Origin of the sequence: Butyricicoccus pullicaecorum DSM 23266, assembly GCF_900167005.1 — a bacterium.
GTDB lineage: Bacteria > Bacillota > Clostridia > Oscillospirales > Butyricicoccaceae > Butyricicoccus > Butyricicoccus pullicaecorum.
On record NZ_FUXW01000003.1, the window covers coordinates 252932 to 435266 of the forward strand.

The following is a 182335-nucleotide window of genomic DNA, read 5'->3' on the forward strand; positions in this document are numbered from 1 at the left end:
CACAATTCCTGCCCGATTGCAATTTCTGTCCCGAGGTGTTATACTAAAAAACAATCAAAAACCTCTGTCCGACACAAAGGATGGTGTATTATGAATTATCGAACCGCTTATTGGCTGTCTATTTTCCTGTGGCTTGCCGGATTCATTCTCCTGATTCTCGGAGGCATTTCCGCGCTTAGCGCACGCGTCCAATGGCCGATGTATCTGGGGTTTCTTGCAATCGTTGCAGGCATCGCAACCGACTTGCTGTTCTACCGCTGTCCGCACTGCGGTAAATCTCTAATCAGTGTCCGGGGTTCGATTCCTTCCTTCTGCCCATTTTGCGGTCGGCCGCTTGATTAGACTATGTTTCAAAAAGGATTCTGCCCATGTCTGAAAAAAACACGATGACGCGCAACGCCATGCTGTTTTTGCCCGCCAAGCTCGCCGAGGGCGTGCTGCTCATGGCGATGTCGTCGCTCTACTCGCACATCCTGACCAAATCGGCGGTTGGTCTGTTCAACGCGACCAACATGATGGTCAACTTCACCTTCCTGCTCATCGCGGCGTGGATGTCCAACTCCAACACCCGCTATGTGGCCGAAGAGTACAAGAAAGACCGGGCTGCCCGCCTGTTCTCGACCATCGCCCCCATCTATGTCCTGCTGTGTGCGGTGACCGGTGCGGTCTGTATCGGTATCTACCTGTTTACACGTGAGACCTATTATCTGCTCGGCGCGGTCATGTTCTGTACCTACTCGGCGTTTACGGTGCTCAACAACACGATGGTACAGCTGTCCATCATCCGTCCGGCCATCATCCTGAGTCTGACTTCGGCTTCACTCAAGCTGCTGCTCGCCATCCTGTTTGTCGGCGGCAAGTCGGGCTTTGACTCCCCGACACCGGCACTTCTGGCAAACATTCTGGCCGACGGCATTGGCTCCATCGGTGCGGTCATTGCGCTGGGTATGCCCCACGTTGTCCGTCTGCGCCGATTCTCGCAGGAAATGCTCAAAAAGCTGCTGGCGTTTGGTGTACCGCTCATGGGTGTTGCACTGTGCACCGCACTTCTGAACCTGATCGACCGTTTTCTGGTTCTTGGTATCTATGGCGACGAGGTATTCGCGGTCTACTCGAGCAACGTGTCCATTCCGTCGTCCATCTTCAACATGCTGTCGGTCGGCGTACTGCGCGGTGTCTATCCCGCTGTACTGCGCGCATGGCGCGAGTCCGGACGAGACGAAGCCCGCGGACTGCTCAACGCCGGTGTGCGTCTGTACATGCTGGTCGCCTTCCCGGCCGCCTTCGGTCTGACCGCGGTTGCGCTGCCGTTTACCCGTGTGTTCTTCGCCTCAGGCTATGATGCCGGTGCACCGGCCATCGGCCTGATGAGCTTTACTATGGTCTTTATGGGTCTGACCGAGTACGCAAACAAGGGCTTCGAGCTCGAGCAGAACACCCGACCGGTTATCTTAAACAGTGCGCTCGCCACCATCATCAAGATCGTGTCCAGCGTCGTCCTCATCCGTGCCATGGGCTTTATGGGCGGTGCGGTCGGTTCGGTCATCGCACTCGCGTCCTACTTCCTCATCACGTCCATCCGCGTGCGCCGCTACTTCATGTGGCATGTGTCCATAAAGTCCTTCCTGCGCATCTTTATTTCGGCTGCCCTGTGCGGTGTGGTTGCATTCGCCTGCACCCTGCTGCCGATGGGCAACCTGTTCCGTCTGATCATCGCCATTGCAGCCGGTGGTCTGACCTATCTCGTCTGCATCGTCCTGTCAGGCGAGGCACGCGAGGAAATGACAATGCTCGTCAAAAAGCTGCATCGTTCGTGAGATTTCGTCTTGAAAAGTTCGCACCGAAATGGTATGATAGGTATTAACCTAATTTCTTACTTTGACAAATTTCAAACACATACAATTTCCGGGGGTAATGATTGATGCAGTTATTGGAAAATGCCATTTTGGAACGCGGCCGCGTCAAGGACGGCGATGTGCTCAAGGTCGACGCTTTCCTCAATCATCAGATGGACGTTTCGCTGATCAATGAACTGGGCAAGGAGTTCTTCCGCCGCTTCGGTGACCGTGGCGTCACCAAAATCCTGACCATCGAGGCTTCCGGCATCGGAATCGCATGCATCACCGCGCAGCATTTTGGTGTTCCGGTGGTATTCGCCAAGAAAACACAGTCGCGCAACATCGACGGTGAAGTCCTGACCTCGCAGGTCACCTCCTTCACCCATCAGCGCAACTACGACATCATCGTTTCCGCCCGCTTCCTCAGCCCGGACGATCGCGTTCTGCTCATCGATGACTTCCTCGCCAAGGGCAGCGCGATGCTGGGTCTGATCTCGCTCGTGCGCCAGTCGGGTGCAACCATCGTCGGCGCTGGCATCTGCATCGAAAAGGGCTTCGATGTCGGCGGCAAGGCCATTCGCGATCTCGGCATCGACGTGCAGTCGCTCGCTGTCATCAAGGAAATGCGCGACGGCCACATCGTCTTCGATCACGATACCGCCGCAGACTGATCTTCTCAGATCTCCAAGGGGTTTCCGGTTTGGAAGCCCCTTTTTGTGCGTATTTTTTTGCCTTTGGGCTTGATAACACGGGCATTTGTCTATATAATAAGAAAGTAACATTTTTTGAAAATCATAAATCCAGATAGAGAGGCGTAAACACTATGGAGTTTATCAGCACCCCCAAGCAGTATATCGACGCGGTCGAGGATGCTGCCGCTTCGGTCGGCAAGTCTGTCTCCTTCCGCGGCACCGTGCACCGCGTGCGCGATATGTCCGATTTTGCCTTTGTCGTTGTCCGCGTCAACCGCGGCCTGATTCAGTGCATGTTCTCGGGCGAGATCGATGGCATGACCAAGGCCGACATCAAGGACGGCATGGTCGTCGAGGTTTCGGGCAACGTGCGCGAAGAGCCCCGTGCAGAGCACGGTTTTGAGGTCGTTCTGACTTCGGTTCGCATTCTGTCCCGTCCTGCTGAGCAGATCCCGGTTCCGCTGGGCAAGAAGTACCTGGGCATGACCCTGGACGCCGAGCTGCCGCTCCGTCCCATCACCCTGCGTCATCCCCGCAAGCAGGCAATCTTCCGCATTCAGGCTGCCATCGCAGACGGCTTTGCAGAATACATGATCAGCCAGGGCTTCACCCACATCCACACCCCCAAGATCGTTTCTGCCGGTGCTGAGGGCGGTGCGAACATCTTCAAGCTCGACTACTTCGGTCAGCAGGCTTACCTCGCACAGTCCCCGCAGTTCTACAAGCAGTACACCGCTGGTATCTTCGGCCGCGTCTTCGAGATCGGCAACGTATACCGCGCTGAGCGTCACAACACCTCCCGTCACTTAAACGAGTACATCGGTCTGGACTTCGAGATGGCTTACATCGATTCCATGTACGACGTTATGGAGATGGAGACCGGTATGCTCAAGTACGTCATCGAGTACGTACAGAAGCACTGCAAGGAAGAGCTCGAGATGCTGGGCTCCAAGCTGCCGGTCATCGACAAGATCCCGACCGTCACCTTCACCGAGGCTAAGGAGATCATGCTCGAAAAGTTCGGTCATAAGTCCAAGAACCGCTATGACCTCAACCCCGACGAGGAAGTTATGATGTGCCAGTGGGCAGAAGAGACCTACGGCTCTGAGTTCGTCTTCGTCACTCACTTCCCCTCTGCAAAGCGCCCGTTCTACGCAATGGACGATGCAGAGAATCCCAAGTTTGCTCTGTCGTTCGACCTGCTGTTCCGCGGTCTGGAAATCACTACCGGCGGTCAGCGTATCCACGACTACCACGAGCAGGTCAAGAAGCTCGAGGATCGCAAGATGGACGTCTCGCTCTTTGAATCCTTCCTGATCATGCACAAGTACGGCATGCCGCCGCACGGCGGTCTGGGTATCGGTCTCGAGCGTCTGACCATGCAGCTGCTCGGCCAGAAGAATATCCGCGAGGCTTCCATGTTCCCGCGCGATATGACCCGTCTGGAGCCGTAAAATTTCATACACCGATTCAAAAATCCGCTGGGCTTCCAGCGGATTTTTTTGTCACTTGTGACCACTTGTCTGCCCTTGCCCATGCACATGCGTGATACCCAAAGTTCACACAATCGACACATTTCCGGTTTCTGTAAACATCGGCCAAAATGTAGGAAAAGTCTTTTCAAATTGCATTGAAACTCCAATTTTCCGGTGCTATACTTGTCCTCGCTGGCGTGAAACACAGATTTTCACGCAATTTTAACGCAACCAAATCAGGAAAAGGGGTAATCCAAATGCATAAGCACAGCAGAGTTTTTGCCGGTGTACTCGGCGCCGCACTGGTCGCCGGTTCGATCTCTCCGGCATTCGCCGCAGACTACAACGACGGCAGCGTCATCGGCAATCAGGCCGACTGGAACGCCTGGGTCGAGGAGTGGAAGACGGTCGCAACCGACTACACCAAGGTCTCTCTGACCCCCGGTGCAGACGAAACCCAGCTGAACTTTGCCTGGTACAGCAAAGATGAGTCCGGCAAGCAGGCAACGCCTGTCGTGCACTTCGGCACCGACAAGAACGCACTGACCGCTTACACCGGCAAGGCTTCCGCAGTCGACACCAGCCTCACCGATGGCGTCGCTTACCACACCAATCAGGTGACCGTCACCGGCCTCAAGGAAAACACCACTTACTACTACACCGTCGAGAAAAACGGCGTACAGACCGAGCCTGTTGTCTACAAGACCGGCAGCTTCTCCAACGTCAAAATGCTGTATGTCGGTGACCCGCAGGTCGGCGCATCCAAGGGTCAGACTCAGGGCAGCGACGCACTGGTCGCAGATGCAGGCGCTGCAAACACCGCAGCCCGCAACGACAGCTTTGGCTGGAACCGCACGCTGGAAATCGCAACCGCACAGAACCCCGACCTGAACTTCATCATTTCGGCCGGTGACCAGGTCAACAAGACCGGTAAGGCGAAGGAAGAGGAATACGCTGGTTACCTCGATCCGGATGCACTGGCTTCCCTGCCGGTTGCAACCACCATCGGCAACCACGATTCGCTCAACGCCGACTATGACTACCACTTCAACAACCCGAACGAGACCGACAACGGTCAGACCGAGGCCGGCGGCGACTACTACTACTCTTACGGCCCGGGTCTGTTCATCGTGCTCAACACCAACAACTACAACGCTGCTGAGCATGCACAGACCATCGAGGAAGCAACCAAGGCTTACCCGGATGCTGCATGGCGCATCGTAACCATCCATCAGGATATTTACGGCTCCGGCTACGATCATTCGGACACCGACGGTATGATCCTGCGCACCCAGCTGACCCCCATCTTTGACCAGTACGACATCGACGTTGTTCTCCAGGGTCACGACCACACGTACAGCCGCACCAAGCTGCTCTACGGCGACGGTCAGGAGCATGACAGCTACTCCATGCCGCTCAACGAGGACGGTTCCGACTACGACTGGGATCACGCAAAGAACGTCGAGACCGGCGAACTGTACACCCTGTGGCCGGAAGACGGCGACGCAGAGGGTCAGGCTTCCAAGCAGGCATTCGTCGACGGCAACCAGTGCTACACGATCGAGGATACCACCGGCAACACGGTTGTCAATCCCGAGGGTACCCTGTACATGACCGCAAACTCGGCTTCGGGTTCCAAGTTCTACGAGCTCATCGCCACCCAGCAGGACTATGTCGCAGTCCGCAGCCAGAACTGGCTGCCCAGCTACTCGGTCATTAACCTGAGCGAGGACGCTTTCTCCATCGACACCTACCAGATCACCGAGTCCGGCAAGACCGAGAAGATCGACGAGACCTTCACCATCCGCAAGGATGACACCCAGCCCGAGACCCCGGTACAGACCAACATGACCCGCGCAGACGTTGTCACTGCACTCTACGAGGCAGCTGGCAAGCCGTCGGTTGATGCCGTCGCACACTTCTCCGATGTCGCATCCGACGCTTCCTACGCAACCTCTGTCGCATGGGCTGCACAGCAGGGCATCGTAATCGGCAACGGTGACGGTACCTTCAAGCCTGAGGCTTCCATCACCCGCGAAGAGCTGGCCGTTCTGTTCTACCAGTACGCACAGAAGACCGGCAAGGAAGTTTCGGCTGACGCTTCCAAGCTGAGTGCATGCGCAGACAGCGCAGCCGTTTCCACCTGGGCAAAGGACGGCGCAGCTTACGCACTGACCGCCGGTGTCCTGACCGCCAAGGACGGCGCGTTCCAGCCGACCGGTACGGTAACCGCTGACGATCTGGCCGCAGCGCTGGCAGCACTCTAATCCGGTTCAAATCCCTTTTTTATCATTCTCCTTTGGCCTCCGCCCCTCGGATGGCCAGCCGCCCCGCAAGGGTCTGATCCCTGCGGGGCGGTTTTTCCATAGTCACCACGAAAGCGAGGATCTTCCCGATGAAAACCGACTCTCTTGCAGCCCGCATCCTGCGCCGCTGGGCGCCTCCCCTGCTGCTGCTCATCCTGTTTTTGGGCTTTGTCGTCCACATCAATCAGGTGGACAAGGTCGAGCTGATTGCCCGAACCGGTCAGACCTTTGAAAAAGGTGTGGTCACCGAGATCTTACAGGACAACTTACAGCCGGACGGCAGCCGCGTGGGCGAACAGCGCGTCAAGGTGCGCATGACCACCGGTGTGCGCGAGGGTCAGGAGATCGAGACCACGAGCAGCTCGGGTTATCTGTTCGGTGCGGGCTGCACCGAGGGCATGAAAGTCATTGTGATGCAGAGCGTCGCGGGTGACACCACGATTTCCAGCGTCTACTCGCAGGATCGCGGCATGGTCATCGTGATTTTCGCCGCACTCTATCTGGTCGTCCTGTGTCTGGTCGGCGGCAAACAGGGCATCAAAGGTGCGCTGGGACTGATCTTCACCTTTCTGTGCATCCTGTACGTCTATCTGCCGCTCGTGTACAAGGGATGGTCCCCCTTCTGGGTGTCGGTTCTGGTCTGTGTCATCACCACCGCGGTGACGCTCTACCTCATCGGCGGCCCGACCAAAAAGACGCTCATCGCCACCGGCGGTACGGTGGCCGGTGTCATCATCGCCGGTATCTCGGCCTCGCTTTTCAGTCTGGCATCGGGTATCACGGGATGGAATGTCTCGGACATTGAAAGCCTGCTGACGCTGTCCAACACCAGCGGTGTGCAGGTCGGCGGTCTGCTGTTTTCCGGTCTGCTCATTTCCAGTCTGGGCGCGGTTATGGACGTCGCCATGTCCATTTGCAGCGCCATCGGTGAGCTGTACGCCCACGATCCCAGTCTGTCCCGCCGGGCACTCTTCCGCGCCGGTATGCACGTCGGACGCGACATGATGGGCACCGACAGCAACACCCTCATTCTGGCCTTTGCCGGCGGCAGCATCAGCATGCTGGTGCTCAATTACGCCTATGATCTGCCGCTCTTACAGGTACTCAACTCCAACAACATCGGCATTGCCGTCATGCAGGGTCTGTCCGGCAGCTTCGGCATCGTGCTCGCCGTACCGGTCACCGTCCTGCTCGCCGTCCTGCTCTACCCGCACGGCAAGCAGCCGGAGGCCTCCAAAGAAACATGAAAAAACGCCCGGAGGGATTTGATTCCTTCCGGGCGTCTTGTATATGCGGGAAAATTATTCCTCAATCTCGAGGTAGTCAGCCAGATCCTTGAACAGAGCGGTCGGGTCAACGTCGTCCTCGACAACGATCTGCAGGGGCTCGTTCAGAGACAGCAGGAACATACCAAGCAGGGACTTTGCATCTACCTGGCCGGACTTACCGAAAATCCAAATGTCGTAGCTGTATCGGGATACGATCTGGTTAATCTTCTGAATGTCTTCAGTATTTTTTACTTTAATCTTTCTGGTCATGGAATGTTAGCCTCCTTTAAAGCTTGTTCTGATGATCTCTGCTTCCATTATAGTATGAGTCCACCAAAAAAGGAAGTATTTTTTTGCGAAAAACCTATTTTTGTCAAAGGCTTGCCCGGAAGCAGATGAAACCCTTTTCTTTTGTACTTATTGCACAATATAATTGTAAACTTTTTGTGCATAACGCCATGTCAGAAAGTGACATCTTATGGGTCATGCCGTTTGAGCCATACCGATACGATACCACAGAGCAGTCCGCCCGTCGCATATACCGCCGCAGCGACCCGCCCGACATCGCTTCTGCCGTTGCCATTGCCAAGGAACAGGTACAGCAGGAAAATGATGGTTGCCGCCATCATAATGATGCCGCACAGTCTGCCCGCCAGAATGTCCCGCGGGTCGCTCTGCGCTTTCTCCTCCTCGATCACCGCCTGATTGTACGATTCCTCGACCTGATACTTGGCGTGATCGAGTGCGCCATAGACCAGAAGCCCCACGCCGACCGCTACCAGGACAAGCCCTGCACCGTCGGACAGCTCTCCGAACAGGTAATCAGCGGCAACCCAGACGAGCAGCGCGGACAACAGCAGACCGATGCCGCAGACGATGAAGATGGGAAACCGTCGGCGTGCAGCCGCCAACACCTCGGGTGTATAGAAGGGTTCAATGTGCGGATGTTCCTGCTGGTACTGACCGTGCCAGATGCCCGACAGAACCAAGATCAGCACGCCCGGAATGACCAGCGCAAACAGTGCCAGTCCGGCAAGGTCAAACCGCGTACTGATGAGTGCATCCAGCATAGCCGCACCGGCCACGCCCAGAATGCACAGTGTCACGCCCACCGAGATCATGCGCGTGCGTCGATTCATGTGCCGGTCATACCCTTCGGTGTCCGTGCGCTTTTTCTCGCACACGCTGCCCTGCAGCAGGGTGTCCAGATCACACCCGAACATGCGGCTGATCTGCAAAATTTTTTCAAGCTCGGGAAAGCCGTTATCTGACTCCCACTTGGACACCGACTGTCTGGTCACTTCCAATTTTTCTGCGAACTGCTCCTGTGTCATACCGCTCTCGGTGCGCAGAAACCTGAGATTTTCTCCAAAGCTCATGTGCTCGCCTCCTTGTGTTTTGTGCCTCTATCTTACCGTTTTTCACGCGCAACTTCCAGAAAATCCACGTTGCGTTTGCGTTTTTTGATGTAAACTTTGGGTTGCACCGCATTTTTTGCATGGTTTTCTCTCCTTATCATACCATAGATGCGCAGACTCAAAAAGAGGCAAAAAAAGACCGCCTTCCACGAAGGAAAGCGGTCTGATGCAATCAGCGGATAAAGTTGGTAAAGGTGCGCTTGTGGGTCTCAGGAGGATCGATCTTGCCCTTGGCAGCATCGATGACCTTGACCGTCCATGCGATATTGCGTGCCAGCTTGGCTACAACTTCCAGACCCTCAGTGTCCTGCTGTACCTCGCCCGGGTCTGCACCGTGTACAGCACCCCAGTAGTCCGAGGTCACAATCAGCATCTCCATAGCGTCCATGGTGCCCAGCAGCTGCTGGTAGGTCTCCATACCGCCCGAACGGCGCAGGGTGCACAGTGCAGCACCGACCTTGTGGTGCAGCTGGTTGTCGCCGCAGCCAGCCGCCAGCATCAGACGGTCGAGCACACACTTCATGCTGCCTGCGATACCGCCGTGATAAACCGGGGATGCCAGCACGATGCCGTCGGCCTCGATGCACTTGTCGATGATCTCGTTGACCATATCACTGGTCTGGACACAGTGCAGCGAGCCGGTGTTCAGGCAGTGATAGCACGCCATGCAGGGCTTGACATTTGCGCCCGGCTGGAGCACCTCGAACTCGATGCCCTCGCGCTCGAATTCCTTGGCCATGACCTCCAGGCACTGTGCGGTATTGCCGCCCTTGCGGGGCGATCCATTGATGGCTACAACTTTCATCTCTTTATCCTCCATCATTGAAAAAAATCATAAAGCGCGGCTGCCCGCGCAACCATATCAATCGGTCTTGTGCTGCCGTTCCTCGTCCAGCACATGATTGAGCACACCGCCCAGAATGAGCGTCGTGCTGGTCAGATACAACCAGAGCATGAGTACGATAATCGCACCGATCGAGCCGTACAGGATACTGTAACGACCCATATTGTCCACATAGTAGGCAAAGCAGCGCGTGAGCACAACCCAGCCGACAAGCGACACACCAGCGCCCGGCAGGGCATCCCGCCAGCGGATGTGCACCGGCGGTACCAGACTGTACAGCACGATCAAAAATCCCAGCGCAATGACGATTGCCACCGGATAGGACAGATAATGCAGCCGGGTTGCACCGGCTTCCAGCATGGGGAACCATCGGGTGATGATCTCCAAGAAGCGCTGTCCGACCACAATCAGCAGAATGCTCATACCCATCAGCAAAAGCAAACCAGCGGTCAGAATCAGCGAAATCATGACCGTACCAACCGGCCCGCGGTGCGGCTCGTTGCGATAAATCCGCTGCATCGAGTAAATGATCGAGCGCACCGCACGCGACAGAAAATACAGCGTCAGCGCACTGCCGACCATCAAAGGCTGTACCGCATCCTTGCTGCCCAGATAATTGAGGTAGCTCAGTACGATGTCCTGCACATCATCAGGCAGGAACCTAGTCGCATCCAGAATGGTGACCTCGGAAAAGTTTGCCATACCAAGCAAAGAGTTGAGCACCATGAGCAGCGGAAAGAGGGAAAAAAGCAGAAAAAATGCCAGTTCTGCCGCAGCATGCGACACGCCATCCTTAAAATATCGCTCAATCAGCTGCACCAAAACGCGCAGCGGTCCCCGGAATCTCCTGTGCATGGGTCACCGCCTTTCTTCCCATTATTTTACCAGCTTGCCGACCGTTTGACAAGGCATATCCTGTCGCCCGGTCTTTGTCTTGTAATTTGTCTCTATTTATGATAGGATGAAACCATCGAACATGATTTCGCACGATAAGGAGGCCGTCCCATGCTCGTCGATATCCCCTACGATCCCGCGCACACCTGCTGTTTTTCTGGAAGCCGACCGGAAAAGCTGGGCTTTGACTGGCAGCGCGAACCCTATTTTTTCGACGTTCTGCGCACCGATCTGCGCGCGGCCATCCGTCACGCGGTTGATCTGGAATATCGCCGGTTTATCACCGGCATGAGCCGTGGATTTGACCTTTGGGCGGCTGAAGAGGTCATAAATTTGCAGCGTGAATTCCCCCATCTTGAGCTTATCTGTGCTCTGCCCTTTCACGGTATGTCATCTCACTGGGAACCCTACTGGCGTGAAATGTTCACACGCGCACACGAGGGCGCAGACTACGAAGTGTACCTGTCCGACCGTTTCCTGCCCGGATGCTACCACGCACGCGACAACTATATGGTGCAGCAATCCAGCCGGGTCATCTGTTGGAACAACGGCACCTCGGGCGGCACGGCCTACACCTGTCAGTACGCCGAGCGGCGCGGTGTCACGCTCGACAACATCCATCGCCCCTATTACAGCCTTTCCTCCATGCCGTAAACACAGCACCGGATAGTCTGTGTATTTGTGTACAAATCATACATCAGGCAAAAAAAGATCCCAGACCATTGGTCTGGGATCTTCTTGTTTTCTTACTTGTTCAGAACGGTCTGGATGTAGTTCTTCGCAACATTCAGAACGTATTCCTGGCAAGCGGAACCGGTCTCCGGATTGAAGTCCTCACCGTAGATACCGGTGTTGGACAGAATGCGGATGCCCAGATACGGTACATCATAGGTCTTGCAGACCTGTGCAACCGAGTTGGACTCCATCTCCTCACAGGAAGAGCCGTTCAGCTCGTGCAGGAACAGCATGCGGTCGATCTGGTTGTTCCACTCGTCGCTCGAGGAAATAACGCCCTTGACAACCTTGCCCTTGTTGTAGGTGTCTGCAACTGCCTGTGCGCAGTTGAGCAGCGTCTCATCGCCCGGATACTTGACTTCCTTAACGAAGGTCTTCTGGTTCTTGTCGTATGCGTAAACACCGTTCATGGTCATCGCCTTGTAGTCTACGCCTGCGCCCTTGGCAGAAGCCTCGGTCATCCATGCAGCGGACGGAACGGTGGTCTCACCCAGAACGATGTCGAAGGTGTGCAGCTCGGGATCATGGCCGCCAGAAGTACCCTGGTTGATGACTGCTACGGGGTTAAAGTACTCCATTGCCAGAGCGGTCGAAGCGCCTGCATTGGCCAGACCCTGCTCGGTGCGGGATACGACAACCGGGTAGCCGTCCAGCTGACCTGCAACATAGTACCACTGGCCGATGGTGTACTCGGTGGTGTCGGTCAGAGCCTTGACCATATCCTGCATCTCGATGTCCATTGCACCCTGGAGCAGGATCGGGCGCTTGTCGGACTTGTAGTCGACAACGACTGCAGCGTCAGCCTTCTGCACGCCCTGCTTCTTGAGTACGTTGTCGATGTAGGTCTTTGCAACGGTCAGAACGTATTCCTGGCAAGCCGGGCCGCTCTCCGGGTTGAAGTCCTCGCCGTAGATACCGGTGTTGGACAGGATACGGATGCCCAGGAAGGGTACGTCATAGGTCTGGCAGATCTGTGCAACTGCGTTGGTCTCCATCTCCTCGGTGGAAGAGCCCCACAGCTCGTTGAGGTACAGCATGCGGTCGATCTGGTTGTTCCAGGAGTCAGCAGAAGAGATAACACCGGTCACAACCTTGCCCTTGGTGTAGGTATCAGCAACCGACTGTGCGGTCTCGAGCAGGGTCTTGTCTGCCTTGTACTCGAACTTCTTAACGAAGGTCTTCTGATCCTTGTCGTATGCGTAAACGCCAGCGGGCTCGATTGCCTTGTAGTCTACGCCTGCGCCCTCAGCCGATGCAACCGACTTGGTAGCCGATGCCGGAACGCTGGTCTCACCCAGAACGATGTCGAAGGTGTGCAGCGCGGGATCGTGGCCGCCAGAAGTACCCTGGTTGATGACTGCGATCGGGTCAAAGTGCTGCATTGCCAGTGCGGTGGTAACTGCTGCATTGGAAATACCCTGCTCGGTACGGGATACAACAACCGGATAGCCGCCCAGCATACCGCGTACGAAGTGATAATTGTCGATGTCAACGGTCTCGGCATCGGTCAGCGCCTTGACCATGTCCTGCATCTCGATGTCCATTGCGCCCTGGAGCAGCAGCGGACGTGCATTCTCATAGCCGGTAACAACGGTTTCACCCTTTGCTGCCAGCGTAACGGTCAGGCTTGCCTCGTCCCATGCAACGTCGTAGTCCATTGCCTCAGCCAAGAAACGAACCGGTGCGTAAGTGCGGTTGTCCTTCTGTACGGCAGCGGTGTCCATGGTCAGCTCCTCGGTCACCGGGTCCTTGCCCTCTTCGGCGACGACGTGCTGGTACTTGTTGGAATCGATGGTGAAGACGACCGATTCATTGCCGCGGGTAAAGGTCGCGGTCTTGGCTTCCTCGTTCCATGCGACTTCCAGATCCATCGCGTTTGCAATGGTGCGCAGCGGCGTCATGGTGCGGTCGTTCTCGTCCTGGTACGGCATACCGAGCTCGTCGTTGAATACAACGGCCTCATATTCCCCCGTGGTCTTGTCCTGTACACGGACCGAAATGCCTGCCTTCTGGGTATCGTCTGCCGCAAATGCAGACATCGTGCCCATGCCAGCCAGCATCGAGACCGACAGAACGCCGGATACGATCTTCTGGATCTTCATTCTTACATCCTCCTTATTGTCTGGACAAATTTGTCCACGTGGGGTACATTATAGGCGAAAAATATTGTTTCTGCAATGCGGTTTCTCAAATTTTGTCATTTTTACAACGATTTTGAATTGGTCAGACAATAAAAATTTGCATAAACTTGCTTTTTTCACAATTTTTTTGTGCAAGTCGTATGATCTTATCCCACGCTGTTTAAAAAGTCGGTCAGCTCTGCCGCCAGACGTGCGGGTGCCTGCTCGTTGACCTCATGCCCCACGCCTGCAACCCAGTGCAGCTCGGCTGTTTTCACACGGCTGGCCAGCTCCTGCGCCGCCTTTTGATTGGCACGATCTTTTTCACCGCACAAAATCCGAACCGGAATGTCAATCTGCTGCAATTTGCGGGTGAAATCCAGCTGCATCATCGAACGGGTCAGTCTGCGCATCTGCTGCCGATCCAGTCCGGTTTCCTCGAAGGCCGATGCGGGCAAAAGCCGAAAGATAAAGTCCTGCATGACCATGAGCCGTTTGGGCATGCGGTATTGCGGTGCAATCAGGCACAGCGCACCAACCTTTTGCGGATGCTCCAAAGTATAGTGCAGCGCGAGTACCGCACCGAGAGACAGTCCGCACAGCGCAAACGGTGCGTCAAACTGGGCACAATAGGACGCAAACTCTCGATACAGGTCATCATATGTTCCGTCCTGGAAAAAATCTGACAGATTGGGCTGTTCGGTGTGTATCTGTCCGGGCAAATGTTCGCGCACCTTGTCCCACGCGGATGCCTGTTGTCCAAGTCCATGCAGCAGCAAGCAGTTCATCGTTTTCCCTTCCTTTCCGATACAAAAAGCCCCGCAAAGCGTTTGCTCCGCAGGGCTTCATTCATGCTATTTGTTTGTATTCGCTCAGTCTACCTTGACCGTCCAGCCCATATCGTCCGGGATCTTGCCCCACTGGATGCCGGTCAGGGTATCATACAGCTTGTGGGTGATCTCACCGATCTTGCCGTCGTTGATGTAAGCGACATCGCCCTCGTAGCGCAGCTCACCAACCGGAGAGATGACAGCCGCAGTACCGGTGCCGAAGACTTCCTCGAGCTTGCCTTCCTTAGATGCCTTCATGACATCAGCGACGGGCAGACGCTCCTCGGAAACCGGGATGCCCCACTTCTTGAGCAGCTCGATGCACGACATACGGGTAACACCGGGCAGAACGGTGCCAACGCAGGGAGCAGTGTAAACGGTGCCGTCGATCTTAAAGAAGCAGTTCATGGAGCCGACTTCCTCGACGTACTTATGCTCAACGCCATCCAGCCACAGGGTCTGCTCGTAGCCCAGATCGTGCGCCTTGACCTGCGAAATCAGGGAAGCTGCGTAGTTACCGCCGCACTTGGTAAAGCCGGTACCGCCCGGGCATGCACGGGTGTACTCGTCCTCGACGAAGATCTTGACCGGGTTGATGCCGGTGGAGTAGTACGCACCAACCGGCGAGCAGATGATGATAAACTGATGAGTCGCCGACGGACGAACGCCCAGATGGGGCTCGGTCGCAATGACAAACGGACGGATGTACAGGCTGGTGCCCTCCTGATGGGGTACCCAATCCTCGTCGGTCTTGACCAGCGCCTTGACTGCCTGGATAAAGTCCTCGGTCGACAGCGACGGCAGGCACATACGATGGTTGGTGTTCTGCATACGCTCTGCGTTGCGGTCGGGACGGAACAGCTGTACCGAGCCGTCAGGCAGACGGTATGCCTTCATGCCCTCAAAGGACTCCATTGCATAGTGCAGAACCATGGCAGCCGGATCGAGTGCGAGCGGCTGATAGGGCACGATGCGTGCGTCATGCCATCCCTGACCCTCGGTGTGGTCAACGATGAACATGTGGTCGGTGTAGTATTTGCCAAAGCCCAGAGCCGATTCGTCGGGCTTTTCTTTCTTATTCTGGGTCAGTTCGTAGCGGATGTCGAGCATGATAATTTCACTCTTTTCTGTTAAACTATGGTAAAGGATTGTTTTTATTTTATCCCTTTTTCTTTGACTTTTCAAGTGCAATTTTCGTTTTTTTCATAGATGTTGTTCGGGTTCATCGGAAAGCTGTTCGTCTTTTCCAACCTCTCCCAAGCGTTCAATCCGCCATTCCTGCCACCAGTTTTCCAATATCAGACAGATGATACCAATATAAATCAGCATGCTGGAAACCGATTCCATCTGTTCTGCAACCGAGCTGATATCCAATAAAAGACCAGCGACAATCGGCAGTACACCGAGCAGCGGAATGATTGGCGCAAAGATTCCCCATCGTTTACGGTCAGCTTCTTTCAGCTGACACTTATGGCGCTCATAAATGGCATAATCAGCCTCGATCTGTGCTTCCTCCTCGTCGTCCATGCCATCCATCTGACGTTTTTGCCAGATAATATACAAGATGAGACTCAACAGCGCCGCACCAAGAATCAGAACTACGAACACGCCCGCGACAAATACAGCCGGTAGCACCAGTATCAACATACCATCTAAGAGCAACAGCAGCAAGCCCAGCCAGGGCATGACCGGTGCAAAGGCTCCGAACTGCCCACGACAATACCACTGCGCAGCATACGCCCGGAACGCATTTTCTTCATGCTTCTCCTCAGAAATCGCATCGGGCAGCGTACGTACCCACATGACAATCGCAACTAAAATGTAGGTGACCCCATCACGGTTATCTGCCAGCAGATTCTTAACCCCATAGGCAATCATTGCACCGCCAAACAACAGGTGCAAAATCAGCTCTTTCCAGCTTCTCACCTTCATATCATGCACCGCCCTTCTCTTGACCGGGACCAGCTATGATTTTCCCTCTTTCTTTGACCCTATTCTATCATCCCCCCTGCCCTGCTGCAAGGCTGGTCGTTGCGCCCCAATGACTGCCGTGTTATAATAATGATATCTATGAGCCAAAGGAGGAACCTACGCATGAAACGCCCGCTCAGCCGGCTCATCTGCCTGATTTTGTGTATTCTTTTGACCTGCGGCTGTCTGTTTACCACCAGCTTTGCCGCAAACGACGATATCACCCTGACCGCGGTCAACGATTCCTTTCTGCCCCTCTCGTCCTCGACGATGCCCGTCCGCCGCGGCGGCGCACAGTACGTGCCCTATTCGGTCTTTTCGGGTACGCTGGGCATCTCAGGGTCTTACAATTCGTCCGATCAAGTGCTCACCCTGTCCAACGGTGAGACTTCGCTGCGCTTTGACCTCAGCCGCGGTACGGTATACGATCAGAACATGAACAGCTACACCACCCCGGCCTACTGGATCAACAGTACCATCTATGTACCGGTCAAGCTGGTGTGCGGCAAGTTCAATCTGACCTACTCCAACATTCCGGCCGCCGCGCCCATCCTGCGCATTTGCAATAGTTCGGCTTCGCTGTCCGACTCGTCCTTTGTGTCCTCTTCGACCAACACCATCCGCAGTATGCTGGACGCGTACAATGGCCAGAGCAGCGGCTCGTCCGGTTCATCCCGTCCCTCGGGTTCGGACAGTGATTCCATTCCTACGCCCATCGACCCCACCACTGGTCAGCCCACCGATACCCCAGTTATGAAGCCCAGCGCGGTCTATCTGGCCTATGTCGGTGCACCGGGTAAGAATACCGAAGCCATTTTGGATGCGCTGGACGCCGCAGGCATGAAAGCTGCATTTTTCGTCCCCGCAGACGGCACGACACTGGATGAAGATTTGCTGCGCCAGATCGTCGGACGCGGTCACACGGTCGGCTTCACCCTGCTGTCCTCGGCACTGACCATGCCCGAAAAGCTGCGCGTCGCCAACGACACCCTGTTCCACGCGACCGGCACGGTCAGCCATCTGGTCTGCATCTCGGACGGCTCGGAACACCTGAGCGCGACTCAGCAGCAGGAACTTCTGGACAGCGGCTATCGTCTGTGGGATGCCTCGCTGGACAGCCGTGACCACTCGTATGGCCCGGCGGCTGCCGCACAGACAGTCACAACCGCACTCAGCCAGACCACGGCACCGGTTGTCATCCGCATGGGACAGTACACCGCGACCGCACGCACAACCGAACTGGTCTGCGCCTATCTGAGCACCTACTCCATCCCCGTTCAGACCATTACCTTTACCCGCTCCCCGGTCAACAACATCACCTAACCCGCGCTTCTAACACAATTCCACCGTCGAATCTGCGAAAATCCGGTCGTGCTGGAAAAAATATAGACCGTATATCCCTCCTGTGCTGTTGGGCAAACTTCCTGTAAGAAGACAAGCCAGGAGGGATTTGTCATGCAAAGCAAAGTGGAAATCTGCGGTGTCAATACCGCGTCCCTGACCGTCATCCCGGCAAACGAGATGACCGATCTGCTGCGACAGGCGCACGACGGCAACGCCGCAGCGCGGGAAAAACTCATCCGTGGAAATCTCCGTCTGGTGCTCTCGGTCATCCAGCGCTTCCACGGACGCAGCGAGTCGGTGGACGATCTGTTTCAGGTCGGCTGCATCGGTCTGATCAAATCCATCGACAATTTTAATTGTGATCTCAATGTGCGCTTTTCTACCTACGCTGTGCCCATGATTATCGGTGAAATTCGCCGGTATCTGCGCGATAACAGCGCAATCCGCGTCTCGCGCTCCATGCGGGACACCGCTTATCGTGCCCTGCAAGCCAAAGAAGCATTCATCCGCGAGCACCAGCGCGAACCTACTATTACAGAACTTGCCAAGGCACTCGATATGAAAAAAGAGGACGTTGTATTCGCACTCGATGCCATCTCCGACCCAGTCTCACTTTATGAACCGGTCTGGGGCGAGGAAGGCGACGCACTGTGCGTCATGGATCAGGTGGGCGATACCAAAAACACCGACGAACATTGGCTCAATCAGATTGCACTGAAAGAAGCCATCAGCAGCCTGTCCGAGCGCGAAAAGCGCATCGTCCACATGCGCTTTTTCGAGGGCAGAACCCAGATGGAAGTCGCGTCCGCTATTCATATTTCACAGGCACAGGTGTCTCGTCTGGAAAAAGGCGCACTCGCCAGAATCCGCAAACAAATTTAAAGCACCGTATTTTCCCTCTCGCAGGCGAAATAAAGCTTTCGCTCAAGCCTTTCTCGAACCTTGCGGGCTTTGAAAAGGCCCCTGTGGGGCGTTTTCCCGCAAGGCTGTGGCCGACTTGTTCGGCCAAGGCCCTAACACGCGGGCACCGTTGTGCTGAGTCGCGCTCCGGCCCGAATGAGTGCAACGGGCGAAACTCCCCTCTTGAAACCCGGTCTCCGCCCCGGGTTTCAACCCAAACAAACCAAAACAAAGACCGTCCGATTGGACGGTCTTTTATGTTTCTTCATCTTCAAAATAAAACAAGTCTTCGAACTTCTTGTCCAACGCAATGCATAAAACCAGCGCCAGTTTGGCAGTCGGGTTAAACTGTCCGGTCTCGATCGAGCTGATCGTCTGGCGAGATACACCCACCAATTCCGCAAGCGCACCCTGTGACAGGTTTTTTTCCGCCCGCGCCGCTTTGAGACGGTTTTTTAAAATCAGCTGATCGTCCATTTTCTCACGCTCCTATGAGATATTTTACCAGATTATAAATCAATAAAGCAAGAGACACCGCAAAAATCCAGACCTGCGACTTCTGCCCGCGAATGACCCACCGATACAGCGCACAGCCTGTGCTGGTGCACCAGAACATTGCCAGAATATCATGGTATTCCTCGCCGTGTACAAATTTCCATGCCAACAGAAAGATACCGACCAGCATCGTGATGAGCACGCTGAACGACTCGCCTTCTATGCGAATCTGACGCTCCATTTCGTCCTGATTTTTGTTCTCTTTCCGGCTCTTTTCCAAAATGCGTTCCTTGTCCATGATAATCCTCCTATCGCAGTTTATGCCAAGTTTTCTTGACACCATTAGGATAGCACTGACAAGTTTACTTGTCAATGGTTTTTTTGGCAAGTTTTCTTGACATTCGAAATCAGATACAAAATCGTAATTTATACATACAAATCTGTGTTATTTAACAGTTTTATAACACATTCTACGACATATCATGCTATATTGGTATTTATGCTAAAATACGATCATGTCAGGAGCTATGTTATGTCTGATTTCTTTATGCGCTGCGACACCCCACACCCACAGGCCTTTTCCATGCTGGATACCGGACATGTATTCCTTTTGCTGGTGTCCTTGCTGGTACTCTCTCTGCTGCTGTTCTGGACTGCACACGCACCCAAGCGCACACAGCGCCGCCTGCTGTATGCAGCCGGTGTGCTCGTTCCTCTCTTGGAGCTTTCTCACTCAGTCTGGATGTATCTGACCGGCACCACGCGCCTTGTCCAGCTGCTTCCCCTGCATCTGTGCGGTCTGCAAAGTCTGTTTATCCCGCTCTCGATCTTTACACGATTCTCTGTCTTCAAGGACTTTGTATTCGCAACTTCCCTACTGGGTGGTATCTTTGGTACCGTGCTCCCGGCAGGTGTAGCCGACTATTACCCGCTGTTCTCCTTCCAGACCATCCAGACAATCATGCTGCACGGCCTGCTGATCTACGTGCCGCTGGCACAGATTTTGTCCGGACGGCATCGTCCCGATCTGCGCCGGTTCCACCACGTCCTGTGCCTGTTCCTCGCGGTTGTGTTTGTAGTCGGCTTCATCGATTTCCACTTTGACCAAAACTATATGTTCCTCTTTGCACCCCCGGAAGGCACGCCGCTGGTCTGGGTATTTGACGCTTTCGGACGACAGATCTATCTGCTTATCACTTTCCTGCTTTTGAGCAGTGCAAGCGTCGCCGTCCATCTCCCCTTCTGCCGCCGGGCTGCGCTTCCCGTTCATTCTCATCAGCATAATTAAGTGCAAATAAAAAACCTGCCAAGCGGCAGGTTTTTTTTGATTTCTGCGCCGTCTGCGGACGGCGCTTTTGATTCTTTTTTTGGTTGATTTTCGCAAGGCAAAAATCAAAAAGGGAATTTCGCATCCTGCGGGATGCGACTCAGGGCGCTGCCCTGAGAACCTGCAGCCTTTTGAAAAAGGCTGGCGAAAACTTTATTTCGCCTGAGGGCGGGACTTTTCCTTACAGTGTGATCTGCGGATTGGGCAAATCCTCATCCTTCAAAATCGCACCGATCGACGGGATGGTACGGGACAAATACCGCTTGGGGTCGCTCAGACCGGCCTCTTCAGTGCGCACAGCGCGGGTGATCGTATGCTTTGCACGCAGCACCATGACCTGAACACCCTGTGTCGAGCGCGTGGCCTTGATATCCAGCATACCCGCTCGCATAGTCATCGCACGATTTGCCGTCGAGAACAGCGTCAGCTCGGTCTCCTCATCCACCGGATAGAAGAATGCAACCGCGGGCGACTTATCCGAATATGCACCGGTCAGGCGGCGGCGATTGGTCTTGGTCTCAAAGCTCTCGAGCGAGAATCTTGCCGCCTTACCGTTTTCAAACACAATCACCATGCTGCTCTTGTAGTCACCCGGCAGGAGTGCAAAGACCGGCGTCTCGCCCTCGTCCATGCCCAGCTTTGCGGGCAGGTAATCGCCGAGCACTGATGCCTTGCAGTCGTCGAAATCATGCAGCCGCGCCTTATACGCTTGCTGCTTGTTGGTCAGGAACATGATCTCAGTCTTGTTGGTGGTCTCGGTCTCCCAGATCACCGCGTCGCCGTCCTTGAGCTTGTGCTCGGCCGACATACGCCACGAAGCCGGAGTGATTTTCTTGAAGTAGCCGTCACGCGTCATAAAGACAAGTACCGGATAATCCTCGATGTGGTCGGTCTCGTCGAAGGACTTGACCGCACCCGCGCTGACGATCTCGGAATGACGCGGTGCGGGATACTTCTTGATGACCGCTTCCAGTTCCTTGACGATGATATTGCGAATCTTGGCCGGGCTGCCCACGATACTCTCGAGCTTCTGAATCTCAGCCGCCAGTGCCTCGGTCTCCTGGGTGCGCTTTAAGATATATTCCTTGTTGATGTGACGCAGCTTGATCTCGGCAATAAATTCGGCCTGCGCTTCATCAATGCCAAATCCGATCATCAGGTTGGGAATGACCTCTGCGTCCTCCTCGGTCTCGCGGATAATCTGAATTGCGCGGTCGATATCGAGCAGAATCTTTTTCAGACCTTCGAGCAGGTGCAGCTTATTCTTCTTGCGGTTCAGGTCAAAGTACACGCGGCGGCGAACACAGCCCGCACGCCATGCCGTCCACTCGTCGAGCAGTTCACGCACGCCCAGCACGCGGGGCATACCCTCGATGAGTACGTTAAAGTTGCACGAGCACGAGTCCATCAGCGGGGTCAGACGGAACAGTCGATCCATGAGCTTGTCCGGGTCGGTACCGCGCTTTAAGTCAATGGCAATCTTAAGACCGCTCAGGTCGGACTCGTCTCGAATATCGGAGATTTCTCGAATCTTACCCGCCTTGACCAGCTCGGCTACCTTATCAATGATGGCCTCGATGGTGGTCGTATACGGAATCTCGGTGATCTCGATGAGGTTCTCTTTCTTCAAGTACTGCCACTTGCCGCGCACCTTGAACGAACCGCGTCCGGTCTCGTAGATTTTGCGCATCTCGGCCTCGTCCAGAATGATCTCACCGCCGGTCGGGAAATCGGGCGCAGGCAAGGTGGTCATAATGTCATGCTCGGGGTCTTTGATGCAGGCAATCGCCGTGCGACACACCTCGTGCAGGTTAAAGCCGCAGAACGACGATGCCATACCGACTGCGATACCGGTATTGGCCGAGACCAGAATATTCGGGAAGGTGGTCGGCAGCAGGGTCGGTTCCTTCATGGTGCCGTCATAGTTGTCGATCATATCGACCGCGTCGCAGTCGATATCCCGGAACAGCTCGATACAGAACGCGTCCAGCTTGGCCTCGGTGTAACGCGGTGCAGCGTATGCCATATCACGCGAGTACACCTTGCCAAAGTTACCCTTGGAGTCGACAAACGGTGTCAGAAGCGACTCGTTGCCGCGGGTCAGACGTACCATCGTCTCATAGATGGCCGCGTCGCCGTGCGGGTTTAACTTCATGGTCTCACCGACGATGTTGGCCGACTTGGTACGGTTTCCGGTCAGCAGACCTTTTTTATACATGGTATAGAGCAGCTTGCGGTGGGAGGGCTTAAAGCCGTCGATCTCCGGGATGGCACGCGACACGATAACGCTCATAGCATAGGGCATGTAGTTTGTGCGCAGCGTCTCGGTGATGGGCTGCAGCGTCGGTTCGAGCGGCGGTTCCACCGGGCGTTTCTGGGTGATTTCTTTCTTTTTCGCCACGAAAAACGGGCCTCCTTGTTCTATCATAGCTGCCGCCTGCCGTTTCCGGCTGCGGCGCATGGTGCAAATTGGGGAAAAAACTGCCGCAAGCGCGGCAGTTCATACACAGGCATTAAGAGATATCCGCGAAATCCAGGTACTGTGCACCGTTCTCCGCGATGTACTCCTTACGTCCCGACAGGTTATCGCCCAACAGCAGTTCAAACATGTCTGCGGTTGCCTGCGCATCCTCGGGGGTAATGCGAATCAGTCTGCGGGATGCCGGGTTCATGGTGGTTTGCCACATCATGTCGGCCTCGTTCTCACCCAGACCCTTGGAGCGCTGGATGTTGACCTTCTTGCCTGCCAGCTTTTTGAGGATGACCGCCTTTTCGGCATCGTCAAAGGCAAAATAGGTCTTGTCCTTGCAGGTGATCTCATAGAGCGGAGACTCTGCGATGTAGACGAAGCCCTGCTCGATGAGCGTCGGCATGAGGCGATAGATCATGGTCAGAATGAGCGTGCGAATCTGGAAGCCGTCTACGTCGGCATCGGTACAGATGATGACCTTATTCCAGCGCAGGCCGGCCAGATCGAAGGCGGACAGGTCTTTGTTGGCCTTGGTGCGCACTTCGACACCGCAGCCCAGCACGCGGATGAGGTCGGTGATGATATCATTCTTAAAAATCTTATCAAAATCGGCCTTGAGGCAGTTCAAAATCTTACCGCGCACCGGCATGATTGCCTGGAATTCCGAGTCACGTCCCTGCTTACACGAGCCGAGTGCCGAATCACCCTCGACGATGTACAGCTCGCGGCGCGAAGTATCCTTGGTACGGCAGTCGACGAACTTCTGCACGCGGTTGGCCACGTCCAGACTGCCCGACAGCTTCTTCTTGATGTTCAGACGGGCACGCTCAGCCTGCTCACGGCTGCGCTTGTTGATGAGCACCTGCTCGGCAATCTTATCGGCCTCGTCCTTGTTCTCGATGAAGTAAATCTCCAGATTTTCCTTCAGGAACTCGGTCGTCGCCTCCTGCACAAAGCGGTTGGTGATGGCCTTCTTGGTCTGGTTCTCGTAGGACGTCTGGGTTGAGAAGCAGTTGGTAACCAGAATGAGTGCATCCGCGATGTCCTGGAAGGTCACACGGCTCTCATTCTTCTGGTATTTGTTGTTCTGCTTGAGGTAAGCGTCGATAGCCGAGACAAAGGCCGAGCGCACGGCCTTATCGGGTGCGCCGCCGTATTCCAGCCACGACGAGTTGTGATAATACTCAGTGCGCGCGCCTGCTCGCGAGAAGCAGAAGGCACACGACAGCTTGACGCGGTATTCTTCCTTGTCTGCGCGGTCACGTCCCTGACGCTCGGCCTGATAGAACTGTACCGAGGTCAGCGCCTGCTCACCTGCCAGCTCGGAGACATAGTCCACGATACCATTCTGATAGCAGAACTCGATCGTCTCGAACTTGCTGCCGCTCTGATCGCGCAGAACGAAAATCAGACCGGCATTGACCACAGCCTGACGCTTGAGCACGTCGGTATAGTAGTCGAGCGGAATGTTGATATCGGTAAAGACCTCAAGGTCGGGTCGCCAGTGGGTGCGCGTACCGGTCTTTTTGCTGCTGCAGGGAGTCTTAATGAAGCCCTCGGGCGTACCGGTCTTGTTCTCGCCCTTCTCAAAGTGCAGTTTGTACTCAAATCCGTCGCGCCACACGGTCACGTCCATATATTCGGACGAATACTGGGTCGCACAGGTGCCCAGACCGTTCAGGCCCAGCGAGAACTCATAGTTCTGTCCCTGATTGTTCTTGTACTTGCCGCCTGCGTACAGCTCGCAGAAGACCAGTTCCCAGTTATAGCGCTCCTCGTTGGGGTTCCACTCGATCGGGATACCGCGTCCCATGTCCTCGACCTCGATCGAGCCGTCGGCGTATCTTGTGACCGTGATCTTGTGACCATAGCCCTCACGCGCCTCGTCAATGGAGTTGGATAAAATTTCAAAGACAGAATGTTCACAGCCCTCCAGGCCATCCGAGCCGAAAATAACGCCCGGACGCTTGCGCACGCGGTCGGCGCCCTTGAGAGAGGAAATACTGTCGTTGCCGTATTGGTTTTTTGCTTTGGCCATAATATGACACTACTCCTGTTTTTGATTCACAATTGGTTCTATTATATGCCATCTCAGCCATTTTTGTCAAATGGGATGTACTTTTTTGCCCTTCCTTGCCGTATGTTCTATCAAATCCTGCACCTTTCTAATATTCCTTCCCTGCCCTGCCGCGCAGTATGCGAGGGCGTAAAAAAAGTTCAACGCCCGAACCTTGCGGCTCGGGCGCTGAACTCAAAAAGTAAGGATGAAAAAAGAAGGGGGATAGAAAGAAAAAGGTATCATGAAAGGAGTAGGTCACTCCTGGGGTTGGCATTGCCTTGCTCCGGCCGTACAGGGGGAATGCACGGCCGAAAGGCAATTTTGAAGGGGTAAGAAAAAAGTAGGGGGATTGGGGTAATCAGCCAGGAACGAAAAGATGGGGGAAATCTCTTGTTCTTGACTGTCTCTATTGTATCTTAACATTGTGTCGGAATCTTGTCGGAATTATGACAGATTTTTTAACGTTCTATGAAGATTTTATGAACGGAAAAAAGCAAAACACCGAAGTACGAAATGTACTTCGGTGTTGTCAAGAAAGCTTTCTTATCTGAACTTACGCTTCTTAGCGCGAGCAGCCTCAGACTTCTTACGGCGCTTTACGCTCGGGCTCTCATAATGCTCACGCTTGCGGAGCTCGGAAAGCACACCAGCCTTTGCACAGGAACGCTTGAATCTTCTCAGAGCGCTGTCCAGAGACTCGTTTTCCTTGATATGGACTTCCGACATCGTTTTCCCTCCCTCCGCGCGTTCGGCTATATCCAGAACGCTTGCGCTTCTATTAGGCGGTTCCGTTTGCTTTGAAACGGGCAAACCCATCCCAATAAAACCGTAAGATTATTATACTGAATCGCCGCTGTTCTGTCAAGAGTAAATTTCAAAGAAATCCGATCTTACAAAATTTTATTTTACGACCAGATTGATGATCTTATTCTTAACGACGATGGTCTTGACGATATTCTTGCCGGCAACGGCATTCTTGACCTTCTCGTCTGCCAGTGCGGTATCGATTGCCAGCTGCTGCTCGCAGTCCATGGGCAGCTTGACGGTCGACTTGAGCTTACCGTTGACCTGTACGCCGATTTCGATGGAGGACTCGACGGTCTTGGACTCGTCGAATACCGGCCAGCTCTCGAGCGACAGCACGGTGTCATGGCCCAGCATCTGCCACAGCTCTTCGGTGACGTGCGGTGCAAAGGGGTTTGCCAGCTTGAGCAGGGTCTCGTACTCTGCACGATTGACGCCCTTGTCGTAGAACTGGTTGACCAGGCTCATCAGCGCTGCGATCGCGGTGTTATTCTTGAGGTTCTCGATATCCTCGCCGACCTTCTTGATGGTCTTGTGGATAATGGTCTCGTTCTCCTCGGTGTAAGCGTCGCCGTCCTTGACCTGCTCGTACAGGTTCCAGATACGCTCGACGAAACGGCGGCAGCCCTTGATCGAGGTGGACGACCACGGTGCAGCCTTCTCAAAGTCACCGATGAACATCTCGTACAGACGCATGGTATCTGCGCCGTAGGTCTCGACGATCTCGTCGGGGTTTACGACGTTGCCGCGGGACTTGGACATCTTCTCGCCATTCTCGCCCAGAATCATGCCGTGCGAGGTACGCTTTGCGTAGGGCTCCTTGGTGGGCACAACGCCGATATCGTACAGGAACTTATGCCAGAAACGGCTGTACAGCAGGTGCAGTGTGGTGTGCTCCATACCGCCGTTGTACCAGTCTACCGGGCTCCAGTACTCCAGTGCTTCCTTAGAGCACAGCTCCTTGTCGTTGTGCGGGTCCATGTAGCGCAGGAAGTACCAGGACGAACCAGCCCACTGGGGCATGGTGTCGGTCTCGCGCTTTGCCGGGCCGCCGCAGCACGGGCAGGTGGTGTTGACCCAGTCGGTCATCTTAGCCAGCGGAGACTCACCGTTCTCGGTCGGCTCGTAGGAATCAACCTCGGGCAGAGTCAGCGGCAGCTGATCTTCGGGCAACGGAACAAAGCCGCACTTTTCACAGTGTACGATCGGGATGGGTTCGCCCCAGTAACGCTGACGGGAGAATACCCAGTCACGCAGCTTGTAGTTGACCTTCTGGTGACCGATGCCCTTCTCTTCCAGCCATGCGATCATCGCCGGGATAGCATCCTTGACCGTCTTGCCGTCCAGGAAGCCGGAATGTACCAGAATACCGGTCTCGTCCTTTGCGGTGAATGCAGCCTTCTGCACGTCCTCGCCGCCTGCTACGACCTCGATGATCTCGCAGCCGAACTTCTTTGCAAACTCCCAGTCACGGTCGTCGTGTGCCGGTACTGCCATGATGGCACCGGTGCCGTAGCTCATCAGAACGTAGTCGGATACGAAAATCGGGATTTCCTTATCGTTGACCGGATTGATCGCACGCACGCCTTCCAGACGTACGCCGGTCTTGTCCTTGTTCAGCTCGGTACGCTCGAAGTCGGACTTGCGTGCTGCTTCTTCACGGTAAGCGCGAACATCCTCAATGTTAGACAGCTTGTCTGCCCACTTCTCGATTGCCGGATGCTCGGGCGAGATAACCATGTAAGTTGCGCCGAACAGGGTGTCCGGGCGGGTGGTGTAAACGGTCAGGGTGTCGCCCTCGGTGGTCTTGAAGTCGACCTCAGCACCAGTCGAACGGCCGATCCAGTTCTTCTGCTGGGTCTTGACGCGCTCGATGTAGTCTACGTCGTCCAGATCGTCGATCAGACGCTGTGCGTACTTGGTGATGGCCAGCATCCACTGGCTCTTGGTCTTGCGGACAACCTCGGAGCCGCAGCGCTCACATACGCCATTTACGACTTCCTCGTTTGCCAGAACACACTTACAGGAGGTGCACCAGTTGACTGCCATCTCCTTCTTGTATGCCAGACCCTTCTTGAACAGCTGGAGGAAAATCCACTGGGTCCACTTGTAGTAGTTCGGGTCGGTGGTGTTGATCTCACGCGACCAGTCGAAAGACAGACCGAGCGACTTGAGCTGGCTCTTAAAGCGTGCGACGTTGTTCTTGGTGACCTCTGCCGGATGGATGTGGTTCTTGATGGCAAAGTTCTCGGTGGGCAGGCCGAATGCGTCCCAACCCATCGGGTAGAGCACGTTATAGCCCTGCATGCGTTTCTTGCGCGCTGCGATATCGAGCGCAGTGTAGGAACGCGGATGGCCTACGTGCAGACCCATGCCGGACGGGTACGGGAACTCGACCAGCGCGTAGAACTTGGGCTTTGTGTAATCATTGGGCGCGACGAAGCATTCCTTCTCGTCCCAAATCTGCTGCCATTTTGCTTCGACAGCCTTGTGATCGTACTTATTCAACGGTATAACCCCCAATGCTTTCATCGGGCGGCACGGCTTCACCCGTACCGCCCGCTGCAAAATCTAAAATAAATTACTGAACTTCCTCGTCCTGCACGCCCAGCTCCTTGAGCGAAATCGGCGTGCCATCCTTCCACAGGTTCTCCAGATTGTAGAACTTGCGTGCCTCGGGTACGAATACGTGCACCAGAACGCTGCCGTAGTCGAGCAGAATCCAGGTCGAGGACTCAAAGCCCTCGATGTGGTGCGGGGTGATGTCGTGGTCGTACTTGAGGTGATATTCTACGCTGTCTGCCAGCGCCTTGACCTGGGTGGTCGAGGTCGCGGTGCAGATGACGAAATACTCGGTCAAAGAGGTCAGATGCTCGACGTGCAGAACGTCGATCTCCTTGCCCTTGCGCTCCAAAAGCGCCTCACAGATATATCTTGCTGTCTCCTGTGCGTTCATTTACGCTCTCCTTTTTATCAATCTTATGCTTCCGGGTCTCCTGCGACCGGAGCCTCGGGCTCCGGCTCGGACGGAGTGGACTGACTGCTGTCAGAGCCCGCGTCCGAAGAAGATCCGCTTGTATTGCTGTCCGAACCGGTGTCCGAGCTGCTGCTCGATCCATCGTTCGATTCATTATTCGAAGATTCCGAGGAACTATCCCCGCTGCTGCTCGAATCGGACGACGACTCCGAATCGCTGTTATCCGACGAGCTGCCGCCGCTCTCAGACGAGGACGTGTCTTCCGAATCCGAGGTATCCGTGCTGCCGCTGCTCTCGCTGTCCGGCTCTTCGGTCTCCTCGTCTGCCTCTTCCTGTCCGCTGTAATCGTAATAATCCGATTCATCGTCCTCACTCGAGGTATTCTCGCGGCGCTCGCCGTCCGGCGGGGACTCGATGACATCCAGCGACGTGATGGGCTTATCATACGGGTTAAAGTATGTGTTTACAAGTTCGAGTGTCTTTTCCTCGTTCGGGAAGAAGAAAGACAGATAAGCGTCGCTGCCTGCATACGAGCTTGCCGGATAGCCCGGCAGGGTAAACATCTGGATGTTTGCGGTATCTACCTGCATGGCCTGATTTGCCATCCAAACGATCTCACCCAAGGTCAGATCGGTCTTTACATTGTTGAACACCGCTTCGGCAATGGGCTTTGCCTTGAGAATGTTCTCGGGCTTGAGAATCTGCTCGGCCAGATACTTGAGGAACTCCTGCTGCTTCTGAATACGGCTCTCATCACCGCCGTCATAGCCCTCGGTCTGCAGATAAGTGTAACCGGGGTCGTTATGACGCCAGCGCAGGAACTCAACGACCTGCTCGCCGTTCATGTGCTGCATGCCGGGTTCAAAATAGATATACAGATCCTGTACCGGGTCGTTGTAAATCATCTTAAACGGTACGTTATAATCGATGCCGCCGATGGCGTCAACGATCTGCGCGATGCCGTCGAAGTTGACGACGATATACTTATCCGGCGTAAATCCGATGACTTTTTTAACTTCCTTTAAGGTATTGTCAATATCCTGATGCGAACCGTAAGCTGCGTTGATCTTGCGGCTTGCGCCCGTGCGGTTATTGCTGCACATGACGTCACGCGGGATATTGAGTACATTGACCTTATGATTCTTGGTATCAAAACCGACGACCATCATGTTGTCGGTACGGGTCTCATCGATATCGGTTGCGCACACAAGGAAGGTAAAGTAATCGCTGATGCGCTGTCCGGGATCGACGGTCACCGCGTCACCATTTTCGGTGTCGACGATGGTCTTATCGTTCTCGTGTACCTTGATCTCGGGCGGCTTGATAAAGTGCACGGCAGCAAAGGCTGCGCCCGCAAGCAGAAAAGCGATGATGGCAAAAATCAGCAAAGCGATGCTCTTTTTGCTGCTTTTCTTCCCTTTTCCCTTGGTTTTTTTACCGCCTCCTCCAGCGTCCTGAACATCGGTCAGATGATAGTCCGGATCGCCGTCATAAGGGGTATAAACGGACACATCTTTTTTCTTCTTGTCTTTTTTGCTCCGTTTGCTGGCTTTGCTGCCAAAGATCTTCATGCTTTTTACACTCCGCTTCCTTCCGCGCCAAACTTGCGCTGTACGCCTTGCCGAATGAGCGCATTGCGGGCAGCCATGGTGTCGGGATGGATGAGTTTCCCGCGGCTGAGCAGATCGTAGAGCGACTGATCGAAGCAGTACAGCAGCGCTTCATCGATATCGGTCTTGGCCAGTTCTCTGGCAGGCTCTACGCCGTCAAAATCCCGTGTTTCCTCGATGTAATCGGCAAGATAGATGATTTTGTCGAGCAGCGTCATGTCTGCTTTGCCGGTCGTATGGCAGGCGATGGCATCGACGATATCCTGCGGTGCGCCGTACTCATGCTGAGCGATGGCGGCGGCTGTTTTGCCGTGCAGCATTTTCCACTCGATTTTTTCGATATCACAGGGTATTATACCGTATTTATCGCATAAATACAACTGTTCTTCTTTAGAAAGTCGTTTTGTTATGTCATGCAGCAGCGCCGCGAAAGCGGCTTTTTCCACGTCCCCGCCGAACCGTTCGGCGAGCATTTTGGCCGCTCGCTCACAGCCGAGCGTATGGGTATAGCGATAGCCGGACAGACGAGATAAGATGGACTGTCGTTCGAGTTCTGTACATAACATAACAAAAACCGCCTTTCAAACTGTCATTTTATTCGGAAATTTTTCATATAACCGATTTTCCCGGATGTATGCCGCAACCGGCGGCGGGGTCATTTGTTCAAAGAAGCCGATGCGGCGCACGTCGGTCGACGAGAGCGGAAGCACCGGGGCATCGATGAGCGAAATTTTTGCGTTCATCGTGTGCCGCAGGAGCTCTGCCTTATCGCGCAGCGCCTGCTGATCGTTCACATCGCGTGCGACCACGGCCAGACGTGCCAGACGCGCGATCTCCTCAGGTGCACGCCAGCACACGTCGAAGGTCAACAGCATATCGGTGCCAACGATCAGGGTCAGGTCGTCATATCCCGCATCGTGCAGCGCGTGCAGGGTGTCGACCGTATAGCTCGCACCGCCGCGGCGCACTTCGATGTCGCACAGCTCGGCCCAGTCATACGGCTCGGCCATCAGGCGCACCATCTCACACCGCTGCTGCGCAGTCGCGCTGCCCTCAGGAATCTTCTTGTGCGGCGGCAGGTTGGTCGGGATGAAGAGCACCCGGTCCAGTCCGAGTGCCTCCCGCACATGCTTTGCCGCAGCCAGATGACCGTTGTGCGGCGGGTTGAACGTCCCGCCGAGCACTCCTGTCTTCATCGCTTACTTCTCCAGTACGATCTTGCGCTTGTCCGGGTCAGAGGACTGGCGGTACAGTACAAACTTGGTGCCGATGCACTGTACACCGTCGGCTCCGGTCGCCTCGCACAGCGCCTCGGATACGGTCTTGGGCGTGAGCATGGCGTTTTCGAGCACCTTGCCCTTGACCAGCTCATGGTTCTCCAGCAGAACCTCGAGCTGAGAGATGACACCGTCGGTCACGCCATCCTTGCCGATGTGCAGGGTGACGGCCAGGGGGTTGGATAACTTGCGCAGGTATGCGCGCTGTTTACTGGTCAGCATAAATTTTTCTCCTGTTTTCGTAAATTATTTGAGTCGTTTGCTCAGGGCGTTCGCCAGCTTTTGCAGCGCACGTCCCCGATGGGAAATCTGATTTTTGGTCTGCTGGGACAGCTCACCAAACGTACAGTCGTATTCGCGTACATAGAACAGCGGATCGTAGCCGAAGCCACCCGTGCCGTGCAGCTCGGTCAGGATCTCACCCTCGCACTCGCCGCGCACATTGATTTCCTGTCCGTCGGGCAGCACGCAGCAGATCGCGCACACAAAACGCGCCTGCCGCTCGCACTCGTCGATGTGCTCCATGTTCTTAAGCAGGAACAGGTTGCGGTCGTTGTCCGTGCCCGGGCAGTACCGCGCCGAGTAAACACCCGGTGCACCGCCCAGTGCGTCAACTTCCAGTCCAGAATCGTCCGCAATGGCGGGCAGTCCGGTGTGTGCATGTGCTGCAAGCGCCTTGATCCGCGCGTTCTCCTCGAACGTAGTGCCGTCCTCAGCCGGTTCCGGAGCATCGTCGGGCAGAGCCACAACTTCAATGCCCAGTCCGCCCAGAATGGCTGACAGCTCGTCCAGTTTCTTCTTGTTATGAGACGCCAATACAAACCGCATGATTTAGTCCTCCATTGCCGCACGCTGCGCCGCGCACAGCACTGCGTTGCCCGTGCTGCCCAGTGCCAAAAGCTGGGTCAGCTCGTCCTTGCTGAACGGTCTTCCCTCACCCGTGCCCTGAATCTCGACGAACTCGCCCGAGCCGGTCATAATGAGGTTACAGTCCACAATCGCGTGAGAGTCCTCGGCATAATTAAGGTCGAGGACGGCCTCATCCTCGAAAATACCGGCAGAAACCGCCGATACGGTGTCGGTCAGCGGCATTTTTTCAATCACACCGCTATCTACCAGCTTCTTGCAGGCAATCCACAGCGCGACATAGCCGCCAGTGATGGACGCGCAGCGCGTGCCGCCGTCAGCCTGAATAACATCGCAGTCTACCACGATCTGACGCTCGCCCAGTGCCTCACGATCGACGACCGCGCGCAGCGCACGTCCGATCAGGCGCTGAATCTCAGCCGAGCGGCCATTGAGCTTGAGCTTGGAAATGTCACGCGGCGAGCGCGTGTTGGTCGCGCGCGGCAGCATAGAATACTCGGCGGTGACCCAGCCAAGGCCGGTGTCCTTGAGGAAGGGTGGTACCTTCTCCTCGACCGTCGCGTTGCAAATAACCTTGGTGTTGCCGCAGGAAATCAGTACCGATCCCTCTGCATGCATGGTGAAATCCTTGATGATCTGAATGGGGCGCATCTCGTCTGTGCGTCTTCCGTCTGGTCTTGTCATGATTCCATATCCTCCACGGGAGGCAGCAGCGCCTCCAGAAATTCCGAACGATTAAAGTCCATCAGGTCGTCGATGCCCTCACCGACACCGACCAGCTTGACCGGGACACCCAAACCTGCCGAGATAGCAACCACGATACCGCCCTTAGCCGTGCCGTCGAGCTTGGTCAGGATGATACCGGTGAGCTTTGCCACCTTGTTGAACGACTCAGCCTGATAGACCGCGTTCTGACCGGTGGTGGCATCCAGCACCAGCAGGGTTTCACGTGCTGCGCCGGGCAGCTCACGGTCGATGATGCGGTCGATCTTGCCCAACTCGTTCATCAGGTTCTGCTTGTTGTGCAGACGGCCTGCGGTGTCGATGATGATAACATCCGAGCCGCGTGCCTTGGCTGCCGCGATCGAGTCAAAGACAACCGCTGCCGGGTCGGAGCCCTCGCCGTGGCGCACGATGTCAGCGCCTGCACGCTTGGCCCAGATCTCGAGCTGATCGGCTGCCGCTGCGCGGAAGGTATCGGCTGCCGACAGCATGACCTTCTTGCCCTCTGCCACATAGCGGGAAGCAATCTTGCCGATGGACGTGGTCTTGCCCACGCCGTTGACGCCGATCACCAGAATGACCGCCGGCTTGGTGTCCAGATGCAGCTCGGTGTCGTGGTCCATCATGTCGGACAGCACGTCCTTGAGCACACAGCGCAGCGCAAGCGGGGTGTCGATGCGCTGATGCTTTGCGATGTCCTCCACCTTCTCGGTGGCCTCGGCTGCAACCGTCGCGCCGATGTCGGACAGAATGAGCGCTTCTTCAAGCTGCTCGAGCGAGTCGGCATCGATCTTGACGAAGGTGCTCATGATGTCGCTGAACTGCTCGCTCACCGCGTCAGTGGTGCGCTTGAGTCCTTGCTTGATCTTATCAAAAAATCCCATATTTTTACTCCTTTACGGATATTTTTAAGCGATTGTGCCCTGGAATTTGCGCTCGGCCTCAGCCAGATTGAGCATCAGCATACGCGACACGCCCTGCTCCTGCATGGTCACGCCATAGAGCATGTCGGCCTCCTCCATCGTACCGCGTCGGTGCGTGATGGCGATGAACTGGGTTGCACCCGACAGGCGGCGCAGATACTGCGCGTATCTGGCGACGTTCACGTCGTCCAGTGCAGCCTCGATCTCGTCGAGCACACAGAACGGCGTCGGCCGCACCTTGAGGATGGCAAAGTAGAGCGCGATGGCGACAAATGCCTTTTCGCCGCCCGACAGCAAGGTGATGGTCTTAACCGCCTTGCCCGGCGGACTGACCTTGATGTCGATGCCGCAGTTTAGGATATCTGAGGTGTCGGCCAGCTGCAATTCGGCATGACCGCCGCCAAAGATCTCGGTGAAGGTCTCGCCGAAATAATGGTTGAGTTTGGCAAACTCCGAGGCAAAAATCTCCTTCATGCGCACGGTCAGCTCGTCGATGACCTTTTGCAGCTCGCGCTGCGCGGTCTCCAGATCGTCCTTCTGCGTGCGCAGGAATTCAAAGCGCTCGGTCAGTGCAGCGTAAGCCTGCGGCGCGTCCAAGTTGACGTTGCCCAGCGTGCGCATCTGCGTGCGCAGCGTGTCGGCCTGACTGCGTGCCGCTGCCGGGTCGGGCAGCTCGATCCGAATGGCTTCCGCCGGGGTCGGCGTCAACTCGTAAGTCTCCCACATCTTATCCAAGATCTGGGTCTCCTCGTTTTTGAGCTGCACGCCCAGTGCCGTCAAGCGACCATTTTCCCGCTCGAGCGACAAAATCTCATCGTTTCGGCTCTGCGCCTGCCGGTCGACCTTGGTGCGCTCGGCCTCGATGCGCATGCGCTGGTCGCTCTGCGCCCGCAACAGCTCGTGCAGACGGTCGAGATCCTGTCCGCCGTCCTGCTGCATCTGCCGTGCTTCGGCCAGCTGCTGCCGCATCTGCTCGGCTTCCTGCTCAAATCGCACGACTGCCTGTTCGCTTGCGTTCAGTCCGGCTGCCATTTCGCTGCGCAGACGTTCCAGATTTTCAGCCGCACGCTGTTCGGCGGCAAATTCGGTACGGTTTTCCGCCTGCGCGGTGCGCACCTGCTGCATCTGCATGATGCAGTCGTCGTGCGCAGCCTCCCAGGCATTCTGACGTTCGTCCAATGCCTGCCGTTCGGCGGCAATCTGCGCGAGCGCTGCCGCGCAGTCGGACAGCCGCTGTTCGGTGTCCGCGATGGCCTGCTCATATTGTGCCCGGGCTGCGTCCAAATTGTCGCGCTCGAGCCGGAAACCTTCCAGTCGGGTGCGCAGGCTGTCCACCTTGGCACCGCGCTGTGCGACCACCGTCTGCAAGCGCGTGTGCTCCTGCTGCTGGTTTGCGCGTTCGCCCTCGATGGCGCGACGGTCGTACTCAACCGCGGCCAGCTCACTCTTGGCAGTATGTACCGCCTGCTCGGCCTGCTGTCTGGTCTGCTCCAGCTCTTTGGCCTTGGCTTCCAGCGTGTGCAGCTGGGACTCACGCGCCAGCACGCCGGTCGATTTGGACATCGAACCGCCGGTCATCGCACCGCCTGCCTGGATGGTCTGACCGTCCAGCGTGACAATGCGGAAGCGGTTGTGGTATTTTTTCGCAATGGCAAGCGCCGCGTCCATGCCCTCGGCTACCACCGTACGCGCCAGCAGGTTCTGCACAATGGCACGATATGCGGCCGAACTTTCAACCAGCTGATCGGCCGTACCGCACACACCGGGACAGGTTTCCAGTCCGCTCTCCTTGAGACTCATAGGACGGATGGTATCGAGCGGCAAGAAGGTAGCGCGGCCACCGTCGGTGCGTTTGAGGTACTCAATCGCCCGCTTGCCGTCCTGCGGTGTGTCCACGACAATGTGGGACGCTGCCGCACCCAGTGCCGTTTCGATCGCTGTGATAAACTTAGGCTGTACGGTAATCAGCTCGGACACCGGACCGTGAATGCCGGTCATCCGGCCACTGTCGGCCTGCTGCATAATACGCTTGACCGCACGCGAAAAGCCCTCGTAATCGCGCTTCATCTCGCGCAGCATACGAATGCGGTTGCCGGTGTCGGTGACCTCTGCGGTCACAGCTACCAGCGTCTCAGTGCGCTCTTCGACCTTTTTCTGTCGAATTTCGGCCTTACGCGCCACGCCTGCCAGCTGATTTTCCGCCATTTCCAGCGCCTGACAGCAGGCATCCAGCGCATTTTGCTCGGCAAGCAGGGCTTGCTGCTCGGTTTCGAGCTGCTGCTCGGCCTGTTCGATGTCCTGTGCAATATTGCCCTTGCGACTGTCCATACCGGAAAGTCCGGTCTGCGCCGCGGTGCGGTCAAGTTCGGCGGCAAAGCGCGCCTTTTCCTGCGCATCCTGACGGATTTGCAGGGCTTCCCGCTCACGCCGCAGCGTGTTGGCCTGCTGCTGGGCATCTGCTTCCTGCGCCTCTAAATCGCGCAGTGTGTCGATATATCCCTCATACGCCGCTTGCAGAACGGCCTGCCGTGCGGCATGCTCGGCGGTCTGCGCGTCCAGCGTGCCCGCCTGTTCATTCTGTCTGGCGCACTCGCGGCGAGCGCGCTCGATGTTGTCTGCGTTATTTTTGAGGTTGGCCTCCAGCACCGCGCACCGGCTGGCCAGATCTGCGCGGCTCTGCTCGGCCGTGCGCATCTGCTGGCGCAGATCGTCGGCTGCGGCATCGGCACGGTGCAGGGCATTCGTCAGCTGCTCGGACTGCGCATACAGCTCGGCCTGTGCACTCTTGGCGGCATCCAGCTGCGCGCTGCACTGTGCGGCATCGGTCTGGTTCTTATCCATCTCGCCCCGCAGTCCGGTCAAGCGCTCGAGCCACAGCGACACCTCGAGTGCGCGCAGTTCATCGCGCAGACTCAGGTACTGCTGTGCCTTGTCGGCCTGCTCCTTGAGCGGCCCTGCCTGATTTTCCAGCTCGGTATACACGTCCCGGATGCGCACCAGATTGTCCTCGGTGGCTTCCAGCCGCCGGGTGGCCTCCTCCTTGCGATAGCGGAACTTGGTCACGCCCGCCGCTTCCTCAAAGATTTCGCGGCGATCCTCGCTCTTGAGCGACAGAATCTCGTCAATGCGTCCCTGTCCGATGATGGAGTAGCCGTCCCGTCCCAGACCGGTATCCATGAACAGTTCGTGGATGTCCTTGAGGCGGCAGGGCTTTTTATTCAGTGCATATTCACTCTCGCCCGAGCGGTAATACCGCCGGGTAACCATGATCTCGGTATAATCCGAGCGAAAAACATGCTCGGCATTGTCCAGAATCAGCGACACCTCGGCAAAGCCGACTGGTCGGCGCTTCTGGGTACCGCTGAAGATGACGTCTTCCATCTTGGCGCCGCGCAGGCTGCGGGTGGACTGTTCACCCAGCACCCAACGGATGGCGTCCGAGATGTTGGACTTGCCGCTGCCGTTGGGGCCAACGATGGCGGTCAGTCCACCGGCGAAGCGGATCTCGGTGCGGTCGGGAAAGGATTTGAATCCCTGAAGGATCAAACTTTTTAATATCATGCAATAACCCCATACAGGTATAGTTTCAGTTAGTATAATTTTATCACCAATCGACCGGTGAAGCAATGCGCAGACGGCATATTTTGCGGTTTGTTCAAAACCTTTGCCCGGACTTGGCGAACTTACATTTCACCATACAGAACGATACACGAAAAAAGACCAACCGTTTTGGCTGGTCTTTTGCAGCTTTTTTCCTGTTTACGCCTTGCGTACGCCCATCAGCTCGAGCGCCTGCTTGGCTGCCATCTGCTCGGCTTCCTTCTTACTCCGACCGGTGCCCTGTGCGAAAACGTTGCTGTTAAGCAGCAGTTCCATGGTGAACACCTTGGCGTGATCGGGGCCGCTCTCGCCTGCCAGACGGTACTCGAGGGTCTCCTGACGGTTTTTCTGCACGATCTCTTGCAGCTGGGTCTTGTAGTCGGTGAATGCACCGCCCTTGCGTGCTTCCTCTGCCTTGCGCGGGATGAAGCTGAGCACAAATGCACGGGCTGGCTCGATGCCGCCGTCGAGGTAGATTGCGCCGAGCAGTGCCTCGACCGCGTCTGCCAGGATGGACGGGCGCTGTCTGCCGCCTCCCTGCTCCTCGCCGTGACCCAGGCAGATCTCCTGGTCAATGCCAAGCTCCTGGGCGATTTCATACAGTGCATGTTCACATACCACCGCCGCGCGCAGCTTGGTCAGCTGACCTTCGGGCAGTTCGGGGAAGTGGTTGTAAAGATAGTCGGCTGTGACAAAGCCGAGTACGGAATCGCCGAGAAACTCGAGCCGTTCATTGTTCTGCAAATGCCGCATACGCTGCTCGTTGGCGTAAGACGAGTGGGTCATCGCCTTGCGAAACAGAGCCGGATTGCGGAATCGGTAGCCGATTCGATCCTGTAACATAACGTCTCCCTTTCTATTTTCCTCGTATTTTTTGGATTACAAGGCCGGAACCCGCAGGTCCCGGCCCGTTTTTTATTCGTCGTCCTGAGCGCCGATCAGATCGACCACATCGCCGACCGTTCGAATCGAGCGTGCGGCTTCCTCACCAATCTCGCCCACATCAAATTCTTCCTCCAGGGCCATCATCATCTCGACAAGATCGAGCGAATCTGCACCCAGATCTTCTTCAAAGGAAGTCTCCAGCGTGATCGTTTCCGGTTCTACACCGAACTGCTCGCTGAGCAGCTCACAAAGCCGTTCAAATACCATGGTTTCGCCTCCTCACCTGTCTCAAGATATTTTGATGATAGTGAGGATTTGAGCGCTTGTCAACCCCTTTTGAAAAAATTGCAAAGAGGAACTTTATTCAGCGGTCATGTGCTGGACGTTCTGCTCGATCGCCTCGATCATGCCGCTCTTTTTGTACTCGATTGCCTGACGGATGGCGTTCATAAACGCGGTGTCATTGGACGAGCCATGCGCCTTGATAACCGGACGGGAAATACCGATGAAGGGCGCACCGCCTACTGCATCCTGATCGAACAGCGAGCGGAAATCGTCCATGCCCTTCTTGCAGGCCAGATAGGCAAGCTTTGTGCCCAGGTTTGCGGTAAAGACATCCTTGATGGCTCCTGCCATGAACTTTGCAACACCCTCGATGGTCTTGAGCATGACATTGCCCGCAAAACCGTCGCAGACAGCGACATCGCACGCGCCCAGCGGTACATCACGACCCTCGACGTTGCCGACAAAGTTAATATGACCGGCCTCGCCTGCCGCCTTGAGCAGTGCATAGGCTTCCTTGCGCAGCGGGTCACCCTTGGAGTCCTCCGAACCGTTGTTGACCAGACCGACACGCGGGTTTGCGATGCCCTTGATCTTCTGCATGTAGAGCGAGCCCATCACGCCGAACTGCAAGAGATATTCGGGGGTGCACTCGGTGTTTGCACCTGCGTCGATGAGCAGTACCTGACCGCCCTTGCAGGGCATGACCGGCGCGACCGCACCGCGGCGCACGCCCTTGATGCGCTTGCAGAACAGAGTCGCGCCCGACAGCAGCGCACCGGTCGAACCGGCGCTGACGATCGCGTCCGCCTCGCCCTTTTTGACCAGATTCAGTGCCACTGCCATGGAAGACTGCGGCTTTGCACGCAGAACGGTGGCCGGGTCATCGTGCATGTCTACCAGATCGGGTGCATGCAGGATGGTGATACCCGGGGTGTTCTCAGCGTTATGCGCCTTGAGCACCGCGCGGATCTTATCCTCCTGTCCGACCAGAATGATTTCCTCGTGGTAGTTCTGTGCGGCACGCACCGCACCGCAGACAACGGCCTCGGGCGCGTTGTCGCCGCCCATCGCGTCTACTGCAATCTTCATCTCAGCTCAAACTCCTTTTTCATGGTGTCGATCACTTCGAGCGCACGCTCGGAGATTTTTGCATTTTTCTCGCGCTTGCCGCGAATCTTATAGCCCAGCGGGTCGATGATGCCAAAGTTGATATTCATGGGCTGGAACTTTGCCACGGTCTCGTTGGAAATGTAGCGGCCCAGCGCACCGATGGCGGTCGTCGACGGGAAGTCCGGCGCGTCCTTGCCCAGAATCTTGCAGGCGGTGGACAGACCAGCCAGGAAGCCCGAGGCGTTGGACTCCATGTATCCCTCAACACCGGTCATCTGTCCGGCAAAGCGGATACGCGGGTCAGCACGCAGGGCAAAGTTATGGTCGAGCAGACGCGGCGAGTCCAGGAAGGTATTGCGGTGCATGACACCGTAGCGCACGAACTCGGCGTTTCTCAGCGCCGGAATCATGGTAAAGATGCGCTTCTGCTCGCCCCACTTGAGGTGGGTCTGGCAGCCGACCAGATTGTACAGGCTGCCCTGCGCGTTATCACGGCGCAGCTGAAGTACAGCATAGGGGTCGCGTCCGGTCTTGGGATCGGGCAGACCGACCGGCTTCAGGATACCAAAGAGCAGGGTGTCGTGTCCGCGGCGTGCATTGACCTCGATGGGCATGCAGCCCTCAAAGACCAGCTTGTCCTCAAAGCCGTGCACCTCAGCCTCTTCGGCTGTGGTCAGCGCTTCCCAGAACGCGTCGAACTCCTCACGGGTAAACGGACAGTTGATGTAGTCCGGGGTACCCTTGTCGTAGCGCGATGCAAAATAAGCGTACTCCATGTCAATGGACTCAAAGGTCACGATGGGCGCTGCCGCGTCGAAAAAGTGCAGGAAATCACCGCCGACACGGGCATGGATGGCATCAAACAGCGCGTCCGAGGTCAACGGGCCGGTTGCCACGATGACTTCGCCCTCATCCGGCAGCTCGGTCACCTCACCGGGTACGACCGTGATATTGGGATGATTTCGGATGTGCTCGGTGACGCGGCGTGCAAAGGCTTCACGGTCAACCGCGAGCGCACCGCCTGCTTCGACCTGGGTCTCGTCCGCGCAGCGCACGACCAGACCGCCCAAACGGCGCAGCTCTTCCTTGAGCAGGCCGGATGCGTTGGTCAGCTCGTTCGAGCGCAGCGAATTGGAGCAGACCAGCTCGGCAAAGTCTGCCGAATGGTGCGCCGGGGTCATCTTGTCGGGCTTCATCTCGTGGAGCTCGACCGCGATGCCGCGCTCGGCCAGCTGCCAAGCCGCCTCACAGCCGGCCAGACCGGCTCCGATTACTGTCACTTTGTTCATACTTCCTCCGTCTCCGCCTTCTTCGTGGTCTTGCGGGTGGTTTTCTTCGGTTCCTCACCCTCAGCCGCTGCCTTCTTGGTCGTCCGACGGGTGGTCTTCTTGGGCTCTTCGCCCTCAGCAGCCTCGGCCTTCTTTGTAGTCTTACGGGTGGTCTTCTTCTTGGGCTCCTCACCCTCAGCAGCCTCGGCCTTTTTGGTCGTCTTGCGGGTAGTCTTCTTCTTAGGCTCCTCGTCCTCAGCTGCCTCGGCCTTCTTAGTCGTCTTGCGCGTGGTCTTCTTCTTGGGTTCCTCGCCCTCGGCTTCTTCAGCCTTCTTGGTCTTGCGCGTGGTCTTTTTGGTCTTCTTCTCGGCTTCTTCCGCTTCCTTGGCCGCTGCGCGCTCTGCCGCCTTGGCTGCACGCGCTTCACGACGCTGACGGTTCTTTTCGGCCTCCTCCGGCGATACGCCTTCCTTGACCAGCTCCTTATAGGTACAGCCCTCGCGCAGGCATACGTCGGTGACTTCCTTGGAGTCGCGGTCGGTGTGACGGAACAGCGACGAGTCGCAGACCGGGCACTTGGTCTTGAGCGGCTTATCCCATGTAATAAACTGGCAGGTCGGGTAGGTCTCGCACGAGTAGTAAACGTAGCCGCGTGCAGACTTTTTCTTGACGACCTTCGCGCCGCAGGTCGGACAGGATGCACCGGTATCCTCGCTCATGGGTTTGGTGTTGGTGCACTCCGGGAAGCCCGGGCAAGCCAGGAACTTGCCGAATCGGCCCGACTTAATGACCATCTTACGGCCACACTTCTCACAGACAACATCGGTCTCCTCGTCCGGGATCTTGATGCGGGTCTTGTCCAGATCCTTCTCGGCCTGCTCGAGTGCACCGGCGAAGCCATCATAGAAGGTGTGCAGCAGCTGCACATAAGCGACCTTACCAGCTTCGACCTCGTCGAGCTGGTTTTCCATGTTTGCGGTGAACTCGTAGTCGGCCACCGACTTGAATTTATCGACCAGCAGACCGGTGACGCCCTCGCCCAGCGGGGTCGGACGCAGGCTGCGGTTTTCCTTGCTGACATAATCGCGGTCAATGATCGTCGCGATGGTCGGTGCGTAGGTGGACGGACGGCCGATGCCCTTCTCCTCCATCGCACGAATGAGCGAAGCCTCGGTGTAGCGTGCAGGCGGCTGGGTGAAGTGCTGTGCCGGGTCGATCTTGTCCGCCGTCAGGCTGTCGCCCTCATCAAATGCGGGCAGCGGCTTGCCGGACTCGCTCTTTTCACCCTTCTCGCCCTGCTTATCATCATCGGTGCTCTCCTCGTAGACTGCGGTAAAGCCCGGGAAGGCAACGGTATGACCGGATGCACGGAAAATATGTCCTTCGCTCGTGATATCAGCCGAAATGGTATCCAGAATTGCGTCTGCCATCTGGCAGGCAACAAAGCGCGACCAGATGAGCTTATAGAGCTTGTACTGGTCAGGGGTCAGCTGATCGCGTACTGCATCAGGCTCGATCTCGACGTTGGACGGACGAATGGCTTCGTGCGCGTCCTGTGCGGCACCTTTGGTCTTGAACACACGCGGCTTACCCGGATAGAACTGCTCGCCATAACGCTTCTGAATGTACGCAGCAGCGGCAGCGGTTGCCTCGTCGGACAGACGGAGCGAGTCGGTACGCATGTAGGTGATCAGACCGGTCAGACCGTACTCGCCGCCCAGCTCAACGCCTTCATACAGCTCCTGCGCCACGCTCATGGTGCGTCTGGGCACCATATTGAGCTTGCGCGATGCTTCCTGCTGCAAAGTGGACGTCGTAAACGGAGGCGCAGCCGACTTTTTCTTCTTGCCCTTCTTGATGGTGGACACGAGAAACGGCTTGCCGGTGACCTCGTCCACAATCTTGCGGGTCTGTTCCTCATTTTTCAGCTCGACCTTGCCATCAGGCTCGCCGTAATAGCGCGCGGTGAAGGTACCGCCTGCCTGTGTGCGCAGAACGGCCTCGATCGACCAGTATTCCTCGGGCTGGAACGCACGGATTTCCTGCTCACGATCGACAACCAGACGGGTTGCGACCGACTGGACACGTCCAGCCGACAGGCCACGCTTGACCTTGCGCCACAGGAAGGGCGACAGACGATAGCCGACGATGCGGTCCAGAATACGGCGCGCCTGCTGCGCGTCGACCAGATCAACGTCGATATCACGCGGATGCTCGATACCGTAGTGCACGCCCTTCTTGGTGATCTCGTTGAAGGTCACGCGCTTGTATTCTCCGTCCTTGAGATTTAACAGGCTCTTGAGATGCCAGGAAATTGCCTCACCCTCACGGTCGGGGTCGGTCGCCAGATAAACAAAGTCTGCTTCCTTGGCAGCCTTGCGCAGTTCGGAGATGATTTTATCTTTTCCCTCAATGGGGCCGTATTCCGGTTCAAAATCATGCTCGAGATCGACACCCATGGTCTTTCTCGGCAGGTCACGCAGATGTCCCATCGAGGCTTTGACCACATAGTCGCTGCCCAGATACTTGCCAATGGTCTTTGCCTTGGCCGGGGACTCTACGATTACCAGTTTGGACATAGTATTCCTCCACTCATGTGTTTCTATCGGAAACGGGGCACAAATGCCCGCGAAAATGTTCAAAAGTTAAGGTTTCCGCACAGACTGCACCGTCCGCCCTTGTGCTGGGCGATGCCGTCCAGTTCGAGCAGCACCAATGCGGCCGCGACCTCGGAAGCCGGCAGGCCGGTGGCCTCGCTGACCGCGTCGACCGTGTCCGCGCCCGCTGCGATCGCCTCGGCAACCGCACGTTCGCAGCCGCTCAGTCCTTCGGGGATGCGCGGCTGAGCGGTTTTCGGCGGCTCGGGTTCCGGTACAATCGGTAAATCGGGAATTTTCAACGGTTCTAATGGCGCAGCTTCGGGCTGTTTGCGTCGCTGAATGACCTGATAAGGGCGCACCGGTGTATCATCCCACATACTATCCTTGCGGTCATCCCGCAAAAATGCCGTGCGCACAGCGCCTGCATTGGGCTTTTGGCGTAGCATGGGCGCAAGCGCGTCCACAATATCCATCGGGCCGGTCACCAGACGAGCGCACTCGTCGCGAATCAGGCGATTACAGCCCGCCGAGTTCGGTACATCGAGCGGTCCGGGCACAGCAAAGACCTCCCTGCCCTGCTCAAAAGCCTGTCGGGCAGAGATGAGCGCACCCGAATGCAGCGGTGCCTCGACGATCAGCGTCGCCGCTGCCAGTCCACTCATGATGCGGTTGCGGATGGGAAAGCGAAAGCCTTCATTCGGTGTACCGGGCGGGTTCTCACTGATGACCGCACCGGCCAGCATGATATCGCCCATCAGGTACTTATTTTCGGGTGGATAGCACAGGTCAACACCGCCCGCCAGCACGGCAACCGTCGTGCCGTCGGCTTTGAGACAGCCGCGATGGGCTGCGGTGTCGATACCGCGTGCCATGCCCGAAATCACGGTAAATCCGGCCTTGGCCAGCGCCGCGCCGAAGCGCTCTGCCATGCGCAGACCGTAAGCCGAACACGACCGCGTCCCGACGATGGTCACGCCCGGTGCGCGGTCAAAATCGGGCAGTGTTCCCCGGACGTACAGCACAGCCGGCGGATCGGCGATCTCGCGCAGGCGGTCGGGGTAAGCACTGTCCTCTATGGTGATGATTTGAATTTTCTTTTGCTCGCAGACGCGCAGAATGTCCTCTGCGCGGGAGAGATCCTTGTCACACAGCGCATTGATCTGACGGGGTTTGAGTCCGGTCTGCATGAGCTGCTCGCGTGTCGCACCGTACAAAAATTCCGGTGTGCCGAACGAGGTGGTCAGCTTGCGGATAGTCTCTGCGCCCAGGTCGTCCCGGGTGGTCAGCCACAGCCAGTATACGCGCTTTGACATGGTTTATCCTCCTTTTTTGGTCATCTCCCAGATCAGAATGGCCGCGGCAACGCCCGCATTGAGCGATTCGGCGCGTCCAGCCATGGGAATGATGAGCTTGTGATCACACAGGTCGAGTGCGGCCTGTGTCACGCCGTTGCCCTCGTTGCCGATGATGACCGCCGAGCGTTCGGGCAGTCCTTCGGGCGGCAGCGGGACGCTGTCGGGCTCGAGCGCTGCGGCATAGACCGGGACGCCATGCTGCTGCAAAGCATCAATGGCCTCGGCAAGCGGCATCTGACAGACCGGCTGCCGGAAAGCAGCGCCCATGGTCGCACGGACGACCTTGGGTGCGGTCGGGTCGGTGCAGCCCTCGCACAGGATGACCAGATCGAGCGCGAATGCGTCGGCGGTGCGCAGGATGGTGCCCAGATTGCCCGGGTCTTGCAGCCCGTCGAGCAGGACAGCGCGGCGCACAGACGAGAAATCGACCGTCTGACGCACCGGTCTCTCGCACGAGAACAGCACGCCCTGCGGGGTCTCGACATCGGTCGCCAGGTCAAACAGCGCTTTCTCTGCCGTCAGGAGCGATACGCCCTGCGCCGCTGCACGCGTAAGCAGTGCATCATCGCACGCGGTACCTGCACGCACGAGCACCGCACCCACCCGGATGTCCGAGTCCAGCGCTTCGCCCAGCATTTTTTCGCCCTCGCAGACCATCTCACCGGTCTTGAGGCGATATTTCTTTTCTCGCGCCAGCCGTGCGAGGTGTTTGAGCGTCGCATTCTGGCGGCTTGTGATCGCAGTAAACTCCATGTAACCTCTTGAATGAAAACAATATGCCGAAAGCCTGCGGGTTGATGCACAACACGCAGGCTTACTATCGGTTCTCAGTACTTGCCGCAGGGCGGTTAATACAGCTTAGCGCCTGCCGGAATGCGGTCGTCTACCATCAGCAGGTTGAGTCCCTCGTGTCCGTCCTCCTCGTGGACGGCCGAGATCAGCATACCGCACGAATCAATACCCATCATCTTGCGCGGCGGCAGGTTTACGATCGCGATGGCGGTCTTGCCGATCAGCGCTTCGGGTTCATAATACTCATGGATGCCGCTCAGGATCACGCGGTCGGTACCGGTACCGTCATCCAGAACGAACTTGAGCAGCTTCTTGCTCTTGGCCACGGCCTCACAGTGCTTGATCTTGACCGCACGGAAGTCCGACTTGGAGAAGGTGTCGAAGTCGACCTCGGTCTCAAACAGCGGCTCGATCTTGACCTTGGAGAAGTCGGGCTTAGCAGCTTCTGCCGGTGCCTCGGTGGCAGCAGCCGGTGCAGCCGGCTTTTCAGCCTCTGCCGAACGCTCGCCAGCCAGCGGCTTCATGGTCGGGAACAGCAGTACGTCACGAATGGAAGCCGAGTCGGTCAGGAACATAACCAGACGGTCGATGCCCATGCCCATACCACCCGTGGGCGGCATGCCGTACTCGAGTGCGGTGACAAAATCGGTATCCATCATATTTGCCTCATCGTCGCCAGCCTCACGCAGAGCAACCTGACGCTCAAAACGCTGACGCTGATCGATGGGGTCGTTCAGCTCAGAGAATGCGTTGCACAGCTCACGGCCATAAACAAAGCACTCAAAACGCTCGGTCAGGCGCGGGTCAGATGCCTTGCGCTTGGCCAGCGGCGAAATCTCAACCGGGTAATCGGTGATAAAGGTCGGCTGGATGAGGTTCTCCTCAACATACTCGTCGTAGCACTGTGCCAGCAGGTCGCCCCAGCTGTCCTTGTTCTTCTCGATCTCCAGACCGCGTGCCTTGACAGCTTCGAGTGCCTCTTCCGGGCTCATTGCCATGAAGTCCAGACCGGAATACTCCTTGACTGCGTCTGCCATGGTCATGCGCTTCCAGCCCTTGGAGAAGTCCAGCTCGGTGCCCTGGTAGGTGACCTTAGTGGTACCCAGGACCTTCTCGCAGACATGTACGACCATATCCTCGGTGATGTCCATCATGCCCTGATAGTCGGTGTATGCCTGATACAGCTCGATGGTGGTGAACTCCGGGTTGTGGCGGGTGTCCATGCCCTCGTTGCGGAAGATACGGCCGATCTCGTAGACCTGCTCGAGGCCGCCGACGATCAGACGCTTGAGGTGCAGCTCGGTTGCAATACGCATGTACATGTCGATGTCCAGCGCATTGTGATGGGTGATGAACGGACGTGCTGCCGCACCGCCCGGGATGGTGTTGAGGCAGGGAGTCTCAACTTCCATAAAGCCGCGGCCATCCATAAAGCGGCGGATCTCACGCACGATTGCAGAGCGCTTTTCGAAGGTGTCACGTACTTCAGGGTTGATGATGAGGTCAACGTAACGCTGACGGTAGCGCATATCGGTGTCCTTCAGACCGTGCCACTTCTCGGGCAGCGGAATGAGGTTCTTGGACAGCAGAGTCAGCTCGGTGACCTTGACCGAGATCTCACCCTTCTGGGTGCGGAATACCTCGCCGGCGATGCCGATGAGGTCGCCGATGTCCATCTTCTTGAAGCCCTTGTAAACGTCCTCGCCCAGTGCGTCACGGGTGACATACAGCTGGAGACGGCCATAGCGGTCGGACAGGTCTGCAAAGGATGCCTTGCCCATGATGCGCTTGGACATCATACGGCCAGCCAGACGGACGGTCTGACCCTCCATCTCTTCGAAGCGATCCTTGATATCGGTGGTGAAATTGGTGCGGTCAAAGCGTACCTGCTCAAAGGGGTCTGCACCAGCTTCCTGAAGCTCGCGCAGCTTATCGCGGCGGATGCGCAGCAGTTCGTTGAGCTCTGCCTGCGTCGGCTCGGCTGCCGGCGCGTTCTTCTGTTCGTTTGCCATGTTCGATCTTTCCCCTTTTCTGTCTTACTTGATGATTTCGATGACCTTATACTGGATGGTGCCGGCCGGTGCCTCGACCTCAACGATCTCGCCGACCTTCTTACCCAGTACAGCCTTGCCGAACGGAGACTCGTCCGAGATCTTGCCGTCCATCGGGTCAGCTTCCTGCGAGCCGACAAAGTGGTACTCCTCGACCTCGCCGAACTCTACGTCCTCTACCTTGAAACGGCAGCCGGGGGAAACCTCGTCCTGACCGTACATATCATCGGTGATGACAACAGCGTGAGCAATGATATTCTCGACCTCAGCGATACGGGAATAGAGCTTGCCCTGCTCGTTCTTTGCCTCATCGTACTCCGAGTTCTCGGACAGGTCACCAAACGAGCGTGCTTCCTTGATCTGCTCGGCGACCTCCTTCTCACGGACGGTTTTGAGATATTCCAGTTCTTCCTTGAGCTTATCCAAGCTTTCCTGCGTCAGTTTAAATTCCTTCGCCATGTGACAAATCCCTCTCTATGATAAATTTTTGGGTATTAAACCTATAGAAACCATTACACCTTATTATATGGACTCACAATCACGATGTCAAGCGAGCCGGGATGAAGTTTCCGAACTTTTTGCATTTTTACCAGTTTACACGCGACGTTTTTGCCCGTACTTTTACGCCTTTCGCTAAGATAGCGCATTTCGTGCGGCGATGAGCTGATCGTCGTCTTCCGGGGCGAGGAAGTAGAAATCCTGCGCCTTGTCCGCGGGCAGATCGACCGAAATATCAGGCGTGACACCGGTACCGATCAGGCTTTTGCCCTGCGGGGTAAAGTATTCGTTGTCCGACAGGCGCAGCGCCGAGCCGTCCGACAGCGGATAGGTGCGCTGGGAATAGCCCTTGCCGATGGTCTGCTCGCCGACCACGATGGCCTTGCCGTATTCCTGCAAGGCGGCAGCGAAGAACTCGGCTGCCGAGATCGAGTCGGCGTTGACCAGTACGGCCATGGGCAGATCGAGCGCTTCCGCGTCCGAGGAGTACACATTTTCCGTGCCGTCCTTGGCGCGCAGGGTCATAATCGTGCCCTCAGGCAGCAGCGGATCGAGCATGTTGGCCAGCACCTCGACCGATCCGCCCGGGTCGTTGCGCACGTCAAAGATCAGCTTCTGTGCACCCTGGTCAAGCAGCTCACCCAGCACCTTCTCAAACTGCTCATCGGCATGCTGGTGGAAGTTGTAAATGTAGATGTAGCCGGTCGTGTCATCGAGCATCTTTCCGGTCACCATGGTCGCAGTGACCTCGCGCCGCTCGATAGCTAGGGTTTCGGTCTCGCCGGTGTCCGCGTGCCGAATCATCACCTGTGCGTCGGTGCCCTCATCGCCCGCGATCGCGTCGATGACCGCCTGATAGCCATCCTTCTCCAGCATCTTGTCTCCCGCGCCGACGATCTCATCGCCGTGCTTGAGTCCGGCCTCTTCTGCACCCGAACCCTCGTACACCTCGATGATGCGCAGACGGTTTTCCTGCTGATCGTACGTCGTGTACACACCGATGCCGAATGCCTGTCCTTCGAGCGAGGTGGTATAACTCTCGTACTCCTCCTTGGACATGTAGCTGCTCCAGCGGTCGCCCACACCGGTGACAAAGCCCACACAGGCCATATCGACCGCGTCCTGCACGTCGTACTCGCCCACATACAGGTCATCTACCCGCTCGCGAATCTCTCCGAGTTTGCCATAAATGGCGTTATTGGCTTCATAGTCGGGCAATTTGTTCTGATAATAGCGATTCATCACCAGATAGGACGCATTGAACGCGGTCGCCGCGCTCAGCACACACAGCACGACCGCTGTGCCCTTGGAAATGCCTTTGCTCATACCTTTGCTGTTTCCTTTCGCTTTATTTTGTACAGACAGACAAAACCGGGGATAGAGGATAGCCCCCTTTCCCCGGTTTGTGTGATTGTGCTTAGATTACGGGCTGACGTAGTCGAGCGGATCGACGACAGAACCGTTGCGGTAAACCTCGAAGTGCAGGTGGTTGCCCGTCGAGTTACCGGTCGAGCCGACCGTACCGATCTGCTGACCGGCTGCAACCGTGTCACCAACCGATACCATGCGCCTGGTCATGTGCGCATACGCGGTCATCAGACCACCGCCGTGGCTGATGACAACATAGTTGCCGTAGGACGACGACAGGTAGCTCTTGACGACCGTACCCGATGCCGCCGCAATGACCGGATTACCCTTACCCGATGCGATGTCGATGCCCTTATGTCCGCTCTGCCATACACCGGTAATCGGGCTGACGCGTCCGCCGAAATACGAACTGATGTATGTATAGGTCGGACACGGCCAGATCATCGAACCCGAACCGCCGCTCGAGTAGCTTGCACTCGACGAAGAAGACGAGGACGAGCTCGAAGACGAAGACGACGAAGACTGCTTCTTCTTTGCCGCAGCCGCAGCAGCTGCCGCTGCTTCCTGACGGGACAGCTCTGCGATCTCATCACTGATCTGCTCCTGCTCGGCTGCCAGCTGATCGCTGACCTTCTGTGCATACGCACTGTCGTTTTCAACCTTGGCCAGCAGCTCGGTCAGTTCGGCCTTATCGTCCTCCAGACCCTGCTTTTCTTCCTCCAGGGACTGCTTGTACTCCTGCTGCTGCTTGCGGTCGGATTCCAGCGACTTCTCCATCTCCTGAATGCTGTCGCGGATGGCGGTATACTCACCGACAACACCCTTATCGTAGTCCATGATCTGGCTGACGATCTCGATGTTGTCCAGCATATCGCCGAAGCTCTCCGAGTTGAGCACGACTTCCATATAGGAAGTATCGCCGTTCTCATACATGACACGAATGCGCGTCTCAAACAGTTCCTGCTTTTCTTCAAGATCCTTTTCGGCCTGCTTGAGGTTTGCCTTGGTCTCCTCGATCGACTCGGTCAGCGCGTCAATCGCCTGTTCGGTCGCATCGATTTCCTGCTCGGTCAGGTTAATCTTGTTGTTGAGTGTTCCAATCTGCCCCGTATAATTATCCTTCTGCTCTTCATATTCGGCAAGCTTTGCCTCGACCTCTGCCTTCTGGCTCTTGATGTCGGCCAGCTTATTGTTCAGTTCGGTCTTGCTCGCAGCCATCGCCATACTCAGCGCGCCGAAGATGGTCGAACCGATCATCAGTACAGCCAATACCCCCGCAATGATGGCTGCAATGATGCGGTTTCGTTTTTTGTGGTACATGGGAACTCGCTCTCCTTGCTGAAAATTAGTTGAAGTAGTTCATCGGATTTACAGTCGAACCGCCGACGTACACCTCAAAATGCAGGTGCGGACCGGTTGAGTTGCCGGTCGATCCGACCGTACCGACCTGCTGGCCGGCTGCGACGCGCTCTCCGGCCGAAACCAGACGGCGTGTCATATGCGCATACGCTGTCATCACGCCACCCCCATGACTGATGACAACATAGTTGCCGTAGGAAGAAGAAAAATAGCTCTTGACAACCGTACCCGATGCCGCCGCAATGACCGGATTGCCGCTCGATGCCGAGATATCCAGTCCCTTATGCAGCTTGCGTGTGCCGCTGATGGGATGGGTACGATAGCCGTACGGCGAGCTGATGCGGTTGTAGGACGGGCAGGGCCAGGTCAGCGAGCCGCTGTATACCTTGCCGCCTCCGCCGCCGCTCGAAGAAGCCGCGGCAGCTTCCTTGCGGGACAGTTCAGCGATCTCGTCGTTGATCTGTTCCTGCTCACGCAGCATGCGCTCGGCCTCGGCCTTTTTCAGCTCGATGTTGCTGTCGACCTTGGCCTTGAGTGCCTTGTACTCCTTTTTCTGCGCTTCGATCTCCTCGTACGCGACCTTGAGATCGTCGGCATAGTCCTGCTGCTCCTTGCGGTCGGACTCCAGCGAAGCCTTCTGCTGCTCGATGCTGAGCTTTAATGCCTTGTACTCCTCAACGACCTTTTTGTCGTAGTCCATGATCTGACTGACGATTTCCATGTGGCTGAGCATATCGGAAAAATTCTCCGAACTGAGCAGCACTTCCATGTAAGTCGTGTCGCCATTCTCGTACATGACACGAATGCGCGTCTCGAACAGCTCCTGCTTGTCGTCCAGCTCCTTGACCGTCTCGTCCAGTTCGACCTGCTTTTCCTCGATGTCCTCGGTCAGCGTGTCGATGATCTTCTGGGTGGTGTTGAGCTGGGCACGGGTGGACTGAATCTGATAGTCCAGCGCCGCAATCTTTTCGCTGTACTTCTCGGCCTCGCCCTCGAGCGCCTTGACCGCCGCGTTCGCCTCGGCTCTCGCGCTTTTGAGCTCTGCCAGTCGGTTTTGCAGCTGGCTCTTGCTCGCAGCCTCCGCGGTCGGCATAGAACCCGTTCCGGGCAGCATGCCTGCCATCAGCGCCGCGATGATACCCGCTGCCGTGATTTTTCGGATGGTATTATTCACTGGCCAGTCCCCTTATACATCCATAAATCTGCGGATGGTCAGAGACGAACCGCCCACGCCGACGATCACGCCTGCACCGGCAAAGATACCCAATACGTAGAACATCAGACCCTGGAACTCTGCCATAGTAAACTGCGGCAGGTTGTCCAGAATGAAGCCGGACAGCTGCTCGTACAGCGCCCATTCCAGACCGAAGGCAATCGCACCGGCCAGCAGGCCAAGCACCAGACCCTCGATGACGAACGGCCAGCGAATGAACCAGTTGGTCGCGCCGACCATCTTCTGAATGGAAATCTCGCGGCGGCGTGCCAGCATGGCCAGCTTAACCGTATTTGCGATGATAAAGATCGAGATCAGACCCAGAGCGACAACCAGAGTAACCGAAATTGCCTGGAACATGCGCTGGAGCTGGATGAGGCGTGCGACAACTTCCTCGTTTGCCACGGCATTGCCGATGCCGTCCACGCTCTCGAGCGCTGCCTTGGTCGCTGCGACCTTGGACGGGTCCTTCATGGTGATGTGGAAGGCGTCGCGCAGCGGGTTGTTGGAGGAATCAAAGCCGTCGAGCAGGTCGGCGTTCTCGCCCAGCTCCTCGCGGTACGCTTCCAGAGCGGTGTCTTTGTCTTCAAACTCTGCCTTTGCGACGTTATCGACCTGTAATATGGTCTTTTCCATAGCACGCGCCTCTTCGGTCGTGTACGTATCTTCGATATAAACAACGATCTCGCTCTCGTTCTGGAGCTTGACGATGTTTAAGTTGATGTCATAGGAAATGAGTGCGGTCGTGCCGGTGATAATCAGACAGACCACGATCACACTGACTGCTGCAAAGCTCATAAAGCCATGCAGAAAAATATTCCGGAAACCTTCCTTGAGGAAGTATCCGATACTACTCTTCTTCATACGTGTAATACCCACCTGTCTGGTCGCTGGCGACTTCGCCCTTGTTAATCATAATAACGCGCTTGCCGAACTGGTCAACCAGCTCTTTTGCGTGGGTTACGATGAGGACGGTCGTGCCAAGTTCGTTGATCTTCTCGAAAAGGACCATCAGTTCGAGCGAACGCTCGGGGTCCAGGTTGCCCGTGGGCTCGTCCGCGATGATGACGCGGGGGTTATTGACCAGCGCACGCGCGATTGCGACACGCTGCTGCTCACCACCCGACAGCTCGACCGGACGGCAGTCTTCCTTGCCGATCAGTCCAACCAGCTCGAGCACATAGGGCACGCGGTTTTTGATGGCCTTGCCCGACGCACCGATGGCGCGCATGGCGAAAGCGACGTTTTCATAAACCGTCTTGTTTTCGATCAGACGGAAATCCTGATAGACAACGCCGAGCGTACGGCGCAGATAAGGAATCTCACGCTTTTTGATCTTGCCAATGTTAAAGTTGTTGACGAGGACGCGGCCTTCGACCGGACGTACCTCGGCAGTCAGCATTTTGATGATTGTGGATTTGCCCGAGCCCGACGCGCCGACCAGAAAGACGAACTCGCCTTCCTCGATGCGGAACGTGACTTTGTTGAGCGCGCGGCAGCCATTGTCATACACCATGCTGGCTTCTTTTACGCTAATCACGGTTCAGTTTCCCTCCCTTTCGGTGTGCGGTCTACCACTTCGGATAGACGTAATCCGCCCGGGATTTGTTCCCAACTCCCAGGCGAAAAACAGATTTTTGTTGAATTTTTAGAAGTTTCCTTCCTCACGGCTGGACAGGTACTTGCGTACCATGAGCGCAACCTTGAATACGATTGCATGGTCGAATTCACGCAGGTCGAGGCCGGTCAGCTTCTTGATCTTTTCCAGACGATAGACCAGCGTATTGCGGTGTACGAACAGCTTACGCGAGGTCTCGGATACGTTCAGGTTGTTCTCGAAGAACTTCTGGATGGTAAACAGCGTCTCCTGGTCGAGCGAGTCGATCGAACCGCGCTTGAAGACCTCGGTCAGGAACATTTCGCACAGGGTGGTCGGCAGCTGATAAATCAGACGGCCGATGCCCAGGTTTTCAAAGCTGACGATGGACTTCTCAGTGTCGAATACGCCGCCGACTTCAATGGCGATCTGTGCCTCCTTGAAGGACTTTGCGATGTCCTTCATCTGAGAGGAAATCGAACCGATACCGATGATGCACTTGACGAGCAGCTCGGACGACAGAGCCTCCTCAATCTGCTTTGCCAGCTTGATGAGGTCCTTGGGCTCGCTGCTTGCCTTGACTTCCTTGACGACAACGATGTCGGACTCGCTGATATGCAGAACGAAATCACGCTGCTTGTCCGGGAACAGACCGGAAATCACGTCGATCGCCGCAATGTCCACACGCTCGAGCTGGCGCACCAGGAAGACCACGCGCGGCACATCGTTTCCGAAGTGCAGCTCACGCGACTTGATGTAAATATCACCCGGCAGGATGTTGTCCAGAATGATATTCTTGACAAAGGTTGCCTTGTCGTGCTTTTCGTCGTACAGCGTCTTGATGTTGTTGATCGCGACCGAAGCCAGTGCGCATACCGAGCGCGCAAGCTCATCCTCGCCCTGTACGAATACTGCGTACTCGAAACGGGTCGAACGGTCAGCGACCGAGCGGTAGGTATATCCGCCGAAACGAATCATATCACCCGCGTAGCCCAGTTCGGTCACTGCGTCCTCACGCATCTCACCGATGCGGGGCAGATCGGTACAAGCGATAACCGCACCGGTTGCATCTACGATACCGATTGTGCGATCCACCGTATCCTTCATCTGCAGAATAATCGACTGGAACAATCTGGAAGCCATATCCATCACCTTTCCCTTTTTTGAAGATCAATCTTTTTCCGCCCGTAACCTGTGTGCTGTATCTGCCGCCGCTCTCTTCGGCAACCTATACAACAAAAGATTTCTCATTCTATCTTTTTTAAGAAATTATACCACAGGTTCGTCCATTTTTACACAAAAATTTTCATGAATCTTTGTATATTTTTCCAATCCGACGCAAAATCCCATATTTTTGCGTCAACTGCCACCCGAAACTGCCGCAAAAAGCGCCGCAATTTCTTCTTCGGTCAGCGGCCGATACTGCCCGCGCGCCAGTGCTTCATCCAGCACAAGCGGCCCCATGGACAGTCGCTCAAGTGCCTCGACATGCCCGCCGACAGCCGCGACCATGCGCTTGACCTGATGGTACTTACCCTCGCGCAGCACAACGAACACCTCGGTCAGACCGTCCGGCTGCACCGCTCCCACGGTCAGCTCGGCCGGACGGCATTTTGTCCCGTCCCCAAGCGTCAGACCGTTCGAGAACTGCTGTACCGCGTCATCTGCCAGTGTGCCCGACACCAGCGCCCGATACCGCTTGTCCACATGTCTGCGCGGCGAGGTCAGTGCGTGATTGAGTGCACCGTCATCGGTCAGGAGCAGCAGGCCCTCGGTGTCCTTGTCCAACCGTCCGACCGGTGCCAGACCGTCGCGCTCGCGCTCGGGCAGCAAACTCAAGACTGTTTGCTGAGACGCGTCCTCGGTTGCCGAGATCACGCCCATCGGTTTGTTGAGCATAAAATACCGCTCGCGGCGCGCACGCAGCGCCACACCGTCGACACAGATGGTGTCCACGTCGGCATCCACCTTGCAAGCCGGATCGCGGCAGGCTGCACCGTTGACCGTGACCCGTCCGGCACGAATGAGGCCGCCCACTTCCTTGCGGCTTCCCGCACCGCGGCTCGCCAGCATCTTATCCAGACGCTCCCGCGCCATGCACATCCCTTCCTTTCCTCAGATACACATAGCGTACCACTTTTTTGCACTTTGCACAATAGCTCCAGCAAAAAAACCGAATTTCTTCGCTCACTCTTGTTAGTTTTTTACAACGCCTCTGCTTACCTTCCACAAACATGCACAAAATCCTTCAGGTATTTTTTACGATTTGACCGGCTCGTTTGGTGTAACCATAGCGGAAATTTCCGGTAAAACAGCGAAAAGCCAGACCGATTTTTCCGGTCTGGCTCGCATTTTTTCGCGATTATTCGCCCTCGGACGGTGTCTGCGTCTGATCGCCCGCCGAACGATCTGTAACCGCTCGGACAAAACCATCTGCATCTTCTGAGCAGATATCCGCCGCGATTAAGTTGTCCCGGTAGAGTACCAGATTGGCCGTGACCCCGGTTTCTCCGCTCGGGTCGTTGCGCACCTGATAGACGTACAGCTGGCATTTCCTGCCCTGATAGCGGGTCAGATCCAGCCCCTGTGTCTTTTGCAGTTCATTGTAGCTCTGGTAGGCCGCGTCGAAGGTATCCGGGATGCGCACGTCCTGTTCGGACACCGGGTTTTCATCGACTTCCCAGCCATACCCCCGCAAAAATGCCACGCGGTCATCGTTCGTCTTGAGCTTACACGAGATACTGACCTCGGCCGCCGTGCTGGCGGTATCCGCTTCCCCGCCCAACAGCCAACAGCCCGCACCCACCACCATCGCACAGACCGCCAGCAGGCCGACTACCAGTTTTCTGCGGGTCAGTTTGGTCGCATACATTACCATAAATCCCAACGCCTCCCATCGCGTATCCTTACCACAAAGATATGGACGGGCAGGCCGATTTAGAACCACAAAAAAGAAGGACATCCACTGTTTTGGATGCCCTTCTTGCAAATCCCGTGCAGGCCGTGCGCTGCCCGCACGGAATCAGGGGGACTTTTTGTAATCAGACTCAGTCGCCCAGTGCCTCCAGGCGAGCCTTGTTGTCGGCGATGACCTTCTCCTGTACCGGAGCCGGTGCCTCGTCGTAGCGGATGAACTCGGACTCGAACGAGCCACGGCCCTGAGTCATCGAGCGCAGGGTGATGGCATAGTCAGACAGCTCTGCCATCGGTGCCTCGGCCAGAATCTCCTGCTTGCCGCCGTCAACCGGGTTCATACCCATGATGCGGCCGCGGCGCTTGTTCAGATCGCCGATGACATCGCCCATGTAAGCGTCCGGAATCAGAACCTTGAGCGAGCAGATGGGCTCAAGCAGAACCGGGGATGCCTGCGGGATACCAGCCTTGTATGCCAGACGAGCAGCCATCTTGAAGGACAGCTCGTTGGAGTCGACATCGTGGTAAGAACCGTCGGTCAGGGTAGCCTTCAGGCCGACCAGCGGATAGCCAGCCAGCACACCGTGCTCCATTGCCTCGCGGATGCCCTTTTCAACTGCCGGCCAGAAGTTCTTCGGAACCGAACCGCCGAAGATGCTCTCTGCAAAGACGAAATCCTGATCCATGCAGGGCTCGAAGTCCATCTTGACGTGACCATACTGGCCATGACCGCCCGACTGCTTCTTGTGCTTGCCTTCAACCGATACCTTTTTGCGGATCTTCTCGCGGTACGGCACGATGGGCTTGGACAGCTCGACCTCAACGCCGAACTTGTTCTTGAGCTTGGAGCAGATGACATCCAGATGGATATCGCCCATGCCCGAGATCAGCATCTGCTTGGTCTCGGTGTTGTACTCGGTGGAGAAGGACGGGTCTTCGTCACGCAGACGAGCCAGACCGGTTGCGAGCTTTTCTTCGTTGCCCTTGTTCTTGGGTGCGATACCCTGTGCATAGCACGGCTTGGGCGGCTGTACCGGATCGAGGTTGACCTTACGAACCGACATGGACAGCGTATCGCCGGTCTTGGTGGTTACGAGCTTTGCAACTGCGCCGATATCGCCGCAGCCGATCTCGGTGACCTCGGTGGTCTTCTTACCGCAGATCTCGTAGATATGTGCCATCTTCTCGTTGGCATCTGCACGGCGGTTTACCAGAGTCATATCCTGCTTAACCGAACCGGAGAATACCTTGAAGTAAGAGAATCTGCCGTACTGGTCGGCAACCGTCTTGAAGATCATAGCTACAGTCGAGCCGTTGGGCGTGCAGTTGATCTCGATCAGCTCGCCCTTCTCGTCCTCGCAGACCTCAACCGGTGCTTCGTCGGGAGACGGCATGTAATCGGCAATGCCCTTGAGCAGTGCGTAGGAACCGATACCGGTTGCAGCGGTGCCGCAGAATACCGGTGCGATAACCAGGTCCTTGACACCCTGACGGATGCCGGCGATCAGCTCTTCGTCCGAGAACTCTTCGCCTGCGAAGTAGCGCTCCATCAGCTCTTCGGACAGCTCTGCAACGTTCTCGCACAGTGCTGCGCGGTGCTGATCGATACGGTCTACCATGTTCTCCGGGATCGGGATCTCGACGCGCTTGGTGCCGTCCATGCGGTATGCCTTGCGGATAACACAGTCGACAACGCCTACGGTATCACGATTGCCCTCGAAGATGGGCACGACGATCGGACAAACCGAAACGCCGAACTGCTTCTGCAGCTTATGCAGCGAAGTATAGTAATCGGAGTTTTCCTCATCGATCTTGGAGATGTAGAACATGCGGGGCATCTTGCGCTCTTCCGCACGCGCCCATGCCTTCTCGGTGCCGACACCGGGGCCGGACTTACCGGTTGCAACGATCAGCGCGGACTCGGACACGCGCAGTGCCTGATTGACTTCGTTTTCGAAATCGAAGAAGCCTGGGGTATCGAGCAGGTTGATCTTGCAGTCGTTCCATACGACCGGTGCAACGGCGGTCGAGATGGAGAACTGGCGCTTGATCTCTTCGGGGTCGAAATCACATACGGTATTTCCATCGGGTACCTTACCGACGCGGTCGGTAACCCCGGCGGTGAATAACAGGCTCTCGACCAGCGAGGTCTTACCGTCGCCGCCGTGACCCATGATGCATACGTTTCGGATCTTGTTTACCGGAAATGTCGCCATAATTACACACTCTCCTGCCATTTTGTTCTTTCGCTTGCGCACATTGGAGTCGATTACTCCTTGTTCGTAATTATAACCCACTATCGCGAGAATTGCAACCGATTTTTTATGCAGTATGCACATTTTTATTGAGATATGAAAAACACCGCCCTTTCGGACGGTGTTTTTTTGCACAATTTTTACTTCTTAAAGTCCCTTTCTGGTATGGAAAGTGACAAAAAACGACGGAATGTACCAGAGAATGAGATAAAGCAGCACATTTCTCGGCGTGACCGCCTCGGGATGGCCGGTGAAGGCAAGATAGAACATCAGAAGCAGGCCGCAGATACCGCCGACCGCGCCCAAAATCAGGTTGGAGCGCATTGCGCCGGACAGCTTGTCTGCCGACTGGTGTACCTGTGCAAAGGGCACAATGCCGTCGCGCGACAGAATTGCGCAGACACGGTCGCCCATGGTGTAGGCAGACGAGGTCACGGCAGCGACACGGTCGGAAGCCACCTCGCCGATGCGTCCGCGGCGGGTCTCGAACATCTTCTGCACCATCTCGGGCGAGATGTTGAAGTCACGGGTTGCCAGCTCGGGCATCACCTTGAGGCGAATGAGTGCCTGCAAAGCGCTGAACGTCTGGGCGTTGGAGTGATAGGTCAGCTGGATGACACCGGCGGGCTGACCGTTGATGACCACATAGACACCGGTCTCGACGTCTCTGCCCTTCTTGGGCTCCTGTACCGGCATGCCCATGCGTGCCATGTACGCAGCCGTGCCGACCAGTACGGTATCCGCACCGATCTCACCCGACAGACCGCCCATATCGTAGACCTTGATATTGGTCGCACGTGCCGGACGGCCGTACTGCTCACGCAGCGCCTCGGCCAGCAGCTTGCCGATCTCCATGTCGTAGCCGTCGGTGACGGCAACTGCATAGGACAGCAGCTTTTCCGGGGTGTAGCCGCTGTGTGCGCGCACCTCGGTGATGGTGACCGTTCCGCCCGGGAACAAATCGGTGTCCTGAATGACCGCACGGCGTGCCTTGCGCACGCGGAATGCGGCCTGACCGCCTGCCAGAGCTGCGCCCTCGGACAGCAGACGGCGGGAAACATGGTAATAAGCACGGCCAAACGCGCACAGGATGGGCAGCGGGCTGACGATGGTCAGCATGGCCGACAGATTCCAGAAGAAGTAGCTGATATCCTGACGTACCAGCGAGACGACAACCGACAGCACGATGCAGGCTGCCAGCATGATGGGTGCATAGACCTTGGCAAAGCGCTCGGTTGCGTCCGGACGCTCGAGCTCGCGCTGGAACTCGGTGCGGTCGCCCAGACGCGACTTGACCGTGCGGCGGGCATGGTCGTTGCTGTCATGGTGATAGTAGACACCCATCGGGTTTTCGTGCAGGGTGAGTGCCTTGTACGCACGTGCACGGCCTGCGCAGCGGTTCTTCTCCTCGCGGATGGCTGCGTACAGCAGCAGGATGCAGATGGAGGAGTACGGCAGAACGCCAGCCCAACCGCCGATGATGAAGGACATACAGTGCAGAATGGTGGCCATATTGGCAATGGCGACGAGCGAAGCGCGGTCAGCCTTGCCGGTGACCAGGTTGTAGAAGCCCGAACCGACGACATCAATGCCGATCAGCATGGCAATAATCTCAAAACCGACCTGTACGAGCATGAACAGGCGCGGATTGGAAGCGAAGCTGATGAGGCTGGGCATGGGCAGAGCCAGACTCTCAGCCATGGTCAGATAAAGCGAAATCAGACCCAGGATCAGCACCGGAATGGCACGTCGTCCGAGGTTCTTGGAACGGCGATTATTGAGCACCATGGCCTTGCTCGGTTCAATCAGCTCTACATCGTCCTCGTCCTCATCGCGCATGCGTGCCGCCTGACGGGGCATCTGCTGCTGCGCTGCCGGACGCTGCTGAGCGCGGACAGGTTCTCCCTCCTGCTCTGCCTGCGCGGGCTGTGCTGCCTGCTGTGCGCTCTTGCGCTGCACGCGAATTTCCTGCTGCTGCATGCCGGACGCCGTGCGCGGTGCACCGCTCTGTGCAGCCGGGCGTGCCGCCTGCTGCTTGGGTGCAAACTGCGGGGGTGTGGTCGCGTGTGCCGCGTGCTCAGCGTTGGCCTCGTCGACCACACCGCTGACCTCGGCTAAAATATCGTCCAGATTAAACGTGCGCCCGCCGCTGGTGTTGCGGCTCTCCTGCGCCTGCGGCGCTGCCGCAGCCTCGGCCTTCACCTGGCTCTTGGGCTCGGGCACATCCTCGCCGAGCAGCTTACGAATGTCGTTGAGCTCGGCGGTATCGAATTTGTTGCTCATTTCTCTCCTCACTTCCCATAAGTCCGACGGCGAACGGCCTCAAACAGCAGTACTGCCGCCGCATTTGATGCGTTGAGCGAATTGACCTTGCCACGCATCGGAATGCTCACAATAAAATCACACTTCTGGCGCACCAGACGGCTGATACCCTCGCCCTCGGAACCGATTACGATGGCGGTCGGGCCGGCAAAATCGGCCTCATACAGGCCAACCGTGCCGTCAGCCTCGGCACCAAACACCCACACGCCGCGTTCCTTGAGCTCGTCAATGAGTCCGGCGAGGTTGACCGTCTTGTGCACGGGCATATAGGCCAGCGCACCGGCCGATGCGCGTGCCGCAACCGCGGTCAGACCAGCCGCGCGGCGCTTGGGGATAATCACGCCGTGTGCGCCTGCGGTCTCAGCCGATCGGATGATCGCGCCCAGATTGTGCGGGTCTGCGATGCCGTCGCAGATGACGAACATCGGCGCCTCTCCCTTATCCGCCGCGTTCTGAAACAGGTCGTCAAGGCTCGCATAAGCGTGCGCCGCTGCCTGTGCGATGACACCCTGGTGATTGCCGGTCGTGCTCATGCCGTCCAGCTTGCGTCGGTCGCACTCGACGACCGGTACCCCGCGCGACTTTGCCAGCGCGATGATATCGCCCATGCGTGCGCCCTGTGCCACGAATACTTTATCGCAATCCTGACCGGATCGCAAAAGCTCGGTCACCGCATTGCGGCCCTCGAGCAGATTATTATCTTCGTCCGCTTCCCGATTGGGACGGAATTTTTTTCCATTCGGATTGTGCATCTTAAATTCTCCCAAAAATAGAATTTCCAGTCTGGTTTTTATTATAGCACACCCGATTCGGCTGGTTCAATGTCCATTCGATGAATTCATCAAATTGTTACCTGTTTGCCTTCCGATACAGCAAAAATACCCCGATACGCACAAAAAGACGGCTCCCAAAACAGGAGCCGTCCCCGCTTGCCTTTCGGTTTCCCGGAAAGGGCAATCCGATGCCGCGCAGCCGGGGGTCGACTGCCGCTGCAAGGGTATATTTTCTTACATGTTGAAGAACTTCTGATGGATCGCGCGGACTGCCTTTTCGCTGTCCGCCTCGTTGATGAGAACCGAGATCTTGATCTCAGAAGTGGAGATCATACGAATGTTGATGCCGGCGCTTGCCAGAGCCTCGAACATCATCGCAGCAACACCCGGGTTGGAAGCCATGCCGGCGCCAACGATGGAAACCTTTGCGACGGTGGTATTGATGGAAACATCCTCGAAGTCCAGGCCTTCCTTGTTTGCGTTCAGGATCTTGCCGACTTCCTCAGCCTTATCCTCGGGGATGGTGAAGGTGATGGACTTGCGGCCCTTCTGACCAACCGACTGCAGGATGATATCGATATTGACCTTGTGCTTTGCCAGGAGCGAGAATACCTTAAACGCTACGCCCGGCTCGTCGGGCAGGTTGATAATCGCCACGCGGGCGCAGTTATTGTCACGGGCTACGCCGCTTACATTCATTTTCTCCATGTCAGAACCCTCCTTGACTTTGGTACCCGGATTGCGGGTAAAGCTGGACACGACTTCCAGATCGACGTTGTACTTCTTAGCCATTTCGACCGAGCGATTGTGCAGGACCTGCGCGCCCAGCGTTGCCAGTTCGAGCATCTCATCATAGGTGATCGCTTCGAGCTTGCGTGCGTCGGGAACGAGGCGCGGGTCAGCGGTGTAGACACCGTCTACGTCGGTGTAGATCTGGCACAGGTCTGCGCCGAGCGATGCTGCGATGGCAACCGCGGTCGTATCCGAACCACCGCGGCCGAGCGTCGTGATGTCGTCCTGCTTGTTGATGCCCTGGAAGCCGGCGACGATGACGATACGGTTGCGGTCCAGCTCAGAGCGGATGCGCTCTGCGGTAACCTTGCGGATGCGTGCCTCGGAGTAGTTGATATCAGTCTCGATACCTGCCTGCCAGCCGGTCAGCGAGATGACCGGGAAGCCCAGCTTCTGAATCGCCATCGCCAGAAGCGCCATAGAGATCTGCTCGCCTGCCGACAGCAGAACGTCCATCTCGCGCTTGGACGGGCGGTCGTTGAGCTCGGCCGCCTTGGCGATGAAGTCATCGGTCGTGTCACCCTGTGCAGACACGACGACAACCACCTGGTTGCCCGCCTTGTATGTAGAAGTAACGATGTCCGCAACGTTTTGCAAACGTCCGGTATTGGCGACCGATGTGCCGCCGAACTTCTGTACAATCAAACTCATTTTCTTTCGTATCCTCCTCCGGGACCTGTCTGCCAGTCAGACGGGCCCTTACGATGCAAAATTAGAACCGGGTTACGGTTGCGCCGACCTCATCACAGGTCAGGCGAATGGGCGTCCAGTGCGGGAAGTTCTGTTCGCAGTACATCTGCGCACGGGACAGGTAGGTCTTATCCGCAGAATCGACCACCGCAATGATGGACGGGCCCGCGCCCGAGATGAACGCACCGAGTGCGCCCATGCACTTGGCCGCGTGCACGACATCCCGGCCGCCCGGGATCAGATCAAAGCGGTACGGCTGGTGCAGGCAGTCGCCGACCGCCACGCCGACGTTTTCCAGCTTACCGGTCGTGAGAGAGCCGGCGAGCAGGGCTGCACGCGCCAGATTGAAGACCGCGTCATGATGCGCGACCTTCTGCGGCAGAGCTGCACGCGCCTTTTCGGTGGACAGCTCAAAATCCGGAATGAAGGTGATAAAGTCGACCGTACCGTTCATGGGTACGCGCACGCTCCACACCTTGCCATACTCGAGCAGCGCGACACAGAAGCCGCCCAGAATGGCCGGGGTCGAGTTATCCGGATGTCCCTCGATGGATGCCGCCAGGTCGATGATGTTCTCCTGGCTGAGCGGGTCGCCGAGCAGCGCATTTGCGCCCAGAATGCCGGCGACCGTGCAGGCCGACGAGGAACCCAGGCCGCGAGTCTGCGGGATTGCGCAGTCCTCGACGATCTTGAGGCCGGTCAGCGGCTTGCCACAGATATCATACACCTTTTTAGCGCATTGGTAAATCAAATTATTTTCATCTTTTGGAATATTGTCATCTCGCACATCACTGATGTCGATATGATCGGATTCTTCCATCGTAATGACGTTATAGAGGTCGAGTGCGATGCCGATGCTGTCGTAGCCCGAGCCCATATTCGCACTCGTCGCCGGTACCTTGACCGTTACTCCCATCTGTCTTTTCCTCCTTCTGCTCACAGTACACGCATCGCGCCTTCAGCCTGCGGCAGCTTCTCACGCAGCTCGGCTGCGGTCATGGGCACGGTCAGCGCCGCACCTGCGACCGTCTTGGCTGCAAGCTCTGCCGGAACTTCGCCGCGCACGTACCATGCGCTCTCCAGCTGATCGATGGGCAGCAGCAGCTTCTGCGAGCCGTCGCCCCACTCGACCGGACGGCGCTTCTCGCGGTGTGCGATGGCGTCCATCATGTCGGCAACGACAGCCGAAGCGGTTGCATGCTTGCCTGCGCCCTGACCGTAGAACATGACCTCACCAACCATGTTTCCGGTTACAAGGATGCCGTTGAATACGTCTTCGACGCAAGCCAGCGGGCTGGTCTTGGGTACCAGATGGGGTGCAACAAATGCAAAGATCTTGCCCGACTCGGTGCGCTTTGCGCGGCCGATGAGCTTGATGACATAGCCAAGTTCGCTTGCAGCGGCAACGTCACCCAGCGTAATGCCGCTGATGCCCTGGCAGGAAACTTCGTCCGGATCGATCTTGTCGCCGAACGCCAAGTCGGACAAAATGCAGATCTTACGGCAAGCGTCGTGGCCCTCGATGTCGGCGGTCGGATCGTTCTCCGCATAGCCCATCTTCTGTGCCTGACGCAGTGCGTCGTCAAACGCAACGCCGTTGTGAATCATCTGGCTGAGGATATAGTTCGTTGTTCCGTTGAGAATGCCGCAGATCTCCTCGATCTGGTTGGCTGCGAGGCACTGCATCATCGGGCGAATGAGCGGGATACCGCCGCCGACCGATGCCTCAAACAGGTAGTTTACGTTGTGCTCCTTGGCCAGTGCCAGCAGCTCTTCGCCGTGAACAGCGACCAGCTCCTTGTTGGAGGTGCACACGCTCTTGCCTGCCTTCAGGCAGCGCTTGGAAAACTCATAGGCTGCGCCGACGCCGCCCATGACCTCTGCAACGACACAGACTTCGGGGTCGTTCTCGATGACCGAGAAGTCGGTCACAAACTTATCTGCATAGGACAGCTTGGAGAAGTCGCGCAGATCGAGTACATACTTGACCTCGACTTCCTCGCCGACCGCCTTTGCGATCTGTGCAGCATTCTGTGCAAAAACATCATAAACGCCCGACCCGACCGTGCCGTGACCCATGATTGCAACTTTTAACATAACGAAATCCTCCCTTTATGATTATTCACTTGCCACCACTTCAATATGCAGGACGCCGTCAAGCGCCTCCGCGCGCTGCATGAGCGCGTCTACCGTGCACTTCATCTCTTCGGTGCGTGCGGCAATGGTAACGGCTGCCTGACCGCTCATGGGAATGCTCTGATTGATCGTCAGGAGGTTGGCGCCCACGCGGGCGAACAGCCCCAGGATGCTCGAGAGCACACCCGGCCGGTCGGAGAGCATGAGGTGGAAGGTGATAATACGGTCATGCGCCGCCTCGTAGAAGGGGCGAATGCCGTCTTTATACTTGTAGTATGCCGACCGCGACAGGCCTACACTCTGCGCGGCTTCACTTGCGGTGCGGACGCGGCCGGCCTTGAGCGCGGCGTTTGCCCGGACGACTTTCTGAAATACCTCGGGCAGCAGCGCACGCTCCACAAGGTAGTATTTGGGTTCATTTTCCATGTTGTCCTCCATGCAAATACATCTGTCTTTCTCGCGCTTCATAAGCATACCATAGAATGCCCGCGAATGCAAGTGCGTTTTCAAGTTTTTCCACATTTTTTCGCGGATTTTTTTGCGTATCACCGGATATTGCAGACATTTTCTTTCGTACGCTTACCTGTTTTAGTGAAATGAAGTGCAAAACCTGCCTGGCGGACGATTTTTTTGTGCAAAATGTCTACGGACATTTGTGCGCACCAAACGCACACAAAAAAAAGCACGCATCCAGTCCTATGACCGAATGCGTGCCTGTGTGATCTTGTGTTTTACAGACCGAGTTCCTGATCCTTGGATTCGGGAATGGATGCTTCTTCCTGCGGCTTTGCAGGTTCAGCGGTCTCGGGCTGCTTGTCGAGCTGCACCTTGTTTGCCGTGCCCTTGAGCTCAGCCTCGGACGGGGCAACCCGATCGGGTACGTCCTCGCCGTTGTACAGCTTGCGGAAGGTATCGCCGTCCAGGGTCTCGTTGCGCAGCAGATACTCGGCAACGCGCGTCATCTGCTCGAGATTGTCCTCCAGCAGCTTGCGGCAGCGGGTATTTGCCTCCTGAATCAGGCGATGGATTTCCTCGTCGATCTCAGCAGCCTTGGCATCCGAATAGCCCTTGCCTGCGGCAAAGTCACGGCCAAGGAAGATCTCGCCGCCCTGTACGTCGTAGTCGACCGGGCCGATCTTATCGCTGAAACCGTAGTTGATGACCATTGCACGCGCCATTGCGGTCGCCTGCTTGATGTCACCGTAAGCACCCGTGCTTACGTCGTCCATGGTCAGCTCCTCAGCTACACGGCCTGCCAGGCAGACAACCAGATAGTCTTCCATATAGCGGCGGGTGCGGTATGCCTTGTCCTCCTCGGGCAGCGGCATGGTGAAGCCGCCTGCACCGTTGGAGCGCGGAATAATGGTGACGTGGTGAACCGGGTCCTGCGTGGGCAGAACGTGGAAGGCAATGGCATGACCGGCCTCATGGTAAGCGGTCAGCTTCTTGTCCTCGTAGTTTACCACATGGGTCTTCTTCTCAACACCCATAACGACCTTGAGCAGCGACTGCTCAATCTCCTCGAGGGTGATGAACTTCTTGTTGCGGCGGGCAGCCAGCAGCGCTGCCTCGTTGAGCAGGTTTTCCAGATCGGCACCGGTAAAGCCGGCAGTCGTCTGGGCGATGGACTTGAAGTTTACGTCCGGGTCAAACTGCTTGCCGCGTGCGTGTACCTTGAGGATGGCCTCACGACCGATAACATCGGGTGCACCGACGTAGACCTGACGATCGAAACGGCCGGGACGCAGCAGCGCGTTATCCAGAATGTCCTTACGGTTGGTTGCCGCGATGACGATAACGCCCTCGTTTGCACCGAAGCCGTCCATCTCGACGAGCAGCTGGTTGAGCGTCTGCTCGCGCTCGTCGTGACCGCCGCCAAGACCTGCGCCGCGCTGACGGCCAACCGCGTCGATCTCATCGATGAACACGATTGCCGGTGCGTTCTTCTTGGCCTGCTCGAACAGGTCACGGACACGGGATGCGCCGACACCGACATACAGCTCGACGAAGTCCGAACCGGAAATGGACAGGAACGGCACGCCGGCCTCGCCTGCAACCGCCTTGGCGATCAGCGTTTTACCGGTACCCGGAGGGCCCACCAGCAGAACGCCCTTGGGGATGCGTGCGCCGATATCGATAAACTTCTTGGGGTCCTTGAGGAACTCGACGATCTCCTGGAGCTCTGCCTTTTCCTCGTCTGCACCGGCTACGTCGGCAAAGGTGACCTTTTTCTTGTCATCGCTCGCCATCTTAACACGGGCACGGCCAAACTGCATCGGATTGCCGCCGCCTCCGCCCTGCTTGTTCATCATAAAATACCACAGCAGGCCGAACAGGACGAGGACGATCAGATAGGGCACAAAGCTTGCCCACCAGGGCATCTCGACCGTCTTGTAGGTATACTCCTTGAGGATGCCGGCATCCTTCTGCTCGCGGATGGTCTGACCGAGGTCAGCGTAGAAGATGTCGCGATAGGGCACCTTCGCGGTGACACGGGTCTTGCTCTCATCGTTCAGCTCCAGCGTGAGCGTTGTGTCGTTGTAGGTGAATTTCTCAACCTTTTGTTCCTCGAACAGTGTCACAACCGTGGAGTACGGTACTTCCTGACTCTTGTTGCCCACGCTCAGCATATAGCTGACCGCGCTCAACAGCAGCAGGATAATGATCAGATAAAGGCCGAAGCCTTTCATTTTCCCTCTCAAATTGGTTTCCAACTCTCCTTTCATGTACGCGCCCGGGCGGGCGCACGGTCATTCGCCGCCGTAGACAGACGGCTTGAGAATGCCGATATACGGCAGGTTACGATATTTCTCCGCATAGTCCAGACCGTATCCGACAACAAATGCGTCGGGAATCTCAAAGCCCAGATAATCGACCGGAACGTCGACCTTGCGGCGCTCGGGCTTGGACAGAAGCGTACACAGGCGGATGGATGCCGCGCCGCGTGCCTTCAGAATCTTCATCAGGAAACTGAGCGTCACGCCGGAATCCAGAATATCCTCGACGATGATCAGATGACGACCGTCGATCTTGCTGCCGATGTCCTTGATGATCTGTACTTCGCCCGTGGTCTTGGTGCCCGCGCCGTAGCTCGAGACCGCCATAAAGTCCACGTTGCAGGGAATGGTGATCTTGCGGGTCAGGTCAGCCATGAAGACGTAGGAACCCTTGAGCACGCTGACAACCAGCGGGTTCTTGTCCTCGTAGTCCGCACTGATGCGTGCGCCCAGCTCTGCGACCTTATCGGCCAGCTGCTGCTCGGAAAATAATACTTCCTGAATGTCGTTTCTCATCATCTTTATAACCCCTCAAAACGGAATTCGAGTATCTTACCGCCGCGCGGAACGCGGCTTTGGTCTATGCCGACCCCCTGAGCCAGGATGACCCCGTTCTGGTCGGCGATCACAGCCAGACGGCTGCGCACTGACAGCGGTACGGACAAATCGGCAAAGAGCCGCTTAAGCTGCCGTGCACCGCGTGCCCCGGGGAGCGTCAGCCGGTCTCCGGGTGCCGCCGGACGGACAGCCAGCGTACCAAAATGTATTGTACCACAATCTGCCAGAAAAGTATCGCACGTTTTGTGAAAAACTTCGCCTGGTTTTTTTGTGTTTACAGTCAATATGGTGGATGAATCCCACAGTCGGCCGCGAAACCCGTCGAACAGAGGCACAGACACGCGTTCCGGTTCAAACAGAATGCGCAGTCTGCCCTGCTCGCGGTAAGCGCGAAAGCCTGCAGGTAAATTGCAGCACCGGTCACCACCCGGCGCAAGCAGTCCGGTCATCAGACCGATGTGCCGCTCGGACACCTGCTGCATGGGCACGCCTGCGCGGCACAGGAGTGCGGTAAGCATGCGGCTCTGGATGGCCGGAAGCTGATCGAAGGCGGCAAGTGCAATGCCTTCCGCTGGACTCCCCTGCCCCAGTGCACGCTCGGCCAGAACACATAGTGCGTCATCATCCCGGCGCAGCTGCTCGGCCAGCCGGGTGGCCGCACCAGTGCAGCCCGGGTTCACCGTGCGCAGTGCAGGCACGACCGTGTGTCGGATGCGGTTGCGGGTGTAGTCGAGTGACAAATTGCTGCTGTCCACGACGAAGTCCTGTCCGAGGCCGGACAGGTACGCCTCGACCTCGGCACGGGTCGCCGTCCACAGCGGGCGAACAATCTCACCGCGCACGGGCGGAATGCCCGCCATGCCGCGCGTTCCCGTCCCGCGTGCCAGATGGAAGAGCATGGTTTCCAGATTGTCGTCCGCTGTGTGCGCGGTTGCAATCCGGGTGATGCCCTGCCGTGCAGCGCAGCCCGACAGACGTGCATAGCGTAGTTTGCGCGCCGCGGTCTCCACACTCTCGCCGCTCTGGGCGGCATAGGCCGTCGCGTCCTCGCGCTCGAGTGTGAGCGGTACGTCCAGTTTTATGCACAGGCTGTGGACAAAATCCGCATCCCGCTCTGACTCCTCTCCGCGCAGACAGTGGTTTAAGTGGTATGCCCGGACGGGATAGCCCAGCGCACGCAGCACGCACACCAGTGCCACCGAATCCGCACCGCCCGACAGCGCAGCCAGAACCGGCTGTCCGGGACGTAACATATCATACCGCGCAATGGTACGCGCGGCTTGTTGTTCCAGGTTCATGAGTGAATCCGATCACGCGACGAGAACGTCGTATACTGGCCGATCCATTGCAGCTCGACCGTGCCGGTCGCACCGTGACGGTTCTTCGCCAGAATGATCTCAGCGACATTTTTGTCGTCGCTCTCGGCGTCGTAGTAGTCATCGCGATAGATAAACATAACGATGTCGGCATCCTGCTCGATCGCGCCCGATTCTCGCAGGTCGGACAGCATGGGACGCTTGTCGGCACGCTGCTCGGCTGCACGGGACAGCTGGGACAGGCAGACAACCGGGACGTTGAGCTCCTTTGCCATGATTTTCAGGCTTCGGGAGATCTCCGCGACTTCCTGTACGCGGTTCTCGCTGCGCTTGCCGCCCGACTGCATCAGCTGGATGTAGTCAATGACGATCAGACCGAGGTTTTCGCCCAGTCTGCGGCACTTCGCCTTGATCTCAGCGACGGTAATGGCCGGGTTGTCATCTACATACAGATGGGTTTTTGCCAGCACGCTGGTCGCACGGGCAATTTTGATCCAGTCATCCTGGTTGAGACTGCCCGTCTTGAGCTTGTGCGAGTCCAGCAGCGCTTCACTCGCCAGAAAACGGGAAGCCAGCTGGTCTTTGCTCATCTCAAGCTGGAAGACAACCACGTCCTTGCCCGAGGACTTGGCCGCATTGAGCGCGATGTTGAGCGCGAATGCAGTCTTGCCCATACCGGGACGGGCGGCGACCAGAATGAGGTCGGATTTGTTCAGGCCGGTCAGCGCAACGTCCAGATCGCGGAAACCGGTCGACAGACCGGGGATATCGCTGTCCGAGCGGCTGCGCTCATCGAGCTGTGCATACAGGTCCATAATGACCGACTTGAGCGGAGATAAGCCCTTGATCTCACGTCCCTGACGCACCGAGTAGATCTTCTGCTCGGCAAGCTCGGCCACCTCTGCCGCCGAACCGCCGCCGCTGAACGCCAGATTCTGAATCTCAGCACCGGCGTTTGCGATGGCGCGCAGCATGCTCTTGTCGCGCACGATGGATGCGTATTCCTTGACGTTTGCCGAGGTCGGGGTGACTTCCATCAGCTGCATGAGGTATGCGCGTCCGCCGGCCTCGTCGTAATAGCCCTGCGCCTTGAGTCGATCGAGCACGGTGACTGGGTCGATCTTGAGCGCAGTGTTAAACATGGAGTAAATGGTCTCGAAGATGCGCTGGTGCTCCTCGGCGTAAAAATCCTCGGGGCGCAGCAGTTCGATGACCTCGGCAATGCAGGCCGGGTCGATCAGCATGGAGCCGATGACCGCCTGCTCTGCCTCCAGACTTTGCGGCAGCTGCCGTGCGAGCAGTTCGTCTGCCACGATGTCTTACGCCTCCACGACGTCTACGGTGATCTCCGCGACGATTTCCGGATACAGCTTGGCCTTGACGATGGTGGTGCCGAAGGTCTTGATCTGCTCCATAACGATCTTATTCTTGGGAATGTCCATGCCGTGCTGGGTCTTGAGGCACTCGGATACTTCCTTTGCAGTAACTGCGCCGAACAGACGACCGCCTGCACCGCCCTTGGCCGAAACCTTGACGCGAACGGTCTTGAGCTTTGCAGCGTACTCCTGTGCAGCAGCCTTCTCGACCGCTGCGCGATGTGCAGCAGCCTCATCGGCCTGACGCTTGAGATTCAGGTTGTCAGCGGTTGCAGCGACAGCCAGACCGCGGGGCAGCAGGAAGTTTCTGCCATAGCCCTCGCTGACCTCGATCATGTCGCCCTTCTTGCCCTGACCCTTGACGTCCGCTTTCAGAATGACTTTCATTGTGTGTTCCTCCGTGGTATTGATAAGAATTTTAAGCTGTGTAAATGCCATCAAACGGATGGTCAGTCATTGTTCTGCTCATCCTGCTGATAGCGCTGGATGGCGCTCAGAGCATCGACTTCGACCTCGCGCACCGATCCGTGCATGATCTGCGCACCGGCAGACGAGTGATTGCCGCCGCCGCCCAGATACTCCATAATCAGCTGTACGTTGACCGTACCGTCCGAGCGTGCCGAGACCAGCACATCGTCGCCGCTTGGGAATACAACGATGGACGATCGCACGCCGTTGATGCCGAGCAGGCTGTCCGCCGCCTTGGCTGCGGTCACGCGGTCAACCTGATCCTTGGTGACTGCCAGAACGATACCGTCCCCGCAGTCTCGTGCGCCCGCGATGATACGCTGACGCGCGATATATTCGTCAAAGCTGCACTGGAACAGCTTCATGACCTCGCTCATGTCCGCGCCTACACGCTTTAAGTAGGCAGCGGCTTCAAAGGTGCGCACACCGGTCTTGACCGTAAAGCCCTTGGTATCCAGATAGATACCAGCGAGCATGCACTCGGCCTCGGCCTTCATGACCTCACTGGTGGGCACCATGTACTGTAGCATCTCACTGACCAGTTCACAGGTCGAAGATGCGTAAGGCTCATGCAGATTGAGCGCAAAATTCTCGATGTAGTTTGCCGCACGACGGTGGTGGTCGATGACGGCAACCTTGTTGATGGACTCCAGAAGCGGCTGGGATTCCACATAATCCGGCCGGTTGGTGTCGACGACGATGAGCAGCGTGTTAAAATCGCAGCGTACCATCGCGTCATCGGGCGAAATGAGGATATCCTGATATTCGGGCACGGCGGTGATCTTGTTGATCAGGTCGTGCGCCATGTTGCGCTCCTGATTGATGACGATATGCACGGGCTTGTCCCGATGGCGCACCGCGCAGGCCATACCGACGGCTGCGCCGAATGCGTCCATATCGCTCATCTTGTGACCCATAATCATAACACTCGACGAGTCGCGAATGAGCTGTACGAGTGCGTTTGCAACCACACGAGACTTGACCTTGGTGCGCTTTTCCAGCTCCTTGGACAGTCCGCCGAAGAAATCGAAGTTATAGCGGGTCTTGATGACCGCCTGGTCACCGCCGCGCGACAGCGCCATATCCAGCGCGACACCGGCGTTTCTCCAGTTCTCCTCGTAGCTCTCGCCATCCTTGCCAATGCCGATGGACAGGGTCGCCAGAACGCCCGCACGGCTCTGAATCTGGCGCACGCTCTCGAGCACGCTGAACTTCTTCTGCTGGAGCTTGGCAAAGTCGTTTTCTTCCAGCACAAAGACGTACTTATCACGGTCGTACTTGCGCAGAAGTGCGCGGCTCTCCTTGGTCCATTCGCTGATCTTCTTGTCGATGTCAGCCAGAATGCTGGACTTTTCCGAGTCGGTCGCGTCCTTCATCAGCTCCTCGTAGTTGTCAATGGAGATGATGGCGACCACCGGACGGCTGCGCATGTATGCGTCGCGCAGCTCGATGAGCTCGGTGCACGGCACCAGATAAATGAGCATAAGGGTTTCGCCCGCGTGGTCTTCTCCCGACGCGAGCAGGTTGCCGAACACCCAAAAGATATTCTTTCCGATTCGCACCTCACCCGGGTACTGTGCCTTGCCCTCGACCAGCCAATGCGTCTCGAATTCGGGTGCCAGATCGGTCAGCTTTTCGTTGAGTGCTGAATCGAAATGCCCGGTCGCTTCGCAGAATGCGTCGTTTGTCCAAACGATCTCACCGGTTGCCGCCTGTGCGATGGCGGTCGGCATTGGGAACCGGGTGATAGACGGATGGGTCGCGCTGTCGATCGAGAGTGTTACGGTCTGCATGTACCGAATGATATCACGCCGACGGGTGCGTTCCCGATACTGATAGAGCAGGAACAGCAATGCGTCCACCACAACGCCGGCGACTGCGAACGGAACCGAGATATAGGCGCAGGCGAGCGCAAACAGCAGAAAGACAATAAAATAAAACTGATGTCCGGGCTGTAAGAGCTTTTTTAATCGCTTATCCAAAGCAGATGCCCTCCGTTACACATAATTATACAGATACAGTATACCAAAACCCTTGCGTAAAGTAAATGAGAAGTTGTCTTCTCTTTTGGAATATGTTAAGGTAATATGGTAGTTTACTTCTCAGGAGGATTTTTTATCATGCAGTTTTCGTTTTATCATACCAATTATAATGTGCGTGACCTCGACCGCTCGATCGCGTTCTATCAGGAAGCGCTGGGCCTGACCGAGCAGCGCCGCATCAACGCCGAGGACGGTTCGTTCATCATCGTGTACTTGGGCGACGGTGTTTCTCCCTTCCAGCTCGAGCTGACCTGGCTGCGCGACTGGGATCGTGCGTACAATCTGGGCGACAACGAGTTCCATCTGGCCTTCCACGTGGACGACTACGAAGCAGCACACGCAAAGCATCAGGAGATGGGGTGCATCTGCTTTGAAAATCCGGCGATGGGCATCTATTTCATCAACGATCCCGACGGATACTGGCTGGAAATCGTTCCGCAGAACAAGTAACAGAAAAAGGTCATGTCGAAAAGACATGACCTTTTTCATTGCATCCATATCATTTTTACAGCTTGCGATAGCCGCGCGGGGTGACAATCGCGTCGAGCGGAATGCCTGCCGCGCAGGCTGGACAGTTCTTGCCGTGGGCGCAGGTCTGATAGTTGGGGAAATCCGCACCGGTAAACAGGCTGACCACCGGTTTGCCGTCCAGCTCGGAGATATTGGAGAACAGTGCAGCGTTGCCCACAACGTGACCTCCGTAGTATTCCACGCACTCGGCAATCTGGCTGAGTGTCTGACCAGTCGAGGCCGAGGCCACCATGACAAAGACCGCCTTGCCGTCGATCATCGGGCGCAGATTGTCCGCAAAGATAAACTGACCGTTGATGTTGGAATCGGGCTCGACCAAAAACAGATCGCGGCCGGTATTCATACTCGAGAGCGACTCGCGGGTCAGCTCCTGCGCCAGATATGCGCCAATGTACTCGGTGCCTTCTAAGCACAAAATGGTGTCCACCGGCATACCGGCCATGCGTGCGGCAAAGCTGCGCGCCGCCGTCATCGCCAGACTCTGTTTATGCTTTAAGTCGGACATATCAATATAATAATTGATATGAGAGTGGTTGGTCGCAAAATGTCCCGGAATCGCATCGGCATACAGTCGGGATTTGACTTTGGAAAGCACACAAATAGGCTGCTGCATGGAAAAACCACCTTTCACTGTCCGTCTCTGAATTGTCCATATTTCTCTCTTATTATACTGCGTCCCCTACTGCTTGACAACCGCTTATCCCTTGCGGTACAGATGAATCTGGAAGCTGATGGGCGTGGTCAGCGCGTCCCGGTGGAGCAGGCGGTCGGCCGCTTCCTTGGGTGTCTTCCACGCATACGGGGTCATTTGATAGAGTGCGGCAATGTCCTGCGGGTCGGTCAGCGTGATGGTATCTTCTACGCACACCTCCCGCTCGAAGGTCAGACCGGGAAGGTCACGAATTTCGGTGGGATTTTCGTAGGGCTTTTGGTACAGCACTTCTTTCATGCCCCACAGGTGACGCGCGCCCGGTGTGACCGTGAGCAGCGTCCCGCCCGGACGGAGCACGCGCGCAAACTCCTCGGCACACATGGGTGCGAACAGGTGCAGCACCAGATCGACCGACGCGTCGGCCAGCGGCAGCTCGAACAGGCTGGCGATAGCAAAATCACCGTGCGGACAGGTGCGTCCGGCATGGCGCAGGGCGTAACGTGACAGATCGATACCGGCCAGACGGGCATCCGGGCAGGCATCCAGCACCGCACGGGTGTACCATCCCTCACCGCAGCCCGCGTCCAGAATGTCTCTGGGTGCGCAATCGGCTGCCAGCTTGGCAACCGTATCGCGCAGCGGCCCGTACCAGTTGCCCTCCAAAAATCGCGTGCGTGCCTGACACATCGCCGCACTGTCGCCCGGGTCGCTGCTGCCCCGGCGATGCTGGCGCAGCAGGTGGACATAGCCCCCGCGTGCCGCACGATCAAAGCAATGTCCCTTGGGGCATCGGGCGTTCTTCTCGTCAAATGTCAACGGCTGTCCGCACACCGAACAGCACAGTAAACTCTCTTTCATGGATTCCGCTTCCTTTCCAGCAGCACATCCAGCATCTCTTCTCCCGGTGTCAGCGGCAGATTGCTGGTGTGCATCTCGTCAAATATCCCGCCTGCCGCAGATGTCCGGCTGTCATAGAGTAAAAACGGCACCGGGTCGGCGGTATGGGTGCGCAGCGAAATGGGCGTCGGGTGATCGGGCAGAACGAGCAGACGGTAGTCGACTGCGCTCTCGTCCAGCCAGCCGGTCAACGGGGTCAGCAGTCTGCGGTCGAAATACTCAATCGACGCGACCTTTTCGGGCAGACTGCCCGCGTGTCCGGCCTCGTCGGGCGCCTCGGTGTGTACAAATACAAAGTCCATCCCCTGCCGGGTCAGGGCATCGAAGGCGGCAAACGCTTTGCCCTCCCAATTGGTGTGCAGCGTGCCATCCGCACGGGGTACGTTCAGCCATTCCAGTCCCATACCGCGCGCAATGCCTCGCACAAGCGGTACGCCGCCGGTCGCGGCACCGCGCAGGCCGGTGCACGTCGTGAAATCGGGCAGCACTGGGGTCGGCCCTCCGCCCCAGAACCAGACCGCGTTTGCAGGCAGTTTGCCCTGCGCCTTGCGCTCAAGGTTGACCGGATGCGCGTCCAGTACCTCGCGTGCCGCGTAGTACAGGCGTTCGAGGTCGTCGTCCTCAGTCTGGCAGGTGCGCAGATCGCACCCCAGCAGTCCATCGGGCGAACATCCGCCCGGATGTTCCCGTCCGCGGCGCAGCAAAAATGCGCGATACCCTGAACCAGGCACAAAACGGTGCGCGTCATCTCCCAGCGCGTCCTCCAGCGCACCAATGAGCTGTGCAGCCTCCTCGTCGGTCAGTCCGCCGCCATCGTGCGCGACCAGCCGGTCGCCATCCAGCGAGACAAAATTGCAGCGCAGCGCGGTGCAGCCGTCCAGATCAATCCCGCACGCCATCGCCTCAATGGCAGCGCGCCCGCCGCTGCACGCCGAACGCGGTGCACCGAGCAGGGTCAGCAGCGCACTCTGACTGCCCGGAACGCAGCCGGACGGGATCAGGCACGTCCGTCCGATCACCGCACGGGCAGATAACCGCGCAAGGCACGGGGTATTAGCATAGCCGAGCGGCGTCATCCCGCATATCGCGGGCAGGTCGGCGCAGCCGTCGGCCAGTGCGATGATATATTTCAAATTTGACACCTGCTTTCTGTCTCCCAGGATGGTTGCTATCGTTATATTATATCGAATCTGGTTATTTTGTCCAGTATTTCCGTGCTTTCTGACACTTGACATTCATCGGGCGACAAGCTATGATAGACCCATCAACGCTTTTACACGATTTCGGCTGGTTCTCCGTGCTGCTTTTTCGCATGCTCGGGATTTTTATTTCGGCAATCGGCCAGAGATAGGAGATCTTATCTGCTATGAGCAAAACAAAACGCTTCCGCCTGTCCGCGCTGTCCTCCACGCAGATCATCCTGCTCGGATACGCGGCCATCATTCTGTTTGGTGCGATTTTGCTGTCCACGCCGCTCGCTTCCCAAGCGCGTGTCTGGACTTCTTTCCCGGATGCGCTGTTCACGGCGACTTCGGCCACCTGCGTGACCGGTCTGATCGTCGTACCGACCGCAACCTACTGGTCGCTGTTCGGTCAGCTCATCATCATCGGCCTCATCCAGATCGGCGGTATGGGCTTTCTGACCATGGCGGTCATGATTTTTGTGGTCAGCGGCAAGCGCATCGGCCTGCGCCAGCGATTCACCATGCAGGAATCTATCGGTGCACCCGCGCTGGGCGGCATTGTCCGACTGACCCGCTTCATCTTCAAGGGTGTTCTGCTGTTTGAAAGCATCGGTGCGATCATTCTCGCGACCCGCTTTGTCCCCATGCTCGGCCCGGTGCGCGGCATCTATTACTCCATCTTTCACTCGATCTCGGCATTCTGCAACGCGGGCTTCGACCTCATGGCAGGTGTTGCCGGCGAGGGCTCCATCACCTACTTCGTATCCGACCCGGTGGTCAACATTACCATTATGCTGCTCATCATCATCGGCGGTCTGGGCTTCTTCGTCTGGGAAGATCTTTACCTGCACCATTTCCGTCTGGGACGCTGCCGTCTGCACACCAAGATCGTGCTTTTGATCTCCATTCTGCTGCTGACCATTCCGTCGCTCATGATCTTCTTCTTTGACCGCAACGTCGAAGCATTTTCCTATCTGAGCACGCCCGAGCGTCTGATGGCCTCGTTCTTCCAGTCCACCTCGGCGCGTACGGCTGGTTTTAACACCATTGACCTGAACATGATGGCCCACCCGACCAAGATGGTTATGATTATGCTCATGCTCATCGGCGGTTCGTCAGGTTCGACCGCGGGCGGTATGAAGACCACCACCATCGCCACCCTTTTCCTGTGTATCCGCTCGTCCATGACTCGCGAAAACGAGCTGCGAGCCTTCGGCCGCCGTCTGGACGACAGCTGTCTGCGCAGTGCGGTCACCATCTTCTTCAGCTACATCTGTCTGTTTATGGGCGGCGCCATGCTGCTGACCCAGTTTGACGGGGTGCCCATGATTAGTGCGATGTTTGAGACTTCGTCTGCCGTCGCAACAGTCGGTCTGTCACTCGGCATCACGCCCGGCCTCAGTCTCCCCTCTCAGCTCGTCCTCATCTTCCTGATGTTCTTCGGACGCGTCGGCTGTCTGACTATGGTATACGCGTTTGCCGAGTCCCACCACACAAACGCCGGCGTCAGCCGTCTGCCGCTGGAAAAGATCGCGGTTGGCTGATCTTGCATACAAAACAAAAAGCGACTGCCTGTGCAGTCGCTTTTTTTCATACCATTTCGGGTGTAATGACCGTGGTGGACACATATTTGACCGAGGTACGCGGTTTGCGGTCGTGCATGAGCAGGTCGTAGAGCATCATAATCGCCTCGTAAACCTGGGCGGAAAATTCCTGTTCCAGCACGAAGTCCAGTCGTCCGCCGCGCAGCATTTTGCGGTTGGTCGGGGTCAGGTCGTTTGCAATGACGTGAATGTGACGGCGTACATGCGCCTGTGTGATGCCGTCGAGACAGCCCAGCACGTTCTCGGTACTCATATAAATACCGGTCACGGTCGGATGACTGCGCACATAGCGCATGACCGTGTCGTGCGTCAGGTCATATCGCTCGTAGCACTCGACGATCTCGAAGCGGTCGGATGTATAGCCCAGTTCGCCCAAGCGGCTGCAAAAACCGTCTACGCGGCGGCGGTGAAACTCCATGTTGCCCGTGACGATCAGGATGTTGCCCTGCCCTGCCATCGCCATGTGCATGAGTCCACCTGCGATGCGTCCGCACTGAATCTGGTTCTGTCCGACAAAGCACAGACGGGCAGACTGCGGGATGTCCGAGTTATAGGTCATAACCGGGATGCCGGCATCCTGAAAGCGAGCAAGCTCGGCCTGCATAACCACGTTATCAGGTGCATTGATGACCAGTCCGCGCACGCCCTGCTCGAGCAGCGCCTCGCAGCGCTTGATATATTCCTCGTTCGAGCGGCTGCGCAGCTCCTCGACCACCAGCCTGACCTCATGCGTGCCCAGCAGACGCGCAGCCTGGCTGATACCTCGTCGGGTCTGTTCGGTAAAGTAGGGCAATTCCCACTGGGGCACGATGACCCCGATACGCAGCGCCGGGCTGTCGCTCTCGCTGGGTGCAATCCGGTATCCCATCTCCCGTGCAATGCGCTGCACCCTTGCGCGGACTGCCGGATTGACATGCGCACGGTTATTGATAACGCGGTCGACCGTGCCACGCGACACGCCGGCAGCCGCCGCAATCGACCGGATGGTCGGTTTGTTGGATTTCATCTGTCCATCCCCTGTCTGTCTTGGTCGGTGGACGGCCGCGTTCCGACCGTCCCGAATGCTTCCAGTATAGCACAAACCTGATTTTGGCACAAGGCACGGAAAACATTTCATTCAGCCGCTGGTTCTCTTGTCGCGTTCGACAAAAGAAAAGGGGCGCATCGGGCAAGTTTCACGAACTTGCAAAGAGCCGTTGACATCCCTGTTTTGGTGCGATAAAATAAGAATAACGAAGGATTTACCCGAGTTTTTACCTATATTTTGTACACAATTTACCCCTGTATTTTTCACTGGAGGTCATGAAAATATGAAGAAGATCAAGGTTGGTATCGCAGGTCTTGGCCGTCTGGGCAAGGTACACGCAAACAATATCGCATACAAGATTCCGAACGCTGAGCTGACCGCAGCTTGCTCCATCGTTCCGGCTGAGCTGGAATACGCAAAGGAAAAGCTGGGTGTCACCGATGTTTACACCGATTTCCGTGAGATGCTGGAAAAGGCTGACATCGACGCAGTTGCAATCGTTACCACTTCGTCCGAGCACTGCTGGCAGATCGAGGCCGCTCTGGACGCTGGCAAGCATGTATTCTCCGACAAGCCGCTGGGCGTTGACGTTGCACAGTGCAAGCAGGCTGAGAAGGCTGTTGAGCGTCATCCCGACCTGACCTTTATGCTGGGCTTTATGCGCCGCTACGACAAGTCCTACGCTTACGCAAAGAAGAAGATCGAAGAGGGCGCAATCGGTACTCCCTACATGGTTAAGGCAACCGGCATCGACCCCGAGGCACACGTTGAGGGCGCAATCAAGTTTGCTGCAACCTCCGGTGGTATCTTCCTCGACATGGCAATCCATGACATCGACCTGATGCGCTGGTTCCTGGGCTGCGAGGCAACCGAGGTTTACGCACAGGGCTGCACCTTCAAGCATCCGGAATTCCAGCAGGTTGGCGACGACGAGACCGCTATGGCTTGCTACAAGTTCGAAAACGGTGCAATGGGCTTCGTTCATGTTGGCCGTACCGCTCCGCACGGCTACCATGTTGAGACCGAGATCATCGGTACCGAGGGCTCGATCCGCATTTCCGCAATCCCGGAGAAGAACCAGGCTATGATCTTTGATGTACACGGTGCTGTTACCGAGTGCGTTGGCTCCTTCCCGGAGCGCTTTGACGAGGCATATCTGCTCGAGATGCAGGAGTTCATCGACTGCGTATGCGAAGGCAAGCAGCCGGGCGTCAATGTATACGACGGTACCAAGTCCACGGCAATCGGCTATGCAACCACCGAAGCATGGAAGACCGGTAAGATCGTTAAAATCGGCTAAACGACCACACGGCCGCCTCATACTCGGGGTGGCCTGATTTTTTTCGCGATACTGTGCGTTCCGCGCATGTACATGCATATACTCTCTTTTTGTGAAACCGACTGTGCAGACAGTCGGTTTTGCATTTTTGTCCATCCTGTGATATGCTGAAGAAAAAGAAGGCGCTGCCCTTTGGGGCGGCAGACTGGAGGAAGCAAAAATGGAAACGATTGAACAACAGGTGCGGGAGTTGTTCTGTTGGCTGTGCCAGACGCCGCACCCGTCCGGCGAGGAAGCTGCGCTGCGCGAGCGCATTGCCGACCGTCTGCGCGGTCTGGGACTGCACCCGTGGGCAGATGCGCGCGGCAATCTAGTCTGTGACCTGCCCGGTCGGGAAGGCGCACCGCTGACCGCTGTACAGGCGCATATCGATATGGTTTGTGCGGTAGGAAGTCCCGATTACGTGCCCAGCCGTGACCCCATCCGTCCGATTGTACGCGATGGTTTTCTGTGTACTGCGGGTGAATCTTCATTGGGCGCTGACTGCGGCGCAGGCGCTGCGGTTATGCTGTGGTTAGCCGAGCATCCCGCTCCCCAACGTCCTCCGCTGCGCCTGCTGTTCACGGTTGACGAGGAAGTCGGTCTGGGCGGCGCACGCGATCTTGACCCGGCCTGTGTGGACGGCGTGCGCTATCTCATCAATACCGACGGCTTCCACTGGGGACGCATCGTCATCGGCTCGGCCGGCGGTGTGCGAGAGCACTTCACCCGCGCACTGACCCATTCCAACGCGCCCGAACTGCCCAACGGACGCGCTTATCGACTCAAAATCAGCGGCCTGCGCGGCGGTCATTCGGGCTTTGACATCGGCAAGACCCGCGCCAATGCATTGATTTTGCTCGGTGAGCTACTGCGCGAAATCCGTATGGAATCACCGTTTGCCCTGATCGACCTGTCGGGCGGCACCGCGTTCAACGCTATCCCCTACGAGGCAACCGCGGATATTCTGACCATCGCCCCGGCACAAGATGCCATCGAGCAGATTTGGGACAAAATCTATGCAAGAATCCAGAAAAACGACCCGGATGCACGACTGGAAATCCAAGATATCGCCATCCCCAACCGTGTCTGGAGCGGCGACACCGCAAGCGGTCTGCTGACCGTGCTCGGTGGTTTTGCTGATGGCGTATACGCAAGGCACCCGTCCGGTGTCGTGTCGGACTCGTCCAATCTGGGACATATCTACTATAAAGACGGTATGGTGTGCCTGGATGCCATGCTGCGCTGCATGGATGCACAGGCTGAACAAGCATTGCAGCTCAGTCATCGCACGGTGTGCGCGATGTGTGGATTTGCCGGTCAGATTGTCAGCCGCTACCCTGCTTGGCCTGCACAGGACAATGGCACTTTACAGACATTGGCCGCACAGTGCTACTTGGATGCCACCGGACAGGAGGCTGAAGTTACTGTGCAGCATGTCGGTCTGGAACCGTCTCATCTGCTGGCAAAGAATGCGCAAATGGAGTGTATTTGCGTGGGTATGGAACTGCTGGATTGTCATTCGCCGCAGGAACGGTGGAAATTGGACACGATTGAGCCGTTTGTTGAGATGATCCAGCGACTGCTGAGCCGTCTCAGCACTGCACCGCAGCCTTAATTGAAGTTTGGATCAAACCTTTTCAAAGGTTTGCGGAGTCTTGAGGCAGAGCCTCAAGTCGCCCGTCGCAACGGGCGAAACTCCCCTTTTGAAACCCGGTGTCCGACCCGGGTTTCAACCCAAACGTACCAAATAGAAAGACCGTCCTGTCGGACGGTCTTTCTTATGAGCGCACCTTGTGCGCGAAGTATTGCGCGTCTGTGGACGCGCTTTATTTTTTATTTTGGTTGATTTTCCCGATGGGAAAATCAAAGGGGGATTCCGTGTCCTGTGGGACACGGCTCAGGGCTCTGCCCTGAGAACCCGCAGCCTTTGAAAAGGCTGGCGAAACTTTCATTTCGCCCCGGGCGGGAATTCGTTACTCGCTTACAGCTGCGAGAAGATTTCTCCAATCGCGCCGTGAATCACCAGATTGGCCTTTGCATCCGCCGAGGTCGGAGTCTTATTGACCAATACCAACTTTTTACCCCGATAATAATGAATCAGGCTGGCAGCCGGGTAAACGGCAAGTGAAGTGCCGCCAATAATCAAAATATCTGCGTTCTGGATGTATGCAAGGCTCTTATCCAGTGTATACTCGTCAAGCGATTCCTCATAGAGCACAACATCGGGTTTGATGATACCGCCGCAGGTGCAACGCGGTACACCGGTACCCTGTGCGATCTCCTCCACGCCGTACGGCTTACGGCAGCGCATGCAATAATTGCGATGCACCGAGCCGTGCAGCTCCAGAACTTCCTTAGAACCTGCTTTCTGGTGCAGTCCGTCAATGTTCTGGGTGATGACCGCACGCAGTTTGCCCTGCTGTTCCCATTCCGCGAGTTTCCGGTGAGCGGCGTTAGGCTGTGCGTCCAGACACAGCATTTTATCGCGATAGAAGCGGTAAAACTCCTCGGTCTGCGCCATGAAAAATGTATGTGACAGAATGGTCTCGGGCGGATAGTCGTATTTCTGGTTGTACAGACCGTCTACCGAGCGGAAATCCGGGATGCCCGACTCGGTGCTCACGCCTGCCCCGCCAAAGAACACGATATTGTCCGACTGGTCAACCCAGCTTTTGAGTGTTGCAATCTGCTCGTTCATCGGACGCAGCCCTCCTTTTTGTGCGATGATGCGAATTATTCGGTGATGGTGATGAGGTTTTCCTTACGCGGTGCCGGAGCGGTCTCCTTGGCAGCGTAGCCTAGTGCGATCGAGCCGATGACGATGTAGTCCTCGGGCACACCGTAACGGGTCAGCAGCGGACGGATGGTCGGGTCATCGGTCAGCGGGCGCAGCTGGTTAATCCAGCAAGTTGCCAGACCAAGCGAGTGTGCTGCGAGCAGCATGGTCGGAATGGCAGCCGAGCCGTCCGGGAATGCGTGAATCTCGTCGCGCTTGTAGGACACGATAATATGGCAGGGTGCACCGTAGAAATTATACGCCGGGCCGCGGTTGTCAGCCTCTGCGACTGCACGCGCCAGTTCCAGGCACTTATCCGCGTTGCGGATGGCCGAAAAATGCCACAGCTGCTTGCCCATACCGGTCGGAGCCCACAGGCCGGCTTCCAGAATGGTCTCGAGGTCTTCACGGCTGACCTGCTGGGAAGTAAACGCACGGGTAGAACGGCGTGCGTGGATGGCGGAAAGAACTTCGTTCATCGGATAAACCTCCTAAATTCATGTGGTAATAAATACAGTATAGCCCGCCGGATATCGGATTTCAAGCCAAGGTGCACAAAATTACGGAAAGGGGCAAAATCTCTGGTGTTGCGCACGAAAACATGATATAATATACCTTGATTCGTAATAATGTGATTTGGAGGAACTATGATTACCGTATCCAACGTCAGCTTGAACTTCAGCGGCGAACCGCTGTTCAAAGAAGTCAACGTCAAATTCACCGAGGGCAACTGCTACGGCGTCATCGGCGCAAACGGCGCAGGCAAGTCCACCTTCCTGAAAATCCTGTCGGGCGAGCTGGACTCGACGACGGGCGATGTTTCCATCAAACCCGGTACGCGCATGTCCGTGCTCAAGCAGGACCACTTCGCGTACGACGATTTCACCGTTCTGGACACCATCATCCAGGGCAATCCGCGCCTGTATCAGATCATGCAGGAAAAGGACGAAATCTACTCCCACGACCCCTTCACCGAGGAGGACGGCAACCGTGCCGCTGAGCTCGAGGCCGAGTTTGCCGAGATGGACGGCTGGAACGCTGACACCGAGGCAAGCCAGCTGCTCGAGGGTCTGGGTCTGAACTCCGCAGAGGTGCTTTACCGTCCCCTGCGCACCCTGCAGGACTCGGAAAAGGTCAAGGTTCTGCTTGCACAGGCGCTGTTCGGTCATCCCGACATTCTGCTGCTCGACGAGCCCACCAACCATCTGGACGTCGATGCAATCCACTGGCTGGAAGACTTCCTGCTCGACTTTGAGGGCACGGTCATCGTCGTTTCGCATGACCGTCACTTCCTGAACAACGTTTGTACCCACATCGTTGATATCGACTACGGCAAGGTACAGATCTACGTCGGTAACTACGAGTTCTGGTATGAGTCCTCTCAGATGGTTCAGCGCATGATTCGCGATCAGAACCGCAAGAACGAGGAAAAGATCAAGGAACTGCAAAACTTCATCCAGCGCTTCTCGGCCAACAAGTCCAAGTCCCGTCAGGCGACCAGCCGTAAGAAGCTGATCGAAAAGCTGACCGTCGAGGAGCTGCCCGCTTCCTCCCGCCGCTATCCCTGGGTTGGTTTCACCATGGACCGCGAGGCCGGCAAGGACATTCTGGAGGTTAAGGGCATTTCCAAGACCATCGACGGCGTAAAGGTACTGAGCGACGTATCTTTCATCGTGCGCAAGGGCGATAAGATCGGCTTTATCTCGGAAAACGAGCTTGCCATGACCACCCTGTTCCAGATTCTCATGGGTGAAATGGAGCCCGACGAGGGTACGTTCAAGTGGGGCGTTTCCACCTCCCAGTCCTATTTCCCCAAGGACAACTCGGAGTTCTTCAACGGCCACACCGAGAACATGCTCGACTGGCTGGCTCCCTACTCCAAGGACACGCTGGAGTCCACCCTGCGCGGCTTCCTCGGCCGTATGCTGTTCTCGGGCAACGACGTGTACAAGCCGGTTAACGTCCTGTCCGGTGGTGAGAAGGTGCGCATGATGCTCTCGCGCATGATGCTCTTCGGCTCCAACGTTCTGGTCATCGACCAGCCCACCAACCACCTCGACCTGGAATCCATCACCGCGGTCAACAACGGTGTCGCAGACTTCAAGGGCAACGTCCTGCTCGCCACCCACGACCACGAGTTTATGAACACCATCGCCAACCGCATCATTGAACTGCGCGAGGACGGCGTACTGGATAAGGAATGCACCTACGACGAGTTCCTGGAGTTCCGTTCCCAGTACCAGAAGCGCGCATAAAAGGAGGCATCCTTATGGCAAAAGCGGTCATTGAATGTCCGCACTGCAAGCAGGAGTGCACCCGCACTCCGCTGACCCGCATCAGCCCCGACCGCGACCCGTCGGTGCGCAAAAAAGTACAGGACTTGTCTCTCTTCCGCTGGAAGTGCCCCAACTGCGGCACCACCATGCTGGTCGAAGACCCCTGCCTGTATCACGATATTTCCGGTCAGTTCATGGTTTGGCTTGCGCCCGACGGCAAAAAGCCCGAGACCGGCAAGTTCGACCCGCTCGCAGGCTATACCCTGCGCTACGTGGACGATCTCAACACCTTCCGCGAAAAGATCAACATTCTGGAGCGCGGTCTGGACGATCGTGCGGTCGAACTGATGAAATTCATCCTGTTCTTACAGCTCCAGCACGATCTGGACGTCGTTGAGCTGGTCTTCCACGACCTCGACGAGCGCACGGCAGAGTTCCGCTTTGCAGCGGTGCTGTCCGACGGCGCAGAACAGTACATCGCCATGCCCGGACTGACCTATCAGCGCATTTTGCAGGACGTGACCGAACGCCTGTATACTCCGCGCGACTTTGTCAAGATTGACACCGAATGGGCGGCAGAGGCTCTCGAGCTGCTGCACGCCGAATAAAGGCAAAAAAACAGGGACGGCGTAAGCCGTCCCACCCTTGCCGCACAGTCCTGCGCGGTATGTTTTTTTATAACGGGAAGATGAAATGTCCGATCAGTCCCCCTGCGATGGCAAGCACCAGCGTGGCGAAGATGATCTTGCGCGCGTGCTTGCGCCCATTCTCGTTGCCGAACAGAATCATATAGCCAAATCCTGCACCGGTCGACAGACCGGCAATCAGACTACCCATGCCAATGACACCGGTCGTGTACAGCTGGGTCAGCACAACCGACACCGCACAGCTCGGAATCAGGCCGATAATCGCGCAGATGATGGGCTGGAACACGCTGTCCTTGAGCATAAGCGTTGCCAGGCGGTCGGTTCCAATGCCATGAATGGCAAACTCAAGAACAAAGGTAATCACCAGAAGCAGAATGGTCGTCTCAAGCGTGCGTCCGAGGATGCCGCGAATGGGTCCATGGTCGCAGCCACAGCCGCAGCCGTCTCCCATATCGAGCTCGATCTCGTAATTCTGGTTCTTCTGCCGTCCCCACACAAAGCGCAGCACATAGCCGCCCACGACGGCAAGTACAAATTTCGAGCCAAACAGAATGGCAATCTCGGTGCCCGATGCACCCTCAGAGAGCAGGATGGGCAGTGCCTCATCCGACGTCGCCAGAAAGACCGCGACCAGGGTTGCCGGAGCCAGATAACCGTCGGAAAACAGCGCGGCAGCCGCTGCGGAAAATCCGCACTGCGGGACAAGTCCGGCCAAAGCGCCGACCACAGGGCCGAACTCGGCTGACTTTTCGAGCAGCGCCGGCGTCGAGCGCAGACGGTTTTCGATCCAGTAAAGCAGTGCGTAGACGACGATCAGGATCGGAATGGCCTGCACAACATCGGTTACAGTATGCTCAAAGGCATGTTCCAGAGCATGTAGCATGTGTTTTCATTCCACCTCACAATTATGTTCCATCAACTTTGTTTTTCTATACGGTCTTTCATTATATCACAGCCGACCTGTGCTTTACAAGTTAGCCAAGGGCAATTTGCTGTGAATATCCATAATTTTGTTAAAAACTGCTGGAAATCCGGCATTTATGATAGGAGTATCCATGAGATTTCAAGATTTAAAGATTGATGAAGCGATCTTGAAGGCCATCCGTGAGATCGGTTACGACCAGCCGACCCCGATCCAGGAAAAGGCCATCCCGATCGTTCTGGAAGGGCACGACCTTTTGGGCTGTGCGCAGACCGGAACGGGCAAGACCGCTGCGTTTTCCATCCCCATGCTGCAGCGCATGGGTCGCCCGCAGGAGGGCGAAGCGCGCCCGGTGCGCGGTCTGATCCTGACCCCGACCCGCGAGCTTGCGTTACAGATTTACGAGAATCTGTGCCAGTATGGCCGCTATCTCGGCCGTATTTCGGCGGTCATCTTTGGCGGTGTATCCCAGAATCCGCAGGTCGAAGCCATCCAGAACGGCGCCGACATTCTGGTCGCAACCCCTGGCCGTCTGTGGGATCTGATGGGTCAGAAGCTGGTCGACATCAGCACGGTCGAGTGCTTTGTCCTGGACGAGGCCGACCGCATGCTGGACATGGGCTTTATCAACGATGTCAAGCGCATTCTGAAGTTCCTGCCCAAGAAGCGTCAGACCCTGCTGTTCTCAGCCACCATGCCCGAGGAGATTGCCGAGCTGGCCAACAACATGCTGCACAAGCCGCGCCATGTGTCCATCGTTCCGGCTGCAACCCCGGTCGAGCTGATCGAGCAGGGCGTATACTTCACCGACAAAAAGGCCAAGCGTGACCTGCTGCGCGCTGTACTCGAAGAGCGCTCGCTGCCCCAGACGCTGGTCTTTACCCGCACCAAGCACGGTGCCGACCGCGTTGCGCGTGACCTGTCCCGTGCAGGCATCGCGGCCAAGTCCATCCACGGCGACAAGTCGCAGAACGCCCGTCAGAACGCGCTCAAGCAGTTCAAGGACTACAAGATCCCGGTTCTGGTTGCGACCGACATCGCCGCCCGCGGCATTGACATCAACGAACTGCCGCTGGTCATCAACTTCGACCTGCCCAACGTACCCGAGACCTACGTGCACCGCATTGGCCGTACCGGCCGTGCCGGTCAGGAGGGCACCGCGCTGTCGTTCTGTGACCCGTCCGAACTGCCCTACCTCAAGGACATCGAGGAGCTGACCCGCGTCGCCATTCCTGCACTCGAGCCGCCCGCAGGCATCGAGATTGCCGAGGCACAGACCGCTGCGCGCTATGTGCGTCACGATCCCACGCTGCCGCCCGAAAAGCCTGCAAAGCAGGACAAAAAGGCAAAGTCCAACAACCACCGCGGCAAGAAGAAGTCCGCCGAGCCGGCACCAGTCAAGGCAGAGCCGCGCCAGCAGGGACGCAAGAACGAGAGCGTAAAGGCCACCGCAAAGCCGGTACAGAAGGCCGAGCCTGCACCCAAAAAGCAGCCCGCAAACGCACGCGGCAAGAAGCGTACCAACAACCTGTCTGCCGCCAATACACGCAAGAAAGCCGCTCCGGCTGAGCTTCCCGCACGCGAGCCCACAAGCACCCGCGCTGCGGTCAAGACCGCTCCCCCGCGCCGCAAGAGCGCTGGACGCGGCGGCCGTCCGATCATCGAGCCCGCTTACGAGAACATCACCACCATGCACCAGTCGTCGCGCAAGGGCAGCAATCGCCGTGGCCGACGCGAGGACGTTGAGACCCGCGTGGACGTGATGACCCCGCCTTCCGGCCGTCCGCTGGCGCCGAGCACGGCGGCTCGTATCCGCGCTAAGGTCGAGGCCAAGCTGGCCGAGCGCCGCGCCGCCCAGTCTTCGGGCACTTCGGCACAGTCCCGCGCCAAAAAGCAGGGCAAAGTGCAGCGCAAGCCGCAGACCCGTTCCGGTCGCGGCCGCGCACGCGGTTAATTCCCATCCCCGCTAGAGAGAGAGGAGTAAGCACATGAGCGTGTCACGGCGGATCAAGCTGTTTTTCACCATTATCATCCTGTTGGGACTGACGGTGTTCTACCCGTTTGTCGTTTACACCAGCAATCCCTTTGTCAGCGAACTGCGCACCCTTTGGATCTCCACCGCCATGGAGACTATGACCCATCAGTGGTTAGCCACCGCGTTCTTCCCCGCTGATATGGTCAGCGAGGTCGTGGGCGCCCGTCAGGCACTCTTTGAGAGCCAGAAGGATATCCAGTCCATCTGGGGTCAGGATGGCCAGACTGCCACCGACAAGGTCGATACCAACCTCAGCCCGGAAGATCAGTTCTACGCCCTGTTCGAGGAAATCGACCGCGCAAGCTGTGAGGCATTCTTCGCGGAAAATCCGCGTTACATAGAGGACGGTTACGACAAGATCAACATGGACTGGTGTGAAAAGGGTGAAGACACCGGCATCGTCACCAAGCAGGGTGACAAGGTTGTTGCCATCAACACGGAAAAGAGCCTGATGATCGTGCGTCTGGAACGCGAGGGTCTGCTGGGTACCGAGTACAATGGTTATCTGGCGGTCGTCAAGGACCCGTCCCGCGTGGAACTCGGCCTGTGCCGCGGCATGGGCAAGCGCGAAGGTCAGCGTATTGCCGATCTGGCCGACTACAACGAGGCCATTCTGGGCATCAACGCCTCGGGCTTCATCGACAACGGTGAGGTTGCCGAAGGCGGTACGCCCTACGGTTACGTCAAACACGACGGTGAGCTCATCCAGGGCGCATTCGGTCACGGTTACAAGACCATCGGCTTCGACGACCAGCATCGCTTCCTGATTGGTGACACCACCACCGCAGACCAGATGGTCGATGCGGTCGAGTTCGGTCCGGCACTGATCGTCAACGGACAGAAGATCGAAGAGCTTGGTTCGGTCGAGAGCTTGCAGCCCCGTACCGCCATCGGTCAGACCGAAGATCTCACCGTGCTGATGCTGGTTATCAACGGACGCGGTCAGGGCAGCTCGATGGGCTGCCGCGGCGTCGATCTGCGCGACATTCTGTGGGATTACGGCGCTGTACAGGCCTGCAATCTGGACGGCGGCTCGTCCTCGGTTATGTACTATCAGGGACGTGTTATCAGCTCGCCCACCACGTCGACCAACAATCCCGAAGGCCGCCGACTGCCCAATGCCTTTATCGTCAAGTAAAGCGGTATGAAAAAAGAGGACTGTTTCCAGTCCTCTTTTTATTTGCTCTCTTTTGCGGTTACAAAACAAACCAGAATACCACCAGATAATGCGCGACGCTTCCGGCCAGCACAAACAGGTGGAACAGTTCATGGAATCCCAAAACCTGCGACAGATTGGGCTTTTTCAGAATATAGATCACACCGCCGATTGTGTACGACAGACCACCAATCGCCAAGAGCGTGATGGCGGGTGCAGGCATAGCCAGAACCACGTCAAAGCGGAAAATCACCGCCCAGCCCATCAGCAAATACAGGATGGTTCCCAGAAAGCGCGGTGCGTCAATCCAAATAAGCTTGACCGCGATGCCAAACAAGGCGATGCCCCAGATAACCGCGAGGAACAGATACGAACCCGGTGCCTGCATATACTTGAGCACGATGGGCGTGTAGCTGCCCGCAATGAGCACGTAGATCATGCTGTGATCGAGCTTTTTGAGCACGCGCAGTACCTGCTCACCTGCTCGGGCGTAGTGATAGACCGCGCTGGCGCTGTACAGCGCGATGAGCGACAGGCCAAACAGCAGTACGGACAGTGCGGTCAATGCGTCCACACCTTTTGTCACAGCGCGTATGAGCATGATTGCCAGACCGCACGCGGCTGCAATCGCTCCGACAAAGTGTGAATAACTGGAAAACGGCTCGCGCGCCTTGATCAATATTCTTGGCATACAGGTTCCCTCCCGGAATCTCAATTACATAGTTTTAAAAACCATATTCTATCTTTTATATTACCACATTTCATTAAGATTGCAACTACCCTCTTGCAGTTTTTTTCACCTTGCGCTACAATGATAATGAGCTACGAGAGGGGGATCTCTATGAAACAGCTATCCGAACTGCTCGAAACCGTCCTGCACGATCGGGATATTACGCCCGATGCTGTGCCTGCACTGGACTTATATATGGATCAGGTTTTGACCCTGTTCAACGAGGGTCTTCAGGAAAACAAGCGCCATCCGGGGGATAAACTGCTGACCAAAACCATGATCAACAACTATTCCAAGGAAAAAATCCTGCTGCCGGTCAAAGGCAAAAAATACACCCGCCAGCACATCATTCAGATGCTGTGCATCTATCAGCTCAAGCAGATGTTGTCTCTGGCCGACGTCAAGGCGCTGATCGGACGCAATGATGTGGACTTTGAAGCCTGCTTCAACCGTTTTTTGGCGCGCAAAGATCATCTGCGCGACTCCATTCCCGAGCGTCTGACCGCCGATCTGGACATTGACCTGTCCGACCCCAACGAAGTGCTGACCTTCTGCCTGACCCTGTCCGCAACCGCGACCTATATGCAACGGCTGTGCCAGCAGATCATCGACGCACGCGCCGAGGCGCAGGAATAGTACATAAACGCAGGAACGACTTTCCGTTCCTGCGTTTATTCGTTTACACTTTCTGAGTGTATTTAGAATCCCCTGTTTTATACAGCGTATCCAACTGGATGCTATAAAGGAGCGACCGTTTTATGCTGCCACGTCCCAGTTCTCCCTAACACAAACCACTATCTGTCGCGCAAAAAGCACGATATCATCGTCTATCGGTTCGCAGACACCGACTCCGTCCCCTACTCTATGGTGCGATTTGCATTGAACTCGGATTTCTTGGCCTAATGGCGGTATACCCACACCTGCTTCCCCTTCCGATCGCGATTGTTCTGGCCATAACTGGTGCAGTATTGGTGCTTATACTCGGTATTTTATATACCATTTGCTTCCGATGTCCTGTCTGCGGTTTGCTGCTTTACGGCAAACTCAACCCCTTCCAAGAACCATCCCAGTGTCCCTTCTGCGGAGCAGACCTTGACGATGATGTGCCCTAAGTACAAGCCATTTTTTGCAGGATTTCCTGTGTTTTTCGCTTGGCCAGCCGGTAAAAAATGAATTTTCTCCTGCACAAGAAAAGTTTTTTAGGCAATTTGCATGATTATCCTGCACTCTCCCCGGTCGATTTTATCATTTCTTTCACTGTTTATCACGCAAAAGAAATTGATTCTAACCGGTTTGCGTGATAAAATAAAGGCATTCAAGAGAACCTGTTCGGATGCAGGGTGCATCCCAAAGCCAATCTATGGAGGTCGAAAATTATGTTCAAGAGCGAATATCTCAATCGCGTTTACGAAGGTCTGGCTGCACGCAATGCACATGAGCCGGAGTTCCTGCAGGCTGTACGTGAGGTCTTCGAGTCCCTCGAGCCGGTCGTTGCTGCACGTCCCGAAATCGAGAAGAACGGCATCATCGAGCGCATCGTTGAGCCCGAGCGCATCGTAAACTTCCGTGTTTCGTGGGTAGACGACGCTGGTAAGGTACAGGTAAACCGCGGCTGGCGTATCCAGTTTAACTCCGCAATCGGTCCCTACAAGGGCGGTCTGCGTCTGCATCCCTCTGTTAACCAGTCCATCATCAAGTTCCTGGGCTTTGAGCAGATCTTCAAGAACAGCCTGACCGGCCTGCCCATGGGCGGCGGCAAGGGCGGTTCCGACTTCGACCCCAAGGGCAAGAGTGACAACGAGATCATGCGCTTCTGCCAGTCCTTTATGACCGAGCTCCAGCGCCACATCGGTCCTGACACCGACGTTCCGGCTGGCGATATCGGTACCGGCGCACGTGAGATCGGCTACATGTTCGGTCAGTACAAGCGCCTGCGCAACGAGTTCACCGGCGTTCTGACCGGTAAGGGCCTGTCCTACGGCGGCTCCCTGGCTCGTACTGAGGCTACCGGCTACGGCGTTTGCTACTACATGAAGGAAATGCTGGCTGATATGGGCGAGTCCTTCGAGGGCAAGAAGGTCGTCATCTCCGGTTCGGGTAACGTTGCAATCTACGCTTGCCAGAAGGCTACTCAGCTCGGCGGCAAGGTCATCGCAATGAGCGACTCCAACGGCTATATCGTTGACGAGAACGGCATCGACTACAAGGTTATGCAGGAGATCAAGGAAGTCAAGCGTGCTCGCATCAAGACCTACCTCGACTACGTTCCCACCGCAAAGTATGTCGAAGGCTGCCGCGGCATCTGGTCTGTTGCCTGCGATATCGCGCTCCCCTGCGCTACGCAGAACGAGCTCAACGGCGACGAGGCGAAGACCCTGATCGCAAACGGCGTTAAGGCTGTCGCTGAGGGTGCTAACATGCCCTCTACTCCTGAGGCTGTTGAGGCATTCCAGGCTGCCGGCGTAAAGTTCGGCCCGGCAAAGGCTGCAAACGCAGGCGGTGTTGCTACCTCCGGTCTGGAGATGAGCCAGAACAGCCAGCGTCTGTCCTGGACCTTCGACGAGGTCGATGCAAAGCTGCATGACATCATGGTCAACATCTACAAGTCCTGTAAGGATGCTGCTGCTCGTTACGGCATGGAAGGCAACCTGGTTGCTGGCGCAAATATCGCTGGTTTCGAGAAGGTTTGCGACGCTATGCTGTGGCAGGGTATTGCATACTAATCCAAAGCGAAACTGAACTCAAGTATCAAAAACGCTCTTTTTCTCGGATACGAAAATATTTTCCCGCAAAACTAAAGTGAAAAATATTTGATTGTCTCGATTTTTTACTACACGTTTTAGGTCAGTTTACAAGGAACTACACGCAGACCGTGAAACGGGCTGCTGACAACAAACGGCGCTATGCTCCCGGCTGGGTGCATAGCACCTGTTTGTTGCGGGGGTTTCCAAAGGGGGCAGCGCCCCATTTGGCACACGACTTTGCGGAGCAAAGTGTAGTGTGTTATACGCTCTGTCGGCGTTGCCCTGAAAATACCGTTGCCGCCGGGGAGGGCAAGGGCATTTGACGCGGCAGGAAAGCAGGGCTTTGTTTGGGGCTGGTAAGCCGGAAACAAAGGGCTGATTTCAGCAGCAGACAGGGCGTATTATGAAAGCCCCCGTCCCTCGTCCTCCGCCCCCGGCCTATGGGACAAAAAGTCCCAAAGCTCTGGACACCGTGACCAGATGTGTGGCCACACTCCGGGAAAAGTAGCAGGACGGCAGGAAACCGTCAAGGCTGAAATGAATGGGCTGACGCCCGGCCTTGACCGTTCCCCGCCGCCCCGCTGGATGGGTGGACAAGGTGGCCAATCCCTAAAAGTGTTTGGCCGCACTCGTTCATTTTGGGGCCTTTCTTCTCCCAAAATTGAAATGGGCGGGAAAGCCCTAAAATGGCTTTCCCGCCTTGATTACCCATTAGCAAAGACGGGCGAGACTGTCAACGGCGGCGCTGAAAGCGCCGTTCATCTTGACCGTTGACTGGCTCGCCTGGCTTTGCTAATGCCCGTAAGAGATGGAAAAACAAGATGGAAAACAAGGTTAAAAATGGTTGACAAGTCTATCGGATGTGTGTTATACTGTGCGACAGTTTGAGATTGGAAGGAGGCTTACGTGTGTTAATTTGTGTACGCTAATAAGCAATAAAAAGTAGAAGTACCTTTCCACATGATGGTGGGCTTTTTTTGCGTGCGTATGCAAAGGAACACGTAGGTTTGACACGAGCAGTCTTTGAACTGTATCGTGGTGTTTTTTCGTGCTTTGTTGTTATGCAGGCGTCTGCCCTCTCTGTGGGACAACGCCTGCTTTTTATTGCAGAAACAAAGGAACAATGCAATAAAAAAGGAGGTTCGCATTATGACCCAAAACAACAATTCATGGAGAAAAACTTATTTTACACTTCTTGCCGGACAAGCAATATCCTTTATTAGCAGCGGTATTTTGCAAATGGCCATTATCTTTTATTTGGTTGCGAAAACTAATTCTGCAATCATATTGACGGCGGCAACACTGATTGGATTTTTGCCGCAAGCCTGTTTAGGCCCGTTTGCAGGTGCTTTTGTTGACCGGCACAGCCGTAAAAGCGTAATGATTGGTGCGGATTTGATAATTGCCGCCGCTGGCGGTATTCTGGCGCTGGTGGCGTTTTACATGGAATTGCCCGTATGGTCTATTATGGTTGTCCTGTTAATCCGAAGTGCGGGAACTGCTTTTCATTCTCCAGCATTCAGCGCAGCAACACCTATGATTGTGCCAAAAGAGGAACTTACAAAATGCGCTGGTTACACGCAGACCATGCAAGCAGTAAGTGCGATTATCAGTCCAGCTGCCGCAGCGTTTTTATATGCTGTTTGGCCTCTTAATGCAATTATATTGTTAGATATTGTGGGTGCAATCCTTGCCTGTGTGACTGTTGCGATTTCGTCCATACCAACGCCTGAACTATGTCCAGAAACGAAAAGACAACAGTTTTTACAGGATATGAAAGAGGGGTATGTGGTATTAAAGCAAAACAGGGGCCTCTTTGCTCTGCTCTGGATTGGTGTAATTTATATGTTCTTTTATATGCCAATCAGTACGCTTTTTCCTCTCATCTGTATGTCATACTTCAAAGGAACACCGGCCCATGCCTCTGCCGCTGAAATTGCTTTTGCGGTTGGTATGCTGCTTGGCGGAGTCATTCTGAGCATTTGGGGCGGTTTTAAGAAACGGCGGTACACCATCGGTCTTTCCGTTCTCCTGATGGGCGTTAGCAATATGCTCTCCGGGCTTTTGCCGCCAGACGCATTTCTTGTCTTTGTTGTGTGCTGTACTGTTATGGGAATTTCCGCTCCATTTTACGGTGTGCAAAATGCGATTTTTCAAGAAACGGTCAAACCAGAATATCTGGGGAGAGTTTTTTCTCTACTGACAAGCGCCGCTTCCCTCGCCATGCCGTTTGGCCTTGTCATTTCCGGGCCTCTGGCGGAGCGGCTGGGAGTTGAGAAATGGTTTGTCATTTGCGGAATTGGCATTATCATCGTTGCGCTTGCCGTATTTTTACTACCCGGTTTGAGAGAGATTGACAATACGCAATAATCAACTGCACCTTTTTCTATTACTAAACAAAATGCCTGGATGGTGGTTCTGAAAAACCAGAACCGCCGTTCAGGCATTTTTTATCTTCGTCCTCTCTGCGGTTTTGGATTCTTCAGCAAGTCGGATTTTTCCGCAATCTTTTTCAGCCACTTCCGTTCTTCTACTGACAGCTTCCTAAAATTCAGCTTGAGCCGTTTGCAGATAAACGCCAAGTACGCTTGTTCCGTGTCGCTGTCCTGGCTGACGATTTCACCAGCAGTTTCCAGCATTTCTTTTAGCGGGTTATCCTCTGGGACGCTGAAAAAATCGTCCTTGTGTGTTTCCCGCAGAGCAAGGGCAATCCCGTTTATGTCCCGTTGTATCACATAGCGGCAAAACTCGTCCTCATCAATATGGGCGGTGATAAGCTGTCTTAACTGCGTATCACTCATGCCAGGATTATGCTTTTTTATAACAGTTGCGCTCATCGTGTCCACTATGGCGTTTGCACCCTGCGCCTGTTTCAGTGCCGTTCCGTTCACATAGATTTCAAGGTCAGCCATCAGCCGGGGGAAATCCGGGTGCGCCGCCAGCTCACACAGCAGGGTATTGTCTATCCTCCCGCTTTTCAGCAGGTCAATCATTTCATCACTCAAACGCAGGTCTGCAAGATCGGCGTTTGGGTGATTTTTCATTTCAGACAGCCCCAGCAGATAATCAGCGGTCACACCGTAAAACTTCGCCAGCCGGATAAGGGCATAGTGGCTGATGTCCTTGAAGTCTTCCGTTTCGTAACTGCCCAGCGCAGACTTGGAAAGCCCGGTCTGCTCCGCAAGCTGCCCCAGCGTCAAGCCACGCTCCACACGTAGGTCTTTTAATCGCTCTTGTATGGATAAAGACATATTCACCCTCCTTGCTAGCTCAACGAAAGAGAAGCCGTTATGCTATGTACTATGCTCATAGCATAACGGCATAGGCATTTACAGTTTTATTTTACCATTTGCTACATCTTCACGAAATTTATCAACAAGCTTCGCTGTCAGCTTGGATTTACCGTAGTGTTCAAGTACAAAAGTACGATAACTTTTTCCATCTACAAGCACATCACTTTTTCTGGTCAACAACCAATTTCCGTTACCTCCTCCCTGTTCTCTAATATTCCAGTCTTTCCCATATCTTTTATAGATTTCATCTTTTTTACCTTGAACAGACATTGATTCGCTTGGAATATAAACAATTTGCATAATAGCTCCTCCTTTATTTTGTGCAAGAAGACCAGAAACCTGAATTTGTCTTTTATCTTTTTTTGATTATATCACAAATCCGAGAGCGTGGAAATAGGGAGTTTTTCAGGCTGATTTCCTACCTCTTGGATATACGGCACAGGCGGTCAAAAAGGTGTAGACTTGGGATAGTTCATCGATGGACAAGCACCTTGGAAACAGAACACGCCAAAGAAAACGGAGGGACGCATGAGCAAAAGACCCTATCAACACCTGCCGCCGCTGGAACACAGGCCGGACGGCTCCCCCTACCGCATAACCCCGCCCCAGAAGAGACGAGCCAGCGGCCTGATACGCCGGGAGTGCTGCAACTGCGAGGACGGAAACTGCCTTGCGCTGGACGATGGCGACACCTGCGCCTGTCCGCAGATGATTTCGTTCTCCGTCTGCTGCAAGTGGTTCCGCTGGGCGGTCTTGCCGCTGGACAGGACGCTGGAAGCGGAGATTTACCGGGACAGGGACTTGAAACGCTGTGCGGAGTGCGGCGGTGTGTTCGTCCCGAAGTCCAACCGGGGCAAATACTGCCCGGACTGCGCCGCCAGAGTTCACAGGCGGCAGAAAACAGAAAGTGAACGGAAAAGGAGGTCTGCTGTGGACAGTTAAGAGCGGGAAAAGCCTTGATTTGCAAGGCTCCGCAAGCCCTCAACCGGGGCGGCTGGTATCATTTATCATTCGCCCCGGAAAACGGGCCTCTAACCGTCCACAAAACACGCTATGACAAACACGATTTATATTCACCAGCCGGAAAAGGCGTTCAGTTTCACCCGGCTCCCCAATTTCCTTTTTGAAGCACCCACATTCCAGCCCTTGAGCAACGAAGCGAAGGTGCTGTATGCCTTTGTCCTGCGCCGGGCGGAGTTGTCCCGGAAGAACGGCTGGGCGGACGAGTACGGGCGGGTCTACCTGTACTACCCCATCTGCGAGGTGGTCGCTTTGCTCCGCTGCGGGCGGCAGAAAGCGGTCAACACCCTGCGGGAGTTGCAGTATGCGGGGCTGGTGGAAATCCAGAAACAGGGCTGTGGAAAACCCAACCGCATTTACCCGAAATCCTATGAAGCGGTTCCAAACACCGACTTCAAGAAATCCGGTTATGGTACGCCGGAGGGCTGAAAACCGTACTTGGCGAGTACGAAAATCAATCCTCTTGAAGTACGGAAATCTGACGGTATATAGAAATACAGAGATTAAAACCATCTATTTACATTCATTCCATTCCAATCCTATCAGAGATATTTTCGGCGGGAAAACCCGCCGGAAAGGAATGGAATGGGGAAAGGAGTTCAATGGCACAACACGCAATTTTGCGATTTGAGAAGCACAAGGGCCACCCGGCGGGGCCGCTGGAAGCCCACCATGAACGGAAAAAGGAGCAGTACGCCAGCAACCCGGACATTGACACCAGCCGGAGCAAGTACAATTTCCACATCGTCAAGCCGGATGGCCGCTACTACCATTTCATTCAGAGCCGCATCGAGCAGGCCAGATGCCGCACCCGCAAGGACAGCACTCGGTTTGTGGACACGCTGATTACCGCCAGCCCGGAGTTTTTCAAGGGCAAGTCCCCAAAGGAGATAGCGGCCTACTTCCAGAGGGCGGCGGACTTCCTCATTGACCGGGTGGGCCGGGAGAACATCGTTTCGGCTATGGTACACATGGATGAAAAAACGCCCCATCTGCACTTGGTCTTTGTGCCGCTGACAAAGGACAACCGCCTGTGCGCCAAAGAAATTATCGGCAACCGGGCCAATCTGACGAAGTGGCAGGACGATTTTCACGCCTGTATGGTGGAGCAGTACCCCGACCTGGAGCGTGGGGAAAGCGCCAGCAAGACGGGCCGGAAGCATATCCCCACCCGGCTGTTCAAACAGGCGGTCAACCTCTCCAAACAGGCGAGGGCCATTGAAGCGGTTCTCTCCGGCATTACCCCGCTGAACGCCGGAAAGAAGAAAGAGGAAGCCCTCTCCATGCTGAAAAAGTGGTTTCCGCAGATGGAGAACTTCTCCGGGCAACTGAAAAAATACAAGGTCACAATCAATGACTTGTTAGCGGAAAATGAAAAGCTGGAAGTCAGGGCAAAGGCCAGCGAAAAAGGCAAGATGAATGACACGATGGAACGGGCGAAGTTAAAAAGCGAACTGGACGATATGCGGCGGCTGGTTGACCGTATCCCGCCGGAGATTTTAGCGGAACTGAAACGGCAACAGCGGCAGCATGGAAAGGAAAGGTGATCTTATAAGTAATATCAGATACAAAAAGGAAATCGAAATCGTGACTTTTCAGGGAAAGGAAATCACACTGGAAAATCTCTCCCCGGTGTTCACGCCGGAACAGGAAGCAGCCAAACGCCGGGAACTGGAACAGCAGCTTTATGAGGTGTTCCGCAAGTACGCCGACAAGCGGGAGAGTGAGGAAGCCGGGACATAAGGTTTTCCAAACCCATCATTGATTTGCGGGGCTGCTGGCGGTATAATAGAACTGTCAGCAGCTCCGTTTCTTTTTTAAGAAAAGGAGCGACAATATGAACAATCGGATAGACGCAATCTATGCAAGACAATCGGTAGACAAAAAGGACAGCATTTCCATTGAAAGCCAGATTGAATTTTGCAAATACGAGTTGAAAGGCGGTAACTGCAAGGAATACACAGACAAAGGGTACAGCGGCAAGAACACAGACCGTCCGAAGTTTCAAGAACTGGTGCGGGACATCAAGCGGGGCTTGATTGCAAAGGTCGTGGTTTACAAGCTCGACCGTATCAGCCGTTCCATTCTGGACTTTGCCAACATGATGGAGCTGTTCCAGCAGTACAATGTGGAGTTTGTGTCCTCTACGGAAAAGTTTGATACCTCCACGCCGATGGGACGGGCCATGCTGAATATCTGTATCGTGTTCGCCCAGCTTGAACGGGAAACGATACAGAAGCGGGTAACGGACGCTTACTACTCCCGCAGTCAGCGGGGCTTTAAGATGGGCGGGAAAGCCCCTTACGGCTTCCATACGGAGCCTATCAAGATGGACGGTATCAACACAAAGAAGCTGGTGGTAAACCCGGAGGAAGCGGCCAATATCCGGCTGATGTTTGAGATGTACGCCCAGCCCACAACTTCCTACGGGGACATTACCCGGTACTTTGCCGAACAGGGGATTTTGTTCCATGGCAAAGAGCTGATACGCCCCACGCTGGCGCAGATGTTACGCAATCCTGTCTATGTGCAGGCAGACCTTGATGTGTACGAATTTTTCAAAAGTCAAGGTACAGTCATTGTCAATGACGTTGCCGATTTTACGGGCATGAACGGCTGCTATCTGTATCAAGGGCGAGATGTAAAGGCCAGCAAGAAAAACGACTTAAAAGACCAAATGCTGGTACTGGCTCCCCATGAGGGTATCGTCCCCTCCGACACCTGGCTGACCTGCCGCAAGAAGCTGATGAACAACATGAAAATCCAGTCTGCCCGGAAAGCCACCCACACATGGCTGGCAGGAAAAATCAAGTGCGGGAATTGCGGGTATGCTCTTATGAGTATCTACAATCCCTCCGGCAAACAGTATCTCCGCTGCACGAAACGGCTGGACAATAAAAGCTGTCCTGGCTGTGGGAAAATCATCACTTCGGAACTGGAAGCGGTTGTTTATCAGCAGATGGTAAAGAAGCTGGCAAGCTACAAGACGCTGACAGGAAAAAAGAAAGCGGCAAAGGCAAACCCGAAAATCACCGCCCTGCAAGTGGAACTTGCCCATGTAGACAGCGAGATTGAAAAGCTGGTGGACAGTCTGACGGGGGCAAACAATGTCCTGTTCTCCTATGTGAATGTGAAGATAGCGGAACTGGACGGGCGCAAGCAGGAACTTCTGGCAAGGATAGCGGAGTTGACTGTGGAGGCCATCAGCCCGGAACAGGTCAGCCAGATTTCCGGCTACCTCGATACCTGGGAGAATGTATCTTTTGATGACAAGCGGCGTGTGGTGGATTTGATGATCACCACCATAGCCGCCACAAGCGACAGCTTGAACATCACATGGAAAATCTGACTGGCGGCACCCCTCCCGTCAGATACCTACCCTGTGTAGTCCCTTGTAAACTGTACTTTCCGAAGAACTAAAAAACGAAAATCGCTGATTTTCTCGCTTTTGAGCTTGTCGTTCTCTTATCATCATGTATATGCTTGCATAAAAATCAAGAGCATCTTCTTTTCCCCTGTTAGGATAGAAGATGCTCTTTTCTTTTTTAACAGTTCGAATCAATGTTGCTCCCTATCTTCGCAATAAAAGTTCTCTGTCATGATCTGAATTACTAACTTTCTCCTGCCATTCGTTCTCTTTTCTATCTTTCCACTAAATCTTCTTTATGAGATTGTATCGTCACCTCTCCTAAAATCAAGTCATCATTCTTCTCATAGTTTCATTACACAGCAATTCAATAAATTCTAATAATATGTTTCTTCTTTGGATATACTCTTCTTACCACAGTTTTGACTTGTCTGTGATATGCATGAATACATGCTCTAATACATCCATTCATATTGTTATCTTCTCTGCAAAGTAGTTATTTTACTCTACCTTTTCTTTTTCTAATTTTTAGGATATATTGTCATTTCCCAATTTTTTAATATAGTGTTGATTGCTACAACAAAAGGCTGACCCAAAGGTCAGCCTTTCATTCAAACAAGAAATCAGAAGTATTCGTCCACACTTCTAAATGCCAGTTAAATTTTACATGACTTCTCCGCCGGTACGATGTGCGTTAAGCCAATCCTTTTCCAAGGCAGCCCAATCACGGTTCTCCTGAAGCGCCGTCCAGGTCTCGTACTGCGCACCCTCGAACAGGTCGTAGTCGTGCGAGTTGGTCGCCTCCTGAATGGCCTCGTAGTACCAAGCAGAAGTATCCATGTTGTCCGGCCACTTGATCATGGTATCCAGCATGTGATCTGCGTCCGGCTTGCGCTGGAGCACGTTGTTGACCAGTGTAACCGCCTCCGCACGGGTGATCTCCTTGTCCGGCAGGAAGGTGCCGTCCGGATAGCCGTTAATCCACTTGGCCATCGCGGCATCGTTAATACTCTCGCGCGCCCAGTGATTTGCAATGTCAGTGAACAGGTCCTCCTCAACATCATAGCCCGCGGACATAAAGCGCGATGCAATCGCAGCAAACTCTGCGCGGGTGATATTGTTGTTCGGACGGAAGGTGCCATCCTCATAGCCCTGAATGATGCCAGCATTAACCATAGTCGACACGGCATTGTTGTACCAAGCATCCGATGCAACATCCGTGAAGTTGTTGGACGTCGACCAGAACTGGTCTCGAGCCTCATCGGTCAGCAGACGGAAGAAGATGGTTGCAACCTCCGCACGGGTGATGTTGGCGTTCGGGCGAACGGTTCCATCCTCGGAATAGCCGATAATGTACGCATAGTGGTCTTCCGTATTCAGCCAAGGAGTCTCGGCCAGCGGGACTTCTTCGTCGGTGAATTCTTCGGTGTCGTCCTCATCATCACGATCAGTGTTTTCGTCGTCGTCATCAGGCGTATACTCCGGATGACTTGCGCCACCATCCGAAATTTTCTTCCACTTAGCATAGACATATTTATCGGATGTCATCTCGACTTCAGTAACCGGAATCATCAATGCTTCGTCTGCATACCAACCTTCAAAGGTATATCCTTCGCGCTCAGGTTCTTCATCGACTTGTGCCGTCTCATTTTCCAAATACTGTTCCGATTCAACAGAGCTACCACCATTAGATATATACGTCAAAGTGTAATTTCTTTTCCATTGTGCGTACAAAGTGGTATTATCCTTAGGCACTGTAAACGATTCACCAAAATCATACGTTGTACCGCCGCCATTTGGGTCCGTATTCCAGTCAATCAGTGTATAATCTTCTCCTCTGGTAAACAGCTTTTCTCCTTGGATTGTCAATACCGTACCTGCTTCACATGCTGCATCTGGAGTCTTCTGACCTCCGCCTTCAAAGTTTGCATCATAAGTTAATGTATATACCGGATTCTTTGTCCAGAAGCCCTCGAGCACGACATTCGCAGCCGGCATAGTCACAGTTCCGTTTACGATTATGGTGCCCGTTGCAGGTTCCGCAACTGTCCAACCAGAAAACGTATATCCCTTCATGGGCGGCGCAGCGACTACCTCTACCGGATCTCCCTCTAACTTCTTACTTGCAGTATCCGGTAAAGCTGGCGCATTTTCCGGAACCTCTCCACTATACCGATAAGAAAGCGAATATGTCGGAGTAACACCTACAATCAAAGGCACATAACCTGTATCCAAGGTATTCGCATCATTGTAAATTACTTTGTAGCCATTTTGATATCGATCTACTTCTGTACTTTCCGAAGGTGCGCCGGAATCATTCTGCATATAGTCATAATACCAATCATCATCCAGAATCACTGCACGATCAGCATCCGTGACCTCTGTATGTGTGGGATCAGACAGATAAGTCTTCATATCCGCTACGGTAGGTATCTGGAATGATGCAGAATCAGCTGCATATAAATCAGCTCCGGAAGATGTTGTAGTACGATTACCCTCTGTTTCGTTTCCTGCTGTATTTCCAAACAGAGCAGCATTCTCCATAATCATTGTAATCTTCTGCTTGTCATTTTGAGGGATTACATAAATGCCACCGCCATTCTCTGCAACATTTCCAACCACCACCTCTCTGGATATATTCATGGTAAAAGATTGATATGCCGCACCACTCAGATAAATTCCGCCACCTAGTTGAGAAATATTCCCCTCAACACGTCCATTCTGTAAACTTACATTCGATTTGAAAGTATTACCCCCTTGAGGATATATACAAAGACCTCCGCCTTCTTGCTCTGCTCTATTTTTCACAAGATCCGTATCAGAGAGAGAAATTTCATCTCCATAGGATCCCATGATATAAATACCACCACCCTGAGTCGCCGAGTTCTCAAATATTTGATTTCGAACGATTGTACCATCCTGTCTAACATAAGCCTTTAAAGTCGCACCGACAAAATTTCCCAAGTAAAGGCCGCCACCACATTTCTTCGCTTCATTCTTAAACAATTTGCATCCAGCAATCATTCCACCTGCTCCGATGTAAACTCCACCACCATAATCAGCTACATTAGCATCAATTGTGCAATCGTTAATTTGGGTTGCATAAAAAGCATGGATTCCACCGCCATTTTCTGCATGATTTCTAGAAATCGTGCAATGCTCAATTTTAGTTCCTATTGAATCACGTTGCTGGCCCTGATCAATCGCAATTCCTCCGCCACTACCATTACTCGAATTCTCTATAATTTCGCAATTCGTGATATTGCGTCGATACTTTGTCCTCTCATCTAAATAGATTGCACCTCCTTGCAAAGCCGTATTTTTTTGAAATTTACACGCATTAATGATGGTATCCTTATCTTCGCGATCCGAACCGACCAAACCTGTAGCAGAAATATATACAGCTCCGCCGCTTTGTGCAGTATTTTCTATAAATGTACACCTCTCCAAAGTAACATCTCTTGCACAAATTGCTCCTCCGTGCATCGCGCTGCTTGCATCGTTTTTTTGAAATGTTGTATCTTCCACCTTACATGTGCCAGAACTATAGATTCCTCCTCCATAACCAAAATGTGAACTCGATCCAAACACCTTGTTCTCACTGATTACGCAATTTTTTAACTGTAAATTACCTTCGTTATATATACCACCACCCACTATCTGACTAGTCTTGTAGGGAGTGCCTGTCCAACCATTGCCAATTATACTTGCGCCAGTAATTGTGGCATTAGCTCCTTTATTAATACAAATGCCTACCCCCCGCGCATTCGCAGACTTAGAATCTCCAAAATCTATTTTATTATTAGAAATCTCTACTGATCCCTCAATATTCAACACACCTTTACCGACGAGAATGCCAATACCTCTTGCATTAGTTTGGGGTGCAAAATTTTCTTGGATCTTTGTTGAACCAAGAATTTTGAGAGAGCCCTCAGAATAAATGCCTGCACCAGCTTGACTCTGATTTTTTTCAATAATTCCCCCATCCGCTTGCAACATACATGTGCTTCCAACAAAAATACCACCGCCCATGGAACACACACTATTATCACAAATTTTACCACCATTCATGACGAACTGAGAATTCTCCTCAAGTGTCATGGCACCGCCGCGCCAAACCCACTTATTTCCAGAAATCTCTCCGCCATTCATGGTAATCTGACCACCCGCTTTTGCAAAAAGGGGACTATAATAATGATCATCAGAAGTTTTTTCTGTCCGATTTGGCTCTTGCGTAATGCATATGCCATCATCCAACAGCAATTCTCCGCCATCAATAACAGAAATGCCATAACGTTGATAGCCAGTTTCGCATTCTATCGTTAACGCTTGATCCGCTAGCCCTTTTTTACCTAACTGCACCTTGCCTCCGGCAGAAATCTTGAGATTTGCCAACTTTGTAATTCTTGCTGTACTGCTCTCAGCCGGAATTATTATAATCTCAGTATCAATATTCATACTCGAGTGCATAGATTGGCTATACTGAACTTCTCCACTAACATATAAAATTCCGCCGCCGGCTTTATTCAAATCCTTTAGCGCATCCATCACATATTGATACTGGCTTGAACTTATTGTACCGCCTTCTGCAACCCAAGTGATTACTCCAGTTGTTTCACCTAACTTCCCTACCATTACAGAATCCATTTGCTGTTGTACATTTTCCCAACAACTATACGCTGCCTGAACATCCTCGCGTTCCTGTTCGGCCTCAGTCAGTGCTTCCCAAGCCTGTGCACAATCATCCAGCAGATCCTGATATTCCTCTGCATTCTCTGCGGTGATTTCCTCCGGCAGCTGCGCAGCCAAACCCAGGAACTCCTTTACCGCCTGAGAATCCTGATTATCTTCCGGCTCTGTGCTGTTTTCAGGAGTCTCACCTTCCGACACATCATTCGGCTGATTTACAGGCGGCTGAGGACTCGTCTGAGTGTTCTCCGCATTATCCCCATCGTCTACAGACGGCTGACTGGGCAGTTCAGGCTCTTTCCGATCATCTTCGCCTGACTCTTGTACAGGGTCACCGATACAGCCAGTCAGGTCATTTGCGCAAACAGGACAACTTTCATCCACCTGCTCATCGGTGCACTTGGCCTCACAGATACAAGTCAGAACAGGCTGTTCTGGCATATCTTCGGTTTTAATTGCAAACGCATTCATAGGATAGACAGTCATTAACATTATTAGTGCTAAAATACTCGCCAACCAACGTTTTGCACATTGCTTCATTTCTATTCCTCCTTCAATAAACATTTATATAAAAACGCGAATCTATAATTTATTCGCGATTACCTTCCGATATTGTTCGTTTTATATCTTCAGCGCAGAATCGATATCAACACGTCTTTGCTCTAGTGCCACCATAAATGACTGCCTGCTAAACACAACTTTCCGAACCCTGTCACTGTACCTTGCGGTGTGATCCCCCCTCATCTCTTCAGACATTAACGTCCCATTCAGGAGTGAATGCCATCTACAAACTAAATCGGGATCACAACTTTATAAGTCGGTTCTTCTACCCACAGTAGCGTTCTAGTAAGTACATGACGTAAGCCTGCCAAATAGGCCTCGTTTTGCACCATCATCAGACTTTCTTCCCCTTACTATATGTTACAAAATTTAGTATCATTAGAAGTTTACACTACAATATTCCACTGCTTAATCAGTTAGTCTTACCGTTCTTTTAATAAAATCCTTTTAGCGTTTTTACCACTCACTTTGTCTTACATCATAAAATATATATTTTATCACAAACGCTACTTTCCATCCCGATATTTTGTTATATATCATCGGAAAAATTGTATCATATTTTCTCTCTCCCTGCAATATAACAATCCTCAAAAACATCATGGATAAGCTCATAAATACAAATTTTTATTATTTTAATTTTTTGCGTCCAAAACCAAAATAATCACAAAAAAATCAAGATATACCACAATATTATGTACCGATCTTTATTCCTTAAGACAGATAGACGCCAATAAAATGTATATTTTGTCTTATAGAACCATCCCTAGATTCTTCACTCGGCATACATATCCCTTAGTCCAGTTAATAAAATAAATGCAAATAGCTTTAACCCAAGAATAACCTCGTACGCCAACAATTTTTGCAACATTTTGTATATCTGATAAAATAACAATTGGCACAGATTATGCGCAAACACCTTACTTACTTCTACCCTGCAAGCTTACACAAATGTTTCATTTCAAATCTACTGTTTAAATAGATCTCTCCTATTCCTTGCAAAAAATTTCTACACTCTAGCAGACTTGAGATAGATGAATTCCAATTGCACGAGTTGCCAACAGAGCAAGCCGTGCCTGTCACTTTCATCTGACTACCTATACCACTTATTCGTATTCTTTACGGGCACTTTCCGTTTCTAACAATGGAACAATCCGCAAGATTTGTATTCAGTAGTTCTCCAATCAACAAAGCTTAAAAAATTTGCTCGTAATAATTATGGAATTAACCAACTCCTATGCATAACTATCATAGTACAGTTACGTTCCTTACACGAAAACCTAGACTTTCTCTAGTTTTTTTCTCTAACGTATAAAAAAACTTACACACATCGCTCAAGCATTTCCCGACGATGCCTTAACTGTGCCAATTCTCTCTAAGTTCCGTTGCAAGAGATATTGTGTTTGATGATTTCTCTGATTACAGGCGAAATGGACAGTCATTATCACTTCTAGCTCAATTTTGTTTTCTATACCATTCGATACTCTTGGTACTGACCCCATCGCTTCTAAGCTGCCGATTCCGTGTCAAATCAAATGTGACCGCATGCAGCCTGCCTGCAACATATTGACATTGAAAGCCACCGACAAACTCCTGCTGCACCTGACAGCACTCTCCCGGTCTGAGTCCGGCAAAAGCTCCCAACGCCATTGGCATCACAAGATACGGCATGTATCGAAAAGCCAGCTGAAACATCCGCTGTAAAACTTTGTTAGGGATATCACGGAAGATTGGCTGCTTCTCTTCCGAAAAACAAGTCACATGAAAGTTTGGTATGGTAGCTACCTTTTTCTGAAAGCTACGAATCTGCCCACCCTGCCGTTCCAGCTTTTCCTCCTTCTTCCACAGTTCTTTCTTCTTGACCGCAAGTTTAATTCCGTCTTTCAGCAGATTGTCCACAAATTGTGTACAAGTCAAGATACACTCACTGACTTGCAGTTGGGTTCGATAGCGTCCGGTGCGCTCGGATGGGATCTTTGCATAGTGCTCAAAATAATCGGTTATCTTTTCATAAGTGATCTGCGAAAATCGGTGAATGCGGTGTGGGGTATCGGGACCACAGAAAAAATAATTGAGCATCTGTGTCACATAACGCAGCTTCTTATAGTTGCTTCGGGTGATCGAGCTGACGACACCGGTTCTCGTGTCTGCATACTGCGCCAGTCTTGTCCACTTCCAGATCAGACCGTTTTCATCCTTGATGACGATGAAATAGCGCAGCACTTGTTCTCCATTATCCGCCAGACACCGCAACTCATAAATTCCAAAGCACAGCTGTTCACAAACCTGCTGCATATACTTCCATTCTTCTGTTGTATTGATCCTTGCATCTTCCATATTCATTTTTCTCCTTTTTTGTGGGTCTCTGTTTTATGCTATGCATTTGGAAAAATATGTATTATGTGATGAATATTCATCCACGGATTTTCAAGCATCCCCTGAATTTCTTGCGAGAAAATCATGCATTGCACAAGTTCTTTTACTACTTGCTGTAAGCGAGAAAACATTCTTTGGACATGGTAATATCATCATCTTCCGATATTTTCTTCATGGTATTTATTTTCTCGTTTCTCTTACAAAGGCGATAAAATGAAAAAAGGCACTTCATATAAGCCCATCTGCTATCAAATGAGCCTATATCAAGTACCTTGCAAACTTTTATGATGTTTGGAGCTTATCTCCGTTTTTTTCTCGCTGAAACTTATAATAACGAGACCCAAAATTCCCATTGGATATACCAAGAGGAGAAGATCGATATCGATCTTCTCCTCTTTTTTGTTACTTATCAGTGTTAGTTTTCCGGCTCTTACTGCTTCTTATATCCGCACTTCGGGCAGACACCGTGCTCATTGAGTGCAATACCGCACAGCGGGCAGCGGTCGATCTGGTTGTGGGTGCTGAAGTCTGCCGAAGCTGCGTTGACACCGCTGGTAAAGGTGATCTTTGCAATATTCAGCTTATCCTTGAGCAGATCATAGACAATCTTGATCATGCCCTCTACGGTCAGCGTCTCCTTGGTGACCACCAGACGGCATTCCGGGTAAGCGGTTGCCAGCTCGGTCTTGAATGCCGGACCCTTCATCTGGTTCTGCGGTGCGCCGTCGCGGATGCCCTGCTCCTCGTATACCTTGAGCACTGCCGGCAGCAGCGGATCGTCCTCGCGCAGGATCAGTGCATGGTCGAAATTCTTGAGCACTTCCCAAGCGGTCTTCTGAATCTCGTTGCACGGGAAAACCATATTTACGCCGGGCTCTACCGAATCTTCTACCTCAATGGTCAAAACGCCGGTATGTCCGTGGAGATACTGGGCTTCTCCCTTGAATCCGTAAAATCTGTGGGCGTACTGCAAATCCAAAGTTGTGATACTTCTCATGGTATAGTCCTCCTTATTGTTATTCTGAGCCGTAGCTCTTGCGGACGAAGTGAAGTGTTGGATTCACTTCGGGCTTTCTTTTTCAGCATTGATAATCAATATTATCTTTGACAATAATATACTCCATCTTTTCCAGTTTGTCAACCGCTTTTTGAGAATTTTTCTCATTTATCTTTTATGCACAAAAATCTCACATAGGATCTAGTAAACCTGCCCGTGCTGCATCTTGTGTGCAAGCAAGAAATCCCTGGACGAAAAATCGTCCGGGGATTTTATTTCCTTCGATCTTACAGCAGTTCCTTCTGATGGGTTGCGTACAGATACTCGTCGATGGTATTGATGATGCGATCTTCAACCAGCTCGACCGGATCGTTGACCAGCAGGCCCTCGCGTACCTTGGTGTACTGGATGGGCATGAACTGGCTGAGCAGGTTGAGCGGGATGCCCAGCGTGCGCAGGTTGGAGATCAAGCGTTCCTTGGCAGCCTCAACAGCCGGGGTCGGCATGTAGTAACGGCAGCGGTCGGAGAACGAATACTTGCGCTTCATGCGCAGCTCGAGCTCGGTGCCCTGGTAGTGCTTGCGCCAGTGCTTGCCTTCCTTGAGCATCTCAGCCTCAAGTGCATCCTGGAAGCCGCTGGGAGTGATGTCGGTGCCGTAAATCAGCTCCTTCTCGATGTTCTCGAGTGCAAACATACCCTCGCGCATTGCAAAGGTCAGAGCCGGGCCAACCTTCAGGATGCCGACGCCGTCCTCGACCAGCTCACGCAGCTTGATCTTGGTCTGGTAATCGGTGGAATGACCCTCGAATACCAGATTCGGGAATTCCTGGATGGAAGCCATCAGATCCTTTGCCTTCTCACGGTCGTACTCGGTGCAGCCGCTGTCCTTCTCCTCGACACCGGGCTGTACAACAACGCCGATGACGTTGTCCCAAGCCTCGTCCAGACCCTGCTCACGGAATGCCTTCTCAAAGGTTGCAACCGTGTTCTTGAAGTCCTCAACCTTGGTGACCTGTACGCCCTGATCGACTGCGCCAACAGCGCCGCCCGGGATCGGAACCTCACTGCCGACGATGTAGACCGGTGCGATTGCGTCCGGATCGCTCTCGAGCAGCTTGTGGTAGGTATCCTGTGCCACGCGTGCCAGACGTGCGCCGCGCTTTGCGATGGTCTCGTCGCTCAGGCGGGTGTTCGGGTCGTCAGAAGCGACCTTCATGCTGGTGTCAATGTGAATCTTGGTGAAGCCAGCGCCGACATAGTGACGGATGAGCTCCTCAGCGTTCTCCATTGCCTGTGCCTCGTCCATGCCGGCAAAGGTCAGCGGGCCCAGATGGTCGCCGCCCAGGAACAGACGCTTGGGATCAAAGCCGACCTTGTCTGCGATACCCAGTACGAAGTTCTTGAAGTCCAGCGGGGTCATACCGGTGTAGCCGCCGTTCTGGTCACACTGGTTTGCCGTGCTCTCGATCAGCACGCACGAGCCGTCGCTCTTGCCGCGCTTGAGTGCAGCCTCGATAACGTAGCCGTTTGCGCTGCATACCGAATAAATACCTACGTTCTTGCCCTGTTTCTGCAGTTCTACGATCTTCTTCAGCGGATTATGATTCATCATAATCACTCCTTCCCAATTTTTTGATGCGGTCACGGGGCGCATCTGCGTCCCTTTGATTTTTTCATCCCGGCACTTGCAAAAGCGCAGACAGTCCGGGTATTTTATGCTATACTATTGATGTTGAAAATCCACCTTGTGTCTTTTCAAATTCACAGAAAAGAGGTCATTTATTATGCCATTGGTTACAACCAAAGAAATGCTCCTGCGTGCGCAGGCCGGTCACTATGCGGTCGGTGCATTCAACGTAGAAAACATGGAGATGGTGATGGCAGTCGTGCAGGCGGCTGAGGAAAGCCGCGCACCGGTCATCATGCAGACCACGCCGTCCACCGTCAAGTACGCCGGTCTGGACTACTACCTCGCCATGGCCAAGGCTGCCGCAGAGCGTGCAACCGTTCCGGTTGCCATGCACCTCGATCACGGTGACAGCTTCGAGCTGGCTATGCAGGCACTGCGCACCGGCTACACCTCCATCATGATCGACGGCTCGCACGACTCCTTCGAAGACAACATCGCCCTCACCCGCCGTGTCACCGACGCCTGCGCACCCTCCGGTGTTCCGGTTGAGGCTGAGCTCGGCAAGGTCGGCGGCAAGGAAGACGACCTGGAAGGCGGCGACGGCAACCCGTTCACCGATCCCCAGCAGGCCAAGGAGTTCGTTGAGCGCACCGGTGTAGACTCGCTGGCCGTTGCAATCGGTACGGCACACGGTCTGTACAAGGGCGTGCCCAAGCTGGACTTTGACCGTCTGAGTGCCATCCGCGAGCTGGTTTCCATTCCGCTGGTACTGCACGGTGCATCCGGTGTACCGGACGAGGCCGTTCGCGAGTCCATCCGCCGCGGCATCTGCAAGGTAAACTTTGCCACCGAGCTGCGCATCGCGTTCAGCGACGGTGTTAAGAAGTACCTCGCAGAAGATCCCGACGCATTCGACCCCAAGAAGTACTGCAAGGTCGGACGTGCCAATGTTGTAGCACTGGTCAAGGAGAAAATCGCTCTGTGCGGCTCGAACGGCCAGGCTTAAGCAGATGTTTTACGAAAAAACCATCGTTTTTACGATGGTTTTTTCTTTTTTCATTTCATTTTGGAAAGTGCAACCATGTGCAGGATACTGCAATACAGACCAACAACGGCCAACAAACCGCTGAGCACGTTGAGTCCCATAGAGTACTGCTCCATGTACGCATTGAGCACGATCAGCACCGCAAACAGCAGATACAGCACCGCCAGCGCGATGACCTTGCTGCGGCTCTTATTATCGATGATGTACTGCAGCGATGAGACACGGCGCTCAAAGTCTACATCCTCCGCAACTTCCAGCTTTTTGAGGTAAGACATGCGGAAGTAGACCTCGACCAGAACGGCAGTGATCACACCGGCCAGAACGGCCTGTGTCCAGGACAGGAAGGTGCCTGCACACAGGATGGCCGCGAACAGAATGATGACAAAGCGGTTCTGGAAGAACAGCATGCGGTTCTCATTCTGCTTGTGAATCAGATAACCCTGTTTGGTCAGTCGATCATAGTAGATCGTGCGCTTACGCTTATCGGTATAGACATTGCGCCCAGACAGGCGAATGGTCTCATGCGGTGTCGATTTCTTTCTACCCTTACTCATTTATTCCCCATCCAACATGCTTTTTCCTGCGCAATAAGTCTGTACGACCTCGTAATCGCGATCCAGAACAACCAGATCGGCATCCAGACCAACCTTGATCGAGCCCTTGCGGTCAGCAACACGCAGGCACTCTGCCGGGTTCTTGGTGCAGGAATTGATTGCGGTCTCGATCGGAACCATAGCCTCCTCGATCAGCAGGCGCAGACCCTTGTTGATGCACAGGGTGGAACCTGCCAGACCCTTAGTAGAGGTCAGGTGTGCGCTGCCGTCGGGGTAAATCTCGATCTCGTTGCCGCCGAACAGGAACTTGGAGCCTGCCGGAGAACCCTTTGCCATGAGGGCATCGCTGACCATCATGCCGTAATGCGGTCCCTTGAGCTCAAAGAACTGCTTGAGGGCAGCCGGAGTCGAGTGGTTGCCGTCGCAGATGATCTCGCCGTACATGCTCTTAATGTTGTAAGCTGCGCCAACCAGACCATTCTGACGATGGTTGAAGGGCGACATGCCGTTGTAAACGTGGGTCATCGAGCGTGCACCGTGTGCGCATGCCATAACTGCCTGGTCAAAGGTTGCAGCCGAGTGACCGATGCTGACAACTACGCCGGTTTCCGTGCAGTAACGGGTCAGTGCGAAATCCTCGTCGTTCTCAGTTGCCATGGTGATATACTTAATCAGACCGTGTGCAGCCTCCTGATAACGCTTGAACTGTTCAACAGCCGGTCTCTTGATGTGCTGCTCGGGCTGCGCACCCTTGTACAGCATGTCCAAGAACGGGCCCTCGAAATGTACGCCCAGTACTTCCGCACCGGTGTAACCCTCTTCGACGACATTTGCCACATTTTCCAGTGCCTTGGTCAGGACTTCCTCGCTCTGGGTAATGGTGGTGGGCAGCAGGCTGGTGACACCTTCCTTGACAATACCGCGCAGCCACTTGCGCAGACCTTCGGGCTCTGCATCGTTGGTGTCAAAGCCAAACGCACCGTGACAGTGCACATCGATAAATCCGGGCAGTACCCACTGATCGCCGTAATCTACGTCGGCTTCCTTGGTGCCGTACGGGTAGATCTCTGCGATCTTTCCGTCCTCGACTACGATCTGTGCCGGTACAAACCGGTCAGCCATCCATACTTTTTTACTCTGAAGAATCATGTCGATCGACCTCCTAATTACTCTTGCCGCGTTGCCTGCTTTGCAGGCTGGTATGCGCGATCGCGGCACGATATCGCGGGTTTTGTACCCCATTTTTCCGTTTGGCTTGCATTTTTCCCGCAAATCCATTAAAATAGATTCACAAGTTTTATGCATTCCCCATAAATCAGCAGGTAGATGACACAGGGAGATTTTTCGATTATGATTCACAACGTATCCGGGAGCAATTTCCTTGCTTTCGGTTCTTTTTATGACGAACCGGTCAGTACAGATCCATTTCATCTGATCTCACGGCTACAGCTGGTGCATACCAAATCGGTCGACCAGCTCTATTCCTATCCGTGCGAGATTCATCTGGAACTGACGCAGGGTATTGCTTCGCTTCTGGTGGGCTCTTCTCCCCGACTCGAGGAGCTCAAGACCTTCCCCATTCACCATTATGTGAAGCTCAAACCAAATACGTATTTTAATCTCATCGTACACTCGGAGGAGATCGTTTGCAATCTCATTACGCCGAACGTGCATCCGACTGCCGTCAAACTTGCTGTTCCCTACCTATATCAGCCTTTTTTCTCTCCGTTTAATGTTCTGGAAATCTTCGACTCTTATGTCTCCCAGGTGACCGAATTCCATTTCCGCAGCACCGTTCACGATTACTATGAACTGTTCTACGTCATTGACGGTTCACTGACCCTGAACATGGCCGGGGACAGCCGCACGATTGAGGAAAACGACCTCATCATCTGTGGTCCGCACCAGCCCTATCCCCGTCAGATCAGCAGTGATACCTTCTGCAACTATCTGACCGTGGTCTTTGACATGGGAAACGCCGAGAGAATCCATTTTTTAGGACAAACCTTCTCCTGTTCGGAATCCATCCGCAGTGCGCTTGATAAACTCATCGCGCAGAGTCTGTCCCACTCCTACTATACCCAAACTCTTATGCTGTGCTACCTGCAGGAGGTCATCACCCAGCTCATGCAGCTGACCGACACCCTCTTGCAACCGCACAGTACGCCAACGTCACAGCAAAATTTTCAAAACGACTTGCTCCAGCAGATCTTAGCCTACATGAACAAGAAGGTTGCCGAGCCGATGACTGTGGAAGAGATCTGTCACAAATTCTTCATCTCACGTTCGTCCTTGCAGAGCCTGTTCAAGGCCCATCTGCATACCTCACCCAAAAACTACCTCATCAACATCAAGCTGCAAAAGAGCAAGGAGCTGATACAGGAAAACCGGCATACGATCAGCGAGATCGCTTATCTGCTCGGTTTCAGCTCCATTCACTACTTTTCCAGACTGTTCAAGAAGTACTATAACATGTCTCCGAGTGAGTACGCCAAGCAGGTCAGTGAGATGAACAAATCCGAGGCACTCAGTCCTCCACAGACTGAATGCTATAACGAGAGATCTGAATGACGTTGCCCTTGCCGACCTCTACGTCAATGACATCGTCGCGAATCTTGACGATCTTGCCGTAGATACCGCCGGCAAAGAGGATCTTTGCGCCAACCTTGATCCCTTGCTGAAGCTTGGCCATTGCTTCACGGCTGCGCTTCATATTGCGTGCGGACATGATCGAAATGACCAGTGCGCATACAATGAACAGTACGCCAACCGTACCGCAGGCCCACAGGATTACTTCCCAATTCATGCTGTTTTGCTCCTTCTGCTGTGATACGCAACACGGTGCAACCGCAGGAAAATCCCCGCTGGCTGCACCCGGTTACCAGGCATGGTTTGCCCTTTGCGGGCAAACCATGCTTTTTTCTTTCTCTGATTCTTATGCGCGGGTGTACGGATACAGGGTAACACCCTTAACAACGCGGTTTACCTCACCGGTCGGGCACGGATTGTCCGGGGTGATGCCCATAGCCAGGGACTTGAGCACTGCCAGAGTCTGTGCAAACAGGATGTAATCCAGACCGAGCAGAACGTTCTCGTGCTCACCTTCCAGACCGTAAACAACGGTGTAGTCAACCAGAGCTGCAACAGCGTCGTCAGCCTTGGACATAACAGCAACGATCTTGTTGCCCTTGCGCTGGCCGCTCATCTCCTTGATGAGGTCAACTTCGTACTGTCTGGTGTACGGGTCGTCGCTCAGGTAAACAACGGTGATGGTGTCGTCGTTGATGATGGACTTGGGACCATGACGGAAGCCCAGAGGAGTGTCATACATGGTAACAACGCCGCCGGCGGTCAGCTCCAGCATCTTCAGAGCGGACTCCTGAGAGGTGCCCTTCAGGGTGTTGCTGCCCAGGTAAACGATGCGATTGAAGTCGTACTCGTCGACGATCTTCTGTGCGATGCCGTACTGGTTATCCAGGAAGGACTGGCCAGCCTCGATCGTGGTGCGAACCTTTGCGATGGTCTCGTCCAGCTCGTCCAGATGGAAGCACAGGTAGGTTGCCAGATACATGTTCGAGAAGCTCGAAGTCATTGCAAAGCTCTGGTCATGGGTCTCGTCGGTCAGATTGATTGCGTAGCAGTTATCGGTCGTTGCTGCACGCTTGGACAGAGCGCCGTCCTTGTTGCAGGTAACGAACAGATGGTATACGTGATCGCATACAGCCTCTGCTGCATCGATTGCGCCGACAGACTCCGGAGAGTTGCCCGAACGGCCGAAGCTGATGAGCAGGGTGGGCTTGGTGCGGGACAGGTAGGCCTCGGGGGTTGCAACGATATCGGTGGTACCGTAGGACTTTACCTTATGGTTCATCAGGCGAGTCAGGTGCGGGAACAGTGCATTGCCAACGAACTCACTAGTGCCTGCGCCGGTCAAAACGATATCGAAATCCTCGCAGGTAACAACCTGATCGATGAACTTCTTGAGCTCGTCCTTATGCTCTGCGATCTGGCGGCAGGTCTTCTCCCAGGTTGCCGGCTGCTGATAAATCTCGGACAGGGTAAATACCGAGGAGGTTTCCTGCATCTTATCTTCGCCAATACCAAATACAGTCTTCATGATTATTACTCCTTTTCCTGTGCGGGTGGTCTCACCCGCAAGCTGTGATCATTGAAAAAATCTGTATGAATTTTCGTGTTTGAGTGAATCTTTTAGATTCCGTCTTCGCACTCTTCCTGCTGAACAGCCTGGAACTCATACTTGAGTACCTGCTCGCTGCCGGTCTGCAGTGCGGTCTTAACCAGCTCCTCGACGTCGTCTTCAAACTTACGAGTCATAGAGACTTCGAGCAGCATGGGCAGATTGGTGCCGCCGATAACCGTAACGTTGCCGCGCGGATAGCCGACCTCAACTGCGGTGCGGAACGGGGTACCGCCGACCAGATCGGCAAATACCAGGATGTGCTCGCAGTCCTTCAGATCGTCGAGCGCCTTGTTCAGCTCGCGGGACAGATCTTCCAGGCTGTAAGTGGGCAGGAAATCAACATAGCGGTAATCTTCCTGCTCGCCTGCGATGAGGTTGACCGAGCTGGTGATGCCCGAGCCAAAGTTTGCGTGTCCAGTTACTAATAATCCGATCATTGTTCTTCTTCTCCTATCTTCATTATCGAGATACCGTCATCAGGACAGTACCGTTTTCCCTGTCTGTGTCCGCTCCTCGAGCTGCTTCATCTGCTTTTCGAGCAGGGGCACATATACGGCCTGGGGATGGAAGCAAACCTTTGCGTTCTGATAATAAATCAGTGCATGTTCGTCATCGCCCAGTGCTTCATACTGCCTGGCCACCATAAACAGGATGACGCCAAGCGCAAAGCCATAATAATGTTTCCCATTGATCTCGTCGATCATTTCATCGATCAGGTCGGTTCTGTGGTCGATCATGACCGCATATGCCTGTTCGCTGAACTTTACATACGCCGCATCCCGCACAGCCCGGATCCCTTCCAGCAGCCATGCCGCGTAAGTACCCTTCCCCCGAATGAGGAAGGTGTGATAATACTGTTCGAGAAAGCTCTTTTTGTCTGCCGGGTTCTTGTACGTTGTCGCGATCATCTGCTTGAGTTTTTCCTCAAACGCCGCGGCATCCTCGCCCATGTACCGTGCACGCAGCTGGTACAGGTCGCAGGTGTACTCGCCCAGGATCCTGCGCGACGTGGCCATATTGGTCAGCCGCTCGACGGTCTCGCCGTCATTTTTGCGCAGACTCATATTCAGATTTCTCAGCTGAAAATTTTTGACCGCCTGTACGCCGACGTAGCCGACGAAGGCGAGAAAAATAATCATCGCCGTCACTGTGCTCACAAAATCACCTGTTTCTGTTTTCTAAAACATAGAGGGGAAATGCAAAGTTGTCATTTCCCCCCTTCATGTTTTCAATCGATTCTGCGGTCAAGTGACTGGCAGAACTTATGTTTTGAAATGGATTATTCCGGCATGGTTACGGTAACGCCAGACTCCTGGAGTTCAACAACAACCTGGTTCAGAGCGTCCCAAGCCTGCTGACCGGTCTTCTCCGGAGCAGCCGGTGCGGGATACTCATACCACTCAACCAGCGGATTGTAGCCGCCCAGAATGGTGTTGCCGTCAGCGTCCATAGCCTTGGAGTCGCCAGTCCAGATACCGAATGCGCAGCCTACGATACCAACAACCAGGATCATCAGGATGCACTTAACAGGCGTCCAGCCCTTCTTGATCAGAGCGTAGATACCCAGCGTGATCAGCAGGGGCAGCAGCTTGGGCAGGATGCCGTCGAGCAGGCCCTGCAGGTTGATCGCAGGATTGCCGATGAAGATACGCAGCGTGGTGTTACCATAGTTTGCGATCAGACCGCCGACTACGAATACACCCAGGATGCTAGCTGCACGGGTGAATTCCTTCGCGTTGGAGGTCAGCATGGTGACAGCCTTGGTGCCCAGGCCGTAAGACCAGTGCATCAGCCACCAGCGGATCACAAACTGGAAGATATTGAATATCGCGAGGAACATGATGGCGCCGATGATGCTGCCGTCCATCGCCATGTTAGCGGTCAGACCAGCGGTGATCGGAACCAGGGTCAGCCAGAACAGCGCATCGCCGATGCCGCCGAGCGGGCCAGCTGCCGAAATACGTACGGAACGGATGGTCTGCGTATCGGTCTTGTTCTGCTCGAGCGAGAGCACGATACCCATTACAAACGTTACCAGGAACGGGTGGGTGTTGAGGAAGTCCAGGTTATGTGCCATGGAAGCCTTCAGGTCTTCCTTGTTGGTGTGGATCTTCTTCAGACCGGGAAGCATTGCCCACAGCCAGCCGCAGGCCTGCATTCTCTCGTAGTTGAACGATGCCTGCAGGAAGCAAGACATCCATACCATCTTATTCAAGGTCTTGTTATCCAGCTGAGGCGCCGGGGTCAGATCTTGGTACTTTTCAGGAATATTATATGCCATCACAGTCACCTCCCATGTTGCTTGCGCTCATGCCTGCGTTCTCCTTGATCTTGCTGTGGATGGTGAAGTCATAGATTGCAATTGCAATACCTACGAATGCACACAGGATCAGGGTTGCGCCAGACGTGGAGGCATTGGCGCTGCACAGCAGAGCCATAACGAAGCCTGCCAGCAGGAAGCCCCACATCTCCTTGGACATCATGACCTTCATCAGGATTGCGAAGCCGACGAACTTCATAGCGCCGCCTGCTGCATCCAGACCAGCCATTACCCAAGAGTAAGTGTAGGACAGGTTCTTCAGCGTCTCGCCCAGTGCCGAGCCGCCGTACAGACCAGCGACTGCCAGCAGACCGAACAGGGTGCCGAGGATAGCCATTTCGGTGAAGTTGATGTTGCGGATGCCCTTGACATCTGCATTCTCAGCGCACTTGTCAGCCTTAGCCATCATACCGGACATGATGGTGAAGGTCAGGGTAACTGCGTACTGGCCGAATACTGCGAACGGGATCGCAAGACCCATCGCTGCACCGACACCGTCTGCAGTTGCCTCCATGTTCAGAGAGACTGCGAATACGGTTGCCATAATACCACCCAGGATTGCGTTGGGGGGCTGAGCGCCGCCGATCGGCATGCTGCCGATCTGAATCAGCTGGTATGCGCCGCCGACGACGATACCGAGTTCAAAGTTGCCGAGGATTGCACCGATAATCGGGCAGGTTACGATCGGCTGATAAAGAGACTCCAAGAAGCTGAACTGGTCAATACCCATGATAAACGCGACCACGAAGACCAGTACCGCCTGGATTATGGTAATGTGTTCCATTTGTACTCCTTTCCAGGTCATCCTGGTTCAAGCAAAAGGTTTACTTGAACAGCTTATCAATACTTTCTGCAGGGGTGTCCGGAACTCGCTTGATTTCGAGCTCTACACCCAGATCCTGCATTTTCTTAAATGCAGCAACGTCGGCATCATCTACCGCAACAGACGTTGCAACCTGGCGCTTCCCATCTGCCATGTGCATGTTGCCGATGTTGACTTTCTTGATCGGTACACCGCCCTCAACCAGCTTGAGGACATCCTGCGGGGTTTCGCAGATGATGGCGATGTGCTGATTGGGAGAAGCCTTGTGGATGATGTTGATGGTCTTTTCGATGGTGAAGAAGCGGGTCTGAGCATAAGCCGGAGCCGCCATGTTCATCAGGCCCTGACGGAACTCATCCGCAGCAACCTTATCGTTTGCAACGAGCAGCAGGTTTGCGCCAACGACGCCGCACCACTGGGTTGCAACCTGACCATGGATCAAACGGTTGTCAATTCTTGTCAATACAATATCTGGCATAAATATTTCCCCTTTCTTGCAGACTTGCGTGTGACTAAAAAATGTTTCCCCTCTCTTTCAAATTTTCTGAAGACGTTCATCCCGGGAAGCAGGGCCTGAACCGTTTTCCATTACACAAATTATTGTAGCAGAAGGTTTCTTTTATTTAGTTGCACTTTTCATCTGTTCTTTTGCACTTTTGATTTGTATAATTTTACAAATTTTTAAAAAATGAGACCGTAAAATTGTACCTAATTATCAAATTGTGATAATCTTTTGCGCAAAATTGTGATATTTTGGAGTTCTCTTTTCAATCTGTTTTTTGCTCTTTTATCGAACTTTTTACCGCATTTTTTGCAAGTTTTACCGAATTTTACTAGGGTTTTTATCTATTTGTCAGATTTTTATCAAACCTTTCTGTTTTCCATTTTCCAGCTATTTTTCTGAAATTTGGACACTGTCCATCTTGCACGGACAGCCCCTCAACTTGTTTATACCAGACGGTCTCGACCGCAAATTTAACCGGTTTGCCTTTTTGGCTTTTCTGTGCTCTTCAGTTTGTTTCTGCTCTGTTGCGTTATCACGCGAAAGTCCCCAGTTAACCGCCTGGATTCCAGCATTTTTTGCAGCGTTTTGCGGTGCGTCCAAGTGTCCAAACCCGACTGTTCCAGAAAGTCCAGCGTCTGCTTGGGAAAGCGAACGCCGCACATGGACAGTGCCCACGCCACGCCCATCCGCGCGTTATATCCCTGCGCCGGAACGCCCGCAAGCGCCTCGAGCGTGCGCTGTAAATCGTCCTGTCCTTCAAACAGCTCCAGCGCCATAACTGCACCAAATCGTGCGTGAAATTCCTCCATACTGTGCAAATAGGGCTGAATAAAGTCCCACCAAGCTGCACGATCGGTTAGGTCAAATGAGGCGCACACACCGTCACACACTGCCCAGTTGTCAATCCGCGGCACAAAGTCTGCCGTGCGTGCAAACCGCTCACACTGCTCCATGGGAGCGGTCGCGATCACAATACCCCGGATCATGGTTTCCTCGTACCACGCGTCCGGCGCAGGATCGTCCAGCCATGCCCGCCAGTCGCCGCACACAATCTCCTGTGCCAGCTTGCGCAGCACCGGCATACGCACGCCCAGAATGTTTTCCTTGCCCGGAATCAGTCGCTTCTGAAACGCCTGATATCCTGTGTCCTGCGCCTGCTGCAGCCGTTCCGCACTCACTTGTCTAATCATGTTACATCCTCCAGCAATCCAAGGTCGGATTTCCATTGCAGGACACGACGCACCGCGCTGTTGATCGTGTCCTCGTCGATCGTTCCCGCGTTCACCGCGTCCAGTACAGCCTGATACTGAGTCACAAAGGCACTCGAAAGCAGCAAATCATTGCCCGCCTGTACAGCTTGCACGGCTGCGTCACCACTGCCTGCCGTCTGCGTGATCGCTTCCATAGACAGGTCATCAGTTACGATGACGCCGTCAAAGCCCAACTCCTCGCGCAAAATCTGGTGCATAGTCAGACTGAGTGAGGCCGGATGGTGCGCATCAAAGGCTTCAATAATGTTATGGCTGACCAGAACAGCGTCGGCACCCTGCCGAATGCCTGCTTGGAAAGGCAGAAAATCGCTTTCCCGGAAGGTGGAAGCCGGTCGGGTGTCGGTCACGAGCGCCGTGTGCGTGTCACCGTTGGACCCGTACCCCGGGAAGTGCTTGAGCACGCTGCCCATGCCGTCCTGTTTCATCGTACGCACGACCACGCCCACATAGTCCGATGTATCCGCAGCATTTTTGCCGAATGTGCGCGCATACATAAAATCATTTGCATTGGTACTCACGTCGGCCACCGGTGCAAGGTTGACGTTGATGCCCATTTCCAGCAGAAAACGGTCTTTTTCAGCGGTATCTGCCTCAATGCCTTCCATTCCGCCTTGTGCATAAACCTCCTGCGGAGACTCAAACGGCCAGCTGCGCAGCGTCTTGAATCGGCTGGCACGTACCACCGTACCGCCTTCCTCATCGGTTCCGATGAGCAGCGGAATGTCTGCCGCATCCTGATAAGACTGCACAGTCTGGGCGACTGCGTCGCGCGTCTTGTCCTCAAAATCGCGTGCAAAGAGTACATATCCTGCCGGGTTGTACTGTTCGATCAACTCGACTGCACCGGTGTCCGGACAGCGCACCCAAAACATCTGTGCAGCCTTTTGCTCGAGCGTCATTTGCTCTATGATGCCATCCATCGGATGCGTGCCCAGCGGCGCAGTGTCGTCTGCGGACTCGATGTTCGGTTCGGTCTCCTGCTCGATCGATTCCGGCTGCTCGGCCGGCTGAGTCTGCGCGGTATCCTGCGCAGGCTGCTTTTCTGGCATGGTCGACTGTCCTGCCGGAAAGACAAACACAAACGCCCCGATGCTGACGATTGCCAGCAACAAAGCACACAACAGCGAAGTCTTGCGTTTCATTGCTTTTTCCTCCTTTTTATGGCTGTTTTTCGGATTCTATTATACCATAACCGGCTATGTTGTGTTATAATAATGAAAGATTTTCGCAAAGGAGCTTGACCATGAAACAACTCGTCGGGCGGTTCGCGCCCTCGCCCAGCGGTCGAATGCATCTGGGCAACGTGCTGTGTGCACTGCTGTCCTGGCTGTCCGCCCGCAGTCAAAATGGAGGGTATGTTCTGCGCATCGAGGACTTAGACCCCGATCGCTGCCCGCGTTCCTATGCCGATCTCATCGAAGACGACCTCACCTGGCTGGGTCTTGACTGGGATGCCGGCGGCTCCAAGGGCGGGCCGGACGGCTCCTACTACCAGAGCGAGCGCACCGAGATTTACCAGCACTATTTTGATCTGCTCGAGCAAAAGGGATTGATTTATCCCTGTTTTTGTTCGCGTGCTGCCCTGCACGCGGCCTCTGCCCCGCACCTGTCAGACGGTCGTGTCATCTATGCGGGCACCTGCCGGAATTTGACACCGGACGAGGTTGCACAAAAGCGCAAAACCCGCAAACCGGCGGCACGTCTGATCGTCCCCGACCGCACGATTACCTTTACCGATGGTTTGCAGGGCGAATGCACCGAGCACCTGCCTACCGAGTGCGGTGACTTCATCATTCGCCGCTCGGACGGCGTGTTTGCCTACCAGCTGGCCGTCGTAGTCGACGATGCCCTTGAAGGTGTCACCGAAGTCGTGCGCGGACGCGATTTGCTGGGCTCGACCGCGCGTCAGATCTGGCTGCATGAGCTGCTGGGCTTCACCCCGCCGCAGTTCATTCACATGCCGCTGCTGAACGACGTGGACGGACGACGGCTGTCCAAGCGCGACGCCGACCTTGACCTCGGCATCCTGCGCACACGCTTTACACCCGAACAGCTGACCGGTGCACTGGCCTGCGCGGCCGGTCTGATCGACCGTCCCGAAGCCATCTCTGCCCGTGAGCTCATCCCGCTCTTCTCCTGGGATCGCGTTCCGCACGGCGATTTATGCCTGCCCGAGGGCATTTTCTGATCGTTTGCATCATTGAACCCATCCCCTGCCTGTGCTATAATAGTTCTATAACATTTCTGTAAGGAAGCGAGACAACAGCCTATGATCGACCGCATCAATCTGGATATCCTGCGCTGCCTGCGTGAGAACGCGCGGTGCAAGGCGTCCGATATCAGCCACAAAGTGAATCTATCCGTTTCAGCGGTCATCGAACGCATCCGACGCATGGAGGCCGCTGGCATCATCCGACAGTACACCGTACTCATCGACCCCAAGCAGGTCGGAAACGACCTGACCGCGCTGATGGAAGTCAGTCTGGAACACCCCAAATACTATGATGATCTGGTCGATATGATTCGCCGTCATCCCAACGTTGCCGAGTGCCACTATCTGACCGGTGAGTTTGACTTCCTGCTCAAGATCATCACCGACTCGTCGGCCAGCCTCGAGCAGATTCACCGTACCATCAAGAGCATTCCGGGCGTGTCGGCTACCAAGACCCATTTTGTCCTCAAGACCATCAAGGACGAGGTCGCCATGCTGCCCGATCATCTGGACTAAAAAAGCAGACACCATTTGGTGTCTGCTTTTTCTTTTATAGATTGGGGTCGTATTCGCATTCGACCAGTACCTGCTGCTCTCCATTCTCCCACCACTGTGCAACACAAAAATAATTGGCTTCCTGACCCTCATAAGGCACAAAACCAGCGTCTGCATTGCTCAGATCGACAAAGAGCGTCGCGTCCTGCATCTTGTAAGGCTGACCGTTCCAGGTAATCTCAAAATCACCGAAAGCAATGACCGAGCCGATGCAGTCCTCAGCGGCTGCGTCCACCGGCGCGTCCACCAGGAACTTCGGGAACGACCACTCCATCGTCGTTTCCTTCATATCGCTCTGGAATACGCACTGTCCCTCCACCGTTGAACCCTGGAGGATGACACGGGTTCCCTCGCTTGCCGTATTGATGACATTGCCCTGAAATTCACAATTCACAAAGGTAATCTGTGCGTTTTCTCCGCTGACCGTGACATCCTGCTCAAAAATCAGGTCACTTACGTCCTTCTGCTCTCCGTCGGCCAGCGCAAAGGTGTACTCGGTCGCCGTCTGCTTGCCGCTCTCCTCGCCCTCAGCTGTCTGCGTTTGGGTCTGGGCCTCGGCCTGCTGGTCTGTGTCGGTCTGACCGCAGCCGCCCAGCGCGAGCAGCAAACACATGGTCAAAAACAGTACTGCCATCTTTTTCATCTTTTTGCCCTCCATTTCTTCTTGCATGTTGTGTACGCGTGCCAGGATGGATGGATATTTTTATCATTGTATCACTTTACCAGAGAGAAATCAATGCAATTTTCCAGCCTGTTATCCGGGATTTCCGACCGCGATTTTGCTTTACAGTCTCCCCCGGTCTGTCGTATAATGGACATAAGAAAAACGGCAGTCCGTGCTGCTTGTCTAATGGAAAGGATGCGATCCCATGGCAGAAAAAAAAGTGTTCCACATTGGCGACCGTGCCTCGTTCTCCAAGACCATTTCTGAGAGCGATGTCTACGCGTTCGCAGGCATTACAGGTGATTTTAACGGTCTGCACATGAATGCAGAGTTTGCACGGCACACGCGCTATGGCAAGCGCATCGTGCACGGCAATATTCCGGCCAGCTTTATCTCGACCGCAATGGGCATGTCTCTGCCCGGACCGGGTGCGATCTTTGTCGATCAGAGCACCAAGTTCTTAAAGCCGGTCTACTATAACGACACCATCACGGCAAACATCCAGCTCATTGAAGCGCGCACCAAGGGTGAATTTTACGTATGCACCATCAAGGGCGAATGCCGCAACCAGCACGGTGAAATTGTCATTGTCAGCGTCTGTCACGAAATGATCTCGATGGACGAGGTTGAGATCGTACAGGACGACGACGAGGACTGATTCCCTTTCCAGCCACTGTCCCCGACCCGGGTTTTGCCCGTGGTCGGGTCTTTTTTTTTGCAAAAAAAGACCGCTGAGGATGATTCTCTCAGCGGTCTGCCTGTTTTTTACTTGAGCAGCTCTGCCCACAGGGCGGTATAGAGCTTGTTGGTCTCATCGGACAGGTTTAAGAAGGTCTCGGAGTTTGCAACGGCCTCGGCGCTCGGATAGTGCACCGGATCGTTCTGGATCTCCTCGGGCTGCATCTCGTAGACCTCGCGCTGCGGGCTGGAATAGCCGATGTATTCGGCGTTTGCTGCTGCCGCTTCGGTCGAGCACATGAAGTCGATAAACGCCTCAGCGCCCTCGACGTTCTTGGCGTTGGTCGGGATGCACATCGCGTCGACAAAGAGGTTGGTGCCCTCCTTGGGGACATAGAACGCAAGGTCGGGGTTCTCGTCCATCATGGTCACCGCATCACCGTTGTAATACGGTGCGGCGTACAGCTCCTCGTTGGGCAGCTTTTCCAGAATCTGATCCATGAACAGTCCCTGGAAAGTCGTCTGCTTGCCCTTGGTGATAAGCGCTGCCGCCTCGCGCAGCTCGTCCGCGTTCTCGGTGTTCTGGCTGTATCCCAGATACTTCAGTGCAATGCCCAGTGCATCACGCGGGTTGTCAAACATGGCAACCTCTCCGGCGTACTTCTCATTCCACAGCAGATCCCACGAACCAATATCGGCCTCGTCGATGTACTTGGTATTGTAGATCATACCGACCACGCCCCAAGTGTAAGGCACCGAATACTGCTGTTCGGGGTCAAAGGCAAGGTGGGTGTATTTCTCGTCGATGAGCGAGAAATTCGGGATATTATCATAGTTGATCGGCTGCACCATGCCCTCGTTGATCAGGCGTGCGACCATGTAGTCGGACGGGATCACCACGTCATAGCTCTCGGTCTTGAGACGGGAGTACATGCTCTCGTTGGAGTCAAAGGTCGTATACACGACCTTGTATCCGGTCTCGGCCTCAAACTGTTCGAGCAGGGACTCGTCCATGTACTCGCCCCAGTTATAGACGTTGACGATCTGTCCCTCGGATGCGCTGCCGCCCATCAGGCCGGCCAGCGGTCCACCGATCAGGAAGATGCACACAACACCGGCCAGCACGCACTTGCCGATCGGATGGCTGCGCTTTTTGTACACGGTCAGCTTTTTCTTCTTGTTGAGTGCACGGGTCTGACGGATGTTAATGACAATGAGCAGGATGAGGATGAATACAAACAGGATGGTCGACACTGCGTTGATCTTGGGACTGATGCGGCGGCGCACCATGGAGTAGATGACGACCGACAGCGGCTGGCTGGTATTGCCCGCCGTAAAGTACGAAACCACGAAGTCGTCGATCGAGATGGTGAAAGCCATGATCGCACCGGTCACGATACCCGGCATGATCTCAGGGATAATGACCTTCCAGAACGCCTGACGCGGGGTTGCACCGAGGTCGAGCGCGGCTTCGTAGGCGTTTTTGTCCAGCTGTCTGAGCTTGGGCATGACGTTGAGCACGACATAGGGAATACAGAACGTGACATGCGCCAAAATCAGGGTCAGATACCCCTTTTCAAAGGCCAGAAAGCTGAACAGCAGCATAAACGATACACCCATGATGGTATCCGAGGACGACATGGGAATATTGTTGATGGTCAGATACACACCGCGTGTACGGCGGCCCATCTTCTGAATGCCGATGGCGGCCGCGGTACCCAGGATGGTAGCAAAGATGGCCGAGATGACCGCGACGAAGATGGTCACATAGAGCGAATGCAGGATGCGCTCATCTTGAAACATCTGTACATACCAATCGAGCGTAAAGCCATGCCAGGAGACGCGGCTCTTGCTGTCGTTAAACGAGAACAGCATGAGCACGAAGATCGGTGCGTACAGCAGGATGAACAGGATGGCCATGTAAAATTTCTCAATGAACTTTTTCATCACAGCATCAGCCCCCCTTCTTCAGAGGAACCGTCATCAAACTTGTTCATCACCCACATGCACAGGAAAATGAGTCCCATCATCACGAGCGCAATGGCCGAGCCAAGCTGGGGATTGTAGGCGTTGCCCATGAACTCGAGGTCGATGAGGTCACCGATCAGCATGTACTTACCGCCGCCGAGCAGCTTGGAGATGACGAAGGTGGACACCGAGGGCACAAAGACCATGGTGATGCCCGAAATGACACCGGGCAGCGACAGCGGGAAGATAACGCGCTGGAATACGATGCGCATGGGTGCGCCCAGATCCTGCGCGGCCTCGATGATCTTGGGATCGAGCTTGATGAGCACGGTGTAGATGGGCAGTACCATGAAGGGCAGGAAGTTATAAACCATACCCAAAACGACCGCACCCGAGGTGTTAATGAGCGGGATATAGTCCAGCGTGTAGCCGAAATGGTTCTGCAAGAACGAAATCAGGCCAATCTGGTTCAAAAACTGATTGATAAAGCCCTTGTTTTCCAGAATGGACATCCAGGCGTAGGTGCGCAGCAGGAAGTTCATCCACATGGGCAGCATGATGAGCGTCATGTAGAGCTGCTGACGCTGGGGTGGCTGGCGGGACATGATATAGGCCAGCGGATAGCCCAGAATCAGGCAGATGACCGTCGAGATGAGCGCCAGGACGAACGAGCGGACGAAAATCGGCCAATACTCGACGATTCCGGCGAAGTTTTCTACCGTAAAACCGCCTGCACTGTCCGAAAAGGCGTACAGGACGATCAGCAGGATGGGGCACACGATGAAAACAACCATCCACACCCCATAGGGATATGCCATGTTCTTTTTCAACGTTTTTCCTCCATCTGTCCGCCTTCCTGTTCGGACTTGTGCATGATGTGGATATCAAACGGATCGACCGACAGGCCGACGGCCTTGCCGACCGTCTCGCACTGGGTCGAATGTACAGTAAAGGTGAAGTGCTCGGTGCGCACCATCATTTCGTAGTGCACGCCCTTGAACACGATGGACTCTACAATACCAGTCAGCTGTGCCTGTTCGGTCGGGGTGATCTTGAGATCCTCCGGACGGATAACCACATCAACCGGCGTCATCTCGCCAAAGCCCTCGTCCACGCAGACAAAGTCATGGGTGCAGAAACGCACCAGACGATCTTTGAGCATGGTACCCGGCAGGATGTTGGACTCACCGATGAAGTCCGCGACAAAGGCGTTGACCGGCTCGTTGTAGATGTCGGTCGGGGTGCCAATCTGCTGGATGTGGCCGCGGTTCATGACCACGATGGTGTCCGACATGGTGAGCGCTTCTTCCTGATCGTGCGTAACATAGATAAAGGTAATACCGGTCGACTGCTGGATGCGCTTGAGCTCGAACTGCATTTCCTTGCGCAGCTTGAGGTCGAGTGCGCCGAGCGGCTCGTCGAGCAGCAGGACACGCGGCTCCATGACCAACGCGCGGGCAATCGCGACGCGCTGCTGCTGTCCGCCCGACAGCGAGGTCACGTCACGGTTCTCGAAGCCCTTGAGGCCGACCAGCTCCAGCATGCGCGAGACCTTGCGCGCGATCTCGTCTGCCGGCATCTTGCGGATGTGCAGACCGAATGCGATATTTTCCGCAACGTTCAGGTGCGGAAAGAGCGCATAGCGCTGGAAAACCGTATTGATCTCACGTTTATACGGCGGTACGTCGTTGAGGCGCTTGCCCTCAAAGAGCACATCGCCCGAAGTCGGGGTCTCAAAACCGCCGATGATGCGCAGCGTCGTTGTCTTGCCGCAGCCCGAAGGGCCGAGCAGCGTAATAAATTCCTTATCCCGAATATAGAGATTGATTCCGCGAAGAATGGGTTCGCCGTCAAATTCTTTTTTGATGTTTACGAGGTCGATCAAGTGTTTGCTCAACCACGATGCACCCCCTATCTGAAATTACAATTACTCGTACCTTTTATAGTATAATCATTTGCGTCAAAAGTCAATAAAAACCGCGAAAAAACAAGTTTTTTCGCGGTATCTTTGCTATTTTTATGATTTTCTGACGTTCTCTCTGTTTTTCTCGTCCATACACCTGTTTTTCTTTTTTTTCGCGTGTGCGCAGGTGCTTTTTTCGGCCTGCTTAGTCGGCGAACAGCTGCACCCAGTAGGTGCGTCCACCGATCGTCGCCTGACCGACACCCATTCGTCCAAACGAAGCCGACAGGATGTTCGCGCGGTGACCAGACGAGTTCATCCACGCCGATACGACCGCCTGCGCGGTCTGCTGACCGGATGCGATGTTCTCGCCCGCCGTGCGGTAGCTCACACCGGCCTCGTTCAGTGCCGTCAGACCGCGCGAACCGTTCGGTCGGGTGTGCGAGAAGCTCTGCGCCAGCTCGGCAGCACGCACAGCGGCAGCGCGGTTCATGTTCGCGTCCAGCGTGAGTGCAGACAGGCCGTTCTGCGCACGAGCAGCATTGACCTCGGCCAGCACAGCCTGTGCCGCAGACGAGGTACTGGTGCTTGTACCGCCGGTGCTGCCCGAACCATTTCCGATATTGTTCGAGCCATTTCCGCTGTTATCGGGCTGATTACCAGTGTTGTTTGAGCTGCTGCCCGGTTTTGTGATGCCGTACTGTGCGAGCAGCTGCTCCCAAGCGGTCTCAAAGTGCGAGGGTACGGTAGCCGTCTGGGGGACCGCTGCCGCCTGCGCGGCCGGAGCCGCAAACGCGCACAACAGTGCCGCTGCGGTCAAACACATCTTCTTTTTCATGGGGTATGTCCTCCGTATGTTGTGGTTTTGCCCTTCGGCTGCTCCATCATACGGGAAAATGACCTGCTTTTGCAATGGAAAAGTGCGGTGACACGGGTAAAATGATGCAAAAAAGCAGGGAAATCACCAAGGATTCCCCTGCTTTCCAGTCTTTTAAAGGGATTTTCGCGGAACTTTTGCCGCTTATACCGCGTCGTCAGACATGACCTTGACGTAATAGCGCCGCGTGCGCGGGCCGTCAAACTCGGCAAAATAAACTGCCTGCCAGGTACCCAGCACGGCCTTGCCGTCCTCGATGATGATGGTCTCGCTTGCGCCCACGGTCATGCACTTGAGGTGCGCGTCCGAGTTGCCCTCCGCGTGCTGGAAGCCGCTGCGGATGGGAAACGCGCCGTCCATGCCCATGACCAGATCGTGACGCACATCAGGGTCTGCGTTCTCGTTGATGGTGATGGCTGCGGTCGTGTGCGGGCAGAAGACCACGCACAGGCCCGAGCGCACCCCGGAATCACTGATACATTTCTTGACAGCGGCGGTGATGTTGTAATAGCCTTGCCGGTCGGTATGCAGGGTAAAGGTCTGGGTTTTCATGGAACGTACCTCCTTTTTATCATTCGCTGCGGTTTTCGTGCAGATAGGTCGCTTCCAGGTCGGACAGGTGCAGCTTGACGGCGAGCGGATAGCGCTCGTAGGCGTTCGCGATAGCGAAGGAACCGGCGCGTGCCGAATCGTCAAAGCCGCCCATGTGCCAGCGAATGGCGACTGCCTCCTCGTTTTTGAGCTTCATAAAGCGTTCGATCAAAAAGACCGACTTTTCGCCGTGACCATAGGGAAAACGGTCATTGACCACGTAGACCGGTACTTTTTCCCACACGCCCGCGTCATTCTTGCGGTTGCGGTACTCGACATCGTAGAACCCGGCCTTGCACAGGTCGTGCAGCAGCGTGCAGATCGTGCAGCTCTCCAGGTTGTCGGTCTCGGGGTCATAATGTTTATCCATCATGACATGGTATACATTCAGGCTATGTTCGAGCAGACCGCCCTCGTAGGCCGCGTGAAAGCGGGTGGATGCAGGTGCGGTGAAAAAATCGGTCGATTCCAGCCATTCCAGCAGCTTATCTGCACCCCGACGGGTCACGTTCTGCCGGAACAGCTCCAAAAATTCTTCTTTCTTGTCAGACATGCTCGTTCTCCTTCCAGCGTGCGGCCAGCGCGCACAGGGTGTCGGGTTGATTTGGGACGGTCTGATCGACGACCGCTGCAAGCAGGCGGCGTAGCACCCGTCCGATATCCGGGCCGGTAAAGCCCAGCGCACGGACGGTATGTCCGTCGATCGCCAGATCACGCAGGCTCAGGCACGCGCCCGCCGCGCACACGGCATTGACCAGCCGCTCGGTGGTCTGCAATTCGGCCAGATGGATGGAAAAGGTATCCTGTCCGGTGCAGTCGGCTTTCTTGATGGCGAGCAGGCGGCGCACATCCGCCTCGCCCAATCGTGCCAGACGGCGGCGGACGATCTTCTCTTCCTGCCCCAGCGGATAGTCGTGCAGTTCGACCAGCGCGCATACCTGCTCACGCAGAGCATTGGATGCCCGCAGGCGGGTCAGCGCCCGCTCGGCCAAGTCCCGGCTGATATGCGGGTGACCCTTGAAGTGTCCCACGCCGTCCGCATCAATGGTATAGGCGTGCGGCTTGCCGCTGTCGTGCAGCAGCATGACCCAGCGCAGAACCGGGTCAGCCGGGATGGCCTCGACTGCACGGACGGTATGTTCCCATACATCATATCGATGGTGCGGATTGTGCTGACACAGGCCAAACATGGGCGTAATCTCGGGCAGAACGGCAGCCACAATGTCCGCGCAGCTGCGCAGCGCGCGTCCGGCGTACGGTCCGGTCAGGATGCCGGTCAGCTCCTCCAGCACCCGCTCGTGTGCGATTGCTTCCAGTCGTGCAAGCTGACGGCGCATGGCGTAGCCGGTCTGTCGCTCGATGGCAAACCCGGTCTTGGATACAAAGCGCACGCCGCGCAAAATACGCAGCGCATCCTCGGTAAATCGCGCGTCCGGGTCACCGACTGCACGGATGAGACCGTTTTGAAGGTCGCTCTGTCCGCCGAAGGGGTCACACAGGCCGCGCTCCGGGTGGTACGCCATGGCATTAACCGTAAAGTCCCGCCGCAGAAGATCGTCCTCGATGTTTGCGACAAAATCGACCTTGTCTGGATGCCGTCCGTCGGTGTAACCCTTTTCGGTGCGGTAAGTGGTGATTTCGAGTGCCATACCGTCAATCTTGGCTGTTACCGTGCCGTGCCTCAGTCCGGTCGGATGCACCTCATAGGCGGCAAGCGCCGCGCTTGTCTCGTCGGGCAGGGCTGAAGTGGTGAGATCCCAGTCGTGCGGTGTGACACCGCGCAGGCTGTCGCGCACGCCGCCGCCGACCGCCCAGGCTGTATGTCCGTGGGCTTCCAGACAGGCAATGGCCTCGCGCACAGGTGCGGGCAAGTCGATCTTTCCGGAAAAACCGGTCAATTCCCTTTCTCCTTCTGCTTGAGGCGGTAGGAAGTGCCGTCGGGATTGAGTACAACCGTGTTGTCAAGCTGGGCTTTGAGGCTGCGGCGGAAGCCTTCAATGTACGCCTCACGCAGCTCCTTCTGTTCTTTCTGTTCCTCCGGGGTCAGTCCCTCGGCCTTGGATTTACGCGCCAGTTCATTGATGCGTTCGATCTGTTCGTTTGTCATGGGAGTATGCCTCCTTTGTTCTGTTTTGTTTTTTTCTATTATATCAGGCTGGTTTGCCCCTGTCTATCTCCTTGACCGTGGATTCGGTGCATGATACAATAAAACAAGATTCACGATTCTACGTTCTGGAGGGATTCACGCATGAAAATTGAAACCCAATGCCTGCATGAGGGCTACAAGCCGGAAAACGGCGGCCCCAGCGCTCTGCCCATCGTGCAGTCCACGACCTACCGCTTCGACTCGACCGCACACATTGCCGGTCTGTTCGATATGCCCACCGAGTTTATGTACTCTCGCTTTGCAAACCCGACCTGTGACGCGGTTGAAAAGAAGATCGCAGCACTCGAGGGCGGCGTCGGCGCGATGCTGACCTCGTCCGGTCAGGCCGCTTCCCTGCTGTCTATCTTAAACCTTTGCTCGGCTGGCGACAGCTTCATCGCAGCGTCCACCATCTACGGCGGCACCATCAACCTGTTCGGTGTTACGCTCAAGAAGCTGGGCATCGAGTGCATCTGGGCCGATGCTGAGGCAGACGAGGCCGAGGTACAGAAGCTGTTCAAGCCCAACACCAAGGCAGTATTCGGTGAGACGCTGGCAAACCCGGCACTGACCGTATTCGACATCGAGAAGTGGTCCAACATCGCACATAAGAACGGTGTACCGCTCATCATCGACAACACCTTTGCAACTCCCTATCTGTGCCGTCCGATCGAGTTCGGTGCGGATATCGTCATTCACTCGACCACCAAGTACATGGACGGTCATGCCGTACAGGGCGGCGGTGTCATCGTCGACGGCGGTAAGTTCGACTGGGCAGCCTCCGGCAAGTTCCCGGACTTCACCGAGCCCGACGAGAGCTACCACGGCGTTGTCTACACCCGCGAGTTCGGCAACATGGCATACATCATCAAGGCACGCATGCAGCTGATGCGTGACTTTGGCTGCTATCCGGCAGCACACTCTGCATTCCTGCTCAACCTGGGTCTGGAGACCCTGCCCGTTCGTATGCAGCGCTACTGCCAGAACGCCATCACGGTGGCCAAGCATCTGGAAGCTTCGGACAAGATTGCACACGTACGCTACCCCGGTCTGGAGAGCGACCCGCACCATGCTCGTGCACAGAAGTATCTGCCGCTCGGCACCTCGGGCGTTATGTCCATCGACATCAAGGGCGGCCGTGAAACCGCTATGAAGTTCATGGACAGCCTGAAGCTTGCTTCCAACGAGGTACACGTTGCCGACATCCGCACCTGCGTGCTGCACCCGGCATCCGAGACCCATCGCCAGCTCACCGACGAGCAGCTGGTTGCTGCCGGCATCGAGCCCGGTCTGGTACGTCTGTCTGTCGGTCTGGAGAACGTCGAGGACATCATTGCCGACCTCGATCAGGCACTCGCCCAGCTCTAAGCGATCACATCCGATCGCCTAACCGGAGGTGTTTTCTTGCAAATCCGTTCCATCCGCGCGGATGACCGCGACTTTTTCTGCTCGTCCATCCACGCGTTCTATCATTCCCCCGCCGTCTGTCACGAAATTCCCGCGCAAAATGCTGTGCGCACCTTTGAACTGCTCCTGCAGGGCTCGCCCTACGCCGACTGTCTGATCGCAGAGGACGATACCGGTCGGCCGGTGGCCTACTGCCTGCTCGCACTGACCTGGTCGAATGAGGCCGGTGGTCTGTGCGTCTGGCTGGACGAGCTGATGGTGGACGAGAGTCAGCGCTCCAAAGGCGTTGGCCGCGCCCTCATCGCTGCCGTGCAGGAAAAATACAAAGACGCCGCACGTCTGCGTCTGGAAGTGACCGATGAAAACCCGCGTGCCGCTGCGCTGTATCGCGCACTGGGCTTTGAAGATCTGCCGTATCGTCAGATGACGATGGATCGCAAGGTCTGAACGCACGCCCATGCAAGGAGGGACTGCGATGTTTTTACTCTACTGTCTGCTCACCTTCGCACTGGCCGCATCCGTCGGCGTAATTGTCCGCTGTCTGGTCTCGGTACGCCGCGAGCCTTCCTACTCCAAGCTGTCCGCGATCACTGCGGCCATCCTGCTGTGTCTGATGCTCATGCTCATCGCGCAGCAGACCGGCCCCTCGGCCTTCGGCTGGTTCCAGCCCATCTTCGGTCGTCTCTGACGTCCTGCAAAACAACAAAAGCCGCCCGTTCGGGCGGCTTTTTTCATACCAAAATGTGCGGTGATCGTTCAAACACCATCGGGCTGTGCGCGGCGCAGCGTGCGGGCAGCCGCACGGAATACGCACTGGGTCATCTCCCGTGCTGCGACCACCTTGTCAGCGGCGGTCACCACCCAGCCCTCCTTGGACTGCGGCATACGCGGCGTCAGCGGGAACATGTGGGTTGCAATGGCATCGCGCTGGCGATCGGTCAGGGCAAAATAGCGCGACGCACGCTTTGCGGCCAGCACACCGTGTACAAAACCGTGCATGTGGGTCAAGCGATGAATGCCGCGGTAATGGCTCAGAAAGCGCTTAAACCACTCGTCATGCCAGTCATAGCCAAAGAAATCATGCAGCAACGCCGCACGCGTGACCGAAATGATGTCTTCTTCGCTCCAGTCCATCGCACACGTCATGCGGAACGCCATACGCGCAACCGCAACTGAGTGCTCGTAAACCGAATTTTCTACACCGTGATGCACAAACTGCCGAGTTTCCTCAAATAAGGGGTGCGTCAGAATGTCCGCCGTCACGGCTTCAAATGAAAGACCCATTGGAAGCGCCTCCTCTCCGTTTCTTCTAGTTTCATTGTATGCGATTTTCCCAAAATTCGCAAGCGTTTCGGTCGGAATTTCACAAATTTTTTATTCTACTGCCCTGAGGGGTATGCTATAATAAGAAAAACCATTATCCGACCATTTTCGCCATGTATAAAGGAGTTCGGTTATGAAGAAAAGATTGCTGGCGCTCGCGCTGCTTCTACTGCTGACAGGCTGCGGCTCTGCGCCATCCACCCAAGCGGATGCGTCCGAACCACCCGAAGCAGCCGAGCCGGTCGTGCAGCCCAATATCGTCTCCACCTTGGCTGTGTGCGGCGACGCGATGAGCCACATGCCCCAGACAAGAGATGCCTATGACAGCCAGGCCGGTGCTTATGACTACAAGCCGATGATCCGTTTCGCCAAGCCCTGGATCGAACAGGCCGACTATGCGGTGGTCAATCTGGAGACTACCTTTGCCGGCGGCCCGGATTACTCGGGCTTCCCGGCGTTCAACACACCGGACGCGCTCGGAGACGCGCTCAAAGACGCGGGGTTCGATCTGGTCAGCACGGCAAACAATCACTGTCTGGATCGCGGATACGACGGCATGGTGCGCACGCTGGACGTGCTGGACAACCTTGGACTTGCGCACGTCGGCACCTATCGCTCTGCCGAGGAGCGTGCCGCGCAGAACGGTGTCCATGTTGCCGATGTGGGTGGTATCAAGGTCGCGTTCCTGTCGTATACTTACGGCACCAATGGCATTCCGGTGAGTAAGTCTCATCCGGATACGGTCAATATTCTGCACACCGACTACATGAGTGATGCACAGGTGCTGGATACCGCGCGCATTGCCGACGATCTGGCCACAGCCGAGGCACAGTCCCCTGACCTCATCGCAGTGATTGTACACTGGGGCGTGGAATATCAGACCACGCAGAATGAGCATCAGGAAGAGATTGCAGACTTTCTCTTTGACCACGGCGCCGACGTCATTTTGGGCAGTCACCCGCACGTCTTGCAGCCGATGGAGACCCGCACCCTGACCGACCGGGATGGCACGACACACACAGGGTTTGTTTGTTGGTCGCTGGGCAACTTTATTTCCTCGCAGAATGATGAGTACACCGACACGACCGTCGTGCTCAATCTGGAGCTGACCAAGAATCCCAATACTGGCGTGACCGATGTTACCAAGGTCGGATACGTCCCGCTGTACATGCTTGACCGTGAGCAGGAAGTCGGCGGTGAACGCTTTACCCTGCTCGATGCGCACCGCGGCATTGAAGAATACGCCTCGGGCGACAGCAGCTATATCTCGTCCTCGACTGAGAAAAAACTGCAAAAATGCGTGTCCGACTGCCACAAGATTCTGGGTGCAGAATACGATCAGGCAGCCTGAAGCCAAACAAAGGCTCATTTTGTCGGAAAAGTCTCCCGCGCCCGTGGCGCGTATGAAATCCAGTAAAAAGTCGCGACATGTGCGTGACTTTTTACACAGCAAAATGTCCAGAATCGCTCATTTATGCGCGGTTCTGGACATTCTTCGTCCAAAGCGCTTTGCGCGGCGGACGCCTGCTCGTCGAAAAACCGCAGTTTTTCGACGACATAAACAAAGCGCAGCTGTACAAGCTGCGCTTTTTATGTCCGGACATGCCAGCACCCCGAACGGGAGGGAGGCTCATTCGGGGCGCTGACAAAATCAAGGTATGAGAAGTAAAAAGAACATTGGGAATATGGGAACCATGAGTTACAAATCAAGGGGGATTTGCTTTCCTCGTCTTCCATTATAACGCCCCGGGCGTTCTTCCCGCAATAGTCAATTCTTACGACCTCATTCCCATATTTTTGTCTATTCTGCTTTTTTTCTGTGCATTCTCTGTGCACACTTCTCCCTTTTATGCAAAATAGTCGGTCTCGCGACGTTCCCGGGTGGTTAATCTTTTGCGCGGGATGCAAATACACGTCGATCGGGCAGCTGGGCCAAGATAATGGCGGCAAATGCCAGCACACAACCGGTCAGCTCACGCACCGACAAACGCTCACCGAGCAGTACCCAGCCAGCCAGTGCCGCAACCACCGACTCGAGCGACAGGATGAGCGAAGCGACGGTCGGCTCGGTGTATTTCTGGCCGATGACCTGCAAGGTGTAAGCAACCGCGCTGCTGAGCACGCCTGCGTACAGGATGGGCGCCCAAGCACCGAGCAGTGCATCAAAGGTCGGCTGCTCAATGAAGAGCATCGGAATCAGGCACAGTGCTCCAGCCGTGAAAAACTGGATGCACGACATGCGCACACAGTCCACACCGGGCGAAAAATAGTCGATGATGAGGATATGGGTGGAAAATCCAACCGCTGCCGCGAGCACAAGCAGGTCACCCAGTGCAATGCCCGACGATTCGGTCATGCACAGCAGGTACATGCCGCACAGTGCCAGGGCGACTGCGCCCCATACCTTTGCGCTCACGCGCTTACCGACCAGAAGGCCGAGCAGCGGAACGATCAGGATGTACATCGCGGTCAAAAATCCGGCTTTGCCGACCGAGGTACGCGCAATGCCAAACTGCTGCAAGACCTCGGACACCGCCAGCGATACGCCGCAGCACACGCCGCCCAAAATCGGCCATGCCTTGTTCTTAGGCGCAGACTCCTTGGTCTGGCTGCGGTTGTCCAGACGATCGAGCAGCGCGATACAGGGCAAAAGCACCACGCCGCCGATCAGGTTACGCACACTGCTGAACGTAAACGGCCCGACATAGTCCATGCCCACCGACTGCGCTACAAATGCCACGCCCCAGATGATCGCGGTCAGCAGGAGCACTGCATTTGCACGCATACGAATAGATTGTTTCATGTCTCTCTCCCCAAATTGATATTCTCGGCTGCCTTGACAGCGCTGTCTTATATTATGTCTTATTTTTTCCATTTTGGCAAGAATTCCTGACAGATTCCCCCGGCTTTCCATTGACATTTCCCCGCAGAATTGCTATACTGTTCACAACAAATGTAGTTTTTAACACTACATCAAAAAGAGATTGCCCATCCGCCGCGTGCGGATCGATGATATCGGTTATTTTAGGATGTGACATCTATGAACTTCAAAATCGCTGTTGATAGCTCTGGTGATCTGCACGGCGGCATGCACTGTGCCCCCGGCGTATCTCTCTCCATTGTTCCGCTCACGCTGCACGCCGGCGATCTGTCCTATGTGGACGACGCTGCGCTCGACGTGCACGCCGCGCTCGATGCCTTACAGGCATCCGGCGCCGCAGTCTCTACCTCCTGCCCGTCTCCCGAGGCTTGGGCAAGTGTATTCCGTGAGGCCGACTGCACCTTTGCAATCACCATCTCTTCCGAGCTGAGCGGTTCCTATCGCGCCGCAGTCATTGCGCGTGATCTGGTGATGGACGAATTCCCGGACAAGAAAATTGCAATCATTAACTCTCGTGCGACTTCCGGACAGATGATCCTGCTCGCGCACAAGGTAAACGAGCTCATCGCGCAGGGTCTGCCCTTCGAGCAGATCATTCATCAGGTCGAGGACTACAACCAGAGTCTGCATATTTACTTCACCCTGTGTTCGTTCGACAATCTGGTCAAGGGCGGCAGAATGCCCAAGCTGATGGGCACACTGGTCAAGAAGCTGGGCATGCGCATCATTGGCACGGCAGACCAGGGACGCATCAAGGTTGTGCACAAGTGTCGTGGTGAGCGCAGCACGCTGATGACGCTGCTCGATGATATGAAGCGCAGCTGTGATTTGAATGAGCGTCATGTTTACATTACCCATTGCCGCAATCCCAAGCTTGCCCTGACGCTGCAAAATCTGATTCTGGCCGAAGCGCCGGGTGCGCAGATCACCATTCTGCCGACGCATGGTATTACGAGCTACTATGCCGAGGAGCAGGGTATTATTATTTGTTATTGAGATATGAACTGTACAGGAAAGGCTGTGCCGACACGATCGGCACGGTCTTTTTTTGCGAAAGAAAAACCGTTCCCCAAGGGGAACGGTTTTGGTGTATTTGGTTGAATTGATTCCCGGGCTGGACACCGGGAATCAAGGGGGATTTCGCCGTCTGCGGACGGCGACGCAGGGCGCTGCCCTACGAACCCGCAAACCTTTGAAAAGGTTTGATCGAAACTTTATTGTTTACTGCTTGTCCATCATGCTGCGCACGATCTTTTCCGCCGTGATGGGCAGAGTACGGACACGTACACCGGTTGCGCGCGCGACAGCGTCTGCAATCGCGGGCGACGGGGTGTTAATAACGACCTCACCGATGGACTTTGCACCAAACGGGCCGGTCGGCTCGTAGCTGCTCTCGAACTCGACACGTACCGTGCCGATATCCAGACGGCTGGGGATCTTATACTGCATGAACGAGTTGGACAGGTTGGTACCATCGGCAGCGTATACGATATCCTCGTACAGCGCCATACCGATGCCCTGTACCAGACCGCCCTCGGTCTGAACGCGTGCCAGATTGGGGTTAATCGGCGTACCACAGTCAACTGCTGCGACATAGTCGATCAGCTCTACATGACCGGTCTCAGGATCGACCTCGACCTCGGCTGCGCCTGCCATAAACGGCGGGGGCGATACCGGCGAGGAATGGCTGACGGTTGCAGAGAGCACGTCACTGCATCCGCACTGACCGCTGTATGCAATCGAAGCCAGATCGGCCGAGCGGGTCTCGTCCTCGAGCGAGAAGACGCGCTTGCCGTCAAATGCAACCTCTTCCTCAGACAGGTTGAGCATCTTCGCACCCTGACGGATGATCTTGCCGCGCAGCTCCTCACAAGCACGCACGCAAGCCATACCGGTGACATAAGTCGTCGCGGATGCGTAAGAACCGGAATCATACGGTGCGGTGTCAGTATCGGATGCGTAAACTGCGATATCCTCCATGCGGCACTCCAGGCAGTCAGCTGCCATCTGCACCAGAATGGTGTCACAGCCGGTACCCATATCGGTACAGCCGAGCAGCATATTATAGGTGCCGTCATCGGACAGACGGATGATGACCGCGCCGACGTCTACATTGGAGATCGCCGAGCCCTGCATTGCCATTGCCATACCAACCGCACGGATGCGGCCATTCGGCATCACGCGGGGCTTGATCTTTTCATCCCAGCCGATCATCTCACGCACGCGCTGTACGCAGCGATCCAGTGCGCAGGCGTTGGTCTTTTCGCCGTAGTATGCCGGCATGACCATGCCCTCGCGTACCATATTCTGCATGCGCAGATCGATGGGGTCACGACCGATCTCATCCGCCAGCTCGTTGACGATAGACTCAACTGCAAAGATACCCTGGGTCGCGCCATAGCCACGGTATGCACCAGCGGACATGACGTTGGTATATACAACGTCGTAGCGGAAGCGGAAAGCTTCCTGCGTGCCCGAGTACAGCGGGATGGGCTTATGACCGGACAGACCGACGGTCGTGGGACCGTGCTCACCGAATGCACCGGTGTTGGACAGAGTGTACAGATCGATACCACGGATGGTGCCGTCCTTCATGGCACCGATGCGCACGGTGACTTCCATCTCGTGACGCGGGCTGGATGCGATCATGGACTCCTCACGGGTGTAGATGATCTTTGCCGGGCGGCCGGTCTTGATGGTTACAATTGCCGGATAAACCTCGGTAACGACCGTCTGCTTGGCACCGAAACCACCGCCGATGCGGGGTTTCATCACGCGTACCTTGGACTTCGGGATACCGAGTGCGATGGACAGGATACGACGGACGTGGAAGGGTACCTGAGTAGAAGAAATGATGTTCAGGCGACCGTATGCGTCCAGCTGGGTGAAGGTACGGAAGGTCTCCATCGGGGTCTGCTGGTTTGCCTTGGTGTGATAGGTGCGCTCGAGCACAACATCACAGCTTGCCAGCACGGCTTCGATATCGCCGTGGCCTTCCTGACCGGAAGCGCACAGGTTGCGCTTGTTATCCGCACCGACCGGGCAGTTTGCGACCCAGTTTTCCTCGGGATGAATCAGAACCGGGTTGTCCTTCGCCTTATGGAAGTCCAGAACCGGCTCGAGCACCTCGTACTTGACCTTAATCATGCGCAGCGCACGATCGACTGCCTCATCAGTCTCACCTGCGACAATCGCAACCGCGTCACCGACAAAGCGCACGCGGCGGTCAAGAATCAGGCGGTCATACGGAGAGGGTTCCGGGAAAGTCTGACCAGCCATGGTGAAACGGTTCTGGGGAACATCCTTATAAGTCAGCACGCAGGCGATGCCCGGTACCTTCTTGGCGATGTCCACGTTGATGTCCTCGATCAGCGCATGCGCATGAGGAGAACGCAGAACTTTGACGATCAGCGCGTTCTGGGGCGCGATATCGTCGGTATAGACCGGCTGACCGGTGGTCAGCGCACGGGCATCCGACTTGCGTACGCCCGTTCCTACATACTTCTGGTTCATGCTTCCTCCTTTTCCGCCAGGTACTTGCGGATGGCACGCAGCTGGCTGACGTAACCGGTGCAGCGGCACAGGTTGCCCGCAAGATAATTACGGATGTCGTCCTCGGTGGGGTTCTTGAGTTCACGGGTCATGCCGATGATGTTCATAATCAGGCCAGGGCTGCAGAAACCGCACTGCTCCGCGCCCTCGTCGGCCAGATAGGTGCCGATCTCGGCGGCCTCGCTCTGCAGGCCTTCCATGGTCTCGACCACCTTGCCGTCGATGCGAGCGGTCAGCGTCGAGCAGGACAGCACCGGACGGCCATCGACCAGCACGGTGCACAGGCCGCAGTTTGCGGTCTCACAGCCGCGCTTGACCGAGTAGCAGCCGCGGCTTCTGAGGTATTCGGTCAGCGGCTGCGCCGGATTGACCTCATCGGTCACCTTTTGTCCGTTGAGTGTATACGAAATCTTCATGCGTTAATCCTCCTCGATGGCAAGCGCCGCGCGGCGCACCAGAACACGGCACAGATGTGCGCGGTACTCGGCAGAGCCGCGCAGATTGCTGGAAAAGGTCAGGGTGTCTGCGCAGCGGTCGGCAAAGGCCTGCACCGCTTCGCCGTCCTCGCGTACCACCAGGGCTGCACGCTGCGGACGTGCACCGACTGCGCATACGGTCTGGTCTGCGGTACGGCAGACCGCAACAGCCAGCACCGGGAAATCGGTGGCAGATGCGCGATGGGTCACATAAGCCGCCTTCTGTCCGCGCTTGGGCAGGCGGACTTCGACCAGAATGTCACGGTCGTAAGGCATGTTCACAAAGTCTGCAAGGGCAACCACACCTGCCTTATGCAGTACAACCTCCGCGCCGAGCGAGAGGAACAGGGTGAGCGGATCGGAGAAACCAAAGCGTCCCCAGATGCTGCCGCCGATGGTGGCGCAGTTACGGAACTGCACGCCAACGATGTGACGGACACATTCGGCAATACAATCGCCAAAGTAAGCGGCGAGACCGGGATGGGTTTCAATCTGGCGCAGCGTGACCATGGCACCCAGCGCAAAGTATTCGTCCTGTTCGGTGATCTGATCGAGACCCAGTTTAGAAAGATCAATCGCGGTAGACATCATACGGCGACCCATCTTGAGCCAGCCGCAGCCGCCGAGCACAGTGCTCTTGGGTTTTTGGTTGAGTTCATATGCCTCGTCCAGGCTGGACGCGACCACATAATTTTGCGTCGTGAACATATCTGCTCCTTTCGGGATTGTTGCAATACAAACGGCTGAGCGGGCTGTCTGACTGCAAAAAAACCGCCGTTCGCGTCTTTTCTCTGTCAAAACCACGCGCACGGCCTATTCTCATCATATATATTAAATTGTACCATTCCCGCCGCTTGAATGCAATGCACATTTTCGACGGAAAACACCGCAAAACTCTGTCAATTCCCGTAAATTCTCGCTGTCCCGCCAAAAATACACCGCTCGCCCTCTGTACAATCTCTCCCCTGACCTGTATAATAAAACTGTACGACGAAAATTATACCACACGTAGGAGGACTGTCTTGAAATCTAACCTGCATTCCAAGCTCTACCGCCTGGTCGGCGGGCTTGAAGTGATCGTGGGCATCTGTATTCTGGTTGCAGTTGCGGCCGCAACTTTCGGCCTCATCGCTGACATCCACATCCCGACCATCGTCTCATCGCCCGAATCCCTCCAGGCCTACCTCACCACTGCCATGACCATCATCATCGGCGTCGAGTTCGTCAAGATGATCTTCAGCTACAACATCAACACGGTCATCGAAGTGCTGATGCTGGCTGTCGCACGCCAAATGGTGGTCACCCACACAAGCCCCGTCGAAAATCTCATCACAATCGTTTCGGTTTCCCTGCTTTTTGCAATCCGCAAATTCCTCTACGTCCCCCAGCTCGACCAGAACAAGCACGACACCCACGGCAGTCTGCTACCTCACTTTGTACGCCGTGCTCTGCACCTCGACGAGCAAAAGGAACCCGAAGCCGATCTCGGAAAGGAAGAATCATCTACGCATGTTACCCAATGACCCCATTATTCTGCTCAGCTACATTAACACCAAACTGCGCGACGACTACGCCGATCTCGACGATCTGTGCAGCTCGCTCGGCATCGATGCCGGTGACCTGTGCGGCCGTCTGGCTCCCCTCGGTTATACCTATAACCACAAGAACAATCGCTTTCAGTAAGAAAGGACGCGCATACCATGTTACATCCCATTCTGGATGCCGTCCGTGAGGCCGGACAGATCATTCTCAGCGCCCACGACGTACAGGTATCCTCCAAAGAGGGCATCGGCAACTTTGTCACCACTTACGATGTCAAAGTCCAATCCTTCTTACGTGAAAAACTGCTGTCCATCGTCCCCGACGCCCATTTCGTCGGTGAGGAGGACAAGGTACACGACGATGCACTGCACGGTCTGGCCTTCATCGTCGATCCCATCGACTGCACGGCAAACTTTGTACGCGGCATGAAGCACTCGGCTGTCTCGGTCGCACTGGCGCGCGACGGCGTGCTCATTCTCGGCGCTGTTTACAACCCCTATCGCGATGAAATGTTCTACGCCGAACTAGGCAAGGGCGCATTTCTCAACGGAACCCCCATCCACGTTTCCGACCGCACCCTGTCCGAAGGTGTGTTCTGTATCGGCACTTCGCCGTATCACCGTTCTCTGCGCGAACGCACTATGACCATTGCCGGTCGACTCATGGAGCGCATGCAGGATCTGCGGCGCTTCGGCTCGGCCGCACTCGACCTGACCGACATCGCCTGCGGACGTGTTGAACTCGGTTTCGAATGCATTTTACAGCCCTGGGACTTCGCTGGCGGTGCAATCATTCTGACCGAGGCCGGTGGACGGATTACCCAGCTCGACGGCTCTCCCATTACGCTCGACCGTCCCTGCTCCATCCTCAGCGGCAACCCGCTGGCGCACCGTGCATTCCTCGAGGAAAGCCTGGCAAAATGAATTTTCCCACTCCGCCTTCCTGCATGGAGGGCGGATTTTTTTACCCAAATTTAGGGAATCTCCACTACTTTTATTCCCGACTTTTAGCACTATACACAAAGCAGGATACTAAAATGCACAAAATCAGAATAATCCGTATAAGCATTTTTAAACAGTTTGCTTATAAATATTTGTGCAAAAATCTCAACCAAGAGAAATTTCATGCGCATATTTAACAAAATTGCGTGTTAAATGTTGCCTATTCTGCTGAATCAGCGTAAAATAGCATAACAAAATAAAAAAACCGGTCGCCGGCTCTCCCGATTTTTCGGGAATCGGCCTACTTCGTGAAAGGACTGAACATTCCATGAACCATAATTTTTCTCCCGCCATGCTCGGCGAGGGCTGGAATATGCTCAAGCATGCCGAGCGCGACCAATACTTCCTGGTTGCACCTGAGACGCAGCATCAGGATATGCGTCTTGTTTTGATTGAAATTATGACCCAGCTGCTCGCTGGCAAGCACATTGCCATGCTCGCACAGAGCCATACCGCTAACAGCCTGGGCGCTCTGCGCGCACTCTCTCCTGAGACCCGCATCCTCAAGCGCGGCAATGAGACCGCTCTGTTCGCCGAACTGGGCGACGTTCCCTCCGCTGAAATGCTGTGCGCACTGCCCCGTACCGGTGCATTCCGCCTGCGTTTCGCCGGTTTCGACGGCTCGGTTCCCGGTGAGCTCATCTTCTCCGGTCTGATCGAGAACGAATGCCCCGCAGATATCGTGCTCGACTGCACCTATCTGGCTGGTCGTCCGGCTCTCGGCATCACCCTCGCACCCGAACAGATGGAAGAGGACACCCTCGTAGACCTCGTCCGCCACGCTGTCGCAGATCACGGCGCTGCCCTGCGTATCGATTTCGCTTCATAAGGTCGCCGCACCCCTGCTGAAGCTTTCGCCAGCCTTTCTCGAAAGGCTGCGGGTTCTCAGGGCAGAGCCCTGAGCCGCGTCCCGCAGGACGCGGAATCCCCTCTTGATTCCCAGTGTCCGACCTGGGAATCAACCAAATAAAACCCACAAAAAACCGTTCCTTAATAAAAGGAACGGTTTTCTCTTTCTCCCCAACTTCTCTTACATATCTTAAAGTCCCACAACGCAAAAAAGCCTGTCCATTCGGACAGGCTTTATAGCTTGCTTTGTAAAAATTACTCCGCAGTGTAGGGCAGCAGGGCTACGTGACGTGCACGCTTGATCGCCTCGGTCAGCTGACGCTGATGCTTTGCACAGGTGCCAGTCATACGGCGGGGCAGGATCTTGCCGCGCTCAGACATGTAACGGCGCAGCTTAGCTACGTCCTTATAGTCGATGGCCTCTACCTTATCTACGCAGAAGGAGCAAACCTTTCTGCGGCGACGTCCACCGCGCTGTGCGCGCTCCGGACGGGGAGTAAATTCCTTCTTGGTCTCTTCCATTGTCAGGTACCTCCTTTTTTCAAAAATCAAAAGGGAACGTCGGAATCATCATCCAGCTCCGCAAAATCCGAATCACCGACCGAAAGGTCGAAGCTCGGCGCGGGAGCCATCTGAGAGCCCATATCGAATCCCTCGGGACGGATCTGCGAGCCAGAGTCATAGCCGCCGGCGTAACCGCCGTTCGTATCGCGAGACTTCTTGGTCTCACCAAACGAAATTTCATCAGCATTGATCTCGATGGAAACACGCTTATTTCCGTTCCTGTCTTCCCAGTTCCGCGACTGGATGCGGCCGACTACAATCGCGAGCATACCCTTGGTGAACCACTGCTTAACAAACTCGGCCTGACGACCCCATGCGACACAGTCGATGAAATCGGTCTGACGCTCGCCGTTCGGGCCCTTACGGTCGCGATCGATCGCGAGGGTAAAAGACGCAACAGCGGTGTTGGAAGCAGTATGGCGCAGTTCAGGATCTCGCACTAAGCGGCCCATGAGGATCGCTTTATTCAGCACGATTTCTCACCCGCCTTAGTCCAGGGCTACGATGATGGAACGCATCACGCCGTCCGTAATCTTGTAGATACGGTCGAGCTCAGCCGGGAAAGACGGAGCGGACGTAAACTGAATCAGGGTGTAGTAGCCCTCATGCAGGTCGTCGATTGCGTAAGCCATACGGCGCTTGCCCCAATCTTCAACCTTGTCTACGGTACCGTTCGCCTCTACGAGAGACTGGAACTTCTGCACCAGAGCAGAAATCTCCTCCTCACCGAGGGTGGGGTTGACAATGAAAAGAGTCTCGTACTTGCCAGTTACCTTTGCCATGTTTTTGCACCTCCTTTTGGACTTTGGCCCACGATCATACGTGTCGTGAGCAAGGATACTTCCTTATTATATCTGACTTTCTTAAATTGTCAAGCGATTCTTTGAAATTTTTTTGGTTTTTTTCGCAATATTGCTTGACGAACCTTTTCCCTTGTGCTAAAATATCATTGTTGTGCCGGACAGTCCACCGTCCTTGTGCAACTTCACAAAACAGCTGCTAGTATGGCTCAGTTGGTAGAGCAGCGCATTCGTAATGCGCAGGTCGTCGGTTCGAGTCCGACTACTAGCTCCAAAGTTTGACCGCTCTTTCTTCGGAAAGAGCGGTTTTTTTGTGTCCAAAAAACCGCATGGTAAAATTGCCCAAATTTTCTGCCTGATTTTTTCTCTTTTGTAAATGATATTTATTCTTGACTTTTGTTTCCTTCACTTGTATAATGACATCAGAAATCATTCCTAACACCACTTGACTTTCCGTTGTGTGTGCGGTCTGTACGATCGTTCCGTTCGGAAAAACCCTTTTCCGTGTATGGGTTTTTCCAGTATCGTACTTCCGCAAATAAGCCGAGAAGAGAGGAAAAATATGTCCAAACACCTGCCCTTATCCGTCCGCGTTCCCATCGAACCGGACAACCCCAGCATTCTCCGTGTGGAGGAGAAATGCATCCGATGCGGCATGTGCAAGCAAGTGTGCACCGAGCGCATGGGCGTCCACGGCACCTACACGCTGGCCGAAACCGGTGACCAGGCCATCTGTATTCACTGCGGCCAGTGTGCCAATGTCTGTCCGCCCGACAGCATCATAGAACGCGACGCGCACCACGCCGTACAGGAGGCCATCGCAGACCCGGACAAAATCGTGATCGTAAGCACTTCGCCTTCGGTGCGTGTGGCACTGGGCGAGGCCTTCGGTCTGGAACCGGGTACCTTCGTAGAAGGAAAAATGGTCGCGCTGCTGCGGGCACTGGGCGTCGACTATGTACTCGACACCAACTTCGCTGCCGATCTGACCATTGTCGAGGAGGCCAGCGAGCTGATCGAGCGCGTTACGTCCGGCAACGCTCCCCTGCCCCAGTTCACCAGCTGCTGCCCGGGCTGGGTCAAGTTCGCAGAGCTCTATTACCCCGAACTGCTGCCCAACCTGTCCACTGCAAAAAGCCCCATCGGTATGCAGGGCCCGACCATCAAAACCTATTTCGCAAAACAGAAAAACCTCGATCCCCGCAAGATCGTGAACGTCGCGCTGACACCGTGCACAGCCAAGAAGTTCGAGATCGAGCGCGAGGAAATGTGCGCATCGGTCGATTACCATGGCATTCCCGGTATGCGGGACATGGATTTGGTCATCACCACCCGCGAGCTGGCGCGCTGGGCCAAGGAAGCCGGCATTGATTTTCACAGTCTGCCCGATGCATCCTATGATGATATCATGGGACGTGCGTCCGGTGCAGGCGTGATCTTCGGCAACACCGGCGGCGTCATGGAAGCTGCGCTGCGTACCGCCTACGAGTACCTCACCGGCACCCCGGCACCCGAGGCACTCTACGACTTACAGCCCGTGCGCGGCTACGACGGCATCCGCGAAGCTACCCTGCACGTTGGCGAGCACGAACTCAACGTCGCAGTGGTCTACGGTACGGCCAACGCCCGCACGCTGATCGAGCGCGTGAAAAACGGCGGCAAGCAGTACCACTTCATCGAGGTCATGGCCTGCCCCGGCGGCTGCATCGGCGGCGGCGGTCAGCCCAAAGACCTGCTGAAGGATGCCGACCAGATTCGTCAGAGCCGTATCTCCGGCCTGTACGCACGCGACGCTTCGCTGACCGTGCGCAAGAGTCACGAAAACCCCGATATCAAACTGGTATACGAGCAGTTCTACGGTCAGCCGCTGAGCGAAATGGCCGAAAAGATGCTGCACACAATTTACACCGATAGAAGCAACACGTTACATGTGAGAGGAGAACATATTATGAAAAAGTGGAAGTGCAAAGTTTGCGGTTACATCTACGAGGGCGAGTCTCTGCCCGCTGATTTCACCTGCCCGCTCTGCAAGCAGCCGGCTTCGGCATTTGAGCCGATCGAGGAAGCGCCCAGCGCATCCAAGTACGCTGGCACCCAGACCGAGAAGAATCTGGAAGCTGCATTTGCCGGCGAGTCCCAGGCACGCAACAAGTACACCTACTTCGCTTCGATTGCCAAAAAGGAAGGCTACGAGCAGATCGCTGCCCTCTTCCTCAAGACCGCTGAGAACGAGAAGGAGCATGCAAAGCTGTGGTACAAGGAGCTGTACGGCCTGGGTGACACCGCAGAAAACCTGCTGCACGCTGCCGAGGGTGAGAACTACGAGTGGACCGACATGTACGACGGCTTTGCCAAGACCGCTGAGGAAGAAGGCTTCCACGATCTGGCTCGCAAGTTCCGTCTGGTTGCAGCCATTGAGAAGCACCACGAAGAGCGTTACCGTGCCCTGCTGCGCAATGTAGAGACCGCTCAGGTATTCAAGAAGAGCGAAGTTAAGGTATGGGAGTGCCGCAACTGCGGTCACATCGTAGTCGGCACCGAGGCACCTGAGGTTTGCCCGACCTGCGACCATCCGCAGAGCTTCTTCGAAGTACACGAAGAGAACTATTAAGCCCATTTTGAGACCAAACCGTCTTTCCTAACCGGGAGGCACAGTGGATTTTGTCCGCTGTGCCTCTCTTTTTTATGCCTGCCGACCGTTGACATTTCTGTCTACTACGTGTAGACTATAATTGTCTACAGGATATAGACAGAAAGGAAGGTGACCGTATGCAGGACTTCAAACTCGGCGCTGTCGAGTCGCGCTTTGCCGACCTCATCTGGCTGCACGCGCCCATCACGACGAGTGAACTGGTCAAACTGTGTGCGCAGGAGCTAAGTTGGAAGCGCACCACGACCTACACCGTGCTCAAGCGCCTGTGCGAGCGCGGGCTGTTCCAGACACAGGATAGCGTGGTCACGCCGCTGCTCTCGCGCACAGAGTTTTACGCACGGCAGAGCGAACAGTTCGTCGAGCAGAGCTTCGACGGCTCGCTCCCCGCATTTCTCGCCGCATTCACCACCCGCAAACGCCTGTCCCCGGAGGAAATCTCCGAGATTCGCCGCATGATCGATGCCTGTGAAAAGGAGTGAGTGACATGACCGAGCTGTTTTTGTCCTTTGTCAACCGCAGCATCACCGCCGGATGGATGATTCTTCCCGTCCTCTGTCTGCGCTGGTGCCTGCGCAACTTCCGCTCCAAAGACCTCATCTGCATCCTGTGGGGACTGGTCGGGCTACGCCTTGCCCTGCCCTTCTCCCTGCCCACGCCGTTCAGCTTGATTCCATCTGCTCAGACCATCCCCACCGATATCATGTATGCAGCCTCACCCGCCATTGATACCGGTCTGAGCACGCTCAACCAAACGGTCAATCCGATGCTCTCGGCCTCGTTCTCCCCTGACCCGTCCGCAAGCGCAAATCCACTGCAAATTTGGCTTGCCCTTGCGGTGCTCATCTGGGTGATCGGCATTGCGCTCTTCGCGCTCTATGCCCTCATCAGCTTGCTGCGTCTGCGTCACCGTCTGACCGAAGCTGTCCCGGTCGGGGAAAACGTGTGGGTCTGTGATCACATCGCCTCGCCTTTCCTGCTCGGTCTGATGCATCCGCGCATTTATCTCCCGTCCTCGCTCGATCCCCAGACCGCAGCTTCCGTCATCGCACATGAGCATGCTCACCTGGCGCGCCACGATCCCATCTGGAAAGCCGTCGGTTTTGTCCTGCTCGCGCTCTACTGGTTCCACCCGCTCGTCTGGGTGGCCTACATTCTGTTCTGTCGGGACATGGAACTTGCCTGTGACGCACGCGCAACCCGAGACTTCTCCCCTGCTGAGCGCAAAACCTACGCCGAAGCGTTGCTGGCATGCAGCCTGCCCCATGCCGTACGGTCATTCTGCCCGCTGGCGTTCGGGGAAATCGGGGTCAAATCCCGCATCCGTGCCCTGCTGCAAGGCAAAAAGCCCTCGCACTTCCTTGTAGTCGTGACCATCTTCATCATCGCGATTTTGGCCGTCTGCTTCCTGACCGATCCTGTTCCATCCGATCCATCCGAATCGTCTACATCTGCACTAGCACTGACGGATGACGTCATATCTGACGCGATTCTGACCCACTACAACGCCCACTCGACCGAAGATCTGCTATGCACCGAAAGTCACATCCCGTTGCTGACAACCTATCGCCAGAATGACGACGGATCGCTCAAGGTCACCGCGTATCTCATGGTACTATATCTGGAACTGGTACGCGACGGCGATTGGTTCCGCGAGCAGAGCGGCAGCCACATCCCGACCGCACTGACCTTCCACGTCCAGTCGGATGGCAGCTGCACACTGACCGAATACTGGGAACCGGGTGACGGCAGCCTGTACGCTCCAGACATCCGCGCCAAATTCCCGGCAGATATCGCAGAACGCGCACTGGATACCCAGCGATACATCGACGAACAGATGAAAGCCTGTTACGATCAGGCAATCGCCTACTGGGGTCTGGAAGAACCATGATAACATTCCACAAATGCAACAAGGTCATGCCGTTTGGCATGACCTTGTCGTCTTTTCGGGGGATTTTTATTTGATGGTTACGTTGCCTGTGCCCTCAGTGCCCATGGAAATGAGGTTTGCGTACAGCTTGTACGCGCCCGGATTGAGCGCCTGCAGCTGACGATCCCAAACAACTGCACTATAGGTATAGTGTCCGCCGTTCTCCATGTCCTTGTACAGGATAGCCGGTCTCATCTGACCTTCGGGGTCCTGACCTTCAAACAGTACGGTGTAGCCCAGTGCTTCCATCGCCTCAACCTGACCGGCTGCTGCGGTGCCCGGCGTCCACTCGCAGCGCTGCTGGGTCCAGCCATCCCAGATGGACGCCTTGGACAGTTCGCCCTCGCGCTGCAGGTCGATCTTGTTAATACCGGTGTAGAACGGGGTTGCTGCCGCGGCGTCGCTTACATAAACGTCGCAGTCTTCCTTGTTGATGTTGGAGTTGCCCAGGGTGAAGGGTACCGGTGCCAGCGGCATGGTGCCGTCCGACTGCTTCCAGTTCTGATAATGCAGTACCAGATTACCGCCCGCGTTTGCGTAATCGATCAGGTTCTGCATCGAGCTGCGCAGTGCGCTGCTGACCGGGCTCTGGTCGGCCAGTGCGGTCTTGCCGATGATGATGGTATCGAACTGCTTTGCAAGCTCTGCACCCGACTTTGCGATATCCGAGGTGCTCAGCTCCTTGAGGTTGGCTGCTGCCTTGTCCGCAGAGGAGTACATGCCCTTGATGTAATCATAGACGAAGTCGTCGCTGCCGCCCTTGAGGAAACCGATCTTGATGTCGTCGGTAGGCAGCTGATACTCGGCTACCGTCACGTTCTGTACAGCCTTCTTGTAGTAGTTCTGCGTATTGATATGGTCGTAATCGATGACTTCATAGCCCTCGGAGAAGAACTCGCCGTTCGGCAGCGTCGCGGTGACGACCAGTGCGGTGCTCTTGTCCTTATAGGTCTTGGGGATGGTCACATCGAGGGTCACCGTGATGGTCTGATCCTCTGCTGCGATGGATACCGTCTTGGTGGAAACCTGAATGCCCGAGGTGGTATCTTCGGGAACTGCGGTTACCTGAATATCACCGGTTGCGCCCTTGAGGTTGTTGCGGATGGTGACCTCAATCGTGCTGTGGATATCCTCGCCCACATATTTGAGCATGGACGACTCGTTCTCAACCAGCAGCGACAGCTTAGGTACGACGCGCATTTCGGGTTCGTTCTCGATGGTGTAGGTCACGCCGCCGGTCTTGACATCCATCTCGGCCTGAATGGGTGCATGCGAGTAGGGATCGGTCGGGTTGGTGGTGACGCCAAAGACCAGATCTTCATACGCGTTCTGATTTTCTACCATTGCAGCGGTCATCTGTGCCGGGTCCTGATGGCCTTCTACACCAGCTGCCTTGGGCGTATTCGGGGTTGCACCCTCCTTGACGCCGCCGTTCGGATACGCGTCGTTGGTGTACGGCTCATTGTACGGTGCATTGTACGGGCCGGTATAAGTCTTATAGCTCTCGGGAACCTTGACCTGACATACAAACTGCTTGCCAGCGTTGCGTCCGTTGGACTGAACGTTCTTAGCCGGCTGGCTGCTCACGATCTGCCAGCCGGAGGGCAGTACCAGGAATTCCGAAGCCGAGCCGGGCAGGGTGACCTCGCCGTCTGCGTCATTGCGTGCCCACGCGGTTGCGGTGACGGTCACGGTCTGACCCGGATGTACGTCGGTATCGTCTACGCTGATATCTACGTCAATCGCATAGATTTCCTGCAGAACCTTGGTGATATGGTCGCGGATGCGGCGGGCATATTCCAGATTGTCCGCATCATCGGCGGGAATCTTAGCCTCAATCTGATCGAGTGCCTTGAGCGCATCGGTCAGCAGCTTGGCATTCTCGGTCACGTCCTTCTGGCTGAAGCCGTCCTGGAACTGCTCCAGATTGGTGACCAGAGTTTCCAGGGCATCGCCGGTCACAGGCTTTGCATAGCTCTTGCCGCTCTCAGCCTCCTTGACCATGTCCGCACGGTTGTTCATCGAACCGGTGCCGATCGGGTTCCAGTCGCGCAGATCGACAACATCCAGTCCGCCAAAGACCGTGGTGCTGAAATCATTCTTGGTGACGTCCACACCAGGTGCAGCCTTTTTGAGGATGTATTCACGGTCGGACTCGCCCTTAACCGGGGTGCCGATCATCTTCTGGCACTTGTGCATATTGCGTCCCAGAATGCCCCACTCGTCATAGCTCATGCCCAGAACCGAGTCGTAGGTACCGAGATCGAGGACGAGGTCGGAGACGGTCGGGTCCTTGCTGGACTTTGCGCCGACAGCGGTGAATTCACCCTCATAGCTGTCGACAACGCTGTCGCTCGGCGTGGTCGAGAAGAACTTCTGTACCTGCCATGCAGACAGCGGCTTGCCGTCCTCGTCATAGACCGTGTAGCTCTCGTCGGCTGCCAGATCCATTGCATACTCGATCAGCCAGCCCACTGCACGGTGCTGACCGTGGTCGGTGTTGGGTGCCTTGTGGTTGGAGAAAATGACCTGGGGACGGGTGGTACGGATGATCTTAGCCAGGTTGTAGCCCAGCACATCGATGCTGTAAATACCGTCTGCGCCAGTTTCCGGGTCACCCAGCAGCGACTCCTTGAGCGAAACTGAGTAGCCGAAATCGACTGCGCCGCCGTACATCTGCTCGGCCAGATCGAACATACGCGCCGAGTTCAGTTCCTGCGAACGCAGAACACCGAGTGCGCCGTACAGCTCGTTGCCGATCGAGTTGTCGCCGCCCTCGCCCCAGTTGATGGTCGTGTAAATAGTGTCCGCACCTTCCTGACGGTTGAGGTAAACCAGCAGCGAGTTGGTCTCATCGTCCGGATGTGCGCCGATAAACAGGACGCGCTTTAAGCTGTCCAGCTGATCGACATAATTGATGGTGTCGGTAATGCCCTTGTCCGGTGCGTACTGCAGCTCATTCAGACGCGCAGCGCCGGCCATGGGAACGGCAGACAGGGTCATCACTGCGGCGACCGCGCCCGCAAGGACTCTCTTATGCTTGATGCTCATACAATCTCCTCCTTCAAATTGCGATGGCTTTTGTGCCGTCTCCTCCTTCTCTGCATTCGGTCTTCCGTCCTGCGTTGTCCCCCGGAATCGGCCGTCTGCTGGTTCTGGCATGATGTTGATTCTCAGTATATCGCACAGAAAATTCTTGTCAATGTCGCAAAAAATTGTATATTTTTGTCCTCGGAATTGTGCCCAATCTGTATCTCAAACTTTCGGACCCGCTTTGTGCACTGTTTTTCGGCTTTTATCCAAAATCTCAAAATGTTTGCAGATAGATGGCATCCTGCACAGAGTCGTTTTCCGATACAAAGTTTGTATATTGCACAAATTTCGCAAAATATCGTCTTATTTCCGATAATATTGTGCTTGAATCCTTAGAGTTTCACAAAACAGCATCCGCCGTTGTTTTTGCATCATTTGTGCGAATTTTTCCCCTTTTACCCCGCGCATTCTTTTTGCTATACTGTTCTTGGCTGTATCCCATTTTTTACTGATTGATTGAAAAAAGGAGTCTCGCTATGTCACGCCTTCCGCTTGTGGTTCGCCGTCTTCTCATGCTGCTTCTGGGCGTATGCGTCACCGAGTGCGGCAGTCAGCTGTTTGTCGCGCTGGGTGTCGGTGCCGACCCGTTCATGATTCTGGTGCAGGGTATTTCCCGGCAGTCCGGCCTGAGTTACGGTCAATTGAGCACACTCATTATGCTCATCTGTCTGGTTGCAATCTTCCTCTGTGCCCGCGAACACATCCACATTGGTACCATCTTCTGTATGTTTTGTCTGGGGCCGATCGTGGACTTTTACGCTTTCCTCTTTGGTCGGATTCTGCCCGTCCATCGCCCACTCGCGCTCACCGTTCTGCTCATTATTCTGGGCTGTCTGATCGTCTCGATCGGGGTCGGCATCTCGGTGCGCTCGGATGCCGGCGCGTGTGCAAACGACCTCATCCCGGTCATCCTGCACCAAAAAGTACATGGCTTGCAGCTGCGCTGGGCACGCATGCTGTGCGACGGTCTGTGCATTGTCGTCGGCTTTGTGCTGGGCGGTACGCTGGGCATCGGCACGGTCATCGCCCTGACTTTGTACGGTCCCGGCCTGCAATTTTTCCTGCCGGTCGCAGGTGCCATTGCGGGCCGTCTGCGCCTGCCTGTACACGCTGTTTAACAAATTTTCCGTATTTCGCACACAAAAAGCACGTCCGGATCACCCTCCGGGCGTGTTTTTTTATAAAACCCTCTTACAATTTTCACAAAATCTTCTGTTTTCACCTGTTTCCGCGACATTTTTTCTTGACGCGTTCGAAAACGGGGGTATAATGAAACAGAACAGAAATTGGTTAAACCAATCTGATCGATACAACCGCCGCGCATATTACAGACAAAGGAGGAACACTGCATGGAGGAAGACCGCTATCAGGACGTATGCACCTACGTCCGACGGCTGATCGAACAGGGACAGCTGCGTCCGGGCGATCGCCTGCCCACCGAGCGCGCACTGTCTCAGGATCTCGGCGTCAGCCGGGGCACGGTACGCGACGGTCTGCGTCTGCTCGAGAGCATGGGTGTGCTGGAGAGCAGACAGGGTTCGGGCAATTATCTGTCCAACCACATGGGACAATATTTGGCGCAATCGCTGCATTTTATGCTGCTTTTGGGGGAAATTGATTACCAGTCCATCAATCGCATGCGCCGCGCCATCGAGCTGCAATCCTACCGCATCGCCATCCAGACCAGCACCCCCGAACAGGTACAGGGTCTGTGGCGTATTCAGGAAGAGCTGGAGCGCACGCGCAGCGCAGAAAAAGACGAAGCCTTCCACGACGCGATCATCGATCTTGGCGGCGACCCGCTCATGCGCATTGTGTCCGACGCCCTGTCCGATGTCATTGGTCACCTGATTACACAATTTCTGACGCGCGGTGCGCAGGATCTTCTGCACCAGACGCTCGACACCCACCGCCGCATGATTGAATATCTGGAACAGCGGCGCGTGGACGCGGGCTGTGCAGCGATCACACGGCATTACGATATTATTGATACCGAAATCGCGCGCTGGCAGGCGGAAAGGAGAACGATATGAAACTGATCCGACAATTCGGCATCATTCTTGCCATCACCTTTGCCGGCGAGGTGCTCAAGGGACTGCTGCCCCTGCCCATCCCGGTCAGCATTTACGGACTTTTGCTCATGCTCGTGCTGCTCATCACCGGCATTCTGCCGCTCGAAGCCGTGCAGGACGCAGGAAAGTTCCTCATTGAGATCATGCCGGTGCTGTTCGTCCCGGCTGCGGTCGGTCTGCTTGACAGCTGGCCGTCCTTGCAGGCCGTTCTGCTGCCGGTTTCGGTCATCACGGTCGTCACGACCATCTTTGTTATGGCAGTCTCCGGTCTGGTGACCCAGACTGTCATCCGCCGCGAAAGGAAGCCTAAATAATGCACGATATCCTGTCAAATGCGACCTTTTTCGGGGTCATGGTCAGTATTTTAAGCTATGAACTGGGACTGTTCATCAAGAAAAAGACCCAGTCCCCCATCTGTAACCCCCTTCTGATTTCCATTATTGTGACCATCGGCGTTCTGCTCCTGCTGCACATCGATTACAAGAGCTATAACGCCGGTGCGCAGTACCTGAGTTATCTGCTCACACCTGCAACCGTCTGTCTGGCCATCCCGCTCTACGAGCAGCTTTCCCTGCTCGTGCGCAACGTCAAGGCCATCCTCATCGGCATCATCGCCGGTGTGCTGGCCAGCATCGGTTCGGTCTTTGGCCTGTGTCTGCTGTTCGGACTGGGACATGAATATTACGTCACCCTGCTGCCTAAGTCCATCACCACCGCCATCGGTATGGGTGTGTCGGAAGAGCTCGGCGGTATCGTGACCATTACCGTGTCGGTCATCATTATTACTGGTGTTATTGGTAATATCATCGCCGAGACCGTATGCAAACTGTTCCGCATCACCGACCCTGTAGCCAAGGGCATCGCGATTGGTTCTGCCTCGCATGCCATCGGCACAGCACGTGCGCTGGAGATGGGCGAAGTCGAGGGTGCGATGAGCAGTCTTGCCATCGCGGTTGCCGGACTGATTACGGTTGCGGCCTCGTCGATTTTCGCAAACCTGATCTGACGGATATGGGAGGTTGATTTTATGGTCATCACGATTGGACGCAGCTGCGGCAGCGGTGGTTTGGAGATTGCGCAGAAACTGGCAGATCGTCTGGGTGTGCGCTGCTATGATGCAGACGCGCTGCTCGAGGAAGCCACCCGTGCGGGCTGTGCCGAGGAAATGCGGGCATTTCTGGCCGAGAAGCCGGTCAACAGCCTGCTGTTCTCCATTGCGGTTGAGAACAATGCGCGCGGTATGGGACGGGTTCCCTTTACGCTCATGCATCAGATTGCCGAGCGCGAAGATTTTGTTCTGCTGGGCCATTGCGGCAACTACGCGCTGCGTGACCGCGACGATCTGACCACGCTGTTTATTCACGGTGAACTGGAACAACGTGTACAGCGCATCATGCGCACGCAGGATATGAGTGAGCGCGAAGCGCGGCGGTATATCCACAAGACCGACGAAGCACGTCGGCACTTCCACGAGTTCTACACCGGAGAAGTGTGGGGCGAGGCCGAAAAGTACGATCTGACGGTCAACAGCTTTGCGCTGGGCGTGGATGCGACGGTAGAGCTGCTGGACGGGTTCATTCAGGCGAAGAAGGCGAAACAATAAAAAGAACGATAATTGAGTTGATTCCCGGGGCGAACACCGGGAATCAAAGAGAATTCCGGACTCTGCGGAGTCCGGCCATCCTGCGCGGCTGGATCGCGCCGGGTCGCAGACCCGGACCCGCTCGTCGCCTGCGGGCGGGTTTTCTCCGTAAACGAAAAAAATCCCGACTGTCTGTTAGACAGTCGGGATTTTTCATTGCTTGCGTATCTCTTATACTTCCTCGATATGCCAGATATCCTTAGCATACTCACGGATGGTACGGTCGGACGAGAACTTGCCGCTGTTGCAAATGTTCATCCAACGCTTCTTTGCGAAGACCAGCTGATCCTTGTAGTCTCTTGCGACCTGCTTCTTGGCCTCGAGGTAACGCTCGAAGTCGAGCAGGAGGAAGTACTGGTCGGGACGATGCCAGCTTGCGCCGTATACGATCGAGTCATGCAGCTCGCGGAAGATACCCGAACCGCCGTCGTTGAGCGTACCGTTGACCAGAGCGTCCAGAACGCGCTTGATCTTGTAGTCGTTGTGGTACATGCCGTTGGGGTTGTAGTGCTCCTGTACCGAACGGATTTCGTCGACGGTTGCGCCGAAAATATACTCGTTGATGCTGCCGGCTTCCTCGACGATCTCGATGTTTGCGCCGTCCAGGGTACCCAGCGTAACCGCACCGTTTGCCATGAGCTTCATGTTACCGGTACCGGATGCCTCCTTACCAGCGGTCGAAATCTGCTCGGAGACGTCGGCAGCTGCGATGATCTTCTCAGCGTAGGAGACATTGTAGTTGGACAGGAATGCAACCTTGATCTTGCCGCGTACGCGATCGTCGCGGTCGATGAGCGCTGCAACCTCGTTGATGAGCTTGATGATGCCCTTTGCACGTGCGTAACCCGGAGCGGACTTTGCACCGAAGATGAAGGTAGTCGGGGTAAAGTCGGTCAGGCTGCCCTCAGCGATCTCGTAGTACAGCTCGAGGATGGCCAGAATGTTGAGGAACTGGCGCTTGTACTCGTGCAGACGCTTGATCTGTACGTCGAAGCAGGTATTCGGGTCGATGGTGATGCCGTCCTTCTTCTGTACGAACTCGGCCAGCTTCTGATGGCTATGCAGCTTGATCTCGCACAGCTCCTGCATGACCTTCTCGTCCTCGACGTACTTCTCCAGCTGCTTGAGCTGAGACAGGTCGGTCTTCCAGCTCTCGTTGCCCAGCAGACGGGTGAGCAGGTCGGACAGCTCGGGGTTGCACAGAGCCAGCCAGCGGCGCTGGGTGATGCCGTTGGTCTTGTTCTGGAATTTCTCGGGATAAATCTGGTACCAGTCACGCAGAACGTCGTTCTTCAGGATCTCGGTGTGCAGCTGCGCAACGCCGTTGATGTAGCGCGAGCAGTAGATAGCCATATAAGCCATGTGCACGGTGCCGTGCTGCAGGATGTGCATGGAGTATTCCTTGTCACCGGTGATGCCCTTCTGGTGCAGCTCGCCGCCCAGGTACTGATCGAGCATAACGATGATGTGGAAGACACGCGGAATGGTGCGCTCCATCAGGTGCTGGCTCCACTTCTCGAGTGCCTCTGCGAGAATGGTGTGGTTGGTGTAGGAGAATACCTGCTTGCAGATATCGAGTGCGTAGTCGAAGGACAGGCCCTCGCCGTCGGTCAGCAGGCGAATCAGCTCAGGAATCGAGATAACCGGGTGGGTATCGTTGAGCTGGATGGCATTCATCTCTGCGAAGTGCGAGAAGTCATTGCCATAGGTCTTCTTATACTTGCGGATGATGTCCTGCAGGGATGCGGAGCAGAAGAAGTACTGCTGCTTGAGGCGCAGGATCTTACCGTCATCGGTGGAGTCGTTGGGGTACAGAACGCGGGAAATGTCCTCTGCGCGGTTGCGCTCTGCAACTGCTGCGTCGTACTGCTGGGCGTTGAACAGGTTGAAGTCAAACGCCTGTACCGGCTCTGCCTGCCACAGGCGCAGGGTGCCGATGTTGGAAGTGTTATAGCCGATGATCGGCATATCATAGGGTACTGCGACGATGGTCTGGTCAGCGAACTCTACGCGGACAGCCTCGTCCTCACGGCGCAGGCTCCACGGGTCACCGTAGCGGGTCCAATCGTCAGCTTCTTCCTTCTGGAAGCCGCCTTCGATCTTCTGCTTGAACAGACCGTACTTATAGCGGATGCCGTAACCGTCGAGCGGAAGGTTTAAGGTTGCGGCAGAGTCCAGGAAGCAGGCAGCCAGGCGGCCAAGGCCACCGTTGCCCAGTGCACAGTCCTCGACCTCTTCAAAGGCGTCGAGAGACGCGCCATTCTTTTCGAGCAGCTGACCGATCTCCTCGGTCATGCCCAGGCAGAGCAGATTATTATAAATCATACGTCCCATCAGGAACTCCGCCGAGAAGTAGTATGCGTGGCGGGTGTTCTGATGCTTCTCCGCACTTGCATGCCAACGGTCGGCAATGCCCGCCATCAGGGAGCGGGAGACTGCGGTGTGGAGCTGGTCAGGCGTAGCCTCGGCCGGAGTCGTCTGAAATTCGCTCTTCAGATACAACTCAACGGCTTCCAGCATCTTTTTCTTAGGCATCTGGATATCCCCTTTACAAGAAATTGATTTGTGCTCAGTGAAATGCGCACGAGTAAAGTTTTACGCACCGTCGGCCAACGCCCCCTTCACCTCAGGCCAGACCGGACGGCATTTATAATATAGCACAAAAAGAGGAAAAAAATCAATGGTCATACCAGATATATCCATGAAAGATCAAAAAAAGTCCATAGAATCTCAAAAAAATGTCAACCATTCTGTATTTTTTGCAATAAAAAAGCACGTATAAACGTGCTCTTTTGGTTACAAGATAAATTTAGCTGAACGGATGGGCGGGATGGCTGTGCAGTTCGGTTTCCAGGTGCCATAACTGGATGCGGATACGTGCGATCGCATAGTGATCGGTCATTTGCGCAAGCAAGCCGGTCATAATGTCAATCTGTTCTCTGATGTAGCGTTCATTGGACGAAGTCGTGGTCGGAGTCATACGTTTTCCCCTCACTTTCAATAGTCCGGCGGGCAGGAAGTGCCCATATTGCTTGCTATGTACTTGTCTTTGCCCGAAACCATTCTGGTTTCCTAATATGGTTTTATCTTACGCTCTTTTCGGTCCATTGTCAAGGCATTTACCACAAGTTTCCAGAATTTTCACAATTACTTTACGCGCCAAAATGTGACCGTTTTGTGTATTTTTTGTCTTTTTGTGAGTGATTAGTTTTTCCTTTCGCACTTTGACGCACTAGCACAATATACAGCACAACTTCCCCTTTTCGGTTCATTTGTATCCACGTCTGTCAATGTGCACAAAAAAATTCCTTTTTATTTGACCAAACTAGGGGTTGACTTTTACGTTATACGAATGTATACTATTCTCGTAAACGATAAACAAACACCTCCCGCACGGCGGGATCTCATGTATAACAAACGATTCTTTTGAGTAAAGGAGTAATCATCATGGAACTGAATTTCTATCTGTGCAAGCACTGTGGTAATGTTGTAGAGAAGGTTGTCGATCATAAGGTACCGGTTATCTGCTGCGGCGAGAAGATGCAGCTGCTCGACCCCGCAATGAGCGAGGGCGCTGGCGAGAAGCATCTGCCCGTTCTGTCCATCGAGGGCAACCAGGTTAAGGTATCGGTCGGCTCTGTTGCGCATCCCATGGAGGAAAAGCACTTCATCGGCTTCATCGCTCTGCACACCGAGAACGGCGTTCAGCGCAAGAACCTCAACCCGGGCGACGCTCCCGAGGCTGTCTTTGCCTTGGCTGACGGCGACAAGGTCATCGCAGCTTACGCTTACTGCAACCTGCACGGTCTGTGGAAGGCAAACGCATAAGCACACACACCGAAAACATCATAAACTGATCACTTCTTCATGGGCACCGCGGTTTAAAGCCGCGGTGCTTTTTTTGCGCTGACACCAACCGTGCCCTGCGCGCATAGCATGACACAAAGTCAGGAAGTTTCCCCCTCTCCTGCCGGAAACGGGAGAAAAAAAGCGCCGGACAAATGCGTCCAGCGCTTATGTTTGTCTTGTTTGCTCCGATCACGCCGCAGGCGCCGCGTCGAAGATCCGGGTGAACGGCTCGTCGTAGAGTGCATGACCGGTTTCCAGCGTGCCGCCGTCTACCGTGATGAGCAGGCTTGCCGCACCGTAGTACGCGAGGAAGGTATCTGCGACCGATGCAATGACCATGGTCTCCCCTGCCGTACCGCTGCCCGACAGTGCCTCGGCAAATGCCGCGTTGACGTCAAGCGTCAGATTGTTGTTATCGTCCTTGGTCAGCGAGTTGACCGCAACCTCTGCGGGCAGTACGCCCTGCTCCACCAGTGCAGCCATGAGGTCAGCTGCCTCGTCCTCACCGCTGACCTTGATTTCGGTCTCGGTCGGTACAACCGACTCAGCCTGTTCGTCGGGCAGGTACAGCGTGACCGTCTTGGTCTCGGCCTGCTGCTCCTCCTGAGTGGTCTGGTCATTGGGGGTGTCGGTCTTGCCGCAGCCAACCATGGCCGCGCACAGCGCAACGGCGCACAGCGCCGCGAGTAATCTCTTGAACATGAATTTTCAACCTCCTTTGGTGCTTCATGTGTTCCTATTATATCAGACGTGCGCCCAAAGGTAAAGCGCACTCACCGCTGCTTGCCCAGGAAAAACAAGGCAACGGTACCAGGGCCTGAGTGGGCACCGATGGACGGGCCGACAAAGTTGATGAGACAATCGGGGATGCCGAACTTCTCCTTCACCTGATCGCGCACGTACTCGGCATCGGCCAGACAGTCGCCATGCGAGATGAAAAAGGTCTTGTTCTCGTAGTCACCGATTTGCTCGCCCATGCGCTTGACCAGATCGTCGAGCGCACGCTTTCTGCCGCGCATCTTGCCGACTGCAACCAGCTTGCCCTCGTCATCGACGTGCAGCACCGGCTTCATGTTGAGCATGGAACCGACGATCGCGGTCGCCTTGGACACACGTCCGCCGCGGTACAGGTGGAACAGGTCGTCGACCGTGAACAGGTGGACGATATGCGGACGGTTTTCCATGCACCAGTCGACGGTCTGCTGGAAGCTCTGTCCGGCATCCCGCATCTGCACGGCAAAATGCACGAGCAAGCCCTGTCCGAGCGACGCGGCGAGCGAGTCCACGACCGCGATCTGCTTGTCCGGGTACTGTTCCTGCAATTCCATCGCCGCAATGCGTGCGCTCTGATAGCTGCCGCTCAGGCCAGAGGAGAATGCAATGTGCAGCACGCAGTCGTGCGTCTCGAGCGCCTGCTCGAGCACTCGGCGTGCCTCCTCGGGGTTGACCTGCGCGGTCGTCGGCATCGCGCCCGCGCGCATGCGTGCGTAAAAGTCCGCGTCAGGCATGGGATGGTGGGCATCGTATGTCTGCCCGTCTACGGTATAACTCAAACTCATCAGACCTACGTCATGTTCCTTCAAATAGGTCATCGGCAGATCACTGTTATTATCGGTCGTAATCGCAAACATAAGGATTCTCCGTTTCCGGCTGGAACGCCTAGCATTTGTTTCATTATATCATAAGGGCGCGTCAAAAAGCACTCCTGTTTGTAAATTTTCCCTCTGACAGCCTGTGTCCGGGCGCGTCCGGTTAGGAGGCTCCCCCTTGGTCACGCTCACTTCCCTGCACATCGCCTATATCGTCATCACGGTCGCCGTGCTCGCCGCGCTCCTGCTCAAAAAAGAGATCGTCCTGCCCTGTGCGCTGGGCATCCTCATCATCGGCTATCTCTACAAAGGCAGTCTCATCGGCGCCGTTCAGACGCTCAATAATGCCATTATCCACTCGTGTGTCGAGCTGCTCAGCATCATCGTGGTCATCGCGCTGGTCGTTGCCATGAGTCATGCCATGATTGCCGTCGGCGCCGATCAAATGCTCATGCGTCCGGTTGGACGCATCATCCGCACGCGCAACACCGCCTTCTGGGCCATCGGTCTTGCCATGCTCATCGTATCCTGGCTCATCTGGCCCAGTCCCGCGGTCGCCCTCATCGGCGCTTTGCTGCTGCCCGTCGCCTCCCGTGTCGGTCTGCCTGCCATCTGGGCAGCGGTTGCCATGAACCTGTTCGGCCACGGTGCCGGCCTGTCGTCCGACTTCTTCATCCAAGGCGCGCCCGATATCACCGCCACGGCCGCCGGCGTGGACACGGTGACGGTCATGCGCGCCAGCCTGCCCCTGTGGACGGTTATGTGCATTACCACTTTTGCCGTTGCATTCTTCCTCATGCACCGCGATCTCAAGCAAAATCCCAGCCTTGCCACCGTCGAACTGCACGATTTCAGCCGTACCATCGAGCGCCCGCGTCTGGCAATCACCATCGCAGTCCTCATTCCGGCAGCGCTGCTGTTTGATGTCGGTTTGATGGTGCGTTTTGGCATCACGGGCGGCGACGCGACCGCGCTGGTCGCAGGTACTGCGCTTATTCTCATGTCGGTCACCACCATCGCCGACCACGGCGTCAGAAATGCACTCGAGATCGCCACCGATCACCTGCGCGACGGCTTCATCTTCGCCATCAAGATTTTCGCCCCGGTCATCGTCATCGCAGGCTTCTTCTTCCTGGGCAGCGAGAGCTTTGCCCAGACCGTTCTGGGACCTGACGCACGCGGTCTGCTCAGTGATATCGGCCTGTGGCTGGCCGAACACGTCCCGCTCTCTCACGCTTCCATCGCCGTTCTGGAAACCGCCGTCGGTGCAATCACCGGTCTGGACGGCTCGGGCTTCTCCGGCCTGCCGCTGTGCGGCGCACTCGCGCAGACCTTCGCCGCGACCGGCTCGGTCGATGTCGCAACCCTCGCCGCACTCGGTCAGATCTCGACCGTCTGGGTCGGCGGCGGCACCATCATCCCCTGGGGCTGTGTCCCGGTCGCTGCCATCTGCGGCATCAAAGCCGCCGATCTGGCCAAAAAGAACCTCATCCCGGTTGTCTGCGGTCTGGCCGCGACTACGATCGCCGCCATTATATTGATGTAACGACGCTTAGTCGGTCAGTGTGCGGTAATTTCGCATGACCGCACGCGCAAACTTCTGACACGCTTCGCCTGTGCGCTCGTCGAACGGCTCCCCGTGCACCGCGGTGTTGGAAAGGATGCGCACGGTCAGAAAGGGTACGCCGTAAGCCGCACAGATCTGCGCCGAAGCTGCCGCTTCCATCTCCTCGGTCATGGTACCCCAGTTTTCATGCAGCCACGCGATGCGGTCGAGCTCGTTGTTCCACACATCGCCCGAACCGATCGTGCCCTGTACGACCGTGCTTTCCGTCCAGCAAACCGCTGCCGCTGCGCGTACCAAGTCCGCATCGGCTGCAAAGACCGTCTTTTTCTCTCCGTCACCCGGCTGCGTGTTGGCAATCTCCAAACCGAGCGGCTCACCGCAGACCGGGTCCATGCCCGCACCACGCGCCCGCTCGGGCGTGCGTACCGCACCCATGTTGATGACCTGCGCACCGATGACAATGTCACCCGTGTGCAGGTCGGGTGCGTGTCCGCCCGACGTACCCTGATTGAGCACCGCACACGGCGCAAAGCGTTCGATTGCCAGCGCAGTCGAAGCCGCCGCATTGGCCATGCCCTGATTGGTGCGCACAATCACTACCGGATACCCATCCAGCTCTCCCTGCACACACTTCCAGCAGCCAAGCGTCACCGGCTCGGCGTTCTCCAATGCATCGATCAGCCATAATGTCTCGGCATCCATTGCCCCTGTACATACAATCGGTCTCATAAAATCTCTCCATCTTCTAAGAATCTTCAAAGGATGCTTCATTATATCATAGAATCTGTAAATTTTCACACTTACTCTGTACGATACGTTGTGCTATACTGGTACAGGATATAACATTTGGAGGGATTTTCTTGTTACCTGTTGGTGTGATTGCAAACTCTGTTGCCGTCGCAATAGGCGGTGTGGTCGGTGCCGCCATCGGCCCCAGCCTGCCCGAGCGTATTCGTACCTCTCTTCCGACCGTCTTTGGTTTTTCGTCCTGCTTGATCGGTATTTCTCTGGCCGCTAAGGTGGTCAACCTTGCTCCAGTCATCCTGTCCATGATCTTGGGTCTACTCATCGGTGAACTGCTGTTTTTAAGTGCACGGATCGAAAACGGTATCCGCACCGTGCAGAAAAAACTGCACTTTGAACTCGGCGACGCCGATTATATGGAACGCTTTACCACCCTGCTGCTCCTATTCTGCGCCAGCGGCACCGGCGTATTCGGTGCACTGACCGAGGGTATGACCGGTAACAGCAGCATTTTGCTCGCAAAGACCATTCTGGACTTCTTTACCGTCATCATCTTTGCCTCGACCATGGGACGCTTTCTCTCTGTGATCGCAGTCCCCCAGTTTATCGTCATGCTCACGCTCTTCTTATTGGCTCGCGTCATCTATCCCCTCATGTCCGCCGATATGACAGCCGACTTTTCTGCCCTCGGCGGAATCCTCACCATGATGGCTGGATTTAACCTGCTGCGCATCAAGCAGACTCCGGTTTTAAACCTGCTCCCTGCCTTCCTACTCTGCCCAATCCTCAGCAAGTTATGGAGTATGGTTTTCTGAGAGAATCAAATTTTTAAAGAAATCTAAAAAAGTGTTGACACCAGCCCGAGACTGTGATATTATAATGGAGCACCACACGAGAGCGTGTGATACAAACCAGATATCGCAGGGTAGAGCAGCTGGTAGCTCGTCGGGCTCATAACCCGGAGGTCGCAGGTTCAAGTCCTGTCCCTGCACCCATTAAAAAGCACTGATTCGTTTGAATCGGTGCTTTTTCTTTTTCTGCACTTCTCAGGACTTAAACCTGACGGATTGCATGTTTTGCCGAGGTTTCGGCAAAAGTCCTGTCCCCTTCCACAGGTTATCCGGATTGTTTCATGGGTTCTCTGAAGCTAATAGCAGGCATGTCATTGCAGCGATTGGAATGGGTGTCCGTCCATTTTTCTGTATTGCGATAATCGCTGCATCATTCTGTTCAATGATTGCATGCTCTACATACAAGTAACTAATGCTATCTTTTAATTTTGGCAATTCCTGTAGATTTTTCATTTTCTGAGCCACCTCCTTTAGAATCCCCCACGTATGTAGGGTTTACCGTTCCTCGTCCGTAAAGTGCAGGCGCGGTTCCGGTTCATCCCCACACATGTGGGGTTCACCATAAAGCGACCTCTACCACGTCACTGCACCCCCGGTTCATCCCCACGCATGTGGAGTTTACGCCCTTGTTGGCTTCCAGCGTTGCAATGGTGTCCGGTTCATCCCCACGCATGTGGGGTTTACACTGGAATCAAGTTGAGTTTCAATCGATTTTCACTGTGATTCACCGAGCTTTATTCCGAAAAAATTCTAAAGTCCAATAGATAGTCTTGTATCATGGATTGAGTAATAGCATCCCCAAACCATAAGACTTTCCCGGACCGATTCCTTCTTGAATCGCTTTTTGAAATTGTCTGATATCGATAATCTGAAGTGTTCCCTGATAGTGGTACTGATCCAAATACATCCGTCCGCCGCGTTCCTGCGTATGCCGACCGGTTAACTGACCACCCTCCAGTTCCTGACAATTCAGCAGCTCAAAGCCATTTTGTACACCTTTTCGAGCCAACCATGCAATACGTTCGTCTAAGGTACGAAGAATACGCCGCTGGCTGTTCTTCCGACCATCCTGCGCTACTTTTTTGGTCGGAGAAGCCAACAAATCAAAGTGCCAGACCTGTCCTTGCTGCATCGACTCCAACCACAGGGTCAAATCACGCTGTCCGCAAAAGTGCATCCCGGGAAGCACGCGATCCCGGTTCACCGGGCGACTGGAATAGAGATATACTGCCAAAGCATTGCGGTCTTGACGTACGCGATACAGCACCTGTGCGTCCTTGCGATCGCTTTCAAACAGTCCCATTATCATCTGGTGGAACTGTTGGCAGTCGCCTAGGCGCCGCTGAATATCCCTGTGATGAGGAAGCAAATCAATTTTTGTCAGATACATCTTGCACCTCCATGGTGACTACACCGCGATATACCGAACGGAGCGCGAAGTCGCGTCCACCGGAGATCCGTTCATCCGAGCGGGTATAGCTCGCCGTTCCGCTTGCTGCAATCTCACATTCATAGGACAGCGATTGTGGTGCCGTATCATCTCCATCTCGCTTACATACCGGATAGCGCCGAATCGCATCCATCAGATCAGTATAAGCTGTGGTCGCTTCTTCCAAGACCGGACGAGACGGAACACAACTCTTACGTCCCAGATAAATCGGCCACGCGGGATGCTGCAGCGCTTTGATAACCCTCTCTTGCCAGATTTCAGGCAAATCCAGCACCACCAGAAAACTGGCGTCCTGCAAATACCAGCGATGCGAAACCACCGTATTGCTTGACCGGGGCTTTCCCTCTGCATTATACAGCGGATTGCCGCGCACGGTATGGAAATCCAACATACGGATACCGGGACGGTCTGCTCGCACTGCCATATGCAGGTTTGCAGACAGCTCGGCGATTTCCGGGTTTTCCCGCTCGAGCCCTAATGCGCAGGAGAGCAGCCCTACGATACCCGATTTACTCGGAAAATCTCCGCTGTCGCGTGTATCCCACTTGGAATGATCGCCCCAAGACTGTAAAGCGCCTTCCAGCCGTAAAATAAGTAATGTTTTTTCCATCATAGCTGCCTCACGCCAGCGTGTCGGCGACCTGTTCGAGCAGTTCAGGCAGTGTCTTGCACACCGTTGTTTCACACGCCGGTGTGATGGACGCATGCATAGGGCAAAACCACATCCGCTGCTTGACATGTAAACCAAAGCTATTCTGGATGGTATCGGCTTGATTCACCAGTGCCTGAGTGCTGCCCTTGACCAGATCATAATCGTTCGCCGGCTCCGGTTTGATCGGACGCACAAAGGCATTTACCATGCTGACTGGTACCTTTTCTTCCTTGCACTCAATTAAGATCGCGCTGGGAAGTACATTTCCTGCAAAACTGTTCTGTTTGCCCGAAGGGTTGGTCAGGGCCATTGTGCGGATCAAAGCCGGAATCGCTGTCCGAATCAGCGCATCAGCATCCTCTGTATATTTCAGATTGTCGCGCAAGATATCGGTGTCCAGCGAAGCGTACAGATAATAGCAGGATGCGTTATAATCTGTATCACCAATCATAGCCGATCCGGTTTCCTCCATGGTCGCACCGCTCAGAAGATCATCCATTGCCGTAAAGTAATCGGATTCCATGTTCAGCTTATTAGTTGAGATCGCGTGCGCAACCTGCATAGCGGCCTCGACATCCCGGAATGCGTTGGAAGTAACCATGCGGCCAAACAGCGCCATATCCAACGTAATCGGACGAACATCCGCACCCTTCACGGCATCCTGCAGGTCTTTGGCCTTCAATGCCTTTACCTCTTTCACAGACGCGCAGTCCTTGATCATACCATGGACTGCATCCGCAACCGCCTGAATATCCTCCGGTGCATAGAAAATGATCTGTGCAGTATAACTGCCGTCTTTATTCTCTTTCCCCTCTTTATTTCCAAATCCGCTGATTTTTTGAAATACCGCGTCAATGTACTCCTGACTGACACCAAGTTCGGTCAGCCTTTCAGCAACCAGCTGAGGGAGTTTACGGGTTCGGATACCCAAATGCTCTGCGCCAATCGCCTCAGAAAGTACGGATGACGTTCTCCAGCTTCGTTTCAGGCATTGGCTGGATACACGACCGCGGGTAGTCCCTGCAAACATACAGGACTTGGGGGCACCGGATTCATCCCGATTCAGATTGACAGGCGGATAGTTTTTCAGCATGTGAATTTCGTATAACATAAATCATTCTCCTTCTTGCACATCCGATGAATCTTCCGGTTTCCGATACAGTGCCCGCGCCCATTTGTGCTGTACACTTTGTTTTTCTCCATTCCAATAGAATAGATCTTCCAGCAGCTGCTGACAATCGACTGCATAGCCTTTGGATTTTGCCAATCGGATAAGTCGAACCAATTTGGTCAGCATAAAGCCATCTTCATCCCATGACACATCGAGCAAGGTTTCCAGACGATGCCCTGTACTTTCTGAGATATCCTGATCTCGTCCCAGTTGGTAAAAAATCTGCTCGATCGGCTGGCGCTTGGCTTCTGCATCCCACAGGCAGTGCAGACAAGCTGCTGCAAAAATGCGATCCTCCTGCCAAGTGGCAACCGCATAAGGCAGACACTGGTAAAAGATACGCACGGTACGTCCATCCGCCTGATACAGCATGGTTCCGACCGCTCGTTTGAGCGCGACCCGATCGCCCTTGGGCAGCGCATCCAACCGCTGAAAAAAGCTGTCCCAATCTGCTTTGGTCATCGCTTCATCTCCTTTTTCATGGCCGCAATTTCTTTTCCAAGGATTTTTTGCTGATTGTCCATGACTTGCAGCATGGTTTTACCGCGCAATGTCAGCTGCTCCAATATCCAATCAGCACTTTTGGATGCTTCCTGGCACAATGTACTGACCGCAATATGGAAGCTGCTCTCGTAATTAAAACCAGACTGCACCATTGCATCAAACTGCTTCCACAAAAGCCGCTCACAGAATGCATAATATCGTTGTCTGCTTGCAGCCGGCTTTCTTCTGCAATTTCTTCATGCGTAAGAGATTTATACATTGCTCGCCCCAATCGCTCAGCCTGCGCAATATATCCAGTGATAAATCGCAGCGCAGTTTCGTTACCCAGTAACTGCTTGGGGATCTGGAGATCGTGCCGCTGCGCCTTTATATAGTTAGCCTGATTGGTCTGAACCCCATAAAGGGTAAGGGATAAAGGACGATCAAAAGTGTCCAGATCTTCATATTGCGCTACAATCTGCGGTGCACGTTTGCCCTTTGTATCAATCAAATCGGTCAGATTACGCCAGATTGTTTCGTCATCGGAAGGCTTCCAATTAAAGCGTCCTTTTTGCGTGATTCGATATGTAACATGCGGATCTTCCCATGCATCGGTCACTTCGTAGTTCATGCCCTGACTGAAGTACACACCCAAGACACTATGACCATCCTCGCTGGGGATGAGATGAATTCTCCGGGCCGGAAAATACATGCCGAATAACCACGATGTTCGAGCGACCTTTTGCTTTGGCGTCACTTCATTAAAATTGCGCCACAGTACAGGCGGACAATCCAACGGCAGCTCAATCCGATCGGTTTCAAGCATGCCAAAGACCAAAGTTTCAAAGAGATTTCGCCCTTGGATTAGGGTAAACCACGGCGGTGCACCATTGACATTGGAGGGATAACCTTGTGCGGCAGCCGTGCAGAAAATCTGCGCGGCAAACAGCATCCGCAGCGCCTCGCCCGGCGTATAAACAGTACTCACTCGCTTGTGATCAAAATGAATGTGATTGTTTCCGTTTGGAATGGAATAATCTAAAACGGTAACCGATTTGGGCTCTCGGTCCCAGTCTTTTCGGTAGGTGGTCTGAAGAAACGGTCTTTCCGGATCAAACAGGTCAAAACGAACACCTTCTTGCTCGCATGCGGTTATATATCCCCGGATCACATCCGGGTCAAAATGACCTTCCGCCAGCAGTCCATCCAGTGCATCATCGTCTTCCGGGCGGAGCATGTCCATCAAAAAGACAATCAGAAACCGATACACACTGTACTCTGTCATTGGCGAAGTATCCCGAACACTTTGGTATGCATGTGCCTGTTCCAGTGCTTCCAACAGACCAATTTCCTGTGTAATTCCGTTTTTATCAACAACTGGAATCCATGGCTGTGTCAAGATGTCAAACGATGCTTTCACTCACATCACCATCCTTAAAGGTTACACCCAATTCTTTGTTTACTATAATTTCCACGCCGTTAATTTGAGTATACTGCATATTTCCGTCTTTGTCGATAACAGCTGGATAAATCTGAACACCCTCCAGCAGTCTCCTCCCGAAAAGCACATCTGGATTTCCAGGATGCAGAAGTTTGGCTCGCACAGAGACACTGGACTTTAGAATTTCTCGTGCCTCTTCCTTGCTGACCACTGACAGAACAGTCCGACCACCATGTTTCTCACCTTTTTTGCAGAAATACTCAAAACGCTCCGGTGGCAAAAGTACAATCCGAACAGTAGGTTCTCCCAATCGCGTCTTAGCCGAGAGGTAGCTGCTACTTTCCAAATCGTCAAACTGAATTTTTTCAGATTCCTTGATCGGACTATATCCTTTTCCAGGTTCATGGATCAAATAGTTTCCACTCGCCGCAGCTTTCACCTGATCTTCGATCAGGTGTTCCATCCAACTGCCGAGTTCTTCAGGCGGTGCGGCTTGCGGGTCATATCCTCGTGTTACCAGAACAGGCAGATCCTCCGGAATGTGAATTGATCTATATTGCTCCAAAAGATGAATGCTTTGTTGTAAAAGGCACGTTGGATAGACAAATCCATCGGCACCAAACGGTTCCGATGGATCAGGTACCAAAACATAAAGGTTTGGAACCGTGATATGAGGCGGCCGAGGCGTATCCTGATGTCGAAACATTCGGCCAAGCCGTTGGAGCACAAGGTCTATCGGAGCAATCGCGGTCATCATCAGATCGAAATCCACATCCAGAGACTGCTCGACGACCTGTGTAGCCACCAGAATGGCACTTTGGGGTCTCATGGATTTCTCTTTTCCAAAGAGTCTAATGCAGCGCTGCTCTATCTGGTCGCGCTGTTCTGCCGGAAAACGCGCATGGAATAAAAGCAGCTCTCCATCGAAGCCTATGGATTTGAGTGCTTGAAAAGTTTCTTGAGCCTGCTGCACAGTATTCAGTAAGATACACAGACAGCCGCCATCCTGTACCAATTCTTTGGCATATGCGGCAATCTGTTCTGCCTGATGCAGAATAGGACAAAGCGTAACAGATACGGTTTGCTGCTTCTCCGTGTGATGAATCGTGCGCACCAGCACTTTACCTGACTCTGTAATGGCCGTCACGGCAGGATAGCTTGAAGGGATTGATTCAGCGGTATAAGCAGATAGCATCTGCGTCTTTTTCTCAGGTGGAAGTGTTGCAGACAACAGAACAACCGGTATCTCCAGCACTTTGCACCATTCCAATAACCGGTGCAGAATCTCACTCATATACACGTCATAAGAATGAAGCTCATCAATAATCAACGCTTTTTCAGCTAAGCCGAATAAACGTAAAACGCCATATTTCACAAGAAGAACTGACATCATCGCTTGGTCTACCGTTCCGACAGCATAAGTTCCCAGCAATCCTCTCCGCGCAGGGAGCAGCCACCTCCAAGCATAGCGTTCTTCTTCTGTATCAAAGTCCGGACAAAAGGATGGTTGTCCCTCATCACTCAGCCACGCCATACTATGCAGCAGCCTGACTGGTTCCGATGCATGATGCATCTGCAAGAACGTACACATACGCCCAACCATTTGATTGGATGTTGCTGCGGTGGGCAGTCCAACATAGAATCCGTATTTTCCCCATTGCCGCGCCATCTGAAGGGCAGCATAAACACCGGCTTCCGTCTTTCCCTCTCCCATAGGCGCTTCGAGCAGCACAACAGATATTCGTTCCTGTGCTTGCTTGAAAAGCATCTCGGTTTCTGCTTGCAGACCGCGCAGTCCTTCTCTTGAAATACTTGGCCAAACCTGATGAAATTCTTGCTCCCATTCCGCAGGCTGTGATTCTAACCCACTGACTGTCAAAAACGTCTTAGCAAGATGCACTGCGTGCTCCTGCGCATCCGGTTGACAAAACCAAGTTTCAGCTTGTGCAAAATAATCGCTGGAGGCAATCCAATCAGATAGAATCACAATTCCCAGCAGCAAGGCCCCTGCGCTGCCTCTATCTTTTTTATCCAGATCAGGCAGCCACACGGTTTCCGAATGCAAAAATTGAATGCGCATCTGATATTCCAGCTCTTCCTGCAAAGTATTCCAGAACTGATTTTGGCGCTCACCTTCCTTACCCGATTTTCCTTGATGATGTGCCTCTAAAAGATTCGCATAAAACTTTGCCATGCTGCGGTTTGGAACTTCCCTCCAAATACGCTCCCGCAAACATCGACAGGTGGTTTTTTCATGACGAATGGGTTCAGGATCGGGAAAATCAGGCTTTAAGCCCTGCTGATCCATCTTTTCTCTCATTGCAGGCCAACGATACTGAAACTGTCCTTCAATCTTTCCAATATCGTGAAGGGAAACGAGATACCCGATCCAATTGATTGCTTTCTCTGTACTGCAGGATAATGCACCCGATAATCTATGTAACGTACCCGGAGCAATCATGTGTCTAACGATGACCTGTGCAACAATACCAGAGAGCATAGAGTGTGTCAAAATGGATTGGTATGGGTCTGTTTTTGCCCAGATTTCATGTAAATCAAACTGCATATGCATCCTCTTTTCCCTGACAATAATCCCATAAAAATCACATTTATCTATCAATTTGTATCATTCAAATTATAACTTGATTTTATCATATCATCCGAATCATAGATAGCCTACAGCAATTATAAAAGTAACACTCAAATCAAATCGAATATAAAAGCCGAAGGAAAAATCCTTCGGCTTTTACTTTTCTATAAGGGGCTAATCCCAATAAAATCCCGTTACATCACCCGTGGTATCCAGACCACCATTCCGGCTTGGCTGCAAACGCTTCTGTGGTATATGCGCGACAGCATGGAAGTCCCCGAGCGGGACTATTTGCAAATCTTCCGATTATCCTGTGATGGCGACCGACAGCGCATTGAGCATGCTTAGGAACAGCCCAAATACAAACACGTTGTCGTGATTCCGAGTGAGCAGCCTGTTGATGCCAAGATCTACATTACCCAAGCCCCCAATCATATCACCATGTCATTAGCAGAAAATAATTAAGAAGAGGACCGAATTATGAATGATCATTTTATGTCTGTAAACGCTGCTGACGCGTCATTTCGTACAGGGACACGTATTATAATGACGACGAACCGCTGTGTTACGATTTGTCTACAGCCCCGTTTCATCAGGCTATGATTCATAATTACAGCTATATATCGCGGGTAATTTTTTGCAGCAAGCGCAACAACAAGTGCTTCTTTGGTATTGATCTAAGCATCGCCGGAAACAACAAGCGTTCTACGAATGTCGCTGGCATTACCTACAGCAGTATCAAAATCTATAAGTGTCCGCTCCCTGCATATAAACTCTAATTCCCAGTATCCAGCAGGGTCAATGCCATCATAGTTCACACTTGCTTTGCCACACAGCACAAACCGGCAAATAACTACGACCATCATTCTTGGTTTACTGACTCTTTTGTCTTGACACACAATTGCGCACCGTGGAACGACAGCAAACTTTAGCAGGTTGAAAGCCAGTCCGGATACCCAGATTCAAACTACAGCTATGCTGTGATACCGTTACTTGAACAAGCAAAACCCTGGTTTTCACGATCATCAGCACGATGGCGGAAAATCCAGGGTTCTTTTATGTTCATCGACCTTGACTAGTACGATAATCTATACTTTGTACGTAGCTAAAATCTGCTTATAATCTCCGACTCCGTCGCCTACTATTTCATACTCTTCGACCGAATAAATTCTGCATTTGAAATTAAGCAAGACGGAGTGCAATTTCATTGACGTTAGATCAGCCCCAACCGGCAAAACGCATGCAGCAGGCCATCCTGCTCTACATCATCTGTGACCAAATCCGCCATTTCACGGATCTCATCGCCACCATTGCCCATTGCGACCCCGTATGCGCAGTATTTCAGCATCGGAATATCTACTTTCGCATCGCCAAAGGCAATGGTATCTGCCCGGTCAGCGTGCAGATGGTTCAGCAGCGTATCAATCGCATGGGCTTTGGTGATATTCTTGACGCCCAGATCACCAAACAGCGCACGTTCTCCGCTTCCACCCCAAGTTCCCGCTTTTAAATCAGGAAACGCCGCCGCTGCATCTTCATAATCTTGTATACTCCGCAATACAAAGCTGATTTTATTGACATCCGCTCGATACAATTCGCCATCATAAATCATGTCCGGAAATGCCTGCTGTACGGTCATTGTTCCGTCATCACCATTCTTGCGGCAGCTGTACTCCCGCACTGCATCTGCAGCCCCGCTCGCAAAATCCACGCTCGCATACAAACCGCTGTTGCTTTCCAGATAAAACGGCAGTCCACGCGCCTGCAGCCAATCCACCACCGCGCGGCATTGCGCAGCTGTCATCATCTGATGCAAAATAACCTCTCCTGCATCCTCGACATAACTTCCGTTACCGCCGATCATACCATCCAGTCCGATCTCCCACAGGAATGGATAGATTTCTGCACGGCTGCGCCCGGTACAAATATATACGCGGTGTCCATTTGCACGCGCCTGGCGTACGGCAAGTCGGGCCGAGTCCGGCAGACGCCCTTGATAATCCACGAGCGTGCCATCTACGTCCAAAAAAATGATTTTTGTATGCATGTCAAATCCTCTGCAATACCAATCGCGACCGAGCTTATCACGACCTCAGGCCAGATCCTCGCCGTTGGTCTTAATTACCTTCTGATACCAATAGAACGACTTTTTCTTCAGGCGCGCAAAGTCTCCGGTACCATCATCATAACGACGGACGTAAATAAATCCATAGCGCTTTGCATACTCACCGGTCGAAGCCGAGACCAAATCGATGCAGCCCCAGGGCGTGTAGCCCATGAGATCGACGCCGTCCTTGACCGCTTCCTTCATCTGCTCGATATGCTGGCGCAGATAGTCGATGCGGTAATCGTCGTTGATCGAACCGTCTGCCCCGATGACATCCTTAGCGCCCAGACCGTTTTCTACCACCATCAGCGGCAGGCCGTAGCGATCATACAGGTCATTGAGCGCATAGCGCAGACCCTTGGGGTCAATCTGCCAACCCCAATCAGAAGACGGCAGGTTGGGATTGGGCACGCCGCCCAGAATATTGCCCTCGCCGCCCTTAATATCCTTGGCAGTCTGACACGACGACATGTAATACGAGAAGGTGATAAAGTCTACCGTGCCATTTTTGAGGATCTCTGCGTCTCCGGGCTGAACATCCAGCTTGACGCCCATTTCCTCGAGCATACGGGCAGCAAACGCCGGGTATGCGCCGCGTGCCTGCACGTCGGTGCAATAGTAATTGTACAGACGGTTGTAATGTTGGCAAGCCAGTACGTCATCGGGATCACAGGTCAGCGGATAGCTGGCCGAATAAATCATCATATTGCCCACGCGGTAATTGGGGTCGATCTCGTGCGCCATCTGCACGGCGAGTGCACTTGCGACGAACATATGGTGCAGCCCCTGATAACGCTGCTGCGGGATATCCGGCTGGTTCATGAACTCGGTCGGATGCTCAAGATCGTTCAAAATACCCTGATTGAGCAGCGCACCCATAGGCGCGGACGCACTGTTAATCTCATTGAAGGTCAGCCAGTACTTAACCTTGCCCTTATAACGGGTGAAAATTGCGCGGCAGTAGTTGAGGAAATAATCGATCATGTCACGGCTGACCCAGGCATTGCACTTTTTGGTCAGGCCGAACGGCACTTCGTAGTGCGAAATGGTGATGAGCGGCTCGATGCCGTATTTGAGGCATTCGTCAATGACTTCCTCGTAATGGCGCAGACCAGCCTCGTTGGGCTGAGCCTCATCGCCATTGGGAAAAATACGTGCCCATGCAATGGAAAAACGATAGCATTTAAAGCCCATTTCGGCAAACAGTGCGATATCCTCACGGAAACGGTCGTAATGCTGGATGGCTTCACGGCTCGGATAGAAGGTATCCGGCTCGAGTACCGGCGTGATGCGCTTGCTCTGGCCGAACTTGCCGCCCGTACAGATATCCGAAACCGATATGCCCTTGCCGTCGCGATCCCAAGCGCCTTCACACTGATTGGCAGCCGTCGCGCCACCCCACAGAAAATCCTTGGAAAGTACCATTATTATCCTCCTATTACGATATTGCGTCCCTGGATGGAAATGTCTCCTACATCCTCAGCATTGGTTACGATGACCGGTGTCTGAATCTCACAGCCCGCAGCCTGAATGGCCGGGATGTCAAACTCCAACAGCAGATCGCCCTTCTTGAACGTATCTCCGCTCTTGATATGTGCGGTAAACGGTGCGCCGTTGAGTTTCACCGTCTCCAGACCGACATGAATGAGCAGCTCCACGCCGCTGTCGGATACCAGACCCATTGCGTGCAGGGTATCAAACAGATTGTCACAGGTGCCATCAAAGGGTGCATACACCTTGCCTTCAGACGGAACAATGGCATAACCCTCGCCCAGCACACCACTGGCAAAGGTCTGATCCTTCACCTCGGTCAGCGGAATGACCTCACCCGGGATGGGTGCTTCAATTACTATTTTATCACAAAGCGGTACAGATGCGGGAGTGGTCTCAGGCGCTGCTGGCGTATCAGATGCCTCCTCTGCATTTGCCGGAGTCAGAATAAAGGCCAGAACAAACGACAATACCAGAACAACCGCAAAGATAATGCAAGCAAACATGAAATTGCTGCCGCCCTCGGGAGAGATAAACTGAACAATTGCGGTCAAGCAAGGAGTTGCGAATGCGAATGCCTTGAGGTTTACAAAACCTGCAATCAGACCACCGATCGCACCTGCGATGCAAGCGCCGATCATGGGCTTTTTCAGGCGCAGGGTAACGCCATACATGGCAGGCTCGGTAACGCCAGCCAGCAGTGCCGAGATTGCTGCCGGGAATGCCATCTGCTTGATATCCTTATCCTTGGTCTTAAACGCTGCACCGAAGGTTGCACCGGCCTGGGCGGTGTTGCTGCACAGCATGGCAGGCAGCAGCATCAGCTCGAAACCAGGGTCTGCCAGAGACATCAGGCAAGCCGGAACAAAGGCCCAGTGCATACCGGTCATGACAATAAACGGCATAAATCCCGCAAACAGCAGCATTGCCAGCCACGGTGCAAAGCCATAAATGGTGTTGATGACGACCTGGAGCACATTACCAATCATCAAACCGAGCGGTGCGAGCAGGCACAGCGTGATGGGTGCGGTGATAATGACAATCAGCAGAGGCTTTAAGAAGTTTTTCGACCAGTCAGGCGTGATCTTATCGACCAGAATCTCGACATACTTGAGCAGGATGGTCGCCAGCATAGCCGGGATAATCGACGAAGCGTAGCTGCCATGCATGACCGGGATGACACCAAACAGATAGGTCGGCGTGTCACTGCTCAGCAAGGTAATCAGATTGGGATAGACCAGCATAGAAGAAACCAT

Annotated in this window: 167 protein-coding genes and 2 tRNA genes; 56 read left to right on the forward strand and 113 right to left on the reverse strand. The window is 54.8% G+C overall.

Translation table 11 applies throughout. The features are described 5' to 3' along the window. Window positions 1-90: 90 nt before the first annotated feature. From B5D52_RS15915 to B5D52_RS08225, 6 genes are all read left to right on the forward strand, one after another. Window positions 91-342, forward strand: a complete 252-nt coding sequence (locus tag B5D52_RS15915; RefSeq protein WP_016148267.1) for a TFIIB-type zinc ribbon-containing protein — start codon at window positions 91-93, stop codon at window positions 340-342. 26 nt (window positions 343-368) lie between these two features. After that, on the forward strand, window positions 369-1817 hold the full coding sequence (locus B5D52_RS08205) for a lipopolysaccharide biosynthesis protein (RefSeq protein WP_016148268.1): 1449 nt from the start codon (window positions 369-371) through the stop codon (window positions 1815-1817). A 104-nt stretch (window positions 1818-1921) separates the two neighbouring features. Beyond that, window positions 1922-2509 (forward strand): xanthine phosphoribosyltransferase, encoded by a 588-nt coding sequence (locus B5D52_RS08210; RefSeq protein ID WP_016148269.1) that lies wholly within the window; start codon window positions 1922-1924, stop codon window positions 2507-2509. Window positions 2510-2661: 152 nt separating this feature from the next. Further along, window positions 2662-3984, forward strand: a complete 1323-nt coding sequence (gene aspS, locus B5D52_RS08215; RefSeq protein ID WP_016148270.1) for an aspartate--tRNA(Asn) ligase — start codon at window positions 2662-2664, stop codon at window positions 3982-3984. Between the two features lie 278 nt (window positions 3985-4262). Further along, window positions 4263-6272, forward strand: a complete 2010-nt coding sequence (locus B5D52_RS08220; protein WP_016148271.1) for an S-layer homology domain-containing protein — start codon at window positions 4263-4265, stop codon at window positions 6270-6272. Between the two features lie 128 nt (window positions 6273-6400). Further along, on the forward strand, window positions 6401-7558 hold the full coding sequence (locus B5D52_RS08225; RefSeq protein ID WP_016148272.1) for a YibE/F family protein: 1158 nt from the start codon (window positions 6401-6403) through the stop codon (window positions 7556-7558). 54 nt (window positions 7559-7612) lie between these two features. On the opposite strand, the gene B5D52_RS08230 is transcribed toward B5D52_RS08225, so the two are convergent. The 4 genes from B5D52_RS08230 to B5D52_RS08245 all read right to left on the reverse strand — a co-directional run bounded on the left by B5D52_RS08230 (window position 7613) and on the right by B5D52_RS08245 (window position 10696). Then, window positions 7613-7849, reverse strand: a complete 237-nt coding sequence (locus B5D52_RS08230) for an HPr family phosphocarrier protein (RefSeq protein WP_016148273.1) — start codon at window positions 7847-7849, stop codon at window positions 7613-7615. Window positions 7850-8055: 206 nt separating this feature from the next. Next, on the reverse strand, window positions 8056-8958 hold the full coding sequence (locus B5D52_RS08235) for a helix-turn-helix transcriptional regulator (RefSeq protein ID WP_016148274.1): 903 nt from the start codon (window positions 8956-8958) through the stop codon (window positions 8056-8058). Window positions 8959-9169: 211 nt separating this feature from the next. Continuing rightward, window positions 9170-9802 (reverse strand): flavodoxin family protein, encoded by a 633-nt coding sequence (locus B5D52_RS08240; protein ID WP_016148275.1) that lies wholly within the window; start codon window positions 9800-9802, stop codon window positions 9170-9172. A gap of 57 nt (window positions 9803-9859) precedes the next feature. Next, entirely contained in the window at window positions 9860-10696 is an 837-nt protein-coding gene (locus B5D52_RS08245; protein WP_016148276.1) for a YihY/virulence factor BrkB family protein, read from the reverse strand. Window positions 10697-10846: 150 nt separating this feature from the next. Here B5D52_RS08245 and B5D52_RS08250 point away from each other — a divergent pair, with 150 nt between their 5' ends. Beyond that, a complete protein-coding gene (locus B5D52_RS08250; protein WP_016148277.1) occupies window positions 10847-11389 on the forward strand; it encodes an SLOG family protein in 543 nt (180 codons plus the stop codon). 92 nt (window positions 11390-11481) lie between these two features. On the opposite strand, the gene B5D52_RS16235 is transcribed toward B5D52_RS08250, so the two are convergent. From B5D52_RS16235 to B5D52_RS08275, 4 genes are all read right to left on the reverse strand, one after another. Beyond that, window positions 11482-13572, reverse strand: coding sequence for a phosphorylase family protein (locus tag B5D52_RS16235; protein ID WP_016148278.1), 2091 nt, complete (start codon window positions 13570-13572; stop codon window positions 11482-11484). 185 nt (window positions 13573-13757) lie between these two features. Then, the gene (locus tag B5D52_RS08265; protein WP_016148279.1) at window positions 13758-14378 is read right to left on the reverse strand and encodes an alpha/beta fold hydrolase; all 621 of its coding nucleotides are present in this window, start codon (window positions 14376-14378) and stop codon (window positions 13758-13760) included. Between the two features lie 84 nt (window positions 14379-14462). After that, window positions 14463-15530 (reverse strand): branched-chain amino acid aminotransferase, encoded by a 1068-nt coding sequence (locus B5D52_RS08270; RefSeq protein WP_016148280.1) that lies wholly within the window; start codon window positions 15528-15530, stop codon window positions 14463-14465. A gap of 93 nt (window positions 15531-15623) precedes the next feature. Beyond that, window positions 15624-16352 (reverse strand): hypothetical protein, encoded by a 729-nt coding sequence (locus B5D52_RS08275; RefSeq protein ID WP_016148281.1) that lies wholly within the window; start codon window positions 16350-16352, stop codon window positions 15624-15626. A 162-nt stretch (window positions 16353-16514) separates the two neighbouring features. Between B5D52_RS08275 and B5D52_RS08280 the strand changes: the two genes are divergently transcribed. Both B5D52_RS08280 and sigG read left to right on the forward strand, forming a co-directional pair. Continuing rightward, window positions 16515-17714, forward strand: a complete 1200-nt coding sequence (locus tag B5D52_RS08280) for a stalk domain-containing protein (protein WP_016148282.1) — start codon at window positions 16515-16517, stop codon at window positions 17712-17714. A gap of 132 nt (window positions 17715-17846) precedes the next feature. Further along, window positions 17847-18617: an RNA polymerase sporulation sigma factor SigG gene (sigG, locus tag B5D52_RS08285; protein ID WP_016148283.1), complete on the forward strand. Its 771-nt coding sequence runs from the start codon at window positions 17847-17849 to the stop codon at window positions 18615-18617. A gap of 273 nt (window positions 18618-18890) precedes the next feature. Here the strand turns inward: sigG and B5D52_RS08290 are convergent, their stop codons facing one another. After that, window positions 18891-19112 (reverse strand): helix-turn-helix transcriptional regulator, encoded by a 222-nt coding sequence (locus tag B5D52_RS08290; protein WP_016148284.1) that lies wholly within the window; start codon window positions 19110-19112, stop codon window positions 18891-18893. 4 nt (window positions 19113-19116) lie between these two features. Further along, a complete protein-coding gene (locus B5D52_RS08295) occupies window positions 19117-19428 on the reverse strand; it encodes a DUF6442 family protein (protein WP_016148285.1) in 312 nt (103 codons plus the stop codon). 234 nt (window positions 19429-19662) lie between these two features. Between B5D52_RS08295 and B5D52_RS08300 the strand changes: the two genes are divergently transcribed. Further along, the gene (locus B5D52_RS08300) at window positions 19663-20418 is read left to right on the forward strand and encodes a YwaF family protein (protein WP_016148286.1); all 756 of its coding nucleotides are present in this window, start codon (window positions 19663-19665) and stop codon (window positions 20416-20418) included. Between the two features lie 220 nt (window positions 20419-20638). On the opposite strand, the gene B5D52_RS08305 is transcribed toward B5D52_RS08300, so the two are convergent. The 43 genes from B5D52_RS08305 to B5D52_RS08515 form a co-directional block, all read right to left on the reverse strand. Continuing rightward, on the reverse strand, window positions 20639-22858 hold the full coding sequence (locus B5D52_RS08305; protein WP_016148287.1) for a DNA gyrase/topoisomerase IV subunit A: 2220 nt from the start codon (window positions 22856-22858) through the stop codon (window positions 20639-20641). Window positions 22859-22970: 112 nt separating this feature from the next. Next, entirely contained in the window at window positions 22971-24965 is a 1995-nt protein-coding gene (locus B5D52_RS08310) for a DNA gyrase/topoisomerase IV subunit B (RefSeq protein WP_016148288.1), read from the reverse strand. Between the two features lie 564 nt (window positions 24966-25529). Continuing rightward, window positions 25530-25712, reverse strand: coding sequence for a 30S ribosomal protein S21 (rpsU, locus tag B5D52_RS08315; protein WP_016148289.1), 183 nt, complete (start codon window positions 25710-25712; stop codon window positions 25530-25532). Window positions 25713-25886: 174 nt separating this feature from the next. After that, a complete protein-coding gene (leuS, locus tag B5D52_RS08320) occupies window positions 25887-28322 on the reverse strand; it encodes a leucine--tRNA ligase (protein WP_040332869.1) in 2436 nt (811 codons plus the stop codon). Between the two features lie 49 nt (window positions 28323-28371). Further along, window positions 28372-28746, reverse strand: a complete 375-nt coding sequence (gene rsfS, locus B5D52_RS08325; protein WP_016148291.1) for a ribosome silencing factor — start codon at window positions 28744-28746, stop codon at window positions 28372-28374. Window positions 28747-28769: 23 nt separating this feature from the next. Then, complete coding sequence (locus B5D52_RS08330; RefSeq protein WP_016148292.1) at window positions 28770-30338, reverse strand: LCP family protein; 1569 nt, start codon at window positions 30336-30338, stop codon at window positions 28770-28772. A 5-nt stretch (window positions 30339-30343) separates the two neighbouring features. Beyond that, window positions 30344-30943: a bis(5'-nucleosyl)-tetraphosphatase (symmetrical) YqeK gene (yqeK, locus tag B5D52_RS08335; protein ID WP_016148293.1), complete on the reverse strand. Its 600-nt coding sequence runs from the start codon at window positions 30941-30943 to the stop codon at window positions 30344-30346. A gap of 15 nt (window positions 30944-30958) precedes the next feature. Continuing rightward, window positions 30959-31573, reverse strand: coding sequence for a nicotinate (nicotinamide) nucleotide adenylyltransferase (nadD, locus tag B5D52_RS08340; RefSeq protein WP_016148294.1), 615 nt, complete (start codon window positions 31571-31573; stop codon window positions 30959-30961). A gap of 3 nt (window positions 31574-31576) precedes the next feature. Further along, a complete protein-coding gene (locus B5D52_RS08345) occupies window positions 31577-31876 on the reverse strand; it encodes a YhbY family RNA-binding protein (protein WP_016148295.1) in 300 nt (99 codons plus the stop codon). A 24-nt stretch (window positions 31877-31900) separates the two neighbouring features. Then, window positions 31901-32482, reverse strand: coding sequence for an RdgB/HAM1 family non-canonical purine NTP pyrophosphatase (rdgB, locus tag B5D52_RS08350; RefSeq protein WP_016148296.1), 582 nt, complete (start codon window positions 32480-32482; stop codon window positions 31901-31903). A 3-nt stretch (window positions 32483-32485) separates the two neighbouring features. Further along, complete coding sequence (rph, locus tag B5D52_RS08355; RefSeq protein WP_016148297.1) at window positions 32486-33205, reverse strand: ribonuclease PH; 720 nt, start codon at window positions 33203-33205, stop codon at window positions 32486-32488. Continuing rightward, window positions 33202-34128 carry a signal recognition particle-docking protein FtsY gene (gene ftsY / locus B5D52_RS08360; protein ID WP_016148298.1) on the reverse strand — a complete coding sequence of 309 codons (927 nt, stop codon included), beginning with the start codon at window positions 34126-34128 and terminating at the stop codon, window positions 33202-33204. The genes rph and ftsY overlap by 4 nt, the downstream gene beginning before the upstream one ends. A 24-nt stretch (window positions 34129-34152) precedes the next feature. Continuing rightward, entirely contained in the window at window positions 34153-37728 is a 3576-nt protein-coding gene (smc, locus tag B5D52_RS08365) for a chromosome segregation protein SMC (protein WP_016148299.1), read from the reverse strand. Between the two features lie 198 nt (window positions 37729-37926). Next, entirely contained in the window at window positions 37927-38610 is a 684-nt protein-coding gene (gene rnc / locus B5D52_RS08370) for a ribonuclease III (protein WP_016148300.1), read from the reverse strand. Between the two features lie 72 nt (window positions 38611-38682). After that, entirely contained in the window at window positions 38683-38919 is a 237-nt protein-coding gene (gene acpP / locus B5D52_RS08375) for an acyl carrier protein (protein ID WP_016148301.1), read from the reverse strand. Window positions 38920-39012: 93 nt separating this feature from the next. Beyond that, window positions 39013-40026, reverse strand: coding sequence for a phosphate acyltransferase PlsX (gene plsX / locus B5D52_RS08380; RefSeq protein ID WP_016148302.1), 1014 nt, complete (start codon window positions 40024-40026; stop codon window positions 39013-39015). After that, window positions 40023-41336: a methylenetetrahydrofolate--tRNA-(uracil(54)-C(5))-methyltransferase (FADH(2)-oxidizing) TrmFO gene (trmFO, locus tag B5D52_RS08385; protein ID WP_016148303.1), complete on the reverse strand. Its 1314-nt coding sequence runs from the start codon at window positions 41334-41336 to the stop codon at window positions 40023-40025. Before trmFO ends, plsX begins: the two co-directional genes overlap by 4 nt. Next, a complete protein-coding gene (gene topA / locus B5D52_RS08390) occupies window positions 41333-43894 on the reverse strand; it encodes a type I DNA topoisomerase (protein ID WP_016148304.1) in 2562 nt (853 codons plus the stop codon). The genes trmFO and topA overlap by 4 nt, the downstream gene beginning before the upstream one ends. Window positions 43895-43953: 59 nt before the next feature. Continuing rightward, the gene (gene dprA, locus B5D52_RS08395; protein ID WP_016148305.1) at window positions 43954-45228 is read right to left on the reverse strand and encodes a DNA-processing protein DprA; all 1275 of its coding nucleotides are present in this window, start codon (window positions 45226-45228) and stop codon (window positions 43954-43956) included. Window positions 45229-45231: 3 nt separating this feature from the next. Beyond that, the gene (locus B5D52_RS08400) at window positions 45232-46023 is read right to left on the reverse strand and encodes a TrmH family RNA methyltransferase (RefSeq protein ID WP_016148306.1); all 792 of its coding nucleotides are present in this window, start codon (window positions 46021-46023) and stop codon (window positions 45232-45234) included. A gap of 95 nt (window positions 46024-46118) precedes the next feature. Further along, entirely contained in the window at window positions 46119-48074 is a 1956-nt protein-coding gene (gene lysS / locus B5D52_RS08405; RefSeq protein ID WP_016148307.1) for a lysine--tRNA ligase, read from the reverse strand. 24 nt (window positions 48075-48098) lie between these two features. Then, the gene (greA, locus tag B5D52_RS08410; RefSeq protein ID WP_016148308.1) at window positions 48099-48572 is read right to left on the reverse strand and encodes a transcription elongation factor GreA; all 474 of its coding nucleotides are present in this window, start codon (window positions 48570-48572) and stop codon (window positions 48099-48101) included. Window positions 48573-48746: 174 nt separating this feature from the next. Further along, entirely contained in the window at window positions 48747-49937 is a 1191-nt protein-coding gene (locus B5D52_RS08415) for a S41 family peptidase (RefSeq protein ID WP_016148309.1), read from the reverse strand. Between the two features lie 96 nt (window positions 49938-50033). Continuing rightward, a complete protein-coding gene (locus tag B5D52_RS08420; protein ID WP_016148310.1) occupies window positions 50034-51299 on the reverse strand; it encodes a murein hydrolase activator EnvC family protein in 1266 nt (421 codons plus the stop codon). Between the two features lie 25 nt (window positions 51300-51324). After that, the gene (locus tag B5D52_RS08425) at window positions 51325-52512 is read right to left on the reverse strand and encodes a murein hydrolase activator EnvC family protein (RefSeq protein WP_016148311.1); all 1188 of its coding nucleotides are present in this window, start codon (window positions 52510-52512) and stop codon (window positions 51325-51327) included. A gap of 12 nt (window positions 52513-52524) precedes the next feature. Continuing rightward, window positions 52525-53415 carry a permease-like cell division protein FtsX gene (ftsX, locus tag B5D52_RS08430; RefSeq protein ID WP_016148312.1) on the reverse strand — a complete coding sequence of 297 codons (891 nt, stop codon included), beginning with the start codon at window positions 53413-53415 and terminating at the stop codon, window positions 52525-52527. Further along, window positions 53402-54091, reverse strand: coding sequence for a cell division ATP-binding protein FtsE (gene ftsE, locus B5D52_RS08435; RefSeq protein WP_016148313.1), 690 nt, complete (start codon window positions 54089-54091; stop codon window positions 53402-53404). The genes ftsX and ftsE overlap by 14 nt, the downstream gene beginning before the upstream one ends. A 108-nt stretch (window positions 54092-54199) precedes the next feature. Continuing rightward, window positions 54200-55291 (reverse strand): PucR family transcriptional regulator, encoded by a 1092-nt coding sequence (locus B5D52_RS08440; RefSeq protein ID WP_016148314.1) that lies wholly within the window; start codon window positions 55289-55291, stop codon window positions 54200-54202. A 216-nt stretch (window positions 55292-55507) separates the two neighbouring features. After that, window positions 55508-56245, reverse strand: a complete 738-nt coding sequence (locus B5D52_RS08445; RefSeq protein ID WP_040332870.1) for a pseudouridine synthase — start codon at window positions 56243-56245, stop codon at window positions 55508-55510. 265 nt (window positions 56246-56510) lie between these two features. Next, window positions 56511-57026: a DUF4830 domain-containing protein gene (locus B5D52_RS08450; RefSeq protein WP_016148316.1), complete on the reverse strand. Its 516-nt coding sequence runs from the start codon at window positions 57024-57026 to the stop codon at window positions 56511-56513. Between the two features lie 169 nt (window positions 57027-57195). Next, window positions 57196-59277 carry an elongation factor G gene (gene fusA, locus B5D52_RS08455; protein ID WP_016148317.1) on the reverse strand — a complete coding sequence of 694 codons (2082 nt, stop codon included), beginning with the start codon at window positions 59275-59277 and terminating at the stop codon, window positions 57196-57198. A gap of 186 nt (window positions 59278-59463) precedes the next feature. After that, the gene (locus B5D52_RS08460) at window positions 59464-61599 is read right to left on the reverse strand and encodes a hypothetical protein (RefSeq protein WP_016148318.1); all 2136 of its coding nucleotides are present in this window, start codon (window positions 61597-61599) and stop codon (window positions 59464-59466) included. 8 nt (window positions 61600-61607) lie between these two features. Continuing rightward, entirely contained in the window at window positions 61608-62390 is a 783-nt protein-coding gene (rlmB, locus tag B5D52_RS08465) for a 23S rRNA (guanosine(2251)-2'-O)-methyltransferase RlmB (protein ID WP_016148319.1), read from the reverse strand. A 255-nt stretch (window positions 62391-62645) separates the two neighbouring features. Further along, the gene (locus B5D52_RS08470) at window positions 62646-63854 is read right to left on the reverse strand and encodes an aspartate kinase (protein WP_016148320.1); all 1209 of its coding nucleotides are present in this window, start codon (window positions 63852-63854) and stop codon (window positions 62646-62648) included. Between the two features lie 61 nt (window positions 63855-63915). Then, entirely contained in the window at window positions 63916-64809 is an 894-nt protein-coding gene (gene thrB / locus B5D52_RS08475) for a homoserine kinase (protein WP_016148321.1), read from the reverse strand. Window positions 64810-64829: 20 nt separating this feature from the next. Further along, window positions 64830-65990, reverse strand: coding sequence for a homoserine dehydrogenase (locus B5D52_RS08480; RefSeq protein WP_016148322.1), 1161 nt, complete (start codon window positions 65988-65990; stop codon window positions 64830-64832). A 21-nt stretch (window positions 65991-66011) separates the two neighbouring features. Further along, a complete protein-coding gene (locus B5D52_RS08485; protein WP_016148323.1) occupies window positions 66012-66455 on the reverse strand; it encodes an ACT domain-containing protein in 444 nt (147 codons plus the stop codon). Window positions 66456-66760: 305 nt separating this feature from the next. Next, the gene (gene ftsH, locus B5D52_RS08490) at window positions 66761-68719 is read right to left on the reverse strand and encodes an ATP-dependent zinc metalloprotease FtsH (protein WP_016148324.1); all 1959 of its coding nucleotides are present in this window, start codon (window positions 68717-68719) and stop codon (window positions 66761-66763) included. Window positions 68720-68779: 60 nt separating this feature from the next. After that, on the reverse strand, window positions 68780-69322 hold the full coding sequence (gene hpt, locus B5D52_RS08495; RefSeq protein ID WP_040332940.1) for a hypoxanthine phosphoribosyltransferase: 543 nt from the start codon (window positions 69320-69322) through the stop codon (window positions 68780-68782). A gap of 5 nt (window positions 69323-69327) precedes the next feature. After that, on the reverse strand, window positions 69328-70617 hold the full coding sequence (gene tilS / locus B5D52_RS08500; protein WP_178139582.1) for a tRNA lysidine(34) synthetase TilS: 1290 nt from the start codon (window positions 70615-70617) through the stop codon (window positions 69328-69330). Between the two features lie 41 nt (window positions 70618-70658). Beyond that, the gene (gene dnaB / locus B5D52_RS08505) at window positions 70659-71993 is read right to left on the reverse strand and encodes a replicative DNA helicase (RefSeq protein WP_016148327.1); all 1335 of its coding nucleotides are present in this window, start codon (window positions 71991-71993) and stop codon (window positions 70659-70661) included. A 6-nt stretch (window positions 71994-71999) separates the two neighbouring features. Beyond that, the gene (gene rplI, locus B5D52_RS08510) at window positions 72000-72443 is read right to left on the reverse strand and encodes a 50S ribosomal protein L9 (protein WP_016148328.1); all 444 of its coding nucleotides are present in this window, start codon (window positions 72441-72443) and stop codon (window positions 72000-72002) included. Between the two features lie 62 nt (window positions 72444-72505). Further along, window positions 72506-74506, reverse strand: coding sequence for a DHH family phosphoesterase (locus B5D52_RS08515; RefSeq protein ID WP_016148329.1), 2001 nt, complete (start codon window positions 74504-74506; stop codon window positions 72506-72508). Window positions 74507-74644: 138 nt separating this feature from the next. Here B5D52_RS08515 and B5D52_RS08520 point away from each other — a divergent pair, with 138 nt between their 5' ends. Continuing rightward, window positions 74645-75016: a VOC family protein gene (locus B5D52_RS08520; protein WP_016148330.1), complete on the forward strand. Its 372-nt coding sequence runs from the start codon at window positions 74645-74647 to the stop codon at window positions 75014-75016. A gap of 55 nt (window positions 75017-75071) precedes the next feature. Here the strand turns inward: B5D52_RS08520 and B5D52_RS08525 are convergent, their stop codons facing one another. From B5D52_RS08525 to B5D52_RS08535, 3 genes are all read right to left on the reverse strand, one after another. Continuing rightward, a complete protein-coding gene (locus B5D52_RS08525) occupies window positions 75072-75710 on the reverse strand; it encodes a type I phosphoribosyltransferase (RefSeq protein WP_016148331.1) in 639 nt (212 codons plus the stop codon). Window positions 75711-75794: 84 nt separating this feature from the next. Next, window positions 75795-76607 (reverse strand): methyltransferase domain-containing protein, encoded by an 813-nt coding sequence (locus tag B5D52_RS08530; protein WP_016148332.1) that lies wholly within the window; start codon window positions 76605-76607, stop codon window positions 75795-75797. Then, window positions 76604-77779, reverse strand: a complete 1176-nt coding sequence (locus B5D52_RS08535) for a BPG-independent phosphoglycerate mutase family protein (RefSeq protein WP_016148333.1) — start codon at window positions 77777-77779, stop codon at window positions 76604-76606. The genes B5D52_RS08530 and B5D52_RS08535 overlap by 4 nt, the downstream gene beginning before the upstream one ends. A gap of 233 nt (window positions 77780-78012) precedes the next feature. Between B5D52_RS08535 and B5D52_RS08540 the strand changes: the two genes are divergently transcribed. After that, window positions 78013-79374, forward strand: a complete 1362-nt coding sequence (locus B5D52_RS08540; protein WP_016148334.1) for a TrkH family potassium uptake protein — start codon at window positions 78013-78015, stop codon at window positions 79372-79374. Between the two features lie 46 nt (window positions 79375-79420). Here the strand turns inward: B5D52_RS08540 and B5D52_RS08545 are convergent, their stop codons facing one another. Next, window positions 79421-80440 (reverse strand): LacI family DNA-binding transcriptional regulator, encoded by a 1020-nt coding sequence (locus B5D52_RS08545; RefSeq protein WP_016148335.1) that lies wholly within the window; start codon window positions 80438-80440, stop codon window positions 79421-79423. A gap of 304 nt (window positions 80441-80744) precedes the next feature. Between B5D52_RS08545 and B5D52_RS08550 the strand changes: the two genes are divergently transcribed. Both B5D52_RS08550 and B5D52_RS08555 read left to right on the forward strand, forming a co-directional pair. Beyond that, entirely contained in the window at window positions 80745-81761 is a 1017-nt protein-coding gene (locus B5D52_RS08550; RefSeq protein WP_016148336.1) for a Gfo/Idh/MocA family protein, read from the forward strand. A gap of 199 nt (window positions 81762-81960) precedes the next feature. Continuing rightward, window positions 81961-83397, forward strand: coding sequence for a M20/M25/M40 family metallo-hydrolase (locus B5D52_RS08555; RefSeq protein ID WP_016148337.1), 1437 nt, complete (start codon window positions 81961-81963; stop codon window positions 83395-83397). A gap of 366 nt (window positions 83398-83763) precedes the next feature. Here the strand turns inward: B5D52_RS08555 and B5D52_RS08560 are convergent, their stop codons facing one another. Continuing rightward, entirely contained in the window at window positions 83764-84480 is a 717-nt protein-coding gene (locus tag B5D52_RS08560; protein ID WP_016148338.1) for an NAD-dependent protein deacylase, read from the reverse strand. Between the two features lie 35 nt (window positions 84481-84515). Further along, window positions 84516-85037 carry a nitroreductase family protein gene (locus tag B5D52_RS08565; protein ID WP_016148339.1) on the reverse strand — a complete coding sequence of 174 codons (522 nt, stop codon included), beginning with the start codon at window positions 85035-85037 and terminating at the stop codon, window positions 84516-84518. 168 nt (window positions 85038-85205) lie between these two features. Here B5D52_RS08565 and B5D52_RS08570 point away from each other — a divergent pair, with 168 nt between their 5' ends. Both B5D52_RS08570 and B5D52_RS08575 read left to right on the forward strand, forming a co-directional pair. Continuing rightward, window positions 85206-86813, forward strand: coding sequence for an ABC-F family ATP-binding cassette domain-containing protein (locus B5D52_RS08570; protein WP_016148340.1), 1608 nt, complete (start codon window positions 85206-85208; stop codon window positions 86811-86813). A 14-nt stretch (window positions 86814-86827) separates the two neighbouring features. Further along, window positions 86828-87442 (forward strand): CpXC domain-containing protein, encoded by a 615-nt coding sequence (locus tag B5D52_RS08575; RefSeq protein ID WP_016148341.1) that lies wholly within the window; start codon window positions 86828-86830, stop codon window positions 87440-87442. A 67-nt stretch (window positions 87443-87509) separates the two neighbouring features. Here the strand turns inward: B5D52_RS08575 and B5D52_RS08580 are convergent, their stop codons facing one another. Continuing rightward, on the reverse strand, window positions 87510-88364 hold the full coding sequence (locus tag B5D52_RS08580) for an arsenic efflux protein (RefSeq protein ID WP_016148342.1): 855 nt from the start codon (window positions 88362-88364) through the stop codon (window positions 87510-87512). A gap of 172 nt (window positions 88365-88536) precedes the next feature. On the opposite strand from B5D52_RS08580, the gene B5D52_RS08585 reads away from it, so the two are divergent. Then, the gene (locus B5D52_RS08585; RefSeq protein ID WP_016148343.1) at window positions 88537-90357 is read left to right on the forward strand and encodes a DEAD/DEAH box helicase; all 1821 of its coding nucleotides are present in this window, start codon (window positions 88537-88539) and stop codon (window positions 90355-90357) included. Window positions 90358-90391: 34 nt separating this feature from the next. Beyond that, the gene (locus B5D52_RS08590; protein WP_016148344.1) at window positions 90392-91576 is read left to right on the forward strand and encodes a phosphodiester glycosidase family protein; all 1185 of its coding nucleotides are present in this window, start codon (window positions 90392-90394) and stop codon (window positions 91574-91576) included. A 58-nt stretch (window positions 91577-91634) separates the two neighbouring features. Here B5D52_RS08590 and trhA read toward each other — a convergent pair whose 3' ends face one another. Next, the gene (gene trhA, locus B5D52_RS08595) at window positions 91635-92285 is read right to left on the reverse strand and encodes a PAQR family membrane homeostasis protein TrhA (protein ID WP_016148345.1); all 651 of its coding nucleotides are present in this window, start codon (window positions 92283-92285) and stop codon (window positions 91635-91637) included. A gap of 150 nt (window positions 92286-92435) precedes the next feature. Here trhA and B5D52_RS08600 point away from each other — a divergent pair, with 150 nt between their 5' ends. Beyond that, complete coding sequence (locus tag B5D52_RS08600; RefSeq protein WP_016148346.1) at window positions 92436-92960, forward strand: DUF1836 domain-containing protein; 525 nt, start codon at window positions 92436-92438, stop codon at window positions 92958-92960. Between the two features lie 353 nt (window positions 92961-93313). Here the strand turns inward: B5D52_RS08600 and B5D52_RS16340 are convergent, their stop codons facing one another. Next, window positions 93314-93511, reverse strand: a complete 198-nt coding sequence (locus tag B5D52_RS16340; protein WP_147535121.1) for a hypothetical protein — start codon at window positions 93509-93511, stop codon at window positions 93314-93316. Window positions 93512-93700: 189 nt separating this feature from the next. On the opposite strand from B5D52_RS16340, the gene gdhA reads away from it, so the two are divergent. From gdhA to B5D52_RS08620, 3 genes are all read left to right on the forward strand, one after another. Further along, window positions 93701-95047, forward strand: a complete 1347-nt coding sequence (gene gdhA, locus B5D52_RS08605) for an NADP-specific glutamate dehydrogenase (RefSeq protein ID WP_016148347.1) — start codon at window positions 93701-93703, stop codon at window positions 95045-95047. A 558-nt stretch (window positions 95048-95605) separates the two neighbouring features. Further along, a complete protein-coding gene (locus B5D52_RS16345) occupies window positions 95606-95842 on the forward strand; it encodes a hypothetical protein (protein WP_014080336.1) in 237 nt (78 codons plus the stop codon). 375 nt (window positions 95843-96217) lie between these two features. After that, complete coding sequence (locus B5D52_RS08620; protein WP_002584949.1) at window positions 96218-97438, forward strand: MFS transporter; 1221 nt, start codon at window positions 96218-96220, stop codon at window positions 97436-97438. An 80-nt stretch (window positions 97439-97518) separates the two neighbouring features. Here B5D52_RS08620 and B5D52_RS08625 read toward each other — a convergent pair whose 3' ends face one another. Continuing rightward, the gene (locus B5D52_RS08625) at window positions 97519-98319 is read right to left on the reverse strand and encodes a helix-turn-helix domain-containing protein (protein WP_002575858.1); all 801 of its coding nucleotides are present in this window, start codon (window positions 98317-98319) and stop codon (window positions 97519-97521) included. A 78-nt stretch (window positions 98320-98397) separates the two neighbouring features. After that, complete coding sequence (locus B5D52_RS08630) at window positions 98398-98661, reverse strand: hypothetical protein (RefSeq protein ID WP_002575859.1); 264 nt, start codon at window positions 98659-98661, stop codon at window positions 98398-98400. A gap of 228 nt (window positions 98662-98889) precedes the next feature. Here B5D52_RS08630 and B5D52_RS08635 point away from each other — a divergent pair, with 228 nt between their 5' ends. The 5 genes from B5D52_RS08635 (at window position 98890) to B5D52_RS08660 (ending at window position 102730) form a co-directional block, all read left to right on the forward strand. Next, the gene (locus B5D52_RS08635) at window positions 98890-99303 is read left to right on the forward strand and encodes a cysteine-rich VLP domain-containing protein (RefSeq protein WP_002575860.1); all 414 of its coding nucleotides are present in this window, start codon (window positions 98890-98892) and stop codon (window positions 99301-99303) included. 111 nt (window positions 99304-99414) lie between these two features. Further along, the gene (locus B5D52_RS08640; RefSeq protein WP_002575861.1) at window positions 99415-99810 is read left to right on the forward strand and encodes a replication initiator protein A; all 396 of its coding nucleotides are present in this window, start codon (window positions 99415-99417) and stop codon (window positions 99808-99810) included. Between the two features lie 173 nt (window positions 99811-99983). Continuing rightward, window positions 99984-100928 carry a MobV family relaxase gene (gene mobV, locus B5D52_RS08650; RefSeq protein WP_002575862.1) on the forward strand — a complete coding sequence of 315 codons (945 nt, stop codon included), beginning with the start codon at window positions 99984-99986 and terminating at the stop codon, window positions 100926-100928. A 4-nt stretch (window positions 100929-100932) separates the two neighbouring features. Continuing rightward, the gene (locus B5D52_RS08655) at window positions 100933-101124 is read left to right on the forward strand and encodes a hypothetical protein (RefSeq protein ID WP_321118048.1); all 192 of its coding nucleotides are present in this window, start codon (window positions 100933-100935) and stop codon (window positions 101122-101124) included. 94 nt (window positions 101125-101218) lie between these two features. Then, a complete protein-coding gene (locus tag B5D52_RS08660) occupies window positions 101219-102730 on the forward strand; it encodes a recombinase family protein (protein ID WP_002575864.1) in 1512 nt (503 codons plus the stop codon). Window positions 102731-103411: 681 nt separating this feature from the next. Here B5D52_RS08660 and B5D52_RS08665 read toward each other — a convergent pair. The 4 genes from B5D52_RS08665 to B5D52_RS08680 form a co-directional block, all read right to left on the reverse strand. Further along, entirely contained in the window at window positions 103412-107977 is a 4566-nt protein-coding gene (locus tag B5D52_RS08665) for an S-layer homology domain-containing protein (RefSeq protein ID WP_016148348.1), read from the reverse strand. A 1473-nt stretch (window positions 107978-109450) separates the two neighbouring features. Then, window positions 109451-110338, reverse strand: a complete 888-nt coding sequence (locus B5D52_RS08670) for a hypothetical protein (protein ID WP_143149441.1) — start codon at window positions 110336-110338, stop codon at window positions 109451-109453. A gap of 463 nt (window positions 110339-110801) precedes the next feature. Then, on the reverse strand, window positions 110802-111368 hold the full coding sequence (locus B5D52_RS08675; RefSeq protein ID WP_016148350.1) for a 6-carboxytetrahydropterin synthase: 567 nt from the start codon (window positions 111366-111368) through the stop codon (window positions 110802-110804). 287 nt (window positions 111369-111655) lie between these two features. Then, a complete protein-coding gene (locus tag B5D52_RS08680; RefSeq protein ID WP_016148351.1) occupies window positions 111656-112981 on the reverse strand; it encodes a class II D-tagatose-bisphosphate aldolase, non-catalytic subunit in 1326 nt (441 codons plus the stop codon). A gap of 172 nt (window positions 112982-113153) precedes the next feature. On the opposite strand from B5D52_RS08680, the gene fba reads away from it, so the two are divergent. Further along, the gene (fba, locus tag B5D52_RS08685) at window positions 113154-114005 is read left to right on the forward strand and encodes a class II fructose-1,6-bisphosphate aldolase (RefSeq protein WP_016148352.1); all 852 of its coding nucleotides are present in this window, start codon (window positions 113154-113156) and stop codon (window positions 114003-114005) included. Between the two features lie 50 nt (window positions 114006-114055). On the opposite strand, the gene B5D52_RS08690 is transcribed toward fba, so the two are convergent. Beyond that, the gene (locus B5D52_RS08690; protein WP_016148353.1) at window positions 114056-114598 is read right to left on the reverse strand and encodes a hypothetical protein; all 543 of its coding nucleotides are present in this window, start codon (window positions 114596-114598) and stop codon (window positions 114056-114058) included. Next, entirely contained in the window at window positions 114599-115747 is a 1149-nt protein-coding gene (nagA, locus tag B5D52_RS08695) for an N-acetylglucosamine-6-phosphate deacetylase (protein WP_016148354.1), read from the reverse strand. Between the two features lie 201 nt (window positions 115748-115948). Here nagA and B5D52_RS08700 point away from each other — a divergent pair, with 201 nt between their 5' ends. Further along, window positions 115949-117169: a helix-turn-helix transcriptional regulator gene (locus tag B5D52_RS08700; RefSeq protein ID WP_016148355.1), complete on the forward strand. Its 1221-nt coding sequence runs from the start codon at window positions 115949-115951 to the stop codon at window positions 117167-117169. Here the strand turns inward: B5D52_RS08700 and yajC are convergent. The 9 genes from yajC to B5D52_RS08745 form a co-directional block, all read right to left on the reverse strand. Then, a complete protein-coding gene (gene yajC, locus B5D52_RS08705) occupies window positions 117126-117404 on the reverse strand; it encodes a preprotein translocase subunit YajC (RefSeq protein ID WP_016148356.1) in 279 nt (92 codons plus the stop codon). The genes B5D52_RS08700 and yajC overlap by 44 nt on opposite strands. A 129-nt stretch (window positions 117405-117533) precedes the next feature. After that, entirely contained in the window at window positions 117534-118715 is a 1182-nt protein-coding gene (locus tag B5D52_RS08710) for an SIS domain-containing protein (RefSeq protein ID WP_016148357.1), read from the reverse strand. Between the two features lie 92 nt (window positions 118716-118807). Beyond that, the gene (locus tag B5D52_RS08715; RefSeq protein WP_016148358.1) at window positions 118808-119236 is read right to left on the reverse strand and encodes a PTS sugar transporter subunit IIA; all 429 of its coding nucleotides are present in this window, start codon (window positions 119234-119236) and stop codon (window positions 118808-118810) included. 39 nt (window positions 119237-119275) lie between these two features. Further along, window positions 119276-119938 (reverse strand): hypothetical protein, encoded by a 663-nt coding sequence (locus B5D52_RS08720; protein WP_016148359.1) that lies wholly within the window; start codon window positions 119936-119938, stop codon window positions 119276-119278. 140 nt (window positions 119939-120078) lie between these two features. Then, window positions 120079-121080, reverse strand: coding sequence for a PTS system mannose/fructose/sorbose family transporter subunit IID (locus B5D52_RS08725; RefSeq protein ID WP_016148360.1), 1002 nt, complete (start codon window positions 121078-121080; stop codon window positions 120079-120081). Further along, window positions 121070-121903, reverse strand: a complete 834-nt coding sequence (locus tag B5D52_RS08730; RefSeq protein WP_016148361.1) for a PTS mannose/fructose/sorbose/N-acetylgalactosamine transporter subunit IIC — start codon at window positions 121901-121903, stop codon at window positions 121070-121072. The genes B5D52_RS08725 and B5D52_RS08730 overlap by 11 nt, the downstream gene beginning before the upstream one ends. A gap of 40 nt (window positions 121904-121943) precedes the next feature. Then, entirely contained in the window at window positions 121944-122420 is a 477-nt protein-coding gene (agaB, locus tag B5D52_RS08735; protein WP_016148362.1) for a PTS galactosamine transporter subunit IIB, read from the reverse strand. 497 nt (window positions 122421-122917) lie between these two features. After that, on the reverse strand, window positions 122918-123637 hold the full coding sequence (locus B5D52_RS08740) for a DNA alkylation repair protein (protein ID WP_016148363.1): 720 nt from the start codon (window positions 123635-123637) through the stop codon (window positions 122918-122920). After that, complete coding sequence (locus tag B5D52_RS08745) at window positions 123634-124860, reverse strand: glycoside hydrolase family 3 protein (protein ID WP_016148364.1); 1227 nt, start codon at window positions 124858-124860, stop codon at window positions 123634-123636. Before B5D52_RS08745 ends, B5D52_RS08740 begins: the two co-directional genes overlap by 4 nt. A gap of 101 nt (window positions 124861-124961) precedes the next feature. Here B5D52_RS08745 and gluQRS point away from each other — a divergent pair, with 101 nt between their 5' ends. Together gluQRS and B5D52_RS08755 are read left to right on the forward strand one after the other, a co-directional pair. Continuing rightward, complete coding sequence (gene gluQRS / locus B5D52_RS08750; protein ID WP_016148365.1) at window positions 124962-125906, forward strand: tRNA glutamyl-Q(34) synthetase GluQRS; 945 nt, start codon at window positions 124962-124964, stop codon at window positions 125904-125906. 84 nt (window positions 125907-125990) lie between these two features. After that, on the forward strand, window positions 125991-126446 hold the full coding sequence (locus B5D52_RS08755; RefSeq protein WP_040332950.1) for an Lrp/AsnC family transcriptional regulator: 456 nt from the start codon (window positions 125991-125993) through the stop codon (window positions 126444-126446). A 34-nt stretch (window positions 126447-126480) separates the two neighbouring features. Here the strand turns inward: B5D52_RS08755 and B5D52_RS08760 are convergent, their stop codons facing one another. Next, the gene (locus B5D52_RS08760) at window positions 126481-127128 is read right to left on the reverse strand and encodes a hypothetical protein (protein ID WP_016148367.1); all 648 of its coding nucleotides are present in this window, start codon (window positions 127126-127128) and stop codon (window positions 126481-126483) included. Window positions 127129-127354: 226 nt separating this feature from the next. Between B5D52_RS08760 and B5D52_RS08765 the strand changes: the two genes are divergently transcribed. Continuing rightward, complete coding sequence (locus B5D52_RS08765; RefSeq protein ID WP_016148368.1) at window positions 127355-127807, forward strand: MaoC family dehydratase; 453 nt, start codon at window positions 127355-127357, stop codon at window positions 127805-127807. Between the two features lie 107 nt (window positions 127808-127914). Here B5D52_RS08765 and B5D52_RS08770 read toward each other — a convergent pair whose 3' ends face one another. The 8 genes from B5D52_RS08770 to B5D52_RS08805 form a co-directional block, all read right to left on the reverse strand. Further along, entirely contained in the window at window positions 127915-129774 is a 1860-nt protein-coding gene (locus B5D52_RS08770) for an extracellular solute-binding protein (RefSeq protein WP_016148369.1), read from the reverse strand. After that, window positions 129774-130625 (reverse strand): ABC transporter permease, encoded by an 852-nt coding sequence (locus B5D52_RS08775; RefSeq protein ID WP_016148370.1) that lies wholly within the window; start codon window positions 130623-130625, stop codon window positions 129774-129776. The genes B5D52_RS08770 and B5D52_RS08775 overlap by 1 nt, the downstream gene beginning before the upstream one ends. Further along, entirely contained in the window at window positions 130622-131692 is a 1071-nt protein-coding gene (gene potA / locus B5D52_RS08780) for a spermidine/putrescine ABC transporter ATP-binding protein (protein WP_016148371.1), read from the reverse strand. The genes B5D52_RS08775 and potA overlap by 4 nt, the downstream gene beginning before the upstream one ends. Window positions 131693-131903: 211 nt before the next feature. Beyond that, window positions 131904-132536 carry a CAP domain-containing protein gene (locus B5D52_RS08785; protein WP_016148372.1) on the reverse strand — a complete coding sequence of 211 codons (633 nt, stop codon included), beginning with the start codon at window positions 132534-132536 and terminating at the stop codon, window positions 131904-131906. Window positions 132537-132719: 183 nt separating this feature from the next. After that, complete coding sequence (locus B5D52_RS08790; protein ID WP_016148373.1) at window positions 132720-133127, reverse strand: secondary thiamine-phosphate synthase enzyme YjbQ; 408 nt, start codon at window positions 133125-133127, stop codon at window positions 132720-132722. Between the two features lie 19 nt (window positions 133128-133146). Beyond that, the gene (locus B5D52_RS08795; protein WP_016148374.1) at window positions 133147-133719 is read right to left on the reverse strand and encodes an HD domain-containing protein; all 573 of its coding nucleotides are present in this window, start codon (window positions 133717-133719) and stop codon (window positions 133147-133149) included. Continuing rightward, the gene (locus B5D52_RS08800) at window positions 133712-135064 is read right to left on the reverse strand and encodes a CCA tRNA nucleotidyltransferase (protein WP_016148375.1); all 1353 of its coding nucleotides are present in this window, start codon (window positions 135062-135064) and stop codon (window positions 133712-133714) included. Before B5D52_RS08800 ends, B5D52_RS08795 begins: the two co-directional genes overlap by 8 nt. Beyond that, window positions 135061-135273, reverse strand: a complete 213-nt coding sequence (locus B5D52_RS08805; RefSeq protein ID WP_016148376.1) for a DUF896 domain-containing protein — start codon at window positions 135271-135273, stop codon at window positions 135061-135063. The genes B5D52_RS08800 and B5D52_RS08805 overlap by 4 nt, the downstream gene beginning before the upstream one ends. A gap of 141 nt (window positions 135274-135414) precedes the next feature. On the opposite strand from B5D52_RS08805, the gene B5D52_RS08810 reads away from it, so the two are divergent. The 3 genes from B5D52_RS08810 to B5D52_RS08820 are packed head-to-tail and all read left to right on the forward strand — an operon-like array spanning window position 135415 to window position 137407. Beyond that, the gene (locus tag B5D52_RS08810) at window positions 135415-136680 is read left to right on the forward strand and encodes an O-acetylhomoserine aminocarboxypropyltransferase/cysteine synthase family protein (protein WP_016148377.1); all 1266 of its coding nucleotides are present in this window, start codon (window positions 135415-135417) and stop codon (window positions 136678-136680) included. Window positions 136681-136716: 36 nt separating this feature from the next. Further along, window positions 136717-137166 (forward strand): GNAT family N-acetyltransferase, encoded by a 450-nt coding sequence (locus B5D52_RS08815; RefSeq protein ID WP_016148378.1) that lies wholly within the window; start codon window positions 136717-136719, stop codon window positions 137164-137166. Between the two features lie 28 nt (window positions 137167-137194). Continuing rightward, window positions 137195-137407 carry a hypothetical protein gene (locus tag B5D52_RS08820; protein WP_016148379.1) on the forward strand — a complete coding sequence of 71 codons (213 nt, stop codon included), beginning with the start codon at window positions 137195-137197 and terminating at the stop codon, window positions 137405-137407. 68 nt (window positions 137408-137475) lie between these two features. Here B5D52_RS08820 and B5D52_RS08825 read toward each other — a convergent pair whose 3' ends face one another. Further along, complete coding sequence (locus B5D52_RS08825) at window positions 137476-138003, reverse strand: HD domain-containing protein (RefSeq protein ID WP_016148380.1); 528 nt, start codon at window positions 138001-138003, stop codon at window positions 137476-137478. Between the two features lie 172 nt (window positions 138004-138175). On the opposite strand from B5D52_RS08825, the gene B5D52_RS08830 reads away from it, so the two are divergent. Together B5D52_RS08830 and B5D52_RS16350 are read left to right on the forward strand one after the other, a co-directional pair. Next, a complete protein-coding gene (locus B5D52_RS08830; protein ID WP_016148381.1) occupies window positions 138176-139393 on the forward strand; it encodes a CapA family protein in 1218 nt (405 codons plus the stop codon). Window positions 139394-139470: 77 nt separating this feature from the next. After that, window positions 139471-139704, forward strand: a complete 234-nt coding sequence (locus B5D52_RS16350; RefSeq protein ID WP_040332874.1) for a hypothetical protein — start codon at window positions 139471-139473, stop codon at window positions 139702-139704. A gap of 223 nt (window positions 139705-139927) precedes the next feature. Here the strand turns inward: B5D52_RS16350 and B5D52_RS08840 are convergent, their stop codons facing one another. Further along, window positions 139928-140845, reverse strand: coding sequence for a DMT family transporter (locus B5D52_RS08840; protein ID WP_016148382.1), 918 nt, complete (start codon window positions 140843-140845; stop codon window positions 139928-139930). A gap of 237 nt (window positions 140846-141082) precedes the next feature. Here B5D52_RS08840 and B5D52_RS08845 point away from each other — a divergent pair, with 237 nt between their 5' ends. Beyond that, window positions 141083-141919 (forward strand): DegV family protein, encoded by an 837-nt coding sequence (locus B5D52_RS08845; RefSeq protein ID WP_016148383.1) that lies wholly within the window; start codon window positions 141083-141085, stop codon window positions 141917-141919. A gap of 225 nt (window positions 141920-142144) precedes the next feature. On the opposite strand, the gene B5D52_RS08850 is transcribed toward B5D52_RS08845, so the two are convergent. Genes B5D52_RS08850 through B5D52_RS08860 form a run of 3 tightly spaced genes read right to left on the reverse strand, consistent with a single transcriptional unit; the run spans window position 142145 to window position 145659 of the window. Further along, a complete protein-coding gene (locus tag B5D52_RS08850) occupies window positions 142145-144436 on the reverse strand; it encodes a xanthine dehydrogenase family protein molybdopterin-binding subunit (RefSeq protein WP_016148384.1) in 2292 nt (763 codons plus the stop codon). Next, window positions 144433-144891: a (2Fe-2S)-binding protein gene (locus B5D52_RS08855; RefSeq protein ID WP_016148385.1), complete on the reverse strand. Its 459-nt coding sequence runs from the start codon at window positions 144889-144891 to the stop codon at window positions 144433-144435. The genes B5D52_RS08850 and B5D52_RS08855 overlap by 4 nt, the downstream gene beginning before the upstream one ends. 3 nt (window positions 144892-144894) lie before the next feature. After that, a complete protein-coding gene (locus tag B5D52_RS08860) occupies window positions 144895-145659 on the reverse strand; it encodes an FAD binding domain-containing protein (RefSeq protein WP_016148386.1) in 765 nt (254 codons plus the stop codon). Between the two features lie 314 nt (window positions 145660-145973). On the opposite strand from B5D52_RS08860, the gene B5D52_RS08865 reads away from it, so the two are divergent. The 4 genes from B5D52_RS08865 (at window position 145974) to B5D52_RS08885 (ending at window position 148323) form a co-directional block, all read left to right on the forward strand. Beyond that, window positions 145974-146474, forward strand: coding sequence for a phosphate-starvation-inducible PsiE family protein (locus tag B5D52_RS08865; RefSeq protein WP_016148387.1), 501 nt, complete (start codon window positions 145974-145976; stop codon window positions 146472-146474). Further along, on the forward strand, window positions 146461-146634 hold the full coding sequence (locus B5D52_RS08870) for a DUF4250 domain-containing protein (protein ID WP_016148388.1): 174 nt from the start codon (window positions 146461-146463) through the stop codon (window positions 146632-146634). The genes B5D52_RS08865 and B5D52_RS08870 overlap by 14 nt, the downstream gene beginning before the upstream one ends. 17 nt (window positions 146635-146651) lie before the next feature. Beyond that, the gene (locus tag B5D52_RS08875; RefSeq protein WP_016148389.1) at window positions 146652-147416 is read left to right on the forward strand and encodes an inositol monophosphatase family protein; all 765 of its coding nucleotides are present in this window, start codon (window positions 146652-146654) and stop codon (window positions 147414-147416) included. Between the two features lie 346 nt (window positions 147417-147762). Further along, window positions 147763-148323, forward strand: coding sequence for a hypothetical protein (locus B5D52_RS08885; protein WP_016148391.1), 561 nt, complete (start codon window positions 147763-147765; stop codon window positions 148321-148323). 275 nt (window positions 148324-148598) lie between these two features. On the opposite strand, the gene rpsR is transcribed toward B5D52_RS08885, so the two are convergent. Genes rpsR through rpsF form a run of 3 tightly spaced genes read right to left on the reverse strand, consistent with a single transcriptional unit; the run spans window position 148599 to window position 149689 of the window. After that, window positions 148599-148865 (reverse strand): 30S ribosomal protein S18, encoded by a 267-nt coding sequence (gene rpsR / locus B5D52_RS08890; protein ID WP_016148392.1) that lies wholly within the window; start codon window positions 148863-148865, stop codon window positions 148599-148601. 26 nt (window positions 148866-148891) lie between these two features. Beyond that, a complete protein-coding gene (locus B5D52_RS08895) occupies window positions 148892-149380 on the reverse strand; it encodes a single-stranded DNA-binding protein (RefSeq protein ID WP_016148393.1) in 489 nt (162 codons plus the stop codon). A 15-nt stretch (window positions 149381-149395) separates the two neighbouring features. After that, entirely contained in the window at window positions 149396-149689 is a 294-nt protein-coding gene (gene rpsF, locus B5D52_RS08900; protein WP_016148394.1) for a 30S ribosomal protein S6, read from the reverse strand. Window positions 149690-149905: 216 nt separating this feature from the next. Between rpsF and B5D52_RS08905 the strand changes: the two genes are divergently transcribed. The 4 genes from B5D52_RS08905 to B5D52_RS08920 all read left to right on the forward strand — a co-directional run bounded on the left by B5D52_RS08905 (window position 149906) and on the right by B5D52_RS08920 (window position 154248). Next, window positions 149906-149981 (forward strand) — tRNA-Thr (locus tag B5D52_RS08905). 288 nt (window positions 149982-150269) lie between these two features. After that, window positions 150270-152318 (forward strand): rubrerythrin, encoded by a 2049-nt coding sequence (rbr, locus tag B5D52_RS08910; protein WP_016148395.1) that lies wholly within the window; start codon window positions 150270-150272, stop codon window positions 152316-152318. A gap of 158 nt (window positions 152319-152476) precedes the next feature. Further along, complete coding sequence (locus B5D52_RS08915) at window positions 152477-152839, forward strand: BlaI/MecI/CopY family transcriptional regulator (RefSeq protein ID WP_016148396.1); 363 nt, start codon at window positions 152477-152479, stop codon at window positions 152837-152839. Between the two features lie 5 nt (window positions 152840-152844). Continuing rightward, window positions 152845-154248 (forward strand): M56 family metallopeptidase, encoded by a 1404-nt coding sequence (locus tag B5D52_RS08920; protein ID WP_016148397.1) that lies wholly within the window; start codon window positions 152845-152847, stop codon window positions 154246-154248. A 66-nt stretch (window positions 154249-154314) separates the two neighbouring features. Here the strand turns inward: B5D52_RS08920 and B5D52_RS08925 are convergent, their stop codons facing one another. Then, window positions 154315-157338 (reverse strand): PIG-L family deacetylase, encoded by a 3024-nt coding sequence (locus tag B5D52_RS08925; protein WP_016148398.1) that lies wholly within the window; start codon window positions 157336-157338, stop codon window positions 154315-154317. Between the two features lie 536 nt (window positions 157339-157874). On the opposite strand from B5D52_RS08925, the gene B5D52_RS08930 reads away from it, so the two are divergent. The 5 genes from B5D52_RS08930 to B5D52_RS08950 all read left to right on the forward strand — a co-directional run bounded on the left by B5D52_RS08930 (window position 157875) and on the right by B5D52_RS08950 (window position 161055). Continuing rightward, the gene (locus B5D52_RS08930) at window positions 157875-158498 is read left to right on the forward strand and encodes a YczE/YyaS/YitT family protein (protein ID WP_147535126.1); all 624 of its coding nucleotides are present in this window, start codon (window positions 157875-157877) and stop codon (window positions 158496-158498) included. Between the two features lie 231 nt (window positions 158499-158729). Further along, a complete protein-coding gene (locus B5D52_RS08935; protein WP_016148400.1) occupies window positions 158730-159413 on the forward strand; it encodes a FadR/GntR family transcriptional regulator in 684 nt (227 codons plus the stop codon). Beyond that, window positions 159410-159766: a CidA/LrgA family protein gene (locus tag B5D52_RS08940; RefSeq protein WP_016148401.1), complete on the forward strand. Its 357-nt coding sequence runs from the start codon at window positions 159410-159412 to the stop codon at window positions 159764-159766. Before B5D52_RS08935 ends, B5D52_RS08940 begins: the two co-directional genes overlap by 4 nt. After that, window positions 159766-160458 (forward strand): LrgB family protein, encoded by a 693-nt coding sequence (locus B5D52_RS08945; RefSeq protein ID WP_016148402.1) that lies wholly within the window; start codon window positions 159766-159768, stop codon window positions 160456-160458. Before B5D52_RS08940 ends, B5D52_RS08945 begins: the two co-directional genes overlap by 1 nt. Window positions 160459-160479: 21 nt before the next feature. Then, window positions 160480-161055 (forward strand): cytidylate kinase-like family protein, encoded by a 576-nt coding sequence (locus tag B5D52_RS08950; protein ID WP_016148403.1) that lies wholly within the window; start codon window positions 160480-160482, stop codon window positions 161053-161055. A gap of 210 nt (window positions 161056-161265) precedes the next feature. On the opposite strand, the gene B5D52_RS08955 is transcribed toward B5D52_RS08950, so the two are convergent. After that, window positions 161266-163629 carry a glycogen/starch/alpha-glucan phosphorylase gene (locus tag B5D52_RS08955; protein WP_016148404.1) on the reverse strand — a complete coding sequence of 788 codons (2364 nt, stop codon included), beginning with the start codon at window positions 163627-163629 and terminating at the stop codon, window positions 161266-161268. A gap of 274 nt (window positions 163630-163903) precedes the next feature. Further along, entirely contained in the window at window positions 163904-164074 is a 171-nt protein-coding gene (locus tag B5D52_RS16110) for a hypothetical protein (protein ID WP_016148405.1), read from the reverse strand. 467 nt (window positions 164075-164541) lie between these two features. Here B5D52_RS16110 and B5D52_RS08960 point away from each other — a divergent pair, with 467 nt between their 5' ends. After that, window positions 164542-164922 carry a desulfoferrodoxin family protein gene (locus B5D52_RS08960; RefSeq protein ID WP_016148406.1) on the forward strand — a complete coding sequence of 127 codons (381 nt, stop codon included), beginning with the start codon at window positions 164542-164544 and terminating at the stop codon, window positions 164920-164922. A 210-nt stretch (window positions 164923-165132) separates the two neighbouring features. Here the strand turns inward: B5D52_RS08960 and B5D52_RS08965 are convergent, their stop codons facing one another. Continuing rightward, window positions 165133-165645, reverse strand: coding sequence for a GerMN domain-containing protein (locus B5D52_RS08965; RefSeq protein WP_016148407.1), 513 nt, complete (start codon window positions 165643-165645; stop codon window positions 165133-165135). 71 nt (window positions 165646-165716) lie between these two features. Next, window positions 165717-166574: a DegV family protein gene (locus B5D52_RS08970; RefSeq protein WP_016148408.1), complete on the reverse strand. Its 858-nt coding sequence runs from the start codon at window positions 166572-166574 to the stop codon at window positions 165717-165719. Between the two features lie 136 nt (window positions 166575-166710). On the opposite strand from B5D52_RS08970, the gene B5D52_RS08975 reads away from it, so the two are divergent. After that, window positions 166711-168078: a hypothetical protein gene (locus tag B5D52_RS08975; protein ID WP_016148409.1), complete on the forward strand. Its 1368-nt coding sequence runs from the start codon at window positions 166711-166713 to the stop codon at window positions 168076-168078. Between the two features lie 6 nt (window positions 168079-168084). On the opposite strand, the gene B5D52_RS08980 is transcribed toward B5D52_RS08975, so the two are convergent. Next, window positions 168085-168828 (reverse strand): 5'-methylthioadenosine/S-adenosylhomocysteine nucleosidase, encoded by a 744-nt coding sequence (locus B5D52_RS08980; RefSeq protein WP_016148410.1) that lies wholly within the window; start codon window positions 168826-168828, stop codon window positions 168085-168087. 131 nt (window positions 168829-168959) lie between these two features. On the opposite strand from B5D52_RS08980, the gene B5D52_RS08985 reads away from it, so the two are divergent. Together B5D52_RS08985 and B5D52_RS08990 are read left to right on the forward strand one after the other, a co-directional pair. After that, a complete protein-coding gene (locus B5D52_RS08985; RefSeq protein ID WP_016148411.1) occupies window positions 168960-169658 on the forward strand; it encodes a DUF554 domain-containing protein in 699 nt (232 codons plus the stop codon). A 104-nt stretch (window positions 169659-169762) separates the two neighbouring features. Next, window positions 169763-169838 (forward strand) — tRNA-Met (locus tag B5D52_RS08990). Between the two features lie 135 nt (window positions 169839-169973). Here the strand turns inward: B5D52_RS08990 and B5D52_RS16115 are convergent. The 7 genes from B5D52_RS16115 to B5D52_RS09020 all read right to left on the reverse strand — a co-directional run bounded on the left by B5D52_RS16115 (window position 169974) and on the right by B5D52_RS09020 (window position 177457). Then, complete coding sequence (locus tag B5D52_RS16115; protein ID WP_016148412.1) at window positions 169974-170147, reverse strand: hypothetical protein; 174 nt, start codon at window positions 170145-170147, stop codon at window positions 169974-169976. A gap of 322 nt (window positions 170148-170469) precedes the next feature. Then, window positions 170470-171084: a type I-E CRISPR-associated protein Cas6/Cse3/CasE gene (gene cas6e / locus B5D52_RS08995; RefSeq protein WP_016148413.1), complete on the reverse strand. Its 615-nt coding sequence runs from the start codon at window positions 171082-171084 to the stop codon at window positions 170470-170472. Beyond that, window positions 171065-171757: a type I-E CRISPR-associated protein Cas5/CasD gene (gene cas5e / locus B5D52_RS09000; protein WP_016148414.1), complete on the reverse strand. Its 693-nt coding sequence runs from the start codon at window positions 171755-171757 to the stop codon at window positions 171065-171067. Before cas5e ends, cas6e begins: the two co-directional genes overlap by 20 nt. 7 nt (window positions 171758-171764) lie before the next feature. Beyond that, window positions 171765-172907 (reverse strand): type I-E CRISPR-associated protein Cas7/Cse4/CasC, encoded by a 1143-nt coding sequence (gene cas7e, locus B5D52_RS09005; RefSeq protein WP_016148415.1) that lies wholly within the window; start codon window positions 172905-172907, stop codon window positions 171765-171767. 3 nt (window positions 172908-172910) lie between these two features. After that, on the reverse strand, window positions 172911-173429 hold the full coding sequence (casB, locus tag B5D52_RS09010; RefSeq protein WP_016148416.1) for a type I-E CRISPR-associated protein Cse2/CasB: 519 nt from the start codon (window positions 173427-173429) through the stop codon (window positions 172911-172913). A 91-nt stretch (window positions 173430-173520) separates the two neighbouring features. Next, window positions 173521-174870 (reverse strand): type I-E CRISPR-associated protein Cse1/CasA, encoded by a 1350-nt coding sequence (casA, locus tag B5D52_RS09015; RefSeq protein ID WP_016148417.1) that lies wholly within the window; start codon window positions 174868-174870, stop codon window positions 173521-173523. Beyond that, on the reverse strand, window positions 174854-177457 hold the full coding sequence (locus B5D52_RS09020) for a CRISPR-associated helicase/endonuclease Cas3 (protein ID WP_016148418.1): 2604 nt from the start codon (window positions 177455-177457) through the stop codon (window positions 174854-174856). Before B5D52_RS09020 ends, casA begins: the two co-directional genes overlap by 17 nt. A gap of 222 nt (window positions 177458-177679) precedes the next feature. Between B5D52_RS09020 and B5D52_RS16520 the strand changes: the two genes are divergently transcribed. Beyond that, window positions 177680-177829, forward strand: coding sequence for a DUF960 family protein (locus B5D52_RS16520; protein ID WP_275532128.1), 150 nt, complete (start codon window positions 177680-177682; stop codon window positions 177827-177829). Window positions 177830-178158: 329 nt separating this feature from the next. On the opposite strand, the gene B5D52_RS16355 is transcribed toward B5D52_RS16520, so the two are convergent. The 4 genes from B5D52_RS16355 to B5D52_RS09040 all read right to left on the reverse strand — a co-directional run. After that, entirely contained in the window at window positions 178159-178347 is a 189-nt protein-coding gene (locus tag B5D52_RS16355; RefSeq protein ID WP_207637501.1) for a hypothetical protein, read from the reverse strand. Window positions 178348-178694: 347 nt separating this feature from the next. Further along, the gene (locus tag B5D52_RS09030) at window positions 178695-179528 is read right to left on the reverse strand and encodes a Cof-type HAD-IIB family hydrolase (RefSeq protein WP_016148420.1); all 834 of its coding nucleotides are present in this window, start codon (window positions 179526-179528) and stop codon (window positions 178695-178697) included. A gap of 45 nt (window positions 179529-179573) precedes the next feature. Beyond that, complete coding sequence (locus B5D52_RS09035; RefSeq protein WP_016147013.1) at window positions 179574-181013, reverse strand: glycoside hydrolase family 1 protein; 1440 nt, start codon at window positions 181011-181013, stop codon at window positions 179574-179576. 2 nt (window positions 181014-181015) lie between these two features. Then, window positions 181016-182335: glucose PTS transporter subunit IIA (locus B5D52_RS09040; RefSeq protein ID WP_078689183.1), on the reverse strand; the 1320-nt coding region annotated here is incomplete at its 5' end.

Coding starts and splice junctions, on each gene's coding strand:
- B5D52_RS08730 (WP_016148361.1), bottom strand. CDS start 121,903: ATGGAACACATTACCATAATCCAGGCGGTACTGGTCTTCGTGGTCGCG.
- trhA (WP_016148345.1), bottom strand. CDS start 92,285: ATGCCAAGAATATTGATCAAGGCGCGCGAGCCGTTTTCCAGTTATTCA.
- B5D52_RS08765 (WP_016148368.1), top strand. CDS start 127,355: ATGGCAGAAAAAAAAGTGTTCCACATTGGCGACCGTGCCTCGTTCTCC.
- B5D52_RS16110 (WP_016148405.1), bottom strand. CDS start 164,074: ATGACTCCGACCACGACTTCGTCCAATGAACGCTACATCAGAGAACAG.
- yqeK (WP_016148293.1), bottom strand. CDS start 30,943: ATGTTATGTACAGAACTCGAACGACAGTCCATCTTATCTCGTCTGTCC.
- B5D52_RS08275 (WP_016148281.1), bottom strand. CDS start 16,352: ATGAAGGTGAGAAGCTGGAAAGAGCTGATTTTGCACCTGTTGTTTGGC.
- B5D52_RS08810 (WP_016148377.1), top strand. CDS start 135,415: ATGAAAATTGAAACCCAATGCCTGCATGAGGGCTACAAGCCGGAAAAC.
- B5D52_RS16345 (WP_014080336.1), top strand. CDS start 95,606: ATGAATGGGCTGACGCCCGGCCTTGACCGTTCCCCGCCGCCCCGCTGG.
- B5D52_RS08790 (WP_016148373.1), bottom strand. CDS start 133,127: ATGAAAACCCAGACCTTTACCCTGCATACCGACCGGCAAGGCTATTAC.
- B5D52_RS08545 (WP_016148335.1), bottom strand. CDS start 80,440: ATGAAATCCAACAAACCGACCATCCGGTCGATTGCGGCGGCTGCCGGC.
- thrB (WP_016148321.1), bottom strand. CDS start 64,809: ATGGGAGTAACGGTCAAGGTACCGGCGACGAGTGCGAATATGGGCTCG.
- cas5e (WP_016148414.1), bottom strand. CDS start 171,757: ATGATGGAAAAAACATTACTTATTTTACGGCTGGAAGGCGCTTTACAG.
- B5D52_RS08860 (WP_016148386.1), bottom strand. CDS start 145,659: ATGTTCACGACGCAAAATTATGTGGTCGCGTCCAGCCTGGACGAGGCA.
- B5D52_RS08970 (WP_016148408.1), bottom strand. CDS start 166,574: ATGTTTGCGATTACGACCGATAATAACAGTGATCTGCCGATGACCTAT.
- B5D52_RS08870 (WP_016148388.1), top strand. CDS start 146,461: ATGTTACCCAATGACCCCATTATTCTGCTCAGCTACATTAACACCAAA.
- B5D52_RS15915 (WP_016148267.1), top strand. CDS start 91: ATGAATTATCGAACCGCTTATTGGCTGTCTATTTTCCTGTGGCTTGCC.
- B5D52_RS08660 (WP_002575864.1), top strand. CDS start 101,219: ATGAACAATCGGATAGACGCAATCTATGCAAGACAATCGGTAGACAAA.
- rsfS (WP_016148291.1), bottom strand. CDS start 28,746: ATGAACGCACAGGAGACAGCAAGATATATCTGTGAGGCGCTTTTGGAG.
- B5D52_RS08240 (WP_016148275.1), bottom strand. CDS start 9,802: ATGAAAGTTGTAGCCATCAATGGATCGCCCCGCAAGGGCGGCAATACC.
- B5D52_RS08670 (WP_143149441.1), bottom strand. CDS start 110,338: ATGAATATGGAAGATGCAAGGATCAATACAACAGAAGAATGGAAGTAT.
- B5D52_RS08485 (WP_016148323.1), bottom strand. CDS start 66,455: ATGGAAAATGAACCCAAATACTACCTTGTGGAGCGTGCGCTGCTGCCC.
- rdgB (WP_016148296.1), bottom strand. CDS start 32,482: ATGCGGTTTGTATTGGCGTCTCATAACAAGAAGAAACTGGACGAGCTG.
- B5D52_RS08940 (WP_016148401.1), top strand. CDS start 159,410: ATGAAACTGATCCGACAATTCGGCATCATTCTTGCCATCACCTTTGCC.
- dprA (WP_016148305.1), bottom strand. CDS start 45,228: ATGTCAAAGCGCGTATACTGGCTGTGGCTGACCACCCGGGACGACCTG.
- B5D52_RS08400 (WP_016148306.1), bottom strand. CDS start 46,023: ATGGAGTTTACTGCGATCACAAGCCGCCAGAATGCGACGCTCAAACAC.
- B5D52_RS08710 (WP_016148357.1), bottom strand. CDS start 118,715: ATGAAGACTGTATTTGGTATTGGCGAAGATAAGATGCAGGAAACCTCC.
- ftsY (WP_016148298.1), bottom strand. CDS start 34,128: ATGGGATTTTTTGATAAGATCAAGCAAGGACTCAAGCGCACCACTGAC.
- B5D52_RS08770 (WP_016148369.1), bottom strand. CDS start 129,774: ATGAAAAAGTTCATTGAGAAATTTTACATGGCCATCCTGTTCATCCTG.
- B5D52_RS08440 (WP_016148314.1), bottom strand. CDS start 55,291: ATGGCTTCCAGATTGTTCCAGTCGATTATTCTGCAGATGAAGGATACG.
- B5D52_RS08220 (WP_016148271.1), top strand. CDS start 4,263: ATGCATAAGCACAGCAGAGTTTTTGCCGGTGTACTCGGCGCCGCACTG.
- rpsU (WP_016148289.1), bottom strand. CDS start 25,712: ATGTCGGAAGTCCATATCAAGGAAAACGAGTCTCTGGACAGCGCTCTG.
- nagA (WP_016148354.1), bottom strand. CDS start 115,747: ATGATTCTTCAGAGTAAAAAAGTATGGATGGCTGACCGGTTTGTACCG.
- B5D52_RS08550 (WP_016148336.1), top strand. CDS start 80,745: ATGAAGAAGATCAAGGTTGGTATCGCAGGTCTTGGCCGTCTGGGCAAG.
- B5D52_RS08205 (WP_016148268.1), top strand. CDS start 369: ATGTCTGAAAAAAACACGATGACGCGCAACGCCATGCTGTTTTTGCCC.
- B5D52_RS08955 (WP_016148404.1), bottom strand. CDS start 163,629: ATGCCTAAGAAAAAGATGCTGGAAGCCGTTGAGTTGTATCTGAAGAGC.
- plsX (WP_016148302.1), bottom strand. CDS start 40,026: ATGAAGATTGCAGTAGACGCGATGGGCGGCGACAACGCGCCCGAGGCC.
- B5D52_RS08845 (WP_016148383.1), top strand. CDS start 141,083: ATGAACTTCAAAATCGCTGTTGATAGCTCTGGTGATCTGCACGGCGGC.
- B5D52_RS08270 (WP_016148280.1), bottom strand. CDS start 15,530: ATGCTCGACATCCGCTACGAACTGACCCAGAATAAGAAAGAAAAGCCC.
- B5D52_RS08885 (WP_016148391.1), top strand. CDS start 147,763: ATGAACCATAATTTTTCTCCCGCCATGCTCGGCGAGGGCTGGAATATG.
- B5D52_RS08980 (WP_016148410.1), bottom strand. CDS start 168,828: ATGAGACCGATTGTATGTACAGGGGCAATGGATGCCGAGACATTATGG.
- B5D52_RS08960 (WP_016148406.1), top strand. CDS start 164,542: ATGGAACTGAATTTCTATCTGTGCAAGCACTGTGGTAATGTTGTAGAG.
- gluQRS (WP_016148365.1), top strand. CDS start 124,962: ATGAAACAACTCGTCGGGCGGTTCGCGCCCTCGCCCAGCGGTCGAATG.
- fba (WP_016148352.1), top strand. CDS start 113,154: ATGCCATTGGTTACAACCAAAGAAATGCTCCTGCGTGCGCAGGCCGGT.
- B5D52_RS08740 (WP_016148363.1), bottom strand. CDS start 123,637: ATGATTAGACAAGTGAGTGCGGAACGGCTGCAGCAGGCGCAGGACACA.
- B5D52_RS08915 (WP_016148396.1), top strand. CDS start 152,477: ATGCAGGACTTCAAACTCGGCGCTGTCGAGTCGCGCTTTGCCGACCTC.
- B5D52_RS08795 (WP_016148374.1), bottom strand. CDS start 133,719: ATGTCTGACAAGAAAGAAGAATTTTTGGAGCTGTTCCGGCAGAACGTG.
- B5D52_RS08290 (WP_016148284.1), bottom strand. CDS start 19,112: ATGGACGATCAGCTGATTTTAAAAAACCGTCTCAAAGCGGCGCGGGCG.
- B5D52_RS08345 (WP_016148295.1), bottom strand. CDS start 31,876: ATGCTGACCAGTAAACAGCGCGCATACCTGCGCAAGTTATCCAACCCC.
- B5D52_RS08785 (WP_016148372.1), bottom strand. CDS start 132,536: ATGAAAAAGAAGATGTGTTTGACCGCAGCGGCACTGTTGTGCGCGTTT.
- B5D52_RS08640 (WP_002575861.1), top strand. CDS start 99,415: ATGACAAACACGATTTATATTCACCAGCCGGAAAAGGCGTTCAGTTTC.
- B5D52_RS08555 (WP_016148337.1), top strand. CDS start 81,961: ATGGAAACGATTGAACAACAGGTGCGGGAGTTGTTCTGTTGGCTGTGC.
- B5D52_RS08540 (WP_016148334.1), top strand. CDS start 78,013: ATGAGCAAAACAAAACGCTTCCGCCTGTCCGCGCTGTCCTCCACGCAG.
- yajC (WP_016148356.1), bottom strand. CDS start 117,404: ATGAATTGGGAAGTAATCCTGTGGGCCTGCGGTACGGTTGGCGTACTG.
- B5D52_RS08420 (WP_016148310.1), bottom strand. CDS start 51,299: ATGTACCACAAAAAACGAAACCGCATCATTGCAGCCATCATTGCGGGG.
- casB (WP_016148416.1), bottom strand. CDS start 173,429: ATGACCAAAGCAGATTGGGACAGCTTTTTTCAGCGGTTGGATGCGCTG.
- B5D52_RS08585 (WP_016148343.1), top strand. CDS start 88,537: ATGAGATTTCAAGATTTAAAGATTGATGAAGCGATCTTGAAGGCCATC.
- topA (WP_016148304.1), bottom strand. CDS start 43,894: ATGTCCAAACTGGTAATCGTAGAGTCCCCGGCCAAGGCAAAGACCATT.
- B5D52_RS08295 (WP_016148285.1), bottom strand. CDS start 19,428: ATGGACAAGGAACGCATTTTGGAAAAGAGCCGGAAAGAGAACAAAAAT.
- ftsX (WP_016148312.1), bottom strand. CDS start 53,415: ATGAAGAAGAGTAGTATCGGATACTTCCTCAAGGAAGGTTTCCGGAAT.
- mobV (WP_002575862.1), top strand. CDS start 99,984: ATGGCACAACACGCAATTTTGCGATTTGAGAAGCACAAGGGCCACCCG.
- B5D52_RS08665 (WP_016148348.1), bottom strand. CDS start 107,977: ATGAAGCAATGTGCAAAACGTTGGTTGGCGAGTATTTTAGCACTAATA.
- agaB (WP_016148362.1), bottom strand. CDS start 122,420: ATGCCAGATATTGTATTGACAAGAATTGACAACCGTTTGATCCATGGT.
- sigG (WP_016148283.1), top strand. CDS start 17,847: ATGCAAAGCAAAGTGGAAATCTGCGGTGTCAATACCGCGTCCCTGACC.
- B5D52_RS08280 (WP_016148282.1), top strand. CDS start 16,515: ATGAAACGCCCGCTCAGCCGGCTCATCTGCCTGATTTTGTGTATTCTT.
- B5D52_RS09020 (WP_016148418.1), bottom strand. CDS start 177,457: ATGCAGTTTGATTTACATGAAATCTGGGCAAAAACAGACCCATACCAA.
- B5D52_RS08460 (WP_016148318.1), bottom strand. CDS start 61,599: ATGAGCAACAAATTCGATACCGCCGAGCTCAACGACATTCGTAAGCTG.
- B5D52_RS08635 (WP_002575860.1), top strand. CDS start 98,890: ATGAGCAAAAGACCCTATCAACACCTGCCGCCGCTGGAACACAGGCCG.
- B5D52_RS08580 (WP_016148342.1), bottom strand. CDS start 88,364: ATGCTACATGCTCTGGAACATGCCTTTGAGCATACTGTAACCGATGTT.
- hpt (WP_040332940.1), bottom strand. CDS start 69,322: ATGAGAAACGACATTCAGGAAGTATTATTTTCCGAGCAGCAGCTGGCC.
- rpsR (WP_016148392.1), bottom strand. CDS start 148,865: ATGGAAGAGACCAAGAAGGAATTTACTCCCCGTCCGGAGCGCGCACAG.
- rlmB (WP_016148319.1), bottom strand. CDS start 62,390: ATGCACAATCCGAATGGAAAAAAATTCCGTCCCAATCGGGAAGCGGAC.
- B5D52_RS08560 (WP_016148338.1), bottom strand. CDS start 84,480: ATGAACGAGCAGATTGCAACACTCAAAAGCTGGGTTGACCAGTCGGAC.
- B5D52_RS08415 (WP_016148309.1), bottom strand. CDS start 49,937: ATGAGCAAAGGCATTTCCAAGGGCACAGCGGTCGTGCTGTGTGTGCTG.
- B5D52_RS16115 (WP_016148412.1), bottom strand. CDS start 170,147: ATGAAAAATCTACAGGAATTGCCAAAATTAAAAGATAGCATTAGTTAC.
- B5D52_RS08920 (WP_016148397.1), top strand. CDS start 152,845: ATGACCGAGCTGTTTTTGTCCTTTGTCAACCGCAGCATCACCGCCGGA.
- lysS (WP_016148307.1), bottom strand. CDS start 48,074: ATGGCAAACGAACAGAAGAACGCGCCGGCAGCCGAGCCGACGCAGGCA.
- cas6e (WP_016148413.1), bottom strand. CDS start 171,084: ATGTATCTGACAAAAATTGATTTGCTTCCTCATCACAGGGATATTCAG.
- B5D52_RS08265 (WP_016148279.1), bottom strand. CDS start 14,378: ATGAACTGCTTGCTGCTGCATGGACTTGGACAACAGGCATCCGCGTGG.
- B5D52_RS08565 (WP_016148339.1), bottom strand. CDS start 85,037: ATGAACGAAGTTCTTTCCGCCATCCACGCACGCCGTTCTACCCGTGCG.
- B5D52_RS08210 (WP_016148269.1), top strand. CDS start 1,922: ATGCAGTTATTGGAAAATGCCATTTTGGAACGCGGCCGCGTCAAGGAC.
- acpP (WP_016148301.1), bottom strand. CDS start 38,919: ATGGTATTTGAACGGCTTTGTGAGCTGCTCAGCGAGCAGTTCGGTGTA.
- B5D52_RS08935 (WP_016148400.1), top strand. CDS start 158,730: ATGGAGGAAGACCGCTATCAGGACGTATGCACCTACGTCCGACGGCTG.
- B5D52_RS08245 (WP_016148276.1), bottom strand. CDS start 10,696: ATGCACAGGAGATTCCGGGGACCGCTGCGCGTTTTGGTGCAGCTGATT.
- rpsF (WP_016148394.1), bottom strand. CDS start 149,689: ATGGCAAAGGTAACTGGCAAGTACGAGACTCTTTTCATTGTCAACCCC.
- B5D52_RS08680 (WP_016148351.1), bottom strand. CDS start 112,981: ATGATGAATCATAATCCGCTGAAGAAGATCGTAGAACTGCAGAAACAG.
- B5D52_RS08875 (WP_016148389.1), top strand. CDS start 146,652: ATGTTACATCCCATTCTGGATGCCGTCCGTGAGGCCGGACAGATCATT.
- B5D52_RS08825 (WP_016148380.1), bottom strand. CDS start 138,003: ATGGGTCTTTCATTTGAAGCCGTGACGGCGGACATTCTGACGCACCCC.
- cas7e (WP_016148415.1), bottom strand. CDS start 172,907: ATGTTATACGAAATTCACATGCTGAAAAACTATCCGCCTGTCAATCTG.
- B5D52_RS08690 (WP_016148353.1), bottom strand. CDS start 114,598: ATGAGTAAGGGTAGAAAGAAATCGACACCGCATGAGACCATTCGCCTG.
- B5D52_RS08855 (WP_016148385.1), bottom strand. CDS start 144,891: ATGAAGATTTCGTATACACTCAACGGACAAAAGGTGACCGATGAGGTC.
- leuS (WP_040332869.1), bottom strand. CDS start 28,322: ATGAAAGCATTGGGGGTTATACCGTTGAATAAGTACGATCACAAGGCT.
- B5D52_RS08445 (WP_040332870.1), bottom strand. CDS start 56,245: ATGGCGCGGGAGCGTCTGGATAAGATGCTGGCGAGCCGCGGTGCGGGA.
- B5D52_RS08575 (WP_016148341.1), top strand. CDS start 86,828: ATGGCAAAAGCGGTCATTGAATGTCCGCACTGCAAGCAGGAGTGCACC.
- B5D52_RS08630 (WP_002575859.1), bottom strand. CDS start 98,661: ATGCAAATTGTTTATATTCCAAGCGAATCAATGTCTGTTCAAGGTAAA.
- B5D52_RS08675 (WP_016148350.1), bottom strand. CDS start 111,368: ATGAGAAGTATCACAACTTTGGATTTGCAGTACGCCCACAGATTTTAC.
- B5D52_RS08530 (WP_016148332.1), bottom strand. CDS start 76,607: ATGAAAGAGAGTTTACTGTGCTGTTCGGTGTGCGGACAGCCGTTGACA.
- gdhA (WP_016148347.1), top strand. CDS start 93,701: ATGTTCAAGAGCGAATATCTCAATCGCGTTTACGAAGGTCTGGCTGCA.
- B5D52_RS08745 (WP_016148364.1), bottom strand. CDS start 124,860: ATGAAACGCAAGACTTCGCTGTTGTGTGCTTTGTTGCTGGCAATCGTC.
- B5D52_RS08590 (WP_016148344.1), top strand. CDS start 90,392: ATGAGCGTGTCACGGCGGATCAAGCTGTTTTTCACCATTATCATCCTG.
- B5D52_RS08470 (WP_016148320.1), bottom strand. CDS start 63,854: ATGAGTTTGATTGTACAGAAGTTCGGCGGCACATCGGTCGCCAATACC.
- B5D52_RS08625 (WP_002575858.1), bottom strand. CDS start 98,319: ATGTCTTTATCCATACAAGAGCGATTAAAAGACCTACGTGTGGAGCGT.
- B5D52_RS09035 (WP_016147013.1), bottom strand. CDS start 181,013: ATGGTACTTTCCAAGGATTTTCTGTGGGGTGGCGCGACGGCTGCCAAT.
- B5D52_RS08965 (WP_016148407.1), bottom strand. CDS start 165,645: ATGTTCAAGAGATTACTCGCGGCGCTGTGCGCCGTTGCGCTGTGCGCG.
- B5D52_RS08480 (WP_016148322.1), bottom strand. CDS start 65,990: ATGTTAAAAGTTGCAATCATGGGTCACGGCACGGTCGGGTCGGGCGTT.
- B5D52_RS08715 (WP_016148358.1), bottom strand. CDS start 119,236: ATGATCGGATTATTAGTAACTGGACACGCAAACTTTGGCTCGGGCATC.
- B5D52_RS08760 (WP_016148367.1), bottom strand. CDS start 127,128: ATGAAAAAGATGGCAGTACTGTTTTTGACCATGTGTTTGCTGCTCGCG.
- B5D52_RS08945 (WP_016148402.1), top strand. CDS start 159,766: ATGCACGATATCCTGTCAAATGCGACCTTTTTCGGGGTCATGGTCAGT.
- rnc (WP_016148300.1), bottom strand. CDS start 38,610: ATGTTACAGGATCGAATCGGCTACCGATTCCGCAATCCGGCTCTGTTT.
- B5D52_RS08450 (WP_016148316.1), bottom strand. CDS start 57,026: ATGGTAATGTATGCGACCAAACTGACCCGCAGAAAACTGGTAGTCGGC.
- rbr (WP_016148395.1), top strand. CDS start 150,270: ATGTCCAAACACCTGCCCTTATCCGTCCGCGTTCCCATCGAACCGGAC.
- B5D52_RS16235 (WP_016148278.1), bottom strand. CDS start 13,572: ATGAAGATCCAGAAGATCGTATCCGGCGTTCTGTCGGTCTCGATGCTG.
- rph (WP_016148297.1), bottom strand. CDS start 33,205: ATGACAAGACCAGACGGAAGACGCACAGACGAGATGCGCCCCATTCAG.
- B5D52_RS08620 (WP_002584949.1), top strand. CDS start 96,218: ATGACCCAAAACAACAATTCATGGAGAAAAACTTATTTTACACTTCTT.
- ftsH (WP_016148324.1), bottom strand. CDS start 68,719: ATGAAAGGCTTCGGCCTTTATCTGATCATTATCCTGCTGCTGTTGAGC.
- B5D52_RS08235 (WP_016148274.1), bottom strand. CDS start 8,958: ATGAGCTTTGGAGAAAATCTCAGGTTTCTGCGCACCGAGAGCGGTATG.
- B5D52_RS08330 (WP_016148292.1), bottom strand. CDS start 30,338: ATGAAGATCTTTGGCAGCAAAGCCAGCAAACGGAGCAAAAAAGACAAG.
- B5D52_RS08830 (WP_016148381.1), top strand. CDS start 138,176: ATGAAGAAAAGATTGCTGGCGCTCGCGCTGCTTCTACTGCTGACAGGC.
- B5D52_RS08725 (WP_016148360.1), bottom strand. CDS start 121,080: ATGGCATATAATATTCCTGAAAAGTACCAAGATCTGACCCCGGCGCCT.
- B5D52_RS08600 (WP_016148346.1), top strand. CDS start 92,436: ATGAAACAGCTATCCGAACTGCTCGAAACCGTCCTGCACGATCGGGAT.
- B5D52_RS08250 (WP_016148277.1), top strand. CDS start 10,847: ATGCTCGTCGATATCCCCTACGATCCCGCGCACACCTGCTGTTTTTCT.
- B5D52_RS08570 (WP_016148340.1), top strand. CDS start 85,206: ATGATTACCGTATCCAACGTCAGCTTGAACTTCAGCGGCGAACCGCTG.
- B5D52_RS08805 (WP_016148376.1), bottom strand. CDS start 135,273: ATGACAAACGAACAGATCGAACGCATCAATGAACTGGCGCGTAAATCC.
- aspS (WP_016148270.1), top strand. CDS start 2,662: ATGGAGTTTATCAGCACCCCCAAGCAGTATATCGACGCGGTCGAGGAT.
- B5D52_RS08840 (WP_016148382.1), bottom strand. CDS start 140,845: ATGAAACAATCTATTCGTATGCGTGCAAATGCAGTGCTCCTGCTGACC.
- smc (WP_016148299.1), bottom strand. CDS start 37,728: ATGATATTAAAAAGTTTGATCCTTCAGGGATTCAAATCCTTTCCCGAC.
- B5D52_RS08820 (WP_016148379.1), top strand. CDS start 137,195: ATGTTTTTACTCTACTGTCTGCTCACCTTCGCACTGGCCGCATCCGTC.
- B5D52_RS08850 (WP_016148384.1), bottom strand. CDS start 144,436: ATGAACCAGAAGTATGTAGGAACGGGCGTACGCAAGTCGGATGCCCGT.
- B5D52_RS08950 (WP_016148403.1), top strand. CDS start 160,480: ATGGTCATCACGATTGGACGCAGCTGCGGCAGCGGTGGTTTGGAGATT.
- B5D52_RS08720 (WP_016148359.1), bottom strand. CDS start 119,938: ATGATTATTTTTCTCGCCTTCGTCGGCTACGTCGGCGTACAGGCGGTC.
- rplI (WP_016148328.1), bottom strand. CDS start 72,443: ATGAAAGTCATTCTGAAAGCGGACGTCAAGGGTCAGGGCAAGAAGGGC.
- B5D52_RS08230 (WP_016148273.1), bottom strand. CDS start 7,849: ATGACCAGAAAGATTAAAGTAAAAAATACTGAAGACATTCAGAAGATT.
- B5D52_RS08525 (WP_016148331.1), bottom strand. CDS start 75,710: ATGCAGCAGCCTATTTGTGTGCTTTCCAAAGTCAAATCCCGACTGTAT.
- trmFO (WP_016148303.1), bottom strand. CDS start 41,336: ATGAACAAAGTGACAGTAATCGGAGCCGGTCTGGCCGGCTGTGAGGCG.
- fusA (WP_016148317.1), bottom strand. CDS start 59,277: ATGGCGACATTTCCGGTAAACAAGATCCGAAACGTATGCATCATGGGT.
- B5D52_RS08520 (WP_016148330.1), top strand. CDS start 74,645: ATGCAGTTTTCGTTTTATCATACCAATTATAATGTGCGTGACCTCGAC.
- B5D52_RS08700 (WP_016148355.1), top strand. CDS start 115,949: ATGATTCACAACGTATCCGGGAGCAATTTCCTTGCTTTCGGTTCTTTT.
- B5D52_RS08310 (WP_016148288.1), bottom strand. CDS start 24,965: ATGGCCAAAGCAAAAAACCAATACGGCAACGACAGTATTTCCTCTCTC.
- B5D52_RS16350 (WP_040332874.1), top strand. CDS start 139,471: ATGTGCGTGACTTTTTACACAGCAAAATGTCCAGAATCGCTCATTTAT.
- tilS (WP_178139582.1), bottom strand. CDS start 70,617: ATGTTACGTCCCGGACAGCCGGTTCTGGCTGCGCTGTCGGGCGGTGCG.
- B5D52_RS09030 (WP_016148420.1), bottom strand. CDS start 179,528: ATGCATACAAAAATCATTTTTTTGGACGTAGATGGCACGCTCGTGGAT.
- B5D52_RS08225 (WP_016148272.1), top strand. CDS start 6,401: ATGAAAACCGACTCTCTTGCAGCCCGCATCCTGCGCCGCTGGGCGCCT.
- nadD (WP_016148294.1), bottom strand. CDS start 31,573: ATGAAGACAGGAGTGCTCGGCGGGACGTTCAACCCGCCGCACAACGGT.
- B5D52_RS08925 (WP_016148398.1), bottom strand. CDS start 157,338: ATGAGCATCAAGCATAAGAGAGTCCTTGCGGGCGCGGTCGCCGCAGTG.
- B5D52_RS08300 (WP_016148286.1), top strand. CDS start 19,663: ATGTCTGATTTCTTTATGCGCTGCGACACCCCACACCCACAGGCCTTT.
- B5D52_RS16355 (WP_207637501.1), bottom strand. CDS start 178,347: ATGATGGTCGTAGTTATTTGCCGGTTTGTGCTGTGTGGCAAAGCAAGT.
- greA (WP_016148308.1), bottom strand. CDS start 48,572: ATGGCGAAGGAATTTAAACTGACGCAGGAAAGCTTGGATAAGCTCAAG.